This window comes from Serratia ureilytica, assembly GCF_017309605.1.
Lineage (GTDB): Bacteria > Pseudomonadota > Gammaproteobacteria > Enterobacterales > Enterobacteriaceae > Serratia > Serratia ureilytica.
The window spans coordinates 3,929,288-4,152,975 of sequence record NZ_CP071320.1; the positions used below are offsets into that span (position 1 = coordinate 3,929,288).

The window sequence follows — 223,688 nt, forward strand, 5'->3', positions numbered from 1 at the left end:
GTGGCGCTGTCGATGCCGGTGAAGGGTTCATCCAGCAGGATCAACGGCGCCTGTTGGACCAGCAGGCGCGCAAACAGCACCCGCTGCAGCTGGCCGCCGGAGAGCTCGCCCACCGGACTGTGCGCCAGCGCGCTCATGCCGACGCTCGCCAGCGCCTCATTAACCTGGCTCGCCGCACGCTGATTCATACCGCCGAACATGCCGCTTTGCGGCCAACATCCCATCGCCACCAGATCGCTCACCGCGATCGGGAATTGCCGATCCAGCTCCGCCTGCTGCGGTAAATAAGCCTTGCGCGGCGGCTTTTCACCGCTAAAGTCCAGGCGACCCGCCAAGGGCGGCAACAAACCGGCGAGCGTTTTCAGCAACGTCGATTTCCCTGCCCCGTTGACGCCCACCACCGCGGTTAACGAACCGGCGCTAAACTGCCCGCTCAGCGGCGGGAAAAGCGGCGTGGCGCCATAGCCTATCGCCAGCTGACGTAATGAAATCATGGCAGCGACACCGCCCAAAAAATGCCGAGCCACAGCAGAGTCAACAAAACGATAGCGCCCACACAGCGCACGGCCGCGGAGGTGGTGAACAACGAATTCAGTGACGACGCGGCGTCATTTTGCGAAGTGGGAATCAAGGGAATAACCAAAGCAGCAGATTTATAGTTACAATATAACATCACAATTAATGGTATGTCTCAAGCGTTGCCGGACTCATTAATGCAACGGAACGTAACAGCTCGTCGCGCAGCAGGTCCCCCCCTCGCCCCCTTATCAAACTCAGGGATATTCCCGTTCGACGCAAATGTTGGCGGAAGGTAAAAAAACAGCGGTAAATCGAAAAATTTACCGGCGCGAGTGGAAAAGGAGTAAGATGAGCAGATAACATTGTTGTTGGCCGAGATTAATGCTTGTTACCCTTGCCTGTAACCAGGACGTCAACGCACTTTCTGTTAAAAAATTAAAGAAAGTGATTAATGACAATATTGCGGAGTTAGTGCCGTCGCTGACCAGCGGACTCAGTTTTTATTCTGAAAGCGCACGCTATGCCGAAGATTCATTAGAAATACTTGATATAGTGCAACAAGGTGACAGCGATTATTCAATGAGTTATCGCTATAAGTGGGGCATTTTTAATGCTTGCCTGGATATCAACAGCGAAGACACGATCAGCGATAGCGTCCGGTTCCGTGTGGCGCAACGGGGTTTAATCTTCGACATCATTGATAACTCACGCCCATCAACCGCGGATGAATTGTAAGTTTACGTAATAACTGCAGGCCAAACGCGAAAAAATGATTTATATTCATTTTACGGGAAGTTTATTTAACCACCGTTAAGCTGCCTCCGTTCATGATGTAAATCAGCTTACTCACATAGTGTTATCAACACCGCCATTAAGACTTACGGAGGGGATGATATGGATGAGTATTCGCCTAAGCGACACGACATTGCTCAACTCAAATTCTTGTGCGAAAATTTGTATGATGAAGGTATCGCCACCCTGGGAGACAGCCACCACGGGTGGGTCAACGATCCGACATCCTCCGTCAACCTTCAGCTTAATGAGTTGATCGAACATATCGCTTCGTTTGTGATGAGTTATAAAATTAAATACATGGACGAATCCGATTTGTCGGAGTTAGTCGAGGAATATCTCGACGATACCTATACGCTGTTCAGCAGCTACGGTATCAATGATTCCGACCTGCGCCGCTGGCAAAAAACCAAGGCGAGATTATTCAGAATGTTCTCAGGAGAGGACATCTGTACGACAATGAAAACTTAGGGGATAATTATTCCCGAGCTATTTTACGGTTATTAAACTAAAAGGCCACCATGACTAAAACCGACTATCTGATGCGTTTACGTAAATGCACCACGATTGATACTCTCGAACGTGTTATTGAAAAAAATAAGTACGAGCTTTCCGATGATGAACTGGAGCTGTTTTACTCAGCCGCCGATCATCGTTTGGCGGAGCTGACCATGAACAAGCTGTATGACAAAATCCCCACCTCCGTTTGGAAATATGTCAGATAATCAGCCCCCAACGCGTTGAGCCGATGCTTTTATCGGCTTCAATGTTCAAGTTGAATAGGTCATTTTCCTATTGACAACGAAATGTTAATTACACTCATCTTTGCCGTTAATAATAAATAGCAACAATTCTCGGTTAATGCCCGGGGTATTACGCCTTAACGCTATTCACGCGTGAAGACGCTCGCCTCACATTGCCTGTGTGGTGCACATCGCGGCGAATATCCCTGAGGCCATCGCTGCCACGCCGCCGCGCCGGGCGGCGTGATCCATCACCGCCAGGCTCAGAGCATGCGGCGCAAAATCGCCCGCCGGGCGAAACAGTGATGCTTAATCACCGCCGCGATGTGCAGCACAATCATGGCCGACAGCGCGATGCATGAATAACGGTGCACGGCGAAAAAGAAACGATTAACCTCAAGATTCGCAATCGGACGGGGGAAATCGATCGCGCCGAAAACCGCAAAGCCGTGCTCCAGCATGAGAAATCCGCTCAGCAACACCACGAAAATCAGCAGGTAGAATATTTCGTGCAGCAAATGCACCAACCCCTTCTCGCGCCCTTGCAGCATATCGCCATAAGGCACTTTAGGCCGGAAAAAACGCCAGATAAAGCGCGCCGCCATCAGCGGTGTCAGCACCAAGGCCAACGACATATTGGTCACGGAGAAAAAGGCGAAGATGCGCGCATCCGTCATAAAATGCAGTGAATAACCCACGATCATGACGTAGATCATCACGGCGGCAATGCCCCAATGCAGTAACCGACTGAAAAGATCGTAACGGGCAGGTTCGTGTGACATAAAGCTCCTTTAAAAGCGGCCATCATTGGCCGCTTGACTATCCGATGCGCACTTACTTTTTCACGACCCAGGCGTCCTGCCAGTTGGATCCCACGCCCGGCTCAAACTGAGTCGCGCCGCTGTTCCACTGCATGCAGTAACCGCTGTAAGGGAAAGGTTTGCACTGATAAACCTTGCCGTCTTTCGGTTGCAGCACCGTGGTGCCGGCGGTGTATTTACTCAGCGCGTTCGGGAAGACGAAGTTGTAGTCGCCATTGCCGCCACCGCCGGTGGATTCAGCTTCCAGATTGAAGTTTTCGATATCCGGCTGAATGCTCTGCCCATTGTCGTTGCTGGCGATCACTTTCAGCATGTGATGGCCCTCGCTGACGTTGTTCAGCGCGACGGTCAGCGGCTGGCTGGCGTCTTCCAGCGTCTCTTTCACGTAGCCTTTTTCCGTCTGGCCGTGATCGTAAACGCGCGCTTCAACGGTCAATTTGCCTTTAACCTCGGCATTGAAGGTCAGCTGAGCTTTACCGTCCTTGATCTTGGTGCTGGACAGGTTGCCGATGCGGATCTCTTCGGTGATAGTCGGCGTTTCTTCCTCATAGGAGATCACCACGCTCTTCATCGTGCTGCCTTGTTTGGCGAAGACCGCATTATTGCCAAACACCGGATTGACGTTGCCTTTACCGTCTTTCACCCCGGCACGCACCGCTTTCTGTTCGGCGTTGATCTTGCTGGCCAACGCGTGGCTCCAGCGGTTTTTGTCGGTCAGCGCCTCACTGTCGATCGCCAGCTCGGTTTTCATCGTCAGCACTTCACCGTCCGCATCGAAGAAGCGGGCGATCACCTTGTCGCCAACCTGCAGGTTTTTGCCGGAGAGAGAGCCTTGCAGCTGCTTGCGCCATTCGGACACGACGCCGTCGTCCTCGAAGTTGACGTCAACCACCTGATAGAAGCTGTTCACCGTGTCATTGATTTCCCACACGCCATAAATCACCTGATAGCCGGTTCTCTCCGGTACCACGCACTGGTGCACTTCGCGATCTTTTGGCGCCTGAGCATGGCCATCGACTTCACAGAACGGCTCTTTTTCGAAAGCCTCGCGCGACAGCGGCTTATTCACGTCCCAGTCTTGTTTGGTGATGTAATAACGCCAGTTATTGGTTTTGTGCTTGGCGGTGTGGTACCAGGTGAACGTCTGCGGTCCCGGTTTCATGGTGTTCAACGCCCAGACGTTGACGCCCTGACGATCCAGCGGCTCGAAACCGCCCACCCCGCCGCTGGCTAGCTGGCCGTCGCGCGGCGTCGCGCCGCCAGGGAAGCCGGAAACCTGCTCGACGCTCTGCGGTTCCCACTGCGCTCGGCCGCAGTCGGTGTTGCTGCCCAGCTTGCACTTGTAGGCGCGGCTCTCGGGCACTTCGATATAACCGTGCGACCAGGCGGCCGAGGAGGCAGTGAGCGCTGCCATCATCAGGGCGATTTTGGATAATTTCATTACGACTCCAGTTAAATTTATTGGATTCCAACTGAGTGAGAAGAAACTCAAAGAGATGCGGCGATACCGCGAGAGGAATAATAAGTAGAAGCCCTGAACGCCCGGCACTTAGAATGCATTAAAATAATAAAACCTAATGCCGTCAGAATATTAAACCGCATGATAAAGGGTTAAAATATTCCTGACCTCGTAAAGCGCCGCCATGCGGCGCAAGAAAATACCGACACCGCGCCAATTAATTCCACAGGGAAAATAACGTGACATTGAAAAACATCGCCACGGCGTTCATGGCATGCCTGCTGTTATCCGGCTGTCAGCACGCCGCCAAATCGGCCCCTGACGCCGCCATCCAGCGCGACCAGCTGTCATCGCTGGTCGGCGCTGGCCAGTTTCTGAGAGAACGCTGCAACCGCGCCGATATCCCGACCAACGACCCACTCGCGGCGGCGGCGTTGCAGGCGGCGGAGAGAAAAGGCTGGGCGCCGGCGCTTAATCGCACCCAGTTGCTTGATGCAGGCAAAAACGTCGCCGCGCAGCTGGAGGCCGACGCCACGCCGTTGCAAGAGAAGTGCAGCGGACTCAACCGAACGCTGGCGCCGTTTTTAGCCCAGCTCCGTTAACTCGCCAGCGGTAGCGCAAGCCACTGGCAGGCTACCGCGCCGGCGCCCGCCACCGCCAACCCCGGGCCGAAAGGCAGGGGCTGTGCCCCATCGCCGCCGCGCCACACCCGCAGCAGCAGCCACAGCAGGCTGCCGGTGGCGGCAAACAGCAGAATCGACGGCAAAACGGCATAGCCGCCCCAGGCGCCGAGCGCCGCCAGCAGTTTAAAATCGCCGTATCCCAGCCCCTCGCGGCCGGTCGCGAGACGAAATCCCCAATACAGCAGCCACAGCGTCAAATACCCCGCCAGCGCGCCGATGACCGCCGTCGGCAAAAATGCCGGGTGCGCCAGGCAATGCCACAACAGCCCGGCCCACAGCAGCGACAACGTCAGGCAATCCGGCAACAGCTGACACTCGCTGTCGATCGCCGCCAAGGCCAGCAGCAATGCAGCAAACGCCAACATGAAAAACCAATCCACACCGATGCCAACGCGCCAGGCCAGCGTTATTCCCATTAGCATCAGCAATAGCTCCACCAGTGGATAACGGATGGAAATAGGCGTGCGACAATAACGACAGCGACCGCGCAACAGCAGCCAACTTAATAAAGGAATATTATCGAGCGCCGGTATTTTCATTGTGCAACACGGGCAGAATGAACGCGGCAAAAAGAGATTAAATCGTTCGGCCTGCGCCATTTCCATTTCGCGCTCAAGCATGACAGGCAGCCGATAAACGACCACATTGATAAAACTGCCGATGCACAGGCTCAACACGGCGCTAAATAGCAGCCAGTGTTCATCGGCCACTGCGTTTATTGCGGATAGCATGGCTCTCTGGATCCTCTATTGTCGTCGCGTGGGTGACATCCCGGTTGCGCCGTTACCCGCAGTTGGCTGATTTGCACCACGCCCGGCGCCTGCCCCGCACGTTCTGCGGCGAGTGAGAGCACGCGGATCCCGTGCTCGCGTTGCAGGGCGGCCAGCCACGGCAACAGGCGTTCAAATGGCACGGGCGGCAGCGTGACCCGCACATCCGCTTCACTTTCCGTCAGTTCGGCGATGGCGATGCGATATGCCAGCGCACTCTGTCGCAGTCGCTCCGGCAGTTGCTCGCGCGCGGCGGCGCTCTGCGGCAAACGCGCCTGCAATTGTTGGATGACGCGCGCCTGCTCCCGCAGCGCCGCCAGCCGTTGTGCGTTTTTTTGCGCCTGTGAAAACTGATACAGGCAGTAGCCGCAGGCCATCAGCATCAACAGGCTTAACAGCACTGCCCGCCGCAGCGCCTTATCGCGCCAACCGATGTTCATCGCTCACCTCTCACCGTCAGGATCGCCTGGTTAGGCGCGCTTCCCTCGCTGAACGTCATGCTGACGCCACCGTCGTTGACCGGCGCCGGCAGCGGCGCGTCGTTTCTGTTTACCGTCACCACCAAACGATCGTCGGCAGCGTCGAAAGCCAGCGCCTGCAACTGCGGAGGTTCCCAGACAGCAAGCGCCTCGGCCGCGTAGGGCAACAGCCTGAACAGCTGCGGCGCATTCAGGGTGTCTTGCATACGCCGTGCCCACGTTTGCGCCGCCCGTTCGGCGAACGCCGGCGCTGTCTCGCCACTCGGCAGCAGGCGCTGAGTCAGCGCCGTTATCTGGCTTTCGCTCTGTCTGGCCTTCAATTGGTGATGCAAGCCCCCCACCAGCAGCGAACCGCTGAGCAGCAGCATCGCGCAGGCGGTCTTATCGGGCAGACGGCGCGGCCAGCGCACGCCCGGTTTGAAACGCCCCTGCAACAGCGTGGATGTGCTGTTCCAGGCCTCTTCCGCCAATCGCCACAGCGGATCCTCATCGATACGCGCCGTTTCCCAGCCCGCCGGCACCTCTCCGCCACTGTGCAGACACCAATCCGGCGTCGGCCACGGGACGCTGTCCCCCCAGGCATCGGGCAACTGCATGCCCTGCATGCCCCCCGTTCGGAGCAGCCAGTGTCCGCGCCAGCGCAGTGCGCTGCATTGGTTCGGCAACGGCAACGCCAGCACGTCGGGCAGCAGGGCATCGACGCGAATGCCGCAGGCGTTGAGGCTATCAACCCACCCTTGCATCTGCGCCAGCGCAACGCCGGCGATAGTGAAATCACGCTGCACCTTGCCCAGCACCGCCCAATGCATCTGCTCGACATCGGTCAACAACCCGGTCTCATGGGAGTACGCCAGCGCCAGCGGCGTCGCCTGCCGGGCCTTGCCCTGGAATGTCGTTTGTCTCAGCACCACATGACGGGCAGGCACCAGCACCACGACCCGGCTGCCCTGCGCCATGGCCGCCAACTCACTACCGCCTTCGGCCAGATCGAGGCGGGCGGCAAAGCGGCAGCGCGTCTCGCCGACGCGGCCCCAGCGCACATCGGCCATCGCATCATCGTCCAGCGCGATAAGCAGGATGGTGTTCGCCATCGTTTACCCTTCCCCTCTGTCGAACCGACGTCCGCTGACCGTGACGCCTGACGGGCCCGGCTGCAACGCGCTGACCAGCCGATAGCGCCCGTCGTTCAGCCTAAGCTGCAGCTGCGCAATCCAGCGGTTATCGTCGAAAATAAGTCGCTCGCCAAGGCCATCCTCGCCCAGCGCCTGCAGCGCTTTTTCCTGCGACAAAAACGCCAGCGTCTGCCAGCCCTGCGGCGGACGGGCCGCCAGCAGCGCCAGCAGCCGCTCATCGCTCAGCGCGTTCATCAACATCGCCCGCAGCAGCGGCAGCTGAGCGTCGTTCACGGCGTCCGGATTGAGGCGCAGCTCGGCATCCGGCGCCGCACAAAGCAGCGGCGCAAGACGCAGATAAAGCTCGCGGTCGATGCCGGCCAGCTCCCGCAGCTCGCTGACATCCCCCATCAGATATCCTTCGCCATAGGCTCTGGCGACGATCGCATCGGCAATCGCGCCCGCCTGGGCAGCGGCGATCCCCTGATTGTTCAATAGCAGCATGAATATTCGCCTCTCCTTATTGGGGGGGCCCCCCTCGCTATCGCCGACATCCGCCGGGCCAGCGACGCGGATCAGGGCGTTGAGGTTGAAACAGGCGTCAACGCGGCGCAGACGTATCGCCACTTCCCCCTCTTCGGTGCGCATGCTGAAGGTCACCCCTGATGCCCCCCACGCCTTCCGCTGCTCTCCCGCCTGCTGCAGCCGCTGCCGGGCGTAGCTCTCCCGCCTGCTGCAGCCGCTGCCGGGCGTAGCTCTCGCCGCCCAGCAGCAACCATTTCGCCCTCAGTCGATCCTGCTGAGACTGGGTGCGCACCAGCGAACGCTGCCAGTTATCGTTGATATTGACCGCCACGATCGCCATCAGCGACATCATCAGCAACACCATCAACAGCGCCATACCGCGTTGTTTATTCATAGTGGCCTCGCAGCGGGCAACGTGACGATGCGCCGGACTTCCCCCAGCGCGGGGGTGTCGATGGCGATTTCCACCGCCTGCGGCAGCAGCCCGCCGGCGCGCCAGGCCGTCAACCATTCGCCCTGCCGGTAAAAACGCAATTGGAACCGCGTCACCTCAGACAGCAGCAGCACGCTGCGCGCCGCCGCCTGCGGGCTGCTCAAATTCGGGTAACTGAGGCGTTCGAGCCGCCCCTGCCGGTAGCGATACGCCACCCGCTCCTGCGTGGCTCGCGGCAATCGGGCCTGGGGGTTCGGCCAGCCGTTTCGGATCAGCAACAGCTGAAAATCGCCGCCTTCCTCTCCCGCCGTCTGCAGCACCGCAAACTCCGGCGCCGCCGGCCAGCGTTTATCGCCGGTCGGCGCGCGCGCCTGCGCCTGCGTCAAATCGCGCTCGACGATCGCCAGCGCCCGTTGCAGCTGGGTCAACTGCGTCGATTTGCGCTGGGTGATTTCGTCGTTTTTCAGCACGCCTCTGAAGACCGTCAATGCGGTGAGCGACAGCATGGCGAACAGGGCGATGGCCAACAGCATTTCCACCAGCGTAAAACCCCGTTGCAAAGCGCGCTTCACAACAACGCCCTGTAGGTGAGCATCTCCACCAGCGCATTGCGATCCTGCGGGTCGCGCCTGACTTCAATCGCGATCGCCCGCATCCCGGCGTCGCTGGTCTCCCGCCCGCGATAGCGCCAGTGCCAGGTTTCACCGGCCATTACCGTGGTGCCCGAATGCCAGGCGAGCGTCGGTGGGCGGGGCTCGAGCTGCAGCAGCGTCAGCTGGTTGTCCGCCACCCACAGCGCCACGGTCTTGGCTTCGATCGCGCTCAGGCTACGCACCTGGCCGCCGGTGCTGTTGATCAGCGCCAGACAGCCGATGGCGAAGATCATCATGGCCACCATCACTTCCAGCAGCGTCATGCCCTGCTGGCGTCTCATTTTCCGCGTCATCGCAACGAATGTCCGTCGTTTCAAATACAAAGTAACCGGGCGCCTGCAATCGCCACAGACACTTGCCCTGGGATAGCTCCACGCTGAACGCCGTGGTTTCGCCCCCCGGATACAGCCACACCTGTGGCAGCGCCGCCTCTGCGGCGAGCGCGACGGTTTGCCCTTCAACGCTCAGCCGCAGCGCGACGCCGTCCGGCAGAGCGTACTGCTCCCGGCTCTCCCGCCCCGCTTCGGCGACGCTGCGCCAACCGCCGTCATCGAACGCCACGCCATACCTCACCCCTTCGCGCTCGGCCCGCTCGGCGAGGGCATTCAGCCAATGGCTCAATCGCTCTCCCTGCTGCGCCAACGGCTTCTCATCCGCCGGAAAACTCAGCATCACCAGGCCGCTGGTCACCCCCAGCAGCAGCAATACCAACATGGTCTCCAGCAGCGTAAAACCGCGTATGCGCCTCATGGCGCGTCGGCCACCCAGTTACCGATGTCATCATCGGTATCGGCGACACCGTCCGGCCCCAGCGTGAACACATCCAGCTTGCCATGGCGCCCCGGGTTGCGCAGACGATACGCTTGCCCCCAGGGGTCTTGCGGCAAGCGGCGGATATAACCGTCTTCGGGATAATTCCTTGGGATCGGTGCCAGCGTCGGCCGGGTCACCAGCGCCGCCAGCCCCTGCTCCGCGCTGGGATAACGGCCGTTATCCAGCTTGTACATATCCAGCGCGTTCTCCAGCGCGACGATATCGCTGGCGGCCTTTTGCCGATCGGCCTTCTCCTTGTTACCCATCAGGCTTGGGATGGTCAGGCTGGCCAACAGCCCCAGAATGACGATCACCACCATGATTTCCAGCAGCGTGAACCCACGCTGCCGGGACCTGCGCATATTGCTGATATGACTCACTTTACTCTCCATTAATGGCATGATTAGCCGACCATATTATTGAGCTGCAATATCGGCTGCAGGATGGCCAGAATGATAAACAGCACCGAACCGGCCATCGCGATCACCAATAAAGGCTCAAACAGCCCCAGCGCCAGCGTGATTTGCCGGCTGAAGGCCTCCTGCTGCATCGCCGCCGCCCGTTCGAGCATCATGTCCAGTTCGCCGCTGCGCTCGCCGGACATGATCATGTGTCGCATCATCGGCGAGAACAGCGCGGTGCCTTCAAGCGACGGCGACAATCCTTCCCCCTCTCGCACCCGCTCCATCGCCGCCAGCAGGCGCTCACGGGCAGCCTCGTTACCCAACACGCCGGCGCTGATGCGCATCGCCTCCAGCAACGGCACGGCGCTGGCGTTCAAAATGCTCAGCGTTTTGGCGTAGCGCGCGGTATTCACCGCCAGCGACAGTTTGCCGACCACCGGCAGCCGCAGGATGAACGCATGCCAGCGTGCGCGCCGCGCCGGATCCCGCAGGCGATAACGGAAAGCGCCAAAGCCCGCCAGCGCCGCCATCAACACCGCCGCCCCCCATTGGCGCAATCCGTCGCTGGCGCCAAGCAGCATCCGGGTCGACAGCGGCAAGGTCTGCTTCATATGCACAAACTGTTCGATCACCTTCGGCACCACTGCCGTCAGCAAGATAGCCACCACGCCAATCGCCACCGCCGTCAGCACCATCGGGTACACCAACGCCTGCACGATCTTGTTCTTCATGTGCTGGCGCTGTTCGACATAGTCAGCCAGCCGTTCCAGCACCGGCCCCAGATGGCCGGCAATCTCACCGGCCGCCACCATGGCGCAATAGAGACGGTCAAAAATCTGCGGATACTGCCCCAGCGCCTGCGCCAGCGGGAAACCCTCCAGAATGCGCTGCCTCACCTGAGTCAACGCCGCCTGCAGGCCTTTTTTCTCCGTTTGCCGCGCCACCGCCATCAGCGCCTCTTCCAGCGGCAGCGCGGCAGACAGCAGCGTCGCCAGTTGCCGGGTGAGCAGCGCCAGATCGCCGCTGCTCACGCCGCCCATCCAACGGCCGGCGAGCAGGCCGGCAAGAGCGGATCGCCTGCGCGCCTGCACCGCCAGCACCTGCCACCCCTTCTCACGCAGCCGATCGCGGGCCTGGCGCAGAGAATCCGCCTCCAACACGCCACGCCGGGCGCGCCCCTCACGATCGCAGGCGCGATAATCAAACTTCATCGCCATCCCCTTCGCGCGTCACCCGCAACACTTCTTCCAGGCTGGTCTCTCCGGCGCACATTTTGGCGATCCCATCCTGGCGCAGCGGCTGATAGCGCTCCCCGGCCAGCCTGGCGATGTCCAGCTCACCGTCGCTACGGTGGATTGCCCTGCGCATCGGTTCATCCAGCACCAACAGTTCATGCAAACCGATTCGGCCGCGATAGCCCTGCCCGCCGCAGGCCTCGCATCCTATCGGGCGCCAGCAGGTCAGCGCCCGCGTCGACGCCAGCCCCAGTTGGCGCCGCTGCGCGTCAGGCAGCGCATAAGGCTCGCGACAGTGCGGACAAAGCCGGCGCACCAGGCGCTGCGCCAACACGCCGCTCAGCGAGCTGGAAAGCAAAAACGGTTCAACGCCCATGTCCCGCAGCCGGGTCACGGCGCCGATCGCCGTGTTGGTATGCAGGGTCGACAGCACCAGATGTCCGGTCAATGAGGCCTGCACCGCGATCTGCGCCGTTTCACCGTCGCGGATCTCGCCGATCAACACCACATCGGGATCCTGACGCAGCAGCGCGCGCAGCCCGCGCGCGAAGGTCATGTCCACTTTGGGGTTCACCTGCGTCTGCGCGATGCCGGCCAGTTCATACTCGACGGGATCTTCGATCGTCATGATGTTGCGCTGTTCGTCATTGATCTGGTTCAGCAAGGTATAAAGCGTGGTGCTCTTGCCCGAACCGGTCGGGCCGGTGACCAGAATAATGCCGTGCGGCTGGCGGATCAGGCGCAGCAACGCCTGTTGGTGCGCCGCCGCCATGCCCAGGCTGGGCAGTTCGAGCCGCACGCCCTGTTTATCCAACAGGCGCATGACCACGCGCTCGCCGTGGCTGGCCGGCATCACCGACACCCGCACGTCGATCGCCCGCCCGCCAACCTTCAGCGCCATGCGCCCATCCTGCGGCACGCGCTTCTCGGCGATATCCAGCTTCGACATGACCTTGATGCGCGACACCAGCAGCGCCGCCAACTTGCGCTGCGGCGCCAGAATGCGGCGCAGCGCGCCGTCAATACGAAAACGGATCACCAGCTCGCTCTCGTAGGTTTCGATGTGAATATCGGAGGCGCGCTCTTTGATCGCCTCACTCAGCAAGGCGTTAATCAGGCGGATAATCGGCGCATCGTCCTGTTCGTCCAACAGGTCTTGCTGCTGCGGCAGCTCTTCCGCCAACGCATAGAAATCCAGTTCGCCGCCCAGATCGTCGATCATTTTCTGCGCCTGGCCGCTTTCCCGCTGATAGTGCGCCACCAGCCGTTGTTCAAAGGCCTCCGTGTCCAGCCGGGCCAGCGTCGGCTCACCGGGCAGGCAGCGGTACGCCTCCATCAACGCGGCCTGGCGGGTCTCGGGGTGACAATACAGTTGGATGCCGCTCTGCCCGTCGACGGCCAGCACGCCATGCTGCCGCGCCCAGCCAAAAGGCAGCCGCGGCCCCACAGAACGGGGCTTCACGGGCGCGCTCCGCGCGAATAAAACGCCTCGATACGCGCGACGGTGGCGAGGAACGCCCGATTGTCGATCGCCTTCTTATCGCCGGCGATCTCGCTGCGCAGTGCGTTATTCAGCTCACGATCGTCCTGCTGCTCGGCGTCGAACTTGCCTAACTTGCGCTGGCTCTGCCGGGCATACCCCTCGGAGCTGCGAATGATGGTCGGGCGGATAAACAGCATCAAATTACGCTTGCTCGCTTTGGTGGCGTTCGAGCGAAACAGCGCCCCCACCAGCGGGATCTTGCCCAGGATCGGCACGCTGCTCTCCAGCTCCGAGTTGGACTTGTCCAGCAGCCCGCCCACCACCACGGTCTCACCGCTGTCCACCAGCACCGTATTGTTGACCGTGCGGATATTGAAGGTCGCCCCCAGCGAATCCGGCGTAGCGCCGGCGCTGTCGGCAACGCTGGAGACCTCCTGCTCGATCTGCATCAGCACGGACTGGCCCTGATTGATCTGCGGTTTGACCTTGAGCTTGATGCCCACCGTTTTGCGCGACACGGTATTGAAGACGTTATCGCTGTTGGTGGTTTGCGAACCGGTGAGGATCGGTACATCCTGGCCGACGCTGAACTCCGCCTCGGCGTTATCGAGCGTAACGATGCTCGGCGTAGCCAGGATATTGTTTTGGTTGTTGCTGGCGATGGCGGACAGCAATACGCCCCAGTTGCCGCTGTAGAAACCGGTCATCAGGCCGTTGGCCTTGCCGAACACATCGCTCATGCCGTTTTCGAACCCCGCCGAGATGCCGGGCGCCTGGCCGGCGAACTGCGTGCCGCCGCCGTATTTGTTGGCCCACTGCACGCCGATGTTCAGCCCCTGCCCATCCTGCACCTCGACGATCACCGCTTCGACCAGCACCTGCGCGCGCCGTACATCCAGCTTGGCGACCACCGCCTCCAGATCGCGCATCACGTCCGGCGCGGCGGTGATGATCAGCGCATTGGTCTGCTCATCGGCCTTGATCACCACATTTTTCAACAGCGCCACGTTGGCGGCGGCGCTCTCTTTCTCGTTTTGCAGGCCCGCGCTCACGCCGGTCAGCACCTCGACCAGGCTCTGCGCCTTGGCGTATTTGAGCGGAATGACCTGGGTATTGCCTTGGGTGACACTCTTGTTATCCAACTGCTCAATCAGTTCTTTGGCGTGTTCGCGGGCCCGATCGTCCCCGGCGATCATCACGCTGTTGGTGCGCTCATCCGCCACCAGCCGCAGCGAGCCTGCCCCGGCCATACGCCGTTTACCCTCTTCGCGAAACAGTTCGTTCACCATCCGCGCAATCTCCGGCGCCGCCGCATGCTTCAGCGCGAAGGTCTCGACCTGATTGCCGTCGTCCTGATCCATCTCCCTGACAAGGTCGAGCAGGCCGTTGACCACCCCGGCTCGGCCGGTGATCAACAGCGCATTGCCCTGCTCGTAATGCGCCACGCTGCCCACGCCGATGCTGTCGTTAAGCTGGCGCAAGATCGGAGAAACGTCTTTGGCCGCGATATTGCGCAGCGGCACCACGCGCATCACCACTTCATCCCCTTCGGCGATCGCCTCGCTGCCGCTTTGCGACAGCGCGGCTCTTTTTCCCTCTTTGGCGGCGATCACCTTCAGGACATTGTTGGGCATGCCGATGACCGTATAGCCGTAGACGTCCAGCACATTGAGAAAGAACTGGTAATATTGCTTCTCGTTGAGCTGTTCGTAGCTGCGCACCGTAACCTTACCTTTCACCGCCGGATCGATAATGATGGTCTTGCTCAGGTTTTTACTGACCGTATTGATAAATTCCTGAATGTCCGTGCCTTTGAAATTGGCGGAGAATTGCTCCGCATGCGCCAGGCCCCCCAGGGCAATCATGACGGCCACCGCCGCTAACGCGCGCCATAAACCGGCGCTCCAGCCTGCGCGGGAACGAAAAATAAAATGCGTCATCACAGTGTTGCCTTATGCTGTAAAACACCCCACGCCGAAGCGGCGCGCCGGCTACTCTTTAAACGTCAGCGCGGCGTAATAACCGTTTTCATCGAGCAGTATTTTGTTTTTTAATATCCGCACGATAACGGCATTGCTGCCGACCAGCCGGTCGCCAACGCCATACCCGGTTTGCTTACCGCCATGTTCCACGATAACCAGGCTTTTTTCGGCGTTATCACTGAACAGCAGACCGGTTATCTTGCCGAGCGTCGCGGCCTCCGGCGCGTTAGCCAGCAGCTCGGCGCCGATCGTCCACTCGCCGACCTTATACCCGCGCGCCTTTTCGCCGCTTTTCGCCGCCTGATAGCGGCCAAACCAGTGTGCGTCGTTAATTTTCTCGATGTCATCTTCCTGGGGAAAAACGCCATGGCGCACTTGCTCACGCCCACTTTCAAGGTGCGGCTCAACGGGTTCGTTATTCACGGTTATCATTCGCCACACCTGAGAAAGCATGAACGTCAAATTAGCCAGGAAGAAAAGTAGAATAAAAAAGTCTATCAACCGCTTGCTCACTGGCCCCCCGGTTATTCAACGGCGCCAACGCTAAGCGGAAATGCCCAACACCATCGCCACGGAAAACAGCAGCGTGATGGCCAGCGCCACTTTATAATTCACGGCGTCCAGCCACGTTCGCCGCTGTTTATTAGCCGCCGGTGCCAAGCATTGCTCCCGCGTATTCGCGCGTTCGCAGGCCTGGAAACTCAGCATCACGCCAAATCGGGGAATGGTTTTGATCACCTCGCCCGGAATACCGTGGCGGGAGAGCAAAGCGCGGCATTGGAATATCATTTGATAATAGTTATTGTCGCTGATGGTCTCATGGTTGCAGAACCAGACTGCGCGAATAATGTCATTTTTCTTATAGATGCCACTCAACAGGCACAGCATGAAACGCCGCTGCAATTCGGTCATTTCGATGAGCACATTCTCTTTTTTAAATAACAGCGTCTTTTCATTGTTGTTTAAGATCACCAACTCATTTTCCAACAGAGTCTCGTTCAGGGCAATGCTATGTATGTCCATCTCTCGCCTATCAGTTTAATGAAGTCCAAAGGCTCCCTGTGCCATTACCTTTGCACGCATGCGGCAGATGCATTTTCAACGCAAATAAGTGGTTCGCCGTGTTAAGAGCCGGCTCAATTAATCATGTTAAAAATATTCATGCAACTTATTTATTTAAAATAAACAATATAAAATTAATCTAACAAAACAACACAAACCTAAAGCCATTAAGTCATTTAAAAACATGGTGATAGAAGAATTTATAAAATAAGTGAACCGCCATTAAATTCGATTAGTGATGCGAAAAATAGACAATGACCGATAATAACTCATGTTATTAGTTGTGCGCTAAAAAGACGGCGGAACGCTATAAACGGCAAATAAAATACATCTTTATCGGAGGGGCAATAAAGTAAACGTCAGGATTCAATATTGCATAAGAACATCGGCGAATAGGCATTGCTAAACATCAACGTGTTTTTATCAATGCTGCGAATATGATAAAACGTCGACTCATTGCTGAAAAAGTAGGTATAAATCTCTTCCGGCAAGGTATCACGCGGCGAATAGTTGACCTCGCCATACTGAAAGCGATAAAAACTCCCCTGCGAAACATAGCTGAAGTTAACCCGCCGATTGACGAAGTATTTCTTTTCACCGTCGTTGGCTAACCCCGACAGGACCATCACGCCCTTATCGCCGGACAAAAAGATGTAGTTTATTTTCAGCGACAGCTGAATGTCGTTATGGGCCGCCTGCGCGTCCAGTGAATTGAAATAATTGAACGTGGCGTTCGCTTCACAGGAAAAATCACTGAAGTCATGATGGCTGCGTATCAGGGAATACATCACGCTGCCGGTCAACACGCACAGGCCGACCAGCGTGGCTGACAGAATATTTAACTTTTTTTCCATGCCCGAATGTACTCGCTCTCACAGTTATGCAAAACAGCCGCACTGTCCTTCGTGCATTTGGCGATAAACTGGCGTCCGCTGTCTTCATTGGCATTTTGAGAACGGTTAACCTTGGTAATGACGACCTCGCCGGATCGGCAATGTCGGCCATACAAATCTTTCCTGACCAGAAACTGCAAGTAGCCGTCCTGGTGATTCGCCAAAAAATGGCCGGCATAGTAGATCGGGCAACCGTTCACCGTGCCGACGTAGGACAATACCTGCTTCTTTTCACTGTCGCGATGGTGCTTGTAATAGATGAAGCACAGCGCCAGAAAAGATAAGGGTACGACGATCGATAAACTGCGCAGCAGAATAAAAAAATAGTGATAGGTGTTTTTTGTCGTTGCGGCAGGTGACGCCAACGTCACCGCGGCATCGGCAAGCTGAGGGGGCTCGGGTAAATCAATCCGCAGTCGGTCGACAGGTATTATTCGATTAAGTCTATACCCCTTTTTGGATAGGGTAACGATGAGGCGCTCGTTGAAACCGACAGACGTCAATGCGCGTCGGGTCAGGCTGATATATTGATTTAACGTCGCGGAAGAGGCGCTCAAACCGTGATCGGTCCAAACCTGCTGCAACAGCGTCTCGCGGCTCACCGTCTCATGGCCGTGTTCAAGCAAGCATTTGAATACTCTGGCATTGACGCTGGATAAGAAAACTTCCCGCCCCTTCTTTAAACTTTTCAATGAACCGTTTTCAGTATTAAATGTAATATCTTTATCAATGATATAAATCATGTTTAGCCTGACAGCGCACACGGGTTATTATTTAAACTTATTGAGCCAGTTCGACGACCGCCGCTAAGCGCGGATAGTTTTTTCGCACAGAGAAAAAACAATACTAACGTCATCCCAACAGGTGCGCAACTTTAAGAATTTTCCCCATCTCTCCATCCTTATTTGTCCCACAAATGGCGGTATACGCGTTATTTTTTCGCCGTCATCGGATCTGTTGGCAACAATACATTTCTATCAGGGGGATAAAGGCTAAAACGGTGCAGAGGACACGCTTCGCGATCGCGACGTGAAAGTAACGCCTGTTCAGCGTATCGACTTGATGAATAACGGGGAAGAGCGTTTTGCGGGACGCAAATGGGTGGGGACCCTGCCAGCTACATCCCGGCACACACGTCACCTGCTGCGGCTGCTTCCTTCCGGACCTGACCGAGTTCACAAGTTAGTGTTGCGGGAGAACCAACAGGGTCCCCATTGACGGCTTCTGTACTCCGAAGCGGTGGGCATTATCGGCGATGCCCCATCAAATAGCAAGCCAACCCGGGCCAACCGCTGTTTTCTTGCCCACCTGCATTGTGGCACACTCTCCGCCTGGGTTTTGACTCGCGCAGGAACTGCAACATGCAACCAGAAGACGCCTCTTTCAGCCAGCGGGTATTCCATATCGTGGCCGCTATTCCGTACGGCAAAGTCACCACCTACGGTGAAGTCGCCCGTCTGGCCGGTTCGCCGCGCGCCGCGCGTCAGGTCGGCGGTGTGCTGCGGCGTTTGCCGGAAGGCAGCACGCTGCCGTGGCACCGCGTAATCAACCGGCACGGGCAAATCTCGCAACAGGGGGAGGATTTTCAACGGCAACGGCAGGCATTGCTGGCGGAGGGGATTATTTTCGGCCCGCACAGCACGGTCGATTTCGATCGCTACGGCTGGCGCTGGTAAAACAAAACAGCCTTTGGCCGAAGCGCAAAGGCTGTTGATTGGGTCTTGCCGTACCGCAGCAGAATTACTGCATCGCGCTTGGCGCAGCCTGCATCGGCACGCCCTGCACCGGAACCAGCAGCAGATCGGCGCGGGTGCCGTTGCGGTTAACCACTTCCTGGATCGTGTCGGTAATGAACATCAGTCGCCCGTTGACCGTCACCGCCGCGCTCAGAATGATGCGCGCATTCGGTTGGATATCAGACGGGTTGTACGGCAGCGTAAAGTTGAACGGCGCTTGTTGCCCTTCGGTACGTATCGCGCGCTGTGCAATCACTTTGGACGGCGCATCCGCCAGCGAGGCATCAGAGAGGGTGACAGTCAGTACGGCGTCCGGCGGCAGCGCAATGCGCTGACGTATATTAACCGAACCTGTCACCGCCGGCCCCTGAATCTGCGTTTGCGCAGCCGCCGGGTTGCCGGCCGCCGGTGTAGGCACATCAGCACTCTTTTGCGCGCATCCTGCCAGCGTGATCGTCAGTGCTGCGGCACCGCCTACGATTTGCCAGAGTTTCATGGATCGGTCTCCTTTTTTATTATCAACACGTTGGTGGCTTTCACCACCTCACTCATTAAACTTAGCACAAAACACTGATAAATCCACTTTGCCCCGCCTATTAATCACTTAGCCAGCCCAATGCGCTCACTATTAAGAGCATTCTCATCGGCCCTTTAACGCAAGATATTGACGCCGCGCCGTGATATTCCGCACACTGCGCAAAATGATTATTAGAAAGGTAACAATTTTATGAGCCAGGCATTGCAAAACCTCCTCGATCTGTTGGATCTGGAGAAAATCGAAGAAGGGCTGTTCCGCGGCCAAAGCGAAGATCTGGGGCTGCGTCAGGTGTTCGGCGGGCAAGTGGTCGGCCAGGCGCTGTACGCCGCCAAACAGACGGTGCCGGACGAGCGCAGCGTGCACTCGTTCCACAGCTACTTCCTGCGCCCGGGCGACAGCAGCAAGCCGATCGTCTACGACGTAGAAACCCTGCGCGACGGCAACAGCTTCAGCGCCCGTCGCGTCAGCGCCATCCAGCACGGCAAACCTATCTTCTATATGACCGCCTCCTTCCAGAGCCCGGAAGAAGGTTTCGAGCACCAGAACCAGATGCCGGACGTGCCGCCGCCGGAAGGGCTGCTGTCCGAATCAGAGATTGCTCAGAAGCTGGCGCCGATGCTGCCGACCAAAGTACGCGAAAAATTTATCGGTCAGAAGCCGATCGAAATGCGCCCGGTGAAATTCCACAACCCGTTGAAGGGCAGCGTGGAAGAACCGCATCGCTACGTGTGGTTCCGCTCCAACGGCAGCATGCCGGACGATGCGCGCATCCACCAATATCTGCTGGGCTACGCATCGGACTTTAACTTCCTGCCGACGGCGCTGCAGCCGCACGGCGTCGGCTTCCTCGAGCCGGGCATGCAGGTGGCCACCATCGACCATTCAATGTGGTTCCACCGCCCGTTCCGCATGGATGATTGGCTGCTGTACGCGGTGGAAAGCTCCTCCGCCTCCGGCGCACGCGGCTTTGTGCGCGGCCAGATATACACCCGCGACGGCGTGCTGGTCGCCACCACCGTACAGGAAGGGGTGATTCGCCAACGCGACGCCTGATTCGCGGCATAAAGGAAGGGGCGATGTTTCCATCGCCCCTTTTTGCTTCATCATTATTTTCGTATTTAGCGCACTGCCCTGCTTCGAGTCTTACTGGTTGTAGGCGCTCTCGCCGTGGCTGTTGACGTCCAACCCTTCGCGCTCCTGCTCTTCCGGCACTCTCAGCCCCACCATCGCGCCCGCGATCTTGAAGGCGATAAAGGCGGCGACGCTTGACCACACCAGCGTAATCACGACGCTCAGCAGTTGGATCCACACCTGATGCCCCATCGTCACCCCTTCGGCATAGCCGGTGCCGCCGAGGGAAGAAGCGGTGAACACGCCGGTCAGCAGACAGCCGACGATGCCGCACACGCCGTGCACGCCGAACACGTCGCAGGTGTCGTCCACTTTCAGCCATTTCTTCAACGTCACTACGCCCCACAGGCCGGCGACGCCCCCCACCAGGCCGATGATCAACGCGCCGCCCACGCCCACGGTGCCCGCCGCCGGCGTAACGGCAACCAGCCCGGCGATCATGCCGGAGCAGGCGCCCAGCAACGAAGGCTTGCCGCGCAGCACCCACTCGGCGAAGGTCCAGGACAGAATGGCGCCCGCAGTAGCCACCACAGTGTTCAGGAATGCCAAGGCCGCGATGCCGTTAGCCGCGCTGGCGGAACCGGCGTTAAAGCCGAACCAGCCGATATACAAGATGGACGCGCCGGTAAACACCATCGGCAGGTTATGCGGTTTGAACGCCTCTTTACCGAAGCCGGCGCGTTTGCCGAGCAGATAGGCGCCGATCAGCCCGGCGCTGGCGGCGTTGATGTGCACCACGGTGCCGCCGGCGAAGTCCAGCGCACCGTCGGTGGCCAGATAGCCACCGCCCCACACCATGTGTGCGATCGGCAGGTAAGACAGGGTGAACCACAGGATCGCGAAGATCAGCACCGCCGAGAAGCGAATGCGTTCGGCGAAGCCCCCCACCACCAGCGCCACGGTAATGCAGGCGAAGGAGGCCTGGAAAGCGACGTGGATCATCTGGCTGATGCTGCCGGTGACGCTGTCGATGCCGATGCCTTTCAGCATCGCCGTCTGGAATCCGCCGAACACCGCATTGCCTTCGCTGAACGCCAGGCTGTAGCCATACAGCACCCACAGCACGCAGACCAGCGCGAAGGTGACGGTGACCTGCGTCAGCATCGACAGCACGTTTTTGCCGCGCAGCAGGCCGCCGTAAAACAGCGCGATGCCGGGCAGCGTCATGAACAGCACCAACGCGGTGCAGATCATCATAAAGGCGTTGTCGGCCTTATCGGCGACCGCCGGGGCGGCCAGGGCCAAAGAAGGAACCAGTGTTACCGAACTCAGGCCCAACATGGATAACAGTCTTTTCATTATCAATCATCCCCATCACTTAACTGAGTTCGCGGTTACAGTGCCGATTCGTCGGTTTCGCCGGTGCGAATACGGATCACGCGTTGCAATTCGGCAACGAAAATTTTGCCGTCGCCGATTTTGCCGGTGTAGGCGGCTTTGCTAATCACATCAACCACTTCATCCAACTGATCGTCAGCGATGGCAATGTCAATTTTGACCTTGGGCAGGAAGTTGACGTTATATTCGGCACCGCGATACAGCTCGGCGTGCCCCTTCTGGCGGCCAAAGCCCTTCACTTCGGTTACGGTCAACCCCTGAATGCCCACGGAGGACAGAGCCTCGCGCACGTCCTCCAGCTTGAACGGTTTGATTACCACGGTCACCAGCTTCATATTGCCCCTCCACGAATTAAACCCAAACTCACCCCTGGTACGCGTCATATGTAGCAAGGCCTGTGCCAGATTTGATTTTGCATGACGATTCAGCGGATTAGCGGGAACGCGGGCACCATCAGACCGCGGCGCCATACCGATACCCTGAATTGATTAAATATCGCGCACTGATTTGGTGCGCATCGCGTCGAAAAAGTGCAGAAAGGGGGCATGGCGCAGGCGGGTTGCCTGCTTGTGGTGCGTGGGAAAAAAAGAAGGGCCGCGATCGCGGCCCATGCTCAGGCGGGTTGGCTCTCTTCGCGCACCGCTTCCGCCAGCTGCTCGCCCGCCAGCTGCAGCTGGTACATCTGGTAGTAGCGCCCCTGCTGCGCCAGCAGCTGCTGATGGTTGCCCTGCTCTACCGCCTGGCCGCGATGCAGCACCAGGATGGAATCGGCATCGACGATGGTCGACAGCCGGTGGGCGATCACCACCAGCGTGGTGTGCTCGCGGATCGCTCGCAGCGCGCGCTGGATCGCCTGTTCGGTGCCCGAGTCGATATTGGCGGTCGCCTCGTCGAGGATCAGGATCTGCGGCGCCTGCACCAAGACCCGCGCCATCGCCAGCAGCTGTTTCTGTCCGACGGACAGGTTATTGCCCTGCTCTCCCAGCCGGGTGTGAATACCCTGCGGGAAGCCGCGCACCAGACTCGCCAGCTGCACCGTTTCCAGCGCCTGCCACACGGCGTCTTCCTCGATGTTGCGGCCCAACGTAACGTTGGCCAGCACCGAATCGGCGATCACCACCGGATCCTGCTGCACCATCGCCACGCCCTGGCGCAGCGTGCGGTGCGACAGGCTGGAGATCGGGCGGCCATCGAGACGCACTTCCCCCTCGCTGACCGGGTAATAGCCCATCAGCAGGTTGGCCAAGGTGCTCTTGCCGCTGCCGGTATGCCCGACCAGCGCCACGAAGCCGCGCGAAGGCACCGCCAGCGAAATGTGCTGCAGCACCTTTTTGTCCGCGCGGTAAGAGAAGCTCAGATCGGTGATGTCGATGCGGCCACCGGCCAGCGGACGATCGTCGGCGCCGTAACTCTGCTGGCTGCGATCCATCAGCTCGAAAATGCGTTCACCGGCCACCACCGCCTGCTGCAGGATCGACTGCTGCGACGTGAGCTCGATCAGCGGTTCGTTCAGGCGCCCCAGGTAGTTGATGAAGGCATAGAGCACGCCGACGCCAATCACCCCCTCGCCGCTGAAGCCGAACAGCATCAGCAGCCCGCACAGCACCAGCGCCGAAAACAGGCTGAGCAGCGGCCGCAGCAGAAAACCGTCGAGCCGCAGGGTCTGCATGCGCGCCAGATAGTGCGACTGACTGGCGGCGCTCATGCGTTCACCGAAGCGCACCTGCTGGCGGAACTGCTGAATCACGCCCATGCCGTTGATCACTTCGTTGAAACCGTCGTTGATGTCCGCCAGATAGCTGCGCACCCGGCGCACGATCGGCGTGCTGTAGTATTGATAGATGCCCATCACCACAAACACCGCCGGGAAGATGCAGACCGCCACCAGCGCCATGCGCCAGTCGAGGCTGAACATCGCCACCAGCATGGCACCGATCAGCGCGGCGCTTTTCAGCACCGTGGAGACCACCATCACGTACAGATCCTTGATCACCTCGGTGTCGTTGGTGACGCGCGAGATCAATTGCCCGACCGGCTGCGTGTCGAAGGCGCTGAGCGGCTGGCGCAGCGCGGCGTCCATCACGTCGGTGCGCAGCCGCTGGACCACCCCCACCGCCGCCTGGTTGAACAGCAGCGCCTGGAAGTAGTGCAGCGCCGCCGCCAGCAGCTCCAGCAGGATGTAAGCCGCCGCCAGCCCGCCGACAATCATCAGCGGCAGTTGCCCTTTGGCGACGTAATTATCGATAAAATAGCTGACCAGGATCGGCCCGGCGACTTCCGCCGCCGCCGCCACCCACAGCATCAGCACCGCCACCCCCAGCGGTTTGCGGTACGGCGAGCCGTAGGCCAGTAGCCGCTTCAGCGTCGGCCACAGCTTTTGCACTTTATTCATCGGCCAACGCCTCCTCACCGTTTTCCGGCGCTTCGTCCAGCGCCGCTTCCAGCTGCTGATAACGGTACATATCGCGATACCAGCCCGGCTGCGCCGCCAGCGCCGCCGGATCGCCGCGCTGCGCCACGCCGCCGTGCTGCATCACCAGGATTTCGCTGGCTTCGGTCAATGCCGACAGCCGGTGCGCGCTGATGATCACCGTGCGATCTTGCCCCCAGCTGCGCAGGTTGTGCAGGATCTGGTGCTCGGTACGGCCGTCCACCGCCGACAACGCATCGTCGAGGATCAGGATCTCCGCATCCAGCAGCAACGCGCGCGCGATGGAGATGCGCTGTTTCTGGCCGCCCGACAGCATCACGCCGCGTTCGCCCACTTCGGTGTCATAGCCCTGCGGCAGCCGCAGAATGTCCTCATGGACGCTGGCCAGCCGCGCCGCCTGTTCAATCTGCGCCTGCGTCGCCCCCGGCTGGCCCAGCGCGATGTTGTTCGCCACGGTATCGGAGAACAGGAACGGCGTCTGGCTCACCACCGACAGCCGCGAACGCCAGTCGTCGAGCCTGACCTGCGGAAGCGGCAGGCCGTGATAGCGGATCTGCCCTTGGTCGACGTCGAACTGACGCTGGATCAGCGACAGTAATGTCGACTTACCGGCCCCGGTCGGCCCGCACAGCCCCAGCATCTGCCCCGGCTTCAACGTCAGCGCCAGGTCATGCAGCGCCGGGTGCGGGTTTTCCGGGTAGTGGAACGCGCGGATATCCACCTCCAGCACGCCGCGCCCGGCCGGCAACGCCTGCGGGCCGTCCTGCACCGCCGGCGCCTCGTTGAGCAGGCTGCGGATACGGCTGTAGGCCGCGCTGCCGCGCTCGACGATGTTGAACATCCAGGCCAGCGCCAGCATCGGCCAGATCATCAGGCCGAGGTACATCACAAAGCTGGTCAGTTGCCCGAGCGTCAGCGAACCGTTCACCACCATCCAGCTGCCGCCGCCGATGGCCAGCAGGTTAGAGGCGCCGATGGCGATATAAATGGTCGGATCGAAGCGCGCATCCACCCGCGCCACGTGCATGTTCTTGGCGCCGGTCTGCGCCGCGACGTCGGCGAAGCGGTTGGATTGGTGATCCTCCAACCCGAAGGCCTTGATCATGCGGATGCTGGTCATGCTTTCCTGCGCCTGATCGTTGAGGCTGGAAAACGCCGCCTGCGCCGATTTAAAGCGCTGGTGCAGCTGATCGCCGTAATATTTGATGGCGATCGCCATCAGCGGCATCGGGATTAACGCCAACACCGTCAGCTGCCAGCTGATTTGGGTGCTCATCACCACCAGCACCACCAACCCCATCACCAGCGAATCCACCAGCGTCAGCACGCCTTCACCGGCGGCGAACACCACGCGATCCACGTCGTTGGTGGCGCGCGCCATCAGATCGCCGGTGCGGTGGCGCAGGTAGAACGCCGGGTTCTGCCGACTGAGCTGACGGTAAAAGTTTTCGCGCAGCTCGACCGCCAGTTGGTAGGAAGCGCCGAACAGCAGCACCCGCCACACATAGCGCAGCAGGTAAACGACGATCGCGGTGCCGATCATCAGCCCGAGCCAGGCCAACAGCACGCCGGTAGACATCTGTTTTTCGGTGACGCCGTCCACGATGATGCCGACCAGTTTAGGCGGCAGCAGTTGCAGGATGGCGATGACGATAAGCAATACCACCGCGCCCAGGTAGCGGCGCCACTCCCGGCGGAAGTACCAGCCGATTTGTGCAAATAATCTCACGCAGTTTGATTCCAGGGTTTTATGAGGTTTGTCTCTTTTTCCGCTTCAACGGAGCAGGATACCACCGTTGAGCCGCCCGTCCGGTGAACTTTTCACTCCGGCACCGGCAGCGCGGTGGTGTACTTGATTTTTTCCATGGCAAAGCTCGAGGTGACGTCGATAAGGCCCGGCACGCCGTTCACCAGGCGCTTGTAAAAACCGTCGTAGCTTTTCATGTCCGCCACTTCGACCTGCATCAGGTAGTCGTACTCTCCCGCCATACGGTAGAACGCCAGCACCTCGGGCATCTGGCTGGTCAGCTGCACAAACGCCTGATACCACTCGCTGCTGTGCTGCTGGGTCTTGATCAGCACGAACGCCGTCAGCCCCAGGCCAAGCTTTTCGTTATCCAACAAGGCCACCCGGCCGCGGATATAGCCTTCGTCTTCCAGACGCTTCAGGCGCTTCCAGCACGGCGTAGAGGTCAAATTAACCGCATCGGCCAGCGCCTGCAGCGACTGGGTGCAATCTTGCTGCAGCATGCACAGCAGCTTACGGTCTGTTTTATCTAACATAGCGGCCACCTGGAGAAAAATTTTCTCCCATTAAGCGATTAAACAGGGAAAATGGCAATCCTTTTTTCCCGCCGACAGGCTATGCTACGCCATAAATCAGCCCCCTATTCTGAGGCCAAATCATGACAAACTCTTGGGTAAAATATGCTATCGGTGAAATAGAAGCGGATTTTCAGCGCTCCGCCGATACGCACCTGATTCGCCTGAACCTGCCGGCGTTTCCCGGCATCTGCCTGTATCTGAAGGATGAGAGCACCCACCCGACCGGCAGCCTGAAACACCGTCTGGCGCGCTCGCTGTTCCTTTATGGCCTGTGCAACGGCTGGATCACCGAGAACACCACCATCATCGAGGCCTCTTCCGGCAGCACGGCGGTGTCCGAAGCCTACTTCGCGCGGCTGATCGGTCTGCCGTTCATCGCGGTGATGCCGTCCTGCACCGCACGCCGCAAGGTGGAACAGATCGCCTTTTACGGCGGCCGCTGTCACTTCGTCGATCACGCCGCCCAGATCTACGCCGCCTCCGAACAGCTGGCGAAAGAGCTGAACGGCCACTATATGGATCAGTTCACTTACGCCGAACGCGCCACCGACTGGCGCGGCAACAACAACATCGCCGACAGCATCTTCCGCCAGATGGCGCGCGAACCCTTCCCGGTGCCGAAACACATCGTGATGAGCGCCGGCACCGGCGGCACCTCCGCCACGCTGGGGCGTTATATCCGCTATCAGGGGCACGACACCCAATTGACGGTGGTCGATCCGGAAAACTCGGTGTTCTATGACTGCTTCCACCACGGCGATCGCACCCTGATCGGCAGCTGCGGCAGCCGTATCGAAGGCATCGGCCGCCCGCGCGCCGAGCCGTCGTTCATCCCGTCGGTGGTCGACAACATGCTGCGGGTGCCGGATGCCGCCAGCATCGCCACCATTCACTGGCTGGAAGGCGTGCTCGGCCGCAAGGTCGGCGCCTCCACCGGCACCAACGTCTGGGGTGCGCTGCAGCTGGCGAAACAGATGCGGGAAAACGGCGAGCAAGGGTCGATCGTCACCCTGCTGTGCGACAGCGGCGAGCGTTACCTGGATACCTATTACAACCCGGAATGGGTCAGCAACAACATCGGCGATCTGCAGCCGTATCTGGCGCAGCTGGCAAATTTGTAACGCCAGGCTTCGGGTAAAAAAAAGCCGGGTAGTCATACCCGGCCGGCTGTAAGGAGAACCTCATTCTTCGGGGGAATAGGTGAGGCAAGGTGAACGCAGCCAATGTTGTAAATAGTGGGCCACCGCCTGTTGTTGGCAATGGCCGATAACAGGCAGCTGCGGCAGCAGGGATTTCAGCTGCGGCAGGGCGTTCCCCATCACCACGCCGTGTCCCACCGCCCCCAGCATCTCTTTGTCGTTCATCGCGTCGCCGAACGCCATGCAGTCGGCCATCGTCAGCCCCAGATGGCGACTCAGTCGGTCCAGCGCCGTGCCTTTGTTGCAACCGAGCGGCAGCACCTCCAGGCAGTCGTAGGCGGAAAAGCATAGGTCTGCCTCACCGCCCAGCTGCGCCCGCAGCTGTACCTGCAATGCCAGCAACTCCTCGTGCGGCGCGACAAAACACACCTTGCTGTTGCCGAACGCCGGCAGGCGGCGCACGTCGGCCAGCTGAAAACGAAAACCGCTCAGGTGATGCGCCCGCAGCATCTCTTCCGGCACGGGGAATTCGGTCAGCCAACCTTCGTCGCGGAACACGTGCATACTGGCGCGGGTGCGCCAATGATGATGCAGCACCTCTTCGGCGACCGCCGCCGGCAGATCGGTGGCGTGCAGCTGTTGGCCACGGTTGTCATACACCCGCGTGCCGTTGCCGGTGATCAGATAGCCCTGCAGCCCCAGCTGCGCCATGATCGGTTGCGCATCAAGGTAGTGCCGCCCGGTGGCGAACGTCACCACCATCTCCCGCTCCACCAGCTGGTTCAGCACCGCCAGCGTTTCCGGGCCAACCCGGTGATCCGGCATCAACAGCGTGCCGTCCATATCGAAAGCCGCCAGGCGATACATAAAGACCTCATGAATGTGAACGCGATTACAATCAGTGCAGTATGGGATGGTATTTGCGGAAGTAATAGTGAACAATTTGGGAAAACTGTTCCGGATTTCTGCTCATGCGCCTGGTTCACCGTCTCAGCCAATATCAACGCCTGTATCAACAGCTCGGCAACGCGACGGTCGCCGTGACCATCGGCGAGCTGGCGGCAATATTCTACTGCAGCGAACGCCATGCCCGCACGCTGGTGCAGCAGCTGCAGGATCAGGGCTGGCTGAGCTGGCATTCGCAGCCCGGCCGCGGCAAACGCGCCAGCCTGCATTGCCTGAAAACCCCGGATGAGCTGCGCGCGCAGCTGTTGCAGCAGCTGTTGCAACAGGGCAATCATCAGGGGGCGCTGGAGATGGCGCAGCTCGATCCGCAACACCTGCAGGATCTGCTCAGCCCGCACCTCGGCGGGCAATGGCAGGCCGGCAGCCCGACGCTGCGCATTCCCTATTACCGTACGCTGGAGGCGCTCGATCCGCTCACGCTGACCGGCCGCGCCGAGCAACATCTGGTGTCGACCCTGCACGCCGGGCTGACGCGCCTGATGACCGGTAACCCGGAGCCGCAGCCCGATCTGGCGCACCACTGGCAGATAAGCGATGGCGGCCTGCGCTGGCGGTTCTTTTTGCGTAGCCAGCTGCGCTGGCACAACGGCGAACCGTTGACCGGCCAGCAACTGCTGCAAACGCTGGAAAAACTGCTGGGCCATCCGCGCAGCCAACCCAGCCTGAGCAGCGTCGCGAACGTCAGCCTGCCGCATCCGCTGTGCATTCAGTTCGACCTGCACCTGCCGGACTATTGGCTGGCACACCGGCTGGCGGAGCTGCCTTGTCTGATGACGCACCCCGAACTGCCGGCCATCGGCGCCGGCCCATTTAAACTGGCGTTGAATGAACCGCAGTTGGTGAGGCTGGAACAGCATGCCGGTTACCATCTGCAGCATCCGTATCTGGACACCATCGAATACTGGATCACGCCCGATCTGCCCATCACCGGCGCCGACGCCAGCTGCCGGCATCCGGTGCGCATCACCATCGGTCAGCAAGACGATTTGGCGCAGGCCCGGCCGGTGCAGCGCAGCATGAGCCTGGGCTGGTGTTATCTGGCGCTGAACCTGCGCCACGGCGTGCTGAGCGAAGCCCAGGGGCAAAAGCTGCTGATGCTGATCCAGCAGTCCGGCCTGCTCAGCCATCTGCCGATCCCCAACAGCGTGATCACCCCCAGCCATGAAATGCTGCCCGGCTGGCGCATCCCCAGCCAACGGATTGAAGAAGATGTCCCGCTGCCCGCTCGGCTAACATTGCTGTATCGGCCGCCGGTCGAGCTGGAAACGGTGACGGTCGCGCTACAGCGGCTGCTCGCGCAGCACGGCTGCGAGCTGGAAGTGCGTTACTACGCCGGCAAGCGCTGGCAAAGCGAGGTGCAAATCGCCCAGGCCGACCTGCTGCTGGCAGACAACCTGATCGGCGAGGCGCCTGAGGCGACGCTGGAGAGCTGGCTGCGGCAGGATTCGCTGTGGCGCGGTATCCTGACGGCAAGCCGCTGGCAGCAGCAGCAGGAGACGCTGCGGGAGATCCAACAGCTGCAGGCGCAGCCACTGCGCTTCGAACGGCTGCAGGCCTATTATCAACAGCTGATGGCCGCCGCCATCATCACGCCGCTGTTCCACTACCAGTATCAGATCAGCGCGCCGCCGCGTATGCATGGCGTGACGCTGACCGCCCATGGCTGGTTCGATTTTTGCCAGGCGTGGCTGCCGCCGCCGGTGGATGACGCACCGACCGGAGCCGAACCGCCCTGCGCCTGACGGCCCTTTCTGCTACTATTGTCGCCGCAACGCAATTTTTATCCTGCCGCCCGAATGTGTATCGGGAATGGCCAAAGCCCAAAAAGGTGATTTTATGAAGCGCGCGGTTGTCGTTTTCAGCGGTGGACAAGACTCCACGACCTGCTTGATCCAGGCATTGCAACAGTATGACGAAGTTCACTGCGTCACGTTCGATTACGGCCAGCGCCATCGCGCCGAAATTGAAGTGGCTCAGGAGCTGTCGGAGGCCCTCGGCGCCAAGGCGCACAAGGTGCTGGACGTGACGTTGCTCAATGAGCTGGCCATCAGCAGCCTGACTCGCGACAATATTCCGGTTCCCGCCTACGATCCCAACCATAAAAACGCGCTGCCGAGCACCTTCGTGCCGGGCCGCAACATCCTGTTCCTGACGCTGGCGGCGATCTACGCCTACCAGGTGGAAGCGGAGGCGGTGATCACCGGCGTGTGTGAAACCGACTTCTCCGGCTACCCGGATTGCCGCGACGAGTTCGTCAAAGCGCTGAACCAGGCGGTGGTGTTGGGCATCGCCCGCGATATCCGCTTCGAAACGCCGTTGATGTGGCTGAACAAGGCCGAAACCTGGGCGCTGGCGGACTATTACCAGCAGCTGGATCGGGTGCGTCAGGATACGCTGACCTGCTACAACGGCATCAAGGGTGACGGCTGCGGCGAATGCGCCGCCTGCAACCTGCGCGCCAATGGCCTGACGCAGTATCGCGCCAACCAGGCGGAAGTGATGGCGGCGTTGAAACAGAAGGCCGGTCTGGCCTGAGGCAGCGACGGCGGCAGCCGCCGCCGGTGAGCTGACTGCGAATGTTATTTGGGCGTGAGCGCTTCCAGGTGCTCGCGCAATTCCCCTTCAATCGGCAGCGCCCGCTGCGTTTTCAGATCGACGCACACGAAAGTCAGCAGCGCGTCGGCCACCGGCGTCCCCGCCGGATCCTGCGTCACCTTCTGGCTCAGTACCCCGCTTTTGCCGTTGAGCTGCACCATCTGGCTGTCGATGCGCAGTTTATCCCCCAATACCGCCGGGCTGCGGTAATTGATATTGATGTTCACCACGATGAAAGCGATGTTGTTTTCCGTCATCCAGCGGAACCCTGCCTCGTTTTCCAGCCACTCCCAGCGCGCCTCCTCCAGAAACTCCAGATAGCGGGCATTGTTAACGTGCTGGTAGACATCAAGGTGATAACCGCGAACTTTGATAAAGGTTTGCATAGGGAACGATCGCTCCTGCCTGGTGATTACAGAAAGAGGGAGCCGCGTGGGCTCCCTCGCCCGTTTGGTCAACGCGCCAAACTGGTAAGACCTGTAAAATGTAGCAGAGTCGCCATTGCCTCAGCGGCATTTTGCCGCGCAGCCGCGACCGGGATCACATTTTCAGCCGAGTGCGGTTCTTCTCGAACAGCGCCGGTCCGATGCCCGGCACCTCCTGCAGTTGCTCAACCTGGGTGAATGGCCCGTTCTGTTCGCGATAGCGCACAATGCCTTCCGCCTTCTTCAGACCGACACCGCTCAAAGCCGCTGCGAGCTGTTCGGCGGTGGCCTGATTGATGCTGACCGCCGTCTCTTCGGCCGCCTTGGTCATCGCCTGTTGCCCGCCATTGCTCGTCGGGGTTGAGAGCATCGGCGCCGGCGCATCGGCTTTATCCGCCGCGGCGGCCGGCACCGCCAGGCATAACAACAGCGCGGCCAGCGCGGCTTTAACGTGATGACGGTAACCTGATAACGTTTTTTTCTCTGTATGTTGCATGCTGTATCCTCCTTGTGTGTGACAGCACGGCTACCTTGCCGCGGCGGCAGATATTCAGCAATCGGCGGATATCAGATGTGGAAAAGGCCGCGAAAGCGGCCTTTGTTTGTTGCACTGCGTTGCAGAAAAATGCGGCGATTACTGCGGCTGTTGCTCAGCGGCGCCCATTTTAATTTTGGCTTCTTTACGCAGGCTCGCCAGCAGCGAATCGAAGGAAACGCCGGTCGCGCCCTCTTCCATCTTGCCGACGAAGGTTTTCATTTCGTCTTCCGGCAGCGTGCCTGGCTTCACCGCATCGAGTGCGATCAGCACCACGTTGTCCTGGCGATCCTGCGACATGCCGTACACCGGTTTGCCGTCCTGCGGGTGCGGCAGCGCGAACACGCTCTCCACCAGCTGGCTGTCTTCCGGCGCGCGCGCCATCTTCTGCACGGCACCAAAGCTCAGGCCGGCGGCTTTCATCGCCTCGTCGCCCTTGCCCTGCTTCAGCTCAACCAGCAGCTTCTCACCCTGCAGTTTCGCTTCTTGCACCGCCTTGTTGCGCTTCACCAGATCCGCCACGCGGTCTTTTACCTGGTCGAACGGCTCGATGCCTTCCGGCTTGTGGCCGCTCACGCGCACCACGAAGGCGCGGTCGCCGTCTACGGTGATCACGTCGGAGTTACTGCCCGGCGCGCCGTTCTCGCCGATCAGCGAACCGTCGAAGATCGCCTGCACCACCGGCTTGAAGTTCAGCGCCGCAGGGATGTTGTCGCGGGTGAACCAGTCGGTTTGCGCCGCTTTCACGCCGGCTGCTTCTTCAGCCGAGGCCAGGGATTCGTTGTCGCTGGTTGCCGCTTCGCTCACCTTCTGCTGCAGCGCGTAATACGCATCTACAGCTTTCTCCTGCTTCACCTGCTTGGCGATAGCGTCATGCACTTCGCTCAGCGGCTTCAGTTTCTCTGGTTCGATGTCGTTCAAACGCACGATCAGGTAGCCGACGGAAGATTTCACCACGCCGGACAGCTGCCCTTTTTCAGTCAGGTTAGCCTGCTTCAGCTCGTCGGCGGTGGTTTCCGGCTCCAGCCAACCCAGTTCGCCGCCGGTACGGCGTGAAATGATGTCGGTGGATTTCTCTTTCGCCAGCGTGGCGAAATCGGCGCCCTTCTTCAGCTCATCCAGCGCCGCATTGGCTTCCGCCTCGGTTTTCAGCTGGATCACGCTGTAGTTTTTACGCTCCGGCTGGCCGTAGCTGCTCTTGTGCTGGTCGTAGTAAGCGCTGATGTCCTCTTCGCTCACTTTCACCTTGTCCTGCATGGACGCGGCGTCCAGCGGGATATAGCTCACCTTCACCTGCTCCGGGGCGATGAAGCTGTTCTTGTTCTGATCGTAATACGCCTTCAGTTCGTCGTCGCCGGCGCTCTGTTTCGCCTGCAGCGCCTTCAGATCGATAGTCGCCAGACGCACGTCGCGCTCCTGCAGCACCAACGCCGCCATGGCTAGTGATTCGGACGGCAGCACGAAGCCGGATTCGCCGAAGGCCTGGATCAGCTGCTGATTGACCAGCTGCTGACGCATCGACTGCGCGAAGTTGTCGGCGGTGTAGCCCATACGGCCGATCAGGTCGAGGTACTTGGCGTTATCGAACTGGCCGTTGGTTTGGAAATAAGGCGCCTTGCGGATGGCGTCCTTGATCTGATCGTCGCTGACCGCCAGGCCCAGCTTCTTGGCGTATTGGTCGAGCAGCATGTTGTCGATCAACTGGGACAACACCTGACGGCGCATCTGCTGCATGTAGCCTTCGTTGCCGGCCAGCGCAGAGAACTGGTCACCCAGCTGCTGCTGCATGCGGCTACGCTCGCTTTGGAAAGCCTGTTCCAGCTGAGCGCGTTCGATCGTCTGACCATTTACTTTCGCAGCATAATCGCCGGAGCCGCCGATCAGGTAGTTACCCACCCCGGTCAGGACGAATGACAGGATGATCAGGGCCAGGATGATTTTGAGCACGACGTGATTGGCAGCCGCGCGTAAATTGTCCATCATAGTGTGACAACACTCCGCTGTGATGTGGATTAACAACCCTTGTGCAGGCGCGTTCCCTGCGACAAAAATAAAAAAAGCGCATCAGTCCGATGCGCCTTGTATCTTACCTTACCAGCACCGCTGCGTCAGGTGATTGTTTATTACAAAACCCTGTTACGCTAAACGGTTAGACGCCAAATCAGTTTACAGCGTCTTTCAGCGCTTTCCCTGCACGGAAGGCCGGCACTTTGGCTGCCGCGATCTTGATTTCTTTACCGGTTTGCGGGTTACGGCCGGTACGAGCCGAACGTTCACGCACGGTGAAGGAACCGAAACCAACCAGAGCCACGTCATCCCCAGCTTTCAGAGAGTCGGTAACGGAAGCGATTACTGCGTCTAAAGCACGTCCAGCTGCCGCTTTGGAAATATCAGCACCTGCGGCAATCTTGTCGATCAGTTGTGACTTATTCACTCTATCATCCCCTCTAGAATTCTATCGTCGCACCGAAAAATCCCTACGGTTGCGACAGCGCAGCTGTTATATCAATCCCATCGAACCTTGGCAAGCCACCGACTGGGTGGCAAAACGTGGGCCGACAGAGATCTAACTTAGCGGTACAAAAAAATACTGGCAAGTCCGAAATGGCTTGCCAGTATAAGTTTTATCAATGGTTTTTGCGATTCGTCACTATTTTGCCGCTACCGGCAGTGCGCCGAAGGCCGGGTTTTGCAACGCAATGTTCAAAACTTCATCGATTCGCTGCACCGGATGAATCTCCAGATCGGCGATTACATTGTCCGGGATCTCTTCCAGATCGCGCTTGTTCTCGTAAGGGATCAGCACGGTTTTGATGCCGCCGCGATGCGCCGCCAACAGTTTCTCTTTCAGGCCGCCGATCGGCAACACCTGGCCGCGCAGCGTGATCTCGCCGGTCATCGCCACATCGGCGCGTACCGGGTTGCCGGTCAGGCAGGAGACCAGCGCGGTGCACATCGCGATACCGGCGCTTGGGCCGTCTTTCGGCGTCGCCCCTTCCGGCACGTGCACGTGGATGTCGCGCTTCTCGTAGAAATCGGCGTTGATGCCCAATTTCTCCGCGCGCGCGCGCACCACGGTCAGCGCCGCCTGAATCGATTCCTGCATCACTTCACCCAGAGAGCCGGTGTAAGTCAGCTTGCCTTTGCCCGGCACGCAGGCGGTTTCGATGGTCAGCAGATCGCCGCCCACTTCCGTCCACGCCAGCCCGGTGACTTCGCCCACGCGGTTTTCGGTATCCGCACGGCCGTAATCGACGCGCTGCACGCCCAGGTAGTCCTTCAGGTTGTCGCCGTTGATCTCGATGTGCTTGCGCTTCTTGTCCATCAGCAGCGTTTTCACCGCTTTACGGCACAGTTTGGAGATTTCACGCTCCAGGCTGCGCACCCCGGCTTCGCGGGTGTAGAAGCGAATGATGCCGATGATGGCGCTGTCGTCGACCGTCAGCTCGCCTTTTTTCAGCGCGTTGCGCTCAAGCTGCTTCGGCAGCAGGTGCTGTTTGGCGATGTTGAGCTTTTCGTCCTCGGTATAACCCGACAGACGGATCACTTCCATACGGTCCAGCAGCGGCGCAGGGATGTTCATCGAGTTGGAAGTGGCGACGAACATCACGTCGGACAGATCGTAATCCACTTCCAGGTAGTGGTCGTTGAACGCCACGTTCTGTTCCGGATCCAGCACCTCCAGCAGAGCGGAAGCCGGATCGCCGCGCATGTCGGAAGACATCTTGTCGATCTCATCCAGCAGGAACAGCGGGTTCTTCACCCCAACCTTGGCCATTTTCTGGATCAGTTTGCCCGGCATCGATCCGATGTAGGTACGGCGGTGACCGCGGATTTCCGCTTCGTCACGCACGCCGCCCAACGCCATGCGCACGTACTGGCGCCCGGTCGCTTTGGCGATCGACTGCCCCAGCGAGGTTTTACCCACGCCCGGCGGCCCAACCAGACACAGGATAGGCCCTTTGATTTTGCTGACGCGGCTCTGCACTGCGAGGTACTCGAGGATGCGATCCTTGACGCGCTCCAGGCCGTAGTGATCGGTATCGAGCACTTCCTGCGCCTTGACCAGGTCTTTTTTCACCTTGCTGCGCGCGTTCCACGGCACCTGAAGCATCCAGTCGATGTAGCCGCGTACCACGGTCGCTTCCGCCGACATCGGCGACATCATCTTCAGCTTTTGCAGTTCCGCTTCGGTTTTCTCGCGCGCCTCTTTCGGCATTTTCGCCGCATCGATCTTGCGCTTCAGCGCTTCGTGCTCGTCCGGCGCGTCGTCCATCTCGCCCAGTTCTTTCTGAATCGCCTTCATCTGCTCATTCAGATAGTACTCGCGCTGGCTCTTCTCCATCTGCTTCTTGACGCGGTTGCGGATGCGTTTCTCAACCTGCAGCAGGTCGATCTCCGACTCCATCATCGCCATCAGGTATTCCAGACGCTCGGTGATGTCGGACATCTCGAGCACCGACTGTTTGTCGCTGAGTTTCAGCGGCATGTGGGCGGCGATGGTGTCCGCCAGGCGCGCGGCGTCGTCGATGCTGTTCAGTGACGTCAGCACCTCCGGCGGGATTTTTTTGTTCAGTTTGATATAGCCTTCAAACTGATTGATCGCGGTGCGCACCAGCACTTCCTGCTCGCGCTCGTCGATAGCCGGCGATTCAAGGTATTCCGCCTGCGCGGCAAAATGCTCACCGCTGTCGGACAGCGTAGTGATGCGTGCGCGCTGCAGCCCCTCGACCAGCACTTTTACCGTGCCGTCCGGCAGCTTCAGCATCTGCAGGATCGACGCTACGGTGCCAACCGAGAACAAGTCGTTAATGCCAGGTTCATCCGTTGAGGCCTCTTTCTGTGCCACCAGCATGATCTTCTTATCGTGATCCATTGCGGCTTCGAGGCACCGAATCGATTTTTCCCGGCCAACAAATAACGGGATCACCATGTGCGGATAAACCACCACGTCGCGCAATGGCAAAACGGGGATTTCAATGCGTTCGGAACGCTCAGGGTTCATAGAGCTCTCTCTTAGTTTAATTTCCGCCAGGTTGAGGGGGAATCTCATGAGACGCAAGCATCTAACGTTTCATAAAATCTGGTTAATGAGTATATGGGGATGAATCTCTTACATTCAACGGCAAGAATGCAGGAAAAAGAAATGGGGGATGAAATCCCCCATTTTGCTGATAACGCGCTGGTTTAACTGGCTAATTATTCGCCAGATGCCTGGGCTTCCGGCTTGCCGTAAATCAGCAGCGGTTTGGATTGACCGGCGATCACCGACTCGTCGATCACCACTTTATCCACGCTGTCCATCGACGGCAGATCGTACATGGTATCGAGCAGCGCGCCTTCCACGATGGAACGCAGGCCGCGGGCGCCGGTTTTGCGCGCCATGGCTTTCTTGGCGATGGCGTTCAGCGCTTCGTCACGGAACTCCAGCTCCACGCCTTCCAGGTTGAACAGCGCCTGATACTGCTTGGTCAGAGCGTTCTTCGGCTCTTTCAGGATCTGAATCAGCGCGTCTTCGCTCAGCTCGCTCAGGGTCGCCACCACCGGCAGACGGCCGATGAACTCAGGGATCAGACCGAACTTGATCAGGTCTTCCGGTTCGGCCTGCAGCAACAGTTCGCCTTCGGTGGCCTTCTCGGACTCGCCCTTGACGGTCGCGCCGAAGCCGATGCCGGAGCCGGTGTTGACGCGCTGACCGATCACCTTATCCAGGCCGGCAAATGCGCCGCCGCAGATAAACAGGATCTTGGAGGTATCGACCTGCAGGAACTCCTGCTGCGGATGCTTGCGCCCACCCTGCGGCGGAACCGCGGCGATGGTGCCTTCAATCAGCTTCAGCAGCGCCTGCTGCACGCCTTCACCCGAAACGTCACGCGTGATAGACGGGTTGTCGGACTTGCGGGAAATCTTATCGATTTCATCGATATAAACGATGCCGCGCTGCGCTTTCTGCACGTCATAGTCACATTTTTGCAACAGCTTCTGGATAATATTTTCCACGTCCTCGCCCACGTAACCGGCTTCGGTCAGCGTGGTGGCGTCGGCCATGGTGAACGGCACGTCCAGGAAGCGCGCCAGCGTTTCCGCCAGCAGAGTCTTGCCGCTACCGGTTGGGCCAATCAGCAAGATGTTGCTCTTGCCCAACTCGATACCGTTGCTGGTATCGCCGTTGCGCAGGCGTTTGTAGTGGTTGTACACCGCAACCGCCAGCACTTTCTTCGCCTGCTCCTGACCGATGACATAGTCATCCAGGTGGTGGCGGATTTCGTGCGGCGTCGGCAGCGCACTGCGCTCACGATGCGGGGCAACTTCTTTAATCTCTTCGCGAATAATGTCGTTACACAGATCGACACATTCATCGCAGATATACACTGACGGCCCGGCAATCAGCTTACGCACTTCATGCTGGCTTTTGCCGCAAAAAGAGCAGTACAGCAGCTTTCCTGAACCGTCTTTGCGCTTATCTGTCATCAGTCAAACCTCTTCTTTAGTCTTGTCCCGCAGGAAAATCACGGCGGCAGTGCGCCCAAACTCATATCGGGAACGCCGGGGGGCTACAACAGAGCGAGCCCCTGCCCACTCTGATTACTATAGTCCATCGGCGCCGCGTGGTTCTAGCTGCGGTGTGTCAGAATGCCGTCAACCAGGCCGTATTCCACGGCTTCTTCCGCGGTCATAAAGCGATCGCGCTCGGTATCGCGCTCGATCTGCTCCAGCGGCTGGCCGGTATGCTCGGCCATCAGTTCATTCATGCGCGCTTTCACCTTGAGGATTTCACGCGCGTGGATTTCGATGTCCGTCGCCTGGCCCTGGTAGCCGCCCAGCGGCTGGTGAATCATCACGCGCGAGTTCGGCAGGCAGAAACGTTTGCCTTTGGCGCCCGCGGTCAGCAGGAAGGAGCCCATCGAGCACGCCTGCCCCATACAGATGGTGCTGACGTCCGGCTTGATGAACTTCATGGTGTCGTAAATCGACATGCCCGCGGTGATCACCCCGCCCGGCGAGTTGATGTAGAGGAAAATGTCTTTTTCCGGGCTTTCCGCTTCGAGGAACAGCATTTGCGCCACGATCAGGTTGGCCATGTGATCTTCCACCTGGCCGGTCAGGAAAATGATGCGCTCTTTCAGCAGGCGGGAATAGATGTCGTAAGAACGCTCCCCGCGTGAAGTCTGCTCTACCACCATCGGCACCAGCGCCATGTTCGGTGCAAATTGATCTCGTTCGCCACTGTATGACATTACCGTCTCCTAATAGAAATTGCCTTGGCGGCCAGGGTGTCACCCTAATACGCCGATTCTACTTGAGAACGGCCATGATGACTATGCTCAAGCATTCGACCCGCGCCACACGTACCCGACGGTTATTTCATCCCGCGCACTTTGGCAAACAGCCCCAGAATTATTCTTTACAGATTGGGGGAGCCCGGCGCGATTTCAAGCCCAGAGGCCGATTTTCTCCGCGCGCCGGAAACGATGCCGTTATTCTGACCGTTATCATGCCAGCCAGTTCCCCAGGCAACAGGGTAAATATAGTGCATATTGCCCCGCTTAACCTGAGATTAATCAGCAACGTGGCAAAAAGAAAAGCCCGCAACCTGAGGTTGCGGGCTTTTTCATCGTGCGCCGGTTCGCCAGGCGAAACCGGGGGCGCCGTTCATCGCGCCCGGCACGCAGGCATTACGCCTGTTGAGTTTGGTTCATCAGCTCGCTGAAGGTAGTGGCTTTTTCAGTCACTTTCGCTTTTGCCAGCAGGGCTTCAACCGCTTGCTCTTCCAGAGCCACGTTGCGCATGTTGTTCATCAGCTCTTTGTTTTTGCTGTAGAACTCAATGACTTCGCTCGGATCTTCGTAGGCGGAGGCCATTTCTTCGATCAGCGTCTTCACGCGGTCTTCGTCAGCTTTCAGATCGTTGGTGCTGATCACTTCGCCCAGCAGCAGGCCAACCACTACGCGGCGTTTGGCTTGCTCTTCGAACAGCTCGCGTGGCAGTTCCAGCGCTTGCTTCTCGTTGCCGCCGAAACGCTGTGCAGCCTGACGACGCAGCACGTCGATTTCGCCGTCGATCAGCGCAGCAGGCACGTCGATTTCGTTCGCGCTCACCAGGCCTTCGATCGCCTGAGACTTGATGCGGTTACGCACGGCGCCTTTCAGCTCGCGCTCCATGTTCTTGCGAACTTCGGTGCGCAGACCGGCAACGGAACCGTCCGCCACGCCGAAACGCTTGATGAACTCTTCGGTCAGTTCAGGCAGCTCGCGCTCTTCAACTTTCTTCAGCACGATAGCGAATTTGGCCGCTTTGCCCTTCAGGTTTTCCGCGTGGTAGTCTTCCGGGAAGTTCACGTCGATGGAGAACTCTTCGCCCGCTTTGTGACCGACCAGACCTTCTTCGAAGCCTGGGATCATGCGGCCCTGGCCCATTGCCAGCACGAAGTCGGACGCTTTGCCGCCTTCGAACTCTTCACCGTCGATAGAACCGGTGAAGTCAACGGTCACGCGATCTTCAGCTTCCGCCGCGCGATCGGTTTCTTTCCAGGTCGCCTGCTGCTTGCGCAGAGTGTCCAGCATCGCGTCGACGTCTTCGTCGTTCACTTCCACTACTGGTTTTTCAACTTCGATGTTTTCCAGGCCTTTCAGCTCAACTTCTGGATACACTTCGAATTCAACGGCGAAAGTGAAGTCTTCACCTTCTTTGTACTCGCCCGGCACGTAGTTTGGTGCGCCGGCCGGATTAATCTTTTCTTTGATGATCGCGTCAACGAAGCTGCGCTGCATCGCTTCGCCCAGCACGTCCTGACGAACAGAGGCGCCGTAACGCTGTTCCACGATGTTCATCGGCACTTTGCCTTTGCGGAAGCCGTCGATACGCACGCTTTTCGCTGCGTTGATCAGCTCTTTCTTCACCGCCTGCTTGATAGTATCAGCCGGTACAGTAATAGAGAGACGGCGCCCAAGGCCTTGAGTGGTTTCTACTGAAACTTGCATCTTGTTACCTCAAAAAAATCACAGTGCTCGGTCAACTCCGTTCCAAGAACCAGGACGGCTACAAATAAGAACCGAGTTCCCTGATGACAGAAGCGTCCCGAAACCATTCCGGAAAAATAAGACGCGACATTATAGCGGCGCATGCATGGCGAGTCGAGGAAAGCTAGGCGGCGCAGGCGCGCTAAAAATCACACTTTTGTCGATTCGATCGCCAAAAGGCCGCCAAAACAGACCGAACGTTGGCCATATTGCGCATCGGCCGTGTCGTCGTCAAAAACAGAAACGGCCCGCAGGCCGTTTCAAAATTCGTCAGTAGTAATACCCTAATTCGAGGGCAAAGTTCCACTGATACCTGAAAATTTCCCCCTCAGGCCAGCGTCCCGGCGCCGCGGCACGGCGGCGAGGCCGGCACGGTATCCTGCAACCCTTCCCACTCTTTGAGCGTATAGGTGTGCAGCGCCAGCGCGTGTACGCCATCGGCCAACTCTTCCGACAATACCCCGTAGATGGAGCGGTGACGCGTCAAAAACCGTTCGCCGACGAAGCGATCGCTGACCAATACCACTTTGAAATGACTTTCTGAACCCGCCGGAACGTTATGACGATAGCTTTCATCAACGACTTCCAGATACGCGGGCTCAAACGCCGCCCTTAACTTTGCTTCTATTTGCTCGCGAATCATAGGATCTCCTTACAACACCGGCAGAGGACCGTGCCCATCTAGTTCAATATTAGCCGGTTTTCCCCCGTTTAGACCATCGCCTGGACAAATTTCTCTTTTCTGCGGTCAGAGGATGAGCGTCATCCCCGCCGCTTGGGGGATTATCCGATTGAGCGGGCCAAAAAAGCGTGTTTTTATCAACGGCAGGTAAAAATTTGTCACTCAGGCGCCTTCCGCGCTTCCACCGCACGGCGGCGATGCTATGATGTCGGCAATTCGTTGTCGGCTATCCCGCTCTGATTATTGCTAAATCCATCGAGAATGAGACAGAAAACATGTTAAAGAAACTTTGTCTTCCTTTGCTGACCGCCCTGCTGCTGGCCGGCTGCGCGACCAGCAGCAACACCCTGAACGTCACGCCGAAAATCGTTCTGCCGCAGCAGGATCCGACCCTGCAGGGCATCACCATCAGCATCAACGGCGCGGATCAGCGCACCGATCAGGCGCTGGCCAAGGTAAACCGCGACGGCCAACTGGTCACGCTGACGCCGTCGCGCGATCTGCGTTTCCTGCTGCAGGAAGTGCTGGAGAAACAAATGGGCGCCCGCGGTTACATGATTGGCGCCGACGGCCCGGTCGCGCTGCAGGTGGTCGTCAATAATCTGTACGCGGACGTATCCGAAGGCAACCTGCGCTACAACATCACCACCAAAGCCGACATCTCGATCATCGCCCAGGCGAAGAACGGCAACAAGCAGGTGAAAAACTACCGCTCGACCTATAACGTGCAGGGCGCCTTCACGGCGACCAACGACAAGATCACCGACGCCGTCAACTCCGTGCTGGGCGACGTGATCGCCGACATGGCGCAGGACACCAGCGTCAACGACTTTATCAAGCAAAACGCGCGCTAATCGGCGCGCCTGGCGCCGCCCGGCGGATCGGGCGGCGCAGACAGGGAACTCATGTCGAAACACTATCTGAACATCTTCACCCAGCGTAACTCCGCCATTCTGCTGCTGCTGGGCTTCGCGTCGGGTCTGCCGCTGGCACTGACCTCCGGCACGCTGCAAGCCTGGATGACCGTCGAAAACATCGATCTGAAAACCATCGGCATCTTCTCGCTGGTGGGCCAGGCTTACGTCTTCAAATTCCTCTGGTCGCCCTTCATGGATCGCTATACCCCGCCGTTCCTCGGGCGGCGGCGCGGTTGGCTGCTGATCAGCCAGCTGCTGCTGGTGGCGGCGATCGTGGCGATGGGCTTTATGCAACCCGCGCAGCACCTGTGGTGGCTGGCGGCGTTGGCGGTGCTGGTGGCGTTCTGCTCCGCCTCGCAAGATATCGTGTTCGACGCCTATAAAACCGACCTGCTGAAAGCCGAAGAACGCGGCGCGGGCGCGGCGATATCGGTGCTGGGTTATCGGCTGGCGATGCTGGTTTCCGGCGGCCTGGCGCTGTGGCTGGCGGATCGCTATTTCGGCTGGCAAGCCACCTACTGGCTGATGGCCGGATTGATGCTGATCGGCGTGGCTGCCACGCTGATGGCGCCGGAACCGGATGAAAGCATCCCGGCGCCGCGCACCATGGAACAGGCGGTCGTCGCGCCGCTGCGCGATTTCTTCGGCCGCAACAACGCCTGGCTGATCCTGCTACTGATCGTGATGTACAAAATGGGCGACGCCTTCGCCGGCAGCCTGAGCACCACCTTCCTGATCCGCGGCGTGGGATTCGACGCCGGCGAAGTGGGGCTGGTGAACAAAACCCTCGGGCTGTTCGCCACCATCGTCGGCGCTCTGTTCGGCGGCGTGCTGATGCAGCGTCTCACCCTGTTCCGCGCCCTGATGCTGTTCGGCGTCCTGCAGGCGGTATCCAATCTCGGCTATTGGATTCTGGCGGTGACCGACAAGAACCTGCTCACCATGGGCAGCGCCATCTTCCTTGAAAACCTGTGCGGCGGCATGGGCACCGCGGCCTTCGTCGCGCTGCTGATGACGCTGTGCAACCGTTCGTTCTCCGCCACCCAGTTCGCGCTGCTGTCGGCGCTGTCCGCCGTGGGTCGCGTTTATGTCGGGCCGATCGCCGGCTGGTTCGTCGAAGCCCATGGTTGGCCGCTGTTCTATCTGTTCTCGATCGCCGCCGCGCTGCCGGGCTTGCTGTTGCTCGGCGTCTGCCGCCAGACGCTGGAACACACCCAGCAGCATGGCGATTTTATGCCGCGCACCGCGTTTACCCAGGCTTACCGCTGGGCGCTGCGCCTGCTGACGCTGGGCTGCTCGCTGCTGGGGCTGTGGTTGCTGCTGCTGATCGCCAATGCGCTCGACTGGACGCAGGCGCCGCTGTTGGCCGACCGGCTGCTGCAGATCGGCGCCGCATTGAGCCTGCTCGGCGTCGCGATGGGCAGCATGCTGGATTATCTGGCGCTGCGCCGCGCTCGTTTGGCGTAACCCGACCGGCCGGCGATTTTGCCGGCCGAAAAAAAAGCGATCCGGGGGTGTATTTATTTCGTTAAAAAAAGATAATCAGCGAGAAAATTATTTTTTTATCCGACTGCGGCGCTCGGAAATAAAATTAAATTCACCTTTAAGACACAATTATTTTACATTAAATAAACCTTTTCTGCGTATTTCCCCGCCGCGCATTTCTTCGCCAGATTCATCATACCTTTAGTTTTCCTTAACATACGGACTGCTCGTCACGATTCAGCGTGCCAACGCGTTGTTGTCATTGGTAAATTGTCACGCAGGGTTACATCTGTGACCCCCTTAACAGAAAGTGTCAACAAGCCGCTGACACTCCCTTAAGCATGTTTACAGTACTGCAACCTTCCCGTAAAATGCCCGCACACATGAAACGACAATTGAGCCTTTGTTATTGAGGTCGTTAGATGAGACTTAAGAAATACAATAAAAGTATTGGGATGCTGTCATTAATTGCAGGCACTGTATTGCTCAGTGGCTGCGATATGGTTTTGATGAATCCCAAAGGAGCAATTGGTGTTGAGCAACGGACACTGATTATCACTGCAATCGCGTTGATGTTGATCGTGGTGGTGCCAGTTATCTTCATGGCGTTCGCCTTTGCCTGGAAGTATCGCGCTTCCAACAAAGACGCCAAGTACAGTCCGAACTGGGCCCACTCCAACAAGATCGAAGCGGTCGTCTGGACCATTCCTATCATTATCATCGCCATCCTTGGCACCATTACCTGGAAGACTACCCACGAACTCGACCCGTTCAAGCCGATTGTCACCGACAAGAAGCCGATGACGATCGAAGTGGTGTCGCTCGACTGGAAATGGCTGTTCATCTATCCGGAACAAGGCATTGCGACCGTTAATGAGCTGGCTTTCCCGAAAGATGTTCCAGTCGAATTCAAGATCACCTCTAACTCGGTAATGAACTCGTTCTTTATCCCGCAGTTGGGTGGACAGATTTATGCGATGGCCGGCATGCAGACCAAACTGCACCTGATCGGCAACGAAGCCGGTGCCTACAAGGGCATCTCCAGCAGCTACAGCGGCGCAGGCTTCTCCGGTATGAAATTCACCGCGATCGTTACCCCGACCGAAGGCGACTTCGATCAGTGGGTGGCCAAGGTGAAGGCATCGCCTAAAAACCTGAACACCACCGACGACTTTAACAAACTGGCAGAGCCGAGTGAAAACAACCCGGTCGAGTACTTTGCCGCTGTCAAACCGAATTTGTTCAAAGAAACAATTGCCAAATTCATGGGCGACATGGATATGCACAAGGGCGCTGGCGCGCACGAAGGCATGGACATGAGCCAAGGTATGGACATGGGTGAACATGCTGCTCACGCCGGAGCCGAGGAATAACTGATGTTGGGAAAATTAACACTTGATGCGGTTCCGTACCACGAACCGATCATCATGGTCACCGTAGCCGCAATTATCGTCGGGGGCCTGGCAGTGCTGGCGCTGCTGACCTATTTCGGCAAATGGAAGTGGCTGTGGAGCGAATGGCTGACTTCGGTCGACCATAAAAAAATTGGTATCATGTATATCGTCGTGGCGATGGTCATGCTGCTGCGCGGCTTCGCCGACGCCATCATGATGCGTAGCCAGCAGGCGTTGGCGTCCGCCGGCGAAGCCGGATTCCTGCCGCCGCACCACTACGACCAGATCTTCACCGCGCACGGCGTTATCATGATCTTCTTCATGGCGATGCCTTTCGTGGTCGGCCTGATGAACGTCGTGGTGCCGCTGCAAATCGGCGCGCGCGACGTCGCCTTCCCGTTCCTGAACTCCTTGAGCTTCTGGTTCTTCGTGGTGGGCGTTGTGCTGATCAACATCTCCCTGGGGGTCGGTGAATTCGCTCAGACCGGTTGGCTGGCGTATCCGCCGCTGTCGGGTAAAGAGTACAGTCCTGGCGTCGGGGTCGATTACTGGATCTGGAGTCTGCAGATTTCCGGTCTGGGTACCCTGCTGACCGGCGTGAACTTCTTCGCCACCATTCTGAAGATGCGTGCCCCTGGCATGCCTATGATGAAGATGCCGGTGTTCACCTGGGCGGCGCTGTGTACCAACGTCCTGATCATCGTTTCTTTCCCAATTCTGACCGTCACCATCGCGCTGCTGACCCTGGATCGCTATCTGGGCACCCATTTCTTCACCAATGATATGGGCGGCAACATGATGATGTACATCAACCTGATTTGGGCCTGGGGTCACCCAGAGGTGTACATTCTGGTTCTGCCGGTGTTCGGCGTGTTCTCCGAAGTCACCGCAACCTTCTCCAGAAAACGCCTGTTCGGCTATACCTCACTGGTATGGGCAACCATCGCGATCACCGTTCTGTCGTTCATCGTATGGCTGCACCACTTCTTCACCATGGGGTCCGGCGCGAACGTTAACGCCTTCTTCGGTATCGCCACCATGATCATTTCCATCCCGACCGGGGTGAAAATCTTCAACTGGCTGTTCACCATGTATCAGGGCCGCATCAAGCTCAACTCCGCAATGCTGTGGACCGTTGGCTTCATCATCACCTTCTCCGTGGGTGGTATGACCGGCGTTCTGCTGGCGGTGCCGGGCGCGAACTTCGTGCTGCACAACAGCCTGTTCCTGATCGCGCACTTCCACAACGTCATCATCGGCGGCGTGGTGTTCGGTTGCTTCGCGGGCCTGACCTACTGGTTCCCGAAATCCTTCGGCTTCACGCTGAACGAAAAATGGGGCATCCGCGCGTTCTGGTTCTGGATCATCGGCTTCTTCACCGCCTTCATGCCGCTGTACGCATTGGGCTTTATGGGCATGACCCGTCGTATCAGCCAGAACATCAACCCTGAGTTCCACCCTCTGCTGCTGGTTGCAGCCGGCGGTGCGGCGCTGATCGCCTGCGGCATCTTGTGCCAGCTGACCCAGATCTTCGTCAGTATCCGTGACCGCGAACAGAACCGCGATCTGACCGGTGACCCATGGGGCGCTCGTACTCTGGAGTGGTCAACGTCTTCTCCACCGCCGTTCTATAACTTTGCCGTAGTGCCGCAGATTCATGACCGTGATGAATTCTGGGACATGAAAGAAAAAGGCGAAGCCTATAAGAAACCGGCTAAGTACGAACCGATTCATATGCCTAAGAACACCGGCGCCGGCGTTATCATCGCCTTCTTCAGCCTGGTATTCGGTTTCGCAATGATTTGGGAAATCTGGTGGATGGCTCTGGCCGGTTTCATCGGTATGATCGTCGTCTGGATCGGCAAGAGCTTCGATCACGATGTTGACTACTATGTGCAGGTTGATGAAATCGAGCGCATTGAGAACCAACACTACGAACAAATCCGTAAAGCAGGCGTGAACCATGTCAACTGAAACTCTGACCAATCATAACGCAGCCCATGCAGAGCATGGGCACCACGATGCGGGTGAGACCAAGGTCTTCGGATTCTGGATCTACCTGATGAGCGACTGTATTTTGTTTGCGAGCTTGTTCGCGACTTATGCGGTCCTGGTGAACGGGACCGCCGGCGGTCCCTCTGGCAAAGACATCTTCGACCTGAAGTTTGTCTTGGTCGAAACTTTCCTGCTGTTATTCAGCTCCATCACCTACGGCATGGCGATGATCGCCATGAACAAGGGTAAAGTTGGCGGTGTAAACACCTGGCTGTTCCTGACCTTCCTGTTCGGTCTGGGCTTCGTGGCGATGGAAATCTATGAATTCCATCACCTGATCGCCGAAGGCTTCGGTCCGGATCGCAGCGCGTTCCTGTCCAGCTTCTTCGCGCTGGTCGGCACCCACGGTCTGCACGTGACTTCCGGCCTAATTTGGATCATCGTGCTGATGATTCAGGTGAGCAAGTTCGGCCTGACCGCGACCAACAAAACCCGCCTGATGTGCCTGAGCCTGTTCTGGCACTTCCTGGACGTGGTCTGGATCTGCGTATTTACCGTTGTCTACCTGCTGGGGGTTATGTAATGAGCCATTCATCCCATGAAACCTCTCACGGCGGCGCAAGCCACGGCAGCGTGAAGTCATACCTGATCGGCTTTATCCTGTCGATCATCCTGACGGTAATTCCATTTGCGATGGTAATGAACGGCACTGCCTCTCATTCCACCATCCTGGCGGTTGTTGTCGGTATGGCGGTTATCCAGGTGATTGTTCACCTGGTTTACTTCCTGCACATGAACACCTCATCGGAAGAGCGCTGGAACCTGGTGGCATTGCTGTTCACCGCTATGATCATCGGTATCGTTGTTGTAGGTTCACTCTGGATTATGTACAACCTCAACATCAATATGATGGTCGATTAAGAGCTGAGCTGCACGTGATGATTAAGCAATACCTGCAAGTCACTAAACCAGGAATTATTTTCGGCAATTTAATTTCTGTCGTTGGGGGATTCCTGCTCGCTTCCAAAGGGAGCATCGACTATCCCCTGTTTCTCGCCACCCTGGTGGGTGTCTCGTTGGTGGTCGCGTCGGGCTGTGTGTTTAACAACTACATCGACCGCGACATCGACAAGAAGATGGAGAGAACGAAGAATCGGGTGCTGGTAAAAGGCCTGATCGCGCCGAGTGTCACCCTGGTTTATGCGACCGCGTTGGGTATTGTGGGCTTCGCGTTGCTGTATATCGCGGCCAACCCGCTGGCCATGTGGCTGGCGGTGATGGGCTTCGTGGTTTATGTCGGCGTTTACAGCCTGTACATGAAGCGCCACTCGGTCTACGGCACGCTGATCGGCAGCTTGTCGGGTGCCGCGCCGCCGGTTATCGGTTACTGCGCGGTCACCAACGAGTTCGACGCCGGCGCGTTGATCCTGCTGGCTATCTTTAGCCTGTGGCAGATGCCGCATTCTTATGCGATCGCTATCTTCCGCTTTAAAGATTACCAGGCGGCCAACATTCCGGTGCTGCCGGTGGTGAAAGGCATTTCCGTCGCCAAGAACCACATCACGGTCTACATCCTGGCGTTTATGATCGCCACGCTGATGCTGACCCTGGTGGGCTACGCCGGCTACAAATACCTGATCGTCGCTGCGGCGGTGAGCGTATGGTGGCTGGGCATGGCGCTGCGCGGTTACAAAACCGAAAACGACAGCGTCTGGGCGCGTAAACTGTTCGTGTTCTCCATCGTCGCCATCACCTCGCTGAGCGTGATGATGTCGATCGACTTCAGCGCCACGGCGGCGCCTGAAGCGCTGGTGACCTACGTTTGGTAAGCCAAATCATCTGTCAATGGGCCGCGTATGCGGCCCATTTTATTTGTCACGCCGAAAAGCGGCCAAACTGTAATATCTGTTAAACAACATTCGATTTACCCCCCCTGCCCTGCACACTAAAATGACGCAGCTTTACAGAAATCATGCCATCAGGCGCTGTCTCAACGTCTGATGGCATGGTTTTTACCGAGGTTTGATGTGAACGATAATTCAATGACCCCGCAGGAGCGCCGCGCCACCTGGGGATTGGGCACCGTGTTCTCCCTGCGCATGCTCGGCATGTTTATGGTATTGCCGGTGTTGACCACCTACGGCATGGCGCTCAACGGCGCCAGCGAAGCGCTGATCGGCATCGCCATCGGCATTTACGGCCTGGCGCAGGCGGTGTTTCAGATCCCGTTCGGCCTGGTGTCCGATCGCATCGGCCGCAAGCCGCTGATCGTCGGCGGCCTGCTGATCTTTGCCCTCGGCAGCGTGATCGCCGCCGTCACTGACTCTATCTGGGGCGTGATCCTCGGCCGCGCGTTGCAAGGCTCCGGCGCCATCGCCGCCGCGGTAATGGCCCTGCTCTCCGATCTGACCCGCGAACAGAACCGCACCAAAGCGATGGCGTTTATCGGCGTCAGCTTCGGCATCACCTTCGCCATCGCCATGGTTCTGGGCCCTATCATCACTCACGCCTTGGGCTTGCACGCATTGTTCTGGATGATCGCCGTGCTGGCGCTGGCCGGCATCGTCATCACCCTGGCAGTGGTGCCTTCCGCCGACATCCATCTGCTGAACCGCGAGTCCAGCATCGTGCGCGGCAGCTTCCGCAAAGTGCTGAGCAACTCGCGCCTGTTGAAACTCAACTTCGGCATCATGTGTCTGCACATTCTGCTGATGTCGAGCTTCGTGGCGCTGCCGCTGGCGATGGAAAAAGCCGGGCTGGCGGCCAGCGAACACTGGATCGTCTACCTGGTGACCATGCTGGTGTCGTTCGCCGCCGTGGTGCCGTTCATTATCTATGCCGAGAAATATCGCCGCATGAAGCAGGTGTTTATGGGCTGCGTGGCGGTGCTGTTCTGCGCCGAAGTGCTGCTGTGGCTCTCCGGCGCTCATCTATGGGGCATCATCGCCGGCGTGCAGCTGTTCTTTATGGCCTTCAACGTGATGGAAGCCATCCTGCCTTCGCTGATCAGCAAAGAATCGCCGGCCGGCTACAAGGGCACCGCGATGGGGGTGTACTCCACCAGCCAGTTTATCGGCGTGGCGATCGGCGGCAGCCTCGGCGGCTGGCTGTACGGTTTGCAGGGGGCAGGCTTGGTGTTTATCGCCGGCGCGGTATTGGCCGCCGTCTGGTTCCTGGTCAGCAGCACCATGAAAGAGCCGCCGTATGTCAGCAGCCTGCGCATTACGCTGTCGGAACTGGCGGTGAAGGATTCAGCGCTGGAAAGCCGCCTGAAGGCGCAGCCCGGCGTGGCCGAGGCGATCGTCGTGCCGGAAGAGCGCAGCGCCTACGTCAAGGTGGATACCAAGCAGACCAATCGCGGTCAGTTGGAAGCGCTGGTCAATTCGCTGTAAAAAATCAGGGCCGGCAATGCCGGCCCCGTCGAGATTAATCGCGGAAGTTCTTGAACTGGAACGGCTGGCCCAGATCGCCGCCGCGCACCAGCGCCATCACGCTCTGCAAGTCGTCGCGTGACTTGCCGGTCACCCGCACTTCTTCGCCCTGGATCTGCGCCTGCACCTTCAGCTTGCTGTCTTTGATCAGCTTGACGATTTTCTTCGCCACGCTGGTTTCAATCCCCTGCTTCAGCTTGGCTTCCACGCTGTAGGTTTTACCGCTGTGGGTAAACTCTTCCGGGATCTCCAGCGCGGCGCCGTCGATGCTGCGCTTGCTCAGCTTTTCGCGCAGAATGTCGAGCAACTGCTGCACCTGAAAATCAGACTCGGTGGCAACCTTGATGCTTTGATTCTTCTCGTTTAGCTCAAAGCTGGCCGGCACGTTGCGAAAATCCCAGCGGGTGCCGAGATCGCGGGTGGCGTTCTCAACGGCGTTACGCACTTCCTGCATATCAATTTCGGAAACGATGTCGAAAGATGGCATACTTCTTCCTCCTGAATGAGTGCCTAATAGCTTAGGCGATTTTGATGCCGAGCATGATAACCGCTTTGCCGCCTCAGACAAAATCTGCTGAACGCACGCAGGGATAGCGCTTCAGGCTGCCATAAAGCCTATAGTTAGATCACGGTAATTGAGCGGTATTCCCGTGTTTCCAAGGAGACTGAATGAAAATAACCATTCTTGGTTGCGGCGCGCTCGGACAACTGTGGCTCTCCCGGCTGTATCAGCAGGGCCACGATGTACAGGGATGGCTAAGAGTGCCGCAGCCTTTTTGCGCCGTGAACGTGATAGAGCCGGAAGGCGTCTCGTTTAATCGCAATTTGCCCACCAACGATCCGGAGCACCTCGCGCAAAGCGAGCTGCTGCTGGTGACGCTGAAAGCCTGGCAGGTATCCAGCGCGGTCAGCGCGCTGTTGCCGAAGCTGAGCCCCCGCTGCGCCATCTTGCTGCTGCACAACGGCATGGGCACTCAGGAAGAGCTGCCGCCGAACGGCCAGCCCATCTTGCAGGGCACCACCACCCACGCCGCGCGCCACGAAGGCAGCACCATTATCCACGTCGCCACCGGCATCACCCACATCGGCCCCACCTCACCGGCCGCCCAGCACCTCAGCCACCTGGCGGAAGTGCTGCATCAGGCGCTGCCCGACGTCGCCTGGCACAACAACATCGCCTCGGCCAACTGGCGCAAGCTGGCGGTCAACTGCGTGATCAACCCGCTGACGGCGCTGTACGGCTGCCGCAACGGCGATCTGCAGCGCTACCCGGAGCAGATCGAAGCGCTGTGTCGTGAAGTCGCCAGCGTGATGGCCATGGAGGGTTACCACACCTCCTGCGAAGGCCTGATGCAATACGTGATGGACGTGATCCACAGCACCGCCGACAACGTTTCGTCGATGCTGCAGGATATCCGCAGCCAGCGGCATACCGAGATCGACTACATCACCGGCTACCTGCTGCGCCGCGCGCGCAGCCACGGCCTCACGCTGCCGGAGAATGCGCGGCTGTTTGAATTGATTAAACGAAAGGAAAATGAATATGAGCGTATCGGCGCTGGTCTGCCTGGCACCTGGTAGCGAAGAAACCGAAGCCGTCACCACCATCGATCTGCTGGTGCGGGCGGGCGTTAAAGTCACTACCGCCAGCGTCGCCGGCGACGGCGAGCTGACTATCGTTTGTTCGCGCGGCGTCAAGCTGCTGGCCGACGCGCCGCTGGTGGCGATCGTCGATGAGCCTTTCGACGCCATCGTGCTGCCCGGCGGCCTGCAGGGGGCGGAATGCTTCCGCGACAGTCCGCTGCTGGTGGAAAAAGTGCGGCAGATGCATCTGCAGGGCCACATCGTCGCCGCCATCTGCGCGGCCCCGGCGCTGGTGTTGCAGCACCACGATCTGTTCCCGATCGGCAACATGACCGGTTTCCCAGGTTTGAAAGATCGGATACCGGCGGATAAATGGATGGAGCGCCGCGTGGTGTACGACGCGCGCGTCAACCTGCTCACCAGCCAGGGGCCGGGCACCGCGATGGAGTTTGCACTGAAGCTGATAGACCTGCTGCTCGGCAAGGCCAAAGCGGCGGAGATCGCCGCGCAGCTGGTGCTGATCCCTGGGATGTACGATTTCCGCGACTGAGCGGCTTGCCGATAAAAAAAGGGCTGAACACCGGTTCAGCCCCTCTCATTTACGCCGCTGCCCGCGTTACGGGCGATAAACCTTCACGTTGCTGAAGCCCTGCTCCAGCAGGTACAGCGCCTGCAGGCGGCTCATTACGCCGCGCTCGCAGTACAGCAGATAGGTTTTGCTCTGATCCAGATCGCCGAACTGGGTGCTCAGCTTATAGAACGGCAGCGCTTTCACTTCAACCTGTTCCAGCTGCAACGGCTTCTCTTCCTGCTCGTCGTTGGAACGGATATCCAGGATCACCTCGTCGGCGCCGAAGGCCGCGACGGTTTCCACTTCGGTCACCTGCTCCTGCGCCTGCTCGGCGATGGAGCGAATATCGACGTTCTTCGCCTCGCTCACCACCCGATCGAGAATGCTGAAATCGAAGTGGCTTTCTTCCTCTTCAATCTTGGCCTTGACGGCTTTTACCGTCGGGCTCTTCGAAATCACGCCGCAGTATTCCGGCATGGTTTTGGCGAAGTCTTCGGTGCCGATTTCACGCGCCAGTTTGATGATGTGCTCTTTATCGTGCGAGATCAGCGGACGCAGGATCAGCGTATCGGACGCATTGTCGATCAAGCGCAGGTTGGTCAGCGTCTGGCTGGACACCTGCCCCAGCGCTTCACCGGTTACCAGCGCCTGCACGCCGTAGCGTTCGGCCACTTGCGAAGCGGCGCGCACCATCATGCGCTTGAGCACCACGCCCATCTGGCCGTCGTCGACTTTCTCCAGGATCTCGCCCACCACCGGCTCGAAGTCGATAGCGACGAAGCGCACCTTGTGCGAGCTGGCGAAACGGTTCCACAGATAGTGCGCCACCTGCTTCACGCCAATCTCATGCGCGGCGCCGCCCAGGTTAAAGAAGCAGAAGTGCACGCGGCAGCCGCGACGCATCAGCATATAGCTGGACACGCCCGAGTCGAAACCGCCGGAAATCAGCGACATCACGTCTTCCTGAGTGCCGACCGGGTAACCGCCGATGCCTTCGAGGCGGCGTTTAACCAGCATCAGCTTGTCGTCTTCGATCTCGAGGTTTACCGTGACCTGCGGGCGGGTCAGGTTAACGCGCGCGCTGTCGATATGCTGGTTCAGACCGCCGCCGACGTAGCGCTCCACGTCCTGCGAGTTGAACGCCTGCTTGCCGCGGCGCTTGACGCGCACGCAGAAGGTTTTGCCTTCCAGCTGGGCGCGGTAGGCTTCCAGCGTCTGCTCGAAGATGTGGTGGATATCGGTATAAGCGCGATCTTCCACTTCCAGAATATGGTGGATGCCGGGAATGCGCGTCAGCGCGTCGGCGATGACCGGCCGCTGGTTTTCATCTTTGGCGCGAACTTCGATATGATCCCAGTGACGGACGACCGCCAGCGTTTCATCATACTGCTTCAGGACGTTGCGAATATTGGTCGAGAGAATCTTGATAAAGCGCAAGCGCACAGATTGGCTCTTGATGGTGATTTCCGGGAACAATTTAATGATAAACTTCATGGCGGTCTTTGTTGTCAGATAAGAATTACGGCGCGGAGTATATCACCATATCGCCGTGCTCTGCGCACAAAACCACACATGAGCGCCATGATTTGCTAATCAAGATCCGCTAGGATAGGCTCTGGCGCCACGGTTCACATGATGACGTAAAAAGAAAATTATGCCGAAAAAACCAGCACAATCAGCCAGTACAGAGCAAACAGCCAGCTTTGAAAGCGCCCTCGGCGAGCTGGAAAGCATCGTGACGCGTCTGGAGTCGGGCGAACTGCCGCTGGAAGACGCGCTGAACGAATTCGAACGCGGCGTGCAGCTGGCGCGTCAAGGCCAGCAGAAACTGCAACAGGCGGAACAGCGTGTGCAAATCCTCCTTAACGACAGCGCCGACGACGCGGCGTTGGCGCCTTTCACACCGGATACCGAGTAACCGACATGTCTGAGATCGTCCCATCGGCCGCTTTTGCCGATCAACTGCAGATTTTCCGCCGGCGCGCCGATCGCGCGCTGCTGGATTTCATCGCCCCGCTGCCGTTCAACAACGGCAACATGGTGGCGGCGATGCGTCATGGCGCCTTACTGGGCGGCAAGCGCCTGCGCCCGTTCCTGGTGTACACCACCGGCCAGATGTTCGGCGTATCGCTGACCAACCTGGACGCGCCGGCGGCGGCGGTGGAATGCATTCACGCCTACTCGCTGATCCACGACGATCTGCCGGCGATGGACGACGACGATCTGCGCCGCGGCCAGCCGACCTGCCACATTAAATTCGGCGAAGCCAACGCGATCCTGGCCGGCGATGCGCTGCAAACGCTGGCGTTTTCGATCCTGGCCGATGCCGAAATGCCCGACGTGGCGCTGCGCGATCGGCTGGCGATGGTCTCCGAACTGGCGGCAGCCAGCGGCGTCGCCGGCATGTGCGGCGGCCAATCGCTGGATCTGGAGGCCGAAGGCAAGCGTGTCGATCTGCAGGCGCTGGAGCAGATCCACCGCCACAAAACCGGTGCGTTGATCCGCGCCGCAGTGCGTCTGGGCGCGCTGAGCGCCGGCGAAGCAGGACGAGCGGCGCTGCCGCAGTTGGATCGTTACGCCGCTGCGGTCGGCCTGGCGTTCCAGGTGCAGGATGACATTTTGGACGTTGTCGGCGAGACTGAAAAGATCGGCAAGCGCCAGGGAGCGGACCAACAACACGGAAAGAGTACCTACCCGGCGTTACTCGGGCTTGACAGCGCGAAAGCAAAAGCGTGGGATCTCTATCAGGAAGCATTAGCTGCATTAGACACTTTGGCAGCGCAATCTTATAACACAGCGCCATTGCGAGCGTTAGCCAGCTTCATTATTGAACGCGACAATTAACGTGTGACGTTAACTCCTCTGATATGAGTATCGAATGAGTCTTGATATAGCCAAATACCCAACCCTGGCGCTAGCGGAAAACCCCGAGGAACTCCGCTCACTGCCCAAAGAGAGCTTGCCGAAGCTGTGCGATGAGCTGCGGCAATATCTGCTGAACAGCGTCAGTCGCTCCAGCGGCCACTTTGCCTCCGGGCTGGGTACCGTCGAACTGACGGTGGCGTTGCATTTCGTCTACAACACGCCGTTCGATCATCTGGTGTGGGACGTCGGCCACCAGGCCTACCCGCACAAAATCCTGACCGGCCGCCGCGACCGGATCGCCACTATCCGGCAAAAGAACGGGTTGCACCCCTTCCCGTGGCGCGCCGAAAGCGAATACGACGTGCTGTCGGTCGGCCATTCGTCAACCTCGATCAGCGCCGGCCTCGGCATGGCGGTGGCGGCAGAGCGTGAAGGCAAAGGCCGCCGTACAGTGTGCGTGATCGGCGATGGCGCCATCACCGCCGGCATGGCGTTCGAAGCGATGAACCACGCCGGCGACATCAATCCGGACATGCTGGTGGTGCTGAACGACAACGAGATGTCGATCTCGGAAAACGTCGGCGCGCTGAACAACCATCTGGCACAGCTGCTGTCCGGCAAGCTTTACTCCACCCTGCGCGAAGGCGGCAAAAAAGTGCTGGCCGGCGTGCCGCCGATCAAGGAGCTGGTGAAACGCACCGAAGAGCACCTGAAAGGCATGGTGGTGCCGGGTACGCTGTTCGAAGAGCTGGGCTTCAACTACATCGGCCCGGTAGACGGGCACGACGTACAAGGCCTGGTCGCCACGTTGAAAAACATGCGCGATCTGAAAGGCCCGCAGCTGTTGCACATCATGACCAAGAAAGGCCGCGGTTACGCGCCGGCGGAGAAGGATCCGATCAGCTTCCACGCGGTGCCGAAGTTCGATCCCGCCAGCGGCACGCTGCCGAAAAGCGCCGGCGGTCTGCCGACCTATTCGAAAATCTTCGGCGACTGGCTGTGTGAAACCGCCGCCAAAGACAGCTCACTGATGGCAATCACGCCGGCCATGCGCGAAGGCTCCGGCATGGTGCAGTTCTCCCGCGACTATCCGCAGCAATATTTCGATGTGGCAATCGCCGAGCAGCACGCGGTCACCTTCGCCGCCGGGCTGGCGATCGGCGGCTACAAGCCGGTGGTGGCGATCTATTCCACCTTCCTGCAACGCGCCTACGATCAGCTGATCCATGACGTGGCGATCCAAAACCTGCCGGTGATGTTCGCCATCGATCGCGGCGGCATCGTCGGCGCCGACGGCCAGACCCACCAGGGGGCGTTCGATCTGTCGTTCATGCGCTGCATCCCGACCATGGTGATCATGACGCCGAGCGACGAAAACGAATGCCGCCAGATGCTGTATACCGGCTATCACTACAACGACGGCCCGAGCGCCGTGCGCTATCCGCGCGGCACCGGCACCGGCGCTGCGCTGGAGCCGCTCAGCCTGCTGCCGATCGGCAAAGGCGTGGTGCGCCGCCAGGGGGAAAAGATCGCCATTCTCAACTTCGGCACCCTGCTGCCGGAGGCCGCTGCGGCGGCGGAAGCGCTCAACGCCACGCTGGTCGACATGCGCTTCGTCAAACCGCTGGACGAGCAGCTGGTGCTCGAACTGGCCGCCAGCCATGAAACGCTGGTCACGCTGGAAGAGAACGCCATCATGGGCGGCGCCGGCAGCGGCGTCAACGAACTGCTGATGGCCAAACGCCGTCCGGTGCCGGTGCTGAACCTCGGCCTGCCGGACAGCTTCGTCTCACAGGGCACCCAGGAAGAACTGCGCGCCGATCTGGGGCTGGACGCCGCCGGCATTCAGCGCCAAATCGAAACCTGGCTGGCGCAGTAATTCGCCACTCGCGCCTGATAAAACGCCTCCGCCTTCGGGGGCGTTTTCATTTCCGCCCTCCGGGATCCGCGCTACAGTTACTGTCTGAGCTGTGAATGGGAGGCAAGCATGAAGTATCTCAAACTGGGCAACACCGATCTGAACGTCTCGCGCATCTGCCTGGGTTGCATGACCTACGGCGAACCGAGCCGCGGCAATCACGCCTGGACGCTGCCGGAAGAAAGCAGCCGCCCACTGTTGAAACAGGCGCTGGAAGCCGGCATCAACTTTTTCGACACCGCCAACAGCTATTCCGACGGCAGCAGCGAGGAGATCCTCGGCCGGGCGCTGCGCGACTATGCACGCCGCGAGGAGGTGGTGATCGCCACCAAGGTTTATTTCCCGCTGAGCAACCTGGAGCGCGGTTTGTCGCGCGCCAAGATCATGCAGTCCATCGACGACAGCCTGCGCCGTCTCGGCACCGACTATGTCGATTTGCTGCAAATCCATCGCTGGGATTACGAAACGCCGCTGGAAGAGACGCTGGAAGCGCTGCACGACGTGGTGAAAGCCGGTAAGGCGCGTTACATCGGCGCCTCTTCCATGTACGCCTGGCAGTTCGCCAAGGCGCTGTATACCGCCGATCTGCACGGCTGGACGCGCTTCGTCAGCATGCAGGATCAATACAACCTGATCCAGCGCGAAGAAGAGCGTGAGATGCACCCGCTGTGCGCCGCCGAAGGCATCGCCGTACTGCCGTGGAGCCCGCTGGCGCGCGGCCGCCTGACCCGCCCCTGGGGCGAAACCACCGCCCGCCTGGTCTCGGACCAGTTCGGCAAGAGTCTGTACGATGAAACCGAAGGCATCGACGCCATTATCGCCGAGCGCGTCGCCAGCCTGGCGGAGGAACGCGGCGTGCCACGCGCGCAGATCGCGCTGGCCTGGCTGCTGAACAAGCCGGCGGTCAGCGCGCCGATCGTTGGCGCATCACGCAGCGAGCAGTTGGACGACGCCATTGCCGCGGTCGATTTGAGTTTGTCGCCGCAAGAGGTGGCGGAGTTGGAAACGGCTTACGTGCCGCATCGGGTGACGGGATTTGAATAAGAAAAGCGGGCGCGAAGAACCGCGCCCGGCTGTCAGAACAGCCCGATCGGCCAGTGGTGCCCAATCAGGTAGATGATGCCCGCAGACAGCACGCCGGCGATGATATCGTCGACCATGATGCCCATGCCGCCATGCACGTTGCGGTCGAACCAGCGGATCGGCCACGGCTTCCACATATCCAGAATGCGGAAGATGACGAAACCGGCGGCGACCCAGCGCCAATCGTTGACCGGCAGCGCCATCAGCGTGATCCACATGCCGACGAACTCATCCCAGACGATGCTGCCGTGATCGTGCACCTTCATGTCTTTTGCCGTGCGGTGGCAAATATAGACGCCGATGCAAATGCTGAACATCACCGTCAGCGAGTAGAGCTGCCACGGCAGTTGGATCAGCAGCAGCCAGAACGGGATCGCCGCCAGCGATCCCATGGTGCCCGGCATCACCGGTGACAAACCGCTGCCGAAACCGGTGGCCAGCAGGTGCCACGGATTGCTCATCCGCAGCCGACGCTTGGCTTCATCCATGGGTGCCCGGCTCCGCGTTGAAATGATCGAACCCGGCCCAGTCCAGCACCACCGCCTCGTCGTTGCGGTAATAGCGAATGCCTTCAGACAGCGGGCCAATCTGGCCGATACAGGTGTAATCGGCCCCGAGGTGGCTCAGCGCCACGTCCAGCGCGCCGCGGTTGATCTCCGGCACCGTGAAGCACAGCTCGTAGTCTTCGCCGCCCGCCAGCGCCCAACGCAGCGCCTGTTCGGCATCGGCATGGCTGCTCAGCGCCTGCGACATCGGCAGCTCGTCCAGCACGATGCGCGCGCCGCAGTCGCTGGCCTTCAGGATGTGCTTCAGATCGGAAATCAGGCCGTCGGAAAGATCGATTGCCGAGCTGGCCAGATCGCGCAGCGCCTGCCCCTGCAGCACCCGCGGCTGCGGACGCAGATGGCGAGCGACCAGATAATCGCGCGCCGCGCTATCCGTCACCGCCAGGCGATCCTGCAGGATCGCCAAACCGGCGGCGCTGTCGCCCAGCGTGCCGGTCACATAGATCCAGTCGCCGATGCGCGCGCCGCTGCGGCTCAACGCCCGGCCGGCCGGGATCAGCCCCTGAATGGTCAAGGTCATGCTCAGCGGGCCGCGCGTGGTATCGCCGCCGATCAGCTGCATGCCGTAATAATTGAGTTGATCGAACAGGCTGTCGCTGAACGCCTTCAGCCAGGGTTCGTTCACCTCCGGCAGCGTCAGGGCCAGCGAGAGCCACGCCGGATCGGCGCCCATCGCCGCCAGATCGCTCAGATTGACCGCCAGCGCTTTATACCCGAGATCGGCCGGATCGATGTCCGGCAGGAAGTGAATGCCCGCGACCAACGTATCGGTACTGACGGCCACCAGCTGTTTTTCCGGCACTGCCAGCAGTGCGCAGTCATCTCCAATGCCCAACTGTACATCCCGGCGCACGCGCTTAAACCGGTCAAAATAGCGGGCAATGAGGTCAAATTCGCCGCATGCCATATCGATATTCCACTAGAAGAAATTAAGGCCGGGAATGCCGGCCTTAATGTTTTTACTTTTTCTTGCGAAGGGTTGGCGCCACTTTATCCAGCACCCCGTTCACAAACTTGTGGCTGTCTTCCGCGCCGAAGGTTTTCGCCAGCTCGATCGCTTCGTTGATCGCCACCTTGTAAGGGACATCCTCGCGCATTTTCAGTTCAAACAGCGCGACGCGCAGCACCGCGCGTTCCACCTGGCCCAGCTCTTCGAGCTGACGCGACAGGTAAGGCGCCATCAGTTCGTCCAGCATACCTGCATTCACTGCCGCGCCGGACAGCAACTCGCGAAAATAGGCGACGTCAACATCTTTGACATCCTGCTCCGTCAGGAACTGGTGTTCAACATCGGCAAGGTCGTTTTTAGACAACTGCCAAGAGTAAAGCGCTTGAACAGCGCACTCACGAGCGCGGCGACGAGCAGCAGGTTTCACGGAATTCCCCTTAACTAAATTCAGGCTTTAATAGCTTTGATAACATTAATCATTTCAAGTGCGGTCAACGCGGCTTCAGCGCCCTTGTTGCCCGCTTTGGTGCCGGCGCGTTCGATCGCTTGTTCGATGCTTTCGGTGGTCAGCACGCCAAAGGCAACCGGGATTTCGGCATTCATCGCAACGTTGCCGATGCCGGAGCTGGCTTCGCCCGCCACATATTCGAAGTGCGCGGTGCCCCCACGGATAACGGTGCCCAGCGCGATAACCGCGTCGTATTTGCCGGTTTTGGCCAATACGCTCGCCGTCAGCGGCAGCTCGTAAGCGCCCGGGACCCAGACAACGGTGATGTTGTCGTCAGCAACCTGACCAATGCGTTTCAGCGCGTCGATGGCGCCTTCCAGCAGGCTGTCGTTGATGAAATTGTTAAAACGTGCAATTGCGATCGCCACACGGGCATTTGGAGTAGCAACAACACCTTCGATAACTTTCATGGGCTTTCCTTAAAAATGGGTTCAATACCCCGCAGGGGGGCGGATTCTATCATATTCTTTCATCGCCTGCGCGGCGCTTTTGTAAAACCGGCGCGCGGGCGCGAGATTCAGTGTTTCGCCCGCAGGCGCAAACGCAGATCGGAGCCAACCTGGCGCACGTCGCTAAAGACGAATTCCGGTGCGTCGGCCAGACGCTCAAGGCCCGGCAAATGACACAGGCCGCGGCCATTATCGCCCAACAGTTTTGGCGCGATGTACAAAATGAGCTCATCCACCAGGCCGGCCTGCAGCAGCGCGCCGGCCAGCGTCGCCCCCGCCTCCACCCAGATTGAATTCACCTGGCGCTTGGCCAACAGCATCATCATCACCACCAGATCGACGCCGCCACCGTGCGCCGGGCAGATAAACTGCTCAACGTCTTGCGGCCAGGCCTGTTCATCCGCCTGCAGCCGCGCCAGCCAGGTAGCGCCCGGCTGCTGCACCACACGATGCTGCGGGGTGATGCGATTTTGGCTGTCGAGCAGGATACGCAGCGGCTGACGCAGATTTTCGCGCGGATAGAGGCGCTGGGTCTCGGCATCCAGCTCATCCCAACGCACCGTCAGCGACGGATCGTCCGCCAGCACGGTGGCGCTGGTGCTGAGAATGGCGGCGCTCTGCGCGCGCAGCCGCTGCACGTCCTGACGCGCTTCGGGTGAGGTGATCCACTGGCTTTCGCCGGAGGCCATCGCCGTGCGGCCGTCCAGCGACGCGCCCAGCTTCAGTTGCACATAGGGAAAACCGGTGCGCATGCGTTTGAGGAAGCCCAGGTTGACCGCTTCGGCCTCGGCCAGCATCAGGCCATGACGTACTTCGACGCCGGCTTGCTGCAGCTTGTACAAGCCGCGCCCCGCCACCTGAGGATTGGGATCTTGCATCGCCGCGACCACCCGTGTCACGCCAGCGGCCACCAGCGCATCGGCGCAGGGAGGCGTGCGGCCGTGATGGCTGCACGGCTCGAGCGTCACATAGGCGGTGGCGCCGCGCGCCTTGTCGCCCGCCATGCGCAGCGCGTGCACTTCCGCGTGCGGCTCGCCGGCGCGCAGATGATAGCCTTCACCGACAATTTCGCCGTCGCGCACGATAACGCAGCCGACGTTCGGATTGGGCGCGGTGGTGAAACGCCCCAGCCGCGCCAGCTCGAAGGCGCGCGCCATGTAAAATTCGTCGTGATGCATGAAAGATCCTTTAGTCTTGCAGGCGGGCAATCTCTTCGCCGAACTCGCGCACGTCTTCGAAGCTGCGGTACACCGACGCGAAGCGAATGTAGGCGACCTTATCCAGCTTTTTCAGCGCGTCCATCACCAGATTGCCGACTAACTTGGTCGGCACTTCGCGTTCGCCGGTGGCGCGCAGTTGGGATTTGATATGGTTAAGGGCGTTTTCCACGTCGTCCGAGCTGACCGGGCGCTTTTCCAGCGCTTTCAGCATGCCGCGACGCAGTTTGTCTTCGTTGAACGGCTCGCGCACCTCATCGCTTTTAATCACTCGCGGCATCACCAGCTCGGCCACCTCGAAGGTGGTGAAGCGTTCATTGCATACCAGACACTGGCGACGACGGCGTACTTGCGAACCGTCCCCCACCAGGCGGGAATCAATGACTTTGGTATCAACGGCGGCGCAGAAAGGGCAATGCATAACACGTCCTGATAAACGTTTTTTATAGATAAATGCAGTTTAACCCGAAGTGAAGCCACAACAAAGGGCGTCGGCCATTTGTTGCGATAAGCGGCGGGCAGGCGGCGCCGATATGACTTTCACCGCCATGCGGGCTAAGCTTGATAGCAGGAGATTCAGCATAGGAAATCGCCGTCATGACAACCCGTTATCCCAAAACCGCCCTGCTCGCCGCCGCCGTGTTGCTCACTGGCTGCGCGCACAACGCCGCCGTGCCTCAGCTGCGCCATCAGGTCGCCGCACTTAACCAAAAAGTGAGCGTATTGACCGATCAGGCCACCGCGCTGGAGCGGCAAAACCAGCTCAATCAGCACTCCGACAACGGCGTCTACCTGCTGCCGGCGGCGCGGAGCGCCGCCCGTTTGCAAAGCGGCATCGGCGAACTGAGCGTTTCGCTGAGCCACATCAAGAGCGAAGCCAACGGTGCCCAGGCGCAGCTGCATGTGCGCATCCTCTCACAGGCCACGCTGCCGCCGTTTAAAGCGGTGGTGGAATGGGGCCAACTGGACGCGGCCACCGGCCGGCCGCTGACCGCCGAGGCGCTGTCGCAACCGATCGCCAGCGCCGACTCGCTGCTGCCGAAACCCGGGCAGGACTTCGAGCTGCGCTTCAGCGGCCTGACGCCGGAACAGCTGGGCTATATCCGTCTGCACAGCCTGGTAGCCACCGCCCAGCCGGCGGTGGTGCAGCAACACTGAAATCCGAGGCAAAAAAAAGGAGCGCCGATAGGCGCTCCTTCTCATTTCGCTGAATACTGCGGCGGTTAAGGCAGAATCGAAGGCTGATCCGCGCCCTCTTTTTCCACTTTTTGCTGCAGCATGTGTTCGCGTTTCATCCCCAGCTTCAACGCCAGCGCGGACGCGACGTAGATAGAGGAAACGGTACCGATCGACACGCCGATCAGCATCGCCAGCGAGAAGCCTTGCAGCATCGCGCCACCGAAGATGTACAGCATCAGCACCACCATCAGGGTGGTCCCGGAAGTCATCAGCGTACGGCTCAGCGTCTGGGTCAACGACACGTTCATGATCTCGTAAGGCGTGCCGCGGCGGATCTTGCGGAAGTTCTCACGAATACGGTCGGAGACCACGATGCTGTCGTTCAGCGAGTAACCGATAACCGACATCAGGGACGCGACGATGGTCAGGTCAATCTCGATGTGGAACAGCGACAGCACGCCCAGCGTGATGATCACGTCGTGCGCCAGCGCAATAACCGCCCCCAGCGCCAGGCGCCATTCGAAGCGGAAGCCGACGTAGATCAGGATACAGATCAACGCCACCAGCAGCGCCATGCCGCCGGTTTGCGCCAGCTCGCTGCCCACGCTCGGGCCGACGAACTCAATGCGCTTCACGGTGGCGTTTTTATCCACCGAGTCGTTGATCACGCCGATCACCTTATTGCCCAGTTCCTGGCCTGCGGTGCCGGTCGCCGGTGGCATGCGCACCATCACGTCGCGGCTGCTGCCGAAGTTCTGGATAATCGGATCCTGGAACCCGGCCTTCTCCAGCGTGTCGCGCATCAGGTCGAGGTTAGCCGGCTTCTCCAGGTTGATTTCAATCACCGTACCGCCGGTGAAATCCAGACCCCAGTTAAAGCCGCGCACCGACATGGTGGCGATCGACGCGACCAACAGCACCAACGAGATGCCGAAAGCCACGTAGTCCCAGCGCATAAAGTCGTAGACTTTACGGCCGTAGTTGAGTTGCTCAACAGTATAATCCTGTGCCACAACGCACTCCTCAGATAGACAGCTTGTTAATGCGTTTGCCGCCGTAAAGCAGGTTGACGATGGCACGGGTACCGACAATCGCGGTGAACATGGACGTCGCCACACCGATAGCGGTGGTGATCGCAAAGCCCTTGATCGAACCGGTGCCGACTGCGTACAGGATGACCGCGGTGATCAGGGTGGTGATGTTGGCGTCGACGATACTGGAGAACGCGCCTTTATAGCCCTCATGGATCGCCTGCTGAACGGATCGGCCGTTCTTCAGCTCTTCCTTGATACGTTCGTTAATCAGTACGTTGGCGTCGACCGCCACCGCCAGCGTCAACACGATCCCGGCAATGCCCGGCATGGTCAGCGTCGCCCCCGGCAACAGGGACATCACGCCGACGATCAACACCAGGTTAGCGACCAGCGCCGTGGTGGCGATCACGCCGAACTTACGGTACCAGACCACCATGAAGACGATGGACGCCACCAGGCCCCACAGACAGGCTTCCAGACCTTGGGTGATGTTCTGCTGACCCAAGGTTGGACCGATGGTGCGCTCTTCAACGATCTGAATCGGCGCAATCAGCGCACCCGCACGCAGCAGCAGCGAAAGCTGACGCGCTTCGTTCGGGTTGCCGATGCCGGTGATGCGGAAGCTGTTGCCCAGACGCGACTGAATGTTCGCCACGTTGATCACTTCTTCCTGTTTCACCAGCACCGCACGGCCGTTGGCGTCTTTCTTGCCGCTGTCCTTGTACTCCACGAACAGGGTCGCCATCGGTTTGCCGATGTTGTCCTTGGTGAAGTTGGACATCGACGTGCCGCCGGCGCTGTCCAGCGAGATGTTAACCTGCGGCTGGTTGTATTCGTCGGTGCTCGAGGTGGAGTCGGTGATGTGGTCACCGGTCAGGATCACGCGCTTGTACAACACGATCGGCTGGCCGTCGCGGGTGTATTTCACCTCGGAATCGCCCGGCACGCGGCCGTTGGCCGCCGCGGTGGCGTCCGCATTGGTGTTCACCAGACGGAATTCCAGCGTCGCGGTGGCGCCCAGAATTTCTTTGGCGCGCGCGGTGTCCTGAATGCCCGGCAACTCAACCACGATGCGGTCGGATCCCTGGCGCTGCACCAGCGGTTCGGCGACGCCGAGCTGGTTGACGCGGTTACGCAGGATAGTGATGTTCTGCTGTACGGCGTATTCGCGCGCTTCGCTCAGACGGGCGTCCGTCAGGCTGGCTTTCATGGTGTTGGCGCCATTGGCGGACAGCACCAGATCGCGCTGACGCGGGCCGATATAGCTGATGGCCTGGTCACGGGCCGCATCGTCGCGGAAGCGAACTTCCACGCCGTTGTTGTCCAGCTTGCGGATAGACGCGTAAGGAATGCCCTTCTCGCGCAGCTCGCTGCGCAGGGTATCCATGGTCTGTTCCTGCAGCTTGCTCAACGCGGTGTCCATGTCCACTTCCATCAGGAAGTGCACGCCGCCGCGCAGGTCCAGACCGAGTTTCATCGGCTCTGCGCCCAGCATGGCCAGCCAGGTCGGCGTAGCCGGCGCCAGGTTCAGCGCCACGACGAATTTGTCACCCAGCTCGGTCACCAGCGCTTCGCGGGCGCGCAGCTGAACGTCAGGATCTTTAAAGCGAGCCAGGATGGCGCCATTTTCCAGCGCAATCGACTTGCTCGCGATGTTGTCTTTTTCTAATACGGTACGGACCTGGTCCAGCGTAGTTTCACTGGCGGCGACGCCGCGCGCGCCAGTGATTTGTACGGCCGGATCCTCACCGTAGATGTTGGGAAGCGCATAAAGCAGACCGACGAGGATCACGACGATCAACATCAGATACTTCCACAAAGGATAACGGTTTAGCACGGCAATTCCCTTCGGGAAAAAAGATTACAGGGCCTTCATGGTACCTTTCGGCAGAACGGCCGCCACGAAGTCACGCTTGATCATCACTTCCGTGGTGTCGTTCAGCGCGATGGCGATGATGCCAGTGTCGGCCACTTTGGTCACGCGACCGATCAGGCCGCCGGTGGTCAGCACTTCGTCGCCCTTACCGATGGAGTCCATCAGCTTCTTGTGATCTTTCGCGCGCTTCTGCTGTGGGCGCAGGATCATGAAGTAGAAGATCAGGCCGAACACCACCAGCATAATGATCAGAGAGTACGGGCTTCCCTGAGCCGGAGCCCCTGCGGATGCGACGGCGTCAGAAATGAAAAAGCTCATTGAAATTCCCTCATTAAGTTATCAATTATTAGATCAAGCGTTTAAAGGCGGAATCGGCTTGCCGATCCGACCATAGAAATCCGCAACAAACTGCTCTAATTTACCCTCTTCGATAGCCTGGCGTAAACCCGCCATCAGGCGCTGGTAGTGACGCAGGTTATGAATTGTGTTCAGTCGAGCACCCAATATTTCGTTGCAACGGTCGAGATGGTGCAAGTAGGCGCGGCTGTAATGGCGACACGTGTAGCAATCACAGTCTTTATCCAGCGGAGAAGTATCATCCTTGTGCTTGGCATTACGGATTTTTACCACACCGTCAGTCACGAACAAATGGCCGTTGCGGGCGTTGCGGGTCGGCATGACGCAGTCGAACATGTCGATGCCGCGGCGCACGCCTTCCACCAAATCTTCCGGCTTGCCGACGCCCATCAAATAGCGTGGCTTATCTTCCGGAATTTGCGGGCAAACGTGTTCAAGAATGCGATGCATATCCTCTTTCGGCTCGCCTACAGCCAAGCCGCCCACAGCGTACCCATCAAAGCCGATATCCACCAGCCCTTTTACTGAAACATCACGTAAATCTTCGTAAACGCCGCCCTGAATGATGCCGAACAGCGCATTTTTATTTTCCAGCTCGTCGAAACGCTGGCGGCTGCGCTGCGCCCAACGCAGCGACATTTCCATCGAACGTTTGGCGTAGTCCCAGTCGGCCGGGTACGGCGTACATTCATCGAAGATCATCACGATGTCGGAACCCAGGTCATACTGGATTTCCATCGATTTTTCCGGGCTCAGGAACACCTTGTCGCCGTTGATCGGATTGCGGAAGTACACGCCTTCCTCTTTGATCTTGCGCATCGCCCCCAGGCTGAACACCTGGAAACCGCCGGAGTCGGTGAGGATCGGGCCCGGCCACTGCATGAAATCGTGCAGATCGCCGTGCAGCTTCATGATCTCCTGGCCAGGGCGCAGCCACAGGTGGAAGGTGTTGCCCAGCAGGATCTGCGCGCCGGTCTCTTTCACTTCTTCCGGCGTCATGCCCTTGACCGTGCCGTAGGTACCGACCGGCATAAAGGCCGGGGTTTCCACTACGCCGCGGTCGAAAATCAGGCGGCCGCGGCGTGCGCGGCCATCGGTAGTTTGTAGTTCGTACTTCACAAAGCCTCCAGCATCAGAGAAACAGTCTGATGTCGTTGAAACGGGGCCGCGCCGTGGGCGCAGCCCGGGAAATTAACCGCCGACGGACTCGTTTTCCGCCTGCGGGTTACGGCTGATGAACATCGCATCACCGTAGCTGAAAAAGCGATACTGCTCGGCCACCGCCTGCTGATAGGCGTTCATGGTATTTTTATAACCGGCGAAGGCCGACACCAGCATGATCAGGGTCGATTCCGGCAGGTGGAAATTGGTCACCAGCGCGTCGATCACCTGATAGTGATAGCCCGGATAGATAAAAATGCTGGTATCACCGAAGAACGGCGCAATCAGCGCCTCTTTGCTGGCCGCCGCGGCGCTTTCCAGCGAGCGCACCGAGGTAGTGCCCACCGCCACGACGCGTTTGCCGCGCGCCTTGCAGGCCAGCACCGCATCGACCACGTTCTGCGGCACTTCGGCGTATTCGGCGTGCATCACGTGATCTTCGATGGTTTCCACGCGCACCGGCTGGAAGGTGCCGGCGCCGACATGCAGCGTCACGAACGCCATTTCCACGCCCTTGGCGCGCAGCGCCGCCAGCAGCGGTTCGTCGAAGTGCAGGCCGGCGGTCGGCGCGGCGACCGCGCCGGGTTTCTCGCTGTAGACCGTCTGATACAGCTCGCGGTCGGCGTCTTCATCCGGGCGGGCGATATAAGGCGGCAGCGGCATGTGGCCGGCGGCGTTGAGGATAGTGAACACGTCGCGTTCGTCGTTGAAGCGCAGCTCGAACAGCGTCTCGTGGCGCGCTACCATGGTGGCGGCGATGCTCTCGTCATCCCCCAACAGCAGCTCGGCGCCCGGCTTCGGCGCTTTCGACGCGCGCACGTGCGCCAGCACGCGATGGTCGTCCAGCACGCGCTCCACCAGCACTTCAATCTTGCCGCCGCTGACCTTGCGGCCGAACATGCGCGCCGGGATCACGCGGGTATTGTTGAACACCAGCAGGTCGCCGGCTTCCAGCTTATCCAGCAGATCGGTGAATACGCCGTGCGTCAATGCCCCGCTCGGCCCGTCCAGCTGCAGCAGGCGGCATGCGCTGCGTTCGGCCTGGGGATAGTGGGCAATCAGGGATTCGGGAAGTTCAAACGAAAAATCAGCGACGCGCATGGGTATTCACTTCTTCAATTTAGGGCTGGTTGGTAAAAAACAGGCGGCCTAGTCTAAAGCCGGGGGCGGTCAGCGGCAAGAAATAAGGAGGATTTGCCTGACTTCGGGTATAGTTGAGGGATGAATTTTCTCGCTCATCTTCACCTGGCCATGCTGGCGGACAGCTCGCTGCTGGGCAACCTGCTGGCCGATTTCGTGCGCGGCAACCCCGCCGCCGACTACCAGCCCGACGTGGTGGCCGGCATCATGATGCACCGCCGCGTCGACGTGCTGACCGACAGCCTGCCGCAGGTCAAAGCCAGCCGCGACTATTTCAGCGCCCCCTACCGCCGCGTGGCGCCGATCACCCTCGACGTGGTGTGGGACCATTTTCTGGCGCGCCACTGGCAGCAGTTGGAGCCTTCACGCGACCTGCACCAGTTTACCCAGGAAGCCCGCAGCCAGATCGAACCTTTTCTGCCGCTCACGCCGCCGCGCTTTCAGAACCTGAACGGCTACCTGTGGCCGGAACGCTGGCTGGAGCGCTACGCCGAATTGCCGTTCATCGCCCGGGTGCTGCAGGGCATGGCCAGCCGCCGCCCGCGCCTCGATGCGCTGGCCGGCTCGTTCGCCGACGTCGAGCAACATTATCATCAGCTTGAAACACAGTTCTGGCAGTTTTACCCGCAAATGATGCGACAGGCGAAGGACAAAGCGCTCTGAGGTCAAGCCCAAGTCATTGAAATTGCAACGCCTTGCAAGAATTTACGTTTTGCCGCTTGCCCTTTTGTGGGAAAAGGTTATTTTTAAAGCTCGCTAAATTATATCAACGACTTTGATAGGTGAAAGCTATCTCATCGATTGGTCTTTTACCCTTTATTCACCAAGTCGCGGCCCCTATACTGGCCCTTGTTTTTACATCCACCCTTTAACACCTATTACAGGAGTAATTATGGTCCTGGTAACTCGTCAAGCCCCTGACTTCACTGCAGCTGCCGTACTGGGTAGCGGCGAAATCGTTGAAAACTTCAACCTGAAGAAGCACCTGAACGGCAAACCGGCCGTACTGTTCTTCTGGCCAATGGACTTCACCTTCGTATGCCCTTCCGAGCTGATCGCTTTCGATCACCGCTATGAAGAGTTCCAGAAGCGTGGCGTTGAAGTGGTTGGCGTTTCCTTCGACTCAGAATTCGTTCACAACGCATGGCGTAAAACCCCTGTCGACAAAGGCGGCATCGGTGAAGTGAAATACGCAATGGTTGCTGACGTTAAGCGTGAAATCCAGAAAGCTTACGGCATCGAACACCCGGAAGCCGGCGTTGCGCTGCGCGGCTCTTTCCTGATCGACAAAGACGGCATCGTGCGTGCTCAGGTTGTTAACGACCTGCCAATCGGCCGTAACATCGACGAAATGATCCGTACCGTCGACGCGCTGCAATTCCACGAAGAGCACGGTGAAGTGTGCCCGGCTCAGTGGGAAAAAGGCAAAGCAGGTATGGGCGCTTCCCCAGACGGCGTTGCAAAATACCTGTCTGAAAACGCTGCCAAGCTGTAATTTCAGCCTGATAGTGAATCAACCGGCCCACGCGGCCGGTTTTTTTATGCCCCTTTATGGGGCAGACCGCCCACCTTCAGTGCTTTATTTCCCTGTTTCCGCTCACATTTCCTACCCTGCTCGCCGCGCGCACGCCCATCTGCGGCTACTATCAATAACGCTGGCTCGCGCTTTGCAAGTGAACAGCGGCAAGCAAACACAACACAATAAAAAACTGACAGGGTAGGAATAACTATGTTTTTACAGAAATGGAGCAAACCCCTGACCATGGCGGCGCTGCTGGTCAGCGGCAGCCTGTATGCGGCATCCAACCCGGCGGTGGAAGCCAAAAACGGCATGGTGGTCACCTCGCAACACCTGGCCTCGCAGGTCGGCGTGGATATCCTGAAGATGGGCGGCAACGCCATCGATGCCGCCGTGGCGGTGGGCTATGCGCAGGCGGTGGTTAACCCTTGCTGCGGCAACATCGGCGGCGGCGGCTTTATGACCGTCCACCTGGCGGACGGCACCGACACCTTCATCAACTTCCGTGAAACTGCGCCGGCGGCGGCCAGCGCCAACATGTATCTGGACGCCGACGGCAAGGTGAAGAAAGACGCCAGCCTGTACGGCTATCTGGCGGCCGGCGTACCGGGCACCGTGCTGGGAATGGAAACCGCGCGTGAGAAGTACGGCAAGCTGAGCCGCGAACAGGTGCTGGCGCCGGCGATCAGGCTGGCGCGCGAAGGCTTTGTGCTGACCCGCGCCGACACCGATATTCTCGACACCACCGTTGCACGCTTCAAACAGGATCCCGAGTCGGCCAAAATCTTCCTGCGCCCGGACGGCAGTCCGCTGCAGCCGGGGGACAAACTGGTGCAAACCGATCTGGCCAATACGCTGGAAGCCATCGCCAAAGGGGGGACCGACGCCTTCTACAAAGGCAAGATCCCGCAGGCGGTAGAGGCGGCGGCCAAACAGGGCGGCGGCATTTTGACGGCGGCCGACTTCGCCAACTATAAAGTCACCGAAACCCCACCGATCACCTGCAGCTATCGCGGCTACAAGTTCGTGTCGGCGCCGCCTCCCAGCTCCGGCGGCGTGACGCTGTGCGAAATCCTCAACGTGGTGGAAGGCTATGACCTGAAAAGCATGGGCTTCAACTCGGCGGCGGCCATTCATACCATGACCGAGGCGATGCGCCATGCCTACATGGACCGCAACACCTACCTCGGCGACCCGGAATTCATCAAGAACCCGATCGACCGGCTGGTGAGCAAGAGCTACGCCGAGCAGATCCGCAAGAAAATCGTCGCGGACAAGGCCACGCCGTCGGAAAATGTGCAGCCCGGCATGGAACCGCATGAGAAGCCGGAAACCACCCACTATTCGATCGTCGACCATGACGGCAACGCGGTCTCCACCACCTATACCGTCAACGGCCGCTTCGGCGCCGTGGTGATCGCACCGGGCACCGGCTTCTTCCTCAACGATGAGATGGACGATTTTACGGTCAAAGTGGGCGAGAAAAACCTGTACGGGCTGGTGCAAGGCACCGCCAACAGCATTGCCCCCGGTAAGCGCCCACTATCGTCAATGAGCCCGACGCTGGTGACCAAGGACAACAAGATCTTTATGGTGCTGGGCTCGCCTGGCGGTTCGCGCATCATCACCATCACCCTGCAGACTGCGTTGAACGTGATCGACCACGGCATGGCGCCGCAGGAAGCGGTGGACGCGCCGCGCATCCATCACCAATGGCTGCCGGATGAGGTGTACTACGAACAGCGCGGCGTTTCCGCCGATACGCTGAAACTGCTGAGCGGCATGGGCTATAAGATGGTCGAACAAACGCCGTGGGGCGCCGCCGAACTGATTCTGGTCGGTTTGCCGGGCGCGGCGGGCGTCAGCCCGGCCAACTCCGGCAACGATTCGGCGGTTTCCGGCAAAGTGCGCGAAGGTTACCTGTACGGCGCCAACGACGTGCGTCGCCCGGCAGGCTCCGCGGTCGGTTACTGATGTAAACGCCCACTCACCTTAATCGCGGGGGCCCTTCGGCCCCCGCAGTTCCCTTAGCCTTCACAGCGCCACACGGTGGCCGATTCTTCCGCCAGCTGCAGGCGCAGCCCGCCGGTCGTTTCGCTCAACTCTCCCCGCCCTTCCACACGCCGCCACGGGCCGCGGGCCAACAGCGGGTTGTGCGGCAGCTGCGCCTGGCCACTGCCGTCGCGCTGCAGCGCCACCAGCACCTGCTCCTGCTGATACAGGCGCACGAACACCAGCGTTTCTCCGCTGGCGTACAGCACCTGACAGCCGCCGCGACGCAGCGCCAGGCTCTGTTTACGCAGCGCGGCCATGCGCTGGAACAGCGCCAGCAGCGGCCGATCCCAGTCGCCGACGTCCCACGGGAACGGCTTGCGGCAGAACGGATCGTTGCCGCCGTCCAGGCCAATCTCATCACCGTAATAGAGGCAAGGCACGCCGATCCAGCTCAGCAACCACACCGCCGCCATCTGCATGCGCGCCGCGTTCCCCTGCAACAGCGTGAGGAAACGCGCGGTATCGTGACTGTCCAGCTGGTTGAACTGGATCAGCTGGCGGCCGTGCGGCAACCCGGCGCGGTAGCCGTCCATCCACTGCGCGCACCCGGCGGCGTCCAGCCGCACCGGGTGATAGGCCACGTCCAGCCCCGCCAAAAACGCCCGCACCGGCAGCGCGAACCCCATGTAGTTCATCGCCGCATCCTCCACGCCGGCGTGCAGCCAGCGACGCGCGTCGCCAAAGTGCTCGCCCACTACGTAGGCCTGAGGATTCTCCTGCTTCACCGCCTGATAGATGCCCGCCAGGTGACGCAGGTTGCCGGCAGCGCCGCCGTTCTCCCCCAGCATATGCACCACGTCCAGCCGCCAACCGTCGATGCTGTACGGCGGGCGCAGCCAGTGACGCACCACGCTGCCTTCCCCGCGATAGATCGCTTCCGCCACCTGCGGCTCGGCGAAGTTGAGCTTCGGCAGGCTGGCGTTGCCCTTCCAGTCGAGCGCGCGGCCGTCCGGGTAGAAGTTGAACCAGCCGCGATACGGCGAATCGGGATGGTGGCAGGCGCCGTTTTGCCCTTGGCGATGGCGGTCGAACCACGGATGCGAGTCGCCGGTGTGGTTGAACACCCCGTCCAGCACCAGTTTCATGCCTACCTTGTGAGTGCTCACTCGCAAACGCGCCAGCGCCGCGTTGCCGCCGAAGTGCGGATCGACCTGGTAATAATCCTCGGTATCGTACTTATGCACGCTCGGCGCGGTAAAAATCGGGTTCAGGTATAGCGCCGTCACGCCCAGCTGCTGCAGGTACGGCAGTTTGGCGCAGATGCCGTCCAGATCGCCGCCGTAAAAGGTCGAGGCGGCGTGGCGATCCTCCAACGGGTGTTGCCAGTCACGCCGAATCACCTCGGCGCCGGCCGCGTGATGGCGGTAGCTGCCGCTTTGGATGCCGTGCTCGCCGCCGCTGCTGGCGAAGCGATCGGGGAAAATCTGGTAGAACAGCTGATCCGCCACCCACTCGGGGCCATGGTCGGGCTCGTCGACGGCGAACTGCGCCAGCTGGCCCGGCGGCGTTGGCGACCAGCCCTGCGGGCCGAACCACTGCTGGCGATCGGCCCACAGCAGCTTGAAGCAGTAACGCCGCGTCGGCTCGCCCTCATTCAGCGTCAGGCTGGCCTGGTAGCGCCGCATCCCCTCGTGGCGCTGCGCTTTCATCACCAACAGCCACTCTTCGTTGTCCGGTTCGGCGCGCAAAAACACCCGTTCCGGCAGCTCATCCCCTTGTAACCACAGCGTGATATCCAAACGTTGCCCTTGCTTCACCACAAAAGGCGGAACCGGTTGATGCCAGGCGTTAAGCATACTGTTCTCCTGCTGTACCAAACGAAATCGACGGCGTTCTTCAAGAAGCGAACAATGCCACGTTAAGTGCAACTCCCCCTCCTCTCTGACCGCAAAACCCGGGGATGAGCCGGGGGGCGGAGACCGAAAAATAACGCTAACCCGATGTAAAAAAAGGTAAACAGGCACAAATCCTGCACGTTAACCCTTAGGCTAACGCGTTTTGAGCTTACAGGATATTTTTTGCGCATTTTTTAAGGAGCGGTAATGCAACAACAGATAACGCGCTGGCTGGAACAATTTGGGTTGGAATTCGGCGGAGTGATGTCGCTGTTGATGGTATTGGGGTTGATTGTTCTGATCTCGGTGGTGATCCACCTGGTGCTGCACCGGGTGGTGTTGGCCGCCCTTCAGCGCCGCGGCCAGCAGTCGCAACGCGTCTGGCAACAGGCCATCACCCAATACAAACTGTTCCAGCGCGTGGCGCTGCTGCTGCAAGGGGTGATCATCAGCATCCAGGCGACGCTGTGGCTGCAGAGCGGCAGCCAGACTCAGGCGGTGATCGTTACCGCCGCGCAGGTGTGGATCCTCGCCTTCACCCTGCTGTCGCTGTTCTCGTTGCTGGATACGCTGCTGGCGCTGCTGCGCCAAAGTCCGATCTCCAATCAGCTGCCACTGCGCGGCATTTTCCAGGGCCTGAAACTGGTGGCGGCGATCCTGATCGGCATCATGATCGTCTCGCTGCTGATGGGCAAATCGCCGCTGCTGCTGCTCAGTGGCCTGGGTGCCATGACCGCGGTTTTGATGTTGGTGTTCAAGGATCCGATCCTCGGGCTGGTGGCCGGCATCCAGCTCTCCGCCAACGATATGCTGAAGATCGGCGACTGGCTGGAAATGCCGAAATACGGCGCCGACGGCGCGGTCACCGACATCGGCCTGACCACGGTCAAAGTGCGTAACTGGGACAACACCGTCACCACCATTCCCACCTACGCGCTGATCTCCGACTCGTTCAAAAACTGGCGCTCGATGTCGGAATCCGGCGGGCGCCGCATCAAGCGCAGCCTGAATATCGACACCGGCAGCGTGCACTTCCTGTCGGAAGAGGAACAGCGCAGCCTGCAGCGCAACCCGCTGCTGCACAGCTACCTGAACGTCAAGACCCAGGAGCTGAGCCAGCACAACCAGGAGATCGCCGTCGATCTGGCCTCGCCGCTCAACGGCCGCCGCCTGACCAACCTCGGCACGCTGCGCGCCTATCTGGAAGCCTACCTGCGCGCTCACCCGCGCATTCACCAGAACATGACGCTGATGGTGCGCCAGCTGGCGCCGACGCCGGAGGGTCTGCCGCTGGAAATCTACGCCTTCACCAACACCACGGTCTGGGCGGAGTACGAAAGCATTCAGGCGGATATTTTCGACCATATTCTGGCGGTGATCGACGAGTTCGGCCTGCGCGTGCATCAAACGCCAACCGGCAATGACCTGCGCGGCATGCTGCAACAAAGCGCGAACGCTTCCTGACGTCGGCTGACGTAACTGTGTCTGCTGGTAATTATTCGCTTTCAATTGCCAGCAGATATCTCCATCCCCTTCTTTTCCCCGGCGAAAACGGCGTTAATGCGCCCTCACCTTCACCACCGAGAGGGAAAGCCCTTGCTGAAACGGATACGTCATCGGCTGTTTACCCTGATGGCCACCCTGCTGTTTATCGGCTGCCTGCACAACGCTTTGCTGGATGAAAGCCGCATGCCCCGCAATCTGCAACCTTCGCTGAGCGCCCTCAGCAGCAACCTGCAGGACATTCGCGAAGTGCTGGCGCGCTGCGCCGGCGAGGAAGAGGAGGAACGCCTGAACGACGGCGGCATACGCATCGAAGCCCGCGCCGCCGGGGATGAGGAAGCGGAAGACAAACGCCAGACATAGTGGGTTAAAAAACGCCCCAATTTGTTGCGTGATACGCAACGCCCTACTATGATGCGTATAGCGCAACACTCATGGAGCCATCAGGATGATAAGAAGCTTCAAGCATAAGGGACTCAAAAAGTTTTTCGAAACCGGTTCAACAGCAGGTATCGACGCCAAACAGGCGAAAAAAATCGCGCTGCGGCTGAGCGTGCTGGATTTAGCGAAAGTGATTGATGACGTGGATTTACCCGGCTTCTTCTTGCATCCGCTAACGGGCGCTCGCAATGGGCAATGGTCCGTCACCGTGACCGGTAACTGGCGCATCACGTTTGAACTGGTCGAGGGTGATGTTTATATCGTGAATTATGAGGACTATCACTAATGAACCGCATGCATAATCCTCCTCATCCTGGTGAGTTGATCAAAGAAACCATGGAAACGCTGAATCTCAGCGCGCGCGCGCTGGCCAAAGCATTGGACGTCGCGCCGTCTACGGTTCAACGCCTGATCAGCGGTAAATCCGATATCTCGCCGGAAATGGCCATCCGCCTGTCCATCGTAATAGGCAGTTCCGAACAGGTCTGGATGGGAATGCAAGATGCTTACGATCTGTGGCAGGCCAGGCAGTCCATCGACGTTTCCAAACTGCGCAAGCTGGACTTCGCTTGACGCCTGCCCCTAAAAAAACACCGGCCTCAGCCGGTGTTTTTCCATTTAGTCTTGCTGCGTCGCCAGCAGCGCGCGTTTTTTCTGGCGGTTGACCTTGAACCAGTACCCCGCCAGCAGCAACACCACCCAGACCAGGCCGGCGTACAGCGAGACGCGCGTGGTCGGGAAGTAGCCGATCAGGCCGATGATGAATACCAGGAACACGATCGCCACCACCGAGGTGAACACCCCGCCGCGCAGCGGGAACGCCAGCTGCTTCACCTGCTCTTTGCTCAGGCTGCGGCGGAAGGCGATTTGGGAGAACAGGATCATGATCCACACCCACACGGTGGCGAAGGTCGCCAGGGACGCGATCACCAGGAACACGCTCTCCGGCATGATGTAGTTGAGGTATACCGCCAGCAGCAGCGCCAGCATCATCACCACCACCGTCACCCAGGGAATGCCGCGCTTCGACACCTTGCTGAACATTTTCGGCGCGTGGCCCTGCTCGGCCATGCCGTGCAGCATGCGGCCGACGCCGAACACGTCGCTGTTGATCGCCGACAGCGACGCGGTGATCACCACGAAGTTGAGAATGCCCGCCGCCACGGTGATGCCCATATGCTGGAAGGTCAGCACGAACGGGCTGCCGTTGGTGCCCACCTGGTTCCACGGGTAGATAGACATAATGACGAACAGCGTGCCGACGTAGAACACCAGAATGCGCCACGGCACCGAGTTGATGGCTTTGGGAATCGATTTTTTCGGATCTTTGGCTTCGCCGGCGGTGATGCCGATGATTTCAATGCCGCCGTAAGCGAACATCACCAACTGCAGCGACAGGATCATGCCGATAAAGCCGTTGCTGAAGAAGCCGCCGTTCGACCACAGGTTATGAATGCCGGTCGGTTGCCCGCCGTTGCCGATACCCCAGATGATGATGCCGATACCGGCCGCGATCATGATGATGATGGTGGCGACCTTGAAGAACGAGAACCAGAACTCCAGCTCGCCGAATACCTTGACGCTCATCAGGTTGATGGCGCCGATGATCAGCACCACGCTCAGCACCCAGATCCAGTGCGGCACTTCCGGGAACCAGACCCCCATATAGATGCCGAAAGCGGTCACGTCGGCGATAGCGACGATCAGGATTTCAAAGCAGTAAGTCCAGCCGGTGATGTAACCCGCCATCGGGCCGAGGTAGTCCTGCGCGTAGCGGGAAAACGAGCTGGCCTGCGGGTTGTTGACCGACATCTCCCCCAGTGCGCGCATGATGATGAAGGCCACGATGCCGCCGATCAGGTAAGCCAGCAGCACGCTCGGGCCAGCCATTTTGATGGCGTCCGCCGAGCCGTAGAACAAGCCGGTGCCGATGGCCGACCCCAACGCCATAAAGCGGATATGACGCGTGCTGAGGCCGCGTTTCAGCTTATTGTCGGGGACAGTGGTGGGTGACTGTTGTTGCATGAAAATGACCCATAGTTTTAAACGTAAAAAAGCCACGGACATGTCCGTGGCCCTGGATTAAGCCGGGGGATTATCAGTGCGCGGTCACTTGGGAACGCGTGCACACCCGATCATAAATCGCGACCAGCGCCAGCATCAGCAGCGAAGGCGGCAACCATGCCAACCCCTGCTCCGCCAGCGGCAGGTGAGTGGTCCAGGCCGGCAGCAGCTGCTGGAAACTGGAGGCTTTCACCGCGTCAAGGATACCAAACAACAGGCTGACAAGCATCACCGGCGCGATGATGCGTGGCGCGCTGTGCCACCAACGCAGGGTGAAGCTCAGCACCACCAGCACGATGCACGGCGGATAAATCGCGGTCAGCACCGGAATGGAGATCTGAATCAGGTGGCTCAGGCCGAGGTTGGACACCACCATCGAGAACAGGCCCAGGATAAATACCAGCGTCTTGTACGAGAACGGCAGGTATTGCGCGAAGAACTCGGCGCAGGCGCAGGTCAGGCCGACCGCGGTCACCATACAGGCGATGAAGATCAGCGCCGCCAGGAAGAAGCTGCCGAGGCCGCCAAAGGTGTTCTGAACGTAAGCGTGCAGGATCACCGCGCCGTTGGTGGCGTCCGGCACCAGCGCGCCGCTGCCGGAACCCAGTTTGAACAGGCTCAGGTACACCAGCGTCAGGCCCACGCCGGCGATCAAACCGGCCAGAATGGTGTAGCGGGTCAACAAACCGGCGTCTTTCACGCCGCGCGAACGCGCCGCGTTGACGATAACGATGCCGAACACCAGCGCGCCCAGCGTATCCATGGTCAGATAGCCGTTAACGAAGCCGGAGGAGAAAGGCACGCTCTGATAAGCCGTCGTCGCCGGAATCGGCGCGCCGGCAGGCCACAGCAGCGCGGCGATGCCCAGTACGGCCAGCGCGACGATCTTCAGCGGCGCCAGCACATGGCCGACGGTATCGAGCAGGCGGCCCGGATACAGAGAGATGCCGATCACCAGCGCGAAGTACACCAGGCTATAGATGAACAGCGGCATGGCCCCGTCGCCGGTCAGCGGGGCGATGCCCACTTCGAAGGACACGGTGGCGGTACGCGGCGTCGCGAACAGCGGGCCTACGGCCAGGTAGCAGACGGTCGCCAGCAGCAAGCCGGCGCCGCGGCCGATTGGCGAACTGAGGGCGTCGATGCCGCCGCCGACGCGTGCCAGCGCGATGACGGTGATGACCGGCAGGCCCACGGCGGTGATCAGGAAGCCCAGCGCCGCAGTCCAGACGTGTTCACCGGACTGCAAACCGACCATCGGCGGGAAGATGATGTTCCCGGCCCCGACGAATAAGGCAAAGGTCATAAAGCCCAGTGCCAGGATATCTTTTGACGTTAAACGATGACTCATACGATGTCGTGTTGCCTGTTCAAATGAAAAAAAGGGTCCGATAGCGTGGTGGCGTGACGCCCCACCCGGTTGCCGGCATGCCCGATCGTCGCCGCGCCAAATAAGCACCCTAAACGCAGTCGATCCGGCGTTTATGTCCCTATTCGAAAGTGGCCGCTCATAAAGATGGGCAAAATTTTAGGAGTTATAAAAATGGAGGTTTAATCCGACAACGAAGGCTAAGGTAAACGTTTATAGCGCTTCAAGGCAAGACGCACGGCGAAAAGCAGAGCTATCGACCATATAAACTTTTGCCACCAGTCGATCATATTGGTTATCAATAAATATACACTACATGATTTGTATCATTTTTGAACAATGAATTCACAAAACGTGAAGCATATATCGCTTTACCGCTCGAAATCGCCAATGAAAAGCCGATTTTCGCGTGGTATGAGCTTCGTTTCGCCATAAAAAAAGGTGAAAATTGCGCCGTTTTTTGTCGCTTATTGCGCCATGGCCGGCGCGAGCAGTGGCAACCCCAGCGCCTGACGGGTCTTCTGCAGGGTGGCCGGCGGTAGCGGCAGATAGCCGTCGTGGTTGACCAGGCTCTGGCCTGGTGTCGACAGCACGCGATCGAGGAACGCGGCGGTCAGCGGCTCCAGCGGTTGATGGGGGGCTTTGTTGATGTAGATATACAGATAGCGCGACAGCGGGTAGCGATCGTTGCGCACGTTGGCGGCGGTAGGCGCGACATAGTCCTCTCCCGACTCCGCCAATGGCAGCAGCCGCACGCCGCTGGCGCGAAAGCCAATGCTGGCGTAGCCGATGCCGTTGAGCGAACCGGCCACCGCCTGCACCACCGAGGCCGAGCCGGGCAGCTCATTGACGCGCGGCATAAAATCGCCGCCGCACAGCGCGCGCAGTTTGAAATAGCCGTAGGTGCCGGACGCCGAGTTGCGGCCGAAACGCTGCAGCGAACGCGTCGCCCAGTCGCCACTCAGCCCCAGCTCGCCCCAGCGCGTCAGCGGTTTGCTTTCGCCGCAGCGCCGGGTGGCGGAGAAAATGCGGTCGAGCTGCTGCAGATTGAGGCCGCGCAGCGGATTATCCTGATGCACCAATACCACCAGCGCATCCACCGCTACCGGCACCGCCAGCGGCGCATAGCCGTAACGGTGTTCGAATGCCGAGATCTCGGCCGCCTTCATCGGCCGGCTCATCGGGCCGAGCTGCGCGGCGCCCGCCGCCAAGGCGGTCGGCGCGGTCGACGAGCCGGCGGCCTGGATCTGCAGGTTAACGTTGGGGTAATGCTGGCTGAAATCCTGCGCCCACAGCGCCATCAGATTCGCCAGCGTGTCGGAACCGACGCTGGACAGGTTGCCCGCCAACATGCCGTCAGGCTGCGCCAGCGCGCCGCGTCCGGCCAGCAGCGCCAGGCAAAGCAACAGCCCTCGGGTTATTCGGGTCATACCGGTGTCTCGCGTTAATTTTTCACCGCATTCTCTGATAAAGCGGCGGGAACAATCAACCGATTGGGCAAGGTAAAGATAAAGCGGGTGCCGATCCCCGGTTCGCTGAGGATCTCCAGCCGCGCGTCGTGATGGCTGAGCGCGTGCTTGACGATCGCCAGCCCCAGCCCGCTGCCGCCGGTCTGGCGCGAGCGAGCCTTGTCGACGCGGTAAAAACGCTCGGTCAGGCGCGGCAGGTGTTCGGCGGCGATGCCCGGCCCGTTGTCGCTGACCTGGAACTGCGCGCCATGCGCCGTCTGTTGCCAGCTCACTTCGATATGGGTGCCCTTTGGCGTGTGGTTGACCGCGTTGTACACCAGGTTAGACACCGCGCTGCGCAACTGGTCTTCATTGCCGAACACGTTGAGCTGTTCGTTCACCCGGAAGGTGATCTCATGATTGCCGCCGCTCAGCGATTGCGCCTCGCGCTGCAACACCCGCAGCATCAGCGGGATATCCACCCGCTCGTTCATGTCGACATTGGGCGCCGCCTCGATGCGCGACAGCGTCAGCAGTTGCTTGACCAACCCGTCCATCCGGCGGGTCTGCTCTTGCATGGTGCTGAGCGCCTTGCTGCGCAGCGAACCGTCCTGCTCTTCGTCGCCCATCATCTCCAGGTAGCCCTGCAGCACCGTCAGCGGCGTGCGCAGCTCATGGCTGACGTTGGCGAAGAAGTTGCGCCGCGCGCCCTCCAGCTGGCGCATCTGGGTGACGTCGCGCGCCACCATCAGCAACTGCCCTTCGGAATACGGCATCACGCGGAATTCGACGTAGTGTTCGTTGTTCAACTGCAGCGTCAGCGGACGCGAAAACTCCTGCTGTTGCAGATAGTGGCTGAATTCCGGATAACGCAGCAGGTTAAGGATGTGCTGGCCGTTGTCTTCCGGCCAGCGGAAGCCGAGCAGATGCTGCGCCAGCCCGTTGCACCAGAAGATGTTGCCCTCGACGGTGGTCATCACCACCGCGTCAGGCAGCGATTCGGCCCCGCTGCGAAAACGCTTGATAAGCAGCGCCAGCTCGCGCCGGCGGCGGCGGTTGCGCTGCTGCATCTGATACAGGCCATAAAACAGCGGCTCCCAGCTCCAGCGGCCGGGCGGCGGCGTCATGCTGCGGTCGATCCACAGCCAATGGGAGAGTTTGAGCTGGTTGTAGAAATTCCACACCAGCGCAGCCAGCGCGGAGGCCAGCAGGAACCAAGGCAGATAACCGAAAATCAGCCCCAGCAGTAAGGCGGGCAAACAAAAAAGAGCCAGCTCCAGAGCCAGCCTCTTCCACGACAGACGTTCTAACACGGCATATTCTCCAGCGCGGCGCGATCAGTAGCGCGTTGAGAACCGGTAGCCGGTGCCCCGAACGGTTTGAACCATTTTATCATGCCCACTGGTTTCTAACGCCTTGCGGAGCCGACGGATATGCACGTCAACGGTACGGTCTTCCACATAAACGTTAGTGCCCCAGACGTGATTAAGCAACTGCTCACGGCTATAAACCCGCTCCGGGTGGGTCATAAAGAAGTGCAACAGCTTGAACTCGGTCGGCCCCATGTCCAGCGCCTGATCGTTCGCCATCACGCGGTGGGAGGACGGGTCCAGGCTCAGCCCTTGCATTTCAATCACCTCCTCCACCGCCATCGGTGAAATGCGGCGCATGACCGCCTTGATGCGCGCCACCAGCTCCTTGGGCGAGAACGGCTTGGTGATGTAATCATCCGCCCCCACTTCCAGGCCGCGTACCCGGTCTTCTTCTTCGCCGCGCGCGGTCAACATCATCACCGGGATATCGCGGGTCAGCGCTTCGCGCTTCATATGTTTGATAAACTGAATGCCGGAACCCCCGGGCAACATCCAGTCAAGCAACACCAAATCAGGGAACGGCTCAGACAGACGCGTCACGGCGCTGTCATAATCCTCGGCTTCCAACGGTTGGTAACCATTTTGTTCCAACACAAAGCACACCATCTCACGGATCGGCGCTTCGTCTTCCACCACCAGTATGCGTCTTGCCATCGTCAATCCTGCCAATGTGTTAGCGACTTTTCGGGCGCCATTATGCGTCAGTTTTGTGACACTTTTATGAAAAAAACCGGCTGTTATAGGCAGTAAGCATAGCGATTATTTCCTGCAGTAAAGAAAAATCATCCGGTTGTCATCATCATTGCGCCGGGACAGCCGCCGCCGCGGCCTTTATAATCATCGCCATTATCTTTGCATCCGGGAGTGTCATGCGCCTGATCCACACCTCTGACTGGCACCTTGGCCAGTACTTTTTCACCAAAAGCCGCGCCGCCGAGCACCAGGCTTTTCTGAACTGGCTGATCGAACAGATCGAACAGCAACAGGTGGATGCGCTGATCGTCGCCGGGGATCTGTTCGATACCGGCTCACCGCCCAGCTATGCCCGCGAACTGTACAACCGCTTCGTGGTGGAACTGCAGCGCACCGGCTGCCAGTTGGTGGTGCTGGGCGGCAACCACGACTCGGTGGCGACGCTGAACGAATCGCGGGAGCTGCTCTCCTGCCTGAACACCACGGTGATCGCCAGCGCGCAGGGCGCCCCGGAACAGCAGATCGTGGTGCTGAACCGGCGCGACGGCCAGCCGGGCGCGGTGCTGTGCGCCATTCCGTTCCTGCGGCCGCGCGATCTGCTCACCAGCCGCGCCGGCGAATCCGGCGCACAGAAACAGCAGGCGCTACAGGAAGCCATCGCCGAACATTATCAGACGCTGTATCAGGCGGCCTGCGAGCGCCGCAACCAGCTGGGCTTGCCGCTGCCGATCGTCGCCACCGGCCACCTGACCACCGTCGGCGTCACCACCTCCGACTCGGTGCGCGACATCTATATCGGCACCCTCGACGCCTTCCCGGCACAGGCCTTCCCGCCCGCCGATTACATCGCGCTCGGCCACATTCACCGCGCGCAGAACGTCGCCAAGTCGGAACATATTCGCTATAGCGGCTCGCCGATCCCGCTCAGCTTCGATGAACTGGGCAAAGCCAAAAGCGTCTTCCTGGTCGATTTCGCCGACGGCGCCCTGCAGCAGGTAGACGCTTTAACGATCCCGCAGTTCCAGCCCATGCAGCTGATCAAAGGCGATCTGGCCGAGATCGAACGGCAGCTGCAACAATTTGCCGACTATGCCGGCGAGCTGCCGGTGTGGCTGGATATCGAAGTGGCGACGCAGGACTACCTCAGCGATATCCAACGCCGCATCCAGCTGATGGCGGATGAGCTGCCGGTGGAAGTGGTGCTGCTGCGGCGCAGCAAAGAGCAACGCCGCCAGGCGATCGCGCAGCAGGACAAAGAAACGCTGAACGAGCTGAGCGTCAACGAGGTGTTCGAACGGCGCCTGGCGCAGGAGGCCGACATGCCCGAAGCGCGCCAACGGCGGATGCGCCAGATGTTCCGCCAGGTGGTCGATGCAGTGCAGCACAACGCAGAGGAGACCAACCCATGAAGATCCTCAGCCTGCGGTTAAAAAACCTCAATTCGCTGCAGGGCGAATGGAAAATTGACTTCACCGCCGAGCCGTTCGCCAGCAACGGCCTGTTCGCCATTACCGGCCCGACCGGCGCAGGCAAAACCACCCTGCTGGACGCCATCTGCCTGGCGCTGTACCACCAGACGCCGCGCCTCAACGTCACGCCGAGCCAGAATGAACTGATGACCCGCCACACCGCCGAATCGCTGGCGGAGGTCGAATTCGAGGTCAAGGGCGTCGGCTATCGCGCCTTCTGGAGCCAGCGCCGCGCCAAAAATGCGCCGGACGGCAATTTGCAGGCGCCGAAGGTCGAACTGGCGCGCCGCGAGGACGGCAAGATCCTGGCGGATAAGGTGCGCGACAAGCTGGAGATCACCGCTGCCATCACCGGGCTGGACTTCGGCCGCTTCACCAAATCGATGATGCTGTCTCAGGGGCAGTTCGCCGCGTTCCTCAACGCCGACGCCAACGATCGCGCCGAGCTGTTGGAAGAGCTGACCGGCACCGAAATCTACGGGCGGCTGTCCGAACAGGTGTTCGAGTCGCACAAGCTGGCCAAAACCGACCTGGATGGGTTGCACCAGCGCGCCAGCGGCATCGAGCTGCTGAACGACGAGCAGCGCCACTCCTTGAGCGAACAGCTGACGGCGCTGAGCGCGCAGGAAATCACCCTCGGCGAGCAAACCCAGCAACAGCAACAGGCGCTGAGCTGGCTGCAGCAATGGCAACGCCTCCGGCAACAGCAAAGCGAGGGTCAGCTGCGGCTGGAAACCGCCCAGCGCGAGCAGGCCGAGGCCGCCCCGCAGCTGCAGCGGCTGGCGCTCAGCGAACCGGCCGAGAAATTGCGGCCGCTGCGCGGCGAACGCGATCGCTGCCGCGCCGAGCTGCAAACGATACAACAGCAGGCAGCTCAGCTGACGCAGCAACAGGAACAACACTCGGCTCAGTTGGCGCCGCTGCAGCAGGCGGTGGAGAAAACCCGCCAGGCGCAGCAAACCCATGCCGAGCATATGCGGCAACAGCAACAGCTGATCGACGAGCAGGTCGCCCCGCTCGATCACCAAATAGCCCAACTGCTATCGACCCAGGCCGAGCGGCGACAGGCCGGCGATGCCGCCGCGCAGCAGTGCGCTAAACAACAGACCGCGCTGGAGCAACTCACCGTCCAACGCCACCAACTGACGACGCAGGCCGCACAGCATCAGCAGCAACTGAGCGCGCTGAGCGAAGCGCTGGCCGTTCAACAGCAACAGCAGCAGGCACTGGAGGCGAAAACGCCGCTGGCCCCGCTGCGCCAGCGCCTGAGCGCCCTGGCAGACCTGCGCCCAACGCGCCAGCAGCTGTTTACTCTGACATCCCTTCACCGTCAGACTCGCGAGCGTCTGGCCCGGCAACAGGCGGAGCATGCCGAGCGGCAAACGCAGCTCGCCGGGTTGCAACAACAGCTGGAGAACGCGCGTCAGCAATTCAAACAGCACAAGGCGCAGCTGCAGGAAGTGGAGCGGATCTACGAACTGGAAAAACGCATCGTCAGTCTGGAGGCGGAGCGCGCCCTGCTGCAGAACGGTGCCCCCTGCCCGCTGTGCGGTTCCACCAGCCATCCGGCGGTAGAGCAGTATCAGGCGGTGCAGCCTTCGGCCACGGAACAGCGTTTGGTCGAGATGCGTACCCTCGCCGAGAAACTGCAAACCCAGGGCACCGAGCTGCGTACCCGCTGCGAAGGCCTGCAGGAACAACAACAGCGCCAACAGCAAACCATCGCGCAGGATGAACAGCAGCTGGCTGCCCAACAGCAGCAGTGGCGGCAGCTCAGCGCACCGCTGGCGTTCGACTTTACGTTGGCGGATGGCGAGCAACTCAGCGCCTGGCTGAACGGCTGCGACGACGAAGAGCGGTGCGGGCAACAGGCGCTGCAGCAGCATGAACAGGCGGCGCAGGCGGTACAGCAGGCGAAAGACGCGCTCACCGCTCTGCAAGCGCAGCAGCAGCAGACGCAGCAACAGCTGGCGTTGCTCGAAGAACGCTTTACGCTGCTGCATAAAGCCCACGCCGACAGCCTGCAACAGCAGCAAGAGCTGCAACAACGCTGGCAAGAAGGCGAGAAAACCCTCGCTGAACGACGTGCGCAGCGGCTGGCGCTGTTCGGCGAACAGCAGGTGGCTCAGGTGCGCGAACAGCTGCGCGCCAAACAAACCGCCTGCGAACAGGCCAGCGTTCAGGCCGCCGAGCAGTGGCAAAAGGCGCAGGAACTGCGCGAACGCCTGGCCGGCCAGCAGGCCGGGTTACAACAACAGCACACCCAAATGCAGGAACGGCTGCAGCAGGCGCAGCAGCAATGGCAGCAGGCGCTGGCCGACAGCGAATTCGCCGATGAAACCGCCTTCGCCGCCGCGCTGCTGGACGACGCCCTGCGCCGCGAATTGCAGCAGCGCAAAGAGCAACTGCAACAGCGGCAGGTAGAGGCTGCGGCCCTGCTGACTCAGGCGACGCAAACGCTGGAGCAGCATCGGCTGAACCGCCCTGAAGGGGTGGATGAAGCCAACGCGGATCTCGACGCGCTCACCCAATCGCTGGCCGCGCTGGCACAGCAGTTGAAGGCGCTGCAGCTGAGCCAGGGCGAACTGCGCAACCAGCTGGAAAGCGACGCCGCCCGTCGTCTCAATCAACAGGCGCTGTTCGAGCAAATCGCCCGCAGCCAGCAAGACTACGACGACTGGAGCTACCTCAACCAGCTGATCGGCTCGAAAGAAGGCGACAAGTTCCGCCGTTTCGCTCAGGGGCTGACGCTCGATCACCTAGTCTACCTGGCCAACCTTCAGCTCGGCCGGCTGCACGGGCGCTACCTGCTGCAGCGCAAAACCAGCGACGCGCTGGAGCTGCAGGTGGTGGACACCTGGCAGGCCGATGCGCTGCGCGATACCCGCACCCTGTCCGGCGGCGAGAGCTTCCTGGTCAGCCTGGCGCTGGCGCTGGCGTTGTCCGATCTGGTTAGCCACAAAACCAGCATCGACTCGCTGTTCCTCGACGAAGGCTTCGGCACGCTGGACGCCGAAACCCTCGATACCGCGCTGGACGCGCTGGACAGCCTGAATGCTTCCGGTAAAACCATTGGCGTGATCAGCCACGTCGAGGCGATGAAAGAGCGTATTCCGGTGCAAATCAAGGTGAAAAAGGTCAACGGGCTTGGCGTCAGCCGGCTGGAGGCGCACTTCAGGCTGGAATGATCCCGCCGCGCGCGGCGCAGAAGTGTGACCGTGGCGGCACTCCGCGGTGAAAAGCGTTGAGCCGCGGCGAGCACGGGTTATTATGCAGGCATAACAGGATTGTTACTGTATCCCCTCCGCCGCTCAGGCCGCAGGGCAGAAACATAAAATACAGGCAAAACCTGACGCCCGGGATCGCTTCCGGGCGTCAGGTTTTTTCGTTTTCAGGATGCTGAAACACCGGGAAAGACCATGAAAATCGCTAAAATACTCAATAATAACGTGGTGATTACGCTGGACGACCGTCACGAAGAGACGGTGGTAATGGGAAAAGGAATCGGCTTTAAAAAGAAGCCCGGCGACACGCTGGATGAAAGCCTGATCGAAAAGGTGTTCACTCATAACGGCGGTGAAATCGCCGAACGCTATAAAGAGCTGCTCGCCGAGATCCCGTTGGCCTGCGTCACCACCGCCGACAGGATTATTACCCTTGCCCGCGAACGGCTGCCGGGCAAGTTGCATAACATCGTCTACATCACGCTGACCGATCACATCCACTTCGCCCTGCAGCGCCATGCGCAAGGGCTAGATATCAAAAATGCGTTGCTGTGGGAGATTAAAAAGCTCTATCCGGCCGAGTTCGCCGTCGGGCTGGAGGCGCTGGCCCTGATCGCCCAACGGCTGGATACCGCGCTGCCGGAAGACGAAGCCGGATTTATCGCCCTACACCTGGTCAACGCCCAGCTTAACGACGAGATGCACAACACGCTGCACATCACCCGCGTGATGCAAGAGATCCTCAACCTGGTCAAATACCACTTCCGCTTTGATTACAATGAGGAAGCCCTGAGCTACCACCGTTTCGTCACCCATTTGAAATTCTTCGCCCAGCGCCTGCTGGGGAAAAACTACGTCGACAGCGACGACGACTCGCTGTATCAGGTGGTGAAAGAAAAATACCGTGAGTCATTCGCCTGCGCCGGCAAGATCAACCGCCACATCGAAAAGCACTATCAGCATCAGCTCACCACGGAAGAGATGATGTTCCTGACCATTCATATCGAACGGGTGCGCAGCGAAAGCGAGGAAAAACCGGCTTAACGGCGGGCGTCCGCCACCCGCACGCCGTACTGCGGAAACACCGCGTCGGCGGAGATCAGCGTCAGCCCTTCGGCCTGCGCCTGTGCGATCAGCATGCGATCGAAAGGATCCTGATGATAGGGCGGCAACTGCCCGGCCTGTTGGCAGTGAAAGGCGTCCATCGGCAGCGCCAGAAAATCTTCGGCCTCGATGATCGCAAAGATATCTTCCGGCAGCGCCAGCTTGCCCAGCGCCTGCTTGATCGAGATCTCCCAAATGCTGGCCGCGCTGACGTATACCGCGTTGCCGGGATCGGCGATCTGCCTTTTGGCGTTCGCGCCCAGGCAGGCGTCATCAATCAGCCACCACAGCAACGCGTGGGTATCCAGCAGCAAGCGCTTCATTCATCGCCCTCAAACAGCGCCGCAATGGCCGCGTCCCCCGCGTTGAAATCCGCCGGTACGGTGAACTTGCCCTTGGCGGCGCCAGGGCGGCGCGCTTCCCCCTTGATGGCAACCAGCTGTACGTACGGCTTCCCTGCTTTTGCAATAATCACGGTTTCTCCCTCCGCGGCTCTGTCCGCCAACTGGCTCAGATTGGATTTGGCTTCGTGCATATTGGCCTGAATCGGCATACGCGTCCTCCTTAGCTAAGTTAGCTAAAGCATAAAGCGCCGTCCAGTTTTTGTACAGTGAAGGGTTTAAAGCGCGAGCAGCCTCGCGCTTTGTTGCAACGCTTAGCGCTGCTGTTGCGGCCACAGCCAGGCCGCACCGCGCACGCCGCTGGAGTCGCCGTGAACGGCCTTGCGGATCGGCGTTTCACACTCGCCGCCGAACACCCAGCCTTTCACCCGCTGCGGCACCGTGCGATACAGACGATCCACGTTGCTCATACCGCCGCCGAGCACCACCACATCCGGATCCAGAATGTTGATCACGTGCGCCAACGCTTTCGCCAGCCGCATTTCGTAGCGAACGATCGCCTGCTCCGCCAGCGCATCGCCCCGCTCGCTCAGCGCCATGATCTCGTGCCCTTGCAGCGCGTTGCCGCTCAGGCGCGCATAGTCGGTGGTGAAACCGGTGCCGGAAATAAAGGTTTCGATGCAGCCCGGCTTACCGCAGTAGCACGGCACGTCGCGGGCGTAGCGCAGCTCATCGTCATCCTGCCACGGCAGCGGGTTGTGGCCCCACTCGCCGGCGATGCCATTGCCGCCGGCATGCGCCTGGCTGTTCAGCGCCACGCCGGCGCCGCAGCCGGTGCCGATAATGACCGCAAACACGGTTTGCGCGCCGGCGCCTGCGCCGTCGGTAGCTTCCGACACCGCCAGGCAGTTGGCGTCGTTGGCGATACGCACCTCGCGCGCCAACAGCGCCGACAGATCCTTGTCCAACGGTTGGCCGTTGAGCCATACCGAGTTGGCGTTTTTCACCCGCCCGGTAAACGGCGACAGCGTGCCGGGAATGCCGATCCCGACCGATCCCTGTTCGCCGGTATGATCCTCGGCCAGTTTCACCAGCCCGGCGATCGCCGCCAGAGTTTGCCGGTAGTCATGGCGCGGCGTGGCGATACGATGGCGAAACAGCTCCCGCCCGTCGTCCGCCAACGCAATCACTTCAATTTTCGTTCCACCCAAATCGATGCCAATGCGCACGTATTTTTCTCCTCGATGCCGCGCAGCGTTGCCACAGCCTAATGTAAGCGCGCGAATGAATCACCTGTTTCCCACCCTCCGTCGCATCCTTTCTCGCTGCGTAAAGCGACGCAATTCAGAGAGAATGGGGCGATTTTTCAGCGTCAATTCGTTATCATGCCGCCCTGCTTTTGACGAATCAGCGTGCCGAACGCACGCCCAGCCAGGGATAACATTATGCTGTGGTTTAAGAATTTGATGGTTTACCGTTTGAGCCGCGAAGTGGCGTTAAACGCGGATGAAATGGAAAAACAACTCAGCGCGTTCGCCTTCACGCCGTGCGGCAGCCAGGACATGGCGAAGACCGGCTGGGTCTCCCCGATGGGTTCGCACAGCGATGCATTGACGCACGCGGTCAACGGCCAAATCGTCATCTGCGCGCGCAAGGAAGAGAAAATCCTGCCGTCGCCGGTCATCAAGCAAGAGCTGCAGGCCAAGATTGAGCGCCTGGAGGCGGAACAACACCGCAAACTGAAGAAAACCGAGAAGGACGCGTTGAAGGATGAAGTGCTGCACAGCCTGCTGCCGCGCGCATTCAGCCGCTTCAACCAGACTTTCATGTGGATCGACACCGTCAACGATCTGATCATGGTCGATGCCGCCAGCGCCAAACGCGCCGAAGATACGCTGGCGCTGCTGCGCAAAAGCCTCGGTTCGCTGCCGGTGGTGCCGCTGACGATGGAAAGCCCGATCGAACTGACGCTGACCGAATGGGTGCGTTCCGGCGAGATGCCGGCCGGCTTCGCCATTCAGGATGAAGCGGAATTGAAAGCGATTCTGGAAGAAGGCGGCGTGATCCGCTGCAAAAAACAGAATCTGATCAGCGACGAAATCGCGGTGCACATCGAAGCCGGCAAACTGGTGACCAAGCTGGCGGTGGATTGGCAGGAGCGCATTCAGCTGATGCTGTCGGACGACGGCTCGCTCAAGCGCCTGAAGTTCGCCGACACGCTGCGCGAGCAGAACGACGATATCGATCGCGATGACTTCGCCCAGCGCTTTGACGCCGACTTTATCCTGATGACCAGCGAGCTGGCGGCGTTGATCAAAAACACCATCGAAGCGCTCGGCGGCGAAGCCCAGCGTTAATCCCGCCTCAGAAACGACCAGGGCCCAGCATCCGCTGAGCCCTGCGTTCCCCTAACGAACAAAATTTATTTGCTCAGATAGCGGCACAGATAGGCGGTCGCGTCGGCCACCTGCAGGTTGAACTCGCTGTGCCCCGGCACGAAGAACTTCTCGCCCGGCGTAAACACCTGCCAGTCCGGCGCCCCCGGCAGCAGCACTTTCAGCGCCCCGGTGATCACCGTCATTTCTTCCGGCTGCGCGGTGGAGAAGGTGTATTCGCCCTCTTCCATCACGCCCACGCTGGTAAGACCGATGCTGCTACTGTCAAAACCGATAGACTTCACTTTTCCGGCAAAATACTCATTCACTTTCAGCATAGACTGGCACCCGCGTAATCATCTTGATGGAAAATCCATATTGGGGGATTGCGGTTGATCTGTCACTGGTTTTTCGCGCGAAATGCGATCGCGGCGCAGAGGCAAAGGTTTCCGTGCGTCACGCTCAGGCCATCGCCATGAAACCACCGCGTCAAAAACCCACGCCGCGTAAACTGAAATCGATCGGCAACGTCAACTCCACCGTGCCGTTGACGTAAGCGTCCGCCGGCGGCGTCGGCAGCGGCGAAGCGCGCTTGACCAGCGCCTGGATTTCACGATCCAGCGACGGCAGCCCGGCGCTGCTGACCAGCGTTACCGCCAGCACATGGCCCTGCCTGTCCAACGTAAAACGCACCTGCCCGACGCCCTGGCGCTTCAGCCGCAATGCGTCTTTGGGGTAACGCTTAAAGCGATTAAGGCGGCTGTTGATGCGGCTGCGCCAGCTATCCTCTCCTGTCTGCGCATAGGGCATCAGGCGGGTTTGCGGCGCGGCCGTTTTATCCGCCCGGCCCGGCGGCGGCGCGCCGGCGCTTTGCTCCTGAACCTTCGGCGGCGCGATCGTTTTCTCCTGCGGCGGCGTGCGCGACAGGTTTTTTTTCTTCACCGGCTTGGGCGGTTTTTTCTGCTTCGGCGGTACGGCGATGTTCGGCCGTACGGCTTCAGGCACCTTCACCGTCGGCAAGGGTTCCGGCGGTGCCGGCGGTTCAACCTGAGGCGGCGGCGTCCTTTGTCCCGGCGGTTGTTTTACCTCGGCCGGGGCCTGCGGTGCGGCGGCCATCAGCACCATGACCGCCGGCGGTGGCACCCACGGCGGCGCGGCCTTGTCTCGCCAGGGCCAGAGCAGCGCCGCGGCCAGCAGATGCAGCGTCAGCACCAGCACCAGGCAGCGGCGCCAGGGCATGGCGGCACCGGGTGCGGCGAAAGGCAGCGACGAAACCGACATGCTCACTCTTCCGTCAGCGCCAGATGAAGGCGATCGGTCAGCGGTTTGAACAGGTAGTTCATCATCGAACGCTCGCCGGTGCGGATGAAGCCTTCGACCGGCATCCCCGGGCGGATCTCCAACCCGTTCAGGCGTTGCAGCCCCGCTTCGCTGACCTTGGCGCGCACGCTGTAATAGGGCGCGCCGCTTTTCTCGTCGGTCAGGCGATCGGCCCCGACCAGCGTCACCTCGCCCTCGACGCGCGGCGTGGTGCTTTGGTTAAACGCCGAGAACAACAGCTCGACCGGCAATCCCACCTGCACCTTGTCGATCAGCTCGACCGGGATACGCGCCTCCACCTGCAGCCCCCGATCGCTGGGCACGATCTCCATCAGCTGCTGACCGGCGCCGATCACGCCGCCTTCGGTGAACACGCTCAGCCCCACCACGGTGCCCGCCACCGGCGCTTTCACCTGCGTATGGCCCAGATCGGCCTCCGCCTTGGCCAGGCGGTTATCCAGTTCGTCCAGCTTCATCCGCACCTCGGCCAGCTGGCTGCTGACCTCTTTCTGATACTCTTCCCGCCGCTGGATCGCCCGCAGCTTCAGCTCCAGGATCTGGCGCCCCAGGCGGCCGATATTGCCGGTATCCTCGGATGCCTGGCCGTCAATCTGCGCATACTGTCCTTCCAGATCCAACAGCCGGTTGCGCGCCACATACCCCTGCGCCGCCAGCTTGCGCATGCCGCCCAGCTGCTCCTGCAACATGGCCTTTTGCCGCTGTTTGCTGGCGTAAGACTGCCGGATCCCCTCCAGCATCGCCTGCGATCCGGCGATGCTCTCCGCGATCGCCGCCAGCTCGCTCTGCAACGCCGCACGGCGGCTGGTGAACAGCTGCTGTTGCAACAGCATCAACGACATCACCTCCGGCTCCTCCCGCCGCGCTTGCAGCAATGCCGGGAAAGCGATCGCCTGCAGGCCGTCGCGCTCGGCCTGCAGCCGCGCCCGCTGCGCGGCGTTGCTCAACTGCTGGCTGCGCAGCGCATCGCGCTGGGTGCGGCTGTCGACGGTATCCATCAGCAGCAGCACCTGCCCGGCGTGAACCCGGTCGCCTTCATGCACCTGAATTTGCGACACCACGCCGCCGCTCGGGTGCTGTACCGCCTTGCGGTTACCGGCCACCACCACGCTGCCGGAGACCGGTACGCCTTTGTCCAGCGGCGCCAACAGCCCCCACAGCAGGAAACCGCCAAACCCCAACAGCACCAGCCAGCCGCCGAGCCGCAGATGGCGCCCTTCGTCGAACTGCCGGGAAAGGGCGTCGATATCGCCGGGGATCACACTCTGATTGCTCATACTTTTCGTTCACCGCTGGCCGTTTTGGCAAAGTTGGCGTAGTTGACGTTGAAGCCACCGCTGCTGCGGCCGACGTTGGCCGGTACGGCAGCGGGCGCAAAACCAGGCAACTTTTTCAGGATGGCGTCACTGGGGCCGAAGTGCTGCACCTGGCCAGCGGCCAGCACCAGCAATTTGTCGGTGGTCGCCAGGATCGCCGGTTTGTGAGTCACTAACACGATGGTGGTGCCGCGCGCCTTCAACGCTTCGATCGCCCGCTGCAGCGCCTCTTCCCCTTCACGATCGAGGTTGGCATTCGGTTCATCCAGCACTACCAACGCCGGAGAACCGTACAGCGCGCGCGCCAGCGCCACGCGCTGACGCTGGCCGCCGGACAGGCCGCTGCCGCCCTCACCCAGCTCAGTTTCATACCCTTTGGGCAAATGCAGTATCAATTGGTGCACGCCGGCCAGCGCGGCGGCGGCCACCACCTTCTCGGCGTCAACCTGGCCAAAGCGGGCGATGTTTTCCGTCAGGGTACCGGCGAACAGCTGGATATCCTGTGGCAAATAGCCGATATGCGGCCCCAGCTGCTGTTTATCCCACTGCCGGATATCCGCGCCGTCCAGCCGCACGTCGCCGCTGAGCGGCGTCAACGCGCCGACCAGTTGGCGCATCAGCAGCGTTTTGCCGGAGCCGGATGCGCCAATGACGCCCAGTACCTCACCGGCCTCCAGACGAAAACTGACGCCGTGCAATACCGGTGCGCTCCCGCCGGGCGCGCTGGCGGCCAGCTGATTCACGGTCAAGGTGCCATTGGGGGCCGGCAGCGGCAGGCTCGCCGCCTGCGGCGGGTTGGCGGCCAGCATCACCTCCAGCCGCTGCAGGGACTGGCGCGCCGACGACCACTGCTTCCAGGCGCCGATCAGCTGATCGATTGGCCCCAGCACCCTGCCGATCAGGATCGATCCGGCGATCATCATGCCCGGCGTAATGTCGCCGTTGACCGCCAGCAGCGCGCCGCAGCCCAACATCAGCGACTGCAGCGCCAGCCGCACGGTTTTCGACCAGGCGGTGACGGCGGCGATTTTCTCGCTGGCGCGGTTCTGCAACAGCAGGAACTGCTGATGCTGCCGCAACCAACGCAGGCGCAAGTCGGTCAGCATCCCCATGGCGGCAATGGCTTCGGCGTTGCGCAGGTTGCCGTTGGCCTGCTGCGTGGCGCTCAGCGCGACCCGGCCGGCCTCTGCGAGCGGCGCCTGCGACACCCGCTGGTTGAGCCAGGCCAGCAGCACCAGCACGATTACCCCGGCGCTGGCCAACGCGCCAAGCCAGGGGTGGAGCAGAAACACCACCAGCAGATAAACCGGGAACCAGGGCGCATCGAAGAACGCAAACAGCGCATTGCCGGTGGCGAACTGGCGCAGGTTGGTCAGATCGTTCAGCGCCTGTCCCGCCAGCGGGTTGCCGGTTTTCAGATTGGTTTCGAAGGCGGCGTCGTAGACCCGCTGATTCAGGCGCATATCCATCTGTGCGCCGAGGCGGATCACCACCTGACTGCGGATCCACTCCAGCAGCCCCATAAACAGGTAAAGGCCGACCACCATCAGGGTCAGCATCGCCAGCGTCATGCGGTTGCCCGACGGCAACACGCGATCGTAGACCTGCAGCATGTACAGCGCCGGGGCCAGCATCAGCAGGTTGATCACCGCGGTAAACAGCGCGATGCCCCAAAATCCGCGCCGGTATGCGGCCAGCACGCTCATCACTTCTCCGCGCCTGACGGCGTTTTTCATGGCGTTTTCCATCGGCTAAAAACGAGAAAATGCCCGCCGGGGCGCGCGGCGCCGGCGGGCAAACGGCCGCGATCAGGCCGCCAGCAGTTCCGGGCTGTCGGCATGCTGCACGCCCACCGCCGTCGCCGCCGCCACCTGATCGAAGGTGGAATTGACGCTCAGGCCGTAGTCGTCGAGGATGCCGTTCAGCGCGGTTTCCAGCGCGCCGGTATCGCCGGACATCAGGCCGTACACCACCTGGTGCACCACGCCATCGTGGCCCTGCGCCTGCAGGCTGCTGAGGTTCAGGCCGCCGAAGCTGACGTCAGGCACCTGGATGTTGTACGGCGTGGAGCCGCCGCCGTTCAGGCCGTCGCCGAACGACAGCGAATCCAGCTGGCCGTACAGGGTGTGCGCCGGGGCATTGAACAAGGTGTAGGTCAGGTTGCCGCCCGCCACGAACGAGGTAACGTTGTTGGCGGTGCTGGTCACGGCGTATTGGCTGCCGGACAGGCTGCCGCCATAGAAGCCGCCGCTGTTGGAGTCGGTGACGTTACCGTTGGTGTGGTTGATATCGCCAAATGACGACGCCCACTCGTTCAGATAGTTATGGATGCTGTAGCTGCCGAAGCTGCTGTCATAGTTGACTGAAAATGCCATTTCTCTATCTCCATTGATGAATGGCGCCCCTTGCGAGGCCGCCCTTGTGCTCAAGAATGAGCAACGCCCTTTTACTGCTTAAAAACGGTATTCCACCCCGCCCTGCACGGTGCGGCCGCGCCCCAGCGTGTTGGCCAGCGTCTCGCCGTAGCTGACGACGTAGGCGCGGTTGGTCAGGTTCTCCACCGAGCCGCGCAGCGTCAGGCTGTCGGTCAGCTTGTAGCTGGCATACAGATCGAACAGGGTGTACTTCGGCCAGTCGGCCAGGTACGGGTAGTTGGACGGCACCGAACTGTCCTGATAGCCCGGCGCGAAGCGCACGGTCACCCCGGCGTCCAGCTTGCGATCGAAAGCGCGGCCGCCCAGCGTGACCGAGCCGCGATCGCCCGGCAGATAGGCGGCAGTGCCGAACTGCGAGCCCCCGTCGCACGTGACGGCATCATTGGACGCGGCATCCGGTTCAACATAGAAGTTGCCGCGGCGCGAACCGTCGCCATAGCGCAGGCGTCCTCCCAGCCAGGCTTTGTTCGAGCAGAACTCGTTTTTGCCGATCATGTGGGTGTAGGTCAGATCGGCGTAGAACACCCCGGCGTCATAGTTGAGCTGGTACTCCAGCCCGCGGAAGCGGGTTTTCGACAGGTTGTTGACGTAAGCGGCATTGCCGATGCTCGGCTGCACCAGCCCCGGTTTATTGCGGTCTATCGCCAGGTTGATGTAGTTATCCACTTTGGTGTCGAAGTAGGCCACCTTGGCCACCAGCCGATCGCCCTCAAACCACAGATCCGGCTGCTGCACGTTGAACCCGACTTCCCAGGCGCGCGAGCGCTCGGCCTGCAGAAACGGGTTGGGGTATTGCGTGGAGGAGCCGTGCGCACTGCCGTTGGTCAGCGTTTCGGTGATCGCCGGCGGCCGCCAGGATTTGCCGTAGGTGGAATACAGCTCCAGCCACTCCACGCCGGGACGCACCGCCACCGCCAGCGTCGGCGACAACTTGCCCTGATCGCGGTCAACCGCCCAATCTTCGCGGGTGGTGGTTGAACAGCCGGTCAGACGCAGCGCTTTGCAAGGATTGTCAATCGTGTAGCGTTGCCCATCCTTGGCCAAATCCGGATAGCTCAGGCCGGTCTGGCCGCGCAGGCGATAGCGGTCGTAACGCAGCCCGCCCTCCAACGTCAGCCAGCCGTCGTAGTCGTAGGTCAGGTTGGCGAACAGGCTGGCGACCGAACGGTTGCCGGCCGGCGTCACCCCTTCCATGCCCTGACGAGAAGAGTCGCTGGTCGCCTTGTCGTAATAGAACTCCAACCCGTAGTTGGCGCGGAAGTCATGCCCCGGCGCCAGGCTGAAGCGCGAGGTGTTTTGCGCCTGCGCGCCATAGGTACGCAGCCGGGTACGCGTCGCGTAGCCGTTGTCCAGCAGCGAGCTGGTGCTGTAGGTGTCGCTGTCGTCCTGAGTATCGACGTAATACAGCTTGGCCTGAAAATCGAGCCAGTCGACGCCTTCCGGCGCCAGGCTGTAATCAAACGCCGCGTTGCGCGCCATCACGTCGCTGTAACCGGTGCGCTTCCAGCCCAGTTCATAGGGTGGGCGAGTGCCCAGGTTGGTCAGCGTGCCGGCGATCGGCGACGCAGTCTGGGTCTGCAGATAGCTCAGCTGCAGGCGCTGATTGGCGGGCAGATTCCAGCCCACCTTGGCCAGCCGCGAGTGCATGCGGTAATTTGTGTCGGGGATTTTGTTGTTCTTGATGCTCTCGGCGTAGCGATCGTAATTGCCGGTGTCATTATTGATACGAATGTTACCGATATCGCCCTTGTTGCCGGGCCAATAGTCGCCGAGGTGGCGTTCGCTGGCGGCCAGCAGGATATCGCCGGTTTCGTTGCCCAATGCCAGTATGCTGCTGCCGATGAAGTGGGTGCCGTTATCGCCGGTGCTGGCGTGCAGCTTGCCGCCCAGCTCTTTGCCCGGCGCCAGGAAATCGCTCGCGCTGACGGTATTGAAGGTGGCGATGCCGCCGAGCGTGCCGGCGCTGCCCATGCCGCCGGTGGTGCCCTTGTCGATGGTCACGCCGGACAGCAGTTCGGAATCGATGTACATGGTGCCATTACGCTGGCCATGGCCGCTCTTTTGAAAATTCTGCCGCATGCCGTCGATGTTCATGTTCACCCGGCCATAGTCTTGTATGCCGCGGATGTTGACCGACAGCGCCGGATCTTGCTGGCTGACGCTGGAATAGGCCCCCGTAGTCTGCTCCAGAATATCGGCCGCGTGCCGCGCCGGGCGGTTGTCCATCTGTTCGCGGCTGATGACGCTGACCGAGCGCGGTTCGTCGTAAACCCAATCGTTGGCGTTGATGCCGCCGGCGCCCAGCACCGTCAGGCTGTCCAGCGCCAGCGCGCCACCGTCGCCGTTTGCCGCTGGCAACCGGCTCAATACGATCTGCCCCTGCGGCTGCAGGCGGAAAGCCACCGGATTGTTGCCAATCAAGCGCCGCAGGCCCTGTTCAACGCTCATGCTGCCGTTCAGCGCCGCCGCCTGCATGCCGTCGAGCTTCACCTCGTCGAAAAATACCTGCATATCGGCCTGCTCGGCGAAGCGCAACATGGCGCTCTGCAGCGGCTGCGCCGCAATGTTGAAATTCTTTTGCTGTGCGGCCTGCGCGCTGCTCGCATCAGCCTGGGCGGCGAGCGCTACCGCCGGCTGAGTCAGCATCATCGCCGCCAGCGCGGCGCGTACCGCCGTGGCCAATCGGCCGGCCGGCGTGGTTCCCTTGTGAATAAACATGCGTGTGTGTTCCACCCGAAAGAATGCCAAACTAAGTGATAATGGAAATCAATCTCGTTTAAACATAAGGACGTTCCGGGAGGCAAAAACCCGTAAAGATTTTTTACAGAAAGTGAAAATAGCGGCGAAACGGGCATCCCGGCCCGCCTTTGCCGCTCAGTACAGCAATGTGATGCCGGGGAGATTCAGTTGGCGGGCGGAGAGTTCCTGACGAATGGCGCCGACGCCGTCGTCGAGTTTATTGAGCGCGAACACGCCGCTCACCGTGCGCGCTCTTAGCGCGGGATTGACCGCCACGATGCGGGTTTCGCGATAGCGATTGAGCTGCGCGAGCGCCTGCGTCAGCGGTTGGCGGTCGATCACCAGCCAGCCGCGCCGCCAGGCGTCATCGCCGGCCGTTTGCCTCGTCAGCCACAGCAGGCCGCTGCGGTAATGCGCCGCCTGACGTTGCGCGACCACCAGCGAGCGCTCGCCGCGCTTGAGCGTCACCCGCACGCTGTGCTGATGCACGCTGACGTCTACGCCCTGCCCGGTGCGCGCCACGCTGAACTCGGTGCCCAGCGCCTGCGTAACGCCGTTTTCCGCCTCCACCCTGAACGGGCGACGTTCCGACCCGCCCAGCGGCGCGACGATAAAATAGGCGGTACCGCGCAGCAGCCGCACCTTGCGCTCGTCTGCAGAATACGCCAGCGCGATCGCGCTGCCGCTGTCCAGCGCCACCCGGCTGCCGTCCGGTAGCGCGACTTCGCGCACCTCGCCGCGAACGGTTTGATAATCCGCCTGCAGGCCGCTCCACAGATCCGGCCCGCGATAAACGCCGAAGGAAACGGCGATCGCCACCGCAGCCGCCACCGCCCAGCGGGGCCATCGATGGCGAGAGGGCGTTTTCAGCGCCGCCACCTGCGGCTGTAGCGCCTGCCGCTGCTCTGGCGGCAGCTGCCCCAGCGTCGCCCAAAGCAGGCGAGCCTGACGCAGCGCCGCCGGATGCTGCGGATCATCGGCCAGCCAGGCGTCCAGCGCTTGCCGCCGATCGTCGGGCAGCGCCCCTTCGGCCAGGCATACGGCCCAGGCCGCCGCCTGCTGTCGCACCTGTGCGGTTAGCGGTTTCATGATGACGTAGACCCCTGTTTTTTCTGGTTATAGGTTAAGACGTCTGAGGGCGGATAAACCCGTAAAAAAATTGCCATTATTGTTCGCCCATCCGCGCCATCAGCCGCTCCAGCGCGCTGGCCAAGTGTTTCTCCACCGTGCTGAGCGACACCCCCAGCTGCGTCGCCACCTGCGCCTGGGTCAAGCCATCGAGCCGGTTAAGGCGGAAAATCTGCTGCGTGCGCGGCGGCATGCCCGCCAACGCCTGTTGCAACAGCTGCAGCAGTTGGCCATCGATCGCCCGCTGTTCGAGCGCCGGTTCGCCGGAGGGGTACTGCGCCAGAATGTCGTCTTCTACCGCTTCGGTTTGCCGCCGCTGCTGCTGCCGCAGATGGTCGAGCATCAGATTTTTGGCGGTTTTATACAGGTAGGCCTCGATATCGAGAATATTGCCCTGCGGGTATTGCTCGGTGAGGCGGGTAAAACTTTCCTGCGCCAAATCCGCGGCCAGCTGAGGGTCGCGCAGTTTGGCATTCAAATAGGCTTGCAGCGGCCGCATGTGGCGCAGAAATAGCGCCTGCAACTCGGAATTGGACATCTCTTTTCCCAGAAGTGAAACACCCAATAGGGGCGATAAAAATCACATAAATGATTATCATTATCAATATTGTTCTGGGAAATATGTGCTAAGGCGGGAATAACAGGAAACCGGCCTGACGCCGGTTTCCGCTGGGCTGCAGGTCAATGCTCTAACGCCTCGTCCTCATAGCGGTGCTTGGCGTCGAGCGCTTCCTGCTCGGTTTCATGTTCACTGAGCAACGTATTCGGCTCAATGTCGTCGGTGCGCACCTCAAAACGGCGCAGATGCAGGTTCGGGTCGCCTCGAAACACCTCTACGACGCGGGCGCTTCGTGGATAAGCAGGTTGGTCATTTTCGCGCATGCCGTTCTCCCGTGTGTTTCACACAGTAGCAAGTATAGCAGCCGCCCTCATTCCGGCACGCGCGAGCCGAGATCGCGATCGCCGGAGGCGCCCGTCAACAGCTCGGTCAGTTCGTCGCAGGCGCAAATGCGCCCTTCACGCACGGTGAAGTGCGCCAGCACCCGCACGCGGCTGCGGGAACCGTCGCGCTTTTCCACCTCGACCAGATGGTGGGTCAGCACCGCCTCGCCCTGCTCCGCCGCCGCGATCACGCTCAGCGTCATGCGGCGGGTTTGCCGCTTCAGCAGCGCCATATGCTGCTCAAACTGCTCGAAGTTCAGCACCTTGCCATCCACCTGCTGGCGGTAGCCTGCGCTGAAACGGGCGGCGAGCTGCGTCGGCCGATGCTCCGGGCTGGCGATCACCTGCTGCAGCGTATCGAGCACCAGGTTCAGCGGGGTAAGTTGAGTCATCACGTTTCTCCGAAATGGGGGGAATGGCGATCCTATCCCGGCCAGGCGATGGCATAATAACCGCATCAAGACTTTCAATAACGTTAAACGGCCAATATGACGCAGATCCGCAGCCAACGCCTTCAGCATGAAAGAAAACACCTGACGCCCTGGCACCGGCACGACGGCGGCCAGATCTATCTCTTGACGCGCGGCATGCTGGCGCTGGAACTGCCTGGCCGGCAATGGGCGATCACCGGCGGTGCGCTGGGCTGGCTGCCGCCGGGGTGCCCCCATCAGGCGCTGGCCTGTGGCGATGTGGCGGGCTGGAGTCTGTATCTGCCGGTGGAAAGCGCGCCGGAGATGCCGCCGCAGCCGCAGCTGTTCACCGCCTCAGCGCTGTTGCAGGCCCTGGTGGAACGCATCGCGCAGTTCTCCGCCGGCCCGATGAGCGCGCAGCAACGGCGGCTGCTGCAGGTGCTGCTGGATGAAATGCACACGGCAAGCCGCGCGCCGTTGCAATTGCCGCTGCCGCAGGACGCCCGGTTGCTGAACATCGCCCGGGCGCTGCTGAACGATCCCGCCAGCCTGCACAGCCAGCGCGACTGGGCCGCCTGGGCCGGGCTCAGCCCGCGCACCCTGAGCCGCCGCTTTCTGCAGGAAACCGGCATCAGCTTCGCGCTGTGGCGCCAACAGGCGCGGGTATTGCGTTCACTGGAGGGATTATCACGCGGCGAAGCGGTCAGCGAGGTGGCCGACGCCTGCGGCTATGACAACGTCAGCGCCTACATCGCCGCCTTTCGCCGCCGCTTCGGCGTCACGCCCGGCGCGTACTTTGCGGCCGCTCGGCAAAGGGAATAAGAAAACGGGCGCCCAGCGCCCGAAGAGAAGAAAAGGTTATTTCACCGTCTCGCGCGGCAGCACCGCGAGGATTTGTTCCACCACCCGCTGAGGATCGGCGGCGCCGTCCATCACGTAATGCGCGGCATCCTGATACAGCGCTTCACGCGCGGCCAGCACCTCGAGCATCTCTTCGGCGATCGGCCTGCCGGTGAGCGTCGGGCGCTGCGCATCTTCCGGGTACTCTTCCAACCGCTGCGCCAACACGCTGGCCGGCGCGCGCAGGTAGATAACGGTGCCATGCTGGCGCATAAACTGGCGGTTTTCCTCCGCCAGGATCGCCCCGCCGCCGGTGGCAACTATAGTTGACGGCTTGATCACGGTTTGCAACGCGATGGTCTCGCGGCGACGAAACCCCAGCCAGCCCTCGCGCTCGACCATTTCCGCCACGCTCATCTGCTCCGCCTGCTGCATAAACAGATCGGTATCGACGAACTGATAGCCCAACGCCAGCGCCAATGCGCTGCCTACCGTGGTCTTGCCGGCTCCGCGAGCGCCTATCATGAACAGGGTTTGTGTCATTACGGGTTGTCCCTTATGCGGTGACTTGAGTGCATTGCATACCAAAATACCGAGCGGGTGCGATGGCGTGGTGGTGGCATCATACCTCGCCCGCTCTGTATTTCAATATTTACGATAGTGTAAATTCCATGGCACAGCGACTGCCAGCGGCAAAGCCGTGCGCCAGATCCTCATCCAGATGCCGCCGCAAGGCGGCCGTGAGCCGCGCGTCGTCGAGCGGCCGGAACCCCAGCCGCCGGTAATAAGGCGCATTCCACGGCACGTCAATGAAGGTGGTGAGCGTCAGGCGAGCGGCGCCCTGGCGTTTGGCTTCTTCCGCCACCGCCCCGATCAGGCGGCGGCCGACGCCCTGCCGTTGCCAGGCGCCGGCGACCGACAATTCGGCGATATGCCAGTCTTTCCCCTGAGCCTGCACGGCGATAAAACCGGCGCACTCGCCGTTGTCGCTTTCGGCCAGCCATTCACGGCGTTCGACGATAAACGCGGCGTGCTGTTGCGGGCTCATCACCTCGCCTTCGGCGATAAAGCGCCACGCCGGCTGCTGGCGAAACAGCTGCGCCGCCGAGCGTTCAACCGCCATCAGATGCGCGATATCCCGCTGCTGCGCCAAACGAATTTGCAGGCTCATGGGTTCTCCTTAACGTTGGGGCGGTTATTTAAGCAAATTTCACCGCCCGCGGCTCAGAAATCGATACTGCCGCGCAGCACCACCTCACGCGGTTCCCCCACCGCCACGCGCAAATTGCCGCCGCTGGACGGGTAATAGGTTTTATCGAACAGGTTCTTCACGTTCAGCTGCCATTTCACCCGATAGCCGTTGATCGGCATGGTGTAAGCGGCGAACGCATCGGCAACGGTGTAATTATCCAGATTGAAGCTGTTGGCGGCATCGCCCGGGCGGCGGCCCACGTAGCGCGCACCGGCGCCGATACGCATCTCATCGCCGCTGTACAGGCCGGGGCTGCCCAGGTTCTGGGTCAGGAACAGCGAGGCGGTATGGCGCGCCACGTTGGTCATCTCTTTGCCCTTGTTGTCCGGATCGTCCACCACGCGCGCGTCAGTATACGCATAGGTACCGATCAGGCTCAGCGAGTCGGTGAGGTTACCGGCCACGTCCAGCTCCACGCCCTGCGAACGCACGCGCCCGGCGGTGCGCGTCACGGTTTCACCCTCCACCAGCTCACTGACCATGACGTTGCGTTTGGTGATGTCGAACAGCGCCAGCGTGCCGGTGACGCCGTTCGGCAACGCCAGCTTGCCGCCGACTTCCCACGACTTGCCCTGTTCCGGCGGCAGCGAATCAATTTGGGTGGCGATAGAAGAGTTCGGCTTGAACGACTCGGTATAACTGCTGTACAGCGACACGTAAGGCGTCAGCTTGTAGACCACCCCGGCGCGCGGCACCAGCTTGCCGTCCGAACTGTCGGTGTTGGTCTGGAACGGCCGCCCCTTGCCGGCATAGACGTCGAAAGCGTCGTAACGCAGCCCGCCCATCACCAGCCATTTATCGGTCAGTTGGATGGAATCCTGCATAAACCAGCCGTAGCTGGTGAGGTTTTCCCGCTGGTCGCTGTCTTTGGCGCTGACCGCGGTCGACGGCGGCATCAGGCCGTATACCGGATGATAGATATTGAAATCGCTGTTCTTTTTGCCGCGGATCATGTCGCCGCGGTAGGTACGGTTATCTTCAAAATCGAAGCCGAACAGCATCTGGTGGTTGATGCTGCCCCAATCCACGTCACCATTGAGCGTCAGCTGCACCGCGTTGGCGTGGCTGACAGCATGGGCGGTCGAGTCGGCCTGGCGGCTCAACACGCCGGTCACCGGGTTCAGCGCCGTGGCGCGCGCCTGGTTGTCACTGTAGCTGTTGCGGCTGTAGGCGTAGGTCAGCGAGCTTTTCCAGCGCTCGTTGAGCGTTTGATCGATCTGCAGAGTGACGCTGTCCTGATCGCCGCGGGTGGCGTTATAGGCTTCGTCGAAACGGCGATCGCGCGGCGTATTCACCGGTTTGCCGGTGCGCGAATCGATAATGGTGCCGCGATCGAACGGCACCCGATATTCCATATGCTCGTAAGCCAGCCGCACGGTGGTGTTCTCGCCATACCACATCAGCGAGGGCGCGATCACCGTCTGGCGGTTGCGGCCGAAGTTGCGCCAGTAGTCGGTTTCATCGTGATCGACGATCATGCGATAGGCGAAGCCCGACGTGCCGAGCGGCCCGGTAACGTCGAGCTGACCGCCGCCGCCGTTGAAGCTGCTGCCCCAGCCTTCCACGTGGGTATGTTGCTGCAGCTGGGGTTTTTTGGTGATCATGTTGATCATGCCGCCCGGTTCCCCCATGCCGTACAGCATCGAAGCCGGCCCCTTGAGCACCTCTACCCGCTCGGTGGTCGGCGTGAAGTTGCGCGCCTGCACCGAGCGCACGCCGTCGCGCAGAATGGAGCCGTCGCGGTTGTCGCCGAAACCGCGTTTCATGACCGCGTCCTGGGTGCCGCCCAGCGTGTTGGCCTGGGTAATGCCGCTGACGTTGTACAGCGCTTCATCCAGGCTGCTGACCGCCTGATCGGCAATCACCTGCTGCGGCACCACGTCGATCGCCTGCGGCACGTTCAGCAGATTGGTTTCGCTGCGGGTGCCGGTGACGCTGGTCAACGGCTGATAGCTCTGCACGCCGTCGACGTCTTTGCGGCCGATCACCACCAGGCTTTCTTCCTGCGACGCGGTTTTTTCCGCCGCCCACGTCGGCGATGTCGCGCAGGCCGCCAACGGCAATGCGCACCACCAACCGCGTTTGTTGTTATTCATTATCTAACTGACTCCAATAGGTCCCTGAAAAAGGTAACGGCAAAAACTGCTGATAAAGCTGTTGGAAGGTCTGCTGCGGGTTGATGTCGGCGAACAGATCCGGGTAAAACGCTTTGGCGAACACCTCGACCAGCACCACGTGGTACGGGCTGAGGTAAAAGTTGTGCCAGACGCTCCAGGCGCGGTGGTTTTTCACCGCCTGCAGGTTGGTCAGCATCGGCTGTTTGGCGATCAGCCGGCGGAAGCTGTCGGCCGCCTCCTGTGGGCTGACCTGCGGCCCGAGGCGCAGATCGGACAGCCGTTTGCCCTGCGGCCCGGCCATGCCGGTGGCGAGGTACACGTCGGGATTGGCGCTCAGAATGGTTTCCGGGTTCAGCTCGCCATACACCCCTTTGACGCTGGCGTTGGCGATGTTGTCGCCGCCGGCGAAGGTCAGCAGATCGCCGAGGTTGCCGTGCGCGGCGGTGGTGCAACAGGTGTCGCGCCGCCCCAGATGCAGGTGCAGCATCACTTTGGGCTTCGGCCCCTGATAGCCCGCCAGGCGTTGCTGAATCACCGCCATGTGCTGCTGATAAAACTGGATGAACTGCTCGGCGCGCTGCCGGCGATTGAGCACGTCGCCCAGCAGCCGCACGCTCGGCACGGTGTTGTTCAGCAGATCGATGCGCAGATCGACGTAGATCACCGCCACGCCGGCCTTGTTCAACGCAGAAACCAACCGATCGTTGTCGCCGTCTTCACGCGCATAGCGCGCCAGGATCACCAGATCCGGTTTCAGCTGCAGCAGGCTTTCGACATTGACCTGGCGAAAGTTATTGCCGCTGATGACGGGGATCTGGGCTATCTGCGGAAACTGCTGCGTATAAAGCTGCCAGCTTTGCGCATCGAAACGCGCCAGATCCGCCGGCCAGCCGACGATGCGCTGCGCCGGGTTGCCCGGCTCCAGCAGCGCCAGCGTATACAACATGCGGCTCTCCCCCACCACGATGCGCTGCGGATTGTCCGGCACCACAACCTGACGGCCGGTGATATCGGTCACCGTCTTCGCCTGGGCGGAGAACACGCCGAACCACAGAGAAAGCAGCAGTAAAATGAGGAAATTGCGCATGATTGAGCCGAAAGGGGGAAATAATGTGCGCATGATAATCACTCTCATTAGCACTTGCAATCCCGCGCCGCCATTGCCAAAAGAAATCCGGGAAACGGCGCCGGGCGTGCGGCAAACACGGCGAAACCGCTAAAATAACGGCTTTAAAAAGTTAAAAAAATGGCGGGGAAATCGGTTAAATAGAACGGGGAAACAGCTAAAAACCGGGAGACCTCCATGACTCAACGCATCATTCCGCTGTCGGATTGCCCGCAGTTTGCCGATGTGTGCGCCGCCTGGGCATTCGGCCAGTGGGGTTCACAGCGCGGCGGCTCGCTGGAGCGCACCCAGCTGCGTTTCGCCCAATGCAGCCGACCGGACGACGACCACCTGACGCTGATGATGATCGACGGCGATCGTCCGGTGGGCATGGCCAGCCTATGGCCCAGCGACGACCATCAGCGCCAGGATCTCACCCCGTGGCTGGCCGGCGTCTTCGTGCATCCCGATCACCGCCGCAAGGGCATCGCCCGCCGTCTTGAAATGGCCATCGTCGAGGCGGCGCGGCAGCGCCATCACTCGGTTCTGCATCTCATTACCGACAAATCGGAAGCGCTGTACGCCGGCTGGGGTTGGCAACCTCTGGAGCGCCGGCGGCAGCATGACGAAGAGGTGGTGGTGATGGAGAAAAAACTGTAGCTAACGCGGCGTACAGACATACACCAGCGCCGGCGGGAAGTTGCGCACCACCCGCAGGCGCTTCCAGTGAAAATAGCGCGACAGCAATTTTTCCGACAGGTGGCTGTATTGGAACAGCACCAGCGTGCCGTTGCGCGCCAGCAGCCGCTGCCGGGCCTGCTGAAGAATGCGCACGCTGATCCTGACCGGGATCGACAGCAGCGGCAGGCAGGAAAACACCACGTCGTAATCCGTGGCCATCCGGGTCGCCGAATGGCCCATCACCTGCAGCCGCCGATCGTCAATCCCGCGCAGCCGATGCACGAAATGGGGTTGGATCTCGAAGGCCTCCAGCGCCGCATCGGCGCGCATCCGCCCCAGAATGCGTTTGGTCAGCACGCCGTCCGCCGCGCCCAGTTCCGCGATCGACAGCGCCCGGGTCCATTCAACCTGATTCAGCATCGCCTGACACAGCCACGGGGAAGAAGGCGCCAGCGTACCGACGGTGCGCGGTGAAGCCATAAATTGCTGCAGGTAAGCGAAGTGATTCATCAGTTGCAGTCGGGTCGCATTTAACATTGAGGCCTCCTTGGGTTAAGCCCTCAATGTGAGCCGAATTTCTTAAGTAATCATTAACATGATTCCGAAAGCGGCGGACACAGTTGTAATAAAATGCAACCTTGTCAGCGGCGCGCAAAGAAAAACGGTCGCAATAATGATCTGAGAATAAGCGGTTTATGCGCCGACCGTTCAGATAATTATTGCGACCGTTTATTTTTTTGGCCGCGTTGCCGCGGCCAGAGGGTAAAAAGCTAACGCTTAGCGATAAATTTCCGCATTGCCGCGCCAGTTGCTGGAGTCCCCGGGGGTGTCCAGACCGATAATGCGATAATGACTGGCGCCGTCCGCCGCGGCTTTTTCTTTCAGGGCGGTGATGGCGTCATGCGGTGAGCCGCTAACGCCGGAAACCGACACGACGCCGAGGCTTTGCAGATTGGCGGCCTGCTCGCTGTTGACCTGTTTTACCGACGACAGCGGCGCGGCGAAAGTGGAAAATGAAGCGGCGGCGATCAATACGGCTGCGATGCTTGGGATAAGTTTCATGATTGACTCCAGGTGTTCTTGTTTATTCGCTCGTTGTCAGTGATGTTAATTATCCGCTAGCCAATGAAAACGGACGTCATGCAACGTAAAGAACATCAATCATTGTGAGGAGAATAAGGAGGAAGTGAGAGCGGGTGTGTATTTTCAGGCGAGAATGACTTTATAGGCTTCACCTTACCCCTATTTGATGAACAATTAAAGACGGCGCGCGATAAAGAATGCGCACCGCGTCTATTTAAGATTTTTTACCCGCCGGAGCGCGCTGAGCTACGCTGAATTTTGTGGCTTACCCTTTAAGGAAGAACGCTTATGTCGCAAAACCTGCTGCGCGTGCGTGACGGTCAGGGCGCGTCGGTCTCATTTTCCGAGCTGCTGTTCGATCTGATCTACGTTTTCGCCGTGACCCAACTTTCCCACTATCTGTTGCATCACCTGACGCTGACCGGCGCGCTGGAAACCCTGCTGCTGTGGTTCGCCGTCTGGCTGGCCTGGCAATACACCGCCTGGGTCACCAACTGGTTCAATCCGGATACCCGCCAGATCCGCCTGTTGCTGTTCGCGATCATGCTGCTGGGGCTGTTCGCCGCCGCCGCGTTGCCGCAGGCGTTTGGCGAACGCGGTCTGATCTTCGCCCTGTTCTACGTCGCCATTCAGGTCGGGCGCTCCGCCACGGTATTGCGCCTGCTGGCGCCCGATCATCCGTTAAAACAAAACTTTCGCCGCATTCTCGGCTGGCTGTGCATCTCCGCCGTCTTCTGGATCGCCGGCGGGCTGGCGGAAGGCCATGTTCGCCTAGCGCTGTGGGCGATCGCCGTCTTGTGCGAATACGTCTCGCCGATGTTCGGTTTTCGCCTGCCGGTGCTGGGGCGCTCGGACAGCAGCAGCGAATGGACCATCGAAGGCCACCATCTGGCGGAGCGCTGCCAGCTGTTCGTGATCGTGGCGCTGGGGGAAACCATTCTGATCACCGGCGCCACCCTGAGCGAAATGGAAAGCTGGAGCCTGCCGGTGCTCATCGCTTCGCTGGTGGCCTTTCTCGGCAGCCTGGCGATGTGGTGGGTCTACTTCGACACCAGCAGCAAAGCCGGCAGCCACGCCATCAGCCAGGCGGAAAATCCCGGCCAGCTGGGCGCTTATTTCCATTATGTGCACGTCGCGCTGGTGGGGGCGATCATCGTCTGCGCCGTGGCCAACGAGCTGGTGATCGCCCATCCCGACGGCCGCATCCAACACGCCACGGCGGCGGTGCTGCTGCTCGGCCCGGCGATTTACCTGTTCGCCAACGCGCTGTACAAACGGCTGGTGTATCGCCGCTTCCCGCTGTCGCATCTGGTCGGGCTGCTGGCGCTGGCGGTATTGGCCCCGATCGCCTATTTAACCGACCTGCTGATGGTCAATGGCCTGACGACGCTGATCATGGTGATGGTGGCGGCGTGGGAGAGCATCTCGCGCGGCAAAGCGCCACAGCGGCACGCGCAAGCCTGAATCAAACGGGGGCGCAATCGCCCCCAATGTGAGATTGATGACAAACCTCATGCCATTGCCGGGTTTGCAGAGAGCAGCGGATAAAAAAACAAGGAAAATCAATTTATTGATTTTCGGCTGATGGCCACAAAGGAGGAAAAACCCATGTTTTTTCCTCCTTTGTCAACGGTCTGACGGGGGCGCAATCGCCCCCGATATCGGTCACTTCAAGGATTGCGGCAAGGTGAGCACCCAGAGCTCACTCAGCGATTCCGGCTGCTCCAGAGGGCGCAATTCGATGTGGGCGTCGGTTTTGTCACCGTCGAGGCTCAACCGCCCTCCTTTCTCCAGCTGATAGTCGCCGATTTTCTTGCTCTTTGGCGACGCATCCACCAGCGTGGCCTGCAAGCCGAAATCGTTGTCATTGATCACCGCCAGCGTGCGATCGTCGATCAGCGCCAACCCTTCCGCTTTCTCCTGGCGCCAGCCCAACTGACGCAGATCCGCCACTTCCCGTTTCTGCGCCAGCTTCACGCCGCGTTTAGCCAGATCTTTCGCATCGTCGAACTCCAGCGCTTTACCCTGGCCGTCAAACGCGCTCAGATCGCTGGCCTGCGCGAGATCCACCAGATAGATCTTGTTGATCATCGACTTATCTTTACCGGTTCCCTGTTCAATCAACAGGATGCGCTGGTTGTCCAACGCCACGACATCGCCAATTTTGGCGTCTTTGGCTTTTTTATAGCTGTCGATATCGATGGGATAGCCGTACATGGCGGTTTTGCCACTGCGCGGATCGAAGCTCACCAGCCGGGTAAACTGCGCCTTGTTTTTGCTTTTGCCATCGACATCCAGCGTGCTCTGCACCGCCGCCAGAATTCGCCCGTCCGGCATCCGGGTCAATCCTTCAAAACCGCGGTTGGGCTGACGCCATTTCAGGATGTTCGGCAAACCGCCCGCCACCGCTTGTTCGCCGGCCTGCGGCGTTGGGCCATATTTGGCGAGGATTTTACCTTTGCCGTCGATATGGATCAGAAACGGGCCGTACTCATCACACAGCCAATAGCCGCCGTTGCCGTCACCGGTCACCCCTTCGGTATCCAACCCGCGGCGATCGCCGGACAGCGGCTGCAACGCGTCGTTCAACGCCACTTCGTTTGTAGAACCAATCAGCTCGCCCGGCAACGGCAGCCCGCCGATCGGCCCTTTTTCGTCGTGCAAGGGCCGCGCATTCTCGGCTACGGCCTTGCCGCCGCCGATACGAATGTCCATCAACAGAGGCGTGAATTGCGGATTGGCGAAAATCTTGGCCTCTTGCTTGCCTACCGCCGGGGCATCGGCATTAGGACCGCGATCGGTCAGCGTCGTCAGCACCAAATCGTCGCCCTGCTTCTTGTTGAACATCAACCCGGAGCCGATCCCTACCGGCAATCCCTGCGGGAAATGCTTGGCGGACGCCCCCTGATAGGCGACGCGTTCCCCGCCGGGGAAGCCGACCACATAACGCGCCACCTCAATGTCGGCAGCGTGAGCCAATACCGGAAACAGTGAAGCCAACAGCAGGGAGAGCGATTTTATTTTCATATTTTTTACCCGAGGTTAAATGGAGCGTTGTCAGGCAGAAGACGATATTAATTTAGCATGACACTTAGATGACAATAGGCAATTCGTCAAATGCACATCAGGCAATAAGGTTGGCTGGCAAATAGAAATGAGCAATTAACCTGAGCGTATTGAATGGAGAAAACCGCTGGAAAAAACCGCCCGGAAATAGCCAGCCGTTTTGCTTAGGGTAAATTCTTATAACAAAGATAAAAAAATCGGCAAACGCGCGTCAACACGGCGAAAAACGGTGTTTTTCTCATAGACAAAATAAAATGTCAGGGATTTAATACCGCCGTTATTCAAGGTGCATTAAGAAAATTCTATAGAATATCTGCATGAACTTAAAAAGCTGTTCTATAGTTTTTAGTGCTAACGCCCGTTAGTCTATTCCGCAGGATGGAATCTATGTCAAAGCGACTTTTTGCTGAATTTTTTGGCACATTTTGGTTGGTGTTTGGTGGTTGTGGTAGCGCAGTATTGGCAGCGGCATTCCCACAGCTGGGTATTGGTTTCCTCGGCGTCGCGCTCGCTTTCGGTCTGACCGTAGTGACGATGGCCTATGCCGTCGGCCATATTTCCGGCGGGCATTTTAACCCGGCGGTCACCGTCGGCTTATTCGCCGGCGGCCGTTTCGCGGCGAAAGACGTGATCCCTTACGTTATCGCACAGGTGATCGGCGGTATCGCCGCAGCGTCGGTGCTGTATTTGATCGCCAGCGGCAAAGCCGGTTTCGACGCCACGGCAGGCGGTTTCGCCTCTAACGGTTACGGCGAACACTCACCGGGCGGTTACTCTCTGCAAGCCGCAATCGTGATTGAGCTGGTGCTGACCGCCTTCTTCCTGATCGTTATTCATGGCGTGACCGACAAGCGCGCGCCGGCAGGCTTTGCCCCGCTGGCTATCGGCCTGACGCTGACGCTGATCCACCTGATCAGCATCCCGGTGACCAACACCTCCGTCAACCCGGCGCGCAGCACCGGCGTAGCGATCTTCCAGGGCACCTGGGCGCTGCAGCAGCTGTGGGTGTTCTGGCTGGTGCCGCTGGTCGGCGGCATTATCGGCGGCCTGATCTACCGCTGCCTGCTGGAAGACAAAAAATAAGCGTATCGCAGTCGATCGCGTTTCACGGGGCAGCCTTCATCGGCTGCCCCGTTGCTTTCAGCCCTTCGTCACTTCAAACATCATGATATCGCTGGTAAAGGAGCCGTCCGGCTGGATGGCGAAATGCTCCGCCACCTCCTGCGACACGCTTTGCTGCAGCGCGCGGATCGCGGTGACGAAATGCGCCGGCGTGCGCATACGCGCCACCCAACTGCCGAACTCCAGCGTCAATCGATCCGCCGTCACCTCGCGTACCACCAGCCCGGCCTCGGTCAGCAACGTCAGCCACTCGCCCGGCGCATAGTTGCGCACGTGCGAGGTATCGCGCAGCACTTCCACGGTTTGCAGGTAGATATCCAGCAGCGGGTGCCCCGGCGAGACCACGTCCATAAAGATCGCGCTGCCGCCCGGTTTGAGTATACGCCTGACCTCGCGCAGCGCCTGGCCGACATCGCGCCAGTGGTGCGCCGAATAGCGGCTGATGACCAGATCGAAACTGGCATCCTCAAACGGCAAAGACTCCGCCACGCCCTGCTGCTGCTGAATGTTGTTCAGGCCTTTTTCCGCCGCCGCCTGCTTCACCACCGCCAACATTTGCGCCGACAGATCGTAGGCCACCACCTGCGACACGCTGGCCGCCGCGGTGAAGCTGGCATGCCCGGCGCCGCAGCCCAGATCGAGCAGGCGCGCTTCGGCGTGCGGCGCCAGTAACCGCGCCAGACGTTGCAAATCCTTGCCCTGCGCATGCACCGCGCTGGTTAAATAGGCATTGGCCTGCTCGCCGAACTGCCGGTCTACCGCATTGTTATGGCTGTTGCTGTTGCTCATGTTTGCTCCTGTTATTATCCGGCTTGCGCCTGTGCCTGAAGGCTTTCGGCTACTATAATCAGGCTACTATACGGGTACAATATGAGCAGTTATCCTGGTATAAATAGGTACCATGCTATGCCATCAGAAGCCTTATCCGGGCCAAAAGCCCTCGGCGCGTTTCTGCGCGCGCACCGCGAACGCATCACGCCGGAAATGATCGGCCTGCCCAGCTCTTCGCGCCGCCGCACCAGCGGCCTGCGCCGCGAAGAGCTGGCGCAAATCAGCGGCATCAGCGCCACCTGGTATACCTGGATCGAACAGGGCCGCGAGGTGTCCATTTCCCCTTTCACGCTGGCGCGCATCGCCAAAGCGCTGCGGCTCGGCCCGGCCGAACGCCACTACCTGTTTACCCTGGCGCGTATCGCCGACCCCGAGCAGGAAGCGCACCGCGAAACCGCCAATGACGCGGTGCTGCAAAGCGTGCATCAGATGACGGTGCCCTGCTATCTGCTGGACGTGAGCTGGAACGTCGTCGCCTGGAACCCGCAGGCGGCGGCGCTGTTCAGCGGCTGGCTGGATGTGGCCAACAGCCCCAACCTGCTGCACTTCATGTTCTTCCACCCGTTGGCGAAAACGCTGGTCAGCGATTGGGAAGAGCGCGCGCGCCGCGTGGTGGCCGAGTTTCGCGCCGAGACCAGCCATCATCAAAATACCGAAGAGATGCGTGCCTTCGTGCGCAACATGACGCACAACAGCGCGGACTTTAATCACTGGTGGAAGCAACATGACGTCATGGCGCGCGAAGGCGGCGAAAGAGCGTTCGAGCATCCTCAGCGAGGCGCGCTGCGCTATCGCCAACTCACCTTCCATCCGGCGGAGCACGCCGGTCTGAAGCTGGTGATGCTGATCCCGCTGCCGCAATTGGTAACAAATTCATAGGCAGGTTTACCCGCCATTTATTTATTGGTTCATGTAAACGCGCTAGGGTAATTGATACCGATGATAGTGATCATCCAGCACCGTTATTTATCTCCTGAGGTACTCCTATGCAATCCGAAGAACAACGCCTTATCGATGGTCTGTTTGGCCGCCTGAAAGAAGCCGAGACCAAGACGGGCCCACGGGATCTCCAGGCAGAGCAGCAAATCAACCAGCATATTCGCGAGCAGCCTTCCGCCCCTTATTACATGGCGCAGGCGATGATTATTCAGGAAGCGGCGCTCAAGCAGATGGATCAGCGGGTCAAAGAGCTGGAGGCCCAGGTGGCGCAGCTGCAGCAAACCGCCAACGGCCAGCAGAGCAGCGGTGGCTTCCTGGCCGGCCTGTTCGGCGGCGGCAGCCGCAGTACGCCAAGCCCGCGCGAACAGTATCAGGCGCAGCAGCAAAATACGGCGGCCTGGAACAACGCGCAGCAGCCGCAGCAACCGGCCTATGCCCCACCGCAGCAGGCGGCGCCTTCACGCGCCGGCGGCTTCCTGGGAGGCGCCTTGCAAACGGCGGCGGGCGTCGCCGGCGGCGTAGTATTGGCCGACATGCTGACCGGCATGTTCCGCCATTCACAACCACAGGAAATCGTAAATATTATCGAGGAAACCCCGGCGCCGCTGGACGACAGCGCAATGCGCAATTTCGACGCCTCCAACAACCTGGATACCTTCAACAACGGCGATGGCGGTAGCTTCCTCAACCAGGACAACGGCTTCCAGAACGCCAACTATCAGGACGACACGGACTACGCCGACGACGATTACAGCGACGACGACGACTCCTTCCTGTAATTCCCTTCGCCCCCTCTCACCCGCAGAGGGGGATTTCCCGTTTCGCCATTCTGGTCTACAGTGAACACTGTTCATTTATCCAGCAGAGAGAAACGATGACAAGCTTTAATCCTTCCACTCCTTTCTTCAGCGAACGCCTGCAGATGCGCCCACCGGTGATGGCGGATCTCGCGCGTTTCTACGCCATCTTCGGCGATCCGCAAACGCAGCGTTTCAATCCCGCCGGTCCACTCACCAGCGAAGCGCAGGCCGCAGCGGCGCTGCAAGAGAGGATTTCCGGGTGGCAACAACACGGTTACGGTTCCTGGGCGATCGCTCTGCGCGAACGGCCGGATTGGATTATCGGCTTTGGCGGATTGTCCCGGAAACCGCTCGGGGCGCAGCGCACCGTGAACCTCGGCTATCGCTTCGATACTCGCGTTTGGGGCATGGGATTGGCCACCGAGATGGCGCGGGCATCGCTGCAATACGGTTTTGTCGGATTGGCGCTGGAGGAGATTTCCGCCATTGTGCGTGCGGAGAATCAGGCGTCGTGGCGAGTGCTGGAAAAGATCGGCATGCAGCGGGTGGATACACTGGATGACGTGCCCGGCGCGGCGCCGAGCCTGGTGTATACGCTAAAGCGCTGCGACTATCAGGGCTGATCGTCGCTGATTTTGGCCAACGCCATGCGGTAAGATTTGACCTTCTGGCGCTTTTTCAACCAGGTGGCGGTAGAGACAATGAATACCGCGCCCGACATCGCCAATACGCCGGTTGGATGGCCATAAAACACCATCAAGGCAAAGTAGACGGCGGAAACGATCGCCACCCATTTCGCCGTATTGCCCATGTCGTTTTTCTCTTGGGTCAAACGGCGGATGTGCTCTTCTTCACTGATTCCCATACGCGCTCCTTGTTGGCTGAATAACCCATTATATGGAGCTGGAGTGCTGATATTTCAAGCGGTTGGATGGTAAAGAAGCGTAAAGCTCAGGCCGGCGGCTCCCGCCGCCGAGGCAGATAGCGCCCGGGCTGGTCGGCACCCGGCAGGCCGCTGCCGTCGTTGCGGCCAAACAGCCGGTAGCGATTGCCGGCGACCGCATCGTAGATCTTGTCCGCCAGTCGCGGCGGCAGGTAACGCGCCAGCGCCAGCGCGCGGTACGGCCATCCCACTTGGCGCAGCGCCCGAAACAACGCCGCCGAACGCAGCCAACAGCGCCCCTGTTCCACATAGACCACGGAATCGAAACGGTCGGTCGGCAATCCCAGCGCCTGCAGGATTGCCTGCCCTTCGACGGATTGCACCGTCGCCAACAGAATGCGCCGCTGCCGATCGGCGCGAACAAGGTATCTCACCAGCCCATGACACAGGTTGCATTCGCCGTCGAACAACAACGCGCGATCGCCGGGCTGCAGATAAGGCAGCTGTGATAAAGGGGTCATCCCGCCTCCCGAAAAATGCTCGCCTTAGCCTAACGCGCCTGGTGCGCCCAGGCCAGAGCGGGATGACGGGGCGTGTTAAGGCCCGGGCGGTGCGTCAGGCACCGCCACCACCGCGACGCGCACTTCGTAATGTTTGGCGCTGCCCGCCGGGATCACCGCCGTCAGTTTGTTGATGGTTTCCACCGGATTGTCGCTGGCCGAGGTGGCGCAGAACAGCTCACCGCCGCGGCAGAACCCCGGCTTGGGCGGGTGCCCGCCCGGGAAAGGCGGCATGCGCATCGGTTCATCCGCCACAGGCGGCAACGCTTTGGCCGCAGGCGCCTCGGGGGCAGACATCGCGCTCGCGCTGAACAACAGCGCCATGCCCATGCAGGGCAGCGCCAGGATCTTGATTGCTTGTTTCATTGAATTAGCCTCATTTGCCGGGTTCGGGATTACGCTACCCCGCCCCCGGCCCATGAGAAAGCCGCTTTTCGCTACCTTTTCGCCCCGCTGCGCTTTGCTTACACGCGCTTAACGTGATGAGAGGCAAAAGGTTGGGTAAAGGGCCGTCGCGTTACTTGCCGTTCGTCAGCGTGTTGTAGCTGGTCATCAGATTGCGGTAGTCCGGGATATGGTTGGAGAACAGCGTGCCCAGGCCTTCGATGTCGTTGCGCCAGTCGCGGTGCAGCTCGCAGGCGACGCCGAACCAGGTCATCAGCTGCGCGCCGGCGGCCTCCATGCGGCTCCAGGCCGACTGACGCGTCAGCTCATTGAAGGTGCCGGAGGCGTCGGTCACCACAAAGACCTCGAAACCTTCATTGAGCGCCGACAGCGCCGGGAATGCCACGCACACTTCGGTCACTACGCCGGCGATGATCAGCTGCTTGCGGCCGGTGGCTTTTACCGCCTTAACGAAGTCGTCGTTGTCCCAGGCGTTGATCTGGCCAGGGCGAGGAATGAAGGGAGCATCGGGGAATTGGGCTTTCAGTTCGGGCACCAGCGGGCCATTGGGGCCGTTTTCGAAACTGGTGGTAAGAATGGTCGGCAGGTTGAAGTACTTCGCTAAATCACCCAGCGCCAGCACGTTGTTTTTAAACCGATCGGGATCGATATCACGCACCAGCGAAAGCAGCCCTGCCTGATGATCCACCAGCAATACGGCGGCCTGGTCTTTGTCGAGGCGCTTGTAATTTGCAGTCATGGTTTTACTCCTGTGGGGTTGATGTTGCGGATGAAACGCCCCGCCGCAGGGCGGGGCGTTGAGGTTTAAGTGTAGCGCCTGAGCCGGGGAACACGGTCCGCCCCAGGCGCCAAGGTTCAACCGGCGCTCGCTTCGGCGTTCATGCTGCCGAACTTGCCGCTGTTGAAATCGCGGAACGCCTGCTGGATTTCCGCGTCGCTGTTCATGACGAACGGGCCGTAGCCGACGATAGGCTCATCGATCGGTTCGCCGCTCAGCACCAACAGCGCGACGTCGTTGTTGGCTTCGATGGTGATCGAATCCCCCGCCCGGTCGAAACGCACCATTTGGGTTTCGCGCACCACGTCTTCACCGTTAACCAGGATCGCGCCGTGCAGCATCACCAGCGCCAGCGTATGGCCTTCTTTCACCGTCAGTGTGGTGGTATGGCCGGCATTCAGCTTCATGTCCCACACGTTAAGCGGGCTGAAGGTGCGCGCCGGGCCGGCGTGCCCGCCAAAGTCACCGGCGATCACCCGCACCTGCCCTGCGCCGTCCGCCAGAGGAACCACCGGAATATCGGCGTTCAGCAGCGTCTGATAGCCCGGCTCGGCCATTTTGTCCTTGGCCGGCAGGTTGACCCACAGCTGCACCATTTCCATGGTGCCGCCCTTGCGCGAGAAGTCCCGCGAATGGAACTCTTCGTGCAGAATGCCGGAGGCGGCGGTCATCCACTGGACGTCGCCGGGGCCAATCACCCCGCCGCTGCCGGTCGAGTCGCGGTGTTCCACTTCGCCCTGATAGACGATGGTCACCGTTTCAAACCCGCGATGCGGGTGCTGACCCACGCCACGGGTGCCGGAGGCGGAGCGGAATTTGGTTGGCGCTGCGTGATCCAGCAGCAGGAACGGGCTCATTTCCGCTCCCAAATCGTTATAAGAGAACAGCGAATTCACCAGGAAACCGTTACCGACCCAATGTGCTTCCGGGCTGTTGTGAATACCGAGGATTTTTTTCATCTTGAACTCCCGTTTCAGACCTCACGGCCTTAAGTTGATGTCAGAAGTTTAATCCGCCGGGGTTTGCTGCAGTAGTAGGCAAGATGTACACTCAGCGTTCTACTGGTAGAACGATAAGGGATGCGATGCTGACCGATCTGAACGACCTGTTTTTCTTCGCCAGCGTGGTCGATCACCAGGGATTCGCCCCCGCCGGCCGGGCGCTGGGCATTCCCAAATCCAAACTCAGCCGCCGCGTGGCGCTGCTGGAAGAGCGGTTGGGCGTGCGCCTGATCCAGCGCTCGACGCGGCGCTTCTCGGTGACCGAACTCGGCCAAACCTATTACGCGCACTGCAAGGCGATGCTGGTGGAAGCGGAAGCCGCGCAGCAGGCGATCGAACAGACGCGCGCCGAGCCCTGCGGCACGGTGCGCATGTCCTGCCCGGTGGCGATCCTGCACACTCGCGTCGGCAGCATGGTGGCAGCCTTTATGGCCGATTATCCCAAGGTGACGGTGCATCTGGAGGCCACCAACCGCCGGGTGGACGTGGTGGGGGAAGGGTTGGATCTGGCGATCCGCGTGCGGCCGCCGCCGCTGGAGGACAGCGATCTGGTGCTGAAGATCCTCGCGCAGCGCACCTGGTGCGTCGCCGCCAGCCCGGCGCTGGTGCGCACCCTCGGGCCGGCGCAAACGCCGGAAGACCTGCGTAAATACCCGACGCTCGATCTCGGCCCGGCGCGCGCTCAGCACCAATGGCGGCTGACCGGCCCACAGGGTGAACGGGTGGAGTGGGAGCACTCGCCGCGGCTGGTCACCGACGACATGCTGATGCTGCGCACCGCCGCCATCGCCGGCGCCGGCATCGTACAACTGCCGGCGATGATGATGCGCGACGACATGCTGCGCGGCGAGCTGGTGCAACTGTTGCCGGGCTGGCAGCCACAGGGCGGCGTGGTGCACGCGGTCTACCCGTCGCGCCGCGGCCTGCTGCCGGCGGTGCGGCTGCTGCTCGACTATCTGGGGGAGCAGTTCGCCAGCATTGAAGAAGAGTGATCAGGCGGTGATTTCGATCGCGTTGCCATCCGGATCGCGAATGACGGCCTCGTAGAAGCCGTCGCCGGTCCAGCGCGGCGCGGACAGCAAGATGCCCTCCTGCCGTGCGCGCTGCGCCAACCGATCGACCTGCCGCTCATCCCCCAGCGACAGCGCGATGTGCGCCCAGCCCACCCGCTCCTCCTGCGCCTGCGCCGGCAGCAACGTCGGCACGCGCATGATCTCCAGCGTCGGCCCTGCCGCCAGATTGACGAAGCGGGAAACGAACCCCGGCCGATTGCGGCTGACGTACTCCTCTCCCGCTTCACCGTTGAAATAGCGCTGCCAGAACGCCAGCTGCGCGTCGATGTCACGGGTCCACAGGGCAACATGGGCTATTTTCATCATCATTCTCCGGTCGATAAATCGCTGTGCCAGATCTGGCCGCCGCCCTGCGCCACCTGCTGCTCAAGCTGCGGGTGCGCGCCGCGCGCCGTCACCAGATGATCCACCCGCCCGGCGGGCAGGAAGGGGTAGGGGGCGTAGGTATTGAGTTTGTCGCGGGTGCACAGCACCGCCACGCTGCCGGCGCGCGTCAGCAACCGCTTTTTGAACGTGGCGTCCTGGTAACTCAACGCGGAGAAGCCGCCGGCCGGGTCGTAGGCGCAAATGCCGGTGAACACCAGATCGAAATGAAATCCGTCGATCTCTTCCGCCGCCTTGGCGTCCACGCAGCCGCCGACCTGCGCATCCAGTTCGCCGCCGATCAGGATGGTGCGGATCCCCGGCCGTTCCAGCATTTTGCCGGCGATGCTCAACGCATTGGTTACCACCGTCAAACGCCGATCGCGCGGCAACAGATCCGCCAGATACAGGTGGGTGCTGCCGGCATCGAGGAAGATCAGCTGTTCTTCGCCGATCACCCCCAGCGCGGTCTGCGCCAGCGCCAGCTTCTCATCACCGCTGAGGGCAATGCGCGCCGCAACGGGGCCTTCGGCCGGCGTCGGCGCCAGCGCACCGCCATAGATGCGTTTGCACAGATTTTGCGCCGCCAGCTGACGCAGATCGCGGCGGATGGTCGCTTCGGTGGTATTCAGCCGCTGCGCCATCTCCAGAGCCAGCACTCGCCCCTGTTGGCGGAGCGTGTCGAGAATGGCCTGATGGCGCTCATTCGGTAACAGTTTGGACATCATGTCAATCCGGCGATGCTAAAGTGATCATGAATGTACACAAACGTACACAATCGAACAAACACTTTTTTGGCAACACTCAAGCGGCGGCGCTCGTCTAGACTGAAAGTGACATCACAGATAAGGGATTATGACGCGATGACCTCCGCCGTGCTTTATACGCTGTTTCCCGCCGCAGCCACCGTCGTCGGCGCAGCGGTGGCGCTCTATCGCCGCCCCGGCGACGCCGCGATGCGCGTCATCCATCACTTTACCGCCGGCATCGTGTTCGCCGCCGCCGCCACCGAAATCTTGCCCGATCTCAAACAGCAGTCGCCTTTGGCGGTGTTGCTGGGCGGCGCTGTGGGGGTGCTGTTAATGTTGCTGGTTCGGCGGCTGGGCGAAAAAGCGCAGGGGCCGGTCGGTTTTATCGCCGCGGTCGGCGTCGATATCTTTATCGATGGGCTGGTGCTGGGCATTGCCTTCGCGGCCGGCGCCAAAGCCGGCCTGCTGTTGACGCTGGCGTTAACGCTGGAAGTGCTGTTCCTGGGATTGTCGATCGTCGGCGATTTGCAAGACTTTCTCGGCAGGCGGCTGCGCGTCATGGCGGCGATAGTTGGCCTGGCGCTGCTGTTGCCCATCGGCGGCCTGCTGGGGGCGCCGGTGGCCATGCTGGGCGCATTTTGGCTGACCGCCTTTCTGGCCTTTGGCCTGATCGCCCTGCTCTACCTGGTGACCGAAGAGCTGCTGGTCGAAGCGCATGAAGGCGGAAAGGAAACCCCGTTCGCCGCCGCGATGTTCTTTGCCGGCTTCCTGCTGCTGTTGCTGTTGGAAGAAGGTTTAGGATAAAAAAACAGGAATTTCATGGCGCATGCCGCCCGGTGGCAACGCTTTGGCTATACTGAGGCAAGCGAAGTTACCGCAGACGTAACGGCTTGGGCGTAAAGGGAAAACGATGTTATTGACGATCGCAAGGTGGCTGTTTCAATTACCCGGGAAGCTGTTTGGGCTGATTTTTAAAAATCGCCTGAGGGTATTTCTGTTCTTCATGCTGGTCGCCCTCGGGGTGCTCGGCGTCAAGCGCTATCTGCTCACCCACCAGTATGACGACGAATTCAGCCTCGCCGCCCCCACCGATTACAACCGCGCCATCAAGCGCGAAATGCCGCAGCGCGAAGCACGTGAGCAATGCGGCGGGCCGCTGCACGATAATGCCGGGCAACCCTGGCCCGCGTCAGCCGGCTATCTGCATCAGCCGACCGGCCTGCCCGCAACCGGCCTGCATCGGCTGACGCTGGACAATCAAGGCAACGATTTCGCAGTGTTGGTCAAAATGGAAACGCCCGCCGCGCCGCAGCAGCTGGCGGAAGTCTTTATTCCGGCCGCCGGCAGCTTCGAGGTTAAAATGAATGCGGATGCGGAACACGTGATGAAAATCAAGAACATCAAGACCGGCTGCATGTTCCGCTCCAGGCCGTTCAACCTGGATAAACGGAGCGATTGGCGCATACCGTTATCGCTGCAAAAGGACGGCAGCCTGCAGCTGCAGCCGATAGGCGATCGGCAATTCTGATCGGGCGCCGGGCAGAGTCACCGGCGCCGCAAAAGGTTACTTTTTCACCGGATGATCGCGGCGGAACAGCTCCCAACTTTCAATTTCCTGCCCATTCGGCAGCGTACAGGTCGAATACTGGCCCGCCGCGTTTTCTTTGGCGTTCAGCTTACCGCCAATTTTGGTGCAATACACGTCGGCCGGGTTCGCCATGCCGATCGGTTTCACCTGCGGCGGTGGCGGCGCATCGTTGGATTTCACGGAACACCCCTGCAACATCGTCATCCCTGCCAGCAGGGAAAGCATCAACGTTTTTTTCATTTTTCCAGCTTATGCAAAATACCCACGGCGGAACGCTCCGCCGTGGGTTGATCATGAAATAAAGGATTTGCCCTGTTTCAGCACCAGATCGCAGGCTTTTTGTTTCACCTTCTCGGTGATCTGCGAGGTGCCCAGGCTGTTGAGATCCAGGCTCTTACCTTCACCGGTCTGCAGCAAGCCGCCCAGACCCTGCTGATAATCCTGGCTCTTGGCGTTTTCGGTGCTGGTGATGCCCAGTTTGCTGAGCAACTGATCTTTCACTCCTTCGGCGCCGTTAGCCGACAGCACGTTGTTTTTCACACAGTACTGCAGGATGCCGGCGGCGTTGGTCATGCTGCTGGAGCTTAACGCCTTGTCGCCGCCGTTCAGCAGGCCGGTCAACGAGGAGAGCGACATGCCGCCGCCGCTTTCGCCGCCAGACTTGCTCAGTTCGCCCGCCGCGCTGCTGAGAGAATCCATCAGACCGGCGGCCTGGGTGGCGCCGCTGGCCAGGGTCGCGGACAGCGCCAAAGCCAGCAGTAAACGATGTTTGGTAATCATAGTGATAAAACTCCTGTAAGAACGGCATGCAATCGGCGCAGCGCGCCGGGATACCTCTCCGACGCCGCCTGCGGCGACAAGTTCCTTTTATCTCGCCGCCGCGCCGTTTTTCGGAATTCAGGAAGTTTAGAACTGCCAGCGCAGCCAGGCGAAGAACACGTTGCCGTTGTTATAGGTGCCGGGAATGTAGGTCGCCTGGAACGTCAGCCGCTGATAGCCGATAGAAGCCAGCGGCAGCGGCGCCGGGATAGGGATATATTTCCAGTTATCGCGCGCGGTGACGCTGGCGGTGAAACCCAGCCCCAGGCGGAAATCCTTGTCATCCAACGGACGCCAGATCTTCTCGTAGGCGTAGCCGCCGATCGGCTCCCACTTGTTGAAGGAATCCTTGAACGCCATGATGTAGATGCCGTGCCAGTCACCGTCGCTGTCGTAGCGGGAGATGCCGTAACCGGCGCCCCACGGGCGCTCGTTGTACTTATCGATATGTTCGTCATCGTAAGTCCAACGGTTATGCCAGGTGATGGCCGGAATATAGAGATCGTGGTTCGGCGAATTGTTCCAGGTCTCCGACACGTTATGGGTAAAGCGCTGCCATAGACCCGGTTTTTCGGCCTGCGCGGTATTGCCACTTTCTGTACTAACCTCAGCGTAAGAAGGCAGTGCAGGAAATATCAACGCCAGAGAACATGCCAACAGAGTCCGTTTGAGAAACATGGTAAAGCTCCTGTAAAAATACGGCCGAAGATTTTTACCGATAGCCCAGGCAAGATCAAGCTGTATCCAATTTATCCAACGCCCGTTTCGCCTTGGTTAAGCTTAGCATCGGAAAATTCGCATTGGTTTATAACGGGTTGCACCGACATCTGCATGTTAGCGCCTTTCGGACGGCAAAACCGTGGGAAAAGTCCGCTTTGTCGTTCGCTACTCGCGGGCCAGGTGCTTGACCAACACATCGACATCGAGGCGGTTCACGAACGCCAGAGAATACGAGGAATAAAGGCCAAACAGGCGGTTTTGGTGCCCGACCACCACCAAATCGATGCCGGCCTGGTGAATAAAATCGCTCACGTCCTTAAAGCGGCGAATGGTAACGATCTGCTTCACCGCCACCGGCGCATCGACGGCGCGCACCAGCCGGCTCAGCATCGCCTTGGCGGCGATCACCTCCTGCGCCTGGCGATCCTTGATTAACGCATCGCTGCCGTACTCCAGCTCGGCATAGTCGGCGTTCAGGTGGCCGACGGTGATGGCGACAGGCAGCCCATGCACCATCGCCGCCGTTTGGCGCAGCAACGGCAACCCATCACGCTCGTCGTGGATCAGCACCAGCACACGTCGATAGCTTTTCATGGCTATTTCCCCCTCAGACGAGCCCCGCTGGGACGCAGGCCCTTTGGTAGGTATACGCCATCCAGGCGCACGTAGAGAAAAGTTTACGTATCGGCCCCAAGGAATGTGATGGTCGCCACGTTATATTAGCGCCCGTAACGACGCTTGTTTACGCCGGCCCGAGGCGGCGCGCATTGCAGCCCCGTAAAATAAAACTGACAACACGACGCGAATAAAAAAGCGACATTGTTAATTTTTTGTTTTTGATTGGTTGCGCGATGGTTTCATGAAATAAGCGTGCGGTGGATCACCAAAATGCCCCTTTGCGCCGGCTTCTGCCTTTATTTACCAGCAAAGTAGCGTTACGCCACCCGATGGGATTTAACGCGGCGTCAAAAGTACCGGATGATTCGCTCTGCATCATGATAAATGCCAATACGCCGCCATTTTTCTGTCGATATACCGCCAGGGAAAAATACCGCACCGTCCTCCTGCATAATAACCACACTATTTATACATCATTCAATCGCGTAAAGCGCCGAATACAAACCGCCTATTCAACGGCTGCCACGCCTGTCTTGAACAAGCCGACACTTTAAATAACTGTTAATGCTAACGACACAACATCGCCAGCAATTTATTTTTGCTGATTTTCGCCTGACAAAATAAAGATAAATAATCCGGAGCAATCAATGAAAATAACTATCGGGTCATTCATTCTGCAACAGCTTCACGCCCTGAACGTCGATCGTATTTACGGCGTGCCTGGTGACTATAACCTCAGCCTGCTGGAGCTGCTGGAAAACGACGAGCGGCTGGCGTTTGTCGGCAACTGCAATGAATTGAACGCCTCCTACGCCGCCGACGGTTACGCCCGCATGAAAGGCGCCGGCGCGCTGATCGTCACCTACGGCGTCGGCGATCTGGCCGCGCTGTCAGGCATCGCCGGGGCCTATGCCGAATCTTCGCCGGTTATCTGCATCGCCGGCACGCCGCCGCTGCATGCGATGAAAAATCACCAGCTCTTGCACCATACCCTGGGCGATGGCAATTTCGACAACGTCATGAACTGCTTTAAACAATTCACCGTTGCGCAAGCCTTGATTACGCCGGAAAATGCCGCACAAGAAATCCCACGCGTTATTTCCCGCGCCTGGATAGAGAAGAAACCGGTGTATTTACAGCTGCCGTCGGATATTTGCGATGTGGAAATTGAAATCGCCGCGGCGGCGATGGCACCGCAATTACCGGCCAGCGATAAATACAATGTGCAATTAGCGGCGATGGCGCTGTTAACCAAAATCAAACGCGCACAGCGCCCAATCATGTTGGTCGATCAAATGGTGGATCGCTACCAGTTGCAGCAGTTGGTCATCGCGGTCGCTCACCGCTTCGCCATTCCGCTGACCAATATGCCCACCGCCAAATGCATTATCCCGGAAAACACCGCCGGTTGGATGGGCGGCTACAGCGGCAATCTGTCGCGCCCCGAACTGTATGAACACATGGCCCACTCGGACTGCGTGCTGAGCTTCGGCGTGCGTTTGGTGGATTCCACCACCGGCTATTTCTCCCAGCACATTCCCGCCGCCGCTCAGGTGGACATCCAACCGTTCTCAATGAAGCTGGACAACACCTCCTACCCGGCGGTGTCGACGGCGGATCTGCTGCAGGCGCTGTTGGATCTGAGCGAAGACGCGCCGGCGCAGCCCCTGGCGCCGTTGGCCAGCCCACATGAGAAGCTGGCGACGCCGAGCGACGCGCCTATCGACCAGGCCTATCTGTGGCGGCGCATCCAACGCTTCATCCGGGCGGATGACGTGGTGGTGGTGGAAAACGGCACCTCCGGCGCGGCCATCGGCGGCATGCGCATGCCGGACGGCGTCAAGGTGGTCAACCAACCGATTTGGGGCTCAATCGGCTATACCCTGCCGGCGCTGCTCGGCACTCTGATGGCGGCCCCTGAACGCCGCCACCTGCTGTTCATCGGCGACGGCTCTTTCCAGTTGACCGCGCAGGAAGTGTCCACCCTGCTGCGCTGCGAGCAAAAGCCGATCATCTTCCTGATCAATAACGACGGCTACACCATCGAACGCTATATCCTCGGCGAAAGCTCGTCCTACAACGACATCAGCCCGTGGGACTACGCCAAACTGCCGGCGGTGCTGAATACTCGATCGCAGCCGTTCAGCGTGGCGGTGGAAACCACGCAACAGCTGGAAATGGCCCTGGAACACGCCTCGCGGCAGGATAGGCTGGCGTTTATCGAGGTGAAAGTGCCGATGATGGACACGCCGCCGGTGATGAAAGAGTTCTGCAACCGTTGCAACAGCTTTAACTTCGGCCTGACCAACCCGCGCCGCAGCGCCTGATGCGCGATCGCGCCGCCGGTGACTCAGGCCACCGGCGGCGTTTTCTTTAGGGTTAACCGCCGGCGCGCGCCATGCAGCGCTGGCGGCGTTCATCCACCCGCTTGGCGAACCAGGCGGTAGTCAACTTACGGGTGATTTTCGGGCTTTCCAGTTGGATGCCCGGCAGCATCTCGCGCGGCAGCTTGCCGCCCGCCAGCGCATAGACCTTCTTATACAGGTCGGTATCGGCAAAGTCGGCCGTGTCGCCTTTCTCCAGCGCCCGGCGAATGGCGCTGTCGCTCATGTTCAGGCGCTTGCCGAGCGTGCGCACCGCCAGCTCGGTGGAGCCGGGCTTGTCGCTGCCAAAGTCGATCAGATCGCCGTCCAGCGCCAGCGGAATGGCGCTCGCCCGGCTGACCGCGTTTTGGAACGCCGCGTTGCGGCTGGCGTACCAGCCGGCGTTGAAGTCGGCGAAGCGGTAAATTGGCCGGCTATAGTCGGCCGGGTACCCCAGCAAATGCATAATGCCGAAGTACATGCCGCCGCGTCGGCTGAAGACTTCGCGCCGAATCGAACCGTCAACCGGATAAGGATACCCTTTGGCATGCGCCTCAGCGAAGGCGACGCTCACCTGCATCGGGCCACCGGTATGAACCGGGTTCAAATGGCCGAACAGCTTCTGCCCCATCGGCACGCGGTCGATCATGTCATCGAAGATATCGCTCAGATCCTTTTCGGTGCGCACCTTATCCAGGCGCTCGCTGTAGCTCTGGCCGTTCGACGACGAGATCTTCAACGCGGTATGCACCAAAAAGTTCGGGATATGCATCTGATCGGCGCGGCGGTCGATCTCCTTCCAGGCGATCTTCGGCAGCCCCGGCACCTGCGGGTTAGCCTGGAACGTCGACTCCTGTTCAGTGACCGCCAGCACCGAGCACAGGTTCTCATCGCTCGGCTCGATGCCCTGCGTGGCGAACGCGGCGGTGATATCGGTGGCCCAACCCTGACGATCGCCGGCATTGGCCGGGATCAGCGTCATCAGTCGCGCTTTGACGTCGGCGGGGCGCGCCGCCGGCGAGGTGGTGGTGGTTTTGCTGGTACAGCCCGCCAGCGCCAGCAGCGCGGCCAGGCTCAGCAAACGGAGGGGCTTCGGGTGGCATAAACGGCGTATCGGCATCTTTTCCCTGAACGTGATGACATGAACAGCACTGAAATTAGCCCAGCCGCCGCGCACAATCCAGTATAAAGATCTCCCCGCGCCTTTCCTTCAGGCTGCTATGTTCAAACGATCGATAAAGATGTATTTTATATACATCATATAAATCACTTTGCTTGCCCAGCCAGAGGAGCCCCCTATGGAGCAGCAGTTGCTTTGCTATAAAACCCTGCCGGAATGGAACAGCGAAACGCTGCCGGAAGCCTTTCGTCAGCGCCACAACACCCAGAGCGGCACCTGGGCGAAGCTCACCGTGCTGAGCGGCAGCCTGACGTTCGCCATGATGACCGAAGACGGCGCCACCACCGAGACCTGGCAGTTTAGCCCTGAAAGCCAGCCGCCGTTTATCGCCCCCCAACAGTGGCATCGCATCGTTTCCTTTTCGGACGACATGACCTGCCGGCTGGCGTTTTACTGCACGCCGGAAGATTACTACCACAAGAAATACGAACTGACGCGCACTCACTCCGAAGTGGTTGAGGCGGCGGCGCGCATCGCGCCGGGCAAGGCGCTGGATCTGGGCTGCGGCGGCGGGCGCAATTCGCTCTACCTCAATCTGAAAGGTTTCGATGTCACCGCCTGGGACAAGCATGCGCCGTCGATAGCCCGCCTCAACCAGATCGTCGACGCCGAGCAATTAACCCGCCTGAGCGCCGGGGTGCAGGATCTCAACACCCACCGCTTCAGCGGCGAATACGACTTTATCCTGTCCACCGTGGTCTTGATGTTCCTCGAACGGCAGCAGATCCCGCATATCGTGCAAGACATGCAGGACAGCACCGTGCGCGGCGGCCATAACCTGATCGTGGCGGCGATGGATACCGAGGATTATCCCTGCCCGCTGCCGTTCCCGTTCACCTTCAGCCCGGGTGAGCTGAAGCATTATTATCGCGACTGGGAGATCCTCAAATACAACGAAGACGTCGGCCAACTGCACAAAACCGACGCCGCCGGCAACCGCATCTCGCTGCGCTTCGCCACCCTGCTGGCGCGCAAGCTATAGCGCGTCGTGAAAGATAATCCCCAGCGAGTGGCGTTGGCCGGCGCGTATTCGGCTGACGCCGTGGCGCAGATTGACCCGATAGTAGCCTTTCATTCCCGCCACCGGCCGGTGATGCACGGCGAACACCACCGCGTCGCCCTGTTGCAGCGGTACCACCTCCGCCCGGCTCTGCATCCGCGGCCGCTGTTCGGTCAGCACGAACTCGCCGCCGGTGAAGTCCTGCTCGGGGGCGGAGAGCAGAAACGCCACCTGCAGCGGAAACACCCGCTCGCCGTACAGGTCCTGATGCAGACAGTTGTAATCCCCCGTTTCGTAGCGCAACAGCAGCGGCGTCGGCCGCCGCTGGCCGGCCCGGTGGCATTCCGCCAGGTAGGTTTCATGTGCGGCGGGATAGCACGCCGCCAGCCCCAACAAGGCGTTCCAACGGTTGGCCACCGGCGCCAGCCGCGCATACATCAGGCTGCGCGCTTCGGCCACCGGCGGCGGCAGCGGATAGGCGAAATAGCGGTACTCGCCGCGGCCAAAACCGTGCTTCGCCATCACGATGCGGCTGCGAAAATGCGCATCCTGCGGGTAAAGCGCCGAAAGCTCGCGGCACAGGTCTTGACTGAGCACGCCCGGCAGACGCGCGCAGCCCTGCGCATCGAGTTCACGTTCAATTGCCGCCCAGTCCAATTCGGCCAGCCGGGTCGCCAGTGCGCCGCTCATCGCTGCGCCTCTTTTTCCAGCAACGCTTTCTTGCGATCGACGCCCCAGCGGTAGCCGGACAGCGTGCCGTCGTTGCGCACCACCCGGTGGCAGGGGATCGCCACCGCCAGCATGTTGGCGGCGCAGGCGCCGGCTACCGCGCGCACCGCTTTGGGCGCCCCAATGCGCCGAGCGATATCGGCATAGCTGACGGTTTCGCCGACCGGTATCGCCTGCAGCGCCCGCCAGACCCGCTGTTGAAACGCGGTGCCGCGAATATCCAGCGGCAGCGCCAACCCGTTCTCCGGCGCTTCAATCAGGCCCACCACCTGCGCCATCAGCGCTTCATACTGCGCGTCGCCGCCGATCAGCTCGGCGTTGGGGAATTTGTCCTGCAGATCCTGCACCAGCTGCTGCGCATCGTCCCCCAGCAGAATGGCGCAGATGCCCACCTCGCTCTGGGCCGCCAGGATCTCGCCCAGCGAACAGCGCCCGACGGCGAAATGGATGCGCATGCCTTTGCCGCCCGCCCGATAGGCCTTCGGCGTCATGCCCAACGCGGCGTTGGCCTGCTGGTAGAAGCGGCCGTTGGCGCCATAACCGGCGTCGAAGATCGCGTCGGTCACCGTTTCCCGCTGCGTAAGACCGGCGCGTAAGCGTTGGCTGCGCTGCGCGTCGGCGTAGCCTTTCGGCGTCAGGCCGGTGATCGCTTTGAACAGCCGGTGGAAATGGTATTGGCTCAACCCGACGTGGCGCGCCAGCGTCTGCAGCGACGGCGCTTTTTCCGCCTGCTCGATATAGCGGCAGGCCTCAGCTATCTGCCGCGCATGCTGTTCCGTCAGCGGCGTCAGCCCCTGCCGGCAGCGTTTGCAGGGCCGATAGCCCGCCGCCTCCGCCTGCTCCGCGTCGTCAAACAGCTCCACGTTTTGCCGATTCGGTTGGCGTGACGGGCAGGAAGGCGAGCAATACACGCCGGTGGTTTTCACCGCGTAGATAAAGCGGCCGTCGGCGTGCTTGTCGCGGCTGACAATCGCCAGCCAGCGCGGATCGGCGCTGTCGATTACGTTTTTCATCATCCGTTCCTCACTGCGGTTTCGATGTTAACCAGCATAGTGACGGGCCGTTGGCGAAACACGCCGACTCTTGCTTTTTAATTCGTCGCCGACGTTTTCAACAATCTTTCGACAATTTTTCACCAACAACATGAAGTTTATTACGTTGCCAACCCGGTTGCACGGCGTTAGGATCGCGGCCGGCCACGGGCGTGGCCAGTGTTTCTGCCTGTTAGTTGCGCGCATGGAGAGGTTATTGTGTTAGAGAGTTTTGGCGTCCTGAATTTATGGACCTATTTGGCCGGGGTGGTCTTCATCATCATTCTGCCGGGGCCGAATACGCTGTACGTGCTGAAAACCGGCATATCGCGCGGCGTGCGCGCCGGCTATACCGCGGCGCTGGGCGTGTTTATCGGCGATGCGATCCTGATCTTTTGCGCCTATATCGGCGTGGCTTCGCTGATCCGCACCACGCCGTTCCTGTTTACTCTGGTGCGTTTTCTCGGCGCGATTTACCTGCTGTTCCTTGGCGCAAAAATCCTCTACGCCACCTTCGTGCAGAAGGCGCAGGCGCAACAGCAACAGATTGAGGGCGGCAACAGCATTCTGCGCAAATCGCTGACGCTGAGCCTGACCAACCCGAAAGCTATTCTGTTTTACGTGTCGTTCTTCGTGCAGTTCATCGATTTCAACTACGCGCACACCGGGCTGTCGTTCACCATTCTGGCGCTGATCCTCGAAGCCGTCAGCTTTATCTACATGAGCACGCTGATCTTCTCCGGCGCGATGCTGGCGCATTTCTTCAACCACAAGAAAGGCCTGGCGAAGCTCGGCAATGGCCTGATCGGCCTGCTGTTCCTCGGTTTCGCCACCCGTCTGGCAACCCTGAGTTCGTAATCCTTCCCGGCCGGCGCCCGCCGGCCGCGGTTTACTGTTCCGTCACGGCAAAATGACACGCAGGACAAATCGAATGTCAGGCAGAGCAAAGCCGCCGCTTTACCGCTGATCTAGACTCTCAGGGTTAACGATAACCTGATGAGCCTGATCGGAGGATGTATGTCTGACAATACCGTAGCCGTGCTGGATAGCGTGTCGCGTTTTCTCGATCGTCAGCATGGGCTGTATATCGACGGCCAGTGGCGCGCGTCCGCTGCGGAAGGCCGCCTGGCGGTGTATAACCCCGCCAATGGGCAGCAGATCGCCACCACCGCCGACGCCAACGAACACGACGTCGCGCTGGCGGTGCAGTCCGCCCACAAAGCCTTCAGCGAAGGCGTCTGGGCGCAGCGTCTGCCGGTCGAGCGCGAACGCATCCTGCTGCGCTTCGCCGATCTGGTGGAACAGCACGCCGAAGAGCTGGCGCAGCTCGAAACCCTGGAGCAGGGCAAATCCATCAACATCGCCCGCGCTTTCGAAGTCGGCAGCACCCTGAACTGGATGCGTTACACCGCCGGGCTGGCGACAAAAATCACCGGCCAGACGCTGGACGTGTCCATTCCGATGCCGCCGGGCGCCAAATATCAGGTTTATACCCGTAAAGAGCCGCTCGGCGTGGTCGCCGGCATCGTGCCCTGGAACTTCCCGCTGATGATCGGCATGTGGAAAGTGATGCCGGCGCTGGCGGCGGGCTGCTCCATCGTCATCAAGCCGTCGGAAACCACCCCGCTCACCCTGCTGCGCATCGCCGAGCTGGCGAGCGAAGCCGGCGTGCCGCCGGGCGTGTTCAACGTGATCACCGGCCGCGGCACCGTGTGCGGCAAAGCGCTGACCGAACATCCGCTGATCGCCAAAGTCAGCTTTACCGGCTCCACGCCGGTGGGCAAAAGCATCGCGCGCGCGGCGGCGGATCGCCTGACCCGCGTGACGCTGGAGCTGGGCGGCAAAAACCCGGCCATCGTGCTGAAAGATGCCGATCCACAGCAGGTGATCGAAGGCCTGATGCTCGGCAGCTTCCTCAACCAGGGGCAGGTGTGTGCCGCCAGCTCGCGAATTTATATCGAAGCGCCGATTTACGATCGGTTGGTGGCCGGATTCGAACAGGCGGTGAAATCGCTGTCGGTCGGGCCGGGGATGGATACCGGGGCGCAAATCAACCCACTGGTGTCGCTCGCGCACCGCAACAAGGTGGCGGCCTACCTGGACGACGCCCGGGCGAAAAACGCCGAGCTTATCGGCGGCGCGGCCGGACCGGACGCCAACGGCTTCTACATTCCGCCGACGCTGGTGATCAACCCAGATGACCGGCTGAACCTGACGCGCGAGGAAGTGTTCGGCCCGGTGGTCAACCTGATCCGGGTGGCGAGCGCCGAAGAGGCGCTGAGCAAAGCCAACGACACCGACTTCGGGCTGACCGCCAGCCTGTGGACCACCAGCTTGCAAAAGGCGATGGCGTTTACGCCGCGCATTCAGGCCGGCACCGTGTGGGTCAACACCCATACGTTGATCGACCCGAACATGCCGTTCGGCGGGTTCAAACAGTCGGGCAGCGGCCGTGATTTCGGTCCGGATTGGCTGGATGCCTACACCGAGTCGAAATCGGTCTGCATCCGCTATTGAGTGCAGCGGCGCGGGCCTGGCCCGCGCCCTGATTTACTGATACTGCCGACGGTACTCGCTCGGCGACATGCCGAAACGCTGCTTGAAAGCGGTCGAGAAATGGCTGTGATCGGCGAAGCCCCAGTCAAGACCAATGCCGGCCAGCTTTTCCTGCCCGGCGGCGCTGCGCAGCGCCTGCGCGCACAGATCCAGCCTGCGGTTCCTGATGTACTGCGCCACCACCAGCCCCTGACGGGCGAACAGCCGATACAGGCTGCGTAACGATACCCCCAGCTCGGCCGCTACCCACTCAGGACGCAGCTGCGCCGACTGAATATGCCTGTCGATCAGCGCCAGCGCCTTGTCAAAGACCGGGTGCTGCCCTTCCGGCCGCGCCTGTTCGAGCGCCAGAGCCGGGCGCAGCAGCGCCGCCAGCGCATTCAGCACCGCCTCGCTTTCCGCCGCGGCGAGCTGAGGATCCTGCATGCTGCTCAGCACCAGCTGGCGGCTAAGGCGCACCGCGCTCAGCTCCGCCCCCAGACGCTGCGCGCAGGGCGGCGGCAGCGGCAGGCAGCCGCGCGGCAGTAGCAAAGAGATTTGGCGCGAATCGCGCTGGAAGGTGAAGCTGCTGGGCTGTGAGGCGTCGATCAGCGTCATGTCGCCGGGAGAGAGCATCGTTTGGCGATCGCCCTGCTCCATCAACGCGCTGCCGCGCAGCTGGAAGACGGTGAAAAAGTGCGCGCCGTCGCTGCGGGCGATTTCACGCGGCGTGCGATACAGCCGGGCCTGGGCCACGTCGACCACGCTCAGACGCAGCGCATGGGCGCGGAACTCCTGCATCGCCCCGCTGAAACCCGGCCCCAGCGTTTTCGCGCAGAACCTGCCGCAGGCGGTGTTGATTTTGCCCAGCCACTCTTCGAAGCCGGCGTCGCGGAGCGTTGCCAATGCCGTCATGATCTCTCCCTTCAAACGCCGGCGGCGCTGCGCCGTTGAACAGAAAATCACCATAACAACCCGTTAACACACAATCAATGGCGAGCGGGGGATTTGGCACCGCGATCACAGATCATCTGGGTGCCGAAGGGAGAACCACCTTAAGGCTGTTTGTCCAACAGGTAACGCACCACCGCCGCGTACTCTTTGGCGTAGCCTTCAACACTGGTGGCGGCCATGCCGGCATTGTCTATCTTGTATTTGCCTGCCACGTAGAACGATGGGGTGCCGCGCACGTCAAACGCTTTCACCGCTTCGTTCTGCTTGGCGATCAATCCTTTGACCAGCAGGCTGTGACGCGCGTTTTCATAGGTAGCGGCATCGATGCCGGCCGCCGTGAACACCCGCTGAATATCTTCGGCGCCGTTGACGGCGCGCTGTTTCTGCACCGAGTCGAACATCGCCCCTTCAATCTTGTCTTCCACGCCCAGCACCGTCGCCACCGCCCAGGCTTCGGTCAGCTCATTGCCCAGTTTGCCCATCAGGCTGACATGATACTTGGTGACTTTCTCACCGGCGGGCAGCGCCTGAGCAACGGTACTGCCTACGCGGTAGGTTTCGGCGAACTGATAGCAGGGGCCGCAGTAGAAGGAGAAAAATTCCACCACCGCCGGCGCGGCGGCCACCGGCTTATCCAGCCGGGTGTATTGCTCGCCCGCGCGGTAATCCGCGGCCTGAACCGCGGGCAGCGCCAACATCAATACGACGGCGGCGGCGAACGAACGCTTAACTTTTGCCAACATAAACACTCCTGGTTTCATCTATGAACATCGTCCTTAGCGGCGGTTTTTATAATCAAATAACCGCCAGAAGACCAGTTTTTATTACCTTCTATACCCTAAATAATTGGAGTTGCATCACGGCGGCAAGAGCGGGAGTCCCCAGGAGCTTACTCAAGTAAGTGACTGGGGTGAGCGCTCGCAGTCAACACAGATGCAGCTTCAAGTATGACGGGTATATTTGTGAGGGATTATGTTCAGCGCCCTTCGTAACCGTCCCAGTACGCGCCCACAGCTTCCTGCGAGAACACCTGGCGGCGTTTAGGGTTGTCGGAGCCGCTGTAAGTGCGGTTGATGAAAATGGTTTTGTGTTCCATGTTCTGCTGGAATTCCGGGCTGGCCAGATAGTCAGCCTTTTTCTGCGCCTCGCTGCGCGCCACGCCTGCCGCGCGATCCTTTTTCCCCAGCTGGTAGAACTGTTCGAACATCGGCACGGCGTTCTTAATACTGCCGTTCACATCGGTGCGGAATTGCGGATCGAAATCGTCGCGGGTTTGATAAATGTAGTGCTTGGCATGCAGCTCGGCGCTGCTGAGGTGATGGGTGCAGGCGCTGAGCGCCAACAGCGGCAACAACAGCGCCGCGCTTTTCAGTCTTTTCATGTCGTCTGTCCCTGTCAGTGAGGAAGGTTCCTTTAGCGCCAAGAGCATAGCGCCAGCTCCCGGCGAACGTCAAACAACAAAACGCGCATCGCCTTGTTTTATATTAATATTATATACATTGATTGGTATTCATTGCCTGAAACACTATGCTTTAACAGACAGGATAAACACTCACCGACAGCGAGGCGGCCAATGAAACCGATCGACAAAAGCGTGGGGGAGTACGACCTCACGGCGGAAAAAAAAGCGGGCATGATCACCGGCACCATCCGCGGCGAACTGCCGGACAGCGACGCGAACCTGCCGCTGCTGCCCTTCTCCGGCACCTTCGCCGGCCCGAGCGTGGCCGAAGCCATCGCCGATATTCAGCAGCAGTTCCCCGACATCGAACCGGCGATTATCGACGATTTGCGCGAGGAACTGCTGAAGGCCGGATTCTAATCCGGATCGCAATGCCGCACGAACGGACTGTACACCGGCGCGCCGGGCTTCAGCGCCAGATCGGCGTCAAAATCTTCATTGCGATTGAACGGCACAGCCGGCCAGGCGGAAAACGCGTTCAAACCGTCCCGGTACGCCTGCGTCACCTGCGCCAACGCGGCGTTTTGCGCCTGCAGAGCCTCGCCCGCCAACCCGCCGCGCACGCCATAGACCAGGAACGGCTCCAGCACGCTAAAACCGATATAGTGCAACGCATGCATGATGGGCCACAGCATCAGCCGCATATCGCCGTCACGCCCGTTCGGCGCGCAGGCCTGTGCGGAAGCGCCGGCGGTGACGGTCAGCAGCGCCCGTTTGCCGCGCATTACGCCGTTCTCATGGCGGTGGCGGCTGTCGTAGATCCCGCCGTAAACGAACACCCGATCCATCCAGCCTTTGATGATGGCCGGCGCGCCGAACCACCAGAAAGGAAACTGCAACACCAGCGTATCCGCCCAGTGCAGCAGCTCGATATGCCGCCGGATCTCCGCCGGCAGCGCCTGAGTCGTCCAGTGATGGCGCTGCTCCTGCATCGCATCAAATCTGTCCGCCTGCTTTCTGCTGGGGTAATGGCCGGCGCTCTCGCGCGGATCAAATCCCTCCTGATACAAATCGACCGTCTTCACCTGATGCCCCTGCGCCAGGCAGGCCTGCCGCGCCTGTTCGGCCAAATGGGCATTGAAGGAATGCGGCTCGGGGTGAGCCAGCACAATCAGCACGTTCATCCTGTTTCTCCCGTTGTAAGGTGGTGCTGCTATGCTGTGGCTTTATCGCACCCTTGGCAATTACGCACCTGAAGGTAACCCCCAATGGCTTATCCCGGCGACGTCTATTCGAGCAAGTGCTCCGCGCGCGATGCGCTGGCGCTGATTTCCGGCAAGTGGGTGATGTTGATCCTGCCTGCGCTGGCGCAGCGGCCAATGCGCAACGGCGAACTGCTGCGCCGCATCGACGGCATTTCGCAGAAGGTGCTGACGCAAACGCTGCGCCAGTTGGAACGCAACGGGCTGCTCGAGCGGCTGGATTTAAGTGAAAAAAAATCAGGCACATGTGGAATATCGGCTCAGCGCCGTCGCCTGCTCGCTGGTCGAGACGCTGACGGCGCTGGACCGCTGGGCGGAATACCATTTCCCCGAGCTGGACGCCGCTCGCGAGCGCTATGATGCCGACCGCAAGCGCGAGACCCAGTAAAGCGGTTTGGCAAGCAACGCGCGGCGCACAGAATGCGCAGGTGAGACGCTTGTTCCCCGTCTCGCCATCCGTTATCTATAGTTAAATCAATTCGCCGGTAACGGCCCACTCCACCTGAGGATCTTGCCTTGACGTTTTTAAAACACCCTATCGCCGGATTGGTGCTGGCCGGCTGCGGCCTGTTGTCGGCGGGCAGCGCGCTGGCCGCTTCCGATGCGCTGGTGTACTGCACCGTCGCCTCGCCGGAATCGTTCAACCCGCAGCTCTCCAGCTCCGGGCCAACCTTTATCGCCACCTCGCAGGTGCTGTACAACCGCTTGGTGACGCTGCGCGAAAGCGATAAAACGCCCGCCCCGTCGCTGGCCACCGAGTGGAGCGTCAGCCCGGACGGCAAGACCTACACCTTTACCCTGCGCCAGGGCGTGAAATTCAACAGCAACAAATACTTCACCCCAACGCGCGACTTTAACGCCGAAGACGTGGTGTTCACCGTGATGCGGCAGAAGGATCCCGCCAACCCGTATCACAAGGTCTCCGGCGGCAACTATGAATACTTCACCGACATGGGTCTGGATAAGCTGATCACCAAGGTGGAAGCGGTGGACGAACACCACGTGCGCTTCACGCTGAGCCAGCCCAACGCCGCCTTCGTCGCCGACTGGGCGATGGATTTCGCCTCGATCCTGTCCGCCGAGTACGCCGACGCGATGCTGAAAAAGGGCACGCCGGAATACGTCGACAACTGGCCGATCGGCACCGGGCCGTTTGCGCTGCAGCAGTACAAGCAGGATTCGCTGATCCGCTACATCGCCAACCCGCACTACTGGCAGGGCGAAGTGGCCAGCAAGCACCTCATCTTCTCGATTACGCCGGATCCGCAAACCCGGCTGGCCAAGCTGAAAACCAACGAATGCCAGATCATCCCCGCGCCGCTGCCGGAACAGTTCGCCGCCATCAAGGCCGACGGCAACCTGCAGTTGCACGACATTACCGGGCTGAACGTCGGCTATCTGGCGTTCAACACCCAGAAAAAACCGTTCGACAACCTGCTGGTGCGTCAGGCGCTGAGCTACGCGGTGGACAAGAAAGCGATCGTCGCCGCGGTGTTCAAAGACAGCGGCACACCGGCCAATTCGCTGCTGCCGCCGGGCATGCTGGGCTACAACGATAAACTGCCGGAGTACGCCTACGATCCGCAGAAGGCGCGCGAGCTGCTGAAGCAGGCCGGGCTGGAGCAGGGTTTTGAGACCGACATCTGGTCGATGCCGGTACAGCGCCCTTACAACCCGAACTCGAAGCGCATCGCCGAGATGATCCAGAGCGACTGGGCGAAGGTGGGCGTGAAGGCCAAGATCGTCACCTGGGAGTGGGGCCAGTATCTGGCCGGGCTGCGCAAAGGCGAGCAGCAGAGCGCGCTGTACGGCTGGGTATCGGACAACGGCGATCCGGACAACTTCGCCACCCTGCTCGGCTGCGCCGGGGTGCAGAGCGGCGCCAACGTGGCGCGCTGGTGCGATAAGGATTACGACCGGCTGATCCAGCAGGCGATCCAGGAGAACCAGCCGCAGGCGCGCGCCAAGCTGTACCAACAGGCGCAGGTGATCTTCGCCAAACAGGTGCCGTGGCTGCCGCTGGCCACCGGCAAAGTGTTCTACGCCACCCGCAGCAACCTGAGCGGCTACGTGGTGGACGTGAACGGCAGCGATTTCGTCAAGGCCAAATTGAACTGATCCCAGGCGCCGCAGCGAGGGCTGCGGCGCAACCCGCGTCATCGCTTAATAAGCTACCGGCCTCGGAATCTACCGCCTGTTAACTTCATACCTTACGACGCTCACGGCCTCCCCTGCCGTCAGGCGCATACCCCACTAAACCAATAGCTTAATAAGTGAGTTGAGCCTGGCGTTTTGCCTAAATTGCGCGCACGCGCTTTCCTCCGATGTAACATTTCGTTACCATCGACGCACAGACCCTTTAACATCAAAAGGTAACCCGGTGCAGAACACCTACATGCCGTGGCAAATTCGCCTGCACTGGCTGGTGGCGATCCTGCTGGTCATCACCTGCGTCACCATCGAGCTGCGGGGCTTTGCCGAACCGGGCAGCGCCCCCTGGTACGTGCTGGTTGTCACCCACTTCAGCTGCGGCGTAACGGTATTTGCGCTGATGATCGCCCGCCTGTTCCTGCGCTGGCGCCACCCCTCGCCCGCCATCGCGCCCAAACCGCCGAAGTGGCAAACCGGCCTGGCGCACCTGACGCACACCCTGATCTACCTGCTGCTGCTGACGCTGCCGGTGCTGGGGGTCTATTCGCGCTATCTGGGCGGCAAAGAATGGTTTCTGTTCGGCCTGCCGATGCCGTTTGCCGACGTGGCCGATCGGCCGCAGGCGCGGGCGATTATCGGCTGGCACAAAACGCTGGCATCATTCGGCTACTGGCTGATCGGCCTGCATGCCGCCGCCGCGCTGTTCCACCACTATATCGTCAAGGACAATGCGCTGGTGCGCATGCTGCCGTTGCTGAAAAAGCGCTGATTACCCGGCGCCAGGGATGAATTTTCGGGCCACGCCCGCCGACAGGGAATGACATGCAAACCCAATTTTTTCATGTGACCGTCGAACAATGCGCCTGCCAGCAGACGGCGCCCGACAATCTGGTGAGGATCATCGCCTCCGGCCAGACGTTCTTTTTTTATCGCGATGACTTCAGCGACAGCGAAAATCTGCTGGCCACGCTCGCCGCCGGCGATCGGGTGAAGATCGGCGCCCACCGCCTGCGGGACGGCAGCTACTGGCTGCACTGGCTGCTGCACGGCACGAAAGGCCGCCTGGAGCCCGACAGAACGCTGAAATACAAGCTGAAATACTTCGCCCTGCTGCTGCTGGGCGTCGTGATGGCCGGCGGTTTCCCGGCGGGCTTTTTCATCATGGACCGGGAAGACTCCTGGCTGACCATCGTCCTGTTCTTTATCGCCATCATCGCCGGCCTTATCGGCATCGGCCTGGTGCTGTTCGTCGGCTCAGAGCTCCTGTTGATTGCGCACCGCGGCCGCAGGCGCCTGCTCAGGGCGCTGGATCGCGTGCTGCTGGGGCAAGACGTCACGCCGCCCGATTCGCTCAGCCTGAAAATCCCCGGCATCAGATACCGGGCCGTCCGCAAAGACGCCGTGCCGACGACCGCACCGCTGCAGACCGCACTTCCCCTTCCTGACGGCGTCGAGGCCTCCGGCATCGAGACGGTCAACGCCCTGAGCTACGAACTCCGCGACTATAAGCTCCCGCGGCAGGTGCAGTATTTGGACACTTATGCGTGGCGCCAGAAGGAGACGCACTTCGCGTTGACGACCCGCGCGCTCAACGTTCCCAATACCAAACTGCATCCGGTATTTCGTCGGCAACATCCGCTTTTCATCGCCAAAGGCGATCCGCTGCAGGTGCTGTATTGCGAAAACGACACCGTCCCCGAGTTGCCGACGGTGCGGGGGATCATCAATCACCGCGACCGCCAGACCTATCTTATCGGCGGCAGCCGCTACTTCACCGAAGCCGGCCTTAACCTGAGCGCACGCGTCGTCTTCATCCTCGGCGCGATCATGATGTGTTTGATGCTCGGCATGATCGTGTGGGATAACGCCGATACCCCAGCGGGCTTTTACCTGGATGCCTGGACCCTGAAGCGCCTCGGCAGTGAATTGCCGCCGATTCTGCTGCTGATGATGCTGATGATCAGCGGCCTGGCGCTGCTGATCGAGGGCTTCGCCCAGATCTGCCGCCTCTACGCTTTTGAGCAGCACCGCACGTTTAAGACGTTCAAATACCTGCGCCATCTGCGCCGCAGGCTATGGCGGCAGGAACAGGTGACGGAGCTGAAATGATGACGTTAGCGCTTTATAAAAGACCCCTTATTATCCTGACGCTGTTTTTGGCCAGCGCGCTGGGCGTCTATTTCCTCGCCCCTGAACAACGCTATGCACAGTGGCAATGGACCCAGAGCGACGAAGCCTTGCCGACGATAGCCCGTTACGATCTCATCCACAGCTACCCGGCGCAGAACGGCGCTCTGCTGCTCATCAGTAAAAGAAGTGAGACCAGCGCCTACAACAGCTTCTACGGCTGGGCGGCCAACTACCTCAGCCAGGTGTTATTCACCGGCCCGAAGGGGTTGCAGATGCTGGGGCAACTCGACGAGTTGATCTACGATGCGGTTTGCGTCGAGCAGGAGTGCGTGCTTTTTCTGTCCAAAGGGCGCCGGCTGGTCGATGTGCAACGGGGCACCATCGGGGCGCTGATCCCCTGGCCGGAGGGTGACGACAATCTGCCTTCCTTTATCGGCGGCAAACTGGCGGCGCTGTCGGGAAAGCGCGCGCTGTATTTCATCAGCACCGAAGGCGTATTCTACAGCCCGGACTTTGGCGCCCATTGGCGGCAGACGCTGGATCTGCCGGCGCTGTTGGATGAGCGACAGCTGCTGGGCTTTGAGCGCGGCGAGGAGGAGTCACCGACGGCTTACGCCTCCGGTAAGCGCAAATCCATGCCCGAGATCTTTACCGCCGTTGATGGCGATCGCGTGCTGTTTTGGATGAACCCGGTGCTCGGTTCCGGCGCCTTGCACATTGCCGTTAACGGCAAAACCGGCGAGGTGGCCGAACTGCATTGGCTAACGGTGCGCGTCAAGGAAAGCGCGCAGGCGCCGGATGGCGGCATCTACCTGATCGCCCAAACGCTGGACAGAGGGCTGTATCAGCTTCTGCGGTATCAATCCGACGGGCAGTTGGCGGTGCTGTTGGAAAACGGCGATAAATCGCTGTATCAGCTGTGGGCGGGCAACGACAAGCTGGTCGCCCAAACGGATAACGGCGATGCGCGTCTTTCGCTGATTTTCGATCTGCGCTCATCCGAAGTGCGCTACCGACAGCCGTTGGAGTACCGCTACAACGGGCGCGACGACACGCGCCAAACCGTGATCGAACCGGAAAGCCACTATGGCGATGACGGGGAGACCCCGGCGCTGCCCTACTTCGTTCGCTATCGATCCACCACGCCATGAACATGAGGAACCTGCCATGCTGTTAGGCTATGGCGCCGGCGCCGCAGGATTGCTGGCGCTGTTGTTGGCCCTGCTGCTCGCCGGCATCCTGATCGCCTGGTGGGGCCGGCGCTACATCGCCGCCCGCTGCGGCCGACCGCGACCGCCGCTCTCCTGGGGCGGCTATCTGCTGGCCTCGGCGCTGGCGGTCTACCCGGTGGCGTGCGCGCTGATGCTGATCGGCATGGCGATCCAGGACATCAAGAGCCAGCGGGCGGAAGAACACTGGAATCAACGCAGCTACCTGACGCTCGACGAGGCAAAGCCGTTCGGTGAAACGACGCTGCCGAAAGGCAGTTGGGTAAACCGCCAGGATCCACGCCTGCCCGGCACCGAAGACAGCCCTATCACGATGAACGGCGTGACCGCCGTGCGTTTTCCTCAGCCACAGAGCGTAGCCGGCGTGCCGATCATCGCCTTCGAGGTTTTACCGCCGGTGATGGAGCTGGCGAGCGCGCACACCTTTACCCGCCCGAGCGGCCAAAGGGTGCACTGCGAAGCCGGTTGGCTGGTCACCTTCTTGTTGCCGCCGGATCGGCCGGCCCCGCAGTGGGAGGAGTGGCAGGCCGGGCTGCCTGCGGCGGCGTTTCGGCCCAGCGACTGGATCTTTAGGGAGTGCTTCTCCGGCAGCCCGATCGCGGTGCTGACCTTGCACGACGGCGAAGTCAGGGTGCTGCCCTAAGCCTTACGCCGTGGCGTTGGGCAAACGCACGGTCACGCGGTTGTTGGCCGTTGGCAACTGCAGCGGCGTTTCCTGCCAACTTACCGCGATAACCAATACCGGCGGGGCCGGCACGCGCGGCTCACGCCCGCCTGGCCCCACGCTGTAGGCATCCCATTCAATCACAAACACCCCGCCGTCTTGCGGCTCGACCCGCTCGACGAAAAAGGTGGTGTCCGAACCGCGCCCGCCCGCCGGTTTATGCGCATAAGAGAGCAGGCTGAACCACTCGCCGGCGAAGTAGAGATGGTATAGGCCATCGACGATATGCTCGCCGCGGAACTGGCAGCCGCCGACGCTCAAACCGTCACCCGACGGGGATTCCGCCACGCGTTCGAGATCGCGCACGAAGCGATCGGTCGGCCTGTTATCCAACAACAGTTCATAAGGCGGCGTGTGCAACAGCGCGGCAGGATCGTCCGCCTGGCGCAGATCCGCCGGCAACATCGCGCGCGCCGCCAGCACGCGGCCGCTGGGCAACGTGATCTCCAGCCGATCCGCCGGATCCGCTACCCACTGCGGCACCCACAGACCGCGCACAAGGTGCAACGGCGTGGCTTCCACCTGCCGACACGTCGCCCGCAGCCGCACCAACGCCTCAACGGAACCGGCGGCCAAGGCTCCCAGCTCGCGATCGGTCAACGCAGGCAGCGCATACATCGCCCGGGCGGCGGGCTCGTATACCGTCAGCTCCTCTCCCTCGCGGCTGCGGGTCGGTATCAGGCGCAGCTTGCCATCGTCCACGTCCTGCGGCGCGGCACAGGCGCCATGCACAATCGCCCCGTCGCGCAGCAGCAGCGTCCAAAAGCTGGGGCCGCCCATGCCCAGTTCCCCCACGCCGCCAATCTGCCGGTCGCTGTCGCCGGCGTGCGCCATCTCAATCGGCTGCGAACGCCAGTCGGTCTTACGCCACTCTGTCGCCTCTTCGGGTTCTTGCCCGCTTTTAGCGGCGCGCTTCGCCCATTGCAGCACGGCAAACAGCGCGATGCACAGCACACCCCAAACCGAGTGATCCTGCCAAATCAATAACCAACCGACGATCAAAAGCGCCCAGGCGGCCATGGCGATATCCTTTTCGAAGAGAAAACCGCCTGATTCTAGCTCAGGCGGTTAGTGGGGTTGAAGCCTATGCCATGAATAATTAGCCGTTAAATAGAAAGGTAATAATTTCAGCGTTATTTCTGTGACTATGAAGATCACATAAATAATGCTTCACTGCGTGATTCCAACATAAAAACATAACCCTCTGTATCTCAATAAATATTTATTACTCGATTAAGAAACAGAAAGCGTAACGAGGAAAAAAATCGCAATAATTTGTACATATCCTAAACATTGACTATGTTTAGACATACTATTTATATGCAGGAAAAAATACGAATAAAAAATCAGACAGGCGCTTAAAAAATTAACACCACCTTGCTTACCGCGAGGAAGAAAAACTCTTTTCCAGCAATATTCCGAGGATATTTTATCTCCACGGAACGGGTCACTTTGCGTTTTATCAGGCCAATAGGCTACACACCGCAATTAATATCATTATTAGCATTCCGGAGACCGACAATGAAAATCGTTACGGGCATTATCCTTACCTCTGTAGCCGCCTTCAGCGGCGCGGCTTACGCTGCCGATGCACAACCTACCACCGGCAACGCGGAAGTGATGCTGGAACACGTGCACGCCGTGATGGAAAACGGCAGCCCGGCGCCGCAGCACGACGCCGCCTGCCAAAAAGAACTTTCCATGCCGGAATCGAAATATATGGGCATGAAGGTCAAAACCGATTACACCATCAACAGCAGCACTATGATGATGTCGGCCAAGTCGATGTTCCCATCGCCGGATTCCATGAAACCCATGGAGCTGACGGTCGATCTCTCTGCGCTGGGCCTGGCGGATATGTATGCCTTCGGCGCCTTTAAACCGGCTGCACTACCGCAGGCCTATATTTATTTCACCATCGACAAGGATTTTAAAAATCCGGTCAGCACCTTTATGATCATTAACCAAGGCAAGCAATATAACTGCGTGATCTCCAGCTCGAATAAAATGATGAGCAAAGAGATGCGCGGCAAGATGATGATGAAGAAACAGTAACGGAATAAAAAACGGCGCTTCCCGCAACAGGAAGCGCCGTCAAAAAAACCTTAAATCAGACCAGGATTGTATTTCTGGTTGAACTTCTCTTCCGATTGGAACAGATAAATAATGCCTTCGATAAAGCCGACAATCGATGGGATCCCCGTCCAGCAGAACAGCAGGTAGAACAGCCCCCACCACTTCATCCCTAAGTAAAACTTGTGAATGCCCAGTCCGCCCAGGAAGATGGCCAACAGGGCCGCCGCGAGCTTGTCTTTTCTGCTCATAGTTCACTTCTCCTAACTTCTCACCGAACCACCGGCATGCCTAAAAACGGATGCCGCTCCACAGAGCGCCGCATCGCAATGCTTGAGGAGGAAAACATTCATCCATCAAGGCTCAACAGGGGTAATTATAACAGCGATTAATTAAACGGTTGTTTAACCGGCGAAAGGATAAGCAGGGGGATGCATGGAAAGTGAGGCTACAGATACTCGGTTTCGGCTCAAAAAAACACGCACGCTCGCAGGAGCTCGTCGGCATAATAGATGAGCGAAAATTATCCCGCAGCCGTCATTGTAAGAGATAAGGTTAAAACAAATTTTCATTGCCTGATATCGGCATATCGTTATAATTTTTAGTTTCCCTGGTGAATGCCTGCAGACGATTAATAGCAGCTCACTTGCAGGTGTTCAAAAAATGATTATATCACGACGCTAAAGCCCATCACGTTGAGTATTATGCGCCGCAATCGCATTCGCCATCAGTGCATAATCCTTGATGACCCCTTGGTGACGACGCCCTGAGCAGAAAATAAAATCACAGCGTTGCTCATCTTCGATCAGTTTTTTTGCCAGATGCCTGACTCGCAATTTTGGTGTTGCATTAATTCTGGTCACCCGCCCTCTTTCAGTTTCATTACTTTGCGGATGAACCTTTTCTTCATACTCGCCAATCATCAGGGTTATTTTATTAACGCTTTCAGCGATTGTTAACTTGCCATCAGGAAGCAACGCCCCATTCCCCCACCAGATCGATGGACTGGCCGCTAGATAATTTTGAAACGCGTCAGGATGGTTCAACAGCGTATAAAGTACAAAATGCCCGCCATGTGAATGACCTGCCAGCGTTTGTTTGTCTGTATTGATTGAGTAGCGTGACTCAACCCAGGGCTTAACGCATGCGGTGATAAACTGATAAAATGCCGGCGCTCCGCCACCGTCAATAAACTCTTTATCATCAGAGGGAACCGTATAGTCGCGGGTTCTTGCTTTTAGTATATCCACCCCATCCTGATAGCCGATGCCCACATAAAGAATATTGTCGTTGTTTCTACTCTGATGGCGTTCGGTCAGCTTGGAGAATTGAGTATTGGCATCGAGAAAGTAAAGCGCTTTTAAATCGCCATGCGCTTGCTTGTCATGAGCAATAAAAACCCTATAACGTTGACCATTAAAGTTAAAGTCCTTCGTTCTTGAAATCAAACATCCACGCATAACAACCTCACTTTATAAATAAGCCAGTGATTTAACATTGGCGATAATGTCTTTTCCCAGATAAGAAAAGACGGTGAGGTTCAACCGTAGCAACGTATTATTCTGCTTACGACGCTTGCTGGTTGTGTGAATGATTAAACAAACACGTTTGTATTATACCTTGCAGCATATTGCCACATAGCGATAAGCAGAAATATCAACCGCAAGCGTTGCAGACGCCAGTGCTGCGTATTTTTACTAAGGAAGGCAGTGAAACTTGAAATGGTGCCGATAATAGGAGTCGAACCTACGACCTTCGCATTACGAATGCGCTGCTCTACCAACTGAGCTATATCGGCATCGAGCCGGGCCTGCGGGGCAAGCCGGGAGTGCGTTGAACAAGGTAGACCTGCGCGCGAAATGAGTCAATAGCCGCCGGGGCGTTTGGTTGTTTTGCAAACAGCCGCACTGCAGCTACGCTGCAAAAAAAATCAGGGCGCAGCCCGCTGCGCCCTGACCTCTTTATGACCGTAATGCGGCCTTAGCTACGCACCAGATCGTCGCCGTAGCCAATCCACTTGTAGGTGGTCAGCGCGTCCAGGCCCATCGGGCCGCGGGCGTGCAGTTTCTGGGTGCTCACCGCCACTTCAGCGCCCAAGCCGAACTGGCCGCCGTCGGTGAAGCGGGTGCTGGCGTTGACGTACACCGCCGAGGAGTCCACCGCGCGCACGAAGTGCTCGGCGCTGCTGAGCGAACGGGTGAGGATCGCGTCGGAATGGTTAGTGCCGTGGGTGCGGATGTGATCGATGGCCTGATCGATATCGTCCACCAGCAGCACGTTCAGATCCAGCGACAGCCATTCGTCGTCGTAATCCTCCGCGTTCACCGGCACCACCGTCGCCGGGCCGCCCTGCAGCAGCGGCAGCGCGTTTTCCGCCGCGTGCAGCGTCACGCCCGCCGCCGCCATTTTGGCGCTCAGCGCCGGCAGGAACTCGGCGGCGATGCTGCGGTTCACCAGCAGCGTCTCCAGCGAGTTACAGGCGCTCGGGCGCTGGATCTTGGCGTTTTCAATCACCGTCAGCGCCTTGTCGAAATCAACGTCGGCATCCACATAGGTATGGCACACGCCGATGCCGCCGGTGATCACCGGGATGGTCGATTGCTCGCGGCACAGCTTGTGCAGGCCGGCGCCGCCGCGCGGGATCAGCATGTCGACGTAGCGATCCAGGCGCAGCAGTTCGTTCACCAGCGCGCGATCCGGGCTGTCGATCGCCTGCACCGCCGCCGCCGGCAGGCCGCACTGTTCCAACGCCTGCTGGATCACTTTCACCGTCGCCTGGTTGGTGTTGTGCGTCTCTTTACCGCCGCGCAGGATCACTGCGTTGCCGGTTTTCAGGCACAGGCTGGCGACGTCGATGGTGACGTTCGGCCGCGCCTCGTAAATCACGCCGATCACGCCGAGCGGCACCCGCCGGCGCTCCAGCTTCAGCCCGCTGTCCAGCAGGTTGCCGTCCAGCACGTGGCCGACCGGATCGTTCAGGCGGCATACCTGGCGCACGTCGTTGGCGATCGCCGCCAGCCGCGCCGGGGTCAGCAACAGGCGATCGAGCAGCGCTTCGCTCATGCCGGTGGCGCGCGCCTGCGCCATGTCTTGTTCGTTCGCCAGCAGGATCGCTTCACTGTTGGCTTCCAACCTGTCGGCCATCACCGACAGCACCTGATTCTTCTTCGCCGTGCTCAGCACCGCCAGCTGCCAGGAGGCCTGCTTGGCGGCCTTCCCCATCTGCTCCAGCATGCTCACTCCTTAACTGACAATCATATCGTCGCGGTGCACTGCCACCGGACCGTATTCATAACCGAGGATTTCGCTGATTTCCTGCGAGTGGTGCCCGGCGATCATACGCATCGCGTCGCTGTTGTAGCGGCTGACGCCGTGCGCCAGATCGCGCCCCGCCTGGTTGCGGATACGGATCACTTCGCCGCGCGAGAAGTCGCCCTTCACTTCGCGGATGCCTTTCGGCAGCAGTGAGCTGCCGCGCGCCATCATCGCTTCCACCGCACCGTCGTCGACGGTGATCTCACCGGCCGGCGGCGCGCCGAAGATCCAGCGCTTGCGGTTTTCCAGCGGGGTTTCCAGCGCGTGGAAACGGGTGCCCACCGGTTTGCCTTCGATCACGTCCGCCACCACGCCCGGCTTGCTGCCGGCAGCGATCACCACGTCGATGCCGGCGCGGCAGGCCACGTCGGCCGCCTGCAGCTTGGTGCCCATGCCGCCGGTGCCCAGACCGGAGACGCTGTCGCCGGCGATGGCGCGCAGCGCGTCGTCGATACCGTGCACTTCACGGATCAGTTCGGCCTGCGGGTTGTTGCGCGGATCGGCGGTGTAGAGGCCCTGCTGATCGGTCAGCAGCAGCAGTTTGTCGGCGCCGGCCAGAATGGCCGCCAGCGCCGACAGGTTATCGTTGTCGCCCACCTTGATTTCGGCGGTGGCGACGGCGTCGTTCTCATTGATTACCGGCACGATGCGGTTGTCCAGCAGCGCCGTCATGGTGTCGCGCGCGTTGAGGAAGCGCTCGCGGTCTTCCAGATCGGCGCGCGTCAGCAGCATCTGCCCGACGTGGATGCCGTAAATGGAGAACAGCTGTTCCCACAGCTGGATCAGCCGGCTCTGCCCTACCGCTGCCAGCAGCTGCTTGGAGGCGATGGTGGCGGGCAGCTCGGGGTAGCCCAGGTGTTCGCGCCCGGCGGCGATGGCGCCGGAGGTGACGATGACAATGCGGTGGCCCGCGGCGTGTTGCTGCGCACACTGGCGCACCAATTCGACAATGTGGGCGCGGTTCAGACGCAGCGATCCGCCGGTCAACACGCTGGTGCCCAATTTCACAACCAATGTCTGGCTGCCGTTCATAGTATTTCTGCCGTGTGTAATGATGAGAAGAAGAGTGCAAAGGTCTTTGTAACAGGAGAGACGCGTTATGCCAACAGGCACAACGCGAAATCAGCACAATACGTGGTCAAACGGGGTCAGGCGGAGAGTTTGATCAGTTTTTCTTTGAAATCGTCGGCGGGTTCCAGCCCCAGTTCCATGGTCGCCAGCAGTTCGCCCAGGCGGCGATGGAAGTCGCGCAGGGTGTCTTCCAGCTTGGCGTTCACTTCATCATCCTTAATGTTTTCCGCCGTCCAGTCGCCTTCCTTGTCGAACAGGCCGAATTGGTACGAATAGGTGAAGCGCGCCTCTTCCGCCTGCAGCTCCATCCACCAGCCCCAGAACTCGCGCTTCTCCGGAGCGGGCTTTACATTGACGCAGACGGCCAAACAATCAAAGAAAAAACGGTCGTTTTCACATTGCCCTTCACGCAGGTACGGCCCCAAGCTGGCAAAACGTTTCATTAGTCGGCTTTTAGGGTGACCACTCGGTAACGTCATTCTCTAACCTCCTCAATGTAGACCACTCTTTTTAACAAACTGTTAAAATTTAGCAACTAATTAACGCATTTTGTCCCTCAGCCAACCGGACATCTGCAGCAGCGCCCGGTGGAAGCTGTCGTAAACCGGGGTGCGCGGGATGGCGACCAGCTTGCCGCTCACCGAGGAGGTGACGATCAGCTGCGACTCCTCTTTCGGGCTGAGCGTATCGCGCTCCCAGTAGCCGGAGATCATCGGCGTCGGGCAACGGCGCCCCAGCAGCCCCTGCATTTTCAGCGAGTAGCTGTTCAGCTCCACCTTCAGCACGTTGTCGGAAGCGTTGGCCATGCCCATGCGGCTGGCCAGCACGTCCATATACATGTCCGGCACGTTCAGTTGGGTGCTGCTGTCACACAGCAGGCGATGTACCACCGGCCCCAGGCAGGCCACGCCGCGCAGCCGCTGCGGCTCCAGATAGGCCAATCGCACCGCCACGTTGGCGCCGAAACGGAAGCCGAAAGCGCTCACCCGCTGATGATCCACCCACGGCACCGAGGCCAGCTGGATCAGCACCTGCTGGTGCAGGTAGCTGGAGTCCTGCGTCAGCTTCCACTTGCAGGAGGAGCCGATCGACGGCATGTCGAGCGTCAGCATGGCGATGCCGTGCGGCGCCAGGTAGTCGCGGAACAGACGGTGATAGTCGGTCTGCAGCGTATCGAGGCTGCCGCACATCAGCACCGTCGGGAACGGCGCTTCGCCCTTCTCGGGCATGTGCAGGAAACCGGTGACGCAGCCGCCGCCTTCGATGCGGAACTCCAGCTCTTTCAGCTGATACGGCAACAGCAGCGCCGCCTCTTCGTAAGCGCGGTTGGCGAGCATCTCCGCCTGTTCAGCCAGCTCGTCACCCTTCAGGTGCGGGTAACCGGCGATGCTGTACAGGCTCGCGGCCTTTAGCCAGTACTCGCCGCCGACCAGCGGATCCTGCTGCTCCGTCGCCCGCTGCTGCCACTGCATGCCCTGATGGATCCACTCGTAGATCCAGTTGCCGTTGCGGTAGCCCACCACGGTATCCAACCGCTGCGGATTGCTGCGCTCGGCGTCCGAGGCGGCGATACGCGCCAGCACTTCGTGGATTTCGATCGGGCTGACGCCGCGCCAGGACCACAGCAGCGGGTTCAGCATGCGATACCAGCTGCCGGTAGTGTCGCCTTCCAATGCGGAATGCATGGCGGCGCTCACTTTGTTGCGCGCGCGCAGCACCAGCGTCGAGGTTTCAGGGTGTTTGAATTTGGGCTTGAAAAGAATTTCAGAAAGGTTGGCCTGTGCCATGGTAACAACAGCCTCCGTAAATCTGGCGATAGGCCGCAAAAGGCCTACTTAACTGGAGGTAGTGTACCTAACTCTGGCGGGATAAACCAAGATAACGCAAACGCCCGGCATAACCGGGCGTCAGGCGGCTGACAAAGGAGGAAAAAGCGTGGTTTTTCCTCCTTTGTGGTCAACGGCCGAAAATCAATAAATTGATTTTCCTTATTTTTTATATCTTGCCTTCGGTAAGCCTGACAACGCCATCACGTTTATCATTAAACAAACGCCCGGCATAACCGGGCGTTGACTTGGAACTGGCTGGACTTAGCGACCGCCGATCGGGGGAACGAAGCTGACGCCCATGTCCCACGGCTGTTCGATCCAGGTATCCTGCGGGATGTCGACTTCGTAGTCGTCCACCAGCGGACGACCCGCTGGTTTGGCGAAGATGGTGACGAAATGCGCTTTCGGGTACATATCGCGGATCGCTTTCGCGGTGCCGCCGGTATCCACCAGATCGTCCACCACGATGAAGCCTTCACCGTCGCCTTCGGCGCGCTTGAGCACTTTCATTTCGCGTTGGTTGTCATGGTCATAGCTGGAAATGCAGACGGTATCCACATAGCGGATGCCCAGTTCGCGCGCCAGCAGGCCCGCCGGTACCAGACCGCCGCGGCTTACGGCAATGATGCCTGTCCATTTGTCGGCAGGCAGCAGGCGGTGCGCCAGCTTGCGTGCGTGCATTTGCAGCATATCCCAGGTAACAACGTATTTTTCGCTCATAGAATCGTGTCCCAGCCGGCGGTGAAGCGGCTTATTTATAGTTCAGGGGAAAAAAGGTTGCGCGAGATTATAGAGACTGGCCGCATTGAATTCCAGCTGTACCGAGGAAAACCTCGTGATTTCCGCCGGGCGGCTTTTCGGTGATTGATGCTGAAAAAACGAACGTTCCCGCCGCGAAGCCGTGTGATCAAGCGCTTAAACCGCACAATACGGGGCGCGCACCGCCGGAAATAAAGTGATATTCTCTGACGATCGTGCCACGACGCACAGATGCCCACTCACCTTAACCGCGCGGCACGCCCGTCCTGTCGGAGCCTGCCGTCACAGGAGACTTATAGTGTCTGAATTGTCTCAGCTTTCGCCACAGCCGCTGTGGGATATTTTCGCCAAGATCTGTTCTATCCCGCACCCTTCTTATCATGAAGAAGCGCTGGCGCAGCACATCCTCACCTGGGCCAAAGAAAAGAACCTGCACGCCGAGCGCGATCAGGTCGGCAATATCCTGCTGCGCAAACCGGCCACCAAAGGCATGGAAAATCGCAAGCCGGTGGCGCTGCAAGCGCACCTGGACATGGTGCCGCAAAAGAATAACGACACCGTGCACGACTTCGCCAAGGATCCGATCCAGCCTTATATCGCCGGCGAGTGGGTGAAAGCGCGCGGCACCACGCTGGGCGCCGATAACGGCATCGGCATGGCCTCCGCCCTGGCGGTGCTGGCCGACGACAGCGTTGAGCACGGCCCGCTGGAAGTCCTGCTGACCATGACCGAAGAAGCGGGGATGGACGGCGCCTTCGGGCTGCAGCCGAACTGGCTGCAGGCGGACATCCTGATCAATACCGATTCCGAAGAAGAAGGCGAAATCTACATGGGTTGCGCCGGCGGTATCGACTTCATCACTACCCTGCCGCTGCAGCGCGAAGCGGTGCCGGCCGGTTACCAAACCCTGAAGCTGACTCTCAAGGGCCTGAAAGGCGGCCATTCCGGCGCCGAGATCCACGTCGGGCTGGGCAACGCCAACAAACTGCTGGCGCGCTTCCTGTTCGCCCATGCGGAGGCGCTGAACCTGCGCGTGCTGGACCTGAACGGCGGCACCCTGCGCAACGCCATCCCGCGTGAAGCCTCCGCGGTGGTAGCGGTGCCGGCAGAAAAAGCCGACGCGCTGAAAGCGCTGAGCCAAGAGTTCCTGGCCGTGCTGCAGAACGAACTCTCCGCCAAAGAGAAGAACATCACCGTGCTGCTGGAGCCGACCACCAGCGCTTCGCAGGCGCTGAGCGCCGACAGCCAGCAACGCTTCCTGGCGCTGCTGAACGGCACGCCGAACGGCGTGATCCGCATGAGCGACGCGGTCAAAGGCGTGGTGGAAACCTCGCTGAACGTCGGCGTAGTCACCACCAGCGAAAACGAAGCGGAAATCATCTGCCTGATCCGCTCCCTGATCGACAGCGGCAAAGATTACGTTGTCGAGATGCTGACCGCGCTGGGCCAGCTGGCCGGCGCCAAGGTGGCGCCGAAGGGGGGCTACCCGGGCTGGCAGCCGGACGCCGACTCGCCGGTGATGCACCTGGTGCGCGAGCTGTATCAGGAGCTGTTCAACAAGACGCCGAACATCATGGTGATCCACGCCGGTCTGGAATGCGGTCTGTTCAAAAAGCCGTATCCAAACATGGATATGGTATCGATCGGGCCAACCATCACCGGCCCGCACTCGCCGGATGAGCAGGTGCATATCGAAAGCGTCGGCCTGTACTGGAAGCTGCTGACCTCGTTGCTGAAAGCGATCCCTGAGCGCGCGTAATCTGCGCGCTTAACGCAAAAAGCCGGCGGTCGCCGGCTTTTTTATTCCCAAGGCAGCGCCAACTGCCGCTCCAGCTGCGGATCGAGCAGCGTCACATGCAACCCCACCAGCCGCACGCCGCGCCCTTCGCGCCGCTCGCGCCACGCCTGTCGCGCCACCTCCAGCAAATCCTGCCGGTTCAGCACCGGGAACACGTGCTCCTGGGTGGTTTGCTGAAAATCCTGAAACTTCAGCTTCACGCCCTGCCGGGCGATGTGCAGATCCGGCTTCACCTTGCGCAGCCGCATCTCCAGCTCGGGATAGAGCTTGTCGATAATCAGCGTTTCGCAGTCTTCCCAGTCGTGAATATCCTCCGCCAGCGTGCGTTCCACCCCCACCGATTTGCGCAGCCGCTCAGGAGAGATTTCGCGCCGATCGATGCCCTGACAGCGCTCCCACAGCACCCGGCCGAACTTGCCGAAGCGCTTTAGCAGCTGCGCCAAATCGTATTGCTGCACGTCGGCGCAGGTGATAAGCCCCACTTCTTCCAGCCGTTTGGCGGTCACCTTGCCGACGCCGGGGATCTTGCTGAGCGGCAGCTGCTGCAAAAACGCCGGCACCTGCGCCGGCGTGATCACATATTGCCCGTTCGGCTTGTTCATCTCGGAGGCGATTTTGGCGAGAAACTTGATTGGCGCGATGCCGGCCGACGCGGTGAGGTTCAGTTCGTCGGCGATCGCCTGACGGATTTCCTGGGCGATCAGCGTCGCCGAGCCGTTGCATTGCGGGCTCTCGGTCACGTCGAGATAAGCTTCATCGAGCGACAGCGGCTCGATCAGCGGGGTATAGCGGGCGAAGATTTCGCGGATGTGCAGCGAGGCTTCTTTGTAGGCCGCCATGCGCCCCGGCAGCAGGGTGAGATGCGGGCACAGCTTGAGCGCCATCGCCGTGGACATGGCGCTGTGCACGCCGTAGCGCCGCGCCGGATAGTTGGCGGTGCTGATCACCCCGCGGCGATCGGCGCTGCCGCCAATCGCCAACGGAATATCGCGCAGGCTGGGATCGTCGCGCATTTCCACCGCCGCGAAGAAGCAGTCCATATCGACATGAATGATTTTACGCATCGCACCCTCCAGTAACACTGTATAAGTATACAGTCAGATACCGAAAGCTCAAGGCCGCGGAGCTCGAGGAAAGCGGCGTTTCCGCCAGATATTTCCGCGTTGTTAAAAAAGCTTAATTTTTCAATAGTATGATTTCCGCCATCCCGTGCGGCTCTCCACAACGATAACGACAAGGTACCCTACATGATCAGATTTTCTCATTTGCTGCTGGCTTCCGCGCTGTCGCTGAGCGCGCTGGCGGCCAGCGCCGCCGCCGGTCATGCGCCGGCGATCGTCGCCCACCGCGGCGGCACCGCCGATGCGCCGGAAAACACCCGCATCGCTATCGAAACGGCATTGAAAAACGGCGCCGACGCCATTTGGATCACCCTGCAAGAATCCAAAGACGGCGTCATCGTGCTGTACCGCCCCTCGGATCTGAAAGCGTTGACCAACCGGCAGGGCCCGGTCTCTGCCTATACCGCCGCGCAGTTGGCCGAGACCGATGCCGGCTGGGCCTTCGCCAAGGGTGACGCCCACCCGTTCCGCGGCCAGGGCATCGGCATTCCGCGCCTCGACGACGTGCTGAAGGCGTTTCCGCACGTCACCTTTTATCTGGACATCAAATCCCCGGACGCCGATCCGGCGCAGTTTGGCCAGGCGCTGCTGGCGACGTTGCAAAGCACCGACAGCCTGAACCGCACCCGCGTCTACTCTACCGACGCCAAATATCTGCAGGCGCTGCCGCCGGCCATCCCGCGCTTTGAAAGCCGCGACGAGACCCGCACGCTGCTGGCCAACGTCACCATGGCGCACCAGTGCGACGTCAAACCGGACAACCGGCAGCCGCGCTGGTACGGGCTGGAGCTGAAACGCGAGGTGGAGGTGGTAGAGAAATATACCCTCGGCGAAGGGCGTTCGAAGGCATTTCTGACCTGGGATAAAGAGTCGATGGACTGTTTCCGCTCGCAGGGCCCGGCGCACATCATCCTGTTCGGGGTCAACTCGCCGCAGGAATATCAGCAGGCGCTGGCGCTGGGCGCCGACGGCGTGATGGTTAACTCCCCGGCCGAGGCGAAAAGCTTCCGCAAGACGAAATAAAAAACCCGGCCAAGGCCGGGTTTTCGCTACAGCTACAGAATGCGGTGCTTTTCCAACTGCTCGCGCCGCTGCGCCGCTTTGGCTTCGCGTTTTTTGCGCGCATCGCACGGCTCCGGGCAGTCGCAGACTTTCTCCATGCCCAGCGCGGTGATGCCGCCGCAGCTGCCCTGCAGGCTTTTGCGTTTGAACACATAGCCCAGCGACATGCCGCCGACGATCAGCAGAAACAACACGAAGGTAGCGGCGAATACCGTCAACATAGCAACCTCACGAACGCTTTTTCAGATAGGGCTTGAACGCGTCTGAATAACGCTCCTCAAAGCCGTCGGCGGTTTTCACGATCATGAACACCGGGATGCCGAGCAGGTTGGCCAGCGCCATGCCGCGCTCCGGCCCCATCACGTTCAGGCCGGTGGACAGGCCGTCGGCGGTCATGCAGGTCGGGCTCAGCACGGTGATCGACACCAACCGATGATGGATTGGGCGCCCGGTGACCGGATCGATGGTGTGCGAATAGCGCATCCCGTCTTGCTCGAAGTAGTTGCGATAGTCACCCGAAGTGGCGATCGACATCTCCCCGGGTTGGATCACCAGCTGCGCCTGCTGCTGCGTACCGGCGGTCGGGCGCTCGATGGCGATGCGCCACGGCTTTTGTTCGCCGTTATGCCCGCGCGTGCGCACCTCGCCGCCGATATCCACCATGTAGTTCTTCACATGCCGGGACTGCAGATATTCCGCCACCACGTCCACGCCATACCCTTTGGCGATCGACGACAGATCGACGTACAGCTCAGGGATGCTTTTCACCAGCGCGCTGCCCTGCACCGACAGTTTGTCGGCGCCGGTCCAGGCGCGACGATGCTCCAGCTCCGCCTCGCTCGGCACTTTGTCCGGCCGCCCTTCCGGGCCGAAGCCCCACAGGTTGACCAGCGGCCCGACGGTCACGTCCAGCGCGCCATCGGTGACGCGGTTGATGCGCAGCGCTTCGCGCACCACTTCGGCGGTGGCCGGCGAAACCGGGAACGGCCGGTCAATGTCGCGGCTGGCGTTGAAGCGGCTCAGCTCGGAATCCGGCCGGTAGGTGGACATCTGATCGTTCACCTGCTCCAGCCGTTTGTCGATCTCCGCCTGCATCTCGCGCGCCGACGGCGTATCTTCGCCGGTCACGTAACGGATCGAATACGAGGTGCCCATGGTTTTACCCGTCAGGTCCACCTGTTCCGGCCCGCAGCCGGTCAGCAGCAGGGTGGCGCTCAGCGCCACGCCCGTCAGCCAGTTCTTCATCGCCAATGCGCGCATTTAGCCACCAAAGTCATCCAGCATGATGTTTTCGTCTTCGACGCCCAGATCTTTGAGCATCTTGATCACCGCGGCGTTCATCATCGGCGGCCCGCACATGTAAAACTCGCAGTCCTCCGGCGCCGGGTGGTTCTTCAGGTAGTTCTCCAGCAGAACATTATGGATAAAGCCGGTGTAGCCGGTCCAGTTATCTTCCGGCTGCGGATCCGACAGCGCCACGTGCCAGGTGAAGTTTTCGTTCTCCGCCTGCAGCTGGTTGAAGTCGTCTTCATAGAACATCTCGCGCAGCGAACGCGCGCCGTACCAGAAGGTGATCTTGCGTTTCGAGTTCAAACGCTTGAGCTGATCGAAGATGTGTGAACGCATCGGCGCCATGCCCGCGCCGCCGCCGATAAAGATCATTTCGGCGTCGGTGTCCTTGGCGAAGAACTCGCCGAACGGCCCGGAGATGGTCACCTTGTCGCCCGGCTTCAGCGACCAGATATAGGAAGACATGATGCCCGGCGGCACGTCCGGATTGTTCGGCGGCGGCGTGGCGATACGCACGTTGAGCATGATGATGCCCTTCTCTTGCGGGTAGTTGGCCATCGAGTAGGCGCGCACCGTGGTGTCGTTCACCGTCGAACGGTAGCGGAACAGGTTGAACTTGTCCCAGTCGCCGCGATACTCCTGCGGCACGTCGAAGTCGGCGTAACTGATGTCGTGCGCCGGCGCTTCGATCTGGATGAAACCGCCCGCGCGGAACGGCACGTCTTCGCCATCGGGGATCTTCAGCTTCAGCTCTTTGATAAAGGTGGCTTTGTTATCGTTGGAGATAACCTCGCACTCCCATTTCTTCACGCCGAAGATCTCTTCCGGCAGCTCGATCTTCAGGTTCTGCTTCACGTTCACCTGGCACGCCAGGCGGCACCCTTCTTTCGCTTCGCGCTTGTTGATGTGCGAGAGCTCGGTCGGCAGGATATCGCCGCCGCCCTCTTTGATCACCACCCGGCACTGGCCGCAGGAGCCGCCGCCGCCGCAGGCCGAGGAGACGAAGATCCCCTGGCTGGAGAGCACGTTGAGCAGCTTGTCGCCCGCAGGCGCATGGAAGCTTTTATCCAGATCGCCATTGATTTCCACCGCGATGTCGCCGGTGTTCACCAGCTTCGATTTGGCGAACAGGATCAGCAACACCAGCACCATCACGATGGCGGTGAACATCGCTACGCCTAAAATAATTTCCATAAATTCTTCCCGCCTTTACAACTGAACACCGGAGAAGGACATGAAGCCCAGCGCCATCAGTCCGGTGGTGATAAAGGTAATGCCCAGACCGCGCAGCCCTGCCGGCACGTTGGCATACTTGAGTTTTTCGCGGATCCCCGCCATGGCAACGATCGCCAGCATCCAGCCGGTGCCGGAACCAAAGCCGTACACCACCGATTCGGCGAAGTTGTAGTCGCGCTGCACCATGAAGGACACGCCGCCGAAGATGGCGCAGTTCACGGTAATGAGCGGCAGGAAGATGCCGAGCGCGTTATACAGCGATGGGAAGAAGCGATCGAGGATCATCTCCAAAATCTGCACCAGCGCCGCAATCACGCCGATGAAGGTGATGAAGTTGAGGAAGCTCAGATCGACACCCTCCACCAGCGCGCCGTCGCGCAGGATCAGGTTGTAGACCAGGTTATTCACCGGCACCGAAATGCCGAGCACGATGGTCACCGCGATGCCCAGGCCAAAGGCGGTCGACACCTTCTTCGACACCGCCAGGAAAGTACACATCCCGAGGAAGAACGCCAGCGCCATGTTCTCGACGAACACCGCGCGCACAAACAGGCTGATATAGTGTTCCATCGGCCTTTACTCCTTTTCGATCTGCGCCGGCTTCAGGGTGCGCAGCACCCAGATCAGCAGGCCGATGATGAAGAACGCGCTCGGCGCCAGCAGGAACAGGCCGTTCGGCTGATACCAGCCGCCGTTCTGCACCGTTTCCAGCACCGGAACGCCGAACAGCTTGCCGGAGCCAATCAGCTCGCGCAGGAAACCGACCAGCACCAGGATCACCCCGTAACCCAGCCCGTTGCCGATGCCGTCCATAAAGCTCTCGATCGGCGGCGACTTCATGGCGTAGGCCTCGGCGCGCCCCATCACGATGCAGTTGGTGATGATAAGGCCGACGAACACCGACAGCTGCTTGGAGATCTCGAACGCATAGGCGCGCAACAGCTGATCGACCACGATCACCAGCGAGGCGATGATCGCCATCTGCACGATAATGCGCACGCTGTTGGGAATATGGTGACGGATCAGCGAGATGAAGAAGCTGGAGAATGCCGTGACCAGCGTCACCGCAATGGTCATCACCACCGCCGTCTCCAGCTTGGTGGTCACCGCCAACGCAGAACAGACGCCCAGCACCTGCAGGGCGATCGGGTTATTGTCGAACAGCGGCCCCAGCAGGACCCGCTTTATCTCTTTGGAATCAGCCATTTTTCAGCGCTCCTTCACGAACTTTTTTCAGGAACGGGCCGAAGCCGTGCTCGCCCAACCAGAAATCAAACGTATGCTGCACGCCGTTGGAGGTCAGCGTGGCGCCGGACAGGCCGTCCACCCCGTGTACGTCCCCCTGACGCGCGCCGCCTTTCACCACGCGGATCGCCGGCTGGCCGTTGTCGTCGAACAGCTGCTTGCCGACCCACTGCTGGCGCCAGGACGGGTTCTCGACCTCACCGCCCAGCCCCGGCGTTTCCCCCTGATCGTAGTAGGTGATGCCCTTGACCGTGTTGCCGTCGTTATCCAATGCCACGAAGGCGTACATCATCGACCACAGACCGGTGCCGTATACCGGCAACACAATCTTATTCACCTGGCCGCTTTCATCGCGCACCAGGTAGATTTCCGCCTGGTTGCTGCGGCGCTTGATGCCGGCCGGATCGTCGCCCGCGGGCAACGCCACGCTTTTGGCGTCGTCGCGCAGCGCGGCGCCCAGATCGAACGCCGTCGCCTTGCCGGCGACAAATTCGCCGCTGTTCAGATCCACCAGGCGCGGTTCGATGCGCTCGCTATACAGGCGCTTGACCTGCTCGCTCTCCATTTTCGGCTGCAACAGGCCGGCTACGTCGAGAATATTGCGCTGCTTGTCGAGCAGCTTTTGCTCCTGCTGTTTGGACTTCAGGCCGACGGCGGAGCCCGCCACCACCACTGAACACACCAGACACAGCAGCAGCACTACCAGCAGCGTTTTACCGATGCCGTCGTTTTTCGCTTCATTCGCCACGGGCTTTTCTCCGCTTGATGTTGGCCTGCACCACCAGATAATCGAACAGCGGCGCGAACAGGTTGGCGAACAGGATCGCCAGCATCATGCCTTCCGGATAGGCGGGGTTGACCACCCGGATCAGCACGCACATCACGCCGATCAGAATGCCGTACCACCATTTCCCCTTATTGGTGAAGGAGGCGGAAACCGGGTCGGTCGCCATAAAGATCATGCCGAAGGCGAAGCCGCCCAGCACCAGATGCCAGTACCACGGCATGGCGAACATAGGGTTGGTGTCCGAACCGATGGCGTTGAACAACAGGGCGGAAGCCACCATGCCGAGCATCACGCCGGCGACGATGCGCCAGGAGGCCACGCGGCCGAACAGGATAATCGCCCCGCCTATCAGGATCATCAGCGTGGAGACTTCACCGATGGAGCCGGGAATGTTGCCGAGGAAGGCGTCCAGCCAACTGATGGACTGGCCGGTGGCCACGTTGCTCAGGCTGTGCGCCCCGCCTGCGCTCCACTGCGCCAGCGGCGTCGCGCCGGAGAAACCGTCCGCGGAGGTCCACACCAAGTCACCGGAGATCTGCGCCGGATAGGCGAAGAACAGGAAGGCGCGGCCGGCCAGCGCCGGGTTGAGGAAGTTGCGCCCGGTGCCGCCGAAGATCTCTTTGGCCACCACCACGCCGAAGGTGATGCCCAGCGCGGCCTGCCACAGCGGCAGGGTCGGCGGCACGATCAGCGCGAACAGGATAGAGGTGACGAAGAAGCCTTCGTTGACCTCATGCTTGCGGATAATGGCGAACAGCACTTCCCAGAAGCCGCCGACGACGAACACCACGGCGTAGATCGGCAGGAAGTAACAGGCGCCCAGCACCATCTTGCTGACCCAGCCGGCGTCGGCCGCCAGCGAGGCGCCGAGCCACTGCGCCAGGCGATAATGCCAGTCGCCCGCCAGCACCTGTTGCAGCGCGTCGCCGCTGTACAGATGGTGCAGCGCCGGGATCGCCTGCTGGCCGACGTTGTACATGCCCCAGAACATCGCCGGGAACACCGCCAGCCACACCAGGATCATCATGCGTTTCAAATCGATGGCGTCGCGCACGTGCGAAGCGCCGCGCGTCACCGTGCCGGGGGTATAAAACACCGTGGTGGTCGCTTCATACAGCGGGTACCACTTTTCCAGTTTGCCGCCCGGCGTGAAGTGATGCTCTATCTTCTCAAAATAATTCTTCAGGCCCATCGGTTATCCTTCCTGCTCAATCTTGGTCAGCACCTCGCGCAGCACCGGCGCGTACTCATACTTGCCGGGGCAAACGAAGGTGCACAACGCCAGATCTTCCTCGTCCAGCTCCAGGCAGCCCAGCGCCTGCGCACTGTCGCTGTCGCCCGCCAGCAAATCGCGCAGCAGCAGCGTCGGCAAAATATCCAGCGGCATCACCCGCTCATAGTTGCCGATCGGCACCATGGCGCGTTCGCCGCCGTTAGTGGTGGTCGAGAAGGCGAACAGTTTGTTTTTCAGGAAGTGGCCCAGCGTGGTGCGGGTAATGGAGAACTTGTTCGGCGACGGCACGATCCAGCCGAACAGCTCTTTGTCGCGCCCTTCTTCCAGCACCGACACCTGCGAGTGGAAACGGCCCAGCCAGGCGTTCGGCCCGGCGGCCTGCATACCGTTCAGCACCGAACCGGAGATCACCCGGTTCTCGCCCTCTTTCAGGCGGCCGGCGGTCAGTTCATCGAGGCTGGCTCCCAGGCGGGTGCGCAGCAGCGTCGGCTGCGCCACCTGCGGCCCGGCCAGCGCCACGACCCGGCGGGTATCGAGCTTACCGGTGGTGAACAGGGTGCCGATGGCGATCGCGTCCTGGTAACCGATGTGCCAAACGGTTTTCTTCAGGCTAACCGGTTCAAGGAAGTGAATGTGGGTGCCCGCCAGCCCGGCGGGATGCGGGCCGGCAAATTCGCTGTAGGCGATCTGCGGGCCGCTCTGCTGGCCAACCGAGGCGCCGGCGGCGTGGCATACGTGTACCTTACCCGCCGTCAGACGCGCCAAGACCACCAGCCCGGCGTTGAACGCCGCCTGTTGTTCGGCGATGATCACCTGCGGATCGGCGGCCAACGGTTGGGTATCCATCGCGGTGACGAAAATGGCGCGCGGTTCGCTGCCGGGGCTTGGCGTTTTGCTGAACGGGCGGGTGCGCAGCGCGGTCCACAGGCCGCTGGCGATCAGTTCGCTTTCGACCTGTTCGCGCGGCAGTTGGCTGAGTTCACCCAACGGATAATGCGCAAACTCGAGCTGATCGTCGCCGCCGTTTTCCAGCGCAATCACCACCGATTGCAAGACGCGCCGCTCGCCGCGGTTAATCGCGACGATGCGGCCGCTGGCGGGAGCCGTGAAGAAAACCCCGGGGTTTTTCTTATCTTCGAACAACGCCTGGCCTTTCTTAACGGTATCGCCTTCCTGCACCAGCATGGAGGGACGCATTCCGACATACTCTTCCCCAAGCAGGGCGACATGCTGAATGTTCGGGCCATCTTGGATCGCCTGAACCGGGGCTCCGGCTATCGGCAGATCTAACCCTTTTCTGATCTTAATCATAGGATTTATACGATGTAGTTTGGTTTACACGTCTGACCGGCCCCAGAGGCGGGTGCTGACGATGCCAGGATTGCCGGGCAGTGCGCACAACGGCACGCCCAACATGAACTTTCTCGCAGTGAAAAACTGGGGTAACGCGCATTCCCTTGAATCCCCCTTCCGTTGTTTGCGCGACAGTCGATGTGTTAACGGCATGTAGCCAAATAACCATCAAAACGGCCGGGTTATATGCAATAACTCTTGCCGCTTCAATCGCCACAGCGCGTTAAATTGAAGAGAGAATATTAACATTGTTCGCAACATTGTTCTGCGTTCCGTCGTGACTTGTGTCAAGCAAACGCAATTAAATTTCGCCTGTTTTTCACTACTTATCGTTAAAATCTGCCGGTCATTTCACTTTTATCGAGCTTTGTCGTTTTTTTATACATATCACGTATTGCTAAAAATAAACGCGCTGGTAATCTGGCGGTGTTTTGCAGCAGTAAAAACAATAATCAGTGGCACGCTGGCCAATCTCATTGCGCCGGCAGATAAATATAAGCAGGAATAATAATGAGCAAAATCGCGCTGTTGTTTGCGATGCTTGTTTCTATGCCGATGATCACGGCCTGCAGCGCCAGCGAGCAGGTACCCGAAGCGCCGGTAGTTAAACAGCAATTATTGGGGTCGCCGGTCTATATTCAGATCTTCAAAGAGGAACGCAAGCTGGAATTGTATGCCAAAATGGGCAATGAATTCCGCTTGGTCAATACGTTCCCGATCTGTAATTTCTCCGGCGGGCTGGGTCCTAAACGTCGTGAAGGCGACTTTAAAAGTCCGGAAGGCTTTTATAGCGTTGACGCGCGCCATCTGAAACCCGACAGCAAGTATTACCGGGCGATCAATATCGGTTTCCCTAATGATTACGATAAATCGCAGGGCTATTCCGGCGCTTATCTGATGATCCACGGCGAATGTAAATCGATCGGCTGTTACGCGATGACCAACACCTATATGGATGAAATCTATCGCTACGTCGAAGCCGCCTTCGCCTATGGCCAAAGCCGCGTCGACATCAGCATCTACCCGTTCCGCATGACCGAGCAAAACCTCAAGCGCCATGCGTCATCCAGCTATATCGCCTTCTGGCGCCAGCTGAAGCCGGGCTACGATTACTTCGCGAAGAACCACCAGCCGCCGACAATGGGCGTGGTCAATGGCCAGTACGTGCTGGGTCAACCGTTGATGAGCAGCGGCGGCATGATGACGCAGTACGCGTCAGCCAGCCCGACGCCCAACACCAACCCCTTCGCTCAGAACAAGCCGCTCACCGAAGTGAAATAACGCGAACTCGCCTGGCTCAATCTTGTGCCAGGTTTCGTTGGCGGTCAGCGGTTGGGTGGCGATCACCGTGACCACATCGTTCGGTGTGGTCTGCTGCTGAAAATCGATTTCCACATCCTGATCGAGCAGCGTCGCCTTGCCGAACGGCGCGCGGCGCGTGATCCAATACAGGTTGGTGGAGCAATAGGCCATCACGAAGCGCCCGTCCGACAACAGCATGTTGAATACCCCTTTCTTGCGCAGCTGGCTCGCCAACAGGCCGATGTAGCGGAAAACCGCCGGCCACTGGCTCGGGGTGCGCGGGTATTTCAGCGCCAGCTGATGCAACAGCCAGCAGAACGCGTATTCGCTGTCGGTCTGGCCGACCGGGCGAAACGTGCCGGTATCCAGCTGACGGTAGCCTTTCAATTGGCCGTTGTGCGCGTAGGTCCAGTTGCGGCCCCACAGTTCGCGGGTGAACGGGTGGGTGTTTTCCAGCGCCACTTCGCCGCGGTTGGCCTGGCGAATATGGGACACCACCGCACAGGACTTGATCGGGTAGTCCTGCACCAGGCGGGCGATCGGCGAGTTGAAGCTCGGCTGCGGATCCTTGAATGTGCGGCAGCCGTTCCCTTCATAGAAGGTAATGCCCCAGCCATCCTTATGCGGCCCGGTGCGGCCGCCGCGCTGTACCAGGCCGGTAAAGCTGAAGCAGATATCGGTCGGTACGTTTGCGCTCATCCCGAGCAGTTCACACATCGCCAGCACTCCTTAACCACACTGACATACGCTGTGCGGGCGCGGCATGCATGCGGCGCCCGCTGTCTTATTCCTGGGGGAGCCGCAGCCCCCCCCGAAGGCTATCAAGCCTTAACCATCTCTTTTTCGATCAGTTGAATCAAGATGTGAATCGCTTTGATGTGGATTTCCTGAATGCGATCGGCGTAGCCGAAGTGCGGCACACGGATTTCCACATCGGCGGAACCCGCCATTTTGCCGCCGTCCTTGCCGGTCAGGGTGATCACTTTCATCCCCTTGGCGCGCGCCGCGTCGATGGCCTTGATGATGTTGCCGGAGTTGCCGGAGGTGGAAATGCCCAGCAGCACGTCGCCTTCGCGGCCCACCGCTTCCACATAGCGGGAGAACACATACTCATAGCCGAAGTCGTTGCTGACGCAGGACAGATGGCTCACGTCCGAGATGGCAATCGCCGGGTAGCCCGGGCGGTTTTCACGGTAGCGGCCGGTCAGCTCTTCGGCGAAGTGCATCGCGTCGCAATGGGAACCGCCGTTGCCGCAGGAGATCACTTTACCGCCGGCTTTGAAGGAGTCCGCCAGCAGCACCGCCGCGCGTTGGATGGCGTCGATGTTGGCGTCGTCATTGATAAATTTCGCCAGGGTATCAGCCGCTTCGTTCAGTTCACTGCGAATAAGGTCGTGGTACATGAGGAACCTCTTGTTATCGTCAAATCTTCCGCTCCGCAGTGTACCGGATCGCGGAAACAGCGAGAAGCATTCTCAGCCAAACAGCGCGCCGGTTAAGGAAGCGGAGAGGTTTTTGATGATTGGTGCTGTCAGTTTGTGACCTGAGTTGTAATTAAACTGTAAACGCATTGATAAAAATTCTGCCTTGTACTAAAACCTATTACATACACACAACAGGTCAGACCTCTTACTACTTCGGAGCTTCTTATGATGGTTCTTAGTATTGTCGTTTTACTGGCTCTCCTCGGCGTGGTGTTCTACCACCGAGTGAACCTTACCCTCAGCAGCCTGATCCTGGTGGCGTACACCGCCGCCATGGGCGCGATCGACCTGTGGAGCTTCTGGCTGTTGCTGCCGCTGGCGATCGTGCTGCTGCCGCTGAACCTTTCCTCTGTGCGTCGCTCTCTGCTCTCCGCGCCGGCGCTGCGCGCCTTCCGCAAGGTGATGCCGCCGATGTCCACCACCGAGAAGGAAGCGATCGACGCGGGCACCACCTGGTGGGAAGGCGATCTGTTCCGCGGCGCGCCGGACTGGAACAAGCTGCACAGCTACCCGAAACCGCGCCTGACGGAAGAAGAGCAAGCGTTTATCGACGGCCCGGTGGAAGAAGCCTGCCGCATGGCCAACGACTTCCAGATCACTCACGAACTGGCCGATCTGCCGCCTGAACTCTGGGCGTACCTGAAAGAACACCGTTTCTTCGCGATGATCATCAAGAAAGAGTACGGCGGTCTGGAATTCTCACCTTACGCTCAGGCGATGGTGCTGCAAAAACTGGCCGGCGTTTCCGGCATCCTGGCGATCACCGTCGGCGTGCCGAACTCCCTCGGCCCGGGCGAACTGCTGCAGCACTACGGTACCGAAGAACAGAAAAACCACTATCTGCCGGGCCTGGCGCGCGGCGACGAAATTCCTTGCTTCGCGCTGACCAGCCCGGAAGCGGGCTCCGATGCCGGTGCCATTCCAGACGTCGGCACCGTGTGCATGGGCGAATGGCAAGGCAAGCAGGTGCTGGGCATGCGCCTGACCTGGAACAAGCGCTACATCACGCTGGCGCCGGTCGCCACCGTACTGGGTTTAGCATTCAAACTGCATGACCCGAACCGCCTGCTGAGCGACAACGAATCCCCGGGCATCACCTGTGCGCTGATCCCGACCAGCACGCCGGGCGTGGAAATCGGCAACCGCCACTTCCCGCTGAACGTGCCGTTCCAGAACGGCCCGACCCGCGGCACCGACGTGTTCGTGCCGATCGATTACATCATCGGCGGCCCGAAAATGGCCGGCCAGGGCTGGCGCATGCTGGTTGAATGCCTGTCGGTCGGTCGCGGCATCACCCTGCCGTCCAACTCCACCGGCAGCCTGAAATCCATCGCCCTGGCGACCGGCGCCTACGCGCACATTCGCCGTCAGTTCAAGATCTCCATCGGTAAAATGGAAGGGATCGAAGAGCCGTTGGCGCGCATCGCCGGCAACACCTATGTGATGGACGCCGCCGCTTCGCTGATCACCTACGCGCTGGTGCAGGGCGAGAAACCGGCCGTGCTGTCGGCCATCGTCAAATACCACTGTACGCACCGCGGCCAGCAGTCGATCGTTGACGCCATGGACATCGCCGGCGGTAAAGGCATTATGCTGGGCGAATCCAACTTCCTGGCTCGCGCTTATCAGGGCGCACCGATCGCCATCACGGTGGAAGGCGCGAACATCCTGACCCGCACCATGATGATCTTCGGTCAGGGCGCGATCCGCTGCCATCCTTATGTGCTGGATGAAATGGCGGCGGCGCAGAACAACGATCTGAACGCCTTCGATAAATCGCTGTTCGGCCACCTGGGCCACGTCGGCAGCAACAAGGTACGCAGCTTCTGGCTGGGCCTGACCAACGGCCGCACCAGCGCCACGCCGACCAAGGACGCGACCCGTCGTTACTATCAGCAGTTGAACCGCCTGAGCGCCAACCTGGCGTTGCTGTCGGACGTTTCCATGGGCGTGCTGGGCGGCAGCCTGAAGCGCCGCGAGCGCATCTCCGCTCGCCTGGGGGATATCCTCAGCCAGATGTACCTGGCTTCCGCCGTGCTGAAACGCTTTGACGACGAAGGCCGTCAGAAAGAAGATCTGCCGCTGGTGCATTGGGGCGTGCAAGACAGCCTGTATAAAGCCGAACAGGCGCTGGATGATCTGCTGCGCAACTTCCCGAACCGCTTTATCGCCGGCGCGCTGCGCTTCGTGGTCTTCCCGTTCGGCCGCGTGCATACCGCTCCGTCCGATCGCCTGGATCATCAGCTGGCCAAGATCCTGCAGGTGCCTTCCGCCACCCGCAGCCGTCTGGGACGCGGCCAGTACCTGACGCCGAGCGAGCATAACCCAATCGGTCTGCTGGAAGCGGCGCTGGCCGACGTGATGGCCGCCGAGCCGATTCACGAACGCCTGTGCAAGGCGGCCGGCAAAAACCTGCCGTTCACCCGTCTGGATCGTTTGGCGGAGCGCGCGCTGGAAGAAGGCAAGATCAGCGCCGACGAAGCGAAGATCCTGGTGAAAGCCGAAGAGAGCCGCCTGCGATCCATCAACGTGGACGACTTTGCGCCGGATGCGCTGGCGGCCGCCAAGCCGGAAAAGCCGGCGGCGCAGTCTAAGCGCCAACAGCAGACCGAAGCGGCTTAACGCCAATTCCTACTCCACGCATCCAAGGGGCGATCATCATCGCCCCTTTTTCTTTTCTTGCATCACGAACTGCGCACCGCGCCGCAGGTTGGCGCAACGGCGGATTTCACGGGAAGGAAGTTCGGGTAGACTGCGCAGCGGGTGCTCTGGATCTTTCTGTCCGGCGCCTTGGCAAAGGAGAGAAAGAGAAAGGCCCCGAGTCGATATTATCAACCCGAGGCCACTCTGATGCCTAGCAACATCAGGTTAGCCTCTTACCCGCCGCAAGGCAAGGATAGGGAGGTCAAAAATGCAGCAAAAACGGGTCGTGCTTAAGCTGGTGATCGTCTGTATGACGCTGATCGCGTTCATCTGGCTAACCCGCGGTTCGCTGTGCGAACTGCGCATCAGGTTGGGAGACTCGGAGGTTGCGGCCACTTTGGCTTACGAATCCGAACGGTAAGGCAACCCAACGGCGGGGTTCGCCCCGCCCGTTGGCGGATGGTGTCAGGCAGGATCCACGAGCACCCGCCTTTTCAGCCGCTGACCGTCAGCTTGTCATAGCCGCGCAGGCGGTAATTCACCACCGACACCAGCCAGCAGAAAATGAACACGGCGATCACCCAATAACCCATCTCCCCCAGATGATCGTTGAGCCGCGCCACGGCGTCCCACAGCGGGCCGGACAGCGCCAGCTTGTCGGCGATAAGTCCGAGCGCTTCGATGCCGCCGATAAACACCGCGATGATCACCGACGCCGCCGTGATGGTCATGTTGTAGTACAGTTTGCGGATCGGTTTGGAGAACGCCCAGCCGTAAGCGCCAATCATCACGAAGTTGTCGATGGAGTCGATCAGCGCCATGCCGGCGGCGAACAGCGCCGGGAACAGCATGATGCTCCACAGGTTCATGCCGTGGCCGGCGCCGGCAGCCGAAATCCCCAACAACCCGACCTCGGTGGCGGTGTCGAAGCCCAGGCCAAACAAGAAGCCCACCAGGTACATGTGCCAGCTCTGATTCACCAGCCTGAACAGCGGGCGGAAGCAGCGCGCCAGCGCACCGCCGCCGCTCATCAACAGATCCAGCGATTGATGCGCAGGCAGCTCGCCCGCCTTCACCTGCCGGAAAGCGCGCCACACGGAGATCAGCACCAGCAGGTTGATAAAGGCCACCGTCAGCAGAAACAGAGCGGACACCAGCGTGCCGATCAAACCGCCGGTTTCGTGAAACCAGCCCATCTGTCGGCTGAACATCATCGCCGTGGCGGCAATGGCGGCCGAGGCCAGCACCACGATGGTCGAGTGGCCGAGCGAGAAGAAGGTGCCGACCGCCACCGGCGTTTTGCCTTGTTGCATCAGCTTGCGGGTCACGTTGTCGATCGCGGCGATGTGATCGGCATCCACCGCATGGCGCAGACCAAAACTGTAGGCCAGCAAGGCGGTGCCCATCAGCGCCGCATTGTCTTTGAACACCGCCAGCGCCAGCAGCCAGACAACGACGTTGACCGCCACCAGCCCCAGCAGCAGGGATACAGCCCGCTGCCGGGCCGCGCCATGCAATCCTTCGGAAATTACCGCCATACCCACACTCCCGTTTTCTCGTTATGTTGAAATCAATGGATTAGCGCCGCGCCGCGATCACCGCCGGATTGGCGCTCAAAAACAGCCAGGACGCGATCACGAACGGCATGGTGAACGACGGCATCCCCAGCGGAGCCAGCAAGGTATTGAAAGCCCCCTGCACCAGCACCGTGAAAATCACGCCGAGCAGCGTATAGATAAGCACCCGCCGGCCGGGCGGGTTGAAGACGGAACCCAGCGCCACCGCCGTCAGCACCGCGCTGAAAGCATATAGCCCGGCGAAGACCGCCTGCGGATCGGCGCCAATCGCCAGCGCGGTGATCACCGCCAGCAAGGCGCCGAAAAAACCCAGCGCCATCGCGCGCGGCGACGAAACCGCCAGCCCGAGCAACAGCAGCACGCCGCCGCTCACGCTGCTGCACAAAAAGACCTGGGAGACGCCGTGCAACGCACCGCTCAACACCTCCGCCAGGTCGGGATGCGGGTTGAACACCGCGCCGTCGGCCGGGATGGCCGCCGGCGGCAACCGCACATGCCGCAGATGGCTGAACGGGTAGCTGGCCAGCAGCACCGTCCAGGTGGTCAGCACGAAAGGCGCGGTCAGCGCCGCGATCTTCCAGGTACGCAGCAGCCGATTGAGGCCGACGGTGACGATCACCGAGATCGCACTGCTGAAGATCACGCCGATCCACAGCCAGACTGAGGGCAGCAAAAAGGTCGGCAGCGCGGCGCCGACCAGGCAGCCGTTGTAGCCATAGAGACCGGTGCGCAACGCTGTGCGATCGTCCACCAACCACGCCGCGCTGAGCGTCGCCGCCGCCGTGCCCAGCAGGCAGCCGAAGGCCACCTGCGGCAGCCCCTCTTCCCAGGCGCCCACGAAAATGGCGATGAAAAACAATAATCCGGTCAACGGGTTATTTTGAAACATCACCTGCGAACAGCCGCGCAGCACCGCATCCGTCACCGCCGCTATTCGGCTGCGGGCGCACAACGCCGCCCAACTCCACTTTGTCGTCATGACCGCTTCCCGCTGCAGACTAGCGCCAGATAAAAGGCTCGGGCAGCGTCACGCCCAGGATTTCCTCCCGGGCGACGCGCCAGAAAGCGCGAATCGCCGCCTTCACCTGGCGCGCCTCTTTGCCCAAAGCCTTAAAGATCAGCCCGCACTCATTGGGCAACCGGCTGACGCCGCTGGCGCTCCCCTCAGCCTCGTCATAGCGGGGCGCGATGCGATCGAGGATCCGCTGATGATGCTCGGGCGGCGTCAGCAGGATCACATTGCCGAACACATCGAACGGCCCCATCACGCCGACCCCGTTCAGCGGGTGTTTATGCGGTTCCAGCACATAGCGCTCGACAAACAGCGTGTTGCCCTCGGGGCGACAGGCGCTGATGCGCGAAGAGTAAACGTCGAATCTGAAACCGCGATCCGCCTGATGGTGTTTGCGTCCCGACATCAGGATCTCGCCATAGAGCAGCGTCGCCGTGGGGTGCAGCGTAATGCGGGTATCGGTAATGAAGCGCGAGCCGCAGTGAGGGATCACCGGATCGGGCATCATCTCCAGATAGCTGCCCTCTTCGAGCGTCAGCGTCTGCATCTGCGCCGCGTAGTTATTTTCCATGGCGTGGATCTTGGTCGCCGATTGAGTGGTGACATGCCCGCAGGCCCGGGGGGCGACCTGCACCTCGAGCGTCAGGCGATCGCCCTGCAAGATGCAGCCCGAGGTGGAGATGACGAATACGCACGGCATCTGCGGCAGCGCCTCGTCCCAATACAGCGCCCGCTGCACCAGAAACGGCACGCGCCGCTCCATTTGCCGCAGCACGCTGCGATGCCCGTTCAGCGCGAACCCCAGCCGCAGATAGCCGGTTTTGCCCACGCCGCCGCTGGCCATCTGCGGCGGTTCGTCCTGGTAGGCGGCCAACTCCGGCGCGTCGGCGCCGAGTTGCGCCACGCGCCTCGCCGCTTCGCTGACGGCCGTCATACCGCCGCCGACGGCGCGTGGGTGAACAGGAAATCACGCATGATCATATCCACCAGTTCGTCGATGCCTTCGCCGGTTTTGCAGTTGGTGAGGATATAAGGCCGCTCGCCGCGCACCACGCGCGTATCGTGCTCCATCACCGCCAGGCTGGCGCCGACGTACGGCGCCAAATCGATTTTGTTGATCACCAGGATGTCGGCCTGCACCAGGCCCGGGCCGTTTTTGCGCGGGATCTTTTCACCTTCGGCGACGTCGATAACGTAGATGTAAAAGTCCGCCAGCGCCGGGCTGAAGGTCAACGTCAGGTTATCGCCGCCGCTCTCGATCATCACCACGTCGCTGTCCGGGAAACGGGCCTCCATCTCCTCCACCGCGGCGATATTCATGCTCGGATCCTCGCGCACCGCGGTATGCGGGCAGGCGCCGGTTTCCACGCCCAGAATTTTCTCCTCGTCGAGGATCCCCTTGAGCGTGCGCTTGACCTGTTTGGCGTCTTCGGTAGTGACGATGTCGTTGGTGATGATTAACGGGCTGATGCCCCGTTCGATCAGACGCGGCGTAATGACTTCGATAATCGCGGTCTTGCCCGAGCCTACCGGGCCGCCGATGCCAATGCGGGTAATTTTCTTCACTCTGCTCGTTCCTTTGTCATTAGTTGCTGAACAGTCGAGTAAATGCGCCGACGTGCAGCGCGGCCAGGACGTCGGTCACCGGCGCGTAAGAGGCCATTTGTTCAACGCCGCCGCGTTCGGCTTCGTCACAAAAAACGTCGATGTCCCGGTTGAGTTGAAACAGGATGCGTTGGGTGTCGATATGGGTGACGCGCATCAGGCGCATGGCGGCGCTGAGAATGGTCATCGCCACGCCGTACTGATGCATCACCGCCACCTCGCGCGGCCCCGCGCCCAGCGCCGTCATCACTACCGCCTGCGTCACCGGATAGGTGCCGGCGGCGCGGCCGGTTTTGATCTGCTCAAGCCACCAGACCACCTGGGGCTCATCACAGATGGCCGCCGTCATTTCCGCCAGCTTCTTTCCCATCCTCACCACCATGCTGCGGCCTTCTTCATTCAGCTTGCGGTTGAACAGCGCCCAGTCGTGCCCGATAACCGCCTCGCGATCGCCCCCCTGCAGCGCCCGGCAGGCCGCCGCGACCGCCCGGCCGTCGCCGCCCGCCGCCTGTTGCAAAGCGGTGCGGGTGAACGACTGCAGCGTGTCAACATCGCGCACGATGCCGGCCTGGATCGCCGACTCGACGCCATTGGAAAAGGCAAACGCCCCCACCGGCAGCACCGAGTCGGCAAACTGCAGGATGCGAATCAGCTGAACAGCGTTCATTTCAATTTGATCACATGCTGACCGAGGAATGGGCTGTCAACATGCACATGGGTGGCGGAATCCTCCGCGCCGCCGAACAGCAGGCGCGCTTCGGGCTGGGTCAGATGCGGCAAAATGCTTTCACCCTTCACGAACGAATAAGGCAGCGCATGAAAGCCGTGGGTTTTCATCACCGAATCCATCACCTTGGTCGCCACCGTCAGCGGAATAAAGATGCGATCGCCCTTGATGACTGACTTCCAGTGCTGATTGCCCAGCGCATGCCCCAATTCGAACGCGGTCTTCAGCACCGTAGCCATATCGGTCGCCAGCAGCGACTCAAGATGGATTACCATCACATCGCGCAGGTTCATCTGCACCACCACCGCGCTGCGGTTCGCTTCGTCCCAAAGCAGCACATCGCCGTCGGCCAGCACCTGGTGACGATCGAGGGAAATGCCGAGATCCTGACCATCGCGGGTGGTTTTGCGGCACCGGCTTTTCTGCGCCTCCCACTGCGAAAGCGCCAGCACGTCCAGCGAGGCGTGTTGCAAGCGCTCACGCCAGTCGGCATCCCGTTTGATATTGCCGAGTATCTTTTCAATCACGATCATGAGCGGCGGTTCCTAGCTGAAGAAGTAGCGTTGATTAAGCACGGCGGTGGCGATCGGTTTCACCGTGGCGTGTTCGCCGTTGACCTTGACGGCGAAGGTTTCGGGGTCCACCTCGATGTGCGGCGTTTCCGCATTGCGCACCATGTCCTGCTTGGAGATCGCGCGGCAGTTATGCACCGCCATCACCTGCCGCTCCAGCCCCAGTTTCTCTTTGATGCCGTCGTGTAATGCCGCGCCAGAGACGAAGGTGACGCAGGTTTCCTGCAGCGATTTGCCCATGGCGCCGAACATCGGTCGGTAGAACGTGGGCTGCGGCGTCGGCAACGACGCGTTGGGATCGCCCATCACCGCCCAGTTAATCATCCCGCCCTTGAGCACCAGCTTCGGCTTGGCGCCGAAGAAGCGCGGCTCCCACAGCACCAGATCGGCCATCTTGCCGACCTCGACCGAACCCAGCACGTGGCTGATGCCCTGCGCGATCGCCGGGTTGATGGTGATCTTCGCCACGTAGCGCAGCACGCGGAAGTTATCGTGTTCCGCCGCATCTTCCGGCAGCTTGCCGCGCGCGGCTTTCATCGCGTGTGCCGTCTGCATCACCCGCAGCCAGTTTTCGCCAACCCGCCCCATCGCCTGGGAGTCGCTGGAAAACATCGACAGCACGCCCATGTCGTGCAGCACGTTTTCCGCGGCGATGGTTTCCGGCCGCACCCGGCTTTCAGAAAACGCCACGTCGGCCGGTACATTGGGGTTGAGGTTGTGGCACACCATGATCATATCGAACAGTTCGGCCTGACTGTTGATGCCGAACGGCAGCGTGGGGTTGGTGGAGCTCGGCAAGACGTTCATCTGCGCGGCGACCTTGATGATATCCGGCGAGTGCCCGCCGCCGGCGCCTTCGGTGTGGAAGGTGTGGATAGTGCGCCCTTCGAAGGCGTCGATGGTGTCCTCGACGTAGCCGCCCTCGTTCAGGCTGTCGGTATGCACCGCCACCTGAATATCCATGTCGTCGGCCACCCGCAGCGCGTGGCGCAGCGCGGAGTTGGTGGCGCCCCAGTCCTCATGCACCTTCAGCCCGGCCACGCCGGCGGCGATCTGTTCGACCAGCGGCGCAGCGTGCGAAGCGTGCCCCTTGCCGAGCATTCCCACGTTGACCGGCATGTTCTCGAAGGCGCGCAGCATGCGGTGGATATGCCAGGGCCCGGCGGTCACCGTGGTGCCGTTGGAACCGTCGGTCGGCCCGACGCCGCCGCCGAAGAAGGTCGTCACGCCGTTGGAGAGCGCATGTGCGGCCTGCTGCGGCGAAATGAAATGAATGTGCGTATCGATGCCGGCGGCGGTCAGGATCAGGTGTTCGCCCGAGATGGCGTCGGTGCTGACGCCCACCACCATGCCGGGCGTGACGCCGTTCATCATCGCCGGGTTGCCGCTTTTGCCAATGCCGGCGATCAGGCCGTTTTTAATGCCGACGTCCGCCTTGATCACCCCTTGCCGGGCGTCCAGAATGGTCACATTGGTAATGACCAGATCCAACACATTGTCGCTGGTTAATCGGTTATCGGCGCCCATGCCGTCGCGCAGCGACTTACCGCCACCGTAGACCGATTCCTCACCGTAACCGCGCAGATCTTTTTCTATTTCAATAAACAGTTGCGTATCGCCCAAGCGAATTTTATCGCCGGTGGTCGGGCCGAACAGCCCGGCATATTCCTGCCTGGAGATCGTTGGCATGCTTTATTCCTCGTCCGTCTTGATGGGCGCCTGATCGCGGTTTTTATAACCCAGCTCAATAGCTCGCTTTACATCTATAGTTTTCTTTACTCTTTCACCGGCGGCTACCGGGCTGTCGCCCGCCCAACCGTCCACCAGATTATTAAAACCATAAACCGTTTGCTTGCCGCCGATGGCAATAAGCGCCACCTCGATTTCATCGCCGGGTTCAAAACGGATCGCCGTCGTGGCGGTGATATTTAACCGTTTGCCAAAGGCGGCGGCGCGATCGAACTGCAGCGCTTTGTTGGCTTCGAAGAAATGAAAGTGTGAGCCGACCTGAATAGGCCTGTCGCCGGTATTGCGCACCGTTAAAATAACCGTCTCGCGATCTTCATTGAAGGTGATGGGACGTTCGGACAGGATATAGCCGCCTGGCGGCACGTGCTTTTCTTTGTCATGCTTTTTCATCGGAATACCTGTGCTGATAAGATTCGTCCATGGGATTCAGGAAGGCCATCGGCGCTTATTGAATAGGATCGTGCACCGTCACCAGGCGGCTGCCGTCGCTGAATATCGCCTCGACCTGCACATGCGGGATCAAGTCCGCCACGCCGTCCATGACGTCATCGCGGCTCAAAACCTGCCGCGTGTCGTTCATGACTTCTTCCAGCGTTTTTCCCTCGCGGGCGCCCTCCAGCGCCGCGGTGGTAATAATGGCCACCGCCTCGGGATAATTAAGCTTTATCCCTCTGGATTTTCGTTTTAATGCGACGTCAGCCAGGGTATAGACCATCAGCTTTTCGATTTCTCTTGGCGTTAATTGCATGGAGCACTCCGATCTCGATAGAAATAATCAGACAAAGTGAGGCCAAAGGTTACTTATAGTTAATAACCTTGCGTTATTTATTTACGATTGTCCGACACTCGAATAATCTAGGGGGTAATATTGAGATAATCAACCCGCTGCTTTATTCAAACCCGAGCATGAGCTATCCCATTTACTAAAAAAGTAACGGCGACGTGATAGTTTTTATCGATAAAAAGTCTTTTTTCATCTTCCCACTCCCACAATAAAACGATCAAAAAAAGAACGGATGGCGTTTTTTTATTTTAATTACCGTCATGAAAGCCAGATAAATAAGCACTGTCCTTATGGATGGCATTAATATTAAAGACATGTAACCAACGGTCAGAAAATATAATTAAATTTACAAATAAGACGCGAGTGAAAATACCTTTTTAGTTAAAAACAATTTATCTATTCTGTTACTGATGCCAATAAGTTATTAAAAAAAAACCCGGCCGCAGCCGGGTTTGCCTCATTACTGTCGGGCTCTTCAGCCTTGCTGACGAATGCGCGCCAACAGCGCGTCGATATGCTCGATTTGCGGCGCATTGACGATCAGCGTGCGCCCCAAACCCAGCGCATGACGCTGACAGTCGAGGCGCATGTCGGCGTCGGCGATGCTGTCCAGATCGGCGACGTGCGCCAGGCCGATAGTGCGCCGAATCAGCTCGGTGCCGCAGTACCCTACCGCATCAGTCCAGACCTGCTGCAGGAACTGCTCGGCGTAACCCGGCGTCGCCAGCGCCGCATCGCGGCTTTGCTGATGGCACAGCGCCAGGAAACGATCGGCAAAGATCAGCCACAGCTCGCGCACATCCTGCAGACGCTGCTCGCGCCCGGCGGCGGCGTCGCGCGGCCCGAACAGCCCAGGCTGGCCGCAATAGTTGAGCAGCAGATTGCCTAACGCAGTGCCGACATCGAAACCGATCGGGCCGTAGAAACCGAATTCAGCGTCGATCGCTTTCAATCGCCCTTCCGCCACGAAAATTGAACCGCTGTGGATATCCCCGTGCAACAACGCCTCCGCCTTGCTGAGAAAGCGGTGTTTCAGGCCGGCGACCGCCAGCTTCAGCGGCGCATCCTCACGCAGCGCCTGCACCTGCGGCAACAGCGCCGCCTCGAACTGATTGCGCTCATGGTCGATATAGGGATCGGTAAAGAACAGATCTTCGGTGATCTGGCACAGCTCGGGGTTGGTGAAGCGGCTGACTTCCGCTTTTTTCTGCTGCGCCGACTGATAAAAATCGGAGGTGTGGAACAGCGTCTGCGCCAGGTATTCCGCCAGCTGACCGGCCGCCAGCGGATGATAGTTCCCCTGCACCAGTTCGCTGCGCCAGATGCGATGATCGGAGAGATCTTCTTGCACCATCACCGCCAACTCGGGATCGTGGTGCAGGACTTTTACCGTATGTCGCGGGCAGAAACCGCCGTGGATCAACAGCGTTTCCGCTTCGATGCGCGCCCGATCCAGCGTCAGCGGCCAGGATTCGCCCACGCAGCGCACGTACGGCAACGCCTGTTTGACGATCACCCGGCTCACGCCTTCGCGATCGCGGATCTTGAACACCAGGTTCAGGTTGCCGTCGCCGATCTCGTCGGCGCTGACCAGCGCTTGCGGATCGGCCACCTGCCCGTATTGGCGGGCGTATTCAACGGCATCGGCAGCCGTAAACGTACGATAAAGCGACATTCCCCAACCCCTCTGTTCTCTCTCGCTGCCCCCAGCGATTCTGTTTATTTAGACGTAAAAGCATTTGGACGTCTATACATCTGGAAGTCATGTTGGCAGAATAGCGTTTCAGATGCAATAACCTCGCAACAAGGAATTAACCGCCGATGCAAGCGCTTAACACCACCAGTTTGACCCTGCGGGACAACCGCCTTTGGATCCTCGATCAGCAAGCCCTGCCGCAGGAAAAGCGGTGGCGCGCCTGCGACAGCGTGGAGGAGTTGGTCGGGCACATTCACAGCCTGCGGGTGCGCGGCGCGCCGCTGATCGGGCTGTCCGCCAGCCTGCTGTTGGCGCTGCTGGCGGAACGCGGTGTGCCGCGCGCCGAGCTGGAACAGGCGCTGCACACGCTGCGCGCCGCCCGCCCGACGGCGGTTAACCTGATGAACAATCTGGATCGCATGAAGCTGGCGCTGGCGGAGCCGGACTGGGCGCCGGCGATGGTGAACGAAGCGCTGCGGCTGGTGGAGGAAGATCGCCGGCTGTGCGATCGCATCGCCGATCACGGCGCTGGGCTGGTCAAGCCAGGCAGCCGCCTGCTGACCCACTGCAATACCGGCGGGTTGGCCACCGCCGGCGTCGGCACCGCCATCGGCGTGCTGCTGCGCGCCCACCAGCAGGGCAAAGTGCAACAGGTATGGGTTGATGAAACCCGGCCGTTGCTGCAGGGCGGCCGTCTGACCGCCTGGGAACTGGGCGAGCTGGGCATTCCCTATCGCCTGATCTGCGATTCGATGGCCGCCAGCCTGATGGCGCAGGGCCAGGTCGATGCGGTGTGGGTCGGCGCGGATCGCATCGCCGCCAACGGCGACGTCGCCAACAAGATTGGCACCTACAGCCTGGCGGTGCTGGCGCACTACCATGGCATTCCATTCTACGTGGCTGCCCCGCATACCACCCACGATCCGCACTGTCCGGACGGCGCCGCCATCCCGATCGAGCAACGCGCGGCGGCCGAAGTCACCGGCGTTTCAGGCAGCTTCGGCGCCTGCCAGTGGGCGCCGGCCGATGCGCCGGTCTGCAATCCGGCGTTCGACGTCACGCCGGCCAAGCTTATCAGCGGGTGGGTGTTCGACAGCGGCGTGATCACGCCGCAGCAGGTTGAAGCGGGGATTTTCCAGCGGGCGCTGGGTTAACGCCCGCCGGTTGACGATCAGTCCAGGCGCGGATAGGCATCGGCGATCGTGTCGCCGGTGAAATGCGCCACCCAGCCTTCCGGGTTGTCAAATACCCGGATCGCGGTAAAGTGCGGCGCCGAGCCCATATCGAACCAGTGACGGGTGTTGGCCGGCACTGAGATCAGATCGTTCTTTTCGCACAGGATCTGGAAGATCTTGCCGTCCAGATGCAGGCAAAACAACCCCGCCCCTTCAACGAAAAAGCGCACTTCATCCTCGCCGTGCGTGTGTTCGGACAGGAATTTTTCGCGCAGCGCCTGACGCTGCTCGTGGTCCGGCCGCATGCTGATCACGTCCCAACTCTGGTAGCCCTTTTCCGCCACCAGCCGGTCGATCTCATGCTGGTAGGCGGCGATCACCGCCTCCGGCTGCGGGTTGTCGCCCAACTCGCGATCCGCCTGCCAACGCTCAAAGCGCACGCCGATCTGCGCCAGCTGGCGCTGGATTTCCTGCGCGTCGCGGCTCTGCCACAGCGGCTGCTGCGGTGCTGTATCACTGAAAATGGTCAATCCACTCATGAGACAAACTCCCCTAAATCGATGTGATCAAAACGGCTGACCTGCGGATGCCGGCTCTGTGCGTCCGCCTCATCGCGGATCAGCTGGCAGGTATGCCAGCCGGCGGCCTGCGCGGCGTCCAGCTCCTGGTGAATATCGGACAGGAACAGCAGTTCGTCGGGCGCGATGCCGATAGCCTGCGCGATGTTACGGTACGACGCGGTTTCACGCTTGGCGCCGACGCGGGTGTCGAAATAGCCGCTGAACAGCGGCTGCAGATCGCCGGCGTCGCTGTGGCCGAACAGCAGCTTCTGCGCCTCCACCGAACCGGAGGAATAAACGTAAAGCTTCAGCCCCTGGCGCTGCCAGGCGGCCAACTGCCCGGCGACCTCCGGATAAAGATGTCCGCGGAAGTCGCCCTCGCGATAGCCGCTGCGCCAGATGATGCCCTGCAGCGCCTTGAGCGCGGTGGATTTGCGATCTTCATCCATAAAGCGATACAGCGCGGCGATCAGCGCGTCGAGATCCGCCTGCGGCTGGTCAATTTCAGCGCGCAGCGCCGCCAACGGCGCGGCGACTTCGCTCTCCGTGGCGTGACGGCGTACAAAATCCGCCAGCCGCTCGCGGGCATAGGGAAACAGCACCTGATGCACGAAGCGAATATCGCTGGTGGTGCCTTCAATATCGGTCACGATAGCGCGGATCATTTCGCCTCCAGCAAGCGACGTTGCAGTTCACACTGGAACAGGAATTCCAGCCCTTCGAGATGGCGGCGGGCTTCCGCCACCTGGCTTCCCCAGCAATAGAGACCGTGGCCGCGCACCAGAAAACCGTACTGCAGCGGCGTGACCTCGGCATAGGCCGCGACGCGCGACGCCAGCCGGGGAATGTCCTGATCGTTATCGAAAATAGGGATCGCCACGCAGTCCAGGTGGCTGCGCTGACCGGCGAGCGACTTTTGCATTTCGTACCCCTGCAGCACCAACGCATCGCCGCGTTCCACCCGCGACAACACGGTGGCGTTGACGGAATGGGTATGCAACACCGCGCCAAGGTGCGGGTACAAGCGATAGAGCAGCGTATGCAGCCCGGTTTCCGCCGACGGCGTACGGCCGCTCGGCACGTGATTGTCAGCGATATCCACCCGCAGAAAATCGGCGGCGCTCAGACTCCCTTTGTCTTTGCCGGACTCGGTGACCAGGCACTGGCGTTCGTCGAGGCGCAGCGACATGTTGCCGCCGGTCGCCGGACACCAGCCTTTGTCGCCAATCCAGTGGCAGGCCGCCAGTAATGCGGTAAGTTGCGGATTCTCCGTCATTGTTATCGTTTCCCGTTCGGTATAGCGGTCAGCAGGTGAGGCTTAGCCGGCTGCGCGACAGGCTAAGCACTTTTTCGCATTTAGCCATCTAAGCGTCTTGATTGCCAAATACTAGCATCGTGTTATATTGACGGCAATATAAGCGCCTGGAGTATTCACCTGCTATGAGCACTTCCGCATTGATTCCCGACAGTAAACTGCCTGCCCTGGGCACCACCATCTTCACCCAGATGAGCGCGCTGGCGCAGCAGCATCAGGCGATCAACCTGTCGCAGGGCTTCCCTGATTTTGACGGGCCGGACTACCTGAAAGCACGCCTGGCCTGGCACGTCGCCCAGGGCGCCAACCAATATGCGCCAATGACCGGCGTGGCGGCGCTGCGCGAAGCCATCGCCGACAAAACCGCCGAGCTGTATGGCTGGCAGCCGGATGCCGGCAGCGAAGTGACCCTCACCGCCGGTGCCACCGAAGCGCTGTTCGCCGCCATCACCGCGCTGGTGCGCCCCGGCGATGAGGTAGTCTGTTTCGATCCGAGCTACGACAGCTACGCGCCGGCGGTGACGCTGGCCGGCGGCGTACTCAAACGCCTCGCCCTGCAGCCGCCCGCATTTGCCGTGGATTGGCAACGGTTCGCCGCCGCGCTGTCGCCGCGCACCCGTCTGGTGATCGTCAATACGCCGCACAACCCGTCCGCCACCGCCTGGCAGGCGGAAGACATGCAGCAGCTGTGGCACGCCATCGCCGAGCGCGAGATCTACGTGCTCAGCGACGAAGTCTACGAACACATCTGCTTCGCCAAAGGCGGGCACGCCAGCGTGTTGGCCCACCCACAATTGCGCCAACGGGCGATCGCGGTGTCCTCCTTCGGTAAAACCTTCCACATGACCGGCTGGAAAGTGGGTTACTGCGTGGCGCCCGCCGCGCTGAGCGCCGAGGTGCGCAAGGTGCATCAATACCTGACCTTCTCGGTCAACACCCCGGCGCAGCTGGCGCTAGCGGATAGCCTGCGCGCCGAGCCGGAGCACTGGCGACAGTTGCCGGCATTCTACCGCGCCAAGCGCGACCGCTTCGTGCAAGCGCTGGCGAGCAGCCGACTGGAAATTTTACCCTGCGCCGGTACATACTTCTTGCTGGCGGACTACAGCGCCATCTCCGATCTGGACGATGTGGCGTTCTGCCATTGGTTAACCGAGCACGTGGGCGTGGCGGCCATTCCGCTGTCGGTCTTCTGTGCCGATCCTTTCCCCCATAAATTGATCCGGCTGTGCTTCGCTAAACAGGACGCCACGCTGGATGCAGCTGCGGAGCGGTTATGTCGACTTTAAAAATTACCCTGTTGCAGCAACCTCTGGTCTGGCGCGACGGCCTCGCTAACCTGGCCGCCTTCGACGCGTTGCTAGCGCCGATCGTCGGGCGCGATCTCATCGTCTTGCCGGAAATGTTCACCACCGGTTTTGCCATGGATGCCGGCGAGAGCGCCCTGCCCGAACAGCAGGTGATCGACTGGCTGCACGGTTGGGCGGTGAAAAGCCACGCGTTGATCGGCGGCAGCGTGGCGCTGAAAACCGCCGAAGGCGCGGTCAATCGCTTTCTGCTGGTGGAGCCGGGCGGCCAGGTGCATGCCTATGATAAACGCCATCTGTTCCGCATGGCCGGCGAACACCTGCACTATCAGGCCGGCAACCGGCGCGAAATCGTCGAGTGGCGCGGCTGGCGCATCCTGCCGCAGATCTGCTACGACCTGCGTTTCCCGGTCTGGGCGCGCTATCAGCAGGATTACGATCTGGCGCTGTACGTCGCCAACTGGCCGGCGCCGCGCAGCCGCCATTGGCAAACGCTGCTGGCGGCGCGGGCGATTGAAAATCAGGTGTATGTGGCGGGCTGCAACCGGGTGGGCGACGATCCGAACGGCCTGAACTACAGCGGAGACAGCCTGATCATCAGCCCGCAGGGCGAGATCCTGGCGGATGCCGAGCCCGGCGCAGCCGCGCGGCTGGACGCCGAGCTGTCGCTGGAAACCCTGCAGAGTTACCGCAGCGCCTTCCCGGCCTGGCGCGATGCCGACAGCTTTCTGCGTCTTGACTGATTAAACGCGATCCCAGCCGGCGATCGCCAGGCAATAGGCCTGGATCGCCAGCGCTACGTCCGCCTGCCGCACCGCTTCAGCCGGATGATGGCTGACGCCGCCGGCGCAACGCACGAACAGCATGCCGACCGGCCATTGCGCCGCCACGGCAATGGCGTCATGACCAGCGCCGCTCGGCAGCGCCAGACTCTGCCCCTGTACCTGCTCGACGGCCGCCTGCCAGCGGCGCTGCAGATCGCTATCGCAGGCGGTGGCGTCAATGCGGTAAAACTCCTCGCTGGCGAAGCGCGCTCCGCGGCGTGCGCAGATCGTCTGCGCCTGCGCCAGCAACGTCGCCAACAGCGCCGCCAGCGGCGCATCCTGCGGGCCGCGCACGTCGAGCGTCAATCGCACTTCGCCCGGGATCACGTTGGCCGCGCCCGGCAGGCTCTCGATGCAGCCGACGGTGGCCACCAGATGCGGATCGGCGGCGCGGGTCAACGTTTCAACCGCCGCTATCCATTCCGCCGCGGCCGCCAGCGCGTCTTTGCGCTGCCCCATCGGCACCGTACCGGCATGGCCCGCCTCCCCGCTAAAGACGCAGTTAAGCCGACGCGCGCCGTTGATCGCCGTCACCACCCCCAGCGCCAGGTCGGCCGCCTCCAGACATGGGCCCTGTTCGATATGCAATTCCAGATAAGCGCGGATTTCCTGCGGCGCGCGGCGCGCCTGCGCGATCGCCGTCGGCTCCAGCCCAAAGTCGCGCATGGCCTGCGCGATGCTCACCCCGTCCGCGTCAGTCTGCGCCAGCCATTCCTGCGGCCATTGGCCGGTCAAGCCGCGGCTGCCCAGCAACGTCACGCCGAAGCGAGCGCCCTCTTCGTCGGCAAAGCCGATCACCTCCAGCGCCAGCGGCAAACGACGCCCCTGGCGGTGGTATTGCGCCACCGTTTCCAGCGCCGTGAGCACGCCGAGCATGCCGTCATAACGCCCGGCGTTGCGCACCGTGTCCAGATGCGAACCGAGCAGCAGCGCGGGGGCGCCGGGCGTTAGCCCTTCATAACGGCCACAGATATTGCCGACGCTGTCTTGCCACACCCGCATGCCGCTCTCGCGCATCCATTCGCCCACCAGAACGTTGGCGCGCCGATGTTCCGCAGACAGATAAAGACGCGTCAGTTTACCGGGCTCCGCGCTGATCGCCGCCAGCTCGTCACAGCGCGCCATCACCCGCGCGGCGGCCTGCTGCGCCTCCTGCGGCGTCATTCTGGCCGTCCTGCATCGTACAGGTTCCAGGCCGTCTGGAGGGCCTCCCCCTGTTGCGTGGCGAAGCCCAACCGGTTCAACACCGCCTCCAGCGCCGCCAGCGTTTGCAGCACGCAATCTTTGCGCGCGTTGTAGCCCATGGTGCCGATGCGCCAGATCTTGCCCTGCAGCGGGCCGAACGAGGTGCCGATTTCGATAGCGAAATCGTTCAGCATCATCTGCCGCACCTGCTCGCCGTGCACCTGCGGCGGGATCATCACGCCGAGCACGTTATTCATGCGGTGCTCGAGATCGCCGAACACCGCCAGCCCCATGCCTTGGATGCCCGCCAGCATCGCCGCGCCGTGCAGCCGGTGGCGGGCAATGGCCTGATCCAGCCCTTCCTCGAGGATCACCCGCGCGCATTCTCGCGCCGCGAACAACATGCTGGTGGCTTCGGTATGGTGATTCAGGCGTTCCGGCCCCCAATAATCCATGATCATGCCGAGGTCGAAATAGTTGGAGTAGATCATCTCGTCGTCGCCGTCGGCATGTTCGGCGGTGCGGATCCCCTCCTCCACGCATTTGCGACGGCGCACGATCTCTTCAAACTGCGGGCTGAGGGTGACCGGCGAACTGCCGGAAGGGCCGCCCAGGCACTTCTGCAGCCCGGCGGAGACCGCATCCAGCCCCCAGGCGTCGGTCTCCAGCGGGTTCCCGCCAAAAGACGCCGTCGCATCGGTATAGAACAGCACGCCGTGGCGGCGGCAGATATCGCCCAGCTCATGCAGCGGCTGCAGCATGGTGGTGGACGTATCGCCCTGCACCGTCAGCAGCAGGCGCGGGCGCACCCGCTTAATCGCGTCTTCGATGCGATCGGCGCTGAACACCTCGCCCCACGGCGCGTCTATCGTGTGTACCTCGGCGCGACAACGGCGGGCAATTTCGCACAGCAGATGTCCGAAGCGGCCGAATACCGGCACCAGCACCTTATCGCCCGGACGAATGGCAGAAACCAGCAGCGCCTCGATGCCGGCGCGCGAGGTGCCGTCCACCAGCATCGTCCAGCGGTTTTCGGTGCGGAACAGCGCGCGATACAGCGCCATGACCTGATTCATGTAACCGGTCATTGCCGGATCGTACTGGCCGATCAGTTGGCTCGACATGGCGCGCAGCACGCGCGGATCGGCGTTGATCGGCCCCGGCCCCATCAACAGGCGCGCCGGCGGGTTAATCTGTTCGAACTGCGGAGTAGTTAGCATGTTATTTCCTTACCAGCTTAATAACTTGTCATTTTATTTGCCGAAATCAGGCTTCTGACAACCCGCGCACAGAAGCGATAAACTGTTTCAATTCCTGCGTTTGCGGATTGGCGAACAGCGTGCGGCTATTTCCCTGCTCCCACACCTTGCCCTGGTGCATAAATACCACCCGGTCGCCCACCTCGCGGGCGAAGCTCATTTCATGAGTGACCAGAATCAGCGTCATGCCCTCTCGCGCCAACTGTTCCAGCACCTTCAGGACTTCACCCACCAGCTCGGGATCCAGCGCCGAGGTGATCTCATCGCACAGCAACACCTTCGGTTTCATCGCCAGCGCCCGGGCGATCGCCACCCGCTGCTGTTGCCCGCCGGAAAGGTTGGCCGGCGCGTAATGCATGCGCTCACCCAACCCCACCTTGTTCAGCATCTGTTCGGCCAACTCGCGGCACTCGGCAGCACTTTTTTTCAGCACCCGGCGCGGCGCCAGCATCACGTTTTCCAGCGCCGTCATATGCGGGAACAGGTTGAAGTTCTGAAACACCATGCCAATCGAGCGGCTGATTTCACGCGCCTGCGAATCGCGATCGGTGATGGTCATGCCGCCCAGTTTGATGCTCCCTTCCTGATACCCCTCCAGCCCGTTGATGCAGCGCAATAGCGTGCTTTTACCAGACCCGCTGCGGCCGATGATCGAGACCACCTGCCCCATGTCGATATCCAGATCCACGCCCTTCAACACATGATTCTGACCGTAATATTTTTGAACCTGATTAATGGTGATGATCGGCATGGCATTTCTTCTCCAGATAATGGCTGTAACGCGACAAGGGATAGCACATCAGGAAATAGCCCAATGCGACCAGACCAAACACCTTGAAGGGCTGATAAGTCACATTGTTCAGCATGGTGCCGGCCTTGGTCAGCTCGACGAAGCCAATGATCGACGCCAAGGCGGTGCCCTTGATCACCTGAACCGAGAAACCGACGGTCGGCGCAATGGCGATACGCACCGCCTGCGGCGTGATGACGCGCATCAGCGTCTGCGTGAAACTCAGCCCGAGACAACGGGCTGCCTCCCACTGACCTTTCGGCAAGGCGGCGATGCTGCCGGACCAGATATCCACCAGAAAAGCGCTGGTGAATAGCGTCAGCGCCAGCGCGGCCGCGGTCCATGGGCTGACGTCGACGCCGAACAGCGCCAGACCGAAAAACGCCAAAAACAGCTGCATCAGCAGCGGCGTGCCCTGAAACAGTTCAGCGTAAACGCGGACAAAACGCATTGCCCAGCGGCGCTTGCTCAGGCGCATCAACACCAGCGGCAGCGCCACCAGCGTGCCGCCGAAGAACGCCGTCAACGACAGCAGCAGCGTCCAGCGAGCCGCCAACAGCAGATTGCGCACGATGTCCCAATCGGTAAACGTCAGCATCAGTTCCGGCTCCCTAAAAAACGCCGCCCGGCGGCCAGTAACAGTTGACGCATCAACAGCGACAACAACAGATAAAGCAGCGCCGTCACCAGATAGACTTCAAAGCTGAGGAAGGTGCGCGACTGGATCAGGTTGGCGGCGAAGGTCAGCTCTTCGAATGAGACCTGCGACACCACCGAGGATCCCAGCATCACGATGATGCACTGGCTCACCAACGCCGGATAAATACGCTGCAGCGACGGCGGCAGTACGATGCGTAAAAAGGTCTGGCTGCGGCTGAGCCCCAACACGCGCCCCGCTTCCCACTGCCCCTTCGGCGTGACCTGAATGCCGGCACGAATAATTTCGGTGCTGTAGGCGCCAAGGTTGATCACCATCGCCAGCAGCGCCGCCTGCCCGGCCGTCAGTTTCCAGCCCAGGCTCGGCAGGCCGAACACGATGAAGAACAACTGCACGACGAACGGCGTGTTGCGCACCACTTCGACGTAAACGCCCCAAAGGCGGCTCAGCGCGCCGGCCCGGCCGCTGCGGATCGCCGCGCCGCAAATGCCCAGCGCAACCCCCATCAACGTCGCCAGCGCCGTCAGCGCCATCGTCGTCAGTAACCCCGCCAACAGCTCAGGCATGTAGGGCCAGAGCGCGGAGAAATTCAGCTGATAGGTCATCCGCCGCTCCCGTTATGCGCCAAAACCATCGGGCAGCGGCGCCTTCAACCATTTCTCCGACAGGCCATTCAGCGTCTTGTCCGCCAGCGCCTGTCCAATCAGCGCATCCACCGCCGCTTTCAAGGCCGGTTCTCCCTGGCGCAACCCCACGAAGCACGGCGAATCTTTCAACATGAACTTGGCGGCCGGCGCCTTGCCCGGATTCTGGCGCGCCAGGGCGCTCACCACCATGTTACCGGTGGCGATGTACTGCACCTGCCCGGAGAGATAGGCCGACAGCGTCGTGTTGTTATCCTCATAACGCTTGATCTGCGCCCCTTTAGGCGCGCCGTCGCTCAGCACCATATCCTCCACCGCACCGCGCGTGACGCCGACGGTCTTGCCATCGAGCTGCGCCATGTCCGCCAACGCGCCGTCTTTAGGACCAAAGACCCCCAGGAAGAACGGCGCATAGGCGCGGCTGAAGGCGATGGTCTTTTCACGCTCCGGATTTTTGCCCAGGCTGGAGATCACCAGATCCACTTTATTGGTCTGCAGATAAGGCACCCGGTTGGCGCTGGTGACCGGCACCAACTGCAACTTAAGTTTCATCTTATCGGCCAGATAACGCGCCATATCGATGTCATAACCCTGGGGCTGCAGATCGGTGCCCACCGAGCCGAATGGCGGGAAATCCTGCGGCACCGCCACGCGCAGGACGCCGCGCTGCCGGATCTCTTGCAATTGATCCGCCATGGTCGGCGCGGCCTGCGCCAGCAAGGCGATCCCAGTGAAAACCGTCCACAGCGTTTTTTTGATGTTCATAGCGTATCCCCGATGGTGAAAAGATGAAACAAAAGATTCTTACACCACAGACTCTGCAACTAATGTGCCAATCGAAAATATTTCGAACCCATGCCTTAACTGGCGCTAATTAACGAGAAAAAACCTGCCGACCTCAGCGGGCCGGCGACGGAGAAAGGGAAAGCAGGCAGGCCAGAGATGCACCGAAAATGTGCATCAGCACCAAAAAAGCGCCGGTTAGCGCGGTTCCAGTTCGTCCAAATCCTGATACAGACCGGCAATATGATGAATACGCGATCGCCCCTGCTCCAACATCTCATGCAGCAGGGCGTTACTGAGCAGGTTACATAAGCTCATGGCGGCTGAATAGCTGTCGAAGGCGGAGACGCTGTCCAGCGAAGCGGCCAAATGCCAGTCCGCCAGCGGGATCAGCGACTGCGCCTGCGGTTCGCAGATCAACAGCGTCGGCACCCGGCGAGTTTGCAGCTGTGTCAGTATCGCCTTGAGCTGACGCGGCCGGCGCCGAAACGCCACCACCACCGCCATATCCTGCGGCGCGAGCTCGACCAGCTCCTCCGCCAGCGTCTGGCCGGGCTGCGGCATCAGCAGCACCCGCTCCCGCACCTGCATCAGCTGCTGACGCAGATGCATGGCTATCGGATAGCTGTTGCGAAACCCCAGCAGCGCGACCCGCCGCGCCCGCGCCAGCGCAGCGATCACCGCACCGAATTGCTCCACATCGAGATGGCTCACCCAGTGCGAGAGGTTAGCCATTTCCTGCTTGTAATGCCGCGCCAGCAGCGTATTACCCTGCACCGCATGCCTCTCGTCGGTCACCGGCATGCCGCTCTGGCGCAGGGTGCGCAGCTCAGCGCGCATGTCCTTGTAGCTGCGATACCCCAACCGCTTGAACAGCCTGCTGACCGTGGCTTTAGAAACCCCGCTCAAGCGCGCCAGCTCGGCGCTGTTGTAACTGATCAGGTCATCGAAATGATCGAGGATAAAGTCGGCGACGCGCTGTTCCTGCGGCGCCAATTGTGGATATTCGTTGCGCAGGCGTTCATCGAAGGGCTGCATCATCACTCTCGCTGTAACTTTTGTTTCACCGGAACATAGCACGCCCCGGCCCCTCTCTGACAAGCAATTAATCGTCCTGATTAAAAGTGGAACGCCTCTTGCTTCTGTTACCCGAACGCTCACCTCAGACAAGGGCACAAACATGATTAACAGCAATACCGCGCCACAGGGCATGGCGGTCACGCCACACCATCTCGCCAGCGAAAGCGCGCTGGCGGTGCTGCGCGAAGGCGGCAACGCCATTGAGGCGATGGTGGCCGCCGCCGCGACCATCGCCGTGGTCTATCCGCACATGAACGGCATCGGCGGTGACGGTTTCTGGCTGATCGTGCCGCCGCAGGGCGAGCCGCTGACCATCGACGCCAGCGGCGCCGCCGGCTCGCTGGCGACGCCGGCGCTGTACGCCGGAGAAAGCCGCATCCCGCAGCGCGGCCCAAAAGCGGCGTTGACCGTGGCCGGCACCGTCGGCGGCTGGCAGGAGGCGTTGGCCTATTCGGCCGAACTGGGCGAAACGCCGCTGCCGCTGTCGCGGTTGCTCGCCGACGCCATACGCTACGCCGCCGACGGCATTCCGGTCACCGCCTCCCAAGAGGCGGCGACGCGCAGCAAACGCCACGAGCTGGAGGAGTTCGCCCCCTTCGCCCGCATTTACCTGCCGCAGGGAAAGATCCCGCTTGCCGGCCAACGATTCTGCCAACCGCAGCTGGCCGATACGCTGATCGCACTAAGTGAGGACGGGCTCGACAGTTTTTATCGCGGGCCGCTGGCTGAGAGCATGGCGGCGGACATGGCGATGTTGGGCATGCCGCTCACCGCTCATGATCTGGCGAGTTATCGGCCATGCCGCCGTCCTCCGCTGCGCCTGGAACACCAAAAAGGTGAAATATTCAATCTGGCTCCCCCGACCCAAGGGCTGGTGTCGCTTGCCATCCTCGGGCTGACCGACCGTCTGCCGCTGGTCGGACAGAGCGAAGGCGCCGTGGTGCACGCCGTGGTCGAGGCCACCAAGCTGGCGTTCGATCTGCGCGACCGTTTCATCACCGATCCGCGCCACATGACGCAGGATCCGCAGGCGCTGCTGGCGGCCGACCATTTGGATAGGCTGGCCGGGCGCATCGACGGCCAAAAAGCGGCCGACTGGGGCCAGGGCAAAGGACCCGGCGATACGGTCTGGATGGGGGTGATGGACAGCAGCGGGCTGGCGGTCTCCTTCATTCAGAGCATCTACCACGAATTCGGCAGCGGCATGGTACTGCCGAACAGCGGCGTCCTGTGGCAAAACCGCGGCGCCTCTTTCAGCCTGGACGCCGATCATCTGCTGGCGCTGGCGCCGGGCAAGCAGCCGTTCCATACGCTGAACCCGGCCGCCGCCCGGCTGTATGACGGACGCACGCTGATCTACGGCTCGATGGGCGGTGACGGCCAGCCGCAGACTCAAGCGGCGTTGTTCGTGCGGCACGTGGTGCAAGGGCTGCCGCTGCAGCAGGCGATCAGCGCGCCGCGCTGGCTGCTGGGGCGAACCTGGGGCGAAAGTTCGGACTCGTTGAAGCTTGAGGGGCGCTTTAACGCGGCGACCCTCGACTATCTGCGACAGCGCGGCCACGCCGTTGAACTGCTGCCGGCGTTCAGCGAAACGGTCGGCCATGCCGGCGCCGTCGTACGCCACACCAACGGCATGTTCGAAGGCGCTTTCGATCCGCGAAGCAACGGCAGCGCCGCCGGCTTCTGACTCTCTTATTTATCGGGATCGCTTATGAACAATCAACACGCCGCCGATTGGGCGGCCTATATCCACCAGATGGAAACCGTGCTGGCCGTGGAACTGGACGATGTCCGCCGCCGGGAACTGTTGAAACAGATCGAACGCATCGCCGCGCTGGCCGAACCGCTGATGGCCTTCCCGCTGGATCCGCGCCAGGAAATCGCGGGGGTATATCGCCCATGAATCCCTTAAGCGCCCTGTCGCTCGCCGAGATCCGTACGGCCCTTGAACGCGGCGCGCTCTCGGCGCGCGAGATCGTCCGGCATACGCTCGATCACATCGACCGTCAGAATCCCGCGCTGAACGCCTTTACGCACATCACCCGGGAACGCATGCAAAAAGAAGCCGATCGCCTTGACCGTTCGCGCGCGCTTGGGCAAACGCTGCCCGCTTTGGCCGGCATTCCCTATGCGGTAAAAAATCTGTTCGACGTCGCCGGTGAAACCACGCTGGCCGGCGCCCGCCTGTTCAGCGATCGGCCACCGGCCGGCCGCGACGCCTGGGGCGTCTCCCGGCTGGCGGATCAAGGCGCGTTGCTTTGCGGCATGTTGAACATGGACGCCTACGCCTACGGTTTCACCACCGAGAACAGCCATTACGGCGCCACCCGAAACCCGCATGACCTCGGGCGCATCGCCGGCGGCTCTTCGGGCGGCTCGGCCGCAGCGGTGGCGGCCGGCTTGGTGACCTTTTCGCTCGGCAGCGACACCAATGGCTCAATACGCGTGCCCGCCTCGCTGTGCGGCATTTATGGTCTGAAACCGACCTTCGGCCGTCTTTCGCGCAGCGGCAGCCAGCCGTTTGTCGACAGCCTGGATCACATCGGCCCGTTCGCCCGCCGGGTGCACGATCTCGCGACGGTGTATGATGCGATGCAGGGCATCGACGCCGAGGATCCGTTCCAGAACGATCGGCCGATTTCCCGCACCGAAGCGTTGCTGGCGCAGGGCAGCCAGAACCTGCGCTGCGCCGTGTTAGGCGGCTATTTCCTGCAATGGTGCAATGATGACGCCAAAGCCGCAGTCAACCAGGTGGCGCAAGCGCTGGCAGCCAGCGCCGAAGTCGAGCTGCCGCAGGCCGAGCTGGCCCGATCGGCGGCCTTTATCCTCAGCGCCTCAGAGGGCGGCCATCGCTATCTGCCGCAGTTGCGCAGCCAACCCGAACGCTTCGAGCCACTGTCGCGAGAACGACTGCTGGCCGGCGCCATGCTCCCCGCCACCTGGTATTTGCAGGCACAGCGCTTTCGTCACGCGTTTCGCCGGCAAGCCGCGCCGCTGTTCAAGCACTGGGACATTTTGATCGCCCCGGCGACGCCGTGCAGCGCCACGCCGATCGGCCAGGAAACGATGCGCATCAACGGCGTCGATCTGCCGATCCGCGCCAGTATGGGCATGCTGACGCAGCCGATTTCCTTCCTTGGCCTGCCGGTCGTGACGGTTCCTTTGAAAAGCGCATCCGGTCTGCCGATCGGCCTGCAACTGATCGCCCCGCCGTGGCGCGAAGATTTGGCGCTGCGCGCCGCCTATGCGCTGGAATGCGCCGGCATCGCCACTTGCGTCTGCAAACAGGAGTAATCAATGAACAGTGAACATATCGATCGGCCGGCGGTGCTGGCGGAGGTCAACGCCGCCTTTTACCGCTATGAGCAGGCGTTAATCAGCAATGACATCGATGTGCTGGACGAGTTGTTCTGGCACGACGCGCGCACGGTGCGCTATGGCGCCACCGAAAGCCTCTACGGTATCGACGAGATCCGCGATTTTCGTCAACGGCGCCCGGCCAACGGACTGGAGCGGCTGTTGGAAAACACCCAAATCACGACTTTTGGTGAAGATATGGCGGTGGCCAGCACGGAATTTCATCGACCGGGCAGCAACCGCAGGGGGCGGCAAATGCAAACCTGGGTCAAGCTGCCCTGTGGCTGGCGCATCGTAGCGGCGCACGTCAGCCTGCTCGACGCGCCTTAGGCCTCCAGGCGGTAGAGCCCATGATGAAGGCGCACGGCGGCGGCCGACTCAGCACCAATAGGCCATGAAGTTGACGGTAGCGCGATCCAGATCGCGTTCGCCGATCAGATAACGCCGCAGCGTTTTCACCGTGGAAGACTCGGCCGCCACCCAGGCATAAAAAGCGTTACCGCCGGCCGCACGCTCCCACAATACCTCATCGCTCAGGCTGCTTTCCGCCAGGGACTGCGCCTGCGCACACGCCGACGCGGGGATAACGACCCGCTGGCGCACCGCCTCCACCAGCAGCGTGCCATGCGCCATTTGGTGGCCCACGTCACGCGGCAGCCAGTAAACCTCGGCGAACGGGAAACGGGCCAAATCCAGGCAATCCCCCGCCACCGGCACCTCAAAAAATGCCTGCACTCGCGGCGGATTGGCCTGCTGCGCCAGCTGCTCCAGAATACCCATCGCCGCCGGCACCGCCGTCTCATCGGCGATCAACAGCGCCTGCTGCAACTGCGCCGGCGGCACCCATTCGTAGCCGCCGCTGTCGCCGTCGAAGTCAGCGTTGGGAGCGACCGTCTGAAGGGCGTCACCCGGCTCGGCGTGGGTCGCCCAAGCGGAGGCCGGGCCGTTCACGCCATGCAGCACGAATTCGACGTCCATCTGATTCTGCTCACAGCGCAGCGCACGCAGCGTATAGGTGCGCATCACCGGACGCTGTTCTTTGGGGAGCGCCATGTAATCGCCGTACCAGTCCGGGCCGTTGGCCAACGGCGTGATCTTGCCGTCCGCCGCCGGGAACAGCAGTTTGATGCGCTGGTCAGGCGCTTCCAGCTTCATGCGATGAACATCCGCACCTTCAAACACGCAGCGCAGCAGCGAGGGCGAAATCAGCGTTTTGCTTTTCAGGGTGATATCAAAAATTCTGTAGCTGGCGGACATGTTCTCGACTCTCCGGCAACGGCTGTCGCTTTTACGTATGACCGATCGGCTGCCGTGTTGGCGGCGTGGCCGCGCGATCGCGCAGCGGATAAATGTTAATAAAACTAATTAATTACGTTAATGCATAGCAAAAAATCATATCATGATTTTATTGATAACAAGAAACGTTATTGATAAAAGAAGCATTCTCAAAAAACAACGTAACGACAATATCACCTGGGAAATAACGATGAAACGCAAACCTCTTTGGGTATTAAACCCATGTCTGCTGGCGTTGCTTGCGCCGGCGGCCTGGGCAGAAGATCAGAAAAACGGCAGCGAAGAGCAGGTGGTCGTCTCCGCCAGCCGTTCGCACCGCAGCGCGGCGGAAATGGCGCAGACGACATGGGTGATCGAAAGTCAGGAGATCGAACAGCAGGTCCAGGGCGGCAAAGAGATCAAGGACATGTTGGCTCAGCTGATCCCCGGCATGGACGTCAGCGGCCAGGGCCGCACCAACTATGGCATGAATATGCGCGGCCGTTCGATGATGGTGATGATCGACGGCGTACGCCTGAACTCGTCGCGCAGCGACAGCCGCCAGTTGGATTCGATCGACCCGTTCAATATCGACCATATTGAGGTGATTTCCGGCGCGACCGCACTGTACGGCGGCGGCAGCACCGGCGGCCTGATCAATATCGTGACCAAAAAGGGGCAACGAGAACAGCAGGTCGAATTACAGATCGGCAGTAAAACCGGCTTTGGCGGCCATAACGATCACGACGAAAACGTGGCGGCGGCGGTCAGCGGTGGCAACGACAACGCCTCGGGACGCCTGTCCGTTTCTTACCAACGCTACGGTGGCTGGTACGACGGCAAAGGCAACGAGGTGCTGATCGACAATACCCAAACCGGCCTGCAGTATTCCGATCGCCTCGACGTCATGGGCACCGGCACCCTCAACATCGACGAACACCAACAGCTGCAACTGACCACTCAATACTATAAAAGCCAATCCGACGGCGATCACGGCCTGTTCCTGGGAGAGAACTTTGCGGCGGTGACCGGCAATGCCAAGGCATACAACAGCGGCAACTTAAATTCCGACCGTATCCCCGGCACCGAACGCCATCTGATCAACCTGCAGTATTCCAACACCGATTTCCTCGGCCAGGATTTGGTGGCGCAGGTCTACTACCGCGACGAAACCCTGACCTTCTACCCGTTCCCGACGCTGGCGGGCAAAGCGCCGAACTATTACGTCAGCAGCATTGGCGCTTCGCAGCAAAAAACCGATTTTTACGGCGGCAAACTGACGTTAAACAGCAAACCTGTCGACGCGCTGACGCTGACTTACGGCCTCGACGCCGAGCATGAAAGCTTCAACGCCAACCAGCAGTTCTTCAACCTGGCGAAGGCCCAACAGTCCGGCGGCATGACGCTGGAGAACGCTTACGGCACCGGCCGCTACCCGAGCTATACCACCAGCAACCTGGCGTCGTTCCTGCAGGCCAGTTACGACATCAATCCCATCTTCACCCTGAGCGGCGGCGTGCGTTACCAGTACACCGAAAACAAGATCGACGACTTCGTCGGCTATAACCAGCAGCAGGCGATCGCCACCGGCGCCGCCGCCTCCGCCGACGCCATCCCGGGAGGGAAAACCGACTACAACAATGCGCTGTTCAACGCCGGTCTGTTGGCGCACTTGACCGAGCGTCAGCAAACCTGGTTCAACTTCTCTCAGGGCTTCGAGATCCCGGATCCGGGCAAATATTACGGCAACGGCACCTACGCGTTGAACGGCGGCCATTACCAGTTGCTGAAGAGCGTCAACGTCGGCGATTCCAAGCTGGAAGGCATCAAGGTCAACGCCTACGAGCTGGGCTGGCGCTATACCGGCGATAACCTGCGCACGCAAATCGCCGCCTACTACTCGTTGTCCGACAAGAGCATCGCCATCAACAAAACCGACATGACCATTAACGTCAATGCGGACAAGCGGCGCATCTATGGGCTGGAAGGTGCGGTGGACTACTTCTTCGAAGACAGCGACTGGAGCGCCGGCACCAACTTCAACTTCATCCGTTCTGAAACCAAGGTCAACGGCGAATGGAAGAAGCTGGTGGTCGATACCGCCAGCCCATCGAAAGTCACCGCTTACGTCGGCTGGGCGCCGGGCGACTGGAATCTGCGCTTGCAGTCGCAGCAAACCTTCGACGTGTCGGACGACGGCGATTATACCAAGGCCAACTCCACCCAAGGCCGCAAAATAGATGGCTACAACACCCTCGATTTCCTCGGCAGCTATGCCCTGCCGGTGGGGAAAATCAGCTTCAGCGTGGAAAACCTGTTGGATAAGGAGTACACCACCGTTTGGGGCCAACGCGCGCCGATCCTGTACAGCCCGACCTACGGCTCACCTGAGCTGTACAGCTATAAAGGCCGCGGACGCACCTTCGGTTTGAATTACTCGGTGTTGTTCTGAGGATAAGGGGCCGGTCTGCCGGCCCCGTTCCCTGGGCCGCACCGTTTTGCCGAGAGCGGAAACGACGAAACCCTGAGTTATCGCTAACTCAGGGCTTCTGAATAGTGGCGGAACGGACGGGGCTCGAACCCGCGACCCCCTGCGTGACAGGCAGGTATTCTAACCAACTGAACTACCGCTCCGCGCCATTCCCTCTTGCGGGGGAACGAGGCGCATATTACGGACGCCTCTCGGTTCCGTCAACGCCTTTTTCTCCGCAAATGAACCGTTTGCACAGTTTTTCAACGAAGGGTTGCCCAGTGCGTTTTTTTCGTGCAAAAACGCCGTTATTCCGCCGGCGCCCCGCGCCACAGGCAGCTGCCGCCCTTCTTCGCCACCAGATCCAGACGCGCCTCGTGCGCCTTTATTTCTTCGTCGCTGGCGTAGACCACTTTCATCGCCGTAGCCGGGCGGACGATACGCTGTATTTCTTGCGCGGCATCGTTTTGCTGGGTGTCGCCTTCCATTTGGAACGCTATCGACGTCTGACCGCCGGTCATCGCCAGATAGACTTCCGCCAGGATCTCGGCATCGAGCAATGCGCCGTGCAGCGTACGCTTGCTGTTGTCTATCTCATAGCGGCTGCACAAGGCATCGAGGTTGTTGCGCTTGCCCGGGAACAGGCGGCGCGCCATCATCAGGCTGTCGGTGATGGTGCAGAAGGTCTCGGTCTTCGGGATCCCCTGCTGCAGCATGCGGAATTCGTGATCCATAAAGCCGATATCGAACGCCGCGTTATGGATCACCAGCTCGCCGCCGCGGATAAAGTCGAGGAATTCGTCGGCAACCTGATCGAAGGTAGGTTTGTCGGCCAGGAAGTCGTCGCTGATGCCGTGTACGCCGTACGCTTCCGGATCCACCAGCCGATCCGGCTTGATGTATACGTGGAAGTTGCGCCCGGTCAGGCGGCGGTTAATCACTTCCACCGCACCGATTTCGATGATGCGGTGCCCTTCGTAGTGCACCCCAAGCTTGTTCATACCGGTGGTTTCGGTATCGAGGACAATCTGTCTGGTGGTTGTAGAGATCATATTGCAGTGCTCACAGCGCTCGTTTATGTCAGACTTGGCTTTTATAAAACTGATAGGAAGAGTCTACCAGAGATGCTCAAACAGGTAGAAATTTTCACCGACGGCTCCTGCCTTGGCAACCCTGGCCCCGGTGGCTACGGCGCGATACTGCGCTATAAGCAGACGGAAAAAACCTTCAGCGAAGGATTTCGTCTGACCACCAATAACCGCATGGAAATGATGGCGGCGATCGTGGCGCTGGAAGCGCTGACGGTGCCTTGCGCCGTGACGCTCAGCACCGACAGCCAGTACGTGCGCCAGGGCATTACCAGCTGGATCCATAACTGGAAGAAACGCGGTTGGAAAACCGCCGACAAAAAACCGGTCAAGAATGTCGATCTGTGGCAGCGGCTGGATCAGGCCATTCAGCGCCACACCGTTAAATGGGAGTGGGTCAAGGGCCACGCCGGCCACCCGGAGAACGAACGCTGCGACGAGCTGGCGCGCGAGGCGGCGGGTAAACCGACGCAGGATGACGTCGGCTACCAACCGGAAGCCTAAGGCAGCTTGCGATAACTCTTGGTCGCGCCCACCGCGCGGCTGAGAGACGGCTTTCTCGCCCCCAGTTTCATCGGCGTGGGCGTCAGCGGCAAGGTGCGCTTGCGCGCCACAATCACGCTCATGCAGCCCAGCGCCGGCAAATGGGTGCATAAAAACTTGCCGCCCTTGCGGTGCCACGGCAGCACGTGAAAACGCGCCTGGTGCAACACCTCGTAATTCAGCAGGCTGAGCCAATCCAACAACCGCATCTGGGTAAACATGCGGCTGACATAGGGCTGACGATGACGCAATCCGGGCACCAGCTTGCCCAATCCCAGCAGGCTGAACGGATTGAAGCTGCTGACAACCAGCCAGCCGTCGTCGATCAACACCCTATCCACCTCACGCAGCATGCGATGCGGATCGTCCGCGTAGGACAGCGTATGCGCCAACAGGCAGGCATCCACCGATTTGGCGGCGAACGGCAGTTGATAAGCGTCGGCGATCACCTGCAGCCCTTTCCCCTCCAGCCCTACGTTGACCTGGTGGGAGATTGCGCATTTATCCGTGGCCAGCTCGGCGCTGAGCATGCCCATCTTCAGCAGATGGAAGCCGAACAGCTTGGGCCACCAGGGTTGCAACTGCCGCTCGAGCGCTTCACGATAGTACTCCCCCCACGGCAGCTCAGCCCAGGACTGCGGGCCGGTGAGCTTTTGTAGAGTATGAGCTGGTTTCATGATTTATTATCTTCTTTCAAGCCGTTGCCAACGAGAGGTACACCATGAATCTTATCAGCATTCCCGCCTTCCAGGACAATTACATTTGGTTATTGGATGACCGGCAGGGGCGCTGCATTATCGTCGATCCGGGTGAAGCGCGGCCGGTGCTCGAGGCGCTGCAGCGCCTGCAGCTGGCGCCGTCGGCGATCCTGCTGACCCACCACCACCACGATCACGTCGGTGGCGTGGCGCAGATTGTCGCACAATACCCGGGCCTGGCGGTCTACGGGCCGCAGGAAACCGCTGGCAAAGGCGCCAACCACATCGTCCACGACGGCGACACCTTTGATATCGATGGCCGCCAGTACAGGACTATCGCCGTTCCCGGCCATACGCTGGGCCATGTGGCATTCTATAGTGCCCCTTATCTGTTCTGCGGCGACACCATTTTCTCCGCCGGCTGCGGCAGGCTGTTTGAAGGCACCGCAAAACAAATGTACGACTCATTTCAACAACTCGCGCAACTTCCCGATAACACCTTAATTTGCTGCGCGCATGAATATACTCTTTCAAATCTTAAGTTTGCGCGGGCTATTTTGCCGGAAGATCGAGAGATTGAAACATATCAACAACATGTTGAAGCGTTAAGGGCAAAAGGCCAAGCTAGCGTGCCGACCACGTTGCAATTAGAGCGCAAAATTAACCTGTTTTTACGTTGCCATTACGCTGATTTACAAAAGAAATTAGGCTTTAATTCACCACCGGAAAGCCTTCATTCAGTTTTTTCCGAATTACGCCTGCGGAAAGATAACTTCTAAGCTTTTAGTTGTGTTATTTGGCGAAGCAAAGTATTATTGCTCGTCTTTTAAGCAACTACATTGACACACACATGAAGGCTAAAGCGATATTTCTCGCCTCGGTCTTGCTAGTGGGTTGCCAGTCGTCCAGGCAGGACGCACCGGCGCCAGAACAGCATGCACAGAGTTTGTCTTCGGCTGGTCAAGATGGTGAAGCAGGAGAGTACACAGGAAATGGCCGAGCGAGCTCGGCGCGGTGGTTGGATAACAACAGTCCCGCCGCGCAACAGGACCTGTGGAACTTCATTAGCGACGAGCTGAAGATGGAGGTTCCGGAAAATTCCCGGATCCGTGACCAGAAAAGAAAGTACTTAAAAAGTAAGAGCTATCTCCACGATGTAACATTACGGGCAGAGCCGTACATGTACTGGATAGTCGGGCAGATTAAGAAACGTAATATGCCGATGGAACTGGTACTGCTACCCATAGTGGAGAGCGCTTTTGACCCACACGCCACGTCAAGTGCCAACGCCGCAGGGCTATGGCAAATCGTGCCGCAAACGGGTCGCAATTATGGTTTGAAAAACAATCAGTGGTATGACGGTCGACGCGATGTCGTCGCCTCGACAACCGCTGCGCTTAACATGATGCAGCGCTTGAACCGCATGTTTAACGGCGACTGGTTACTGACCGTAGCCGCCTATAACAGTGGTGAAGGCCGCGTGATGCAAGCGGTGAAGGCAAACAAACGCCAGGGTAAGCCAACCAATTTCTGGGCATTGTCGCTTCCGCGTGAAACGTCAATCTATGTCCCGAAAATGCTGGCGCTGAGCGACATCATCAAGAACAGCAAGAAGTACGGCGTGAAACTCCCGAAAACGGATGAAACCCGTGCGCTGGCTCGTATCGATGTCGGGCAGCAGATCCAGCTGACTCAGGCGGCTGAGATGGCTGGGCTTTCAGTCACCAAGATGAAAGCGTATAACCCAGGCTACAAAAAAGGCGTTACGGCACCCAACGGGCCCCATTACATCATGGTTCCCAAAGGGCATGCCGATCAGCTGAAAGACTCGCTGGCCGATGGCCAGATCGCCGTGACTCAGCCAACGACGCAGTTGGCGAAGAACAGCGGTTTGTCCGGTGGCAGTTCGTATAAAGTTCGCTCCGGCGACACCTTATCGGCCATAGCCAAGCGGCTGAACGTTAAGACCAGCGATTTGCAGAGTTGGAACAACTTACGCGCCAAGAGCGCCTTAAAAGTTGGGCAAACCCTGCAAGTGGCCAGCAATACTGGCAGTAACAGCAGTATCACCTACCAGGTTCGTAAAGGTGATTCGCTCGCCAGTATCGCACGTCGTCACGGCGTCGATATTAACGACGTGATGCGTTGGAATTCAACGCTCGCCAAAGGCAACCTGCAGCCAGGTCTGAAGCTGACCCTGTTTGTCGGCAACAAGATGACGCCGGATACTTAAATGTTCGGCACAAAAAAAGCACCCTACGGGGTGCTTTTTTATTAGCTGCGATTCACCATACCGGCGAGTCTTTCTCCGGATGAAACTCCACCAACAGCGGGTTGTGATCCGATGCGCTGGTCACCAGCACCGACGCCTCCACCACTCCCAGATTGCGGTAAAATACGAAATCCAGTGGACGACCGAAGGCCTTGCGGCGATGGTCGTCGGTGAAACTCACCTCGCGCAGCGCCATCTCTCCGGCAAAGTCATACAGCGCATTGATGCGCTTGCGGCTCCAGGCGTTGAAATCCCCCGCCATAATCACCGGCCCCCGGTGACTGGCGATCTGTTCGCCTATCGGCCCCAACTGCTTGCTGTAGACGTCGACGCCTAGGCTAAAGTTCACCGCATGGATGTTCACCACCATCAACAGCTCGCCGTTGTACAGCGGATAAACGGTGATCAGAGCCGACTTGGAAAGCCGCAGCAGCGGCTCCCGCTCACGCAGCGGGCAACAGTAAACAGGATGAGCGGCAGCCAGCGTCATCACGCCGGAAGGGTGCTGCGGCAGCACAAAGGCCGGCACCTGATCGGCCGCCAGATAGTTGGCGGTAGCGTAGCTCACCAACTCTGGCGTGGTTTGCGCCTCTTGCAACAATACCAGCTGCGCGTTTTTGCCATGGTTCTTCAGCACCGAAAGCCAGTCGGCTCGCTGCTGTTTGAAAATATTCCATACCATGACGCGCAGGGCGCCGGTCGTCGGCAGCGCCGCCCCTGGCGGCAACGGCTGGTTAACGGCACCAGGAAAGATTCGCTCAACTGGCTGACCTGCAACATACCTCATTGCATAAGTTCGTTTCGGCACGCGATTCGCCTATTACCCATTAACATGAAAACTGGCGATGAACACTCGCCAACGATGAATTGATTATACGCCTACCCTGCATAGAGGGCATGGCTTTTGCGGGCATCACCTTTTCAGTTATAGGGGCCGCCTGCAGCGATTTCAATCTTCTGACGGTATAGCTGTGTAAAGGTGAGGGGTAATAGGTGAAAAATGCGAAAAGGCCCGCAAAATGCGGGCCAGGCAGCAAGAGTTTTACGTATTAAGCCGTTTGCAGCTGAGACTTTTTATCCAGGCGACCGCTGAAGCTAACCAGTAACAATGCAACCACCACGATCAACGCGCCAATCCAGGGGGTCTGCGCCAGCCCCAGTGAGGCAACGGTCTGGCCGCCAATCACCGAGCCGAGCGCAATGCCGATGTTGAACGCCGCGATGTTGAGACCGGACGCCACATCCACCGCATTTGGCGTGTATTGCGCGGCTTTCTGCACCACATACACCTGCAGCCCCGGCACGTTGCCGAACGCGAACACGCCCATCACAATCACCGTCAGCAAAGCGGCAATACTGTGGCTGGCGGTAAGCTGGAACACCAGCAACAAAATGGCCAGCGCGGCAAAGATAAAGCTCAGCGCACGCACGGCCCCATGACGATCGGCCAGCTTGCCTCCCCAGATGTTACCCACAGCCACCGCGACGCCATAAGCCAACAGTATCCAGCTCACGGTCGGAGCAGAGAAGCCGGCCAGTTCCTGCATCATCGGCGCAAGGAAGGTAAAGGTCGTGAAGACCCCGCCGTACCCCAATGCGGTAATCGCGTAAATCAGCAGCAGACGAGGATGAGTCAGCACTTTCAGCTGTTCCCGCACGCCGGCGCTGCCCTGGTTCTTGATATTGCTCGGTACCAGAATAACGCTGGCCAGCGTGGCGACAGCGCCAATCAGAGAAACGGCCAGGAAGGTCTCACGCCAGCCAAACTGCTGGCCGATGAACGTCCCCAGCGGTACGCCGGTCACCAGCGCCACCGTCAGGCCACCAAACATGATGGCGATGGCGGAGGCCGCCTTCTCTTTTGCCACCAGGCTAGTGGCGATAGTGGAGCCGATAGAGAAGAACACGCCGTGCGCCAGGCCGGTCAACAACCGAGCCACTATCAGCGATTCATAGCTGGGTGACTGCCAGGCCAGCAGGTTGCCGAGAGTGAACAGCACCATCAGGCCAACCAGCAGCAGTTTGCGCGGTATGCGGCTGGTCAGGGCCGTCAGCACCGGCGCGCCAATGGCCACGCCGAGGGCATAGATAGTCACCAGCAATCCAGCGGACGGTACGGTCACCCCAAGCTGCTCCGCGATAGTCGGGATCAACCCGACAATCACGAACTCGGTCGTGCCGATAGCAAAAGCGCTGATGGTTAAGGCAAGTAATGCGAGTGGCATTTTTTACTCCGAAATAGCATTCAAGTTGATGACGGCTATTATCGGCCTATGCTTAAATGATAAAAATGCTCAAAATTTCAAATTAACTTTGCTATCGGAGCAAAAATGAAAGCAAACTCTGACGAGTTGATCACCTTTGTCACCGTCGTAGAAAGCGGCAGCTTCAGCCGGGCGGCCGAACGCCTGGAACAAGCGAACTCCGTAGTCAGCCGAACGGTGAAAAAACTGGAAAGCAAACTGGGCGTGACGTTGCTCAATCGCACCACGCGCCAAATCAGCCTGACTCAGGAAGGCGAGAATTACTTTCGCCAGGTGCAGAAGGTACTGAATGACATGGCCGCGGCGGAAAATGCGCTGATGGAAAGCCGCCAGCGTCCGCAAGGTCTGCTGCGCGTCGACGCGGCAACGCCGGTGGTGCTGCACATGCTGACGCCTTTAGTGGCAGAGTTCCGCGAACGTTATCCTGAAATGTCGTTATCGCTGGTGTCTTCGGAAAACTTTATCAATCTGATCGAGCGAAAAGTGGATATCGCGATCCGCGTAGGCGAGCTGACCGATTCTACGCTGAAAGCACGCAAGCTCATGACCAGCTACCGGCATGTGCTTGCCTCCCCCGCTTATCTGGCTCAGCACGGCACGCCGCAAACGGTAGAAGATCTTGAACATCACTGCTGCATCGGCTTCAACGACCTGCCCAGCTTGAACCGCTGGCCACTGGCTTGTTCAGATGGCAGCCAGTTGGAAATCACCCCCGGTTTGACCACCAATAGTGGAGAAACCCAGCGCCATCTCTGTCTGCATGGCAACGGTATCGCCTGTCTGTCGGACTTTATGAGCGACGAAGATATCAAACGTGGAGATTTGGTCCCGATTCTGGTGGAAGCGACGCTGCCGGTCGCCATGCCGATCAACGCGGTTTATTACAGCGACAGCGCCGTCAGCAACCGTCTGCGCAGCTTTATTGATTTTGTGAGTGAATACCTGAAACGATAAAAAAGGCGCCCCGATGGACGCCTTATGCTGACTACTGCGAGGAATGATTAATCCCAGTTTGGCGCCAGACCTTCCGGGCTAACCAGACGGCCGTTGCACTCCAGTGTGGCGATCTGCGCCATATCTTCGTCGGTCAGCGTCAGTTGCTGCGCCAACAGGTTGCTCGCCAGGTTTTCACGCTTGGTAGAGGATGGAATAACCGCATAGCCCAGCTTCAGTGCCCAAGCCAGGACAACCTGTGCAGGGGTCGCATTGTGACGTGCGGCGATGCTTTTGATCGTTTCATCCTGCAGCGCTTTGCCATAGGCCAATGTCATGTAAGAAGTGATGGCGATGCCATGCTGCTGCGCGAATGCTACCACCTTACGGTTCTGCAAGAACGGTGACAACTCGATTTGGTTGGTGGCGATTTCATCGGCGCCAATCGCGTCAATCGCTTGCTGCATCAAGTCGATGGTGAAGTTAGATACGCCAATTTGGCGGGTCAGCCCCAGCTTTTTCGCTTCCAGCAGCTCAGCCATAAATTCGGCAACCGGCACTTCGTCATTGGGTGACGGCCAGTGGATCAGCGTCAGATCAACGTAGGACGTTTGCAGTTTTTTAAGGCTTTCTTGCAGGCTTGGGATCAACGTGCCTTTCGCCAGGTTCGCGATCCAAATCTTGGTGGTGATGAACAGGTCTTCACGTTTCACACCGCTGGCAGCGATAGCCTGGCCAACAGCCGCTTCGTTTTCATAGATCTGTGCGGTATCGATAGTGCGATAGCCCAGCTCGAGTGCGGTGCTGACAGAATCGATAACAACCTGATCCTGAAGGCGGAAAGTACCTAAACCAAATGCAGGGATGCTCATAATGTTTTCTCTCATTAACGGGTAGATGCGGTATGAGGAAGATTATGGCAACTTTTTTATTGATCAAAAACGCCTGGTTCGGCATAAGACTTTTGATCTAAAGGCAACAATATGGAGAAAGCAAGGCTGTCAGGAGGGACAATTCCAGCCTGAGAAGCGCAAAATTCAGATATGAAAAAGCCCTGAGTCAGAGACTCAGGGCTTATCAATTAAGTGGCGGAACGGACGGGGCTCGAACCCGCGACCCCCTGCGTGACAGGCAGGTATTCTAACCAACTGAACTACCGCTCCACCGATTCTTTTACGTTGTATCTTTCGATACCGGCAATATCGCGCTCTGCGACTTGCGCATTACCAGTCGTCACACTGATAACGTTTATTTGATGCCTGGCAGTGTCCTACTCTCGCATGGGGAGACCCCACACTACCATCGGCGCTACGGCGTTTCACTTCTGAGTTCGGCATGGGGTCAGGTGGGACCACCGCGCTATTGCCGCCAGGCAAATTCTGTTTCATTCCAACCGCCTCACTTCCGTGAAGCCATCAGAATCAATCTTGGAACGTCGCTGAAAATCTCTCTAAAAACACCTTCGGTGTTGTAAGGTTAAGCCTCACGGATCATTAGTACTGGTTAGCTCAATGCATCGCTGCACTTACACACCCAGCCTATCAACGTCTTAGTCTTAAACGTTCCTTCAGGGGCCTTAAAGGCCCAGGGAAGACTCATCTTGAGGCAAGTTTCGCGCTTAGATGCTTTCAGCGCTTATCTTTTCCGCACTTAGCTACCGGGCAATGCCATTGGCATGACAACCCGAACACCAGTGGTGCGTTCACTCCGGTCCTCTCGTACTAGGAGCAACCCCTCTCAATCTTCCAACGCCCACGGCAGATAGGGACCGAACTGTCTCACGACGTTCTAAACCCAGCTCGCGTACCACTTTAAATGGCGAACAGCCATACCCTTGGGACCTACTTCAGCCCCAGGATGTGATGAGCCGACATCGAGGTGCCAAACACCGCCGTCGATATGAACTCTTGGGCGGTATCAGCCTGTTATCCCCGGAGTACCTTTTATCCGTTGAGCGATGGCCCTTCCATTCAGAACCACCGGATCACTAAGACCTACTTTCGTACCTGCTCGAGCCGTCACTCTCGCAGTCAAGCTAGCTTATGCCTTTGCACTAACCTCACGATGTCCGACCGTGATTAGCTAACCTTCGTGCTCCTCCGTTACTCTTTGGGAGGAGACCGCCCCAGTCAAACTACCCACCAGACACTGTCCTCACCCCGGATCACGGGGCCGAGTTAGAACATCAAACATTAAAGGGTGGTATTTCAAGGATGGCTCCACGCAGACTGGCGTCCACGCTTCAAAGCCTCCCACCTATCCTACACATCAAGGCTCAATGTTCAGTGTCAAGCTATAGTAAAGGTTCACGGGGTCTTTCCGTCTTGCCGCGGGTACACTGCATCTTCACAGCGAGTTCAATTTCACTGAGTCTCGGGTGGAGACAGCCTGGCCATCATTACGCCATTCGTGCAGGTCGGAACTTACCCGACAAGGAATTTCGCTACCTTAGGACCGTTATAGTTACGGCCGCCGTTTACTGGGGCTTCGATCAAGAGCTTCGCCTTGCGGCTGACCCCATCAATTAACCTTCCAGCACCGGGCAGGCGTCACACCGTATACGTCCACTTTCGTGTTTGCACAGTGCTGTGTTTTTATTAAACAGTTGCAGCCAGCTGGTATCTTCGACTGGCTTCAGCTCCATCCGCGAGGGACTTCACCTACATGCCAGCGTGCCTTCTCCCGAAGTTACGGCACCATTTTGCCTAGTTCCTTCACCCGAGTTCTCTCAAGCGCCTTGGTATTCTCTACCTGACCACCTGTGTCGGTTTGGGGTACGATTTAATGTTACCTGGAGCTTAGAGGATTTTCCTGGAAGCAGGGCATCAACTACTTCTGCACCGTAGTGCATCGTCATCACGCCTCAGGGTTAGTATGCAACCGGATTTACCAGGTCACACCCCCTACACGCTTAAACCGGGACAACCGTCGCCCGGCTAGCCTAGCCTTCTCCGTCCCCCCTTCGCAGTAACACCAAGTACAGGAATATTAACCTGTTTCCCATCGACTACGCTTTTCAGCCTCGCCTTAGGGGTCGACTCACCCTGCCCCGATTAACGTTGGACAGGAACCCTTGGTCTTCCGGCGAGCGGGCTTTTCACCCGCTTTATCGTTACTTATGTCAGCATTCGCACTTCTGATACCTCCAGCAACCCTCACAGGCCACCTTCAACGGCTTACAGAACGCTCCCCTACCCAACAACGCTAAGCGTCGCTGCCGCAGCTTCGGTGCATGGTTTAGCCCCGTTACATCTTCCGCGCAGGCCGACTCGACCAGTGAGCTATTACGCTTTCTTTAAATGATGGCTGCTTCTAAGCCAACATCCTGGCTGTCTATGCCTTCCCACATCGTTTCCCACTTAACCATGACTTTGGGACCTTAGCTGGCGGTCTGGGTTGTTTCCCTCTTCACGACGGACGTTAGCACCCGCCGTGTGTCTCCCGTGATAACATTCTTCGGTATTCGGAGTTTGCATCGGTTTGGTAAGCCGGGATGGCCCCCTAGCCGAAACAGTGCTCTACCCCCGAAGATGAGTTCACGAGGCGCTACCTAAATAGCTTTCGGGGAGAACCAGCTATCTCCCGGTTTGATTGGCCTTTCACCCCCAGCCACAAGTCATCCGCTAATTTTTCAACATTAGTCGGTTCGGTCCTCCAGTTAGTGTTACCCAACCTTCAACCTGCCCATGGCTAGATCACCGGGTTTCGGGTCTATACCTTGCAACTAATCGCCCAGTTAAGACTCGGTTTCCCTACGGCTCCCCTATACGGTTAACCTTGCTACAAAATATAAGTCGCTGACCCATTATACAAAAGGTACGCAGTCACACCACGAAGGTGCTCCCACTGCTTGTACGTACACGGTTTCAGGTTCTATTTCACTCCCCTCGCCGGGGTTCTTTTCGCCTTTCCCTCACGGTACTGGTTCACTATCGGTCAGTCAGGAGTATTTAGCCTTGGAGGATGGTCCCCCCATATTCAGACAGGATGTCACGTGTCCCGCCCTACTCATCGAACTCACGACCTGTGCATTTTAGTGTACGGGGCTATCACCCTTTACTGCGCGACTTTCCAGACGCTTCCACTAACACACAAGCCGATTCAGGTTCTGGGCTCCTCCCCGTTCGCTCGCCGCTACTGGGGGAATCTCGGTTGATTTCTTTTCCTCGGGGTACTTAGATGTTTCAGTTCCCCCGGTTCGCCTCATGCCACTATGTATTCATGACATGATAGTGTGTCGAAACACACTGGGTTTCCCCATTCGGGTATCGCCGGTTGTAACGGTTCATATCACCTTACCGACGCTTTTCGCAGATTAGCACGCCCTTCATCGCCTCTGACTGCCTAGGCATCCACCGTGTACGCTTAGTCACTTAACCTCACAACCCGAAGATGTTTCCATCGTTCGCGCTGCAAACATTTGAGAGACTCTATGACAGGTTACTCTTCATCCCAATACATCTACGGAGGGACAAATTTCAGCCGTCATGTTTCAATTTTCAGCTTGTTCCAGATTGTTAAAGAGCAATATCTTAAACATGACTCGGAAGTCATCTTTAAGATATGGTGTATCGTCAGATACTTGGGACCGCCGCTTTCACCGGGTGGGTCGGAAGCTTGGCGTCCCCTAGGGGATTCGAACCCCTGTTACCGCCGTGAAAGGGCGGTGTCCTAGGCCTCTAGACGAAGGGGACACGACACCGTACTTTTATGACGCTTTTGCTCGTTACTTTTTCATCAGACAATCTGTGTGAGCACGCCACGCGAACTAATATCTTTAGGTAAGGAGGTGATCCAACCGCAGGTTCCCCTACGGTTACCTTGTTACGACTTCACCCCAGTCATGAATCACAAAGTGGTAAGCGCCCTCCCGAAGGTTAAGCTACCTACTTCTTTTGCAACCCACTCCCATGGTGTGACGGGCGGTGTGTACAAGGCCCGGGAACGTATTCACCGTAGCATTCTGATCTACGATTACTAGCGATTCCGACTTCATGGAGTCGAGTTGCAGACTCCAATCCGGACTACGACATACTTTATGAGGTCCGCTTGCTCTCGCGAGGTCGCTTCTCTTTGTATATGCCATTGTAGCACGTGTGTAGCCCTACTCGTAAGGGCCATGATGACTTGACGTCATCCCCACCTTCCTCCAGTTTATCACTGGCAGTCTCCTTTGAGTTCCCGGCCGAACCGCTGGCAACAAAGGATAAGGGTTGCGCTCGTTGCGGGACTTAACCCAACATTTCACAACACGAGCTGACGACAGCCATGCAGCACCTGTCTCAGAGTTCCCGAAGGCACCAATCCATCTCTGGAAAGTTCTCTGGATGTCAAGAGTAGGTAAGGTTCTTCGCGTTGCATCGAATTAAACCACATGCTCCACCGCTTGTGCGGGCCCCCGTCAATTCATTTGAGTTTTAACCTTGCGGCCGTACTCCCCAGGCGGTCGATTTAACGCGTTAGCTCCGGAAGCCACGCCTCAAGGGCACAACCTCCAAATCGACATCGTTTACAGCGTGGACTACCAGGGTATCTAATCCTGTTTGCTCCCCACGCTTTCGCACCTGAGCGTCAGTCTTCGTCCAGGGGGCCGCCTTCGCCACCGGTATTCCTCCAGATCTCTACGCATTTCACCGCTACACCTGGAATTCTACCCCCCTCTACGAGACTCTAGCTTGCCAGTTTCAAATGCAGTTCCCAGGTTGAGCCCGGGGATTTCACATCTGACTTAACAAACCGCCTGCGTGCGCTTTACGCCCAGTAATTCCGATTAACGCTTGCACCCTCCGTATTACCGCGGCTGCTGGCACGGAGTTAGCCGGTGCTTCTTCTGCGAGTAACGTCAATTGATGAACGTATTAAGTTCACCACCTTCCTCCTCGCTGAAAGTGCTTTACAACCCGAAGGCCTTCTTCACACACGCGGCATGGCTGCATCAGGCTTGCGCCCATTGTGCAATATTCCCCACTGCTGCCTCCCGTAGGAGTCTGGACCGTGTCTCAGTTCCAGTGTGGCTGGTCATCCTCTCAGACCAGCTAGGGATCGTCGCCTAGGTGAGCCATTACCCCACCTACTAGCTAATCCCATCTGGGCACATCTGATGGCAAGAGGCCCGAAGGTCCCCCTCTTTGGTCTTGCGACGTTATGCGGTATTAGCTACCGTTTCCAGTAGTTATCCCCCTCCATCAGGCAGTTTCCCAGACATTACTCACCCGTCCGCCGCTCGTCACCCGGGGAGCAAGCTCCCCTGTGCTACCGCTCGACTTGCATGTGTTAAGCCTGCCGCCAGCGTTCAATCTGAGCCATGATCAAACTCTTCAATTAAAAGCTTGATTTGCTTCCACTCGAGAAGCGGTGCTCAAAGATTTACTGCATGAATTTTACTTCAGTTAGTCACTCTTCAAGACTTGATATTTTTTTTGCATCCGAAGATGCTGGATATCGTCTTGTGGAGTGCCCACACAGATTGTCTGATAAATTGTTAAAGAGCAGTGCCGAGAAACTCATCGGCGCGGGCTGCGTATATTACGCTTTTCACCCGGAGAGTCAAGCGTTTATTTCGCTTTCTTCTCGCTGACCCGGCGGCTTGTCAGTCGTTGTTCCCGGTCAGTGGAGGCGCATTATAGGGAGTTCTCGGCGGGCCGCAACCCCTAAATGCAAAAAACTTTTCAAGCGTTCAAATAATCACCAAAAACGCCTTTTTAGGATGTTTATTAGTCAAAAAATGCCGATTTTAGCGCAGTAATAGCGGCAACCCCTGTAAATAGGGACAAACGAAGATAAAGAAAAGGGAGCGGTCCCCCGCTCCCTTTCATCTTTATTATCCTTAATCGCCGTTATTGGCGGGCAACGATATGGTCGTTTTCCACATCCAACGTCACCAGCTTGCCAGGTATCAGCTTGCCGGACAGGATTTGTTGCGCCAGCGGGTTCTCGATTTCCTGCTGAATAGCGCGTTTCAACGGGCGCGCGCCATATACAGGGTCGTAGCCTGTTTTGCTTAACAGCGCCAGAGCCGGTTCGGTCATGGTCACTTCGTAACCGCGCTCTTCCAAACGCTTGTACAGACGCGACAACTGAATCTTGGCGATCGCGGCGATGTGTTTCTCGCCCAGCGGGTGGAACACCACCACTTCGTCGATACGGTTGATGAACTCTGGACGGAAGTGGTGACTCACCATCTCCATCACCGACTCTTTCATCTGCGCGTAGTTCATCTGACCGAAATGCTCCTGGATCAGATCGGAACCCAGGTTGGACGTCATGATCACCACGGTATTGCGGAAATCGACGGTGCGGCCTTGACCATCGGTCAGGCGGCCGTCATCCAACACCTGCAACAGAATATTGAACACGTCCGGGTGCGCTTTCTCGACTTCATCCAGCAGAATCACCGAATAAGGCCGGCGACGTACGGCTTCCGTCAGGTAGCCGCCCTCTTCATAACCGACATAGCCCGGAGGCGCACCGACCAGACGCGAAACGGAGTGTTTCTCCATAAACTCGGACATATCGATACGCACCATGGCGTCGTCGCTGTCGAACAGGAACGAAGCCAGCGCCTTGCAGAGCTCGGTTTTCCCCACCCCGGTCGGGCCGAGGAACAGGAACGAACCGATCGGTCGGTTAGGATCGGACAGCCCCGCACGGCTGCGGCGAATCGCATTGGAGACTGCGCTGACCGCTTCGTCCTGGCCAATCACTCGCGAATGCAGTTCTTGTTCCAGGCGCAGCAGCTTGTCGCGCTCGCCTTCCAGCATTCTTGCGACCGGGATCCCGGTGGCACGCGCCAGCACTTCGGCAATCTCCGCATCGGTCACCCGGTTGCGCAGCAGCTTCATGCTCTTGCCTTCGGCCTGCGTGGCGGCGGCGAGCTGTTTTTCCAGCTCAGGGATTTTGCCGTACTGCAGTTCCGACATCCGCCCCAGATCGCCGACGCGACGCGCCTGCTCCAGGGTGATTTTGGCCTGCTCGAGTTCAGCCTTGATATTCTGGGTGCCGGAGAGCGACGCTTTTTCCGCTTTCCACTCTTCTTCCAGCTCCGAGTATTCGCGCTCTTTCTGCCCCAGCTCATCGCTCAGCATGTCCAGGCGTTTCTTGCTGGCGTCATCAGACTCTTTATTCAGCGCCTGCTGTTCCAGTTTCAATTGGATGATGCGGCGCTCAAGCCTGTCGAGCGACTCCGGCTTGGAGTCCATCTGCATGCGAATGCTGGACGCCGCTTCGTCGATAAGGTCAATAGCCTTGTCCGGCAATTGACGATCGGCGATATAGCGGTGCGAAAGCGTTGCCGCCGCCACAATGGCCGGGTCGGTGATCTGCACGTGGTGGTGCAGTTCGTAACGCTCTTTCAGGCCGCGCAGAATAGCAATGGTGTCTTCCACGCTCGGCTCAGCCACATACACTTTCTGGAAACGACGTTCGAGCGCCGCATCCTTCTCTATATATTGACGGTATTCATCCAGCGTGGTGGCACCGACGCAGTGCAGCTCGCCGCGCGCCAGCGCCGGCTTCAGCATATTGCCTGCGTCCATCGCGCCATCCGCCTTACCGGCACCGACCATGGTATGCAGTTCGTCGATAAACAGGATAACGCTGCCTTCCTGCTTGGCCAGATCGTTGAGCACGCCTTTCAGACGCTCTTCAAACTCGCCGCGATATTTGGCGCCGGCGATCAAGGCGCCCATATCGAGGGACAATACGCGCTTGTGCTTCAGTCCTTCCGGCACTTCGCCGTTAATGATGCGCTGCGCCAGACCTTCGACGATGGCGGTTTTACCCACGCCAGGCTCGCCGATCAACACCGGGTTGTTTTTGGTACGGCGTTGCAGCACCTGAATGGTGCGACGGATCTCTTCGTCACGGCCGATCACCGGGTCAAGCTTGCCCTGCTCAGCACGTTCGGTCAGATCGATAGTGTATTTCTTCAATGCCTGCCGTTGGTCTTCGGCGCCTTGGTCTTCCACGCTGTCACCGCCTCTCATTTGTTCAATGGCTTTGCTGATTTTGTCGGCCGTCGCGCCGGCCGCTTTCAACAAGTCGGTCAACGAGCCGCGGTCTTCCAGCACCGCAAGCACAAACAGCTCGGAAGAAATGAATTTGTCCGCACGCTTTTGCGCCAGCTTGTCGCACAGGTTCAAAACGCGCACCAACTCGTGGGACGGTTGAACGTCGCCACCGGTGCCTTCTACCTGCGGTAAACGGGACAGCGCCTGTTCGATCTCGGTGCGCACACGCCCGGCATCGATACCTGCGGAAGTTAATAGTGGACGAACCGTGCCCCCTTCCTGATTGAGCAGGGCGCTCATCAGATGTAGCGGTTCAATAAACTGGTTGTCGTGCCCAAGGGCTAGTGACTGGGCATCGGCGAGGGCAAGCTGGAATTTGTTGGTAAGACGATCCAGACGCATAACACCTCCAAGATGGGTCGAAATTGCTACTGGAGATTAAATGAGGTCATCCCTCAAATTTTCAAGGTTATCTCGACGCTAAATTTTCGGTACAACGCCATGCGTCGTTGGATCGTCCTAATTCAATAGGTTATATCAGCCAGATTAAACTTGCCAGACGTCCGGTTATTCCATCGCGTCGATAGGAGAAAAAATGGCTCATTTCGTTAACCGTACAGCGGTCGCCGCCATAAATGGCCTGAACGCCCGCACGCAACAAGCGTTGGCGAGCCAGCAAGTAGATATTAGCCAAAAACTTATCGCCGTGCGGGGTAAATGCCGCTGCGGCCTCAGCGTCTTCCGCCATGAAAGCGGCGCGCACCTCCGGCCCGACCTCGAACTGCTGCGGGCCGATCGCCGGCCCCAGCCAGGCGCTGATTTGGCCCGGTGCGGCGCTGAACGCCGCCACGGTTTGCTCCAGCACGCCGTGGCATAGCCCACGCCAACCGGCGTGAGCGGCTGCCACTTCGTCGCCGTGCTGCGAGCAGAACAGCACCGGCAGACAATCCGCCGTCATCACTGCGCACACCTGACCCGGCACGTTGGTGTACACCGCATCCGCCCGCAGATCGGCGGGCGCTTGTCCCGTCAACGTCACCACGCGAGTGCCGTGCACCTGCTCGAGCCATACCGGCATCTGCGGCAAGCCGGCGGCGGTAACCAACCTTTCCCGATTGCGCTTCACCGCTTGCGCCTCGTCGCCCACGTGAGCGCCGAGGTTCAGCGAGTCATAAGGTGGCAGGCTGACGCCACCATCGCGCGTGGTGCTGCAAGCTTTAACGCCGGGAGGCAACGGCCAGTCGGGCAGAATGAGCGAGCGCATTACCAGTCCATCTGATCTTTGAATTCTTCGGTGTCCGCCTTCAGCGCGTTGATCAGATCAACCATGTCCTGCGGCAGCGGCGCATGCCACTCCATCTGGATGCCGCTGATCGGGTGATACAAACGCAGCATGGTAGCGTGCAGCGCCTGGCGGTCAAAGCCGCGCAGCGTGTTGATGAAGGCCTCCGAAGCGCCTTTCGGCGGACGCGGACGGCCGCCGTACAGCGGATCGCCCACCAGCGGATGGCTAATGTAAGCCATGTGCACGCGGATCTGGTGAGTACGGCCGGTTTCCAGGCGCAAGCGCAGACGAGTGTGCGCGCGGAAGTGCTCCATAATGCGATAGTGCGTCACCGCCAGCTTACCCATCGGGTGCACCGCCATGTGAGTGCGCTTGGTGGAATGGCGCGCGATGGGTTCTTCTACCGTACCGCCTGCCGTCATGGTGCCGATCGCCACCGCTTCGTATTCACGGGTGATTTCGCGCGCCTGCAGCGCCTCCACCAGCCGGGTTTGCGCCGGCACGGTTTTCGCCACCACCATCAGGCCGGTGGTGTCTTTATCCAGACGGTGCACGATGCCGGCACGCGGCACGTCGGCGATTTCCGGGTAGTGATGCAGCAGCGCATTGAGCACCGTGCCGTCCGGGTTACCGGCGCCAGGGTGCACCACCAAATCGCGCGGCTTGTTGATCACCAGGATATCGCTGTCTTCATAGACGATATCCAGCGCGATATCCTGCGGCTCCCAACGCGCTTCTTCTTCTATCTGTGCATCGATGGCGACTGTCTCTCCGCCCAGCACCTTCTCTTTCGGTTTGTTTGACGTTTTGCCATTGACCTTCACCCGATCGCCCAGGATCCACTCTTTTATGCGAGATCGTGAATAATCAGGGAACAATTCGGCCAAAGCCTGATCTAAACGTTGTCCGAGTTGAGATTCGGCCACCGTTGCGGTGAGTTGTACTTGTTGTGCCATATGCAGCTTCTTCGTTAACGTTGGGTTTTCACGGCGATGCCGTTTAATATAATGTGCTATTGTACCTGGTCTTTGTCGGGAGCTTAACGGACAGTCTCCCGGAATAACACCCTGAGGATAATCAAAACGTCATGACGCGTATGAAATATCTGGTGGCGGCAGCCACGTTGAGCCTGGCGCTGGCAGGTTGCTCCACATCCAAGGATGCGGTTCCCGACAACCCGCCTTCGGAAATCTATGCTACCGCGCAGCAAAAACTGCAGGACGGTAACTTCAAGGGCGCGATTACGCAACTCGAAGCGTTAGATAACCGCTATCCTTTCGGGCCGTATTCCCAGCAGGTCCAGCTGGATTTGATTTACGCCTATTATAAGGCTGCCGACTTGCCAATGGCTCAGGCATCCATCGATCGCTTCATGCGCCTGAATCCGACGCACCCGAACATCGATTACGTGATGTACATGCGCGGCCTGACCGATATGGCGCTTGATGACAGCGCGCTGCAGGGCTTCTTCGGGGTTGACCGTTCGGACCGCGATCCTCAGCACGCTCGCGCTGCGTTCCGCGACTTCAGCCAGTTGATTCAGCAATACCCGAACAGCCAATACGCGACCGACGCCAACAAGCGTTTGGTGTATCTGAAAGATCGTTTGGCCAAGTATGAGCTTTCGGTGGCGGAATACTACACTAAACGTGGTGCTTACGTCGCGGTCGTTAATCGCGCCGAGCAGATGTTGCGTGAATTCCCGGATACCAAAGCGACGCACGACGTGTTGCCGCTGATGGAAAATGCCTACAAGCAGCTGCAGCTGAACGGCCAGGCTGACAAAGTGGCCAAAGTGATCGCCGCCAACCCACAATAAGCGCGCGTCGGCAACGGCAGAAAAACCAAACGGCAGCCAAGGCTGCCGTTTTCATTGGCGTCGACCTGGTTTTTACTGGAAAAATACACAAGTAAAAACACGGTGTTAGCTAGCGCTCCTCACCGGTCAACTCATCGATAATGCGCCATCCGGCGGCAACTCTCAAGCATTAGATAGCCAATTCAAATGCTGAATCACAGATTGAACTAACTTTGCAAAAAGTGACAAAAAATCGTGATTTACATCACGCATTTAAACAAAAAGCGGGGTATGCTGGATTCACCAAGACGGAAAGACAGAGAGGTAAGTTATATGACATTGAACATTACCAGCAAACAAATGGATATCACTCCCGCAATCCGCAATCACGTCGAAGACCGTCTCACCAAACTGGAAAAATGGCAGACCCAGCTGATTAACCCGCATATCGTCTTATCCAAAGAGCCGCAAGGGTTTGTCGCCGACGCTACCATTACTACGCCTAACGGCCCGCTGGTCGCCAGCGCCAAACATGATGACATGTATACCGCCGTTAACGAGCTGATCGCCAAACTGGAGCGCCAGTTGAACAAAGTGCAGCACAAAGGCGAAGCGCGCCGCTGCAATGCCAGCGTGAAAGACATTGTGCCGGAAGTCACGCAAGAGCAGGAATAACCGTCCGACAGCGATTGCCGCATCAAACGCGCCCGAGGGCGCGTTTTTTGTCGGGTATTTTTGTTGACGGGGTAAAAGCCAGCGGTTACTTTAAAACCTGTTCGCATTAACCTTAGGTAGACCATGCCACGCACACCGTTTTTCTTCGCATTCTTTTTTACCTTCCCCTGACTGGGAGGCGTTTCGTCGTGTGAGAAAGAATGCGAAGACGAACAACAAGGCCTCCTGGAAACAGGGGGCTTTTTTTATGGCTGTTTTACAACGAATAAGAACTGAAGGCGGAAGCTGATTATGACTGACAACCCGTTATTGGTGCTGCGCGAGCGCATCAGCGCACTGGACTTGAAACTGTTGGCCTTGCTGGCGGAACGCCGTGAGCTGGCGATCGAAGTCGGCAAGACTAAGCTGCACTCTCACCGCCCGATCCGTGACAAAGAGCGCGAACGCGATCTGCTGGATGCGCTGATCGCCGCCGCCAAGCCTTACGACCTGGACGGTTTCTACGTCACCCGCCTGTTCCAACTGATCATTGAAGACTCCGTTCTGACCCAGCAGGCGCTGTTGCAGCACCAGCTCAACCCCGTCAGCCAGCATTCCGCCCGCATCGCTTTCCTCGGCCCGAAAGGCTCTTATTCACATCTGGCGGCACGCCAATACGCTGCCCGCCACTTCGATCGGCTGATCGAATGCGGCTGCCAGAAGTTTCAGGATATTTTCGCCCAGGTGGAAACCGGCCAGGCGGACTATGCGATTTTGCCGATCGAGAACACCAGCTCCGGTTCGATAAACGAGGTCTACGATCTGCTGCAACACACCAGCCTGTCGATCGTCGGCGAACTGACTAACCCTATCAACCACTGCGTTCTGATCGCCGGCGACAGCGATCTGAGCCAGATAGAAACCGTCTACAGCCATCCGCAGCCGTTCCAACAGTGCAGCCAGTTCCTTAACCGCTTCCCGCACTGGAAAATCGAATACACCGAAAGCACGGCGGCCGCGATGGAGAAAGTCGCCAAGCTGAATTCACCGAAGGTGGCTGCACTGGGCAGCGAGGCCGGCGGCGCGCTGTACGGGTTGCAGGTGCTGGAACACAATCTCGCCAACCAGCAGCAAAACATCACTCGCTTCATCGTGCTGGCGCGCAAAGCGATCGATGTCTCCGAACAGGTGCCGGCAAAAACCACGCTGATCATGGCGACCGGCCAACAATCCGGCGCGCTGGTCGAAGCGCTGCTGGTATTGCGCGATAACGGCATCATCATGACCAAGCTGGAATCACGTCCGATCAACGGCAATCCGTGGGAGGAGATGTTCTATATCGATGTGCAGGCCAACCTGCGCGCCGAGGCGATGCAAAAAGCGCTGCGCGATCTGGCGCCGATCACCCGCTCGCTGAAGGTGCTGGGCTGTTACCCAAGCGACACCGTGGTGCCGGTCAACCCATCCTGAAACCGTAAAAAAGGGTTCGGCCAAGCCGAACCCTTTATGTTTACTGCCCGCAGTTTTACTGCCGGCTGTCGTTAGCCTGCCGCAACAGCGTGCGGCTCTCCACCAGGAAGCGCTGGGCGTAATCGCCGAACCAATGCTCTACCTTGCGGAAGCTCTCGATAAACGCCTGTTTGTCGCCATGCTCCAACAGCTTTATCGCCTCGCCGAAGCGCTGGTAGTAACGCTTAATCAGCGCCACATTTTCTTCCGACGACATAATGATATCGGCGTACAGCTGCGGATCCTGTGCGAACAGGCGGCCAACCATCGCCAGCTCCAACCGGTAGATTGGCGAAGAGAGCGCCAGCAGCTGCTCCAGTTGCACGTTCTCTTCCGCCAGGTGCAGCCCGTAGGCGAAGGTAGCGAAGTGCCGCAGCGCCTGAATAAACGCCATATTCTGATCGTGCTCGGCCGCGCTGATGCGATGCAGCCGCGCCCCCCACACCTGCAACTGTTCAAGCAGCCACTGATACGCCTCCGGCTGGCGGCCGTCGCAATAGACCACCACCTGCTTGGCCACGCTGCCCACGTCCGGGCCGAACATCGGATGCAGACCGACCACCGGGCCGCTGTGCGCCGCCAACATCGCGTGTAAAGGCCGGTTCTTCACCGACGCCAGGTCCACCAGAATACAATCGGCAGGCAGCGTCGGCAGGCGGCTTATCACCTGCTCGGTCACGTGGATCGGCACGCTGACGATCACCATGCCGGCATCCGCCAACAGCTGCTCCGCCTGCGGCCAATCTTCCTGATCCAACACCCTGACCTGATAACCCGACAACGTCAGCAAGCGATTGAACAACCTGCCCATTTGACCGTTGCCGCCGATAATGACGATCGGCCGCAGCTGCGGGCACAGGGTTTTAAAGCCCTTATCGTTCTCGCTGACGTATGACTCGCGCATCACGCGGCGCAACACATCTTCGATCAGATCCGGCGGCACGCCGAGATTTTCCGCCTCCCGGCGGCGCGAGGCCAGCATCGCGGCTTCGCGCTCCGGTACGTAAACCGGCAGGCCATGACGGCTTTTGACTTCGCCCACTTCCGCTACCAGATGCAGGCGTTTCGCCAGCAGATCCAGCAGCGCTTTATCCACCTCATCGATTTGATCGCGCAGCGCGGTCAGTTCTGCCACCATAACTTACTTTTCTCCCGTGCGGGCCGTCAGCGCAGCGCCGAGTTCCTGATGCATATGGCGCAACAGGGTTTCCGTACTCTCCCAGTTGATGCAGGCGTCGGTGACGGACACACCGTAACGCATGTCTGCACGCGGCTGTTCGGAAGACTGATTGCCCTCATGCAGATGGCTCTCCAGCATAATGCCGGTGATTGAGCGGTTACCCGCCTTGATCTGCTCCACCACGGACTCGGCAACCGCCGGCTGACGGCGATAGTCTTTATTCGAGTTGCCATGGCTGCAATCTATCATCAAGGACGGGTGGAGTCCCGCCTCAAGCATCTGTTTTTCACAGGCCGCAACGTGCTCAGCGCTGTAGTTCGGAGTTTTGCCGCCGCGCAGGATCACGTGCCCATCCGGGTTGCCCTGAGTCTGCAGCAGGCAAACCTGGCCTGCCTGGTTAATGCCGACGAAGCGATGCGGCATGGCAGCGGCGCGCATGGCGTTGATGGCGGTGCCCAGGCTGCCGTCGGTGCCGTTTTTGAACCCGACCGGCATCGACAGGCCGGATGCCATTTCTCGGTGGGTCTGAGATTCGGTGGTACGCGCGCCGATCGCCGACCAGCTGAACAAATCGCCCAGGTACTGCGGGCTGTTCGGATCCAACGCTTCGGTAGCCAACGGCAAGCCCATGCCCACCAGATCCAGCAACAGGCGACGCGCGATATGCAAGCCTGCTTCAACGTCAAACGAACCGTCCATGTACGGATCGTTGATCAAACCTTTCCAGCCGACAGTGGTTCTGGGTTTTTCAAAGTAGACGCGCATAACGATATACAGCTGATCGCTCAAGTCAGCCGCCAGGGTTTTCAAACGACGGGCGTAGTCCAGCGCCGCATCCGGATCGTGGATTGAACAAGGCCCACACACCACCAACAGGCGATGATCGCGCCCCTGCAAAATGTTGGCGATGGTGTTACGCGCAGTGGCGATTTCATTTTCGTCGTCGGCACTGAGCGGGAACTGGTTCTTCAGCTCCTCCGGCGTGATGAGAACCTGTTCTGCACTGATGTGTACGTTATTGAGCGCGTCTTTTTGCATGATGCTATTCCTGTCGTTTGGCGTTATGCGTTGAAATGGAACATTGAGCGTTTCAGGGGTCTACCCTAACACGATATGTAAAGTTTTCAATCCATTTTCTGTAAATAAAAGATTACCGTCATTATCTTGCTTAAAACACCTTTGAATCAGGGTTGCGAAAATAGATTTAAACTAAACAAATACAATATATTAAACAATTAAACAGCCCATCATCACGCTGTAACCCCTCCTGCCTAACAAAGCCATTTATCGTAAACATATTTGTACATTATATTTTACAGCGAGGATGCACGCCCCATCTCGGCACCGGCGGGCGGGCGAAGCAGGATCAGCACGAAATGCCGTCGAAAGCGATGAATTTAAGTAGAAGAAAAGCGAATAAATGAGGGATAAAAATTAAAAACTTAAGCTAATGGCGGCTATTTTTGTCGCCGAAATGAACCGATATAATGTGACCGTCATCAACAATAATCACCCTTAACAACTGGATCCAAGATGCTCTCTTCCCGCGCTCGTCGCGCTTTTCCGCTGTATATTTGCTGCTTAACGACTTTCACCAGTGTTTCAGCCCTTGCCGACAATACGCTTTTCACCGCGATGGACGATCCGGCCACCGCCAAGAAACCGTTCGAAGGCAACGTGCAGGCGGGCTACAACGCCCAGTCCGGCAACTCGCAGAGTTCCACTCTGTTGGCCAACACCAACATGACCTGGTTCAACACCGACGCGGCGTACAGCCTGTGGGGGGCGGCCAACAACACCACCTCCTCCAACGTGCGCTCGTCCGAAAAGTATCAGGCCGGCGGCCGT

Annotated in this window: 223 protein-coding genes, 4 tRNA genes, 3 rRNA genes, 1 other RNA gene, 1 pseudogene and 1 other annotated feature (2 of these 233 running past the window's edge); of the genes and pseudogenes, 79 read left to right on the forward strand and 153 right to left on the reverse strand. The window is 59.8% G+C overall.

From position 1 onward, the window contains the following. A protein-coding gene (locus J0X03_RS18530) for a metal ABC transporter ATP-binding protein (RefSeq protein WP_033642104.1) crosses the window boundary here: on the reverse strand, window positions 1–494 show its 5' portion. The gene continues 220 nt to the left of window position 1, outside the view; only the first 494 of its 714 coding nucleotides appear in the window; the start codon lies at window positions 492–494; its stop codon lies beyond the left edge, outside the window. 406 nt (window positions 495–900) lie between these two features. Between J0X03_RS18530 and J0X03_RS18535 the strand changes: the two genes are divergently transcribed. The 3 genes from J0X03_RS18535 to J0X03_RS18545 all read left to right on the forward strand — a co-directional run bounded on the left by J0X03_RS18535 (window position 901) and on the right by J0X03_RS18545 (window position 2,036). Further along, complete coding sequence (locus tag J0X03_RS18535) at window positions 901–1,254, forward strand: hypothetical protein (RefSeq protein WP_033642103.1); 354 nt, start codon at window positions 901–903, stop codon at window positions 1,252–1,254. 159 nt (window positions 1,255–1,413) lie between these two features. Next, complete coding sequence (gene tomB, locus J0X03_RS18540; protein WP_004940312.1) at window positions 1,414–1,782, forward strand: Hha toxicity modulator TomB; 369 nt, start codon at window positions 1,414–1,416, stop codon at window positions 1,780–1,782. A gap of 50 nt (window positions 1,783–1,832) precedes the next feature. Then, window positions 1,833–2,036: an HHA domain-containing protein gene (locus J0X03_RS18545; protein ID WP_004940313.1), complete on the forward strand. Its 204-nt coding sequence runs from the start codon at window positions 1,833–1,835 to the stop codon at window positions 2,034–2,036. A 281-nt stretch (window positions 2,037–2,317) separates the two neighbouring features. On the opposite strand, the gene J0X03_RS18550 is transcribed toward J0X03_RS18545, so the two are convergent. Then, a complete protein-coding gene (locus J0X03_RS18550) occupies window positions 2,318–2,836 on the reverse strand; it encodes a cytochrome b (protein ID WP_033651103.1) in 519 nt (172 codons plus the stop codon). A 52-nt stretch (window positions 2,837–2,888) separates the two neighbouring features. Continuing rightward, window positions 2,889–4,316 carry an N-acetylglucosamine-binding protein GbpA gene (gene gbpA / locus J0X03_RS18555; RefSeq protein ID WP_096241962.1) on the reverse strand — a complete coding sequence of 476 codons (1,428 nt, stop codon included), beginning with the start codon at window positions 4,314–4,316 and terminating at the stop codon, window positions 2,889–2,891. A 257-nt stretch (window positions 4,317–4,573) separates the two neighbouring features. Here gbpA and gspS point away from each other — a divergent pair, with 257 nt between their 5' ends. Further along, entirely contained in the window at window positions 4,574–4,936 is a 363-nt protein-coding gene (gspS, locus tag J0X03_RS18560; protein ID WP_052752709.1) for a type II secretion system pilot lipoprotein GspS, read from the forward strand. Here gspS and J0X03_RS24280 read toward each other — a convergent pair. From J0X03_RS24280 to ffs, 18 genes and pseudogenes are all read right to left on the reverse strand, one after another. Beyond that, window positions 4,933–5,439, reverse strand: a complete 507-nt coding sequence (locus tag J0X03_RS24280; protein ID WP_277988501.1) for a prepilin peptidase — start codon at window positions 5,437–5,439, stop codon at window positions 4,933–4,935. The genes gspS and J0X03_RS24280 overlap by 4 nt on opposite strands. A gap of 30 nt (window positions 5,440–5,469) precedes the next feature. Further along, window positions 5,470–5,748: pseudogene (locus J0X03_RS24310) on the reverse strand (prepilin peptidase); the annotation flags it as partial. Further along, window positions 5,733–6,227, reverse strand: coding sequence for a type II secretion system protein GspM (gene gspM / locus J0X03_RS18570; protein WP_046688369.1), 495 nt, complete (start codon window positions 6,225–6,227; stop codon window positions 5,733–5,735). The pseudogene J0X03_RS24310 and the gene gspM, both read right to left, overlap by 16 nt. Beyond that, on the reverse strand, window positions 6,224–7,357 hold the full coding sequence (gspL, locus tag J0X03_RS18575; RefSeq protein ID WP_060659861.1) for a type II secretion system protein GspL: 1,134 nt from the start codon (window positions 7,355–7,357) through the stop codon (window positions 6,224–6,226). Before gspL ends, gspM begins: the two co-directional genes overlap by 4 nt. A 3-nt stretch (window positions 7,358–7,360) precedes the next feature. Then, window positions 7,361–8,026, reverse strand: coding sequence for a type II secretion system protein GspK (locus tag J0X03_RS18580; protein WP_328392677.1), 666 nt, complete (start codon window positions 8,024–8,026; stop codon window positions 7,361–7,363). Next, complete coding sequence (locus J0X03_RS24215; protein WP_230358654.1) at window positions 7,980–8,297, reverse strand: type II secretion system protein GspK; 318 nt, start codon at window positions 8,295–8,297, stop codon at window positions 7,980–7,982. Before J0X03_RS24215 ends, J0X03_RS18580 begins: the two co-directional genes overlap by 47 nt. After that, window positions 8,294–8,908 (reverse strand): type II secretion system minor pseudopilin GspJ, encoded by a 615-nt coding sequence (gene gspJ, locus J0X03_RS18585; protein WP_042783795.1) that lies wholly within the window; start codon window positions 8,906–8,908, stop codon window positions 8,294–8,296. Before gspJ ends, J0X03_RS24215 begins: the two co-directional genes overlap by 4 nt. Continuing rightward, window positions 8,905–9,252, reverse strand: a complete 348-nt coding sequence (gene gspI, locus J0X03_RS18590) for a type II secretion system minor pseudopilin GspI (RefSeq protein ID WP_046688366.1) — start codon at window positions 9,250–9,252, stop codon at window positions 8,905–8,907. Before gspI ends, gspJ begins: the two co-directional genes overlap by 4 nt. Further along, window positions 9,164–9,739, reverse strand: a complete 576-nt coding sequence (locus tag J0X03_RS18595) for a prepilin-type N-terminal cleavage/methylation domain-containing protein (protein ID WP_069100187.1) — start codon at window positions 9,737–9,739, stop codon at window positions 9,164–9,166. The genes gspI and J0X03_RS18595 overlap by 89 nt, the downstream gene beginning before the upstream one ends. Next, a complete protein-coding gene (gene gspG, locus J0X03_RS18600; protein ID WP_033644207.1) occupies window positions 9,736–10,164 on the reverse strand; it encodes a type II secretion system major pseudopilin GspG in 429 nt (142 codons plus the stop codon). The genes J0X03_RS18595 and gspG overlap by 4 nt, the downstream gene beginning before the upstream one ends. Before the next feature lie 41 nt (window positions 10,165–10,205). Continuing rightward, entirely contained in the window at window positions 10,206–11,417 is a 1,212-nt protein-coding gene (gspF, locus tag J0X03_RS18605; RefSeq protein ID WP_084710326.1) for a type II secretion system inner membrane protein GspF, read from the reverse strand. Further along, window positions 11,407–12,903, reverse strand: coding sequence for a type II secretion system ATPase GspE (gspE, locus tag J0X03_RS18610; protein ID WP_046688364.1), 1,497 nt, complete (start codon window positions 12,901–12,903; stop codon window positions 11,407–11,409). The genes gspF and gspE overlap by 11 nt, the downstream gene beginning before the upstream one ends. Then, window positions 12,900–14,864 (reverse strand): type II secretion system secretin GspD, encoded by a 1,965-nt coding sequence (gene gspD, locus J0X03_RS18615; protein ID WP_084710318.1) that lies wholly within the window; start codon window positions 14,862–14,864, stop codon window positions 12,900–12,902. The genes gspE and gspD overlap by 4 nt, the downstream gene beginning before the upstream one ends. A 51-nt stretch (window positions 14,865–14,915) precedes the next feature. After that, entirely contained in the window at window positions 14,916–15,338 is a 423-nt protein-coding gene (locus J0X03_RS18620) for a type II secretion system protein N (protein WP_052133747.1), read from the reverse strand. A gap of 111 nt (window positions 15,339–15,449) precedes the next feature. Next, window positions 15,450–15,893 (reverse strand): winged helix-turn-helix domain-containing protein, encoded by a 444-nt coding sequence (locus J0X03_RS18625; RefSeq protein WP_226772955.1) that lies wholly within the window; start codon window positions 15,891–15,893, stop codon window positions 15,450–15,452. 434 nt (window positions 15,894–16,327) lie between these two features. Next, window positions 16,328–16,822 carry a FidL-like protein gene (locus J0X03_RS18630; protein WP_033642090.1) on the reverse strand — a complete coding sequence of 165 codons (495 nt, stop codon included), beginning with the start codon at window positions 16,820–16,822 and terminating at the stop codon, window positions 16,328–16,330. Beyond that, a complete protein-coding gene (locus J0X03_RS18635; RefSeq protein ID WP_069100184.1) occupies window positions 16,807–17,604 on the reverse strand; it encodes a winged helix-turn-helix domain-containing protein in 798 nt (265 codons plus the stop codon). Before J0X03_RS18635 ends, J0X03_RS18630 begins: the two co-directional genes overlap by 16 nt. 365 nt (window positions 17,605–17,969) lie before the next feature. Further along, window positions 17,970–18,066, reverse strand: an RNA gene (gene ffs / locus J0X03_RS18640) — signal recognition particle sRNA small type. Between the two features lie 156 nt (window positions 18,067–18,222). Between ffs and J0X03_RS18645 the strand changes: the two genes are divergently transcribed. Continuing rightward, a complete protein-coding gene (locus tag J0X03_RS18645) occupies window positions 18,223–18,537 on the forward strand; it encodes an MGMT family protein (protein WP_033642088.1) in 315 nt (104 codons plus the stop codon). 64 nt (window positions 18,538–18,601) lie between these two features. Here the strand turns inward: J0X03_RS18645 and J0X03_RS18650 are convergent, their stop codons facing one another. Next, window positions 18,602–19,093 (reverse strand): YbaY family lipoprotein, encoded by a 492-nt coding sequence (locus J0X03_RS18650; protein ID WP_033642087.1) that lies wholly within the window; start codon window positions 19,091–19,093, stop codon window positions 18,602–18,604. Between the two features lie 231 nt (window positions 19,094–19,324). Between J0X03_RS18650 and tesB the strand changes: the two genes are divergently transcribed. Next, the gene (gene tesB, locus J0X03_RS18655) at window positions 19,325–20,188 is read left to right on the forward strand and encodes an acyl-CoA thioesterase II (RefSeq protein WP_206975664.1); all 864 of its coding nucleotides are present in this window, start codon (window positions 19,325–19,327) and stop codon (window positions 20,186–20,188) included. 90 nt (window positions 20,189–20,278) lie between these two features. Here the strand turns inward: tesB and amtB are convergent, their stop codons facing one another. From amtB to J0X03_RS18680, 5 genes are all read right to left on the reverse strand, one after another. Further along, the gene (gene amtB, locus J0X03_RS18660; RefSeq protein WP_033651092.1) at window positions 20,279–21,565 is read right to left on the reverse strand and encodes an ammonium transporter AmtB; all 1,287 of its coding nucleotides are present in this window, start codon (window positions 21,563–21,565) and stop codon (window positions 20,279–20,281) included. A gap of 35 nt (window positions 21,566–21,600) precedes the next feature. Then, window positions 21,601–21,939 (reverse strand): P-II family nitrogen regulator, encoded by a 339-nt coding sequence (glnK, locus tag J0X03_RS18665; protein ID WP_004940327.1) that lies wholly within the window; start codon window positions 21,937–21,939, stop codon window positions 21,601–21,603. A gap of 278 nt (window positions 21,940–22,217) precedes the next feature. Next, window positions 22,218–23,996: a multidrug efflux ABC transporter permease/ATP-binding subunit SmdB gene (gene smdB, locus J0X03_RS18670; RefSeq protein WP_160204024.1), complete on the reverse strand. Its 1,779-nt coding sequence runs from the start codon at window positions 23,994–23,996 to the stop codon at window positions 22,218–22,220. Then, complete coding sequence (gene smdA, locus J0X03_RS18675; RefSeq protein ID WP_046688360.1) at window positions 23,989–25,764, reverse strand: multidrug efflux ABC transporter permease/ATP-binding subunit SmdA; 1,776 nt, start codon at window positions 25,762–25,764, stop codon at window positions 23,989–23,991. Before smdA ends, smdB begins: the two co-directional genes overlap by 8 nt. A gap of 92 nt (window positions 25,765–25,856) precedes the next feature. Further along, complete coding sequence (locus J0X03_RS18680) at window positions 25,857–26,318, reverse strand: Lrp/AsnC family transcriptional regulator (protein ID WP_004940330.1); 462 nt, start codon at window positions 26,316–26,318, stop codon at window positions 25,857–25,859. A gap of 122 nt (window positions 26,319–26,440) precedes the next feature. Here J0X03_RS18680 and J0X03_RS18685 point away from each other — a divergent pair, with 122 nt between their 5' ends. Further along, window positions 26,441–27,481 carry a PLP-dependent cysteine synthase family protein gene (locus J0X03_RS18685; protein WP_046688359.1) on the forward strand — a complete coding sequence of 347 codons (1,041 nt, stop codon included), beginning with the start codon at window positions 26,441–26,443 and terminating at the stop codon, window positions 27,479–27,481. A 60-nt stretch (window positions 27,482–27,541) separates the two neighbouring features. On the opposite strand, the gene cof is transcribed toward J0X03_RS18685, so the two are convergent. Further along, the gene (gene cof / locus J0X03_RS18690) at window positions 27,542–28,366 is read right to left on the reverse strand and encodes an HMP-PP phosphatase (RefSeq protein ID WP_069100182.1); all 825 of its coding nucleotides are present in this window, start codon (window positions 28,364–28,366) and stop codon (window positions 27,542–27,544) included. 104 nt (window positions 28,367–28,470) lie between these two features. Between cof and J0X03_RS18695 the strand changes: the two genes are divergently transcribed. After that, the gene (locus J0X03_RS18695) at window positions 28,471–30,207 is read left to right on the forward strand and encodes an SgrR family transcriptional regulator (RefSeq protein WP_160204022.1); all 1,737 of its coding nucleotides are present in this window, start codon (window positions 28,471–28,473) and stop codon (window positions 30,205–30,207) included. Window positions 30,208–30,301: 94 nt separating this feature from the next. Continuing rightward, entirely contained in the window at window positions 30,302–31,000 is a 699-nt protein-coding gene (gene queC, locus J0X03_RS18700; RefSeq protein ID WP_160204021.1) for a 7-cyano-7-deazaguanine synthase QueC, read from the forward strand. A gap of 44 nt (window positions 31,001–31,044) precedes the next feature. Here queC and J0X03_RS18705 read toward each other — a convergent pair whose 3' ends face one another. The 9 genes from J0X03_RS18705 to bolA all read right to left on the reverse strand — a co-directional run bounded on the left by J0X03_RS18705 (window position 31,045) and on the right by bolA (window position 41,683). Then, the gene (locus J0X03_RS18705; RefSeq protein ID WP_033642075.1) at window positions 31,045–31,446 is read right to left on the reverse strand and encodes an acyl-CoA thioesterase; all 402 of its coding nucleotides are present in this window, start codon (window positions 31,444–31,446) and stop codon (window positions 31,045–31,047) included. A gap of 154 nt (window positions 31,447–31,600) precedes the next feature. Next, on the reverse strand, window positions 31,601–31,981 hold the full coding sequence (locus J0X03_RS18710; RefSeq protein ID WP_033642074.1) for a ComEA family DNA-binding protein: 381 nt from the start codon (window positions 31,979–31,981) through the stop codon (window positions 31,601–31,603). Between the two features lie 138 nt (window positions 31,982–32,119). Beyond that, on the reverse strand, window positions 32,120–34,003 hold the full coding sequence (ppiD, locus tag J0X03_RS18715) for a peptidylprolyl isomerase (RefSeq protein WP_046688356.1): 1,884 nt from the start codon (window positions 34,001–34,003) through the stop codon (window positions 32,120–32,122). A 178-nt stretch (window positions 34,004–34,181) separates the two neighbouring features. Continuing rightward, complete coding sequence (hupB, locus tag J0X03_RS18720; protein ID WP_004940351.1) at window positions 34,182–34,454, reverse strand: nucleoid-associated protein HU-beta; 273 nt, start codon at window positions 34,452–34,454, stop codon at window positions 34,182–34,184. Window positions 34,455–34,670: 216 nt separating this feature from the next. After that, window positions 34,671–37,025, reverse strand: a complete 2,355-nt coding sequence (gene lon, locus J0X03_RS18725) for an endopeptidase La (RefSeq protein WP_019454189.1) — start codon at window positions 37,023–37,025, stop codon at window positions 34,671–34,673. A 194-nt stretch (window positions 37,026–37,219) separates the two neighbouring features. Further along, complete coding sequence (clpX, locus tag J0X03_RS18730) at window positions 37,220–38,491, reverse strand: ATP-dependent protease ATP-binding subunit ClpX (protein WP_004940354.1); 1,272 nt, start codon at window positions 38,489–38,491, stop codon at window positions 37,220–37,222. A 143-nt stretch (window positions 38,492–38,634) separates the two neighbouring features. After that, entirely contained in the window at window positions 38,635–39,258 is a 624-nt protein-coding gene (gene clpP / locus J0X03_RS18735; RefSeq protein ID WP_016928858.1) for an ATP-dependent Clp endopeptidase proteolytic subunit ClpP, read from the reverse strand. A gap of 438 nt (window positions 39,259–39,696) precedes the next feature. Beyond that, on the reverse strand, window positions 39,697–41,001 hold the full coding sequence (gene tig / locus J0X03_RS18740; RefSeq protein WP_031300019.1) for a trigger factor: 1,305 nt from the start codon (window positions 40,999–41,001) through the stop codon (window positions 39,697–39,699). Between the two features lie 367 nt (window positions 41,002–41,368). Beyond that, window positions 41,369–41,683, reverse strand: coding sequence for a transcriptional regulator BolA (bolA, locus tag J0X03_RS18745; RefSeq protein ID WP_004940361.1), 315 nt, complete (start codon window positions 41,681–41,683; stop codon window positions 41,369–41,371). Between the two features lie 314 nt (window positions 41,684–41,997). On the opposite strand from bolA, the gene J0X03_RS18750 reads away from it, so the two are divergent. The 8 genes from J0X03_RS18750 to J0X03_RS18785 all read left to right on the forward strand — a co-directional run bounded on the left by J0X03_RS18750 (window position 41,998) and on the right by J0X03_RS18785 (window position 50,905). Further along, entirely contained in the window at window positions 41,998–42,576 is a 579-nt protein-coding gene (locus tag J0X03_RS18750) for a lipoprotein (RefSeq protein ID WP_033642071.1), read from the forward strand. Between the two features lie 51 nt (window positions 42,577–42,627). Further along, the gene (gene ampG, locus J0X03_RS18755) at window positions 42,628–44,106 is read left to right on the forward strand and encodes a muropeptide MFS transporter AmpG (RefSeq protein ID WP_033642070.1); all 1,479 of its coding nucleotides are present in this window, start codon (window positions 42,628–42,630) and stop codon (window positions 44,104–44,106) included. Window positions 44,107–44,546: 440 nt separating this feature from the next. Continuing rightward, a complete protein-coding gene (gene cyoA, locus J0X03_RS18760; protein WP_033642069.1) occupies window positions 44,547–45,497 on the forward strand; it encodes a cytochrome o ubiquinol oxidase subunit II in 951 nt (316 codons plus the stop codon). 3 nt (window positions 45,498–45,500) lie between these two features. Continuing rightward, window positions 45,501–47,492, forward strand: coding sequence for a cytochrome o ubiquinol oxidase subunit I (cyoB, locus tag J0X03_RS18765; protein WP_033642067.1), 1,992 nt, complete (start codon window positions 45,501–45,503; stop codon window positions 47,490–47,492). Further along, on the forward strand, window positions 47,482–48,096 hold the full coding sequence (locus J0X03_RS18770) for a cytochrome o ubiquinol oxidase subunit III (protein WP_004940367.1): 615 nt from the start codon (window positions 47,482–47,484) through the stop codon (window positions 48,094–48,096). Before cyoB ends, J0X03_RS18770 begins: the two co-directional genes overlap by 11 nt. Continuing rightward, window positions 48,096–48,434, forward strand: a complete 339-nt coding sequence (locus J0X03_RS18775; protein ID WP_004940369.1) for a cytochrome o ubiquinol oxidase subunit IV — start codon at window positions 48,096–48,098, stop codon at window positions 48,432–48,434. Before J0X03_RS18770 ends, J0X03_RS18775 begins: the two co-directional genes overlap by 1 nt. Before the next feature lie 17 nt (window positions 48,435–48,451). After that, window positions 48,452–49,342 carry a heme o synthase gene (gene cyoE, locus J0X03_RS18780; RefSeq protein WP_025301761.1) on the forward strand — a complete coding sequence of 297 codons (891 nt, stop codon included), beginning with the start codon at window positions 48,452–48,454 and terminating at the stop codon, window positions 49,340–49,342. Between the two features lie 198 nt (window positions 49,343–49,540). After that, the gene (locus tag J0X03_RS18785) at window positions 49,541–50,905 is read left to right on the forward strand and encodes an MFS transporter (RefSeq protein ID WP_069100178.1); all 1,365 of its coding nucleotides are present in this window, start codon (window positions 49,541–49,543) and stop codon (window positions 50,903–50,905) included. Window positions 50,906–50,939: 34 nt separating this feature from the next. On the opposite strand, the gene J0X03_RS18790 is transcribed toward J0X03_RS18785, so the two are convergent. After that, a complete protein-coding gene (locus J0X03_RS18790; protein WP_004940373.1) occupies window positions 50,940–51,431 on the reverse strand; it encodes a YajQ family cyclic di-GMP-binding protein in 492 nt (163 codons plus the stop codon). 182 nt (window positions 51,432–51,613) lie between these two features. Between J0X03_RS18790 and panE the strand changes: the two genes are divergently transcribed. Continuing rightward, a complete protein-coding gene (gene panE, locus J0X03_RS18795; protein WP_033642065.1) occupies window positions 51,614–52,525 on the forward strand; it encodes a 2-dehydropantoate 2-reductase in 912 nt (303 codons plus the stop codon). Beyond that, the gene (gene yajL / locus J0X03_RS18800) at window positions 52,488–53,078 is read left to right on the forward strand and encodes a protein deglycase YajL (RefSeq protein ID WP_033642064.1); all 591 of its coding nucleotides are present in this window, start codon (window positions 52,488–52,490) and stop codon (window positions 53,076–53,078) included. Before panE ends, yajL begins: the two co-directional genes overlap by 38 nt. 66 nt (window positions 53,079–53,144) lie before the next feature. On the opposite strand, the gene thiI is transcribed toward yajL, so the two are convergent. Continuing rightward, entirely contained in the window at window positions 53,145–54,593 is a 1,449-nt protein-coding gene (gene thiI / locus J0X03_RS18805; protein WP_033642063.1) for a tRNA uracil 4-sulfurtransferase ThiI, read from the reverse strand. A 160-nt stretch (window positions 54,594–54,753) separates the two neighbouring features. On the opposite strand from thiI, the gene xseB reads away from it, so the two are divergent. The 4 genes from xseB to J0X03_RS18825 all read left to right on the forward strand — a co-directional run bounded on the left by xseB (window position 54,754) and on the right by J0X03_RS18825 (window position 58,926). Beyond that, window positions 54,754–55,017: an exodeoxyribonuclease VII small subunit gene (gene xseB / locus J0X03_RS18810; RefSeq protein WP_033642062.1), complete on the forward strand. Its 264-nt coding sequence runs from the start codon at window positions 54,754–54,756 to the stop codon at window positions 55,015–55,017. A 5-nt stretch (window positions 55,018–55,022) separates the two neighbouring features. Further along, window positions 55,023–55,943, forward strand: a complete 921-nt coding sequence (gene ispA / locus J0X03_RS18815) for a (2E,6E)-farnesyl diphosphate synthase (protein ID WP_033642061.1) — start codon at window positions 55,023–55,025, stop codon at window positions 55,941–55,943. A 34-nt stretch (window positions 55,944–55,977) separates the two neighbouring features. Then, the gene (gene dxs / locus J0X03_RS18820) at window positions 55,978–57,843 is read left to right on the forward strand and encodes a 1-deoxy-D-xylulose-5-phosphate synthase (protein WP_033642060.1); all 1,866 of its coding nucleotides are present in this window, start codon (window positions 55,978–55,980) and stop codon (window positions 57,841–57,843) included. Between the two features lie 108 nt (window positions 57,844–57,951). After that, window positions 57,952–58,926, forward strand: a complete 975-nt coding sequence (locus tag J0X03_RS18825) for an aldo/keto reductase (protein ID WP_033642059.1) — start codon at window positions 57,952–57,954, stop codon at window positions 58,924–58,926. A gap of 32 nt (window positions 58,927–58,958) precedes the next feature. Here J0X03_RS18825 and pgpA read toward each other — a convergent pair whose 3' ends face one another. The 6 genes from pgpA to nrdR form a co-directional block, all read right to left on the reverse strand. Continuing rightward, complete coding sequence (pgpA, locus tag J0X03_RS18830; protein ID WP_033634010.1) at window positions 58,959–59,453, reverse strand: phosphatidylglycerophosphatase A; 495 nt, start codon at window positions 59,451–59,453, stop codon at window positions 58,959–58,961. Beyond that, window positions 59,446–60,438 carry a thiamine-phosphate kinase gene (gene thiL, locus J0X03_RS18835; protein ID WP_033642058.1) on the reverse strand — a complete coding sequence of 331 codons (993 nt, stop codon included), beginning with the start codon at window positions 60,436–60,438 and terminating at the stop codon, window positions 59,446–59,448. The genes pgpA and thiL overlap by 8 nt, the downstream gene beginning before the upstream one ends. 52 nt (window positions 60,439–60,490) lie before the next feature. Then, window positions 60,491–60,907, reverse strand: a complete 417-nt coding sequence (gene nusB / locus J0X03_RS18840; protein ID WP_004940384.1) for a transcription antitermination factor NusB — start codon at window positions 60,905–60,907, stop codon at window positions 60,491–60,493. 20 nt (window positions 60,908–60,927) lie between these two features. Beyond that, window positions 60,928–61,398: a 6,7-dimethyl-8-ribityllumazine synthase gene (gene ribH / locus J0X03_RS18845; RefSeq protein WP_004940385.1), complete on the reverse strand. Its 471-nt coding sequence runs from the start codon at window positions 61,396–61,398 to the stop codon at window positions 60,928–60,930. Between the two features lie 107 nt (window positions 61,399–61,505). After that, window positions 61,506–62,615, reverse strand: a complete 1,110-nt coding sequence (ribD, locus tag J0X03_RS18850; RefSeq protein WP_102948085.1) for a bifunctional diaminohydroxyphosphoribosylaminopyrimidine deaminase/5-amino-6-(5-phosphoribosylamino)uracil reductase RibD — start codon at window positions 62,613–62,615, stop codon at window positions 61,506–61,508. Between the two features lie 10 nt (window positions 62,616–62,625). Then, complete coding sequence (gene nrdR / locus J0X03_RS18855; protein WP_004940387.1) at window positions 62,626–63,075, reverse strand: transcriptional regulator NrdR; 450 nt, start codon at window positions 63,073–63,075, stop codon at window positions 62,626–62,628. A gap of 176 nt (window positions 63,076–63,251) precedes the next feature. On the opposite strand from nrdR, the gene J0X03_RS18860 reads away from it, so the two are divergent. Beyond that, the gene (locus tag J0X03_RS18860; RefSeq protein ID WP_046688354.1) at window positions 63,252–63,812 is read left to right on the forward strand and encodes a SadB/YajI family lipoprotein; all 561 of its coding nucleotides are present in this window, start codon (window positions 63,252–63,254) and stop codon (window positions 63,810–63,812) included. Window positions 63,813–63,877: 65 nt separating this feature from the next. On the opposite strand, the gene secF is transcribed toward J0X03_RS18860, so the two are convergent. The 5 genes from secF to queA all read right to left on the reverse strand — a co-directional run bounded on the left by secF (window position 63,878) and on the right by queA (window position 69,362). Continuing rightward, window positions 63,878–64,846 (reverse strand): protein translocase subunit SecF, encoded by a 969-nt coding sequence (secF, locus tag J0X03_RS18865; protein ID WP_019454209.1) that lies wholly within the window; start codon window positions 64,844–64,846, stop codon window positions 63,878–63,880. 10 nt (window positions 64,847–64,856) lie between these two features. Next, complete coding sequence (gene secD / locus J0X03_RS18870) at window positions 64,857–66,704, reverse strand: protein translocase subunit SecD (protein ID WP_071845087.1); 1,848 nt, start codon at window positions 66,702–66,704, stop codon at window positions 64,857–64,859. Between the two features lie 24 nt (window positions 66,705–66,728). Then, window positions 66,729–67,061, reverse strand: coding sequence for a preprotein translocase subunit YajC (gene yajC, locus J0X03_RS18875; protein WP_004940391.1), 333 nt, complete (start codon window positions 67,059–67,061; stop codon window positions 66,729–66,731). 33 nt (window positions 67,062–67,094) lie between these two features. Further along, on the reverse strand, window positions 67,095–68,219 hold the full coding sequence (tgt, locus tag J0X03_RS18880) for a tRNA guanosine(34) transglycosylase Tgt (RefSeq protein WP_016928877.1): 1,125 nt from the start codon (window positions 68,217–68,219) through the stop codon (window positions 67,095–67,097). 72 nt (window positions 68,220–68,291) lie between these two features. Next, the gene (gene queA, locus J0X03_RS18885; protein ID WP_060659875.1) at window positions 68,292–69,362 is read right to left on the reverse strand and encodes a tRNA preQ1(34) S-adenosylmethionine ribosyltransferase-isomerase QueA; all 1,071 of its coding nucleotides are present in this window, start codon (window positions 69,360–69,362) and stop codon (window positions 68,292–68,294) included. Between the two features lie 120 nt (window positions 69,363–69,482). Between queA and J0X03_RS18890 the strand changes: the two genes are divergently transcribed. The 3 genes from J0X03_RS18890 (at window position 69,483) to ggt (ending at window position 72,894) form a co-directional block, all read left to right on the forward strand. Beyond that, window positions 69,483–70,064, forward strand: coding sequence for an ACP phosphodiesterase (locus J0X03_RS18890; RefSeq protein ID WP_046688353.1), 582 nt, complete (start codon window positions 69,483–69,485; stop codon window positions 70,062–70,064). Window positions 70,065–70,293: 229 nt separating this feature from the next. After that, window positions 70,294–70,896, forward strand: a complete 603-nt coding sequence (locus J0X03_RS18895) for a peroxiredoxin C (protein WP_004940403.1) — start codon at window positions 70,294–70,296, stop codon at window positions 70,894–70,896. 234 nt (window positions 70,897–71,130) lie between these two features. Next, a complete protein-coding gene (gene ggt, locus J0X03_RS18900; RefSeq protein WP_033637292.1) occupies window positions 71,131–72,894 on the forward strand; it encodes a gamma-glutamyltransferase in 1,764 nt (587 codons plus the stop codon). Window positions 72,895–72,947: 53 nt separating this feature from the next. On the opposite strand, the gene malZ is transcribed toward ggt, so the two are convergent. Continuing rightward, on the reverse strand, window positions 72,948–74,771 hold the full coding sequence (gene malZ / locus J0X03_RS18905) for a maltodextrin glucosidase (protein WP_206975666.1): 1,824 nt from the start codon (window positions 74,769–74,771) through the stop codon (window positions 72,948–72,950). A 246-nt stretch (window positions 74,772–75,017) separates the two neighbouring features. On the opposite strand from malZ, the gene J0X03_RS18910 reads away from it, so the two are divergent. From J0X03_RS18910 to J0X03_RS18925, 4 genes are all read left to right on the forward strand, one after another. Beyond that, the gene (locus J0X03_RS18910; RefSeq protein WP_122004305.1) at window positions 75,018–76,274 is read left to right on the forward strand and encodes a mechanosensitive ion channel family protein; all 1,257 of its coding nucleotides are present in this window, start codon (window positions 75,018–75,020) and stop codon (window positions 76,272–76,274) included. Between the two features lie 132 nt (window positions 76,275–76,406). Then, window positions 76,407–76,676, forward strand: a complete 270-nt coding sequence (locus J0X03_RS18915) for a hypothetical protein (protein WP_033651074.1) — start codon at window positions 76,407–76,409, stop codon at window positions 76,674–76,676. Between the two features lie 85 nt (window positions 76,677–76,761). Then, window positions 76,762–77,040, forward strand: a complete 279-nt coding sequence (locus tag J0X03_RS18920) for a type II toxin-antitoxin system RelE/ParE family toxin (protein ID WP_033651073.1) — start codon at window positions 76,762–76,764, stop codon at window positions 77,038–77,040. Further along, window positions 77,040–77,327 carry a HigA family addiction module antitoxin gene (locus J0X03_RS18925; protein ID WP_025160069.1) on the forward strand — a complete coding sequence of 96 codons (288 nt, stop codon included), beginning with the start codon at window positions 77,040–77,042 and terminating at the stop codon, window positions 77,325–77,327. Before J0X03_RS18920 ends, J0X03_RS18925 begins: the two co-directional genes overlap by 1 nt. Before the next feature lie 45 nt (window positions 77,328–77,372). Here the strand turns inward: J0X03_RS18925 and proY are convergent, their stop codons facing one another. The 5 genes from proY to phoB form a co-directional block, all read right to left on the reverse strand. Beyond that, on the reverse strand, window positions 77,373–78,779 hold the full coding sequence (gene proY, locus J0X03_RS18930; RefSeq protein ID WP_033651183.1) for a proline-specific permease ProY: 1,407 nt from the start codon (window positions 78,777–78,779) through the stop codon (window positions 77,373–77,375). Between the two features lie 73 nt (window positions 78,780–78,852). Further along, window positions 78,853–80,169 carry a branched-chain amino acid transport system II carrier protein gene (gene brnQ, locus J0X03_RS18935; protein WP_021504688.1) on the reverse strand — a complete coding sequence of 439 codons (1,317 nt, stop codon included), beginning with the start codon at window positions 80,167–80,169 and terminating at the stop codon, window positions 78,853–78,855. Window positions 80,170–80,654: 485 nt separating this feature from the next. Continuing rightward, window positions 80,655–81,617, reverse strand: a complete 963-nt coding sequence (locus J0X03_RS18940; RefSeq protein ID WP_160204019.1) for a PstS family phosphate ABC transporter substrate-binding protein — start codon at window positions 81,615–81,617, stop codon at window positions 80,655–80,657. Between the two features lie 14 nt (window positions 81,618–81,631). Further along, the gene (gene phoR / locus J0X03_RS18945; RefSeq protein WP_004940434.1) at window positions 81,632–82,948 is read right to left on the reverse strand and encodes a phosphate regulon sensor histidine kinase PhoR; all 1,317 of its coding nucleotides are present in this window, start codon (window positions 82,946–82,948) and stop codon (window positions 81,632–81,634) included. A 24-nt stretch (window positions 82,949–82,972) separates the two neighbouring features. Then, the gene (gene phoB / locus J0X03_RS18950) at window positions 82,973–83,662 is read right to left on the reverse strand and encodes a phosphate response regulator transcription factor PhoB (protein WP_004940438.1); all 690 of its coding nucleotides are present in this window, start codon (window positions 83,660–83,662) and stop codon (window positions 82,973–82,975) included. A 215-nt stretch (window positions 83,663–83,877) separates the two neighbouring features. On the opposite strand from phoB, the gene sbcD reads away from it, so the two are divergent. The 3 genes from sbcD (at window position 83,878) to licT (ending at window position 89,438) form a co-directional block, all read left to right on the forward strand. Beyond that, window positions 83,878–85,110 carry an exonuclease subunit SbcD gene (sbcD, locus tag J0X03_RS18955; RefSeq protein WP_160204018.1) on the forward strand — a complete coding sequence of 411 codons (1,233 nt, stop codon included), beginning with the start codon at window positions 83,878–83,880 and terminating at the stop codon, window positions 85,108–85,110. After that, on the forward strand, window positions 85,107–88,358 hold the full coding sequence (gene sbcC / locus J0X03_RS18960) for an exonuclease subunit SbcC (protein WP_160204017.1): 3,252 nt from the start codon (window positions 85,107–85,109) through the stop codon (window positions 88,356–88,358). The genes sbcD and sbcC overlap by 4 nt, the downstream gene beginning before the upstream one ends. Window positions 88,359–88,589: 231 nt before the next feature. Beyond that, a complete protein-coding gene (gene licT / locus J0X03_RS18965; protein WP_141970709.1) occupies window positions 88,590–89,438 on the forward strand; it encodes a BglG family transcription antiterminator LicT in 849 nt (282 codons plus the stop codon). Here licT and J0X03_RS18970 read toward each other — a convergent pair. From J0X03_RS18970 to mak, 3 genes are all read right to left on the reverse strand, one after another. Next, window positions 89,435–89,821 carry a type II toxin-antitoxin system VapC family toxin gene (locus J0X03_RS18970; RefSeq protein ID WP_033637281.1) on the reverse strand — a complete coding sequence of 129 codons (387 nt, stop codon included), beginning with the start codon at window positions 89,819–89,821 and terminating at the stop codon, window positions 89,435–89,437. The two genes, licT and J0X03_RS18970, sit on opposite strands and share 4 nt — an antisense overlap. Beyond that, window positions 89,818–90,051 carry a type II toxin-antitoxin system Phd/YefM family antitoxin gene (locus J0X03_RS18975; protein WP_016928893.1) on the reverse strand — a complete coding sequence of 78 codons (234 nt, stop codon included), beginning with the start codon at window positions 90,049–90,051 and terminating at the stop codon, window positions 89,818–89,820. The genes J0X03_RS18970 and J0X03_RS18975 overlap by 4 nt, the downstream gene beginning before the upstream one ends. A gap of 102 nt (window positions 90,052–90,153) precedes the next feature. After that, window positions 90,154–91,068 carry a fructokinase gene (mak, locus tag J0X03_RS18980; RefSeq protein ID WP_160204016.1) on the reverse strand — a complete coding sequence of 305 codons (915 nt, stop codon included), beginning with the start codon at window positions 91,066–91,068 and terminating at the stop codon, window positions 90,154–90,156. A gap of 216 nt (window positions 91,069–91,284) precedes the next feature. Between mak and rdgC the strand changes: the two genes are divergently transcribed. Then, on the forward strand, window positions 91,285–92,196 hold the full coding sequence (gene rdgC, locus J0X03_RS18985; RefSeq protein WP_004940461.1) for a recombination-associated protein RdgC: 912 nt from the start codon (window positions 91,285–91,287) through the stop codon (window positions 92,194–92,196). A 65-nt stretch (window positions 92,197–92,261) separates the two neighbouring features. Here the strand turns inward: rdgC and ppnP are convergent, their stop codons facing one another. The 10 genes from ppnP to J0X03_RS19035 all read right to left on the reverse strand — a co-directional run bounded on the left by ppnP (window position 92,262) and on the right by J0X03_RS19035 (window position 102,504). Beyond that, a complete protein-coding gene (gene ppnP, locus J0X03_RS18990; RefSeq protein ID WP_004940463.1) occupies window positions 92,262–92,552 on the reverse strand; it encodes a pyrimidine/purine nucleoside phosphorylase in 291 nt (96 codons plus the stop codon). Between the two features lie 151 nt (window positions 92,553–92,703). Beyond that, entirely contained in the window at window positions 92,704–93,495 is a 792-nt protein-coding gene (locus J0X03_RS18995; protein ID WP_046688345.1) for an energy transducer TonB, read from the reverse strand. A gap of 2 nt (window positions 93,496–93,497) precedes the next feature. Continuing rightward, window positions 93,498–94,829: an HlyD family type I secretion periplasmic adaptor subunit gene (locus J0X03_RS19000; protein ID WP_033642040.1), complete on the reverse strand. Its 1,332-nt coding sequence runs from the start codon at window positions 94,827–94,829 to the stop codon at window positions 93,498–93,500. Continuing rightward, a complete protein-coding gene (locus J0X03_RS19005) occupies window positions 94,826–96,604 on the reverse strand; it encodes a type I secretion system permease/ATPase (protein WP_160204015.1) in 1,779 nt (592 codons plus the stop codon). Before J0X03_RS19005 ends, J0X03_RS19000 begins: the two co-directional genes overlap by 4 nt. A 72-nt stretch (window positions 96,605–96,676) precedes the next feature. Continuing rightward, entirely contained in the window at window positions 96,677–97,243 is a 567-nt protein-coding gene (locus J0X03_RS19010) for a heme acquisition protein HasA (protein WP_033642038.1), read from the reverse strand. Window positions 97,244–97,321: 78 nt separating this feature from the next. Next, complete coding sequence (locus J0X03_RS19015) at window positions 97,322–100,021, reverse strand: TonB-dependent receptor (RefSeq protein WP_103101582.1); 2,700 nt, start codon at window positions 100,019–100,021, stop codon at window positions 97,322–97,324. Between the two features lie 156 nt (window positions 100,022–100,177). Then, complete coding sequence (locus tag J0X03_RS19020; RefSeq protein WP_103101583.1) at window positions 100,178–101,131, reverse strand: FecR family protein; 954 nt, start codon at window positions 101,129–101,131, stop codon at window positions 100,178–100,180. A gap of 76 nt (window positions 101,132–101,207) precedes the next feature. Beyond that, window positions 101,208–101,708: an RNA polymerase sigma factor gene (locus J0X03_RS19025; RefSeq protein ID WP_033642035.1), complete on the reverse strand. Its 501-nt coding sequence runs from the start codon at window positions 101,706–101,708 to the stop codon at window positions 101,208–101,210. A gap of 143 nt (window positions 101,709–101,851) precedes the next feature. Continuing rightward, window positions 101,852–102,052: a YaiA family protein gene (locus tag J0X03_RS19030; RefSeq protein WP_015376810.1), complete on the reverse strand. Its 201-nt coding sequence runs from the start codon at window positions 102,050–102,052 to the stop codon at window positions 101,852–101,854. Between the two features lie 47 nt (window positions 102,053–102,099). Continuing rightward, window positions 102,100–102,504, reverse strand: coding sequence for a nuclear transport factor 2 family protein (locus J0X03_RS19035; protein WP_089196635.1), 405 nt, complete (start codon window positions 102,502–102,504; stop codon window positions 102,100–102,102). 96 nt (window positions 102,505–102,600) lie between these two features. Between J0X03_RS19035 and J0X03_RS19040 the strand changes: the two genes are divergently transcribed. Beyond that, window positions 102,601–103,344 (forward strand): helix-turn-helix domain-containing protein, encoded by a 744-nt coding sequence (locus J0X03_RS19040; RefSeq protein WP_122004296.1) that lies wholly within the window; start codon window positions 102,601–102,603, stop codon window positions 103,342–103,344. Between the two features lie 36 nt (window positions 103,345–103,380). Here the strand turns inward: J0X03_RS19040 and aroL are convergent, their stop codons facing one another. The 4 genes from aroL to J0X03_RS19060 all read right to left on the reverse strand — a co-directional run bounded on the left by aroL (window position 103,381) and on the right by J0X03_RS19060 (window position 107,818). After that, window positions 103,381–103,905 (reverse strand): shikimate kinase AroL, encoded by a 525-nt coding sequence (gene aroL, locus J0X03_RS19045; RefSeq protein WP_160204014.1) that lies wholly within the window; start codon window positions 103,903–103,905, stop codon window positions 103,381–103,383. A gap of 109 nt (window positions 103,906–104,014) precedes the next feature. After that, window positions 104,015–104,533 carry a GNAT family N-acetyltransferase gene (locus J0X03_RS19050; RefSeq protein ID WP_047572482.1) on the reverse strand — a complete coding sequence of 173 codons (519 nt, stop codon included), beginning with the start codon at window positions 104,531–104,533 and terminating at the stop codon, window positions 104,015–104,017. 53 nt (window positions 104,534–104,586) lie between these two features. Next, a complete protein-coding gene (locus tag J0X03_RS19055; protein ID WP_160204013.1) occupies window positions 104,587–106,710 on the reverse strand; it encodes a TonB-dependent siderophore receptor in 2,124 nt (707 codons plus the stop codon). Continuing rightward, window positions 106,703–107,818 (reverse strand): ABC transporter substrate-binding protein, encoded by a 1,116-nt coding sequence (locus tag J0X03_RS19060; protein ID WP_047572486.1) that lies wholly within the window; start codon window positions 107,816–107,818, stop codon window positions 106,703–106,705. The genes J0X03_RS19055 and J0X03_RS19060 overlap by 8 nt, the downstream gene beginning before the upstream one ends. Before the next feature lie 216 nt (window positions 107,819–108,034). Between J0X03_RS19060 and J0X03_RS19065 the strand changes: the two genes are divergently transcribed. Continuing rightward, on the forward strand, window positions 108,035–108,496 hold the full coding sequence (locus tag J0X03_RS19065) for a GNAT family N-acetyltransferase (protein ID WP_160204012.1): 462 nt from the start codon (window positions 108,035–108,037) through the stop codon (window positions 108,494–108,496). On the opposite strand, the gene J0X03_RS19070 is transcribed toward J0X03_RS19065, so the two are convergent. Continuing rightward, complete coding sequence (locus J0X03_RS19070) at window positions 108,497–109,054, reverse strand: class I SAM-dependent methyltransferase (protein ID WP_033642027.1); 558 nt, start codon at window positions 109,052–109,054, stop codon at window positions 108,497–108,499. 240 nt (window positions 109,055–109,294) lie between these two features. Beyond that, window positions 109,295–109,579: a YdgH/BhsA/McbA-like domain containing protein gene (locus J0X03_RS19075; protein ID WP_033634035.1), complete on the reverse strand. Its 285-nt coding sequence runs from the start codon at window positions 109,577–109,579 to the stop codon at window positions 109,295–109,297. A 309-nt stretch (window positions 109,580–109,888) separates the two neighbouring features. Between J0X03_RS19075 and J0X03_RS19080 the strand changes: the two genes are divergently transcribed. Further along, a complete protein-coding gene (locus tag J0X03_RS19080; protein ID WP_060659890.1) occupies window positions 109,889–111,064 on the forward strand; it encodes a low temperature requirement protein A in 1,176 nt (391 codons plus the stop codon). 201 nt (window positions 111,065–111,265) lie between these two features. Here J0X03_RS19080 and J0X03_RS19085 read toward each other — a convergent pair whose 3' ends face one another. Continuing rightward, window positions 111,266–112,627, reverse strand: coding sequence for an esterase-like activity of phytase family protein (locus J0X03_RS19085; RefSeq protein ID WP_047025782.1), 1,362 nt, complete (start codon window positions 112,625–112,627; stop codon window positions 111,266–111,268). Between the two features lie 426 nt (window positions 112,628–113,053). Here J0X03_RS19085 and aqpZ point away from each other — a divergent pair, with 426 nt between their 5' ends. Continuing rightward, the gene (aqpZ, locus tag J0X03_RS19090) at window positions 113,054–113,749 is read left to right on the forward strand and encodes an aquaporin Z (protein ID WP_033642023.1); all 696 of its coding nucleotides are present in this window, start codon (window positions 113,054–113,056) and stop codon (window positions 113,747–113,749) included. A gap of 57 nt (window positions 113,750–113,806) precedes the next feature. On the opposite strand, the gene J0X03_RS19095 is transcribed toward aqpZ, so the two are convergent. Next, complete coding sequence (locus J0X03_RS19095) at window positions 113,807–114,577, reverse strand: class I SAM-dependent methyltransferase (protein WP_160204011.1); 771 nt, start codon at window positions 114,575–114,577, stop codon at window positions 113,807–113,809. Between the two features lie 117 nt (window positions 114,578–114,694). On the opposite strand from J0X03_RS19095, the gene J0X03_RS19100 reads away from it, so the two are divergent. The 3 genes from J0X03_RS19100 to J0X03_RS19110 all read left to right on the forward strand — a co-directional run bounded on the left by J0X03_RS19100 (window position 114,695) and on the right by J0X03_RS19110 (window position 116,981). Continuing rightward, window positions 114,695–115,498: a helix-turn-helix transcriptional regulator gene (locus J0X03_RS19100; RefSeq protein ID WP_160204010.1), complete on the forward strand. Its 804-nt coding sequence runs from the start codon at window positions 114,695–114,697 to the stop codon at window positions 115,496–115,498. A 107-nt stretch (window positions 115,499–115,605) separates the two neighbouring features. Beyond that, window positions 115,606–116,337 (forward strand): DUF2076 domain-containing protein, encoded by a 732-nt coding sequence (locus J0X03_RS19105; RefSeq protein ID WP_033642019.1) that lies wholly within the window; start codon window positions 115,606–115,608, stop codon window positions 116,335–116,337. A 95-nt stretch (window positions 116,338–116,432) separates the two neighbouring features. Continuing rightward, window positions 116,433–116,981 (forward strand): GNAT family N-acetyltransferase, encoded by a 549-nt coding sequence (locus J0X03_RS19110; protein WP_060659894.1) that lies wholly within the window; start codon window positions 116,433–116,435, stop codon window positions 116,979–116,981. On the opposite strand, the gene J0X03_RS19115 is transcribed toward J0X03_RS19110, so the two are convergent. The 5 genes from J0X03_RS19115 to J0X03_RS19135 all read right to left on the reverse strand — a co-directional run bounded on the left by J0X03_RS19115 (window position 116,972) and on the right by J0X03_RS19135 (window position 119,943). Continuing rightward, the gene (locus J0X03_RS19115) at window positions 116,972–117,223 is read right to left on the reverse strand and encodes a hypothetical protein (protein WP_033642017.1); all 252 of its coding nucleotides are present in this window, start codon (window positions 117,221–117,223) and stop codon (window positions 116,972–116,974) included. The two genes, J0X03_RS19110 and J0X03_RS19115, sit on opposite strands and share 10 nt — an antisense overlap. 86 nt (window positions 117,224–117,309) lie before the next feature. Then, entirely contained in the window at window positions 117,310–117,762 is a 453-nt protein-coding gene (locus J0X03_RS19120; protein WP_099783851.1) for a thiol-disulfide oxidoreductase DCC family protein, read from the reverse strand. A 75-nt stretch (window positions 117,763–117,837) separates the two neighbouring features. Further along, on the reverse strand, window positions 117,838–118,167 hold the full coding sequence (locus tag J0X03_RS19125; RefSeq protein ID WP_042783760.1) for a hypothetical protein: 330 nt from the start codon (window positions 118,165–118,167) through the stop codon (window positions 117,838–117,840). Window positions 118,168–118,318: 151 nt separating this feature from the next. Continuing rightward, entirely contained in the window at window positions 118,319–118,945 is a 627-nt protein-coding gene (ycaC, locus tag J0X03_RS19130; protein ID WP_004928476.1) for an isochorismate family cysteine hydrolase YcaC, read from the reverse strand. Window positions 118,946–119,061: 116 nt separating this feature from the next. After that, entirely contained in the window at window positions 119,062–119,943 is an 882-nt protein-coding gene (locus J0X03_RS19135) for a pirin family protein (RefSeq protein WP_016928920.1), read from the reverse strand. 125 nt (window positions 119,944–120,068) lie between these two features. On the opposite strand from J0X03_RS19135, the gene J0X03_RS19140 reads away from it, so the two are divergent. Further along, window positions 120,069–120,977 (forward strand): LysR family transcriptional regulator, encoded by a 909-nt coding sequence (locus tag J0X03_RS19140; RefSeq protein WP_033642013.1) that lies wholly within the window; start codon window positions 120,069–120,071, stop codon window positions 120,975–120,977. Here the strand turns inward: J0X03_RS19140 and J0X03_RS19145 are convergent, their stop codons facing one another. Next, a complete protein-coding gene (locus J0X03_RS19145; RefSeq protein ID WP_046688328.1) occupies window positions 120,978–121,361 on the reverse strand; it encodes a VOC family protein in 384 nt (127 codons plus the stop codon). Window positions 121,362–121,363: 2 nt separating this feature from the next. Then, window positions 121,364–122,146, reverse strand: a complete 783-nt coding sequence (locus J0X03_RS19150; RefSeq protein ID WP_033642011.1) for a DeoR/GlpR family DNA-binding transcription regulator — start codon at window positions 122,144–122,146, stop codon at window positions 121,364–121,366. Window positions 122,147–122,284: 138 nt separating this feature from the next. On the opposite strand from J0X03_RS19150, the gene J0X03_RS19155 reads away from it, so the two are divergent. Continuing rightward, window positions 122,285–122,974, forward strand: coding sequence for a ZIP family metal transporter (locus tag J0X03_RS19155; RefSeq protein WP_033651048.1), 690 nt, complete (start codon window positions 122,285–122,287; stop codon window positions 122,972–122,974). A 106-nt stretch (window positions 122,975–123,080) separates the two neighbouring features. Further along, window positions 123,081–123,698, forward strand: a complete 618-nt coding sequence (locus J0X03_RS19160; RefSeq protein ID WP_046688326.1) for a hypothetical protein — start codon at window positions 123,081–123,083, stop codon at window positions 123,696–123,698. Window positions 123,699–123,734: 36 nt separating this feature from the next. Here J0X03_RS19160 and J0X03_RS19165 read toward each other — a convergent pair whose 3' ends face one another. The 4 genes from J0X03_RS19165 to J0X03_RS19180 all read right to left on the reverse strand — a co-directional run bounded on the left by J0X03_RS19165 (window position 123,735) and on the right by J0X03_RS19180 (window position 125,891). Then, window positions 123,735–123,998, reverse strand: coding sequence for a putative hemolysin (locus J0X03_RS19165; protein WP_019454261.1), 264 nt, complete (start codon window positions 123,996–123,998; stop codon window positions 123,735–123,737). A gap of 51 nt (window positions 123,999–124,049) precedes the next feature. Continuing rightward, the gene (locus tag J0X03_RS19170; RefSeq protein ID WP_033642008.1) at window positions 124,050–124,538 is read right to left on the reverse strand and encodes a YjjA family protein; all 489 of its coding nucleotides are present in this window, start codon (window positions 124,536–124,538) and stop codon (window positions 124,050–124,052) included. Window positions 124,539–124,664: 126 nt separating this feature from the next. Then, entirely contained in the window at window positions 124,665–125,255 is a 591-nt protein-coding gene (pagP, locus tag J0X03_RS19175) for a lipid IV(A) palmitoyltransferase PagP (protein WP_033642007.1), read from the reverse strand. A 207-nt stretch (window positions 125,256–125,462) separates the two neighbouring features. Next, the gene (locus J0X03_RS19180; RefSeq protein ID WP_033642006.1) at window positions 125,463–125,891 is read right to left on the reverse strand and encodes an adenine nucleotide alpha hydrolase family protein; all 429 of its coding nucleotides are present in this window, start codon (window positions 125,889–125,891) and stop codon (window positions 125,463–125,465) included. A 671-nt stretch (window positions 125,892–126,562) separates the two neighbouring features. On the opposite strand from J0X03_RS19180, the gene J0X03_RS19185 reads away from it, so the two are divergent. Next, window positions 126,563–128,242: an alpha-keto acid decarboxylase family protein gene (locus J0X03_RS19185; RefSeq protein WP_160204009.1), complete on the forward strand. Its 1,680-nt coding sequence runs from the start codon at window positions 126,563–126,565 to the stop codon at window positions 128,240–128,242. Between the two features lie 52 nt (window positions 128,243–128,294). Here the strand turns inward: J0X03_RS19185 and J0X03_RS19190 are convergent, their stop codons facing one another. Beyond that, entirely contained in the window at window positions 128,295–129,398 is a 1,104-nt protein-coding gene (locus J0X03_RS19190) for a DUF1615 domain-containing protein (RefSeq protein ID WP_160204008.1), read from the reverse strand. A 178-nt stretch (window positions 129,399–129,576) separates the two neighbouring features. On the opposite strand from J0X03_RS19190, the gene tehB reads away from it, so the two are divergent. Continuing rightward, window positions 129,577–130,440 (forward strand): SAM-dependent methyltransferase TehB, encoded by an 864-nt coding sequence (tehB, locus tag J0X03_RS19195; RefSeq protein WP_033642002.1) that lies wholly within the window; start codon window positions 129,577–129,579, stop codon window positions 130,438–130,440. Here the strand turns inward: tehB and J0X03_RS19200 are convergent. Continuing rightward, the gene (locus J0X03_RS19200) at window positions 130,435–131,148 is read right to left on the reverse strand and encodes a 2OG-Fe(II) oxygenase (RefSeq protein WP_160204007.1); all 714 of its coding nucleotides are present in this window, start codon (window positions 131,146–131,148) and stop codon (window positions 130,435–130,437) included. The two genes, tehB and J0X03_RS19200, sit on opposite strands and share 6 nt — an antisense overlap. Next, window positions 131,145–132,200 carry a bifunctional DNA-binding transcriptional regulator/O6-methylguanine-DNA methyltransferase Ada gene (ada, locus tag J0X03_RS19205; protein ID WP_042783753.1) on the reverse strand — a complete coding sequence of 352 codons (1,056 nt, stop codon included), beginning with the start codon at window positions 132,198–132,200 and terminating at the stop codon, window positions 131,145–131,147. Before ada ends, J0X03_RS19200 begins: the two co-directional genes overlap by 4 nt. Window positions 132,201–132,437: 237 nt before the next feature. Here ada and leuE point away from each other — a divergent pair, with 237 nt between their 5' ends. Then, window positions 132,438–133,076 (forward strand): leucine efflux protein LeuE, encoded by a 639-nt coding sequence (gene leuE / locus J0X03_RS19210; protein WP_033641999.1) that lies wholly within the window; start codon window positions 132,438–132,440, stop codon window positions 133,074–133,076. A gap of 159 nt (window positions 133,077–133,235) precedes the next feature. Further along, on the forward strand, window positions 133,236–134,735 hold the full coding sequence (locus J0X03_RS19215; RefSeq protein ID WP_160204006.1) for an aldehyde dehydrogenase family protein: 1,500 nt from the start codon (window positions 133,236–133,238) through the stop codon (window positions 134,733–134,735). Between the two features lie 33 nt (window positions 134,736–134,768). Here the strand turns inward: J0X03_RS19215 and feaR are convergent, their stop codons facing one another. From feaR to J0X03_RS19230, 3 genes are all read right to left on the reverse strand, one after another. Beyond that, window positions 134,769–135,668 carry a transcriptional regulator FeaR gene (gene feaR, locus J0X03_RS19220; protein WP_033644202.1) on the reverse strand — a complete coding sequence of 300 codons (900 nt, stop codon included), beginning with the start codon at window positions 135,666–135,668 and terminating at the stop codon, window positions 134,769–134,771. A 140-nt stretch (window positions 135,669–135,808) separates the two neighbouring features. Further along, the gene (locus J0X03_RS19225) at window positions 135,809–136,450 is read right to left on the reverse strand and encodes a DsbA family protein (protein WP_160204005.1); all 642 of its coding nucleotides are present in this window, start codon (window positions 136,448–136,450) and stop codon (window positions 135,809–135,811) included. Between the two features lie 233 nt (window positions 136,451–136,683). Then, complete coding sequence (locus J0X03_RS19230; protein ID WP_033651039.1) at window positions 136,684–137,088, reverse strand: Exc2 family lipoprotein; 405 nt, start codon at window positions 137,086–137,088, stop codon at window positions 136,684–136,686. A gap of 192 nt (window positions 137,089–137,280) precedes the next feature. On the opposite strand from J0X03_RS19230, the gene J0X03_RS19235 reads away from it, so the two are divergent. Then, window positions 137,281–137,529 carry a hypothetical protein gene (locus J0X03_RS19235; RefSeq protein WP_004940639.1) on the forward strand — a complete coding sequence of 83 codons (249 nt, stop codon included), beginning with the start codon at window positions 137,281–137,283 and terminating at the stop codon, window positions 137,527–137,529. On the opposite strand, the gene J0X03_RS19240 is transcribed toward J0X03_RS19235, so the two are convergent. Together J0X03_RS19240 and J0X03_RS24220 are read right to left on the reverse strand one after the other, a co-directional pair. Further along, entirely contained in the window at window positions 137,526–138,293 is a 768-nt protein-coding gene (locus J0X03_RS19240; protein WP_072628318.1) for an NAD(P)H-dependent oxidoreductase, read from the reverse strand. The two genes, J0X03_RS19235 and J0X03_RS19240, sit on opposite strands and share 4 nt — an antisense overlap. Window positions 138,294–138,397: 104 nt before the next feature. Continuing rightward, entirely contained in the window at window positions 138,398–138,571 is a 174-nt protein-coding gene (locus tag J0X03_RS24220; RefSeq protein WP_230358661.1) for a hypothetical protein, read from the reverse strand. Between J0X03_RS24220 and J0X03_RS24225 the strand changes: the two genes are divergently transcribed. From J0X03_RS24225 to J0X03_RS19270, 6 genes are all read left to right on the forward strand, one after another. Continuing rightward, a complete protein-coding gene (locus J0X03_RS24225; RefSeq protein WP_230358660.1) occupies window positions 138,489–138,731 on the forward strand; it encodes a winged helix-turn-helix transcriptional regulator in 243 nt (80 codons plus the stop codon). The two genes, J0X03_RS24220 and J0X03_RS24225, sit on opposite strands and share 83 nt — an antisense overlap. Window positions 138,732–138,887: 156 nt before the next feature. Then, window positions 138,888–140,489 (forward strand): ABC transporter substrate-binding protein, encoded by a 1,602-nt coding sequence (locus J0X03_RS19250; protein ID WP_160204004.1) that lies wholly within the window; start codon window positions 138,888–138,890, stop codon window positions 140,487–140,489. Between the two features lie 277 nt (window positions 140,490–140,766). Beyond that, window positions 140,767–141,291 (forward strand): cytochrome b561, encoded by a 525-nt coding sequence (cybB, locus tag J0X03_RS19255; protein ID WP_129993281.1) that lies wholly within the window; start codon window positions 140,767–140,769, stop codon window positions 141,289–141,291. 53 nt (window positions 141,292–141,344) lie between these two features. Further along, window positions 141,345–142,631, forward strand: coding sequence for a hypothetical protein (locus tag J0X03_RS19260; RefSeq protein ID WP_160204003.1), 1,287 nt, complete (start codon window positions 141,345–141,347; stop codon window positions 142,629–142,631). Next, window positions 142,628–143,803: a hypothetical protein gene (locus tag J0X03_RS19265; protein WP_122016486.1), complete on the forward strand. Its 1,176-nt coding sequence runs from the start codon at window positions 142,628–142,630 to the stop codon at window positions 143,801–143,803. The genes J0X03_RS19260 and J0X03_RS19265 overlap by 4 nt, the downstream gene beginning before the upstream one ends. A gap of 16 nt (window positions 143,804–143,819) precedes the next feature. Next, window positions 143,820–144,524, forward strand: coding sequence for a hypothetical protein (locus J0X03_RS19270; protein WP_122016487.1), 705 nt, complete (start codon window positions 143,820–143,822; stop codon window positions 144,522–144,524). Between the two features lie 3 nt (window positions 144,525–144,527). On the opposite strand, the gene J0X03_RS19275 is transcribed toward J0X03_RS19270, so the two are convergent. After that, on the reverse strand, window positions 144,528–145,625 hold the full coding sequence (locus J0X03_RS19275; RefSeq protein ID WP_033641987.1) for a hypothetical protein: 1,098 nt from the start codon (window positions 145,623–145,625) through the stop codon (window positions 144,528–144,530). A 501-nt stretch (window positions 145,626–146,126) separates the two neighbouring features. Between J0X03_RS19275 and J0X03_RS19280 the strand changes: the two genes are divergently transcribed. Then, entirely contained in the window at window positions 146,127–146,660 is a 534-nt protein-coding gene (locus tag J0X03_RS19280) for a hypothetical protein (protein ID WP_033641986.1), read from the forward strand. A gap of 50 nt (window positions 146,661–146,710) precedes the next feature. On the opposite strand, the gene J0X03_RS19285 is transcribed toward J0X03_RS19280, so the two are convergent. The 8 genes from J0X03_RS19285 to gpt all read right to left on the reverse strand — a co-directional run bounded on the left by J0X03_RS19285 (window position 146,711) and on the right by gpt (window position 153,613). After that, a complete protein-coding gene (locus J0X03_RS19285) occupies window positions 146,711–146,929 on the reverse strand; it encodes a TM2 domain-containing protein (protein ID WP_033641985.1) in 219 nt (72 codons plus the stop codon). Window positions 146,930–147,358: 429 nt separating this feature from the next. After that, window positions 147,359–148,138 carry an alpha/beta hydrolase gene (locus J0X03_RS19290; protein WP_047572521.1) on the reverse strand — a complete coding sequence of 260 codons (780 nt, stop codon included), beginning with the start codon at window positions 148,136–148,138 and terminating at the stop codon, window positions 147,359–147,361. 262 nt (window positions 148,139–148,400) lie between these two features. Further along, window positions 148,401–148,476: transfer RNA gene (locus J0X03_RS19295), tRNA-Thr, on the reverse strand. A gap of 182 nt (window positions 148,477–148,658) precedes the next feature. Next, window positions 148,659–149,912, reverse strand: a complete 1,254-nt coding sequence (gene proA / locus J0X03_RS19300; protein WP_015376739.1) for a glutamate-5-semialdehyde dehydrogenase — start codon at window positions 149,910–149,912, stop codon at window positions 148,659–148,661. Window positions 149,913–149,921: 9 nt separating this feature from the next. After that, a complete protein-coding gene (gene proB / locus J0X03_RS19305) occupies window positions 149,922–151,025 on the reverse strand; it encodes a glutamate 5-kinase (protein ID WP_033651028.1) in 1,104 nt (367 codons plus the stop codon). Window positions 151,026–151,141: 116 nt separating this feature from the next. After that, complete coding sequence (gene crl, locus J0X03_RS19310; RefSeq protein WP_047572530.1) at window positions 151,142–151,543, reverse strand: sigma factor-binding protein Crl; 402 nt, start codon at window positions 151,541–151,543, stop codon at window positions 151,142–151,144. A 60-nt stretch (window positions 151,544–151,603) separates the two neighbouring features. Continuing rightward, the gene (gene frsA / locus J0X03_RS19315) at window positions 151,604–152,851 is read right to left on the reverse strand and encodes an esterase FrsA (protein ID WP_160204001.1); all 1,248 of its coding nucleotides are present in this window, start codon (window positions 152,849–152,851) and stop codon (window positions 151,604–151,606) included. Window positions 152,852–153,154: 303 nt separating this feature from the next. After that, window positions 153,155–153,613 (reverse strand): xanthine phosphoribosyltransferase, encoded by a 459-nt coding sequence (gene gpt, locus J0X03_RS19320; protein WP_025301674.1) that lies wholly within the window; start codon window positions 153,611–153,613, stop codon window positions 153,155–153,157. Between the two features lie 337 nt (window positions 153,614–153,950). Here gpt and pepD point away from each other — a divergent pair, with 337 nt between their 5' ends. After that, window positions 153,951–155,411, forward strand: a complete 1,461-nt coding sequence (gene pepD, locus J0X03_RS19325) for a beta-Ala-His dipeptidase (protein WP_042783741.1) — start codon at window positions 153,951–153,953, stop codon at window positions 155,409–155,411. A gap of 41 nt (window positions 155,412–155,452) precedes the next feature. Here pepD and dinB read toward each other — a convergent pair whose 3' ends face one another. Beyond that, complete coding sequence (gene dinB / locus J0X03_RS19330) at window positions 155,453–156,514, reverse strand: DNA polymerase IV (protein WP_160204000.1); 1,062 nt, start codon at window positions 156,512–156,514, stop codon at window positions 155,453–155,455. A 183-nt stretch (window positions 156,515–156,697) separates the two neighbouring features. On the opposite strand from dinB, the gene J0X03_RS19335 reads away from it, so the two are divergent. Further along, window positions 156,698–157,594 (forward strand): glycerophosphodiester phosphodiesterase family protein, encoded by an 897-nt coding sequence (locus J0X03_RS19335; RefSeq protein ID WP_033641977.1) that lies wholly within the window; start codon window positions 156,698–156,700, stop codon window positions 157,592–157,594. Window positions 157,595–157,626: 32 nt separating this feature from the next. Here the strand turns inward: J0X03_RS19335 and nqrM are convergent, their stop codons facing one another. Genes nqrM through J0X03_RS19375 form a run of 8 tightly spaced genes read right to left on the reverse strand, consistent with a single transcriptional unit; the run spans window position 157,627 to window position 164,736 of the window. After that, complete coding sequence (nqrM, locus tag J0X03_RS19340; protein WP_016928987.1) at window positions 157,627–157,854, reverse strand: (Na+)-NQR maturation NqrM; 228 nt, start codon at window positions 157,852–157,854, stop codon at window positions 157,627–157,629. Between the two features lie 7 nt (window positions 157,855–157,861). Further along, window positions 157,862–158,893, reverse strand: a complete 1,032-nt coding sequence (locus J0X03_RS19345; RefSeq protein WP_047572543.1) for an FAD:protein FMN transferase — start codon at window positions 158,891–158,893, stop codon at window positions 157,862–157,864. Beyond that, window positions 158,894–160,117 carry an NADH:ubiquinone reductase (Na(+)-transporting) subunit F gene (nqrF, locus tag J0X03_RS19350; protein ID WP_047572546.1) on the reverse strand — a complete coding sequence of 408 codons (1,224 nt, stop codon included), beginning with the start codon at window positions 160,115–160,117 and terminating at the stop codon, window positions 158,894–158,896. Window positions 160,118–160,132: 15 nt separating this feature from the next. After that, entirely contained in the window at window positions 160,133–160,729 is a 597-nt protein-coding gene (gene nqrE, locus J0X03_RS19355; RefSeq protein WP_004930235.1) for an NADH:ubiquinone reductase (Na(+)-transporting) subunit E, read from the reverse strand. Between the two features lie 6 nt (window positions 160,730–160,735). Continuing rightward, a complete protein-coding gene (locus tag J0X03_RS19360; protein ID WP_004930232.1) occupies window positions 160,736–161,365 on the reverse strand; it encodes an NADH:ubiquinone reductase (Na(+)-transporting) subunit D in 630 nt (209 codons plus the stop codon). Continuing rightward, a complete protein-coding gene (locus J0X03_RS19365; RefSeq protein ID WP_102948087.1) occupies window positions 161,358–162,152 on the reverse strand; it encodes a Na(+)-translocating NADH-quinone reductase subunit C in 795 nt (264 codons plus the stop codon). Before J0X03_RS19365 ends, J0X03_RS19360 begins: the two co-directional genes overlap by 8 nt. Continuing rightward, window positions 162,142–163,383 carry an NADH:ubiquinone reductase (Na(+)-transporting) subunit B gene (locus J0X03_RS19370; protein WP_016928991.1) on the reverse strand — a complete coding sequence of 414 codons (1,242 nt, stop codon included), beginning with the start codon at window positions 163,381–163,383 and terminating at the stop codon, window positions 162,142–162,144. The genes J0X03_RS19365 and J0X03_RS19370 overlap by 11 nt, the downstream gene beginning before the upstream one ends. 3 nt (window positions 163,384–163,386) lie before the next feature. Then, window positions 163,387–164,736, reverse strand: a complete 1,350-nt coding sequence (locus tag J0X03_RS19375) for a Na(+)-translocating NADH-quinone reductase subunit A (RefSeq protein ID WP_033641974.1) — start codon at window positions 164,734–164,736, stop codon at window positions 163,387–163,389. A 552-nt stretch (window positions 164,737–165,288) separates the two neighbouring features. Between J0X03_RS19375 and dpaA the strand changes: the two genes are divergently transcribed. Then, the gene (gene dpaA / locus J0X03_RS19380) at window positions 165,289–166,059 is read left to right on the forward strand and encodes a peptidoglycan meso-diaminopimelic acid protein amidase (RefSeq protein ID WP_142075078.1); all 771 of its coding nucleotides are present in this window, start codon (window positions 165,289–165,291) and stop codon (window positions 166,057–166,059) included. On the opposite strand, the gene J0X03_RS19385 is transcribed toward dpaA, so the two are convergent. Then, window positions 165,994–166,797: a class II glutamine amidotransferase gene (locus J0X03_RS19385; RefSeq protein WP_004930222.1), complete on the reverse strand. Its 804-nt coding sequence runs from the start codon at window positions 166,795–166,797 to the stop codon at window positions 165,994–165,996. The two genes, dpaA and J0X03_RS19385, sit on opposite strands and share 66 nt — an antisense overlap. Window positions 166,798–166,901: 104 nt before the next feature. Next, window positions 166,902–167,483: a D-sedoheptulose 7-phosphate isomerase gene (lpcA, locus tag J0X03_RS19390; protein ID WP_004930220.1), complete on the reverse strand. Its 582-nt coding sequence runs from the start codon at window positions 167,481–167,483 to the stop codon at window positions 166,902–166,904. Between the two features lie 246 nt (window positions 167,484–167,729). Between lpcA and fadE the strand changes: the two genes are divergently transcribed. Both fadE and J0X03_RS19400 read left to right on the forward strand, forming a co-directional pair. Further along, window positions 167,730–170,186 carry an acyl-CoA dehydrogenase FadE gene (gene fadE, locus J0X03_RS19395; RefSeq protein WP_160203999.1) on the forward strand — a complete coding sequence of 819 codons (2,457 nt, stop codon included), beginning with the start codon at window positions 167,730–167,732 and terminating at the stop codon, window positions 170,184–170,186. Window positions 170,187–170,475: 289 nt separating this feature from the next. Further along, complete coding sequence (locus J0X03_RS19400; protein ID WP_004930217.1) at window positions 170,476–170,628, forward strand: Hok/Gef family protein; 153 nt, start codon at window positions 170,476–170,478, stop codon at window positions 170,626–170,628. 73 nt (window positions 170,629–170,701) lie between these two features. On the opposite strand, the gene J0X03_RS19405 is transcribed toward J0X03_RS19400, so the two are convergent. The 10 genes from J0X03_RS19405 to mtnK form a co-directional block, all read right to left on the reverse strand. Beyond that, window positions 170,702–171,745 carry a HoxN/HupN/NixA family nickel/cobalt transporter gene (locus tag J0X03_RS19405; protein ID WP_052133748.1) on the reverse strand — a complete coding sequence of 348 codons (1,044 nt, stop codon included), beginning with the start codon at window positions 171,743–171,745 and terminating at the stop codon, window positions 170,702–170,704. A 40-nt stretch (window positions 171,746–171,785) separates the two neighbouring features. After that, window positions 171,786–172,763 carry an urea transporter gene (yut, locus tag J0X03_RS19410; protein WP_160203998.1) on the reverse strand — a complete coding sequence of 326 codons (978 nt, stop codon included), beginning with the start codon at window positions 172,761–172,763 and terminating at the stop codon, window positions 171,786–171,788. A 19-nt stretch (window positions 172,764–172,782) separates the two neighbouring features. Beyond that, window positions 172,783–173,730, reverse strand: a complete 948-nt coding sequence (locus J0X03_RS19415; protein WP_046688282.1) for an urease accessory protein UreD — start codon at window positions 173,728–173,730, stop codon at window positions 172,783–172,785. Continuing rightward, window positions 173,727–174,362: an urease accessory protein UreG gene (ureG, locus tag J0X03_RS19420; RefSeq protein ID WP_033641969.1), complete on the reverse strand. Its 636-nt coding sequence runs from the start codon at window positions 174,360–174,362 to the stop codon at window positions 173,727–173,729. Before ureG ends, J0X03_RS19415 begins: the two co-directional genes overlap by 4 nt. A 19-nt stretch (window positions 174,363–174,381) precedes the next feature. Beyond that, window positions 174,382–175,068, reverse strand: coding sequence for an urease accessory protein UreF (locus J0X03_RS19425; RefSeq protein ID WP_033641968.1), 687 nt, complete (start codon window positions 175,066–175,068; stop codon window positions 174,382–174,384). Further along, window positions 175,065–175,661, reverse strand: a complete 597-nt coding sequence (locus J0X03_RS19430; protein ID WP_033651011.1) for an urease accessory protein UreE — start codon at window positions 175,659–175,661, stop codon at window positions 175,065–175,067. Before J0X03_RS19430 ends, J0X03_RS19425 begins: the two co-directional genes overlap by 4 nt. A 12-nt stretch (window positions 175,662–175,673) precedes the next feature. Beyond that, window positions 175,674–177,389, reverse strand: a complete 1,716-nt coding sequence (locus tag J0X03_RS19435) for an urease subunit alpha (protein ID WP_129993173.1) — start codon at window positions 177,387–177,389, stop codon at window positions 175,674–175,676. 3 nt (window positions 177,390–177,392) lie between these two features. Continuing rightward, complete coding sequence (locus tag J0X03_RS19440; protein ID WP_047572564.1) at window positions 177,393–177,839, reverse strand: urease subunit beta; 447 nt, start codon at window positions 177,837–177,839, stop codon at window positions 177,393–177,395. A 55-nt stretch (window positions 177,840–177,894) separates the two neighbouring features. Beyond that, window positions 177,895–178,197, reverse strand: coding sequence for an urease subunit gamma (locus J0X03_RS19445; protein ID WP_025160087.1), 303 nt, complete (start codon window positions 178,195–178,197; stop codon window positions 177,895–177,897). 511 nt (window positions 178,198–178,708) lie between these two features. Then, entirely contained in the window at window positions 178,709–179,908 is a 1,200-nt protein-coding gene (mtnK, locus tag J0X03_RS19450) for an S-methyl-5-thioribose kinase (RefSeq protein ID WP_046897644.1), read from the reverse strand. Between the two features lie 146 nt (window positions 179,909–180,054). On the opposite strand from mtnK, the gene mtnA reads away from it, so the two are divergent. Further along, the gene (gene mtnA, locus J0X03_RS19455) at window positions 180,055–181,083 is read left to right on the forward strand and encodes an S-methyl-5-thioribose-1-phosphate isomerase (RefSeq protein WP_069099966.1); all 1,029 of its coding nucleotides are present in this window, start codon (window positions 180,055–180,057) and stop codon (window positions 181,081–181,083) included. Window positions 181,084–181,100: 17 nt separating this feature from the next. On the opposite strand, the gene J0X03_RS19460 is transcribed toward mtnA, so the two are convergent. Genes J0X03_RS19460 through J0X03_RS19470 form a run of 3 tightly spaced genes read right to left on the reverse strand, consistent with a single transcriptional unit; the run spans window position 181,101 to window position 182,940 of the window. Further along, complete coding sequence (locus J0X03_RS19460) at window positions 181,101–181,643, reverse strand: 1,2-dihydroxy-3-keto-5-methylthiopentene dioxygenase (protein WP_033641961.1); 543 nt, start codon at window positions 181,641–181,643, stop codon at window positions 181,101–181,103. Next, window positions 181,640–182,329, reverse strand: a complete 690-nt coding sequence (gene mtnC, locus J0X03_RS19465; RefSeq protein ID WP_046688277.1) for an acireductone synthase — start codon at window positions 182,327–182,329, stop codon at window positions 181,640–181,642. The genes J0X03_RS19460 and mtnC overlap by 4 nt, the downstream gene beginning before the upstream one ends. Next, complete coding sequence (locus J0X03_RS19470; RefSeq protein WP_046688276.1) at window positions 182,326–182,940, reverse strand: methylthioribulose 1-phosphate dehydratase; 615 nt, start codon at window positions 182,938–182,940, stop codon at window positions 182,326–182,328. The genes mtnC and J0X03_RS19470 overlap by 4 nt, the downstream gene beginning before the upstream one ends. A 164-nt stretch (window positions 182,941–183,104) precedes the next feature. On the opposite strand from J0X03_RS19470, the gene J0X03_RS19475 reads away from it, so the two are divergent. Continuing rightward, the gene (locus J0X03_RS19475) at window positions 183,105–184,265 is read left to right on the forward strand and encodes a pyridoxal phosphate-dependent aminotransferase (RefSeq protein ID WP_160203997.1); all 1,161 of its coding nucleotides are present in this window, start codon (window positions 183,105–183,107) and stop codon (window positions 184,263–184,265) included. Then, a complete protein-coding gene (locus tag J0X03_RS19480; protein WP_033641957.1) occupies window positions 184,253–185,026 on the forward strand; it encodes an amidohydrolase in 774 nt (257 codons plus the stop codon). The genes J0X03_RS19475 and J0X03_RS19480 overlap by 13 nt, the downstream gene beginning before the upstream one ends. Here the strand turns inward: J0X03_RS19480 and hpxK are convergent, their stop codons facing one another. The 7 genes from hpxK to J0X03_RS19515 form a co-directional block, all read right to left on the reverse strand. Next, window positions 185,027–186,271 carry an allantoate amidohydrolase gene (hpxK, locus tag J0X03_RS19485; protein ID WP_142001948.1) on the reverse strand — a complete coding sequence of 415 codons (1,245 nt, stop codon included), beginning with the start codon at window positions 186,269–186,271 and terminating at the stop codon, window positions 185,027–185,029. Then, the gene (locus J0X03_RS19490) at window positions 186,268–187,512 is read right to left on the reverse strand and encodes a pyridoxal-phosphate-dependent aminotransferase family protein (protein ID WP_149542534.1); all 1,245 of its coding nucleotides are present in this window, start codon (window positions 187,510–187,512) and stop codon (window positions 186,268–186,270) included. Before J0X03_RS19490 ends, hpxK begins: the two co-directional genes overlap by 4 nt. A gap of 46 nt (window positions 187,513–187,558) precedes the next feature. Beyond that, entirely contained in the window at window positions 187,559–188,302 is a 744-nt protein-coding gene (locus J0X03_RS19495; RefSeq protein WP_033641954.1) for an amino acid ABC transporter ATP-binding protein, read from the reverse strand. After that, window positions 188,283–188,939, reverse strand: a complete 657-nt coding sequence (locus J0X03_RS19500; RefSeq protein ID WP_033641953.1) for an amino acid ABC transporter permease — start codon at window positions 188,937–188,939, stop codon at window positions 188,283–188,285. The genes J0X03_RS19495 and J0X03_RS19500 overlap by 20 nt, the downstream gene beginning before the upstream one ends. Further along, a complete protein-coding gene (locus J0X03_RS19505; RefSeq protein WP_033634112.1) occupies window positions 188,939–189,604 on the reverse strand; it encodes an amino acid ABC transporter permease in 666 nt (221 codons plus the stop codon). The genes J0X03_RS19500 and J0X03_RS19505 overlap by 1 nt, the downstream gene beginning before the upstream one ends. Before the next feature lie 12 nt (window positions 189,605–189,616). Beyond that, window positions 189,617–190,408 (reverse strand): transporter substrate-binding domain-containing protein, encoded by a 792-nt coding sequence (locus tag J0X03_RS19510; RefSeq protein WP_033641952.1) that lies wholly within the window; start codon window positions 190,406–190,408, stop codon window positions 189,617–189,619. A gap of 216 nt (window positions 190,409–190,624) precedes the next feature. Beyond that, window positions 190,625–191,464: a MurR/RpiR family transcriptional regulator gene (locus J0X03_RS19515; protein WP_033651179.1), complete on the reverse strand. Its 840-nt coding sequence runs from the start codon at window positions 191,462–191,464 to the stop codon at window positions 190,625–190,627. Between the two features lie 142 nt (window positions 191,465–191,606). Between J0X03_RS19515 and J0X03_RS19520 the strand changes: the two genes are divergently transcribed. The 4 genes from J0X03_RS19520 to hpxZ are packed head-to-tail and all read left to right on the forward strand — an operon-like array spanning window position 191,607 to window position 195,193. Next, on the forward strand, window positions 191,607–193,193 hold the full coding sequence (locus J0X03_RS19520; protein ID WP_149542533.1) for a gamma-glutamyltransferase family protein: 1,587 nt from the start codon (window positions 191,607–191,609) through the stop codon (window positions 193,191–193,193). Window positions 193,194–193,217: 24 nt separating this feature from the next. After that, a complete protein-coding gene (gene hpxX / locus J0X03_RS19525; protein WP_033651000.1) occupies window positions 193,218–193,409 on the forward strand; it encodes an oxalurate catabolism protein HpxX in 192 nt (63 codons plus the stop codon). Then, a complete protein-coding gene (locus J0X03_RS19530; protein ID WP_160203996.1) occupies window positions 193,406–194,800 on the forward strand; it encodes an AtzE family amidohydrolase in 1,395 nt (464 codons plus the stop codon). Before hpxX ends, J0X03_RS19530 begins: the two co-directional genes overlap by 4 nt. A gap of 3 nt (window positions 194,801–194,803) precedes the next feature. Next, complete coding sequence (gene hpxZ, locus J0X03_RS19535; RefSeq protein ID WP_033641948.1) at window positions 194,804–195,193, forward strand: oxalurate catabolism protein HpxZ; 390 nt, start codon at window positions 194,804–194,806, stop codon at window positions 195,191–195,193. Between the two features lie 48 nt (window positions 195,194–195,241). Here hpxZ and J0X03_RS19540 read toward each other — a convergent pair whose 3' ends face one another. Continuing rightward, complete coding sequence (locus J0X03_RS19540) at window positions 195,242–196,120, reverse strand: siderophore-interacting protein (RefSeq protein WP_160203995.1); 879 nt, start codon at window positions 196,118–196,120, stop codon at window positions 195,242–195,244. Window positions 196,121–196,349: 229 nt separating this feature from the next. Here J0X03_RS19540 and J0X03_RS19545 point away from each other — a divergent pair, with 229 nt between their 5' ends. Then, window positions 196,350–198,590 (forward strand): TonB-dependent siderophore receptor, encoded by a 2,241-nt coding sequence (locus J0X03_RS19545; RefSeq protein ID WP_069099974.1) that lies wholly within the window; start codon window positions 196,350–196,352, stop codon window positions 198,588–198,590. A gap of 105 nt (window positions 198,591–198,695) precedes the next feature. On the opposite strand, the gene J0X03_RS19550 is transcribed toward J0X03_RS19545, so the two are convergent. Both J0X03_RS19550 and dnaQ read right to left on the reverse strand, forming a co-directional pair. Continuing rightward, window positions 198,696–198,772: transfer RNA gene (locus J0X03_RS19550), tRNA-Asp, on the reverse strand. 144 nt (window positions 198,773–198,916) lie between these two features. Next, on the reverse strand, window positions 198,917–199,660 hold the full coding sequence (dnaQ, locus tag J0X03_RS19555; RefSeq protein ID WP_033641945.1) for a DNA polymerase III subunit epsilon: 744 nt from the start codon (window positions 199,658–199,660) through the stop codon (window positions 198,917–198,919). Window positions 199,661–199,732: 72 nt separating this feature from the next. Here dnaQ and rnhA point away from each other — a divergent pair, with 72 nt between their 5' ends. Beyond that, a complete protein-coding gene (rnhA, locus tag J0X03_RS19560) occupies window positions 199,733–200,200 on the forward strand; it encodes a ribonuclease HI (protein WP_033641944.1) in 468 nt (155 codons plus the stop codon). On the opposite strand, the gene J0X03_RS19565 is transcribed toward rnhA, so the two are convergent. Next, window positions 200,197–200,916, reverse strand: a complete 720-nt coding sequence (locus J0X03_RS19565) for a class I SAM-dependent methyltransferase (RefSeq protein ID WP_160203994.1) — start codon at window positions 200,914–200,916, stop codon at window positions 200,197–200,199. The two genes, rnhA and J0X03_RS19565, sit on opposite strands and share 4 nt — an antisense overlap. 44 nt (window positions 200,917–200,960) lie before the next feature. Here J0X03_RS19565 and gloB point away from each other — a divergent pair, with 44 nt between their 5' ends. After that, window positions 200,961–201,716, forward strand: a complete 756-nt coding sequence (gloB, locus tag J0X03_RS19570) for a hydroxyacylglutathione hydrolase (RefSeq protein ID WP_160203993.1) — start codon at window positions 200,961–200,963, stop codon at window positions 201,714–201,716. Window positions 201,717–201,787: 71 nt separating this feature from the next. Further along, complete coding sequence (mltD, locus tag J0X03_RS19575; RefSeq protein ID WP_033650995.1) at window positions 201,788–203,170, forward strand: murein transglycosylase D; 1,383 nt, start codon at window positions 201,788–201,790, stop codon at window positions 203,168–203,170. 52 nt (window positions 203,171–203,222) lie between these two features. On the opposite strand, the gene J0X03_RS19580 is transcribed toward mltD, so the two are convergent. Together J0X03_RS19580 and J0X03_RS19585 are read right to left on the reverse strand one after the other, a co-directional pair. Beyond that, window positions 203,223–203,996, reverse strand: a complete 774-nt coding sequence (locus J0X03_RS19580) for an endonuclease/exonuclease/phosphatase family protein (RefSeq protein ID WP_202396323.1) — start codon at window positions 203,994–203,996, stop codon at window positions 203,223–203,225. A 262-nt stretch (window positions 203,997–204,258) separates the two neighbouring features. Next, window positions 204,259–205,434: an MFS transporter gene (locus J0X03_RS19585; RefSeq protein WP_160203991.1), complete on the reverse strand. Its 1,176-nt coding sequence runs from the start codon at window positions 205,432–205,434 to the stop codon at window positions 204,259–204,261. Between the two features lie 105 nt (window positions 205,435–205,539). On the opposite strand from J0X03_RS19585, the gene yafC reads away from it, so the two are divergent. Then, window positions 205,540–206,427, forward strand: coding sequence for a DNA-binding transcriptional regulator YafC (gene yafC, locus J0X03_RS19590; protein WP_060659930.1), 888 nt, complete (start codon window positions 205,540–205,542; stop codon window positions 206,425–206,427). Window positions 206,428–206,474: 47 nt separating this feature from the next. Here the strand turns inward: yafC and dkgB are convergent, their stop codons facing one another. From dkgB to rluD, 9 genes are all read right to left on the reverse strand, one after another. After that, on the reverse strand, window positions 206,475–207,278 hold the full coding sequence (gene dkgB, locus J0X03_RS19595; RefSeq protein ID WP_033641939.1) for a 2,5-didehydrogluconate reductase DkgB: 804 nt from the start codon (window positions 207,276–207,278) through the stop codon (window positions 206,475–206,477). 214 nt (window positions 207,279–207,492) lie between these two features. Continuing rightward, window positions 207,493–207,569 (reverse strand) — tRNA-Asp (locus J0X03_RS19600). A 94-nt stretch (window positions 207,570–207,663) separates the two neighbouring features. Further along, window positions 207,664–207,779 (reverse strand): 5S ribosomal RNA (gene rrf / locus J0X03_RS19605). 99 nt (window positions 207,780–207,878) lie between these two features. Continuing rightward, window positions 207,879–210,785: ribosomal RNA gene (locus tag J0X03_RS19610) — 23S ribosomal RNA — on the reverse strand. Between the two features lie 239 nt (window positions 210,786–211,024). Beyond that, window positions 211,025–211,100: transfer RNA gene (locus J0X03_RS19615), tRNA-Glu, on the reverse strand. Between the two features lie 88 nt (window positions 211,101–211,188). After that, a 16S ribosomal RNA gene (locus tag J0X03_RS19620) occupies window positions 211,189–212,730 on the reverse strand. Together the 16S, 23S and 5S rRNA genes with 2 tRNA genes alongside form the textbook arrangement of a ribosomal RNA operon. A 512-nt stretch (window positions 212,731–213,242) precedes the next feature. Further along, window positions 213,243–215,816 carry an ATP-dependent chaperone ClpB gene (gene clpB, locus J0X03_RS19625; RefSeq protein WP_025301647.1) on the reverse strand — a complete coding sequence of 858 codons (2,574 nt, stop codon included), beginning with the start codon at window positions 215,814–215,816 and terminating at the stop codon, window positions 213,243–213,245. Between the two features lie 130 nt (window positions 215,817–215,946). Further along, a complete protein-coding gene (yfiH, locus tag J0X03_RS19630; RefSeq protein WP_160203989.1) occupies window positions 215,947–216,678 on the reverse strand; it encodes a purine nucleoside phosphorylase YfiH in 732 nt (243 codons plus the stop codon). Further along, on the reverse strand, window positions 216,678–217,655 hold the full coding sequence (gene rluD, locus J0X03_RS19635) for a 23S rRNA pseudouridine(1911/1915/1917) synthase RluD (RefSeq protein WP_160203988.1): 978 nt from the start codon (window positions 217,653–217,655) through the stop codon (window positions 216,678–216,680). Before rluD ends, yfiH begins: the two co-directional genes overlap by 1 nt. Window positions 217,656–217,786: 131 nt before the next feature. Here rluD and bamD point away from each other — a divergent pair, with 131 nt between their 5' ends. The 4 genes from bamD (at window position 217,787) to pheA (ending at window position 220,621) form a co-directional block, all read left to right on the forward strand. After that, complete coding sequence (bamD, locus tag J0X03_RS19640) at window positions 217,787–218,518, forward strand: outer membrane protein assembly factor BamD (protein ID WP_004932456.1); 732 nt, start codon at window positions 217,787–217,789, stop codon at window positions 218,516–218,518. Between the two features lie 312 nt (window positions 218,519–218,830). Next, the gene (gene raiA / locus J0X03_RS19645; protein ID WP_004932457.1) at window positions 218,831–219,172 is read left to right on the forward strand and encodes a ribosome-associated translation inhibitor RaiA; all 342 of its coding nucleotides are present in this window, start codon (window positions 218,831–218,833) and stop codon (window positions 219,170–219,172) included. A gap of 122 nt (window positions 219,173–219,294) precedes the next feature. Then, window positions 219,295–219,421: a sequence feature (Phe leader region), on the forward strand. Further along, window positions 219,296–219,343: a hypothetical protein gene (locus tag J0X03_RS19650; RefSeq protein WP_101428074.1), complete on the forward strand. Its 48-nt coding sequence runs from the start codon at window positions 219,296–219,298 to the stop codon at window positions 219,341–219,343. Its footprint overlaps the feature before it by 48 nt. Before the next feature lie 42 nt (window positions 219,422–219,463). Further along, complete coding sequence (gene pheA / locus J0X03_RS19655; RefSeq protein WP_033641936.1) at window positions 219,464–220,621, forward strand: bifunctional chorismate mutase/prephenate dehydratase; 1,158 nt, start codon at window positions 219,464–219,466, stop codon at window positions 220,619–220,621. A 55-nt stretch (window positions 220,622–220,676) separates the two neighbouring features. Here pheA and tyrA read toward each other — a convergent pair whose 3' ends face one another. Together tyrA and J0X03_RS19665 are read right to left on the reverse strand one after the other, a co-directional pair. Further along, complete coding sequence (gene tyrA / locus J0X03_RS19660; protein WP_033641935.1) at window positions 220,677–221,798, reverse strand: bifunctional chorismate mutase/prephenate dehydrogenase; 1,122 nt, start codon at window positions 221,796–221,798, stop codon at window positions 220,677–220,679. Between the two features lie 3 nt (window positions 221,799–221,801). After that, the gene (locus tag J0X03_RS19665) at window positions 221,802–222,878 is read right to left on the reverse strand and encodes a 3-deoxy-7-phosphoheptulonate synthase (RefSeq protein ID WP_016929016.1); all 1,077 of its coding nucleotides are present in this window, start codon (window positions 222,876–222,878) and stop codon (window positions 221,802–221,804) included. Window positions 222,879–223,373: 495 nt separating this feature from the next. On the opposite strand from J0X03_RS19665, the gene J0X03_RS19670 reads away from it, so the two are divergent. Then, window positions 223,374–223,688, forward strand: partial view of a DUF481 domain-containing protein gene (locus J0X03_RS19670; protein WP_033641933.1) — the 5' end (the start) only. Its footprint extends 450 nt past the window's final position; the window shows 315 of its 765 coding nt (coding positions 1–315); its start codon is at window positions 223,374–223,376; its stop codon lies off the right edge, out of view.

What these genes read in the sequence shown, in the direction of transcription:
- J0X03_RS18535 (WP_033642103.1), top strand. Translation starts at nt 901, where the DNA reads ATGCTTGTTACCCTTGCCTGTAACCAGGACGTCAACGCACTTTCTGTT.
- tomB (WP_004940312.1), top strand. Translation starts at nt 1,414, where the DNA reads ATGGATGAGTATTCGCCTAAGCGACACGACATTGCTCAACTCAAATTC.
- J0X03_RS18545 (WP_004940313.1), top strand. Translation starts at nt 1,833, where the DNA reads ATGACTAAAACCGACTATCTGATGCGTTTACGTAAATGCACCACGATT.
- J0X03_RS18550 (WP_033651103.1), bottom strand. Translation starts at nt 2,836, where the DNA reads ATGTCACACGAACCTGCCCGTTACGATCTTTTCAGTCGGTTACTGCAT.
- gbpA (WP_096241962.1), bottom strand. Translation starts at nt 4,316, where the DNA reads ATGAAATTATCCAAAATCGCCCTGATGATGGCAGCGCTCACTGCCTCC.
- J0X03_RS24280 (WP_277988501.1), bottom strand. Translation starts at nt 5,439, where the DNA reads ATGCTAATGGGAATAACGCTGGCCTGGCGCGTTGGCATCGGTGTGGAT.
- gspM (WP_046688369.1), bottom strand. Translation starts at nt 6,227, where the DNA reads ATGAACATCGGTTGGCGCGATAAGGCGCTGCGGCGGGCAGTGCTGTTA.
- gspL (WP_060659861.1), bottom strand. Translation starts at nt 7,357, where the DNA reads ATGGCGAACACCATCCTGCTTATCGCGCTGGACGATGATGCGATGGCC.
- J0X03_RS18580 (WP_328392677.1), bottom strand. Translation starts at nt 8,026, where the DNA reads ATGCGCACCGAAGAGGGGGAAGTGGCGATACGTCTGCGCCGCGTTGAC.
- J0X03_RS24215 (WP_230358654.1), bottom strand. Translation starts at nt 8,297, where the DNA reads ATGAATAAACAACGCGGTATGGCGCTGTTGATGGTGTTGCTGATGATG.
- gspI (WP_046688366.1), bottom strand. Translation starts at nt 9,252, where the DNA reads ATGACGCTGCTGGAAGTGATGGTGGCCATGATGATCTTCGCCATCGGC.
- J0X03_RS18595 (WP_069100187.1), bottom strand. Translation starts at nt 9,739, where the DNA reads ATGAGGCGCATACGCGGTTTTACGCTGCTGGAGACCATGTTGGTATTG.
- gspG (WP_033644207.1), bottom strand. Translation starts at nt 10,164, where the DNA reads ATGCGCAGGTCCCGGCAGCGTGGGTTCACGCTGCTGGAAATCATGGTG.
- gspF (WP_084710326.1), bottom strand. Translation starts at nt 11,417, where the DNA reads ATGAAGTTTGATTATCGCGCCTGCGATCGTGAGGGGCGCGCCCGGCGT.
- gspD (WP_084710318.1), bottom strand. Translation starts at nt 14,864, where the DNA reads ATGACGCATTTTATTTTTCGTTCCCGCGCAGGCTGGAGCGCCGGTTTA.
- J0X03_RS18620 (WP_052133747.1), bottom strand. Translation starts at nt 15,338, where the DNA reads ATGATAACCGTGAATAACGAACCCGTTGAGCCGCACCTTGAAAGTGGG.
- J0X03_RS18630 (WP_033642090.1), bottom strand. Translation starts at nt 16,822, where the DNA reads ATGGAAAAAAAGTTAAATATTCTGTCAGCCACGCTGGTCGGCCTGTGC.
- J0X03_RS18635 (WP_069100184.1), bottom strand. Translation starts at nt 17,604, where the DNA reads ATGATTTATATCATTGATAAAGATATTACATTTAATACTGAAAACGGT.
- J0X03_RS18645 (WP_033642088.1), top strand. Translation starts at nt 18,223, where the DNA reads ATGCAACCAGAAGACGCCTCTTTCAGCCAGCGGGTATTCCATATCGTG.
- J0X03_RS18650 (WP_033642087.1), bottom strand. Translation starts at nt 19,093, where the DNA reads ATGAAACTCTGGCAAATCGTAGGCGGTGCCGCAGCACTGACGATCACG.
- tesB (WP_206975664.1), top strand. Translation starts at nt 19,325, where the DNA reads ATGAGCCAGGCATTGCAAAACCTCCTCGATCTGTTGGATCTGGAGAAA.
- amtB (WP_033651092.1), bottom strand. Translation starts at nt 21,565, where the DNA reads ATGAAAAGACTGTTATCCATGTTGGGCCTGAGTTCGGTAACACTGGTT.
- glnK (WP_004940327.1), bottom strand. Translation starts at nt 21,939, where the DNA reads ATGAAGCTGGTGACCGTGGTAATCAAACCGTTCAAGCTGGAGGACGTG.
- smdB (WP_160204024.1), bottom strand. Translation starts at nt 23,996, where the DNA reads ATGAATAAAGTGCAAAAGCTGTGGCCGACGCTGAAGCGGCTACTGGCC.
- J0X03_RS18680 (WP_004940330.1), bottom strand. Translation starts at nt 26,318, where the DNA reads ATGTTAGATAAAACAGACCGTAAGCTGCTGTGCATGCTGCAGCAAGAT.
- J0X03_RS18685 (WP_046688359.1), top strand. Translation starts at nt 26,441, where the DNA reads ATGACAAACTCTTGGGTAAAATATGCTATCGGTGAAATAGAAGCGGAT.
- cof (WP_069100182.1), bottom strand. Translation starts at nt 28,366, where the DNA reads ATGTATCGCCTGGCGGCTTTCGATATGGACGGCACGCTGTTGATGCCG.
- J0X03_RS18695 (WP_160204022.1), top strand. Translation starts at nt 28,471, where the DNA reads ATGCGCCTGGTTCACCGTCTCAGCCAATATCAACGCCTGTATCAACAG.
- queC (WP_160204021.1), top strand. Translation starts at nt 30,302, where the DNA reads ATGAAGCGCGCGGTTGTCGTTTTCAGCGGTGGACAAGACTCCACGACC.
- J0X03_RS18705 (WP_033642075.1), bottom strand. Translation starts at nt 31,446, where the DNA reads ATGCAAACCTTTATCAAAGTTCGCGGTTATCACCTTGATGTCTACCAG.
- J0X03_RS18710 (WP_033642074.1), bottom strand. Translation starts at nt 31,981, where the DNA reads ATGCAACATACAGAGAAAAAAACGTTATCAGGTTACCGTCATCACGTT.
- ppiD (WP_046688356.1), bottom strand. Translation starts at nt 34,003, where the DNA reads ATGATGGACAATTTACGCGCGGCTGCCAATCACGTCGTGCTCAAAATC.
- lon (WP_019454189.1), bottom strand. Translation starts at nt 37,025, where the DNA reads ATGAACCCTGAGCGTTCCGAACGCATTGAAATCCCCGTTTTGCCATTG.
- clpX (WP_004940354.1), bottom strand. Translation starts at nt 38,491, where the DNA reads ATGACAGATAAGCGCAAAGACGGTTCAGGAAAGCTGCTGTACTGCTCT.
- clpP (WP_016928858.1), bottom strand. Translation starts at nt 39,258, where the DNA reads ATGTCATACAGTGGCGAACGAGATCAATTTGCACCGAACATGGCGCTG.
- tig (WP_031300019.1), bottom strand. Translation starts at nt 41,001, where the DNA reads ATGCAAGTTTCAGTAGAAACCACTCAAGGCCTTGGGCGCCGTCTCTCT.
- bolA (WP_004940361.1), bottom strand. Translation starts at nt 41,683, where the DNA reads ATGATTCGCGAGCAAATAGAAGCAAAGTTAAGGGCGGCGTTTGAGCCC.
- J0X03_RS18750 (WP_033642071.1), top strand. Translation starts at nt 41,998, where the DNA reads ATGTTAAAGAAACTTTGTCTTCCTTTGCTGACCGCCCTGCTGCTGGCC.
- ampG (WP_033642070.1), top strand. Translation starts at nt 42,628, where the DNA reads ATGTCGAAACACTATCTGAACATCTTCACCCAGCGTAACTCCGCCATT.
- cyoA (WP_033642069.1), top strand. Translation starts at nt 44,547, where the DNA reads ATGAGACTTAAGAAATACAATAAAAGTATTGGGATGCTGTCATTAATT.
- cyoB (WP_033642067.1), top strand. Translation starts at nt 45,501, where the DNA reads ATGTTGGGAAAATTAACACTTGATGCGGTTCCGTACCACGAACCGATC.
- J0X03_RS18770 (WP_004940367.1), top strand. Translation starts at nt 47,482, where the DNA reads ATGTCAACTGAAACTCTGACCAATCATAACGCAGCCCATGCAGAGCAT.
- J0X03_RS18775 (WP_004940369.1), top strand. Translation starts at nt 48,096, where the DNA reads ATGAGCCATTCATCCCATGAAACCTCTCACGGCGGCGCAAGCCACGGC.
- cyoE (WP_025301761.1), top strand. Translation starts at nt 48,452, where the DNA reads ATGATTAAGCAATACCTGCAAGTCACTAAACCAGGAATTATTTTCGGC.
- J0X03_RS18790 (WP_004940373.1), bottom strand. Translation starts at nt 51,431, where the DNA reads ATGCCATCTTTCGACATCGTTTCCGAAATTGATATGCAGGAAGTGCGT.
- panE (WP_033642065.1), top strand. Translation starts at nt 51,614, where the DNA reads ATGAAAATAACCATTCTTGGTTGCGGCGCGCTCGGACAACTGTGGCTC.
- yajL (WP_033642064.1), top strand. Translation starts at nt 52,488, where the DNA reads ATGAGCGTATCGGCGCTGGTCTGCCTGGCACCTGGTAGCGAAGAAACC.
- thiI (WP_033642063.1), bottom strand. Translation starts at nt 54,593, where the DNA reads ATGAAGTTTATCATTAAATTGTTCCCGGAAATCACCATCAAGAGCCAA.
- xseB (WP_033642062.1), top strand. Translation starts at nt 54,754, where the DNA reads ATGCCGAAAAAACCAGCACAATCAGCCAGTACAGAGCAAACAGCCAGC.
- ispA (WP_033642061.1), top strand. Translation starts at nt 55,023, where the DNA reads ATGTCTGAGATCGTCCCATCGGCCGCTTTTGCCGATCAACTGCAGATT.
- dxs (WP_033642060.1), top strand. Translation starts at nt 55,978, where the DNA reads ATGAGTCTTGATATAGCCAAATACCCAACCCTGGCGCTAGCGGAAAAC.
- J0X03_RS18825 (WP_033642059.1), top strand. Translation starts at nt 57,952, where the DNA reads ATGAAGTATCTCAAACTGGGCAACACCGATCTGAACGTCTCGCGCATC.
- pgpA (WP_033634010.1), bottom strand. Translation starts at nt 59,453, where the DNA reads ATGGATGAAGCCAAGCGTCGGCTGCGGATGAGCAATCCGTGGCACCTG.
- thiL (WP_033642058.1), bottom strand. Translation starts at nt 60,438, where the DNA reads ATGGCATGCGGCGAATTTGACCTCATTGCCCGCTATTTTGACCGGTTT.
- ribH (WP_004940385.1), bottom strand. Translation starts at nt 61,398, where the DNA reads ATGAAAGTTATCGAAGGTGTTGTTGCTACTCCAAATGCCCGTGTGGCG.
- ribD (WP_102948085.1), bottom strand. Translation starts at nt 62,615, where the DNA reads ATGCATCACGACGAATTTTACATGGCGCGCGCCTTCGAGCTGGCGCGG.
- nrdR (WP_004940387.1), bottom strand. Translation starts at nt 63,075, where the DNA reads ATGCATTGCCCTTTCTGCGCCGCCGTTGATACCAAAGTCATTGATTCC.
- J0X03_RS18860 (WP_046688354.1), top strand. Translation starts at nt 63,252, where the DNA reads ATGACAACCCGTTATCCCAAAACCGCCCTGCTCGCCGCCGCCGTGTTG.
- yajC (WP_004940391.1), bottom strand. Translation starts at nt 67,061, where the DNA reads ATGAGCTTTTTCATTTCTGACGCCGTCGCATCCGCAGGGGCTCCGGCT.
- queA (WP_060659875.1), bottom strand. Translation starts at nt 69,362, where the DNA reads ATGCGCGTCGCTGATTTTTCGTTTGAACTTCCCGAATCCCTGATTGCC.
- J0X03_RS18890 (WP_046688353.1), top strand. Translation starts at nt 69,483, where the DNA reads ATGAATTTTCTCGCTCATCTTCACCTGGCCATGCTGGCGGACAGCTCG.
- J0X03_RS18895 (WP_004940403.1), top strand. Translation starts at nt 70,294, where the DNA reads ATGGTCCTGGTAACTCGTCAAGCCCCTGACTTCACTGCAGCTGCCGTA.
- ggt (WP_033637292.1), top strand. Translation starts at nt 71,131, where the DNA reads ATGTTTTTACAGAAATGGAGCAAACCCCTGACCATGGCGGCGCTGCTG.
- malZ (WP_206975666.1), bottom strand. Translation starts at nt 74,771, where the DNA reads ATGCTTAACGCCTGGCATCAACCGGTTCCGCCTTTTGTGGTGAAGCAA.
- J0X03_RS18910 (WP_122004305.1), top strand. Translation starts at nt 75,018, where the DNA reads ATGCAACAACAGATAACGCGCTGGCTGGAACAATTTGGGTTGGAATTC.
- J0X03_RS18920 (WP_033651073.1), top strand. Translation starts at nt 76,762, where the DNA reads ATGATAAGAAGCTTCAAGCATAAGGGACTCAAAAAGTTTTTCGAAACC.
- J0X03_RS18925 (WP_025160069.1), top strand. Translation starts at nt 77,040, where the DNA reads ATGAACCGCATGCATAATCCTCCTCATCCTGGTGAGTTGATCAAAGAA.
- proY (WP_033651183.1), bottom strand. Translation starts at nt 78,779, where the DNA reads ATGCAACAACAGTCACCCACCACTGTCCCCGACAATAAGCTGAAACGC.
- brnQ (WP_021504688.1), bottom strand. Translation starts at nt 80,169, where the DNA reads ATGAGTCATCGTTTAACGTCAAAAGATATCCTGGCACTGGGCTTTATG.
- J0X03_RS18940 (WP_160204019.1), bottom strand. Translation starts at nt 81,617, where the DNA reads ATGACCCGAATAACCCGAGGGCTGTTGCTTTGCCTGGCGCTGCTGGCC.
- phoB (WP_004940438.1), bottom strand. Translation starts at nt 83,662, where the DNA reads ATGGCAAGACGCATACTGGTGGTGGAAGACGAAGCGCCGATCCGTGAG.
- sbcD (WP_160204018.1), top strand. Translation starts at nt 83,878, where the DNA reads ATGCGCCTGATCCACACCTCTGACTGGCACCTTGGCCAGTACTTTTTC.
- sbcC (WP_160204017.1), top strand. Translation starts at nt 85,107, where the DNA reads ATGAAGATCCTCAGCCTGCGGTTAAAAAACCTCAATTCGCTGCAGGGC.
- licT (WP_141970709.1), top strand. Translation starts at nt 88,590, where the DNA reads ATGAAAATCGCTAAAATACTCAATAATAACGTGGTGATTACGCTGGAC.
- J0X03_RS18970 (WP_033637281.1), bottom strand. Translation starts at nt 89,821, where the DNA reads ATGAAGCGCTTGCTGCTGGATACCCACGCGTTGCTGTGGTGGCTGATT.
- J0X03_RS18975 (WP_016928893.1), bottom strand. Translation starts at nt 90,051, where the DNA reads ATGCCGATTCAGGCCAATATGCACGAAGCCAAATCCAATCTGAGCCAG.
- rdgC (WP_004940461.1), top strand. Translation starts at nt 91,285, where the DNA reads ATGCTGTGGTTTAAGAATTTGATGGTTTACCGTTTGAGCCGCGAAGTG.
- ppnP (WP_004940463.1), bottom strand. Translation starts at nt 92,552, where the DNA reads ATGCTGAAAGTGAATGAGTATTTTGCCGGAAAAGTGAAGTCTATCGGT.
- J0X03_RS18995 (WP_046688345.1), bottom strand. Translation starts at nt 93,495, where the DNA reads ATGTCGGTTTCGTCGCTGCCTTTCGCCGCACCCGGTGCCGCCATGCCC.
- J0X03_RS19000 (WP_033642040.1), bottom strand. Translation starts at nt 94,829, where the DNA reads ATGAGCAATCAGAGTGTGATCCCCGGCGATATCGACGCCCTTTCCCGG.
- J0X03_RS19005 (WP_160204015.1), bottom strand. Translation starts at nt 96,604, where the DNA reads ATGAAAAACGCCGTCAGGCGCGGAGAAGTGATGAGCGTGCTGGCCGCA.
- J0X03_RS19010 (WP_033642038.1), bottom strand. Translation starts at nt 97,243, where the DNA reads ATGGCATTTTCAGTCAACTATGACAGCAGCTTCGGCAGCTACAGCATC.
- J0X03_RS19015 (WP_103101582.1), bottom strand. Translation starts at nt 100,021, where the DNA reads ATGTTTATTCACAAGGGAACCACGCCGGCCGGCCGATTGGCCACGGCG.
- J0X03_RS19020 (WP_103101583.1), bottom strand. Translation starts at nt 101,131, where the DNA reads ATGAAACCGCTAACCGCACAGGTGCGACAGCAGGCGGCGGCCTGGGCC.
- J0X03_RS19025 (WP_033642035.1), bottom strand. Translation starts at nt 101,708, where the DNA reads ATGTCCAATTCCGAGTTGCAGGCGCTATTTCTGCGCCACATGCGGCCG.
- J0X03_RS19030 (WP_015376810.1), bottom strand. Translation starts at nt 102,052, where the DNA reads ATGCGCGAAAATGACCAACCTGCTTATCCACGAAGCGCCCGCGTCGTA.
- J0X03_RS19035 (WP_089196635.1), bottom strand. Translation starts at nt 102,504, where the DNA reads ATGACTCAACTTACCCCGCTGAACCTGGTGCTCGATACGCTGCAGCAG.
- J0X03_RS19040 (WP_122004296.1), top strand. Translation starts at nt 102,601, where the DNA reads ATGACGCAGATCCGCAGCCAACGCCTTCAGCATGAAAGAAAACACCTG.
- aroL (WP_160204014.1), bottom strand. Translation starts at nt 103,905, where the DNA reads ATGACACAAACCCTGTTCATGATAGGCGCTCGCGGAGCCGGCAAGACC.
- J0X03_RS19050 (WP_047572482.1), bottom strand. Translation starts at nt 104,533, where the DNA reads ATGAGCCTGCAAATTCGTTTGGCGCAGCAGCGGGATATCGCGCATCTG.
- J0X03_RS19055 (WP_160204013.1), bottom strand. Translation starts at nt 106,710, where the DNA reads ATGAATAACAACAAACGCGGTTGGTGGTGCGCATTGCCGTTGGCGGCC.
- J0X03_RS19060 (WP_047572486.1), bottom strand. Translation starts at nt 107,818, where the DNA reads ATGCGCAATTTCCTCATTTTACTGCTGCTTTCTCTGTGGTTCGGCGTG.
- J0X03_RS19065 (WP_160204012.1), top strand. Translation starts at nt 108,035, where the DNA reads ATGACTCAACGCATCATTCCGCTGTCGGATTGCCCGCAGTTTGCCGAT.
- J0X03_RS19070 (WP_033642027.1), bottom strand. Translation starts at nt 109,054, where the DNA reads ATGTTAAATGCGACCCGACTGCAACTGATGAATCACTTCGCTTACCTG.
- J0X03_RS19075 (WP_033634035.1), bottom strand. Translation starts at nt 109,579, where the DNA reads ATGAAACTTATCCCAAGCATCGCAGCCGTATTGATCGCCGCCGCTTCA.
- J0X03_RS19080 (WP_060659890.1), top strand. Translation starts at nt 109,889, where the DNA reads ATGTCGCAAAACCTGCTGCGCGTGCGTGACGGTCAGGGCGCGTCGGTC.
- J0X03_RS19085 (WP_047025782.1), bottom strand. Translation starts at nt 112,627, where the DNA reads ATGAAAATAAAATCGCTCTCCCTGCTGTTGGCTTCACTGTTTCCGGTA.
- aqpZ (WP_033642023.1), top strand. Translation starts at nt 113,054, where the DNA reads ATGTCAAAGCGACTTTTTGCTGAATTTTTTGGCACATTTTGGTTGGTG.
- J0X03_RS19095 (WP_160204011.1), bottom strand. Translation starts at nt 114,577, where the DNA reads ATGAGCAACAGCAACAGCCATAACAATGCGGTAGACCGGCAGTTCGGC.
- J0X03_RS19100 (WP_160204010.1), top strand. Translation starts at nt 114,695, where the DNA reads ATGCCATCAGAAGCCTTATCCGGGCCAAAAGCCCTCGGCGCGTTTCTG.
- J0X03_RS19105 (WP_033642019.1), top strand. Translation starts at nt 115,606, where the DNA reads ATGCAATCCGAAGAACAACGCCTTATCGATGGTCTGTTTGGCCGCCTG.
- J0X03_RS19110 (WP_060659894.1), top strand. Translation starts at nt 116,433, where the DNA reads ATGACAAGCTTTAATCCTTCCACTCCTTTCTTCAGCGAACGCCTGCAG.
- J0X03_RS19115 (WP_033642017.1), bottom strand. Translation starts at nt 117,223, where the DNA reads ATGGGAATCAGTGAAGAAGAGCACATCCGCCGTTTGACCCAAGAGAAA.
- J0X03_RS19120 (WP_099783851.1), bottom strand. Translation starts at nt 117,762, where the DNA reads ATGACCCCTTTATCACAGCTGCCTTATCTGCAGCCCGGCGATCGCGCG.
- J0X03_RS19125 (WP_042783760.1), bottom strand. Translation starts at nt 118,167, where the DNA reads ATGAAACAAGCAATCAAGATCCTGGCGCTGCCCTGCATGGGCATGGCG.
- ycaC (WP_004928476.1), bottom strand. Translation starts at nt 118,945, where the DNA reads ATGACTGCAAATTACAAGCGCCTCGACAAAGACCAGGCCGCCGTATTG.
- J0X03_RS19135 (WP_016928920.1), bottom strand. Translation starts at nt 119,943, where the DNA reads ATGAAAAAAATCCTCGGTATTCACAACAGCCCGGAAGCACATTGGGTC.
- J0X03_RS19140 (WP_033642013.1), top strand. Translation starts at nt 120,069, where the DNA reads ATGCTGACCGATCTGAACGACCTGTTTTTCTTCGCCAGCGTGGTCGAT.
- J0X03_RS19145 (WP_046688328.1), bottom strand. Translation starts at nt 121,361, where the DNA reads ATGAAAATAGCCCATGTTGCCCTGTGGACCCGTGACATCGACGCGCAG.
- J0X03_RS19150 (WP_033642011.1), bottom strand. Translation starts at nt 122,146, where the DNA reads ATGTCCAAACTGTTACCGAATGAGCGCCATCAGGCCATTCTCGACACG.
- J0X03_RS19155 (WP_033651048.1), top strand. Translation starts at nt 122,285, where the DNA reads ATGACCTCCGCCGTGCTTTATACGCTGTTTCCCGCCGCAGCCACCGTC.
- J0X03_RS19160 (WP_046688326.1), top strand. Translation starts at nt 123,081, where the DNA reads ATGTTATTGACGATCGCAAGGTGGCTGTTTCAATTACCCGGGAAGCTG.
- J0X03_RS19165 (WP_019454261.1), bottom strand. Translation starts at nt 123,998, where the DNA reads ATGAAAAAAACGTTGATGCTTTCCCTGCTGGCAGGGATGACGATGTTG.
- J0X03_RS19170 (WP_033642008.1), bottom strand. Translation starts at nt 124,538, where the DNA reads ATGATTACCAAACATCGTTTACTGCTGGCTTTGGCGCTGTCCGCGACC.
- pagP (WP_033642007.1), bottom strand. Translation starts at nt 125,255, where the DNA reads ATGTTTCTCAAACGGACTCTGTTGGCATGTTCTCTGGCGTTGATATTT.
- J0X03_RS19180 (WP_033642006.1), bottom strand. Translation starts at nt 125,891, where the DNA reads ATGAAAAGCTATCGACGTGTGCTGGTGCTGATCCACGACGAGCGTGAT.
- J0X03_RS19185 (WP_160204009.1), top strand. Translation starts at nt 126,563, where the DNA reads ATGAAAATAACTATCGGGTCATTCATTCTGCAACAGCTTCACGCCCTG.
- J0X03_RS19190 (WP_160204008.1), bottom strand. Translation starts at nt 129,398, where the DNA reads ATGCCGATACGCCGTTTATGCCACCCGAAGCCCCTCCGTTTGCTGAGC.
- tehB (WP_033642002.1), top strand. Translation starts at nt 129,577, where the DNA reads ATGGAGCAGCAGTTGCTTTGCTATAAAACCCTGCCGGAATGGAACAGC.
- J0X03_RS19200 (WP_160204007.1), bottom strand. Translation starts at nt 131,148, where the DNA reads ATGAGCGGCGCACTGGCGACCCGGCTGGCCGAATTGGACTGGGCGGCA.
- ada (WP_042783753.1), bottom strand. Translation starts at nt 132,200, where the DNA reads ATGAAAAACGTAATCGACAGCGCCGATCCGCGCTGGCTGGCGATTGTC.
- J0X03_RS19215 (WP_160204006.1), top strand. Translation starts at nt 133,236, where the DNA reads ATGTCTGACAATACCGTAGCCGTGCTGGATAGCGTGTCGCGTTTTCTC.
- feaR (WP_033644202.1), bottom strand. Translation starts at nt 135,668, where the DNA reads ATGACGGCATTGGCAACGCTCCGCGACGCCGGCTTCGAAGAGTGGCTG.
- J0X03_RS19225 (WP_160204005.1), bottom strand. Translation starts at nt 136,450, where the DNA reads ATGTTGGCAAAAGTTAAGCGTTCGTTCGCCGCCGCCGTCGTATTGATG.
- J0X03_RS19230 (WP_033651039.1), bottom strand. Translation starts at nt 137,088, where the DNA reads ATGAAAAGACTGAAAAGCGCGGCGCTGTTGTTGCCGCTGTTGGCGCTC.
- J0X03_RS19235 (WP_004940639.1), top strand. Translation starts at nt 137,281, where the DNA reads ATGAAACCGATCGACAAAAGCGTGGGGGAGTACGACCTCACGGCGGAA.
- J0X03_RS19240 (WP_072628318.1), bottom strand. Translation starts at nt 138,293, where the DNA reads ATGAACGTGCTGATTGTGCTGGCTCACCCCGAGCCGCATTCCTTCAAT.
- J0X03_RS24225 (WP_230358660.1), top strand. Translation starts at nt 138,489, where the DNA reads ATGCGCAACGGCGAACTGCTGCGCCGCATCGACGGCATTTCGCAGAAG.
- cybB (WP_129993281.1), top strand. Translation starts at nt 140,767, where the DNA reads ATGCCGTGGCAAATTCGCCTGCACTGGCTGGTGGCGATCCTGCTGGTC.
- J0X03_RS19260 (WP_160204003.1), top strand. Translation starts at nt 141,345, where the DNA reads ATGCAAACCCAATTTTTTCATGTGACCGTCGAACAATGCGCCTGCCAG.
- J0X03_RS19265 (WP_122016486.1), top strand. Translation starts at nt 142,628, where the DNA reads ATGATGACGTTAGCGCTTTATAAAAGACCCCTTATTATCCTGACGCTG.
- J0X03_RS19270 (WP_122016487.1), top strand. Translation starts at nt 143,820, where the DNA reads ATGCTGTTAGGCTATGGCGCCGGCGCCGCAGGATTGCTGGCGCTGTTG.
- J0X03_RS19275 (WP_033641987.1), bottom strand. Translation starts at nt 145,625, where the DNA reads ATGGCCGCCTGGGCGCTTTTGATCGTCGGTTGGTTATTGATTTGGCAG.
- J0X03_RS19280 (WP_033641986.1), top strand. Translation starts at nt 146,127, where the DNA reads ATGAAAATCGTTACGGGCATTATCCTTACCTCTGTAGCCGCCTTCAGC.
- J0X03_RS19285 (WP_033641985.1), bottom strand. Translation starts at nt 146,929, where the DNA reads ATGAGCAGAAAAGACAAGCTCGCGGCGGCCCTGTTGGCCATCTTCCTG.
- J0X03_RS19290 (WP_047572521.1), bottom strand. Translation starts at nt 148,138, where the DNA reads ATGCGTGGATGTTTGATTTCAAGAACGAAGGACTTTAACTTTAATGGT.
- proA (WP_015376739.1), bottom strand. Translation starts at nt 149,912, where the DNA reads ATGCTGGAGCAGATGGGGAAGGCCGCCAAGCAGGCCTCCTGGCAGCTG.
- proB (WP_033651028.1), bottom strand. Translation starts at nt 151,025, where the DNA reads ATGAACGGCAGCCAGACATTGGTTGTGAAATTGGGCACCAGCGTGTTG.
- crl (WP_047572530.1), bottom strand. Translation starts at nt 151,543, where the DNA reads ATGACGTTACCGAGTGGTCACCCTAAAAGCCGACTAATGAAACGTTTT.
- frsA (WP_160204001.1), bottom strand. Translation starts at nt 152,851, where the DNA reads ATGGCACAGGCCAACCTTTCTGAAATTCTTTTCAAGCCCAAATTCAAA.
- gpt (WP_025301674.1), bottom strand. Translation starts at nt 153,613, where the DNA reads ATGAGCGAAAAATACGTTGTTACCTGGGATATGCTGCAAATGCACGCA.
- dinB (WP_160204000.1), bottom strand. Translation starts at nt 156,514, where the DNA reads ATGCGTAAAATCATTCATGTCGATATGGACTGCTTCTTCGCGGCGGTG.
- J0X03_RS19335 (WP_033641977.1), top strand. Translation starts at nt 156,698, where the DNA reads ATGATCAGATTTTCTCATTTGCTGCTGGCTTCCGCGCTGTCGCTGAGC.
- nqrM (WP_016928987.1), bottom strand. Translation starts at nt 157,854, where the DNA reads ATGTTGACGGTATTCGCCGCTACCTTCGTGTTGTTTCTGCTGATCGTC.
- J0X03_RS19345 (WP_047572543.1), bottom strand. Translation starts at nt 158,893, where the DNA reads ATGCGCGCATTGGCGATGAAGAACTGGCTGACGGGCGTGGCGCTGAGC.
- nqrF (WP_047572546.1), bottom strand. Translation starts at nt 160,117, where the DNA reads ATGGAAATTATTTTAGGCGTAGCGATGTTCACCGCCATCGTGATGGTG.
- nqrE (WP_004930235.1), bottom strand. Translation starts at nt 160,729, where the DNA reads ATGGAACACTATATCAGCCTGTTTGTGCGCGCGGTGTTCGTCGAGAAC.
- J0X03_RS19360 (WP_004930232.1), bottom strand. Translation starts at nt 161,365, where the DNA reads ATGGCTGATTCCAAAGAGATAAAGCGGGTCCTGCTGGGGCCGCTGTTC.
- J0X03_RS19370 (WP_016928991.1), bottom strand. Translation starts at nt 163,383, where the DNA reads ATGGGCCTGAAGAATTATTTTGAGAAGATAGAGCATCACTTCACGCCG.
- J0X03_RS19375 (WP_033641974.1), bottom strand. Translation starts at nt 164,736, where the DNA reads ATGATTAAGATCAGAAAAGGGTTAGATCTGCCGATAGCCGGAGCCCCG.
- dpaA (WP_142075078.1), top strand. Translation starts at nt 165,289, where the DNA reads ATGAGCAAAATCGCGCTGTTGTTTGCGATGCTTGTTTCTATGCCGATG.
- J0X03_RS19385 (WP_004930222.1), bottom strand. Translation starts at nt 166,797, where the DNA reads ATGTGTGAACTGCTCGGGATGAGCGCAAACGTACCGACCGATATCTGC.
- lpcA (WP_004930220.1), bottom strand. Translation starts at nt 167,483, where the DNA reads ATGTACCACGACCTTATTCGCAGTGAACTGAACGAAGCGGCTGATACC.
- fadE (WP_160203999.1), top strand. Translation starts at nt 167,730, where the DNA reads ATGATGGTTCTTAGTATTGTCGTTTTACTGGCTCTCCTCGGCGTGGTG.
- J0X03_RS19400 (WP_004930217.1), top strand. Translation starts at nt 170,476, where the DNA reads ATGCAGCAAAAACGGGTCGTGCTTAAGCTGGTGATCGTCTGTATGACG.
- J0X03_RS19405 (WP_052133748.1), bottom strand. Translation starts at nt 171,745, where the DNA reads ATGGCGGTAATTTCCGAAGGATTGCATGGCGCGGCCCGGCAGCGGGCT.
- yut (WP_160203998.1), bottom strand. Translation starts at nt 172,763, where the DNA reads ATGACGACAAAGTGGAGTTGGGCGGCGTTGTGCGCCCGCAGCCGAATA.
- J0X03_RS19415 (WP_046688282.1), bottom strand. Translation starts at nt 173,730, where the DNA reads ATGACGGCCGTCAGCGAAGCGGCGAGGCGCGTGGCGCAACTCGGCGCC.
- J0X03_RS19425 (WP_033641968.1), bottom strand. Translation starts at nt 175,068, where the DNA reads ATGAACGCTGTTCAGCTGATTCGCATCCTGCAGTTTGCCGACTCGGTG.
- J0X03_RS19430 (WP_033651011.1), bottom strand. Translation starts at nt 175,661, where the DNA reads ATGATCGTGATTGAAAAGATACTCGGCAATATCAAACGGGATGCCGAC.
- J0X03_RS19435 (WP_129993173.1), bottom strand. Translation starts at nt 177,389, where the DNA reads ATGCCAACGATCTCCAGGCAGGAATATGCCGGGCTGTTCGGCCCGACC.
- J0X03_RS19440 (WP_047572564.1), bottom strand. Translation starts at nt 177,839, where the DNA reads ATGAAAAAGCATGACAAAGAAAAGCACGTGCCGCCAGGCGGCTATATC.
- J0X03_RS19445 (WP_025160087.1), bottom strand. Translation starts at nt 178,197, where the DNA reads ATGCAATTAACGCCAAGAGAAATCGAAAAGCTGATGGTCTATACCCTG.
- mtnK (WP_046897644.1), bottom strand. Translation starts at nt 179,908, where the DNA reads ATGTCGCTTTATCGTACGTTTACGGCTGCCGATGCCGTTGAATACGCC.
- mtnA (WP_069099966.1), top strand. Translation starts at nt 180,055, where the DNA reads ATGCAAGCGCTTAACACCACCAGTTTGACCCTGCGGGACAACCGCCTT.
- J0X03_RS19460 (WP_033641961.1), bottom strand. Translation starts at nt 181,643, where the DNA reads ATGAGTGGATTGACCATTTTCAGTGATACAGCACCGCAGCAGCCGCTG.
- mtnC (WP_046688277.1), bottom strand. Translation starts at nt 182,329, where the DNA reads ATGATCCGCGCTATCGTGACCGATATTGAAGGCACCACCAGCGATATT.
- J0X03_RS19470 (WP_046688276.1), bottom strand. Translation starts at nt 182,940, where the DNA reads ATGACGGAGAATCCGCAACTTACCGCATTACTGGCGGCCTGCCACTGG.
- J0X03_RS19475 (WP_160203997.1), top strand. Translation starts at nt 183,105, where the DNA reads ATGAGCACTTCCGCATTGATTCCCGACAGTAAACTGCCTGCCCTGGGC.
- J0X03_RS19480 (WP_033641957.1), top strand. Translation starts at nt 184,253, where the DNA reads ATGTCGACTTTAAAAATTACCCTGTTGCAGCAACCTCTGGTCTGGCGC.
- hpxK (WP_142001948.1), bottom strand. Translation starts at nt 186,271, where the DNA reads ATGACGCCGCAGGAGGCGCAGCAGGCCGCCGCGCGGGTGATGGCGCGC.
- J0X03_RS19490 (WP_149542534.1), bottom strand. Translation starts at nt 187,512, where the DNA reads ATGCTAACTACTCCGCAGTTCGAACAGATTAACCCGCCGGCGCGCCTG.
- J0X03_RS19495 (WP_033641954.1), bottom strand. Translation starts at nt 188,302, where the DNA reads ATGCCGATCATCACCATTAATCAGGTTCAAAAATATTACGGTCAGAAT.
- J0X03_RS19500 (WP_033641953.1), bottom strand. Translation starts at nt 188,939, where the DNA reads ATGCTGACGTTTACCGATTGGGACATCGTGCGCAATCTGCTGTTGGCG.
- J0X03_RS19505 (WP_033634112.1), bottom strand. Translation starts at nt 189,604, where the DNA reads ATGACCTATCAGCTGAATTTCTCCGCGCTCTGGCCCTACATGCCTGAG.
- J0X03_RS19510 (WP_033641952.1), bottom strand. Translation starts at nt 190,408, where the DNA reads ATGAACATCAAAAAAACGCTGTGGACGGTTTTCACTGGGATCGCCTTG.
- J0X03_RS19515 (WP_033651179.1), bottom strand. Translation starts at nt 191,464, where the DNA reads ATGCAGCCCTTCGATGAACGCCTGCGCAACGAATATCCACAATTGGCG.
- J0X03_RS19520 (WP_149542533.1), top strand. Translation starts at nt 191,607, where the DNA reads ATGATTAACAGCAATACCGCGCCACAGGGCATGGCGGTCACGCCACAC.
- hpxX (WP_033651000.1), top strand. Translation starts at nt 193,218, where the DNA reads ATGAACAATCAACACGCCGCCGATTGGGCGGCCTATATCCACCAGATG.
- J0X03_RS19530 (WP_160203996.1), top strand. Translation starts at nt 193,406, where the DNA reads ATGAATCCCTTAAGCGCCCTGTCGCTCGCCGAGATCCGTACGGCCCTT.
- hpxZ (WP_033641948.1), top strand. Translation starts at nt 194,804, where the DNA reads ATGAACAGTGAACATATCGATCGGCCGGCGGTGCTGGCGGAGGTCAAC.
- J0X03_RS19540 (WP_160203995.1), bottom strand. Translation starts at nt 196,120, where the DNA reads ATGTCCGCCAGCTACAGAATTTTTGATATCACCCTGAAAAGCAAAACG.
- J0X03_RS19545 (WP_069099974.1), top strand. Translation starts at nt 196,350, where the DNA reads ATGAAACGCAAACCTCTTTGGGTATTAAACCCATGTCTGCTGGCGTTG.
- dnaQ (WP_033641945.1), bottom strand. Translation starts at nt 199,660, where the DNA reads ATGATCTCTACAACCACCAGACAGATTGTCCTCGATACCGAAACCACC.
- rnhA (WP_033641944.1), top strand. Translation starts at nt 199,733, where the DNA reads ATGCTCAAACAGGTAGAAATTTTCACCGACGGCTCCTGCCTTGGCAAC.
- J0X03_RS19565 (WP_160203994.1), bottom strand. Translation starts at nt 200,916, where the DNA reads ATGAAACCAGCTCATACTCTACAAAAGCTCACCGGCCCGCAGTCCTGG.
- gloB (WP_160203993.1), top strand. Translation starts at nt 200,961, where the DNA reads ATGAATCTTATCAGCATTCCCGCCTTCCAGGACAATTACATTTGGTTA.
- mltD (WP_033650995.1), top strand. Translation starts at nt 201,788, where the DNA reads ATGAAGGCTAAAGCGATATTTCTCGCCTCGGTCTTGCTAGTGGGTTGC.
- J0X03_RS19580 (WP_202396323.1), bottom strand. Translation starts at nt 203,996, where the DNA reads ATGAGGTATGTTGCAGGTCAGCCAGTTGAGCGAATCTTTCCTGGTGCC.
- J0X03_RS19585 (WP_160203991.1), bottom strand. Translation starts at nt 205,434, where the DNA reads ATGCCACTCGCATTACTTGCCTTAACCATCAGCGCTTTTGCTATCGGC.
- yafC (WP_060659930.1), top strand. Translation starts at nt 205,540, where the DNA reads ATGAAAGCAAACTCTGACGAGTTGATCACCTTTGTCACCGTCGTAGAA.
- dkgB (WP_033641939.1), bottom strand. Translation starts at nt 207,278, where the DNA reads ATGAGCATCCCTGCATTTGGTTTAGGTACTTTCCGCCTTCAGGATCAG.
- clpB (WP_025301647.1), bottom strand. Translation starts at nt 215,816, where the DNA reads ATGCGTCTGGATCGTCTTACCAACAAATTCCAGCTTGCCCTCGCCGAT.
- yfiH (WP_160203989.1), bottom strand. Translation starts at nt 216,678, where the DNA reads ATGCGCTCGCTCATTCTGCCCGACTGGCCGTTGCCTCCCGGCGTTAAA.
- rluD (WP_160203988.1), bottom strand. Translation starts at nt 217,655, where the DNA reads ATGGCACAACAAGTACAACTCACCGCAACGGTGGCCGAATCTCAACTC.
- bamD (WP_004932456.1), top strand. Translation starts at nt 217,787, where the DNA reads ATGACGCGTATGAAATATCTGGTGGCGGCAGCCACGTTGAGCCTGGCG.
- raiA (WP_004932457.1), top strand. Translation starts at nt 218,831, where the DNA reads ATGACATTGAACATTACCAGCAAACAAATGGATATCACTCCCGCAATC.
- pheA (WP_033641936.1), top strand. Translation starts at nt 219,464, where the DNA reads ATGACTGACAACCCGTTATTGGTGCTGCGCGAGCGCATCAGCGCACTG.
- tyrA (WP_033641935.1), bottom strand. Translation starts at nt 221,798, where the DNA reads ATGGTGGCAGAACTGACCGCGCTGCGCGATCAAATCGATGAGGTGGAT.
- J0X03_RS19665 (WP_016929016.1), bottom strand. Translation starts at nt 222,878, where the DNA reads ATGCAAAAAGACGCGCTCAATAACGTACACATCAGTGCAGAACAGGTT.